Below are 227,705 nucleotides of genomic sequence, written 5' to 3'. Positions count from 1 at the left end.
TCCCGGCGCCGACCGTCCCCACGTAGAGCACTTCATCGCCCACGCGGGGAATCTGCCCGCTGACGAACAGCTGCTGGCCGTCGCGCACGACGGGGCTGTAGTTGCCGCCTATCTTGATCTCGCCATCGAAGCGGTGGCCGAGCTCGAGGGCGGCCTGGGCGAAGCGTTCATCTGCTGTCATGGTCTGGTGTCCGGAGTAAGGCAAGCGCGCAGTCTAGAGCGTGTTATGCACCGGCGCCTGCGGCGGCTTCAACTGCCCGTGGACGCGTAATGCCTCACCCCCATGCGCCAGGCGCCCGAGGCCAGCCAGAGGAAGGCAAAGCCGGCCAGCGGCGAGACCCAGCCCAGCCAGGCTGGTGCGCCCAGCGGGTCGGGCTTGCCCAGCACAGCCAGCGCCGGGTAGTAGGCCACGCAGGCCAGCGGCACGGCGAAGGTCAGCAGGCGGCGAAACCACTGCGCGTACAGGGCCAGCGGGTACTGGGCGGCCTCGACGCTGCCGTAGCTCAGCACATTGGCGGCTTCCAGGCTTTCCACGGTCCAGAACGAGAGCGCACCCTGCAACACGAGGATGCCCAGGAACAGCGCCACGCCGCCCGCCACCGCGAACAGCGCCACGGCGACGGCCTGGGGCGTCCACACCACGGCGCCCTGGGCCGTGGCAAAGCCCAGCACCAGCAGGCCCTGCAGCAGGCGGCCCAGGCGGCTGATGCGCACGTCATGGCCCATGAGCTGCAGCCACACGGGGCGCGGGCGCAGCAGCAGGCGGTCGAAGGCGCCGGTGCGCAGGAACTGCGTGCCCAGCACGTCGAAGCCCCGGCCCAGCGCATCGGCCAGGGCGAACATGCAGTTCACCAGGCCATAGAACACGGCCACTTCGCCGATGCGCCAGCCCTGCACCTCGCCAAACCGGTGGAACAGCGCCCAGACGGCGATGACCTCGATGCCCGTGACCAGGAACTGGCCCAGGGTCAGCATCAGCGCCGAGGCGGGGTAGCGCGCCTGCCCGCCCAGCGAGGCCAGCGCCAGGCGCAGGAACATGGACAGCGATCCTTTGTGCTTGGCCATGGTCTTCACCCTCCCTGCACTTCGAGCCGGCGCATGGTGCGCGCCATGGCCGCGCGGCCCAGGGCCACGATCACGGCAATCCACAACACCTGCAGCGCAAGGCAGGCCAGCATCTGCGCACCGGCCATCTGGCCGAAATAGATGCGCGCAGGAATGTCCATCACGCCGGCCAGCGGCTGCAGCAGCAGCGCGGTCTGCCAGGCGTCGGGCATCAGCGCCAGCGGCAGCAGGTTGCCCGACAGCACGATGACCACGGGCGCGGCCAGCGTGTTGATGCCTTTTTCATTGAGCGCGGCGGCGGCGGCAACGTTCAGCAGCATGACCAGTGCCGTGGACAGCAGCAGCGCCAGCAGCATGGAGGCGGCAAAGCCCAGGCCTGCGGCCCAGCCGGCCGGCGGCTGCCAGCCCCAGGCGCCCAGCCCCGTCAGCGGCAGGGCCAGCCCTGCAAACGCCACCATCAGCGCCACGCGTGGCAGCACGCGCGCGGCGATCCAGCCAGCCGAGCGCACGAACCACAGCGCATAGGCATCCACGGGCCGCAGCCGGTCATAGGCGATGGCGCCCGTGCGCACGGCCAGGGCCACGTCGGGGTCGCCGCTCCAGGGCAGCAGCGCGAACAGGCCCTGCGCCAGCCAGGTGTAGGTGATGGCATGCTCCAGCGAAATCGGCGCGCCGGCCGATGCTGAGGCACTGCCGTAGAACGCCGCCAGCACCATGGTCTTGATGGCGCCCCACCAGCACTGCGTGGCAAAGCCCGCGTAGGCGGCCGTGCGGTACTGCAGCATCACCAGGAACCGCGATGCAAAGGCCGCCACATAGGGGCGCAGGAGTTCACGCAGCGTCATGCCGGCTCAGCCTTCGGCCGCTCCGTGCATGGCGTAGAAGCGGGCGATCACGGCCTCGATGGCCATGTCTTCTCCATTGCCTTCGCCATCACCACCTCCACGATCCTCGCCCTGCGCTGCCGCCACCTGGGCGCGCAGCGCATCGACCGCGCAGTCGGCCAGCACGCGGCCATGGCCGATGACGATCACGCGCCGCGCCAGCGCCTCGATGTCGTGCATGTCATGCGTGGTCAGCAGCACCGTGGTGCCGCGCTCGCGGTTGGCGCGCAGCACGAACTCGCGCACGGCCAGCTTGGAGGGTGCGTCCAGGCCGATGGTGGGCTCGTCCAGGAACAGGATCTCGGGCTCGTGCAGCAGGGCCGCGGCGATCTCGGCGCGCATGCGCTGGCCCAGGGACAGCTGGCGCACGGGCTGGTCCAGCACGCGCTCCAGGTTCAGCAGCGCCACCAGCTCGTCGCGCGTGCGCCCGTAGCGTGCGGGATCGACGCGGTACAGGTCGCGCAGCAGGTTGAAGCCATCGCCCACGGGCAGGTCCCACCACAGCTGCGAGCGCTGTCCGAAGACCACGCCGATGCGGCCCACATGGCGCTGGCGGTCGGCGAAGGGGTCGCGCCCGTCCACCTCCACGCGCCCGCCATCGGGCCGCAGGATGCCCGACAGGATCTTTATGGTGGTGGACTTGCCCGCGCCGTTGGGGCCGATGAAGCCCAGCAGCTCGCCGCGCTCCAGCGCAAACGACACGCCATCCAGCGCCTGCACAGTGCGGTGGCGCGGACGCACCAGCGCGCGCAGCGCGCCCATCACGCCGGGGTCGCGCTCATGGATGCGGTAGGTCTTGCGGAGGTCGTGGACGAGGATCTGGGGCATGGCGCTGGGCGGTGAGGTAAGCGCAGAGGGGGGCACAGAGGGGGCGCGATTCTACACAGGACCGGGCTTTGCTATCCTGCGCGCAAATTCGCGGATGGAAATCCGCCTTGCCGCACGCACGCTCACACAAAGGAAACACAACATGGCAGCTGAAGGCAATGCAAGCCAGCTCGTAGGAATCGTCACGCTGCTGGGGGCCGCCGTGGTGGCCGTGCCGCTGTTCAAGCGGCTGGGCCTGGGCGCCGTGCTCGGCTACCTGGCCGCTGGCCTGGCCATAGGCCCCTACGGGCTGGGCCTGGTGACGGACGCGCAGACCATCCTGCACGTGGCCGAGCTGGGCGTGGTGATGTTCCTCTTCGTCATCGGGCTGGAGATGAAGCCTTCGCACCTGTGGGACCTTCGCGGCCAGATCTTCGGGCTGGGCAGCCTGCAGGTGGTGGTGTGCGCGCTGCTGCTCACGGGCGTGGGCATGGCCTTCGGCTTTCCGTGGCAGGTGGCCTTCGTCAGCGGCGCGGGCTTCGTGCTGACCTCCACGGCCATCGTCATGCAGGTGCTGGCCGAGCGTGGCGACATCCTGGCGCCGCGCGGCCAGCGCATCGTCTCCATCCTGCTGTTCGAGGACCTGCTCATCGTGCCGCTGCTGGCCGCCGTGGCCTTTCTGGCGCCGGCCGATGCGGCGCCCGTGGCCACCTCGCCCCTGTGGCAACGCGCGGGCGTGGCCCTGCTGTCGCTGGGCGCGCTGGTGGGCGCGGGCCTGTGGCTGCTGAACCCGCTGTTCCGCATCCTGGCCAAGGCCAAGGCGCGCGAGGTGATGACGGCCGCCGCGCTGCTGGTGGTGCTGGGCGCCGCCCTGCTGATGGAGATGGGCGGCCTGTCCATGGCCATGGGCGCCTTCGTGGCGGGCGTGCTGCTGTCCGAATCCTCGTTCCGCCACCAGCTGGAGGCCGATGTGGAGCCCTTCCGCGGCCTGCTGCTGGGCCTGTTCTTCCTGGGCGTGGGCATGGCGCTGAACCTGGAGGTGGTGGCGCTGAACTGGCGCATCGTGGGCATGGGCGTGGTGGCGCTGATGCTGGGCAAGGCGCTGTGCATCTATGCCGTGGCCCGCGTGGCGCGCAGCAGCCATGCCGATGCGCTGGACCGCGCCATCCTCATGGCCCAGGGCGGGGAGTTCGCCTTCGTGCTGTTTGCCGAGGCGCTCAAGCTCAAGGTGCTCAGCCCCGAGGTGCATGCCAACATGACGGCCATCGTCGTGATGTCCATGGCCATCACGCCGCTGGTGGTGCTGCTGCACAAGCGCCTGGCCGGCGCCCAGGCCGTGTCGCTGGACGGCGTGGAGGCGCCGCAGGACCTGCGCGGCAACGTGCTGGTCATCGGCTTCGGCCGCGTGGGCCAGATCGCCAGCCAGGGGCCGCTGGCGCATGGGGCCAGGCTGTCCATCATCGACAACGACCCCGACGTGATCCGCAACGCCGAGCCCTACGGCTTCAAGGTCTACTTCGGCGACGGCGCGCGCGCCGACATCCTGCATGCGGCCGGCGCCAGCCATGCCAGCGCCATCCTGGTCTGCGTGGACAGCAAGGCCGCCGCCACGCGCATCGTGGAGAACGTGCGCCACGAATGCCCGCACGCCCGCCTCATCGTGCGCGCCTATGACCGCGAGCACGCGCTGGAGCTCATCCAGAAGGACGCCGACCATGTCGTACGCGAGAGCTTCGAGTCCGCCCTGCTCATGGGCCGCCACGCCGTGCTGGCCCTGGGCGCCACCGAGGACGAGGCCCGGACGCTGGAGTCCGAAGTGCGCGGCCGCGACACCGAGCGCTTTGCGCTGGAGACCGCCGGCGGCACCTTTGCGGGCCGCGCGCTGCTGCTGGGCAATATCGAACGCATCGATCCGCCCCGGCACGACAAGCCCACCGCCAGGGACTGAGCGCGAAAGGGCCGCAGGCCCCGCTCAATGCCGCTGGTTGATCTGTATGAGATTGCCGCATGTGTCGTCGAACACCGCAATCGTGACCGGCCCCAGATGCGTCGGCGGCCTGGTGAAGCGCACGCCGGCCGCGCTCAGGCGCTCGTACTCGGCCTGCACGTCGTCCACGCCGAAGAAGGTGGCCGGCACGCCGTCGGCATGCAGGGCGGTCTTGAACGGCCTGGCGGCCGGGTGCATGTCGGGCTCCAGCAGCAGCTCCACGCCATCGGCATCACCGGGCGATGTCAGGGTGAGCCAGCGCGCATCGCCGCCCATGGGAATGTCGTGCTTGAGAACGAAGCCGAGCACGTCGCGGTAGAAGGCCAGGGCCTTGTCCTGGTCGTCGACGAGCACGCTGGTAATGACGATCTTCATGGGGCAGTCCTTATGTCGCACGCGGGGCGACCGACGGAGACTATGGTAGTGGACCGGCCTTTCATCATGCGGAGTGCTCCAACAGCACTGACCCGTCCCCACGCAAGCAGAGAGGGTCACCGGGGCTTGGGCATCAGTCAATCGTTGCTCCCGACAGCTTGACCCGCTTCTGGTCCTCGACCAGCCTGGACTGAAAGCAGGTCGGCGCCAACCGCTAATCAACGACGCGATGCCCAGCGCCGACCTGGACGCCTGGGGCAGTCTGGAGGGAGGCCACTCGGCAATATCGAGGCACAATCGCGGCTTTGCGCCATGACCGTGTTTTCATTCCCGAAAGTAGCGACCTAGGGACGACTTGGCGTGAGCGACGAAGGCAAATGAAATGAAAAATGCAATAGGTATCTTGATTGCCCTGATTCTGACGGCTTGTGGTGGTGGAGGCGGAGGCAGCACCGAGAATCCACCTCCCGTGGTCAATCCACCCGCCGAGCCGGGCAATGGCGGCAATGGCGGCAATGGCATTCTGACATTCGACCCTCCCCGGCTGGAGGCTACTGTCATGCAGGCAGAGTCGCTGACGCTGCAAGTCGTCGGCACCGCCTCCTCCAGCATCCAGGAACAATTGAATCTGCGGCTGGAAGTCACGGCTGACTTCTCTCCCGAAGTGGCGTTGGAGCAGTTGGGTGCCCGCCAGTATCGGGCCCGGCTCAAGATCTCCGAGAGCGCAGCCAGCGGCAAGCGCTCAGGCTTCATCAACGTATCTCTCTGCCGCGATGACCCCACTGTCTGCGCCTCCCCCTATCCAGGATCGCCCTGGAAGCTGCCCTACCAACTCAATATCATCTCGACTTCAGATAATCTGAAGCCGCTGAGCAAGCTCGATGGCGCCTCGACCTGGTCCAATTTCCAAGGCAATGCGGGGCACACAGGCTATGTCGCAACGAGCAAGTGGCTTGATCCTGCGAACTTCAGCCTGCGCTGGATGCGGGCCAAGTCCACGGGAGCGGATGGCTCCAGCAGTGAAATGCTGACCACCGGTTCGCACGTGGTCTTCAACGGCGGCTCAGGCGCTGACGAGGCCGTCGTAGCGCTGAACGAGGCCGACGGCAACGTCGCCTGGACACGGCCTCTCCCCTTTTTCGGTAATCCGGTGCTTTCCGCCGGCCATGTCGTGTCCCAGGTGCGGTCGTTCCAATCGTCACTGAAGACTCTGGACGCAGCTACCGGAGCCATCGTGGCAGAGGAAAAGCCGGTGACAACCGGCCGTGAATCCAGCCTCTGGCTTACCGGAGATGCCGATTCCGTCTATGTTGGCGAGCAGCAGCGCCGTGTGGATGCCGCGACCGCCGCGGTGCGCTGGATGGAGCCTGAGCTTCCCATCTTCTATCAGGGCGAGCGCGTGGACGCCGTCGATGCCCAGCATGTCTATTCGATGCAGAAAAATGTCTCGGCTCAAGCGGAAGCCAGCTTGGTGATCAAGCGGCGCGAGGACGGCGGTCGGGCCATCGTGCTGGACGATCCCCAGAACATCCCGTACGCCTTCACGGAGAAAGCCCCCAGCACCACGGTGCTGGATGGCACTGACCGGGTGCTCGCCGCGCGCTACGGCTACAGCGAAAGCACGATCAGCAGCTTTTCCATCTCACAGAAAAAGCGCCTGTGGACCATGAAGAAGCACTTCCTCAGCGTGCCGGTCGTGGCCAATGGTGTGGTTTATGTGGTCGTCGCCGAGCCACGGCCATTGCATGCCTATGCGGCCGATAGCGGAGCTCTGTTGTGGTCCATGCCGCTGACGGGCGACAACAGTCCCATCAACATCAACGGCCTCACCTACCAAGCCGTTGCCGTCAACAACCTGATTTTCATATCCAATCTGTCAGCCGAAAAGGGCAACTACACCCACGCAGTGGACCCAGCGACCCGCAAGATAGTCTGGCAGTTGCCGGCCAGCGGACGCTTGGCCGTATCCGACAACGGCCTGCTCTACATCGCCAGACCCAATAAGAGCCTGCTGGCCATCAATCTGCAGTGAGGTAAAGGTGAACCTGCAGCGCCGAACAGGCGGACGCTGCAGGGAGCAATGCAGTGGGCCATGCAGTGAATGCCTGGAAAGCGACAACCCCTATTGAGGCTTGCACCCTCTACAACATCCGCCACCGCATGGCGCAGACTCGGCACACACTTGGCAGGCCCGCTATTTCAGCCTGAAGGTGACGGGCACGCGCGTCCACATGCTGTCCGGCACGCCGTCGCGCGTGCCGGGGACAAAGCGCCACGTCCGCACGGCGTCCAGCGCCTCCTGGTCGAGCAGAGGATAGCCGCTGCTGTCTGCCACATCCACGGCCAGTGCCTTTCCGCTGGCGCCCACCAGAACCCGCAGCACCACCTTGCCTTCCTGCTCCAGCCGCCTGGCTTCCTTGGGATAGGCCGGCATCTTGTTCTCGCTGGCCTGCCTGTCGGGCACAGGCTGCACCACGCCTGCCGCAGCCGGGCCGCCGGCCAGCAGGCCCAGGGTCAATGCAAGGATGGCGCAGCGCATGCGGGGCATTCGGAAGGCTCCTGGATGGGGACGGGATGGGGGACTGGATGGGGGTGGGAATGGCAGTCGTGGACTGGTGCGGGCCCGGATCATCGCATGCCCTCCACCCGCCACCAGTGCGGCAGCAGCGCCTGCACCTCGCCGCGCCGATAGCGGTCGTCGATGAGAAAGACCACGCCGCGGTCGTGCTCGCTGCGGATGACGCGGCCTGCGGCCTGGACCACCTTGCGCAGGCCTGGGTAGAGGTAGCTGTAGTCATAGCCCTTGTCCGCGCCGAACTGGCGGTCCATGGCGCGCTTCATCTCTTCGTTCACGGGATTGACCTGGGGCAGGCCCAGCGTGGCCACGAAGGCGCCGATGAGGCGCTCGCCGGGCAGGTCCACGCCCTCGGAGAACGCCCCGCCCAGCACGGCGAAGCCCACGCCCTGCCCGGCTTCGGTGAAGCGGGCCAGGAAGGCCGCGCGGCCCTCTTCGTCCATGGAGGGGGTCTGCAGCCAGACCGGCAGCCAGGGATGGGCGCGCTGCAGGCATTCGGCCACGCGCTGCAGGTAGTCGAAGCTGCTGAAAAAGCACAGGTAGTTGCCGGGCCGGCGCGCGTACTGCGCGGCCACGAGGTCGGCGATGGGCCGCAGCGAACGGTCGCGGTCGCGGTAGCGCGTGGAGATGTGGCCGGCCACCTGCACATCGAGCTGGTCGGCCTGGAAGGGCGAGTCGGCCTCCAGCCAGTGCGTGCCTTCGGGCAGGCCCAGGATGTCGCGGTAGAAGTGCGGCGGGCTCAGCGTGCCCGAGAACAGCACCGAGGCATGGGCCGCCGCATGGCGTGCCGCCAGGTGGGGCGCGGGCACCACGCAGCGTATGCACAGCGTGGAGGCCGGCGCGCGACGGGGGCCTGAGCGCCCGGGCAGCAGGTGGACATCGAACAGCGCATGGCCGCCGAACTGCTCGGCCAGCGCCATGAACTGCAGCGCCTCCCAGTAGAAGTCCAGCACGGGGTCGCCGGGCAGCATGGGGCTGTCGGCATTGGTGTCGGCGATGGCGGCCACGGCGCGCTGCACGGCGCCCAGCAGGCCTGCGGGCACTTCCTCATGGGCCTGGTAGCTGGCGGTCTGCTCCCTGTTCAGCGCGCTCCAGCTGCGGCTGAGCCGGTCCAGCGCCTTGCGCACGGCACCGGTGGCCGACTTGCGGGCGGCAGCCAGGGCGAACTGCGACAGCTCGGCCGTGTACATGCGGCGCGCGCGCTCGAGCAGGTTGTGGGCCTCGTCCACCAGCACACCCACCTTCCATTGCTGGGCCTGGGTGAGCGCGTACAGCATGGCGGCGCTGTCGTAGAAGTAGTGGTAGTCGGCCACGACCACGTCGCTCCAGCGCACCAGTTCCTGGGACAGGTAGTAGGGGCAGATGTCGTGCGCCAGGGCGACGGCACGCACGGCGGGCGGGTCCCAGGGCGCCTGCTGCAGCGCGGCGGCGCGCGCGGCGGGCAGGCGGTCGAAAAAGCCGCGCGCCAGCGGGCAGGAGTCGCCGTGGCAGGCCTTGTCGGGATGCTCGCAGGCCTTGTCGCGCGCCAGGATGGCGAGCACGCGCAACCTTGCGGGTGGCGAGGGTGGCGAGGGCGGAGGTTGTGGCGCAGCCGGTTCCTGCGGCGGTGGCTGGTGCTGCTCGGCAATCTGCCGGTTCACGCTGGCCAGCGCCTGCAGCGCCAGGCCATGGCCCGTGCCCTTGGCCGTGAGGAAGAACAGCCTGTCCAGGCCCTGGTCCGGCATGGCCTTGAGCATGGGGAAGATGGTGCCCAGCGTCTTGCCGATGCCCGTGGGCGCCTGCGCCATCAGGCACTGGCCGCCCTGCTGCGCGCGCGCCACGCGGTAGACGGCCACGGCCAGCTCGCGCTGGCCGGCGCGAAAGCCCTGCATGGGAAAGCGCAGCGCGGCCAGCGCCGCCTCGCGCGCCGCGCGGTGGGCGGCCTCGCTGCGCGCCCAGTCCAGGAACAGCGCGCATTGCTGCTCGAAGAAGGCGCGCAGCGTGGCCGCATCTTCCTCCTGCACCAGCACGGTTTCCTCCGAGTTGCCCACGTTGAAATACACCAGGGCCACGCGCAGCCGCTGCAGGCCGCGCGCCTGGCACAGCAGATGGGCGTAGATGCGCGCCTGGGCCCAGTGCAGGGCGCGGTGGTGGGCGCGCACGCCCTCGATCTGGCCCCGGTAGGTCTTGATTTCCTCGAGCTGGCCAGCCCCGGCGTCGAAGCCGTCGGCGCGGCCGCGCACGCGCAGGTCGCCGTATTCACCGGCCAGGCTGATCTCGGTCTCGTAGTCCTTGCCCCTGCGCGACTGCACCAGGCTGTGGCCGGCCATGCCCTCCAGTGCGCTGGGCGCGGGCGTGAAGCGCAGGTCCAGGTCGCCCGCGCGCGCCGTGAACTCGCACAGCGCGCGCACGGCCACGGTGTAGCTCACGCGGCCTCTCCCAGCGGCTGGCCGCGCCACTGGACATGGCACACGCGCACGGGAATGCCGTGCTCGGCACAGTACTGCAGCCAGCGGATCTGGTTGTCCTGCAGCTTGTCGCCGGGGGCCTTGGCCTCGACCAGTTCGTAGCGGCGCTCGGCCGGCCAGAAACGCACCAGATCGGGAAAGCCCGTGCGGTTGGCCTGCACGTCGCGCAGCAGCCGCGCAAAGAACAGCTTGAGGTGGGCGGCCGGAATGCAGTCCAGCGCCAGCGCAAGCAGCGGCGCGCTCAGCGTGCCCCAGAACACGAAGGGCGACTGCAGGCCCTGCTTGTCGGCATGGCGCTGCACGATGACCTCGCGCCAGCTGCCATCGTCCAGATGCGCCAGGCATTCCTCGAACAAGGCTGCGCGCCGCTGCACGAAGTCGGGCGCGGACAGGTCGGCCGGGCCGCTCTGGAACGGGTGGAAGAAGGCGCCCGGCAGCGGCGCGAAGATGGCCGGCCAGCACAGCAGGCCGAACAGCGAGTTGATGAGCGCGTTCTCCACGTAGAACACCGGCGCGGAGTCGCTGTGCCAATGGTCGCGCAGCACGTATTCGACCGATGCGGGCCGCGCCGGCAGCTCCAGCTCCACGTCCATGCGCATCTGCGCCACCACGGGCGCCAGCGCCGCCGCACGCCCGCGTGCGCCCTGCCCCAGGCTGCGGCGCAGGCGCGGCAGCATGCGCGCCACGCGCTGCAGCTCCTCGTCGCTCTCGGGCTGGGCCTGGGCGGCCTGGGCCAGCGCCATGGCATCGGCAAAGCGCTCCATGCGCTCGTACACACGCATGCGCCGGTGGCGGGCGCCGGGGTAGCGGCTTTGCGCATAGGCCTGCTCGGCACGCTCCCAGTCCTGCATGCGTTCGCAGGCCTGGCCTATGCGCAGCAGCACCTTGGCGCGGCGCTGCTCCAGCCAGGCATTGCCGCTGGCGCAGCCGGCCACCTGCTGCAGCAGCGCATCGATCTCCACGCCCTCATCCAGCGCCGCGCGGCAGGCCTGCAGGGCCAGGTAGCCATCGACATCGTCACGCGACTGGAAGGCCCGTGACGCCGCATCGAAGGCCACGGCCTCGTAGCGGAACACGCCCAGGTCGGCCAGCACGAATTCCGACCAGTCCTGGTAGAGGTTGCCGAAGAACATCAGCCGAAAGCGCTCGCACAGCGCGCCCACCATCACGCGCCAGGCGGCTTCGCCGGCTCCGACGCCCTGGGGCTGCCACTGCGCATAGGGCCTGGGCGCCTCGTGCAGGGGCTGCAGGGCCTGCAAAAGCTCGGCCTTGCGCAGGCCTGAGTGAACGGGTGCGCCTGCGAACAGCTGCAGCAGCTCGGGCTTGGTGTGCAGCGCAAACAGCTCCTCCAGCGCCATGGGGTGGTCCGCGTCCAGCCAGCCCATCTCCAGCAGGGGCGCGGCCGCGTCGGCAATGCCGGGAATCTCTTCGTACACCAGCTTGCCGGCCCGAAACCAGGGCCCGCGCCGCATCAGCAAACGCACCATCAGCGCCTGCGAGGGCTGGGGCAGCTGCGTGAAACGGGTGAGGAATGCCTGCTCGGGCGCGTCCAGCAGATCGCCGTAACGCTGGCCAATCCAGTCCAGCGCGCGCTGGAAGTTGTGCAGGTAGTAGAAGCGGTGGGGAGGGAGCATGGGCCTGGCAGATCGGGCAGCCAGGCCGCTCGAAAACTGTATCTTTATACAGTCATCATAGCAAAACAGGAGTGACCACTTCGGAGGGAAGCGCGCTTGTCTGCAGGCTGGCGCAAGCCCAGAATTGCATCTGTTTTGATGACAGAGGGCCCGCCATGCGGATCACCGTGACGATCGACGATGCCTTGTACGAATAAGCCCTGAAGATGCTGGAGCCAGGCATGGACGAGGCAGCTCTGTTCCAACAGGTCCTCAGAACTTTCGTGAGGGTGCAGGCAGTCAAACGCCTCGCAGCACTTGGCGGCAGGGCAACCGATATGCCGGATTCCCAGGAGATTGCGTATCGCTGGCCCTCGCCTACAGACTGGCTTTCCACCAAAGGCAGCACGATGCGCAACGCATGGCAGCATGCGTATTGACCACCCCCTGCCAGGAGGACCAGGGCATGGCGGCGATACGGCTACACGCTGCCCTGGGACCCGCTCTCAGATCACTTACGGATTGGCTATCACCTCGTCAGCATCCGACCAATAGCTGATCAGGCGTGTATAGACAAAGCCGGCGGCAGGCTTGTTGGGATCACTGATGCTGAACAACACCACCTTGCCTGCGTCACGGGAGTCATAGTTGGCCGAGTAATCCGACCAGAAGGTTGGCAGGCTGAATACGGTCTGGCCCGTACTCTTGTCCGTTGCCCGGACTGCGTGGCCGATGCTGCCGTTCTTGGAAATGCTTTCGATCACCAGTCGATACCAGCGCAGTTCCTCGAGCTTGGCCTCGCCGATGGCACCACGCGGATATTGAGCGGACGGACGATGGTGCGAGTCACCGTTGTCCTTGGTGTTGGTGATCTCAATTTCCTCAAGCGCCACGCTGCCTGGCGAATAGCCCCAATTGCCCGCAATGACAGCACCGCCACGGTTGTCACCCGCCACACTGTATGAGCCTTTGTGCCTGGCAATGATGCCCATGTGGCAAGCGGCCAGATAGCCATCGCTGAAGCGCACATCCATCACGATGGTGTGGCGGTTGTTGGCAGGGTTGTAGTTGGCAGGACGCCCCGTGTTGTCGAACACGAGCGCATGCGGATTGATATGCCGCGAATCGTAAACAAGAGGGAAACCCGTCGTGCTTTTGTACTGCTGGATGTTGTCCGGCGGCATGTACTGATCCGAGACGAGAACCTTGGAAACTTGAGCCATGGAGGCCTCCTATTCAATGGATGGAGTCGAAGGCGCTCGGCGGCACTCGGGTGGGGGGTTCGCTTGGACCCTCAGGGAATTCAACGTGCCGCAACGCGGGCACTTGATGTTCAGTAGCTGAAAGACGCCCATGGCGAGCTTTCGATTGCAGTTCGCGCATCTCACTTCCTGCTCCATGCGCTGCCTCACTGCAATGGTTGAAACAACATGCCGTCGGACACCAGAAATGGCAACGTACCGCCGCTGAGAAGGACGGCGTTGAAGCCGACAGGAGAGCAACTGGCAAAACAAAACATGAGGCCTCGGCACAGTGGATTTCAGGAAGTCCGCCGTATGGCTTGGGCGGACTTTTATTGTGCTGGCGCGAAACCTGTAGGTAAAACTGTGCCGGACGTGGCTGCACCGCTTACGTCGAGCAAGCCTGTGGTCGCGAGACAGGCGCCTGCACGCGCTGGCCCAGCGGTTTGGCATTGCCTGCCGGAGCGTCTTGCCGTAGGGCCGGTTTCCCTGCTTCTCGAAGGGCTGGCCCCGCGCACGGCGCACGCGCGGGTTCGCACAAGCGCGCGACACGCGCTACAAATCCGGCCTGCGCATCCTCGACAAGGCGTCCTGCCGATTGGCGGCTCCCAGCTTGCGGTAGATGTTTTCCAGGTGCCGCTTCACCGTGCCTGCACGCAACTCCAGCATGGTGGCGATTTCTGCGTTGGTGTTGCCGTTGGCGACCCATTGCAGCACTTCACGTTCGCGCGGGCTCAGCACGTCGGCAGCCGGCGAGCCCGGTGAGAGCGCCTGCCATGCCGCCTGGCTGATTCGCTGCTGCTGGCTCAGGCGCCGCCACTGCGCCTGCGCATGCGGCCCCAGCAAGGTCAGCGCCATGCGCTCCGCCGCGGTGTAGCCGCGCGAGGCGCGTGTGACATTGAGGGTCAGCATCGCTCCGTGGCCCAGTTCCACGTCCAGCGCGAGTCCGTCCTGCTGGCCCACCTGGGAGTAGGCCTGGGCATAGAGCGCCGTCCTCTGCCATTGCCCGCGAGTCAGCAGGTCGGAAATGCTGGCGGCCTGCGTCTGGCGCTGCCGATACAAGGGGTTGTCGGCCAGATGCCGGTGCACCGCAGCGTTGACTTCGGAGGAAATGGCCCGCACCGGATCGTAGGCCGTGTAGCCACGGACTTCCGCAATGCCGGAGAAATCCACCACCCGAATGTCACCCGGCACCACCAGGCGCAGCGCGTGCAGCAAATGCGTGGCCAGCGCGTGCAGATCGGGCGCGCCGTGCACCGCGAGGATGGCCTGATTGAGTTGCCCCAGTTGCTGCGTTGACAGGGTCATGTCGCGAAATCCAATGGCGTGCTCGAGGTGCTGGCGATAGGTGGGCCGGCTGAGGCCGCATTTTCAGGCCTGCGATGTGCCGTCGGCACATTTTCACGATCTTCGCAGAAAGCTAAGGTCACGCGGTCCGCAACAACAGCGCGCGGGTCTGCCCGGGACACGCAGCGCAACGGGAGGAACCGTGCACGCTTTTCTTCACAGACCCCTTCGACGCCTCCGGCTTCTGGCAGTGCCTGGCGCGCTGTGCAGCCTGCTGGCACTCAATGGCCAGGCCGCGACCATCGTGGTCAATACCACGGACAACACGCCCGGTGCAGCGGACTGCAGCCTGAATGAGGCATTGACCAGTGCCCAGATGGATGACGGCAGTTGGGGCAACGGCGCATGCATATCGGGCAATGGCGCGGACACCATCGTGTTCGACCCGGCCGTCTTTCCGGCAGGCAGCCTCACCGCCATTGCATTGGCAGGCCATTCCATCGACCTCAACTTCACCACCTCGGACATCACGATCGACGGGGACCAGCGGGTGGCGCTCGATGGGGGCAATGCCTCCCGCCTGGTGTCGGCCCAGGGCAGCGATGTCCAGCTCACGCTGCGCGGCCTGACACTGCGCGGCGGGCAGACCGCCGCCGGTGAAGACGGCGGCGCCATCTACCTGGACAACGGCGTCACCCTGCGCCTGGAGCGCAGCGTGGTGCAGGACAGCACGGCCGGCATCAACGGCGGGGGACTGTACAGCCGCGACAGCACGGTGACCATCGTGGACAGTGTGTTCAGCGGCAACCAGGCAGGGGGACAGGGCGGTGCCATCTACAGCACGGGCAGCGGCTCGCTGACGGTGGAGCGCAGCCGCCTGTCCGGCAACACGGCCCGCACGCTGGGCGGGGGCCTGCGCAGCGGGGTGCCGACCACCATGACCGACAGCACCGTCACCGGCAACGTGCTGGTGTCTCCGGGCTCGGGTGCCGGCGTCTCGTTCACGCTCACCCGCCCCCGCACACTCCACGGCAACCAGATCACGAACAACGCGCCCGGCAACAACTGTGGCGGCGAAACGTTCACGGGGACGGGCAACCGCTACTGGCCGGCCAGCGATTCAAGTTGCCCGGCGGCGGCAGGTGCCATCGCCAAAGCGCCGCAGGCCATCACCTTCACCACGGCACCACCGGCCGGCGCACGGGTGGGGGATACCTATGACGTGGCCGCCGTCGGAGGCGCCTCGGGAAACCCCGTCATGTTCGCCGTGGATGCATTGACCGCGGCGATCTGCAGCGCCTCCGGCAGCACCATCCGCTTCCAGGCCGCAGGGACATGCACGATCAACGCCAGCCAGCTCGGCGATGCGGACCATGACGCGGCTACGCAGGCGGTGCAGATGGCGGCGGTGGGACAGGGCCCCTCCCGTGTCACGCTGACCTCCAGCGCCAATCCCTCGCGTTCCGGGCAGTCGCTGTCCTTCTCCGTGGTGGTCGCACCCGATGTCTCCCTGGGCACCGCCGCCGTCCCCACGGGAACGGTCGAAATCCTGGCTGGCGGCCTATCGCTGGGCACGGCGGGTTTGTCCAATGCCAGGGCCATCATCGCCACCACCCAACTGACGGTGGCCGGCCCGCATGCCATCGTGGCCCGGTATGGCGGCGATGCGAACTATCTCGCTGCGGACAGCGGCGCATGGACCCAGACCGTGGAGCCCGCAGCCCCGGCCCCGGCCCCGGCCACAGCCACCCCCGTGCCCGCGCTGGGCCCCTGGGGAGTGCTGCTGTGCGCCGTGCTGACGGGATGGGCAGGACTGCGGCTGCGCCGCGTGCACGGCACCTGATGCGGCACCTGATGCGGCACCTGATGCAGCACCCGATGCCGCCGCCTGCCCGCAGGCCTCAGGCCGAATGCATCCAGCGCTGGTGCAGCCACCGCGCCGCATGGTCCAGCGCATAGCCCAGGGCGCCGATCAGCACCACGGCGGCCATCAGCTCCGAATACGCCAGGCGGTCGCGCGTGTCGAGGATGAAGTAGCCCAGGCCGGCCGAGACGCCCAGCATTTCTGCGGGCACCAGCACGATCCAGATGATGCCGATGGCCAGGCGCACGCCCGTGAGGATCTGGGCCGTGATGCCGGGCAGCACCACGCGCAGCACGGTCTCGGTGCGCGTGGCCGACAGGCTGCGCGCCAGCAGCAGCCAGTTGCGGTCCAGCTGGGCCACGCCGGCCGCCGTGCTCAGCAGGATGGGCCAGACGGCGGCGAAGGCCAGCAGGAAGTACACGGGCGCGTCGCCCACGCCCAGCACCATCACGGCAATGGGCATCCACGACAGCGGCGAGATCATGCGCAGGAACTGGAACACGGGCGAGAACGCCTGCGAGAACCCGCGCGACAGGCCCACCAGCACGCCCAGCGGCACGCCGACCACGAAGGCCAGCAGCAGGCCCACGGCCACGCGCTGCAGGCTCAGCAGGGTGTGCATCCAGATGTCGGCGCCCGTCAGCAGCTGGCCCAGCGCCTGCAGCGAAGGCCAGGGCGCAAAGGCCGCAGCCACGGGCGTGCTGCGCGCCAGCAGCGCGCCGCCCACCCACCACAGGGCCAGGACCAGGGCCGCGCCCAGCAGCGGCAATCCAATACGTCGCAACACCTGGATCACACCACGATGGTTTCGCGGCGCGAGAAATCGGCCGGAATGCCGAAGACCTGCGGGCCGCCCACGGCCTGGATGGCCTTGCGCACGAAGCGGTCGTCCACCAGGTCGGTGGCCGCAAACCTGGGCTCCAGCTTGTCGAGGAAGCGCGTGTCGCCCTCGACCTTGGTGGCCTTGATGGCGCGCACCAGCTGCTCGGTGTACGACGGATAGGGATAGGGCTGGAAGTCGATGCGCCGCTGGTGCCAGCCCTTGTTGACGACCACGCCGCTGGCCTCGTAGCTGGCGTAGTCGGTGGCGGCCAGCACCTTGGACAGCGTCTGCTGCGGATGCGGCGTGTAGCGGCGCTCGCCTGTGCTCGACAGCAGGCGCGCGGCGGCCAGGCGGTTGTCGCGCGTCCACAGCTGGGCCTTGACCACGGCATTGGTCACGCGCTGCGCCCATTCGGGCTTGTCGGCGATATCGCGCTCGGCCAGGAAGGTGACGCAGCAGGCGTGGTCCTTCCAGACATCGCCCGAGAAGCGCAGCATCTTGCCCACGCCCGCGATCTCGGCGGCGGCATTGAAGGGCTCGGCCACGATGAAGCCCGCAATCGACTTGCCGGCCAGGGCCGAGACCATTTCGGCCGGTGCCAGCACGACGAGGTTGACCTCGTTGGCCGCGATGGCGCCGCCGCGCGCCCGCGTCACGGCCGTGAGGCCGGCCTTGCGCAGCACGTCCTGCAGCAGGATGTTGTGGATGGAGTACCAGAACGGGATCGCCACGGTCTTGCCGCCCAGGTCCTGCACCTTCTGGATCTCGGGCAGCACGGTCAGGCCCGAGCCGTTGACGTGGTTCCAGGCCACGATCTTGGCGGGGAACTTGGCGCCGTAGCGCACCCACAGCGTGGAGGGCGTGAGCAGGTGGATGACGTTGACCTGGCCCGAGACAAAGGCCTCGACGATCTGGGCCCAGGAGCGGAACAGGCGCGGAGCCTCGGCCTTGAGGCCTTCGGCCTCGAACAGGCCGTTGCCGTGGGCCACCAGCAGCGGCGTGGCGTCGGTGATGGGCAGGTAGCCGATCTTCACGGGCTGGTCATCGCCCTTGAAGGCCTGGGCGCGCGCATCGCCTGCGGCCAGCAGCGGCGCGGCCACCGAGGCCGTGGCCAGTGCGCCCAGGCGCAGCATGTCGCGCCGCGTAAGGCCGCAGCCGCAGTCCGACGAGGCGCAGATGTGGGTGTAGGAAGGGTGGTCCTGGAAGCTCATGCGAAAGACCTTTCAGAAGAGCATGGTTGAAGTCGAAGAAATGGCGGATCTGCAGGCGGATCGGCAGGCAGGCGAGCCGGATCAGGCCTGGGCCGCATGGCGCACGCCGTGCAGGGCCGAGAGGATGTCCAGCCGCAGCGCGGTCACGGCGGCGGCCTGGTCCTCGCGCGGGCGCGCAATGTCCACGCGCCATTCGCGCACGATGTGGCCGGGCCGCCCGCCCATCAGCAGGATGCGGTCGCCCACGAGGATGGCCTCGTCGATGTCATGCGTGACCAGCAGCGCCGCCGTGTGCCAGCGGTGGACCACGTCCACCATCAGCTCCTGCATCTCGGCGCGCGTGATGGCGTCCAGGGCCGAGAACGGCTCGTCGGCCAGCAGCAGCTGCGGCTCGCGCGCCAGGGCGCGCGCCAGGGCCACGCGCTGGGCCATGCCGCCCGACAGCTGCGAGGGATAGAGCGCGCCGCTGCCGCCCAGGCCCACGGCCTGCAGCGCCTGCTCCACGCGCTGGCGGCGGGCATCGGCCTCCAGCTTCGGCTGTCGCTCGAAGTCCAGGCCGAAGCCCACGTTGCGCCGCGCGTCCAGCCAGGGCAGCAGGCTGGGCTGCTGGAACACGAAGCCCGCGCGCGGGTGCGGCGCGGTCAGCGGCTGTCCGAGGAACTGGAGCTCGCCCCGGCTCCAGGCGCCGCCGTCCGGCGACTCCAGGCCGCCGAGCACGCGCAGCAGCGAGGACTTGCCGCAGCCGCTGCCGCCGAGCAGGCAGACGATCTCGCGCGGGGCAATGCTCAGGGAGATGTCCTCGAACACGGCCTTGCCGGGCGCATAGCCAAAGCCCGCGCCGCGTGCCTGCAGCACGGGCGCGGGAGCGTCAGGGGAGAAAGCTTCCGTCTGGGTCATGAACTGGTGGTTGCCAGGGCCGCGCCAGCCAGCGCACCCTGTAGCTGCGTGACGCTGGGCGTCACGATGGGGATGAAGGCCGCCTCGCGCCAACGGCGCGCAAATCCCAGCGGCTGGTCGCGATGATAAGCGCGCCCGCCACTGGCGTGCAGTTCCAGCTGCAGGGACTGCTGCACGATGTCGTTCAATTCCAGGCGCAGGCGGAACAGGGCTTGAGGTCGGTCAAGAAAACGCCCGTCGGACAGGCCGGCATGCAGCGTGGCCGTGGCCAGTTCCAGCGCGTGGCGCTGCTGCTGCAGCGGGCCGCCCAGCACATCGCGCCCGGCGCCGGCACGGGCCGAGGCCACCGCCAGCGAGGCGCGCGCCAGGCCGATGCACAGCCCCAGCTGCAGGCCCATGAAGGCGGGCCGCACGCGCGGCAGGAAATGGTTGGCGTCGGCATGGATCACATCGGCCGGACCGATCTGCAGCCCCTCGATGGACAGCGCCGCCGTATGGCTGCCGCGCAGCGCGATCAGGTCCAGGTCGGCGCTGCGCTGCAGGCCCGCCGCATCGCCGGGCAGCGCGGCCACGAAGGGCTTTGCACCGTCGCTGCGCGAGACGGCAACGGCCACCACGAAGCGACCCGGCGGCACCAGGTTGGTGGCCCAGGGCACGCGCCCGCGCAGTGCAAGGCCGTCGGCGCCGACAGCGCCGACAGTGCCGACGGGCGTGGCCTCGACCTGCAGGGCCTCGATGCCGCCCAGGTACTTCATGGCGTTGGACAGGCCCGTGGCGCCCGCCTGCGTGCCTTGCAGCAGGCCCGGCAGCCAGCGCTGGCGCAGCGCCGCGTTGGGCGACTGCAGCAGGTATTCGACAAAGGCGCGCTGCGCCCAGAACACGAAGCCCGCCGTCAGCGAATGCCCGGCCACGCCGGCAATGGCCTCCAGCGCATCGCCCAGGCTGCCGCCCTGCCCGCCCTCGGCCACGGGCACGCCCAGGCCGAACAGGCCGTGCTGCGCCAGCCGGGGCAGCACTTCGTGCGCATGCGCGGGGCCTTCGTCCAGGGAGTCGGCATGGGCGTCCAGCCACTGCCGCAGCGAATCAGCCAGCATGTGCGTTCTCCTGCGGTTGTCGGAACTGTTCGGGCAGATAGGGCTGCAGCTGCGGGTTGACGGGGCTTTGCGCCAGGCTGTTGGCAAAGTTGCACAGCGTGGCCAGGCTGATGCCCAGCACCACCTCCAGCGCCTGCTGCTCGCTCAGGCCGGCCGCATGGAAGGCGGCCAGGGCCTCGTCGGCGACGGCGCCGCGCGTGGCGATCACGGCTTCGGCAAAGCGGCGCACGGCGTCCAGGCGGGGCTGGCCCGTGTCGCGGCCGTCCTGCAGCGCCACCACCTCGGCCTGGGTCAGGCCGGCCTGCTTGAAGGCCAGCTTGGTGTGGCCGGCCACGCAGAAGTCGCAGCCATGGATGCGCGCCGCCGTGATCTGCACCACCTCGCGCTCGGCCAGCGTGAGCTGGGCGCGCGCGTTGATCTGGCCCACGGTCACATAGGTCTCCAGCGCCTGGGGCGAGTTGGCCAGGATGGCGATCAGGTTGGGCAGGAATCCGTTGCCGGCCAGGGCGCGCTCCACGAAGGGGCGGCTGGCTTCAGGAGCGGTTTGCGGGGTGTGCAGGGTCAGGCGTGCCATGGTGCTTTGCAGGAATGAAGGAATGCCTTCATGATCAGCCGCGCCCCCCTTGCCATCAATGCCGCCGCGTCGCGGATTTATGCCCGAACGTGTCAACCCGCAGGCAGATGCGGCGGGCCCGGATGGCGGCTCAGCAGCAGCGTGCCTGCGCGCGCTGCCAGGCGCCGGGCTGCTCGCCCATCACGCGCTTGAAGGCGCGCGAGAAAGCCGCATAGGACTCGTAGCCCACGGCCTCGGCCACCTGGCCTATCGCCTCGCCCTGGGCCAGGCGGCGCGCGGCCAGCTGCATGCGCAGCAGCAGCAGGAATTGCTGGGGTGGCTGGCCGCAGGCCTCGGCGAACTGCCGAAAGAACGTGGCGCGCGACAGGCACACGCGCGCGGCCATGTCGGCCACGCTCCAGTTGCGGGCCGGCTCGCGCAGCAGCTCGGCCACCAGCGGCGCAAAGCCCGGCCGGCGCAGCAGGCTCCAGATGCCGCGCGCCCGCGCATCGCCATGCGCGAGCTGGCGCAGGCCGTAGAAGAACAGCAGGCCCACCAGCCGGTCCATCACGGCCGAGGGCTCGGTGCCCGTGCGCAGCGCCTCGGCGCGCATCAGGTCGAACAGCATGGAGGCGCCGCTCATCGCATGGTCGTCGCCGCGCAGCACCAGGTGGTCGGGGAAGGCATCGACCAGCAGGCCGCGCATGGGGCCCTCGAAGGTGAAGAAGCCGCAGGCCAGCGCCGTCTCTCCGATGCCGGCATCGCCCGTGGCGGGGCGCATGGCCTGCGGGGCGCAGGCCATGTCCGGGTCGGCATAGGGCGAGATGAAATGCGGCACGTCGCGCGAGAGGAACACGCCGTCGCGCGGCTGCAGCTCCACCGAGGGCTGGCCCGGCAGGTGCAGCCAGCAGCGCCCGTCCAGAATCAGGTGAAAGCTGGCCCGCGCGCGCCCCGCCGTGGAGGCCCGCCAGCGCCCGCAGTACTGCCCCACATGGAAAACGCTGGCGCGCCATTGCAGGCCGTTGAGCAGGCCGTCGATGACACGATCGACCTGCGCTTCGGCCGCGCTGTCGGGGACTGGGTCGGGTAGCACAGTGGTACAGGCCAAGCAGTGAAGGGAATGCGGCCGGCCAGTATCGCCACGATGCAGGCGCGGGGGAACGAATCTTTGGGCATATGCTTGTGCCCTTCCCGATATCAGCGCGGCCCCACCCGGCCCCGCCCCGCACCCGGCCTCAGTCCGGCTTGATATCCGACTCCTTGATCACGGCCGACCAGCGGCCCACCTCCTTGGCGATCTGCATGCGCGCCTCGGCAGGCGTGGTGAAGGTGGGCATGGCGCCCTGGGCGACCAGGGCGTCCTTCACTTCCTGCTGCCCCATCACCTCCTTGAGCGCGCCGCTGAGCCGGGCGACGATGGGCGCGGGCGTGCCCGCAGGCGCCAGCAGGCCGAACATCGACGTCACCTCGAAGCCCGACAGCCCGGCCTCGGCCGTGGTGGGAATGTCGGCAATGGAGGGCACGCGCTGCGCCGTGGTCACGGCCAGGCCGCGCAGCCGCCCGCCCTTGATGAAGCCCTGCGTGGCGGGCAGGGTGTCGAACACCACATCCACCTGGCCGCCCATGAGGTCGTTGAGCGCGGGCGTGCTGCCCTTGTAGGGCACGTGCGTCAGCGGCACGCCGGCCTGCCGCTTGAACAGCTCGGCCGCCAGGTGCTGGGGTGAGCCATTGCCCGAGGAGCCGTAGTTCAGCCCGCCCGGCTTCGCTTTGGCCAGCGCGATGAACTCCGCCAGATTGGCCGACGTCACCGACGGCCCCACGGTGATCACCAGCGGCACGCGGCCCACCACGGCTATGGGCGCGAAGCTCTTGTCCATGGTGAAGCCCGCCGTGGCAGGCATGAGCACGCTGTTGATGGAATGGCTGGTCAGCGCGCCCAGCAGCAGCGTATAGCCATCGGGCCTTTCCTTGGCCACGGCTGCGGCGCCCAGGTTGCCGGCCGCGCCGGCCCGGTTCTCCACCACCACGGGCTGGCCCAGCGCCAGCGAGAGCCTTTGCCCCACCACGCGGCCGATCACGTCGGTGGCGCCCCCGGGCGTGTACGGAACGACCAGCTTGATGGGCCGGGCCGGATAGGCGCCGTCGGCCAGCGCGGGCGTGGCCAGGCCTGGGCCCAGCGCCAGCAAAGCCAGCAGCGCCGCAGCCAGGGCGGCGCGCCGGTTGGGCGCATGAATGCGACGGATGCGGGATGCAGCAACAACCATGGGTGTCTCCTCCTTTTGTCTTGTGTCGGAAAAACATGCCCGGCACGCACGCCGGACACGGCTGCATGGTTGGCCAGATAGATTATTAATAACATAGGTGATAACTACGATAATAATCCGCGGTATCCGCCGCTATCCTGCCCCACGACAAGGCAGCGCCCGCCTTCCGACCCCGCCAAGACCCTCTGCAAAGCACCCCACCCATGACCGACCCCAAGACTCCCGATGGCGCTCCAGGCCATGACATCGCCCCCGCCGATGCGGCCACGGGCATCTCCAAGGGCCTGACCAACTACGGCGACCGCGGCTTTTCGCTGTTCCTGCGCAAGGCCTTCATCAAGGGCGCGGGCTACACGGACTCGGCGCTGCAGCGGCCCGTCATAGGCATCACCAACACGGGCAGCAGCTACAACCCCTGCCACGGCAATGCGCCCCAGCTGATCGAGGCAGTCAAGCGCGGCATCCTCATGGCGGGCGGCCTGCCCATGGACTTCCCCACCATCTCGGTGCACGAAAGCTTCTCGGCGCCGACCAGCATGTACCTGCGCAACCTCATGTCCATGGACACCGAGGAGATGATCCGCGCCCAGCCCATGGATGCCATCGTGCTCATCGGCGGCTGCGACAAGACGGTGCCGGCCCAGTTGATGGGCGCGGCCTCGGCCGGCATCCCGGCCATCCAGCTGATCACCGGGTCGATGCTCACCGGCTCGCACCGCAGCGAGCGCGTGGGCGCCTGCACGGACTGCCGCCGCTACTGGGGCAAGTTCCGCGCCGAAGAGATCGACGCCGAAGAGATCGCCGACGTGAACAACCAGCTGGTGGCCAGCGTGGGCACCTGCTCGGTCATGGGCACGGCCAGCACCATGGCCTGCATTGCCGAGGCGCTGGGCATGACCGTGCCCGGCGGCGCCTCGCCCCCCGCCGTCACGGCCGACCGCATCCGCATTGCCGAGCAGACCGGCACCGAGGCCGTGCGCATGGCGCGCGAGGGCCTGACCATCGACAAAATCCTCACGCCCGCCGCCTTCGAGAACGCCATGCGCGTGCTGCTGGCCATCGGCGGCTCCACCAACGGGCTCGTGCACCTGGCCGCCATCGCGGGGCGCATGGGCTATGACATCGACCTGCAGGCCCTGGACCGCATGGGCCGCGACACGCCCGTGCTGCTGGACCTCAAGCCCTCGGGCGACCACTACATGGAGGACTTCCACCACGCGGGCGGCATGGCCACGCTGCTGCGCGAGCTCAAGCCCCTGCTGAACCTGGACGCCCTCACCGTCACCGGCCGCACGCTGGGCGAAGAGATCGATCGCGCCGGCCCCGGCTTTGCGCAGGACGTGGTGCGCCCGCGCTCCAACCCCATCTACCCGCAGGGCGGCATCGCCGTGCTGCGCGGCAACCTCGCGCCGGGCGGCGCCATCATCAAGCAGTCGGCCGCCCATCCCCGGCTCATGGAGCACGAAGGCCGCGCCGTGGTCTTCGAGAACGCGGCCGACCTGGCCCACCGCATCGACAGCGACGACCTGGACGTGACGGCCGACGACATCCTCGTGCTCAAGAACATCGGCCCCAAGGGCGCGCCCGGCATGCCCGAGGCCGGCTACATCCCCATCCCGCGCAAGCTGGCGCGGGCCGGCGTCAAGGACATCGTGCGCATCTCCGACGGGCGCATGAGCGGCACGGCCTTCGGCACCATCGTGCTGCACGTCACGCCGGAGTCGGCTGTGGGCGGCCCGCTCGCCCATGTGCACAACGGCGACCGCATCACGCTGTCGGTGGTGCGGCGCGAGCTCACGCTGCAGGTCAGCGACGAGGAACTGGCCCGCCGCGCCCGGCTCCACCCCGTGACCGAGCCCACGGCCGAGCGCGGCTACCGCAAGCTCTTTCTCACCACCGTGAACCAGGCCGACCAGGGCGTGGACTTCGACTTCCTACGCTGCGCCACCGAACGCGGCACCATTCCCGGCCCGCGTGAATAGTCGGCGCAGGCGGTCAATTCGGACAAAATGGCGTCTTTGTCCCAACCGCCTGTCTTGATGGTCGCTGCCGCCTCACTGCCGATTTCCCTGGATGCCGAACCCGCCCCCGCAGCCGACGCCCTGGGCGCCATGGTGGCCGCGCTGGAAGAGGACGTGGTCTTCGGCCGGCTGCACCCGCGCGAGCGCCTGGTCGAAGACGACCTCATGGCCCGCTTCGACGTCAAGCGCCACATCGCCCGCGAGGCCCTGGCCGCGCTGGACCGCATGGGCCTCATCGAGCGCCGCAAGAACGTCGGCGCCCTGGTGCGCTCCTTCTCCACCCAGGAAGTGCAGGAACTGTACGAGCTGCGCGGCATGCTCGAAGTGGAGGCCGCGCGCAAGATCCCCCTGCCCGTGCCGGCCGAGAGGCTCGAACGCCTGACCTCCATCCAGCAGCAGCACGACGCCGCCGTGGCCGAAGGCAACGCGCGCCTGGTGTTCCGCATCAACCTGGCCTTTCACCAGGAACTGTTTGCGCTGGCGGGCAACGACACGCTGCACAAGGCCATCACCGAATACGCGCGCCAGACGCACCCCATCCGCTTCGCCTCCCTGGTCTCGGCCGACTACCGCGAGCGCGCACGCCAGGAACACTGGCAAATGATCGAAGCCCTGCGCGCCCAGGACCGCGACGCCCTGGTCCGCCTGTGCGCCGAGCACCTGCTGCCCTCGCGCGATGCGTATCTGAATGCGCAGTTGCAGCGGTTGTAGGCGAAGTCACCCAGGAGCGACGCGGGCAGCGTCACGCGCCGTTGCCGCCGCTGCGCTCGGCAGCCAGACGCTCCCGCAACTGGCCGAGGGTGACGGCGCTGGAGGGATCAGCCCTCAAGGCGTCATAAGCAGGGCCTACCTCCAGGTGCAGCCAGCTATCCAGGCCGCGATCCTTGTCCATCAGCGCTTTCAACCCCGCGCAGATCACCTCGCTTTCGCTGGCGTACTCACCGGCCCTCACTTTGGCCCTGACCGCATCGGCGATGTCATTGGGCAAGGTGATGCTCATTTGCTGAGTGGTCTGCATGGGAGGCTCCCTGTAGGCAAGTGAGTGATCCTACTTTCATGTGGCAATCCAGTCGCCGACCCCGCCTCAGCTTGCACTCGCCCCCAACCTCCCCCGGTACGCCGCAGGCGTCTCCCCGAACGTGCGCCGGAACAAGCCGATGAAGGCGCTGGCCGTGGCGTAGCCCAGGTCCAGCGCGATGTTCGTTACAGGCGCGCCGGCGGCCAGCATCTCCAGCGAGCGCATCAGCCGCGCGCGCTGGCGCCAGGCGGTGAAGCTGAAGCCCGTCTCCGAGACAAAGCGCCGGCTCAGCGTGCGCGAGCTGACTGCGGCCCAGCGCGCCCAGGCCTCCAGGTCGCGGGCATCGGCCGGGTCGGCGATCAGTGCGCGGGCGATGCGCTGCAGGCGCGGGTCGGCGGGCAGGGGCAGGCCCAGGGGCTCCACGGGCAGGGTGCGGATCTCGTCCAGGATCACCGCCATCACATGGGCGCGGGCCTGGTCCGCCGAAGGGCCTGGTTGCACGGGCTGCGTTGTGGGCACGCCTTGCTGCCATCCCCAGCCGGCGGCGCGCAGCACGGCCTCGCGCAACAGGCCCGAGGTGCGGATGGCGCAGGGCCGCTGCGGCAGGTCGGCGCAGGCCGGCTCCGCCACATAGACGCTCCAGCCGTGGAAGGGACCATGGGAGCGGCCCGAATGCAGCTGGTGCGGCGGCAGCCACACGGCATGGATGGCGGGCACCACCCAGACCGCGTCTTCCACGCCCACCGACAGCAGCCCGCGCAGCGAGCCGAACAGCTGGCCGCGCGCGTGGCGGTGCGGCTCGGAGGCCAGCTCCTCGTCCTGGTTGCCCACGGCCGCGATCAGCACGGGGCCATCGGCACGGTTCACATGGCTGACCAGTTCAAGAATGGCATCGGGCATGGCGTCTTTGAGCTATTTGTTGGCTGATCCAGTCTACAGCCGCCAACGCCTTTGTTCTTACGCTTGTGCCATGCACACAGACAACACCGCCCTTGCAGACCCGCCAGGCCCGGCCATCGACCTGGACTTGCTCTACGCCGCCCCGGCAGAAAGAATCCAGAAGGCCGTGCGCGACCGCCTGTCCGACTTCCACGAGGCCTATCTGCGCCAGGCCAGCTTCTTTTGCCTGGCCACGGCCGGCGAACGCGGCCTGGATGCCTCGCCGCGCGGCGGGCCACCCGGCTTTGTGCAGGTGCTGGACGAGCGCACCGTGGCCTTTGCCGACTGGCCCGGCAACAACCGCATCGAATCCCTGCGCAACCTGCAGGCCGATGACCGCCTGGCCATGCTCTTCCTGTTCCCGGGACTGGACATCTTCCTGCGCATCAACGGGCGCGGCCGCATCTCCACCGACCCCCATCTGCTGCAGGAGCTGAGCGAAGGCCGGGGCACGCCCAAGACCGCCACCGTGGTGCTGGTCGACGAGGTGCTGCTGCACTGCGGCAAGGCCATCCACCGCTCCGGCCTGTGGAATCCGTCAAGCCAGCTGGACCGCACCGCCCTGCCCTCCGTGGGCCAGATGATGGCCGCCCTCACGCAGTTGGCCGATGCCACGGCGCCCGCCATGGATGCCGCCCAACAGGAACAGGCCGACGCCCACTACGCCCATGCGGTCAGGAACGACCTGTACTGATGCCCTGCTTTTTCCCAGGAACCATGACATGCTGATCGATACCTCCCGCTTTCCCCTGGTCTACCTGCGCGAACCCGAAGCGCAGGCACCTGCAGACGCAGGTAAAGGCAATGACGCATCGGCCGAAGCCCAGATCGAATCCCTGCTCGACCAGGGCCGGCAATTCGTGCTGCTCACCGACCACCTGCCCGGCGACCACCCCGAGGAAAGCCACGAAGAACGCAAGCAGCGCGCCCTGTTCTTCAAGCGCAACCGCGAACGCATGCGCCAGCTGTGCCGGGGCATGGTCGTCATCACGGGCGAGCGCGCCGTGCCAATGGCCCTGCGCCTGGCTCTGCAGGGCATGGGCAAGGCGCTGGGCATGCGGGTTGCGTTCGTGCAGGGGGAGGATGAGGCGCAGGCGTGCTCGCGGGAGCTGCTGGCCAGCGCCTGAGCAGGCGCCGGCCCCCCCAGCGCGCACCTGGCCCGGTACACGCTGCACGCTGCGGCGCTAAGCCGCCGAATCCCGCAAGGCCTGCGCCACGCGCGCCTCATCGGCTGCCTTCTCGGCCTCGCGCAGCCGCCGTTGGGCCAGATTGCGGTACGTGCTGCCTGCCGAGATCGCCTTGCTTCTGGAACAGTCGCCCGTGAACAGGGCGTTGTGGCGAATCATCTTCAAGGCCTCGGCCACCACGTCCAGCCGCTGGCAGCCCTCCGGCGTCTCCAGCCACTTCAAGGCCATCTGCGCTGTGGCCGAGATCTCGGCGCAGCCCTCATCCACCAGCTTGTGGATCTCGGAGATATCGCGCGTCAGCCGCTCGATCCTGGCGGCCGAGGTCTTGGCCTGTTCCTTGGTCTGCTTCATGGCTGCGCCCTCCGTGCGAGGGTGTTTGAGAGCTGCGCCAGACCGCAAGACAGAGAGGGCTGAAGTGAAGAAATTACCGTGGCCGTGCAGGCCATCGGGCGAGAGACATTCGCCATGGTTTCGTACTCCTGTGTGAGACGGAAACCACCAGCCCGCGTTCTTACGCGCAGACAGGTGGACGGGATGTTAAGAACACATACACAGACGTGCGGACGCCCTTACGGGTAGCCCCATCCCGCCCAAAACCGCATGGACGAGCGGGCGCGATGCCCACTCGTTCGAGTGTTCAGACGTGACAAGGCCTCGCTATCGGGGAGGCTCTTCCGCTGTGTATGTGAGGTGTTCTTACGCACCAGCCCCTGGACGGGGGGCCGACGCAGATGATAGAGGCTTCCGAGGCCAAACTACGCGATCACACCACTCAACTACCTGGGCAACGACCTGTCCAACCCCGCCTGCAACCGGGAAACGCGCCTGAACAGCTTTGCGCTGGGCGACACGCTGTCGCTCATGGGTAGCCGCACGCTGGTGATGGCCGGCGTACGCCGCCAGAGTGGATTTCCAAAGGCATGCGTGCATGGCCAGGCAAAGCCATGCTCGAACGCGACTGCCCATCGGGAATTGGCCAACGCTTCGCAGGCTTCACTGCCTGGGTTCGTGATGTTTGCCATGTTCGCGCAGCACGAACATCGGGAAAAAGCGAACAAAGCCTGAATACCAGCCTGCAGGCCGCAGCCCCCCCCTCAGGTCTCGCGCGGCTTGGTGTCCGGCTCCGCGTCATCGTGCGGCGGCGGCGCACTGACCACATGCGGCAGCATCACGAGGATGACGATGGCCAGCAGCGTGGCCAGCAGCGCGATGGCTTCGCGCCCCAGGCCGCAGGCCACGCCGATGGCGGCCGTCATCCAGATGCCGGCTGCCGTGGTCAGGCCCTGCACCTGTTCCTCGGAGTGGCGCTTGATGATGGCGCCCGCGCCCAGGAAGCCTACGCCGGCCACCACGCCCTGGATCACGCGGCTCATGTCGGCAATGTCCATGCCGCCGCGCTCGGGCACCAGCACGAACAGCGCCGCGCCCATGGCCACCAGCATGTGGGTGCGCAGGCCTGCGGCCTTGCCCTTGTGCTCGCGCTCGTAGCCGACGATGCCGCCCAGCAGCGCCGCCAGCAGCAGGCGCACCATGACGCGCGTGACCTCGGCCGCATCGGGCAGGCTGGAAAATTCCTCGACCAGGGTGTTGGCCACTTCCTCCCACATGGCGCGTTCCTTTCCTTGGGTTTGCGTCCGGACTCAGGAAGGGAGCATGGCGTGGCGTGCAGCACACCCAGGCCATCGGCATTCGCCATTGGCTGTCAGCCAAGCGCGCCCGCTTCAGGCGCCTGCGGGCTTGTCCTGGTCCTTCGGGGGAGAGGCCTGCTCGGGCACCGGTGCGGGTGCCGACGCAGGAGCAGGTGCAGGTGCAGGTGCAGGTGCAGGTGCGACCACCATGCTCAGCATGTGCTGGGCCAGCGTCTCGTACAGCGGCCGGGCCAGCATGCGCGAGACCAGGCTGGCCAGCATGGCCGCCGCCATGAGGCTGAGCACCATGGAGTGGCCGTCCACCATCTCCATGACGATGATGAAGGCCGTCAGCGGCGCCTGCGTCACGGCGGCCAGGAAGGCGGCCATGCCCATGGCGATGAGGGCGGGCGCGATGTCTGCGCCCATGAGGCCGGCCACGTTGTGGCCCACGCCCGCGCCAATCGACAGCGAGGGCGCGAAGATGCCGCCCGGCACGCCCACCCAGGCCGACAGCCAGGTGGCGATGAACTTCAGGGTGACGTAGAACGAAGGCACGTCGGCCTGGCCCGCCAGCATGTGCTTGACGGCTTCCGAGCCCGCGCCGAAGGTGGCGCCGCCCGTGACCATGCCGATGACGGCGATCACCAGCGCGACCGCCGCCGCGAAGCGGATGGGAAAGCGCGCGCGCAGCTGGTTGAGCCGCTCGGGCGCGCGGGTCAGCGAGGCGGCCAGCAGCTTGGCGAAGAGGCCTCCCAGCACGCCGCAGGCCAGGGTCACGCACAGGCCCGGCAGCAGCGCGTCCCAGGTCAGGTGGGGCACCTGGATGCGGCCGAAATAGCTGAGGTTGCCGAAGGCCGACACGCCCATCAGGCCGGCCAGCACGATGGCCGCGATGATCAGGCCGCTGGAGCGTGACTCCAGCTTGCGCGACAGCTCCTCGATGGCGAAGACCACGCCGGCCAGCGGCGCGTTGAAGGCCGCCGCAATGCCGGCCGCGCCGCCGGCCACCAGCAGCGCATGGTGGCTGATGCCCGAATGCGGGCCGAACCAGCGCCGCGCATGGTGCATGACACCGGCGGCCACCTGCACCGACGGCCCCTCGCGCCCGATGGACAGCCCCGCCGCAAAGCCTGCGCTGGCCAGCGCCATCTTGGCGAAGGACAGCCACAGCGACACGAAGCGCCCGCGCTGCGTGGAGTCCAGCGCCGGGTCCAGCGTGGCGATCACCTGCGGAATGCCCGATCCCGCCGCACCCGGCGCCCAGCGCCGCGTGAGCCACACGGCGCCCGCCGTGACGGCAGGCATCCACAGCAGAACCGCCCAGCCGCCCTGCCAGTGGTAGATGCTCTCGAAGAATTCGAAGCCCGCGTCCGCCATCAGCGTGAAGGCCACCACGCACAGCCCGGCGGCGGCGGCATAGGCCAGCACGATGGTGCGGTCCAGCCAGCGCCTGCCGTCCCGGAATTCCTGGTTCAGGTTGTGGAGGAAGTCGGGTTCTTGCTGCATCGCGTGAAGAGGCTGGGCGAAAGCTCTTCATTGTGCACAAGCCCGGCCACAGGGGCTGTCGCCATCGGCAATGCCTACTTCGCCGCTGAGTTGATGGCCGATGACTGTGTACCTGGAGAGCCGTCCGTCAGGCATTCCACCACCCGGGCATGGGCAACCTGGCAACCCGTGCCGTACGCCACTCAATGACGGCACGTTTGCGCAGCTCTCGCCCGCGCCGGCGCGAACCTGTCGCAGACCTGCAGCGCGCTGCCGTGCCGATCGTGCCTGCAGGTTCAGTCCACCACGAAGAGCCTGGCGCCCTTGGGCGAGCGCGAGCGGTGCGGCTCGGCGTTGTCCGCCACCTGGTAGCTCATGCCGGGCGTCAGCGTGAAGCGGCGGCCGTCCGCCAGTTCGGTCTCCAGTTCCCCTTCCAGGCACAGCAGCACATGGCCCTTGGTGCACCAGTGGTCGGAGACATAGCCGGGCGTGTACTCCACCGTGCGCACGCGGATGTTGCCGAAGTTCTGCGTGCGCCAGAACGCCTGGCCGGCCTCGGCCGAATGCTCGGTGGGCGCCACGGCGGCCCAGTCGGTGGTGTTGAAGGGGATGTTGTCCATCTGCATGGCGGGATTCCTTGATGAAGGGGGTGTACAGCGTGGGGGCCGGCGTCGGCAGCAGCCTCGGCCTCAGCCGCCGCGCCGCAGCAGGTAGATATCCATGATCCAGCCATGCCGCTCGCGCGCTGCGGCGCGGGCCTGCACGATGCGCGATGCCGCCTCGGCCAGCGGGCCGCTGTCCAGCATCTGGCGGTCCATGCCCAGGTAGGCACCCCACCAGATGTGCAGGCCGTGGGAGGGCAGCTCGGTGAAGCTGCACTGCCCGTCCAGCATCACCACGGCCGTGTCCACGCCGGGCGGCCAGCCCTGCTCGCGCAGCTGGCGGCCCGTGGTCACCACGAAGGGCTGGCCTATGCCGTTGAGCGCAATCGCATGCGCGGCGCACAGCACCTGCATGGAGCTGATGCCCGCCACCACGCGCACGCTGTGCGGCGCCGGCTGCATGCGCGCGGCAATGCGCAGGGTGCTGTCGTACAGCGCCGGGTCCCCCCAGACCAGCAGGGCGACCTGCAAGGGCTGGCCGGGGCTGCGCGGCTGCAGCCCCTCGTCCAGGGACCGGGTGATGGCCGCCTGCCAGCAGCGCGTGATGGCCGCATGCCATTCATCGACCTGGGCCAGGTAGTCGTCGCCCACGCTGCGGCGCACGGGCATGTCGAAGCCTTCGATGCGCGGGCCGGGCGCAGTGAGCACGGCATCGCACAGGTCGCGGCGCAGGGCGGCGAGTTCGGCCTTGTCCTCGCCCTTGTGCGGCAGCAGGATCAGGTCGGCGGCCTGCATGACGGCCTGGGCTTCGCGCGTGAGGTGGTCGGGGTTGCCCGTGCCGATGCCGATCAGGCTCAGCGCCACGGGCGGCAGGGCCGCGCTCATGGGGCGGGGTTCCCGAGGGGCACGTCGATCACGGTGTCGCTCCCGGTGCCGCTCACGGTGTCCCTCAAGGTATCCCTCGCGGTATCCAGCGCGGCATTCGCATGCACATCGGTGGCGGGAAAGCGCGGCTCGGCGCCCAGCGGGCGGTAGCGGCGGTCGTAGTCGGCCGCGTAGAGGCGGCTTTCGCCGAAGTCCTCGGCCTGCAGGCTGCGGCCCACCAGGATCAGGGCCGTGCGCTCCATGTGGGTGGCCACGGCCTCGGCCAGGCTGCCCACCGTGGTGCGCACCACGGTTTCGTCAGGCCAGCTGGCACGCCAGACGATGGCCACGGGGCAGTCGGCGCCGTAGTGCGGCAGCAGCTCGGACTGCACCTTGGCGGCCACATGGATGGACAGATGGATGGCCAGCACGGCACCCGTGGCCGCGAAGGCGGCCAGGTTCTCGCCCTCGGGCATGGCCGTGGCGCGGCCCGAGGTGCGCGTCAGCACCACGGACTGGCACAGGCCGGGCAGGGTCAGCTCCGCGCCCAGCGTGGCGGCGGCGGCCGCGAACGAGGGCACGCCGGGCGTGACGGTGTAGGCAATGCCGGCCTCGCGCAGGCGGCGCAGCTGCTCGCCCATGGCCGACCACACGGACAGGTCGCCCGAGTGCAGGCGCGCCACGTCTTCGCCACGCGCCTCGGCGGCCTGGATTTCGGCCACGATGTCGTCCAGGCTCATGGATGCGGTGTTGACGATGCGCGCGCCCGGCGGGCAGTGCGCCAGCAGTTCCGAGGGAATGAGCGAGCCCGCATACAGGCAGACCGGGCAGGCCGCCATGAGGTCGCGCCCGCGCACGGTGATCAGGTCGGCGGCGCCGGGGCCGGCGCCGATGAAATGCACGGTCATGCCGTTGCTCCTTGGTTCTTGGCCTGGCTGGCGTGGGCCAGGCAACAGTTCAGAGGTCCGCCCTGGCCCACGGCCAGGGCCAGGGTGGCGCTGCCATCGTCCGCCACCAGGCGGGTCACGCTCAGGGCGGAGTGCGGGCCTGCGGCGGCCAGTGCCGCCGCCTCGGCCACGCTGCCGGTGCCGTAGCGCGCCAGCATGCGCGGCGATTGGGTGACCACCGGCTGGCCCGGCAATTGCGCGGACGGCACACGGACCAGGACGGCCGAGGGCACGACCGCCGACATCCAGGCCTCCAGCGCCGGATGGCCGGCCTTGGTGTCCAGCACGGCCACGGCGCAGACGGGCTGCGGCGCGCAGGCTTGCTGCAGCAGGTGCGCCTGGGCCCGCTGCCACAGCGCCTGCAGCGCATCGGGCAGTGCGTCGGTGTGCAGGCCCAGGCCCAGCACGCCGCAGCGGTGGGGGATGGCTTGGTCCGGGTTCACCGCTGCCAGCTCCACTGCACCAGCGGCCGCGCAGCCTTCCAGCTGCGCATGCGGCCCAGCGGCTCGGCGCTGGAAATCTCCAGCCGCAGCAGCTGACCGCCGTGCTCGGCCTGCAGTTGCACCAGCAGGGCCTCGGTCTCCAGCGTCACGGCATTGACCACCAGGCGGCAGCCTGCGGGCATGAGGGCCTGCAGGCGATCGAACAATTCGGCGTCAAAGCCCCCGCCCACGAACACGGCCTGGGGCCGGGCCAGCGCCTGCAGTTCGGCCAGCGCCTCGGGCGCCACGCCCTGCACCACGCGCAGGCGCGCCTGCAGTCCGAAGCGCCGGGCGTTGAGGCGGATGTTGTCCGCACGCGCCGCATGCTGCTCCAGGCTGATGGCCGAGCCACCGGCCAGGCACCACTCCACGGCCACCGAGCCCGAGCCGCCGCCCACATCCCACAGGCATTCGCCGTGGCGCGGCGCAAGAGCCGCCAGGGTCAGCGCACGGGCCGGGGCCTTGGTGATCTGGCCGTCGTTGGCGTACCAGTGGTTGGGCCGGCCCGGCACCAGCGGCAGGGCCGCGCCGCCCTGGGCGAGCACGGCCACGGCCACGGGCGCGCAGGCAGGGTCGGCGGCCAGGGCCTGGGCGGCTTCGGCGGCGCGCCATGCGCGGCGGCGCTCGCGCGGGCCGCCCACGGATTCCATGACCTCCAGGCGGCTGTCGCCCCAGCCTTCCTGCACCAGCCAGTCCGCCAATGCGGCCACGGCGGCGCCATCGCGCAGCAGCACCAGCGACTGGCGGCCTGGCGACAGGTGCGGCAGCAGCTGCTCCACGTGGCCGGCGTGCAGGCCCAGGCAGACCGTGTCTTCCAGCTTCCAGCCCAGGCGGGACGCCAGCAGCGAAAATGTCGAAGGTTGGGCGTGGCAGTGCCACTCCTGCGGCGCCAGATGCGCCGCCAGGCTGCCGCCCGCCCCGAACCAGAACGGATCGCCCGACGCCAGCACCACCGTGGGCCGGCCACGGCAGGCCAGCACGGGAGCCACGTCAAAGGGCACGGGCCAGGGACGGCCCCGCTCGCCGGCACCGGCCAGCGCCAGGTGGCGCGGCCCGCCAAAAACGGTCTCGGCCGCGTCCAGCGCGCGCAGCGCGGCGGGCGAGAGGCCGTCCAGGCCGTCTTCGTTCAGGCCCACCAATGTCAACCAGGGATCAGTCATGCCCCATGTTCTCCTGCTGGGCGGCACCAGCGGCGCCAGCCAGCTGGCCCAGGCCCTGCACCGCGCCGGCATTGCCGCCGTGTTCTCGTATGCGGGCGTCACGCAGTCGCCCGTGGCCCAGCCCCTGCCCACGCGCGTGGGAGGCTTTGGCGGTGCCCAGGGCCTGGCGCAATTCCTGCGCGGGCAGGCCATCAGCCATGTGGTCGATGCCACCCACCCGTTTGCCGCACAGATGAGCCGCAATGCCTGCGAGGCCTGCGCCGCCACCGGCACGCCGCTGCTGGCGCTGGAACGCGAGCCCTGGCAGGCCAGTGCCGGCGATGCCTGGATCGACGTGTCCGACATGCAAGCCGCCGCTGCCGCCCTGCCCCAGGCAGCCGCCCGGGTGTTTCTGGCCGTGGGCCGCAAGCAGCTTGCGGCCTTTGCGGGCCAGCCGCAGCACCACTATCTGCTGCGCCTGGTCGATGCGCCCGAGCCCGGCAGCCTGCCCCTGCCCCACACCACGGTGGTGCTGGGGCGCGGGCCTTTCAGCGCGGACGACGATGAAGCCTTGCTGCGCACGCACGGCATCGAATGGCTGGTGGCCAAGAACGCAGGCGGCGAGGCCACGCGCGGCAAGCTCGAGGCCGCACGTGCCCTGGGCCTGCCCGTGGTGATGGTGCAGCGCCCGGCGCTGCCGCAGCGCCAGCGCACCGGGTCGGTGGCTGCGGTGCTGCACTGGATTGCTCATGGCGTGCTGCCGATAGCACCGCCCGCGCCGACAGCACCGTCCGCGCCGCCATCCATGCCGTAGTGGCGTGGCGTGTAGACCCAGCGGCCCACGCGGCGCGTGGCGCTGTTGCCCACCAGGACCACGGTGCGCATGTCGGCCATCTCGGGCGTGGCCTCGGCCAGCGTGCATACGTGCAAGTGTTCCTCGGGCGTGGACACGGCGCGCGCAAACACCAGCAGGCGCTGCGGCTCGCAGCGGGTGCGCAGCAGCTGCAGCAGGCGCACAAAGCCTTCGGGCCGGCTCTTGGAGCGCGGGTTGTAGAAGGCCATGGCGAAGTCGGCCTGGGCCGCCAGTTCCACGCGCCGCGCGATCACCGGCCAGGGCTTGAGGTTGTCCGAGAGATTGATGCAGCAAAAGTCATGGCCCAGCGGCGCGCCGGCCCGCGCGGCGGCGGCCAGCATGGCGGTGATGCCGGGCAGCACCTGGATATCGAGCGCCTGCCAGGCGGCGGCCTGCACCGCATCGGCAGATTCCATGGCCTCGAACACGGCCGACGCCATGGCGAACACGCCCGGGTCGCCCGAAGACACCACGACCACCTGCCGCCCCTGCGCGGCCAGCGCCAGCGCCTGGCGCGCGCGCTCCAGCTCCACGCGGTTGTCCGAGGCATGCCAGGCCACGGCCTGGCCCTGACCCGCCTTCGCCAGCAGGGCCTGCGCGCGGGACACATAGGGCAGGTAGCCGACCACATCGTCGGCCGCGTGCAAGGCGGCTGCGGCTTCGGGCGTGATCTGGTCCAGTGCGCCCGGGCCCAGCCCCACCACCGTCAGGCGGCCGGCGCTCACCATGCGGCCTCCGGGCGGCGGCCCTGGCCGTGCACGAGCACGATGGCGAAATAGGGGCAGGCGTCGTCGGACACATCGCCCAGGCGCGCGACCTGCTCGCTGTCCGTGGTGCCGTTCTGTACCAGCCAGGCGGCGTCAAGCCGGCCCGTGCGCTGCAGGGCGCGGCGGATGCGCGGCAGGTTGCGGCCGACCTTCATGACCACCAGGGCCTCGGCCGTCTGCATGCGGCGCACCAGCTCGTCTTCCGACAGGGTGCCGGTCATCACGCTGAGCACGTCGTCGCCCCAGGTGATGGGCTCGCCCGTGGCGTGCCAGCAGCCCACCATGCCGGGGATGCCGGGCACCACGTCCAGCGGCACCTGGCCGCGTTCGCGCAGCCGGGTATACAGATGCATGAAGGAGCCGTAGAGGAAGGGGTCGCCCTCGCACAGCACCACCACCTGCCCGGTCTGCGCCAGCGCTTCCAGGCGCAGGCACCAGTCGTCGTAGAAGCGCGCCAGCAGGTCCACATAGGCGGGGCTGTCCACGGGCAGCTCGGTGGTCACCGGGTACTCCATGGCGTGCTCGGCAGCGCCTTGGGCCAGCAGGCCGTCCACCAGCTGGCGGGCCTTGCCGGGCCGGCCCTTCTTGCGGAAGAACGCCACCTGGCGGGCGCCGCGCACCAGGCGGTCGGCCTTGACGCTCATGAGTTCGGGGTCGCCCGGGCCCAGGCCCACGCAGACAATGCCGGGCCCGCCCTGGCTGGGACGCGGCTGCCTACTCGACATGGCTGGCCAGTGCGTTGATGGCGGCCACGGTAATGGCCGAGCCGCCCAGCCGGCCATGCACGGCCATGCAGGGCACGGGCAGGTCCTGCATCAGCGCCTGCTTGGATTCCATGGCGCCCACAAAGCCCACGGGGCAGCCGATGATGGCGGCCGGCCGGGGGCAGGCCGGGTCCTGCAGCAGGTTGAGCAGGTGGAACAAGGCCGTGGGCGCGTTGCCGATGGCCACCACGGCCCCGGCCAGGTGCGGGCGCCACAGCTCCAGCGCGGCGGCGCTGCGCGTATTGCCCATGTCACGGGCCAGCGCGGGCACGCGCTCGTCCTGCAGCGTGCAGATGATGGGGTTGGCGGCGGGCAGGCGCGAGCGCGTGATGCCCTCGCTGACCATGCGCACGTCGCACAGCACGGGCGCGCCGTTTTGCAGGGCCTGCGCGGCGGCCTCGGCCATGCCGGGCGAGAAGGCCACGTGCGGGGCCAGCTCCACCAGGCCAGCGGCGTGGATCATGCGCACCACCACGCGTTCCTCGACAGGCGTGAAGCGTTCCAGCGCCGCCTCGCGGCGGATGGTGGCAAAGGACTGCCGGTAGATCTCGGCGCCATCGGTTTCGTAGCGGTGCAGCATTATTCTTTTGAAAACAGCAATCCCGGATTGTCTCGCACCGAGGCCAGGGTCCGCTGCTCCTGCGCCCTATCCCCGGCACGGCCGTGGCGCACTACGGAATAGACGGGGCCTTCGCCCTCGTCTTCACCTTCTGCCCGCAGCACCACCGTGGCCGGCGCCTGCCGCGCGCAGCCCTTGGCGCATCCGGTCACATGCAGGTGCGCGCCGTGGGGCACCTGCGGCGCCAGCTCCAGCGCCAGGGCCTGCGTGGGACCCAGGGCCTGGGTGCAGCCCGGCGCGCCGGTACAGGCGGATACGCGCAGGCGCGGGTCATGGACGTGGGTGATCCAGTCAGCGGCGTTGTCCAGCCCTGCAGCCGTCCACCAGCAAGGCAGGGCGGCACCAGCTTCCGCGTTTTCGTCTTCCACCAGCAGCATGCGCCAGGGTGTCACACGCAAAAAGGCCTGCTCAGGCAAGGCGCGCACCAGCCGCGCCAGCGCCACGGCCGGCAAGCGGCCCAGCGGCGCGCCCAGCAGCCAGCCCACGCCGGGCACGGCACCGGGCGCCGGTCCTTCGCCGTGGGCCGGGGTTTCTGTCTCCACCCAGTCCAGTCCGGGGGGCGGCTGCAGTTGCGCCGCCACCGCGGCCATGCGTCCGGGCCGCAAGCCCTGGGCGCGGCGAAGGGAGGCCTGGTCGGCAAACCAGCGCGCCAGCGCCAGGCCTGCGGCCACGGCCTGGCTGGCATCGGCCACGGCCAGCGCCTGCTGCCGTCCACCAGGCTGCACCAGCCATCCGGTGGCTGTGCGCTGCAGGCGGATATCGGCGGACACGCCCGCCAGCCGGCCGGGCGCGCCTTCCACCGACCAGCCGAACTTGGCCGGCAGGCCCGCCAGATCCTCGGCCGCATCCAGCGCATGCTGCAGGGCCTGGCCCAGCGCATGGACCGACTCCTGCGGCCGGCACAGCGGGTCGATCACCAGGTTGCGGCGGCGCTCGCGGCCCGCGTCGGCGTCCAGCAGGCCCACGGCCGCCAGGGCGCGCAGCACGGCGGCGTGCCGCCCGGGCGCAATGCCGCGCAACTGCACATTGGCGCGGCTGGACAGCTCCAGCGCGCCAGTGCCATGCACCAGGGCCAGGCGCGCCAGGCGCCGCGCCTGGGCCACCGTCAACCGCCCCAGCGGCGGGCGCACGCGCACCACCAGCCCATCGCCGGAGGCCATGGGCTGCCAGGCGCCGGGGCACCAGCCTTGGATGTGGGGAGGGGTATGCATGGGATGGGGACCGACTGTAGCGCCGACGCAGCCTGTCCCGCAGGGGCAGCACCCGCAGGCGGTCAAGAAATGCGGGCTTTGTTGATCCAGCCTGCACGGGAAGCGCAGCGGTGACGCTGAACCGATGCCTCGTCTGAATTTGTCACTTCTCATGGAAATTTAACAATTTTCAAAGGGCTTTTATCAAATTAATCACTTATTCTTTGATAAAAACTGATACTTGCACCATCTACCTGGAAAGCGCCATGAATCTCCGCACCTGGACCGTCAAGACCAAGCTCTACGCCGCCTTCACCGCCCTGGCTCTGCTGGTCGCGCTGGTTTCCGTATCCGCCCTGCAGGCGCTGGACGATGCCAACCGCAACCTGACCCGGTTCGTCGATGGCGTGAACGCCCGTGCCCAACTGGCCGAACAGGTGCGCGCAGCCGTGGACAGCCGTGCCATCGCGGCGCGCAACCTGGTGCTGGTGAACACGCCAGCCGACCTGGAGCTGGAAAAAGCGGCCGTGTACGCCGCCCATGCCGAGGTCAAGACCCGGCTGGACCAGCTCAAGGCCCTGGTGGCCGCGCCCGGGGTGGGTGAGGAGGCACGCGCCCTGGTCGCCCGCATCGACCAGATAGAGCAGCGCTACGGCCCGGTGGCGCTGGACATCGTCGCGCTGGCGCTGCGCCAGCAACGCGACGAGGCCATTGCCAAGATGAACAGCGAGTGCCGGCCGCTGCTGGCCCAGCTGATCGCGGCCACCGACGAGTACAGCCGGCTCACGCGCCAGCACGCCCAGGTCATGGTGGAGCAGGCCACGCAGTCCTATGTGCAGCAACGCAACATGCAGATCGGCATGAGCGCGGTCGCCTTCGTGCTGGCCCTGCTCATGGGCCGGCTGATCGCACGCGGCCTGACACGCGCGCTGGGCGCCGAGCCGGCCCAGCTGGGCGAGGTCGCCCGCCAGATCGCCGACGGCAACCTCGACCCCGGACTGCTGCGCAGCGAAGCGCCCGCCGGCAGCGTGCAGGCCTCGCTCAACGCCATGCACCAGAGCCTGGCCAGCGTGGTCAGCGATGTGCGCAACAACGCCGACAGCGTGGCCGTGGCCAGCGAGCAGATCGCCAAGGGCAATGCCGACCTGAGCCGCCGCACCGAGCAGCAGGCCAGCGCGCTGCAGCAGACGGCGGCCTCCATGGACGAGCTGTCCTCCACCGTGCAGCAGAACGCGGACAACGCGCGCCAGGTCAACCAGCTCGCGCTCGGCGCCAGCCAGGTGGCGGTCAAGGGCGGCACCGTGGTGCAGGAAGTCGTCGGCGCCATGCAGGACATCCATGCCAGCTCGCGCCAGATCGGCGACATCGTGGGCGTGATCGACTCCATCGCCTTCCAGACCAACATCCTCGCCCTCAATGCCGCCGTCGAGGCCGCACGCGCCGGCGAACAGGGCAAGGGCTTTGCCGTGGTGGCCGCCGAAGTGCGCACCCTGGCCCAGCGCAGCGCGCAGGCCGCCCGCGAGATCAAGCAGCTCATCACTGACAGCGCCACCCGCGTCAGCCAGGGCGCGGAGCTGGCCGACCAGGCCGGCGCCACCATGGCCGAGGTGCTGCAATCCATACAGCGCGTGACCGACCTCATGGGCGAGATCAGCAATGCCAGCGACGAGCAAAGCGCCGGCGTGGCCCAGGTCGGGCAGGCCATGAGCCAGATGGACCAGGTCACGCAGCAAAACGCCTCGCTGGTGGAAGAAAGCGCGGCGGCGGCCTCCAGCCTCAAGTCCCAGGCCCAGCGCCTGGTGCAGGCCGTGGCCATCTTCCGCCTGGGCGACCAGGGTGGCGCGGCGCAGCAGCCGCGTTTGCAGGCGCCGCTGCCGGCGTCCGTGCCCACGCGCGCGGCCACGGCATCTGCGCTGGCGCCGGCCAGGCCGGCACCGGCACGACCCGCAGCTGGCGCGCGCCCTGCAAGCCCTGCACGCCTGGCTGCGGCCAAGCCGTCCGCCGAATCGCAGGACTGGACCAGCTTCTGAAACCGGCAAGCCGCACGCATGCGCCGCCACCGCTCCTGCACCGCGCCCCTGGACAAGGCTGCGCAGGTGCGCGAACTGGAAGAGTTCTTCCGCGGGCAAAACCCCATCGACCTCGCTGCGGCCGACTGGCACACGCGCATGGAGCAAGGCCTGACCGCCGAGGAAGAAGCCGAATTCACCGAATGGCTGGCGGCCAGCACGGCGCACGAGGCCGCCTTGCGCCACCTGGGCCAGAGCCTGGCGGCCGCGCGGTCCATTCCCCCCGAACAGGTGGCGCGCCTGCGCGCGGAGCAGGCACGCCGACGCTCGCAGTCGGCGCCTCACGCACACCCGGAACCGGCCTCGCAACGCCCGTCCTCCGAAGAGCGCCAAGGCTGGAGCTGGTCCCGCCTGCTGCCGCGACCTGCCCTGGCGGCCCTGTGCTGCACGGTGGCCCTTGCCCTTGCCCTGGTCCTGGCCGTGGGCGTGGGCTGGCACCAGTGGCAGCAGCAGCCCACCTTCATCAGCAGCCACCTGACCCCACGCGGCCAGGCCAGGACCATCACCTTGCCGGATGGCACCGCACTGTCCCTGGATGCCGATACCCAGGCGCAGGTAACTCTGTACCGCGACCGGCGCGAGGTGCGCATCACGCAAGGGCAGATCCTGTTTGCCGTGGCGCCCGACAGCGCCAGGCCCTTCCATGTGCTGGCCGGCCCGGCGCGCGTCACCGTGGGCGGCACGCAGTTTTCCGTGCGCTATCGCGCCACGGGCATGGAGGCGGGCAGCGCCCAGGTGGCCGTGCAGGAAGGCCATGTGCGCGTGGCCGGTGCGCAAGGCGCGGCAACGCCTGCCGACCTGGTCGCTGGCCAGGCCCTGAGCGTGTCGCCTGCAGGCGTGCTCGGTCCGGTGTCGGCTGTGGCGCCCGGCAGCATTGCGCTGTGGCGCAAGGGACTGATCCGCTTCGAGAACACGCCCCTGGCCGACGCCCTGGTGGAACTGGAGCGCTACGGGCCGACCGGCCTGGTGGTGCACGACCCGGCCGTGGCGGCCCTGCGCATTGGCGGCAGCTACCAGACCAGCCGCCCCGCCGAGTTCGCACGCATGCTGGCCCAGATCCTGCCCGTCACTCTGGTGGCCCGGCCCGATGGCCAGACCGAGATTGCCGCTGCGCCCTGAGCACGGAGGCGGGACCGGCCCACGCTTTCTAAAAATTCGGCCGCAGGGGTGCAGTTCTGAAAAGCTGGAGCGTCTTCATGGGTAGTGGGTTTCATTTCCATCCATGACTGCCATGCAAGACCGCTACCGCTTCCAAGACTGCCTGCCGCGCCGGGCGCAAGCCCTCCTCCACCCTGCCCCGCTCGCCCTGGCTGTCTGCAATGACGACTGCCCAGCGCCGATGCGCAGCATCTGCAAGGGTGTCAATGACAATCGGCGGCGTGCGAAGCCCATGGGCTGCAACGCAGCGACAGCGGCGCGTGGTCGGTCGGCCGTCGTGTGCGAGATTGCCGCAAGCGATTTCCTGGACCGATGGAACGCGTCGGATGCACTCCGACTCACACCGTCCGCCGCTGTGGCCGCAGCACCAGGCGTTGCACGCTTGCCGCGCAGCGCCGCACCCTCATTCATCCAACCGTTCCAAGGAGTTCCCATGCATCTTCAACGCACCGTCCTTTTTGCAGGCATGGCTGCCAGCCTCTTTCTGGCAGCAGGACGGGCAAGCGCCGCAGAAGGTCCTGCCACGGCCCAGGCGCCCCAGGCCAAGGCCCAGGCCGCCAAGCCGGCGGGCGACACCGTGCAGGCGCAGCTGGAGGCCTCCAACTGGGTGCCCGACGGCAAGGCCGATGCGCCGCGCGTGATCTATACCTTCACCGACCCCAACTGCAAGTACTGCCACAAGTTCTGGGAGGCCGCACGCCCCTGGGTGGACGCAGGCAAGGTGCAGCTGCGCCACATCCTGGTGGGCGTGATCCGGGACGACAGCCCGGCCAAGGCCGCCGCCATCCTGCAGGCCCCGGACCGCGCGGCCGCACTGATGGAGCACGAGAAGAAGTCCGCCCAGGGCGGCATAGCGCCCGCCTTCAGCGTCAGCCCCGACGTGCGCAAGGCGCTGGAGGCCCACCGCAAGCTGATGATGTCCCTGGGCTTCCGTGGCACGCCGGGCATCGTGGTGATCGACAGCCAGGGCGGCACCAAGAGCTATGGCGGCATGCCGCGCGATGCGGCCTTGCCGGAGGTGTTCGGGGCGCTGTGAGGCGGCGGCGCCGTCCAGCTGCCGCCCAGCACGCGGAACAGCTGGGCCAGCGCCAACTGCCGCTGGGTCACGGTATCGATGTAGGCACTTTCATTGGCGAAGGCGTTGCGCTGTGCGTCCAGGTAGCGCAGATGGTCGTCCACCCCCGCCTGGTAACGGGCCTGCGCCAGCCGCAGGCTTTCGCGGCTGCTGTCGCGCAGCGCCAGGCGCGCGGCTTCCTCGCGGCGCAGCGTGTCGGTGGCGGCCAGGGCGTCGGCCACTTCGCGGAAGGCGGTCTGGATGGCCTGCTCGTAGGCTGCCACGGCCATGTCCTTGCGCAGCACGGCCAGGTCGAGGTTGGCGCGGTTGCGCCCCCCGTCGAAGAGGGGCAGCGTGACCTGGGGAGTGAACGACCAGGCGCGCTGGCCCGGGCGGAACAGGTCGGACAGATCGGCGCTGGACGATCCCAGGAAGCCGGTGAGCGAGATGCGCGGGAAGAAGGCCGCGCGCGCCGCACCAATGTCCGCGCTGCGCGCGCGCAGCCGGTGCTCGGCCGCCTGGATGTCGGGCCGGTGGATGAGCAGTTCGGAAGGCGTGCCGGCCGACAGGTCCTGCAGCAGCAGGGGTACGTCGGACGACTTTGCCGACCCTGCGGACTGTGCGGACAGGTACGGCGTCAGATCCTCCACGCCCGTCAGCAGCAGCAGGGCGTTGCCGGCCTGGCGCAGCTCGCGTTCGCTGCGCTCCACGTCGGCGCGGGCCTGGGCGGCCAGGCCCAGGGCGTCCTGGTGGTCCAGGGCCGTGGCCGTGCCCGCCTGGCGCCGCTGCGCGGTCAGGCGCAGCGAGGATTCACGGCTTTGCAGCGTGCGCTGCGCCAGTTGCAGCCGGCGCAGGGCCCCGTCGCGGGACAGGTAGGCCTGCACCACTTCGGCACCCAGGCTGATGCGGGCCGCGCGCGCGGCCTCTTCGGTGGCCAGGTACTCGCCCAGGGCGGCTTCGGACAGGTTGCGCACGCGGCCGAACAGGTCCAGTTCGAAGGCGGCCAGCCCCAGGCCGGCCTGCCAGCTGCCCTGCACCTGCGGCTGGCCCGTGGCATTCATGTCGCCCGGCAGGCGCTGGCGCGTGCCGCCACCCTGCAGGCCCACGCCCGGCAGGCGGTCGGCGCGCTGCACCTGGTACAGGGCGCGTGCCGCCTCCACGTTGAGCAGGGTCTGGCGCAGGTCGCGGTTGTGGGCCTGGGCCAGGTCCACCAGCTGGCGCAGCTGGCGGTCGGCGATGAAGCTGTTCCAGTCCAGCGTGGCCGCCGACGAGGACAGCACGGGCGCCGCATCCTGCTGCGGCCATTGCGTGGGAATGGGCGCCTGCGGACGCTGGTGGACCGGGGCGAGGGAGCAGCCCGCCAGCACCAGGCTGGCGGCCAGCGCACACAGGGCGCGTGGGAAGAAGTGCATGGACATGGCGCTTACTCGATGCGGGTTGCCGGGGCCTGCAGGGCAGGCGGGGTGCCGGCCGGCGCCTTGCGCCGGAACAGGGACAGCACCCAGACGAAGAAGACGGGAACGAAGACCACCCCCAGCAGCGTGGCCGACAGCATGCCGCCGATCACGCCGAAGCCGATGGCGGCCTGGCTGGAGGCGCCCGCGCCCGAGGCCAGCGCCAGCGGCACCACGCCCAGGATGAAGGCCAGCGAGGTCATGACGATGGGCCGAAAGCGCAACCGTGCCGCCTGCAGCGCGGCCTGCGCCAGGCTGTGCCCCTGCGCATGCAGGTCCCTGGCGAACTCCACGATCAGGATGGCGTTCTTGGCCGCCAGGCCGATGATGGTGATCAGGCCCACCTTGAAGTACACGTCGTTGGACAGGCCCACGGCCGAGGTGGCCAGCACCGATCCCAGCGCGCCGATGGGCACGATCAGCATCACGGCGGCGGGAATGCTCCAGCTCTCGTACAGGGCCACGAGCAGCAGGAACACCACCACGATGGCCAGCGCGAACAGCTTGGGCGCCTGGGCACCGGCGGCTTTCTCCTGGAAGGACAGGGCCGTCCACTCGTAGCCTATGCCGCGCGGCATCTCGGCCATGATGCGTTCCAGCTCGGCCATGGCCTCGCCCGTGGTGTGGCCCGGCTTGGCATCGCCCGAGATGCGGAAGGCCGGATAGCCGTTGTAGCGCGAGATCTGCACCGGCCCGCTTTCCCAGCGCACCGTGGCAAAGGCCGACAGCGGCACCTGCTGGCCGGCGGCGTTGGGCACGTGCAGGCGCAGGATGTCCTCGGGCCGCGCGCGGGCCTGGGCATCGGCCTGCACCACCACGCGCTGCAGGCGGCCCGCGTTGGGAAACTCGTTGATCACGGCCGAGCCGTAGGCGGTGGACAGGGCGGTGTTGATGGCGCTGAAATCCACGCCCTGGGCCTGCGCCTTGCGCCGGTCGATGTCCAGCCGCAGCTGGGGCGCATCCTCCAGGTTTTCCATCATGGCGTAGGCAATGATGGGCGAGGCATTGGCCTTGGCCAGCAGCTGGTCGCGCGCGGCGATCAGGGCCTCGCGGCCCAGGCTGGCGCGGTCCTGCAGGCGCAGCGCAAAGCCGCCGGAGTTGCCCAGGCCGTCGATGGGCGGCGGGTCCACGGCCATGACGGTGCCGTCGGACAGGCTGGCAAAGCGCTGGTTGAAGGCCTGCACCTCGTCCCACGATGCCTGCCCGGCGCCGCGCACCGACCAGTCCTTGAGCGTGACGAAGGCCAGGGCCGCGTTCTGCCCCATGCCCGAGAAGCTGTAGCCCATCAGGAACTCGGCCTGGGCCGTGGCGGGGCGGCTCTGGACATAGTCCTCCATGTCCTTGACCATGGCCTTGGTGCGCTCCGTGGTGGCGCCCGGCGGCAGCTGCACGCCGACGATGTAGTAGCCCATGTCCTCGTAGGGCACGAAGGATTCGGGCATGCGCGTGTACGCCACGCCCAGCCCGGCCACGATGGCGGCATACACCAGCATGCAGCGCCCGGCGCGGCGCACCAGCCGCTGGTTGAGCAGGTCGAAGCGCTCGGTCAGCGCCGCGAAGCGGCGGTTGAACCAGCCGAAGAAGCCCTTGCGCTCGGCGTGGTGGCCCTTGGCAATGGGCTTGAGCAGCGTGGCGCACAGCGCCGGCGTGAAGGTCAGCGCCAGCAGGCCCGAGAACAGGATGGACACGGCCAGCGACAGCGAGAACTGCCGGTAGATCACGCCCACCGAGCCGCTCATGAAGGCCAGCGGCAGGAACACCGCCACCAGCACCAGGGTGATGCCGACGATGGCGCCCGAGACCTGCTGCATGGCCTTGACCGTGGCGGCCAGCGGGGACAGCCCCTCCTCGGCCATGAGGCGCTCCACGTTCTCCACCACCACGATGGCGTCGTCCACCAGGATGCCGATGGCCAGCACCATGCCGAACATGGTCATCATGTTCACCGAAAAGCCCAGCGCATACATCACGCCCAGGGTGCCGGCCAGGCAGACGGGCACGACGATGGTGGGAATCAGCGTGTAGCGCAGGTTCTGCAGAAACAGCCACATCACCAGGAACACCAGCGCCACGGCCTCCACCAGGGTCTGGATGACCTTGCCGATGGCCACTTCCACAAAGCGCGAGGTGTCATAGGGCACGGCGTACTGGATGCCGGCAGGGAAGTTCTGCGACAGCTCGGCCAGGCGCGCCTTGACGGCCTTGGCCGTCTGCATGGCGTTGGCGCCGGGCGCCAGCTGCACGGCGGCGGCCACGCCCTGGCGGCCGTCCTCGCGCGAGGAAAAGCTGTAGTCCAGCTGGCCGACCTCCAGCCGCGCCACATCGGCCAGGCGCACGGCCGAGCCATCGGCCCTGGCACGCAGCACGATCTGGCCGAACTCCTCGGGCGAGGCCAGCGTGCCCTTGACGGCAATGGTGGCGCTCAGCTCCTGGCCGGGCCCTGCGGGCGAGGCGCCAAAGCTGCCGGCCGGCACCTGCGCGTTCTGGGCGGCGATGGCCGCGTTCACGTCCGCCACCGACAGGCCGTAGCCCAGCAGCTTGTTCGGATCGACCCACACGCGCATGGCCACATCGGCCGCGAAGAACTGCACCTTGCCCACGCCGGGCACGCGGCGGATCTCGTTGTTGATGTTGCGCACGGCGTAGTCGGACAGGGCCACCTCGCTGTTGCCGCTGTTGCCGCTGCCGTCCTTGTAGGTCAGCGAGTAGATCATCAGGAAGTTGGCGCTGGCCTGCTCGACCTGCAGGCCCATCTGCATCACGGACGCGGGCAGGCGCGCCTCGGCCTTCTTGATGCGGTTTTGCACCTCCACCTGGGCCAGCGCGGGCTCGGTGCCCGGGGCGAAGGTGGCCGTGATCTCGGCCAGGCCCGTGGAGCCGCTGGAGGAGTCGAAGTACAGCAGCCCCTTGGTGCCGTTGAGCTCCTCCTCGATGACGCTGGTCACCGACTCCATCACCGTGGTGGCGGAGGCGCCCGGATAGTTGGCGGTGATCGAGATCTGCGGCGGCGCCACGTTGGGAAACTGGGAGACGGGCAGCGCCGGTATGGCCAGCAGCCCGGCGAGCATGATGAAGATGGCCACCACCCAGGCGAAGTTGGGGCGGTTGATGAAGAACTTGGACATGGTCTATTCCTTGGGCAGGCGCCGGCTCAGTCGCTGGACGTGGCGGAGCTGCCGGAGGCGCTGAAGGTGCCGGACAGCCCCGCCGTAGGGGAGGCCGCGGCATCGGAAAGGGCCGTGACCTGAACCCGCGCCCCGGGCTGCAGGCCCGCCATGCGGCCCACCACCACGCGCTCGCCGGCCTTGAGGCCTGCGCTGATCTGCCACTGCGCGCCATGCATGGCCGCGGTCTGCACGGGGCGCATCTGCAGCGTGTCCTGGCCGTCCACCACCAGCACGTGGGCCTGCCCGTCGGTGCTTCGCTGCACGGCCCGCTGCGGCACCAGGATGGCGGCAGGGTCCACGCCCTGGCCCACGGTCACGCGCACATACATGCCGGGCAGCAGCATGCCGTCGCGGTTGTCGAAGCGCCCGCGCAGCGCCATCTGGCCCGTGCCGCGGTCCACCGTCACATCCGAGAACAGCAGTTGCCCCGTGCGCTGCAGGCCCGTGCCGTCCACCTTCAGGGAGACCGGCGTGCCGTCCTTGCCCGCCGTCTGTGCCAGGCGGCCCTCGGCCAGGGCCGCGCGCAGGCGCTGGGCTTCGGCCACGGGCTGCTGGAAGTCGGCATAGACCGGGTCGAGCTGCTGGACCAGCGCCATGGGCGTGGCCTCGCCCTGGCCCACCAGGGCGCCCTCGGTGACCAGCGCACGGCCGATGCGGCCCGCGATAGGCGCCCTGACCGTGGCGTATTCCAGGTTCAGGGCGGCCGCCTGCACCTCGGCCTGGGCGGACTGGCGCGCGGCCTGGGCCGCCTGCAGGCGGGCCTGCATGGCCTCGAAGTCCTGGCGGCTGACCGCCTCCTGCGCCACCAGCGGCGCGTTGCGGCCGACCACGGCACGCGCATCGAGCAGGGCCGCCTCGGCGCTGGCCAGCTGGCCCTGGGCGCGGGACAGGGCGGCGCGCAGGGGCGCCGGGTCGATCTGGAAAAGCACCTGGCCGGCCCGGACGTCGGCGCCTTCCTCGAAATGGCGGCGCAGCACGATGCCGGCCACCCGCGCACGCACCTCGGCCACGCGCACGGGCTCGATACGGCCCGGCAGCTCGCTGGACAGGGCCAGCGGCGCGGGCTGCACGGTGACGGCCTGCACCACGGGCAGCGCATCACCCGCTGCGGCCGGAGCCTCGTTGCGGCCGCAGCCCGCTGCCAGGGCGGCCAGGGCGGCCAGCACCAGGGCCGCCAGCGGCAGGCCACGTCGCTTGTTCAGACGCATGCTCATGTTCACAACCTGATTGAGTTCAATACGAAGGCCGCGATGGTACATATCAGAATCAAATGAGTCAACATCGATTCATTTGATTCTTTCAAACATCAACAGATAAAATCCCCGCACTTTCCAAGGAGGCATGACAAGCGATGACGAGCACCAAGCAAGAGGACGAAGGCAAGCTGCTGGGCGCACTGGCACTGGCGCTGCTGGACGATCCCAAGGCCAATCTGCAGGAGCTGGCACGCGCCATCGGCATCAGCAAGGCCACGCTCTACCGCTTCTGCCCCACGCGCGACCAGCTCATCGACCGGCTCATCGGGCATGCGGCCGACACTCTGTCACGCGCCATGCGCGCGGCCGAGCTGGAGCGCCACGCGCCGCTGGAGGCGCTGCGCCTCCTCACCGCCCACTGCCAGGACCACCAGACGCTGCTGCTGTTCCTGATGTATTTCTGGCGCTCCGACATCTCGGTGGTCGGCCAGATAGAGAGCGAATGGGTGGCGGCCATGGATGCCTTTTTCCTGCGCGGCCAGCAGGCCGGCGTGTTCCGCATCGACATCACGGCTGCGGCCATGACCGAGCTGTGGCTGTCCATGGTCGTGGGGCTGCTGGATGCGGAGCGGCGCGGCCGTGTTGCGCGGGCCAGCGTGGCGGCCGTAATGGAGCAGTCCTTCCTGCACGGCGCCCTGCAGCCCGGCGCACCGGCTGCGTAGTGCACCGGGCGCCGATGGGGAAACCGAGGTGATGAATGATGGTCATGCACTGCTTTCAATCGATGAAGGCAGCCATGGAATGGATCCACATCAATGAACTAAAATTTTTCTGGTTCAAAAATCCATGAATTTTTCTCACCAAAATGCTCGAACGCACCCACCTCGCCATCGTCCGTGAAGTCGAAAAACAGGGCTCGCTGACGGCGGCGGCCGGCGTGCTGTGCGTGACGCAGTCGGCGCTGAGCCACAGCATGAAGAAGCTGGAGCAGCAGCTGGGCACGGACATCTGGCTGCGCGAAGGCCGCAGCCTGCGCCTGACGCAGGCCGGCCAGTACCTGCTGGCCGTGGCCCAGCGCGTGCTGCCCCAGCTGGACCTGGCCGAGGAGCGGCTGCGCCAGTTCGCCCAGGGCGAGCGCGGCGCGCTGCGCATCGGCATGGAGTGCCATCCCTGCTACCAGTGGCTGCTCAAGATCGTCGCGCCCTATCTGGCGAGCTGGCCCGATGTGGATGTGGATGTGAAGCAGAAATTCCAGTTCGGCGGCATCGGCGCCCTGTTCGGCTACGAGATCGACCTGCTGGTCACGCCCGATCCGCTGTTCAAGACGGGCCTGGAGTTCGTGCCTGTGTTCGACTACGAGCAGGTGCTGGTGGTCTCCAGCGCGCATGCGCTGGCAGGGGCCGATTTCGTGGAGGCCGCCCAGCTCGCGCCCGAGGTGCTGATCACCTATCCCGTTCCCATGGACCGGCTGGACATCTACAACCAGTTCCTCATGCCGGCAGGCATCACGCCGCGCCGCCAGAAGGCCATAGAGACCACGGACATCATGATGCAGATGGTGGCCAGCGGCCGGGGCGTGGCGGCCCTGCCGCGCTGGCTGGTGCAGGAGTACGCGGGCAAGCTGGACGTGGTTCCCGTGCGCCTGGGCGCCCAGGGCATTGCCAAGCAGATCTTCCTGGGCGCGCGCGTGGCGGACCTGCAGACCGACTATCTGCAGGCCTTCATCGAGCTGGCGCGCCAGCCGCTGGCCGCTGGCACGCCCCCTTCTCAGGCTGCCTGAGCCTGTGCCAGGAAGTCCTGCGCGAAGCGCTGCAGCACGCCGCCGGCCTCGTAGACCGATACCTCCTCGGCCGTGTCCAGCCGGCAGGTCACGGGCACGCGCAGCGTCTGGCCGTTTCTGCGCTCGACCACCAGCGTGAGTTGGGTGCCCGGCGTGCGCTCGCCTTCCACGCCATAGACCTCCGTGCCGTCCAGGGCCAGGGTCTTGCGGTCGGTGCCCGGCAGGAACTGCAGCGGCAGCACGCCCATGCCGATGAGGTTGGTGCGGTGGATGCGCTCGAAGCCTTCGGCCACCACGGCCTCGACTCCGGCCAGCCGCACTCCCTTGGCCGCCCAGTCGCGCGAGCTGCCCTGGCCGTAGTCGGCGCCCGCGATGATGATCAGCGGCTGGCGGCGGTTCAGGTAGGTTTCCATGGCCTCCCACATGCGCACCACGCGGCCTTCAGGCTCGATGCGCGCCAGCGATCCCTTGTGCTGCACGCCGTCGATGACGGCCATCTCGTTGACCAGCTGCGGGTTGGCGAAGGTGGCGCGCATGGCCGTCAGGTGGTCGCCGCGGTGGGTGGCGTAGGAGTTGAAGTCTTCCTCGGGCAGGCCCATGCGCGCCAGGTATTCGCCCGCCGCGCTGTCGGCCAGGATGGCGTTGGAGGGCGACAGGTGGTCGGTGGTGATGTTGTCGGGCAGCAGCGCCAGCGGCCGCATGTTGCGCAGCGTGCGCGGGAAGGCCGCCAGCGCGCCCACGCCTTCGGTGTCCCAGTACGGCGGGCGGCGGATGTAGGTGGACTGGGGGCGCCAGTCGTACTGGGGCCGCGCCTTGTCGCCATCGTCCTTGCGGATGGCGAACATGGGTTCGTAGACGGCGCGGAATTGCTCGGGGCGCACGGCCTGGGCAACGATGGCGTCGATCTCCTCGTCGGCGGGCCACAGGTCCTTGAGGCGGATCTCGCGGCCTTCCACCACGCCCAGCACGTCCTGCTCGATGTCGAAGCGGATGGTGCCCGCCAGCGCATAGGCCACGACCAGCGGCGGCGAGGCCAGGAAGGCCTGTTTGGCATACGGATGGATGCGCCCGTCGAAGTTGCGGTTGCCCGAGAGCACGGCCGTGGCGTAGAGGTCGCGCTCGACGATTTCCTGCTGGATCCTGGGGTCCAGCGCGCCGCTCATGCCGTTGCAGGTGGTGCAGGCAAAGGCGACGATGCCAAAGCCCAGTTGCTCCAGCTCGGTGAGCAGGCCGGCCTCCTTCAGGTACAGCTCCACGGCCTTGGAGCCCGGCGCCAGCGAGGATTTGACCCAGGGCTTGCGCGTGAGACCCAGGCGGTTGGCATTGCGCGCCAGCAGCGCCGCGGCGATGACGTTGCGCGGGTTGCTGGTGTTGGTGCAGCTGGTGATGGCCGCGATGATGACGGCCCCATCGGGCATCAGGCCTTGCGCCTCCTGGGCGCGGGCGGCCTGCAGCTTGGCCGCATCGGCAATGCCGCGCTCGGCCAGGGCCGAGGTGGGCAGGCGCCGGTGCGGATTCGAGGGGCCGGCCATGTTGCGCACCACGGTGGACAGGTCGAACTGCAGCACGCGCTCGTACTGGGCATCGGCCAGGCTGTCGCTCCAGAAACCTGCGGTGCGCGCATAGGCCTCGACCAGGCGCACCTGGGCCTCGTCGCGGCCGGTCAGGCGCAGGTAGGCCAGGGTCTGGTCGTCAATGGAGAACATGGCCGCCGTGGCGCCGTATTCGGGGCACATGTTGGAGATGGTGGCGCGGTCGCCGATGCTCAGGCTGTCGGCGCCCTCGCCAAAGAATTCCACATAGGCGCCGACGACTTTTTGCTGGCGCAGGAATTCGGTCAGGGCCAGCACGATGTCGGTGGCGGTGATGCCGCCCTGGCGCCGGCCCGTGAGGCGCACGCCCACGATCTCGGGCATGCGCATCCAGGAGGCGCGGCCCAGCATGACGTTCTCGGCCTCAAGGCCGCCCACGCCCACGGCGATCACGCCCAGGGCATCGACATGGGGCGTGTGCGAGTCGGTGCCGACACAGGTGTCCGGGAAGGCCAGGCCATCCTGCACTGTCACCACGGGGGACATCTTCTCCAGATTGATCTGGTGCATGATCCCGTTCCCTGCAGGGATCACATCCACGTTGGCGAAGGCTTTTTTTGTCCACTCGATGAAGTGGAAGCGGTCCTCGTTGCGGCGGTCCTCGATGGCGCGGTTCTTCACGAAGGCATCGGGATCGAAGCCGCCGCACTCCACGGCCAGCGAGTGGTCCACGATGAGCTGCACGGGCACGACGGGGTTGACCTGGGCCGGGTCGCCGCCTTCGGCCGCGATGGCGTCGCGCAGGCCGGCCAGATCCACCAGGGCGGTCTGGCCCAGGATGTCGTGGCAGACCACGCGCACGGGGTACCAGGGAAAGTCGATGTCGCGCCGGCGCTCGATGAGCTGCAGCAGGTAGCCGTCCAGCTGTGCGGGATCGGCGCGGCGCACGAGGTTCTCGGCGTGGACGCGGGCGGTGTAGGGCAGGCGTGCCCAGGCGTCGGGCGAGAGCGCATCGACGGCGGCGCGCGCATCGATGTAGTGCACCGTGGTGCCGGGCAGGGGTTTCTTGTGGTCGTTGTTCATGGGGCGGATGCAATGCGGGCAGGCCTGCAGCCCGCCCGCCAGGTTCAGGACAGCGGCGGCTCAGGCGCGCGCATCGAGGGGCACGAACTTCTGGTCATCCGGCCCCGTGTAGTTGGCGCTGGGGCGGATGATCTTGTTGTCCTGGCGCTGCTCGATCACGTGCGCGGCCCAGCCGCTGGTGCGCGCGATCACGAACAGCGGCGTGAACATGGCCGTGGGCACGCCCATCATGTGGTAGCTGACGGCGCTGAACCAGTCCAGGTTGGGGAACATCTTCTTGACCTCCCACATCACCGATTCCAGCCGGTCGGCAATGTCGTACATGCGGGTGGTTCCGGCCTCGTCGGACAGGCGCTTGGCCACGCCCTTGATGACCACGTTGCGCGGGTCGCTGACGGTGTAGACCGGGTGGCCGAAGCCGATCACCACTTCCTTGGCATCGACGCGGCGGCGGATGTCGGCCTCGGCCTCGTCGGGCGTGTCGTAGCGCTTCTGGATCTCGAAGGCCACCTCGTTGGCGCCGCCATGCTTGGGCCCGCGCAGCGCGCCGATGGCGCCCGCGATGGAGGAATACATATCGCTGCCCGTGCCCGCGATCACGCGCGCCGTGAAGGTGGAGGCGTTGAACTCATGCTCTGCATAGAGGTTGAGCGAGGTGTGCATGGCGCGCACCCAGCCTTCGGACGGCCGGTGGCCGTGCAGCAGGTGCAGGAAGTGGCCGCCGATGGAGTCGTCGTCGGTCTCCACCTCGATGCGCCGGCCCGAATTGCTCCAGTGGTACCAGTACAGCAGCATGGAGCCCAGGCTGGCCATGAGCCGGTCGGCAATGTCGCGGGCACCCGCCAGGTTGTGGTCGTCCTTTTCGGGCAGCACGCAGCCCAGGGCCGAGACGCCGGTGCGCATCACGTCCATCGGATGGGCGCCGGCAGGCAACTGCTCCAACGCCTGCCTGACGCTGGCCGGCAGGCCGCGCAGCGCCTGCAATTTGGTCTTGTAGGCCTGCAGTTCGGGGCGCGTGGGCAGCTTGCCGTGCACCAGCAGATGGGCGATTTCCTCGAACTCGCAGACCTCGGCAATGTCCAGGATGTCGTAGCCGCGATAGTGCAGGTCGTTGCCCGAGCGGCCCACGGTGCACAGCGCGGTGTTGCCGGCGGTCACGCCCGACAGCGCGACGGATTTCTTGGGCTTGAATGCGGACGCAGATGGCGCGTCGATGGTCGTGGTACTCATGGAAGGGTCTCCTGGTTCAGATAGGAATGGGCAATGGCCGCAGGAAGGCCGTTGTGGTCGACAGCCACCATCTCGAACAGGCCCTTGAGCACGTCCTCGCAGGCAATGCCCGGAGCCTGGGCCGACGCGGTGACGCAGACCGTCATGGAGCTGCGCCCCACGCGGCTGACCCAGCCGCGCAGGACGATCTCATGGCCCACGGGCACGGGCGCCAGGAAGTCCACGCCGGTGACGGCGGCCATCACGACCTCGCGCTGTGCCAGGCTGCGCGCAGCGAGAAAGGCCGCCTTGGCCATGAGCTGCAGGCCCTGGCCCGCGAACAGCGTGCCGTGGTGGTTGGCCAGCGCGGGCAATACCAGTTCATGCAGCTCGGCGGTTCCGGTGGGTGTTGTCATGTTTCGCAATTTACGCAAAATAGCGCCCCTGCCATAGTGCTGAAAAGGCGAATTCTTGCGAAACGAAGTCCGCGAATTTGCAAATTCTGCGAATAACTGCCACCCGAGGAAACAGCCATGAAGAAGACGTTCATGGGCGTCAAGCTGCGCAAACTGCGCGCGGAGCACGGCCTGTCCCAGATCGCCCTGGCCCACGCGCTGGGCCTGTCGCCCAGCTACCTGAACCAGCTGGAGCAGAACCAGCGGCCGCTGACGGTGTCGGTGCTGCTCAAGCTCAACCGCGCGCTGGGCGTCGATATCCAGCAGTTCTCGGAGGACGAGGAAGCGCGCCTGGTGGCCGGCCTGCGCGAGGCCCTTGCCGAGGCGCCCGAATCCATTGCCCTGCCCGAGCTGCAGGAAGTCGCCGCGCAGATGCCCGCCCTGGGACGTGCGGTGATGGCGCTGCACCGCCGCCATCTGGAAGCCCTGGAGCGCATCGAGAGCATGTCGCTCAGGCTGGGCGATGACCGCTCGGACATGCCGGTGGCGCGCACCATGCCGTTCGAGGCCGTGCGCGATTTCTTCTTTGCGCACCAGAACTACTTCGATGAAGTGGACCGCGCGGCCCAGGCCCTGGCCGGCGAGGCGCGTGCGGACCCGGGCCATCTGGCGGACTGGCTGGTCCGGCGGCTGCAGCAGCGCCACGGCGTGCAGGTGTATCGCCTGGAAGACTCCCGGCAAAGCCAGCGCCGGTTCGACCCGGCCACGCGCTCGCTGTGGCTGTCCTCGGCGCTGGAGCCTGCGCAACAGGCCTTCCAACTGGGCACGCAACTGGCCTTGCTGGAGATGGGCGACACGCTGGACCGGCTGATCGCCACCGCCGCCTTCCAGGGCGACCCGGCCTCAAGCAAGCTCGCCCGCGTGGGCCTTGCCAACTACTTTGCGGGCGCGCTGCTGCTGCCCTACGACCTGTTCCTGGAATCGGCCGAGCAGCTGCGCTATGACATCGACCTGCTGGGCCAGCGCTTTGGCGTGGGCTTTGAAACCGTCTGCCACCGGCTGAGCACGCTGCAGCGGCCCGGCGCGCCCGGCGTGCCCTTCTTCTTCGTGCGCGTGGACCGCGCGGGCAATATCTCCAAGCGCCAGTCGGCCACGCATTTCCACTTCAGCCGCACCGGCGGCACCTGCCCGCTGTGGACGGTGTACGAGGCCTTCGGCCAGCCCGACCAGGTGCTGCGCCAGCTCGCCAGCATGCCCGACGGGCGGCGCTACCTGTGGATTGCACGCTCGGTCTCGCACGGTCAGCGCGGCTATGGTTCGCCGCGCAAGACCTTCTCCATCGGCCTGGGCTGCGACATACGCCATGCCGCGCGCCTGGTCTATGCCAAGGGGCTGGACCTGGGCGACCCGGAATCGGCCACGCCCATCGGCATGGGCTGCAAGGTCTGCGAGCGCGACCAGTGCACGCAGCGCGCCTTTCCCTATGTGGGAAAGGCGCTGCATGTGGATGAGAACGCCAGCCGCTTTGCGCCGTACGGCGTAGGCGGCTAGCAACCCCCAGGCATCCTGTGCCGGGTCAGGAGGCCGCGCGCATGCGGTCGCGCAGATCGCGCACTTCGTCGTGGTTGCGCTGCGCGCCCTGGGCCTGGCGCTCCACCATCACGCGGATGGCCGGAGGCAGCGGCTGCTTGAGCGCCTTGCGGTACTGGGCCACGGCGGAATCCTCGCCGCGCTCGCACTCCTCCAGCACGGCCTTGTCGTCCTGCGAGGTCAGCGCCGTCTTCACCGACACCCAGCCCCGGTGCAGCGCGCCGGCCACCGTGCCGCCCGATGCGGGCTCGCGGCCCAGCTTGCGGATCTCGGCCTCCAGCTCCAGCGCGGCGGCGCCGCACTCGGCGCTGTGGCGCAGGAACAGGGTCTTGAGGTCCGGCGAGTCGGCGTTCTCGGCCGAGGTGCGAAAGCCGTACTCACCATCGCGGCAGGATTCGAGCAGGTCGTTGAGCACGTCGGCCACATCGTCGTTGTCGATGTCGCCGGTGTAGGCCGGTGCCACGATGGTCCCCGTGTCATCACGGACATCGCGAACGCCTGCGCGCTCCCAGGCTGCGCGCGCTGCGGGCCGGGCCTGATCCCAGTCCAGATGGCTGGCGCCACGGCGCGTGGTCCATTCGCGCTCCCATTCGGCGTCGAAGGCATCGAAATCGGCATCGCGGCGCGCGGCGGCCGCGTTCCAGCCCAGCTCGTAGGCGGGGCGGTATTCCTCGTAGCTGCGGCCTGCCACGTAGTAGGGCTCGTTCTGGTAGGCGTCGCGCCAGTAGGCGTCCTCGACCGTGGGATTGACGGCTTCGGCCGCGCCCTTGCCGGCCAGCCCGCCGACCACGGCACCGGCCACACCGCCCACGGCAGCACCGATGGGGCCGCCCATTGCGCCGAATGCAGCGCCGGTCACGGCACCGCCTGCAGCGCCTATGCCGGTGCCTACGGGATGTGCGCCGGGCGCGTCGGACAGCGGGTCACGGTTTGCGGGATTCGATTGCGTCATGGAATGTGCTCCTTGGCAGTTGAAAGTGATGTCTATCGTGATCGCCGTGGCGCGCCGCCGGCGTGCGCGCTTGCGGCCATGTGCCGTAGGAACGCGGCGACCGGGCCTTGCGGACATCGCGCCAGTGGCCTGTGGCCATTTTTCGCACCCCGGCACAGGGCAATCGGCGTGCCTGAGAACGGCGTTCATGCGCGTGGCATCTTTTCGTTCCTGCGCTTTCGGCGTGGTCCCACGGCGGCTGCGAAAGGGCCAAGAGACCATGGCCCAAGCGCCGCCTGCGCAGGCCCGCGAATGAAAGGAAGACGCCATGAAAGACAAGACCCCATCCGCATCCAAGTCCTCTGCACCCACACAGGCGAAGCCGTCGGGCGATGGCCAGACCAAGCTGCCCGGACAGGTCGGCAAGGCGCCCCATGCGCCCGGTGAATCCGATGCATCCGACGCATCCGAACAGGGCCTGCGCCTTCCGCACGAGCGTGACCAGAGCCTGGACGCTACCAGCGATGCGCCCGATCCGGTGATGCGCCAGGCCCATGACGACCTCGCCTCCGGCCAGGTCGATACCGACATGCGCCAGACGCCGGGCCTGGATGCCGAACGGCGCAAGAAGATGGTGCGCAAGCAGCCTTGATGGCACCTGAAGCTTGCACCTGAAGCGCAACGAGCTGCTGGCAGCCAGCAACCGCATGACCGGCATCGAAGGGCTCTGGACGGGGAGCAGCTGCAGCAAGGGGCGGCCTTCCACGTCAATCTGGCCGCCCGCGCGCACGAAAGCGGAGCCTGCAAGGAATGCCACTCCATCGACAAAGACGACCCGGCACGGCCCTGCAACTGAGGTGCCCGCGCTTTACTCCATACAGGAGCAACCCCATGCCCGACATTCCCGACTGGCTCCAGTGGCCTGCCTTTCTGGCCTCCATCGCCGGCGCCTGGTGTGTGGGCTCGCGTTCTGCGCAAAGGCGCAACCTGGGCTTCTGGATCCTGATGCTCAGCAATGCGCTGTGGGCGCTGTGGGGCTGGTCCACGGCGGCCTGGGCGCTGGTGAGTCTGCAGTTCTGCCTGGCCATCACCAACATCCGCGGCTCCATCAAGGCCGAGCGGTGAGCAGGCCATGGCAGCAGACGCTTTCCTGATGTCGATCCACGAAACCGGCAACCCATACCCTGGCGCCTCCATGGAAACACCCCCATCCCCCACCTGCAGATCCGCACTGTTCCTCGACTTCGACGGCACGCTCGTGCCGCTGGCCGAGACCCCGGACGCCATTGCGCCAGACCCCGTCCTGATCCCCATGCTGGCCAGGCTGCAGGGTCTGTTGGGCGGTGCGCTGGCCATCGTCACGGGTCGGCAGGTCGAGATGCTGGACCACTTTCTGGCGCCGCTGCATCTGCCCGCCGCCTGCGAGCACGGCCTGCAGCGGCGGGATGCCGCAGGCCGCCTGCACATGCAGGCATCGGCCATGCCAGAGACCGTGCTGCAGATGTGCAATGCCTTGGCGGCCGACCATCCCCGCCTGCTGGTGGAGCGCAAGCGCTCCTCGGTCGCACTGCACTACCGGCGTGCGCCAGAGCTGGCGACGCTGTGCCTGGACATGTTGGGCCGCGCACTGCGGCACCAGCCCGGGCTGGAGCTGCTGCACGGCAAATGCGTGCTGGAGGTCAGGCCCGCAGGCGTGGACAAAGGCCACGCCATTGCGGCCTTCCTGCGCGAAGCGCCGTTCGCCGGCCGCACCCCGGTGTTTGCCGGTGACGATGTCACGGACGAGAGCGGCTTTGCCGTGGTGCAGGCACACGGCGGCATGGCGATCAAGGTGGGCGAAGGCGCAAGCAGGGCCCGCCACCGGCTGGGCAGCCCGCAGGCCGTGCATGCCTGGCTGAAGTCCGCATGCATGCCCCTGGCTGCGCAGACCTGCGCGGAGGTGCTGCCATGAGCCGGCTGGTGGTGATCTCCAACCGCGTGGCCGATCCGCGCAGGGCCGCAGCCGGGGGCCTTGCCGTGGCCATGGGCGATGCGCTGCGGCAGACGGGCGGCCTGTGGTTCGGCTGGAGCGGGGCCGTCACCGACGACGGTGCCCTGGCCGCGCCGGCCGGCCATGTGCACCGCACCCAGGCAGGCAACGTCACGCTGGCCACGGTGGACCTGGACCGCGCGGACCATGACAGCTACTACGCGGGCTACAGCAACGGCGTGCTGTGGCCCGTCTTTCACGGACGGCTGGACCTGGCGAGCTTCGACACGGGCCATGCGGCCGGCTACCGCCGCGTGAACCAGCTGCTTGCGCGCAGGCTGCTGCCCCTGCTGGCGCAGGACGACATCCTCTGGGTGCATGACTACCACCTGATCCCGCTGGCGGCCGAGCTGCGCGCCCTGGGCTGCCGCCAGCGCATCGGCTTTTTCCTGCACATCCCATTGCCCCCGCCGACCCTGCTGGCGGCCATTCCCGAGCATGCATGGCTGATGCGCTGCCTGTTTGCCTACGACCTTGTGGGCCTGCAGACCCGCCAGGACGTGCAGCATTTCGAGCGCTATGTCTGCGACGAGGCCGGGGGCCAGTCGCTGGGCGATGGCGCCTTGCGTGCCCATGGGCAGCGCCTGGTGTGCCGCGCCTTCCCCATCGGCATCGATGTGGAGGGCTTCGCGGCGCTGGCCCTGTCCGGCGCATCGCAGGACATGCATGCGCGCATGAAGCACGAGTACGCCCAGCGTCGCCTGCTGCTGGGCATAGACCGGCTGGACTACTCCAAGGGCCTGCCGCAGCGCCTGCGTGCCTTTCGGGAGCTGCTGGCCCGCCATCCCGAGCAGCGCCGGCGCGCCACGCTGATCCAGATCGGCTCGCCCACGCGCGAGGGCCTGGACGCGTATGCCGACATACGGCGGGAGCTTGAATCGCTGTGCGGCGCCGTCAACGGCGACTACGGCGAGCTGGACTGGATGCCCGTGCGCTACATCCACCAGACCCTGCCGCGCGATGGCATTCCGGGCCTGTGCCGCGCGGCGGCCGTGGGCCTGGTCACGCCGCTGCGCGACGGCATGAACCTCGTGGCCAAGGAATATGTGGCGGCCCAGGACCCGGCCGACCCGGGCGTGCTGGTGCTGTCGCGGTTTGCCGGCGCGGCCGAGCAGCTGCAGGAGGCGCTGCTGGTCAATCCCTACGACGTGCACGGCACGGCCGCCGTGGTGCAGCAGGCCCTGCAGATGCCCCTGCAGGAAAGGCGCCAGCGGCACCAGCGGCTGCTGCAGCGCATCGCCGAGCAGGACGTGCACTGGTGGCGCAAGGCCTTTCTGTCTGCCTTGAAAGAGGCCAGGCCGCTGGAGCACAGGGAAAGGGAAGCCTTCGGCATCCCCGTTCCCTCGATCAGGCAGGAGCAGGCACCGCTGCGCCTGGAGCTGGCCGCCTGCCCTGCCGACGGCGTGGAACGGGACGCCTGCCGGTCGGTGGTCTCCGACAGGTAATGCCTTCCTGCTCCTGCGGCGCCGCGTTCATCCTCCCGGCACCATGGCATCGCCCGGCCCCACCCCCATTTCCAGGGCTGCGCACGACACACAAAAGGAAGGCAAGCGGCGATGGCCCAGCACGACAACGAGCACGCCCATGCGTGGACATGCAGCGACACGCTGGCGCAGGCCTTGCGCGGCCACACGGACCTGTCGCCAGCGGACCAGTTGGCCCTGCTGGTGGCGCAGGGCGCCGACCGCCTGCCGCTGCCGGGCCATGGCCACACGCTGCAGCGCTGGCGCGCACTGGCCGAGGTGGCCGCCCACAGCCTGAGCCTGGCCAAGCTCTATGAAGGCCATACCGATGCCCTGGCCATCCTGTCCGAGCTGCAGGCAGACCTGGCCACCGAAGGCCTGCGCTGGGCCGTCTGGTGCGCCGAGCCGCCGGGCGAGCGCGTGCAGGCCACGCCCACGGCCCCCCATGCTGCGGCACATGCCGGCATGGCCGTGCAGCTGTCCGGCCACAAGCCCTGGTGTTCGGGCGCGCGCGCGGTGGACCGTGCCCTGGTCAGCGGCTGGCTGGCCGACGGCCGGCGCTGCCTGATCGCCGTCACCATGGACCAGCCCGGCATCCGCAGGGACGACAGCCACTGGCAGGCCGTGGGCATGGCCGCCAGCGCCAGCGCCGACGTGCACTTCGACGGCGCCACCGGCGTGCTGGTCGGGGCCCCGGGCCAGTACCTGAGCCGCCCCGGCTTTCACCATGGCGGCGCGGGCGTTGCTGCATGCTGGCATGGCGCGGCAGCGCGCATCGCCAGCCATCTGCAGCAGGCCGTCGGTCAAGGCGAGGACCCGCACCGCCAGGCCCACCTGGGCGCGCTGGATGTGGCCCTGGCCGGCGCGGCCGGCCTGCTGCGCGACGCTGCAGCCCGCATCGATGCCACGCCCTCGGACCCCTGCCTGCTGGCCGTGAACCGCGCCCGCCTGGCCGTGGAAGCCGCCGCCGAAGAGGTGCTGCGGCGCGTGCCGCGCGCCATCGGTCCCGGCCCACTGTGCAAGAACAGGGGCCTGGCGCAGCTGATGGCCGACCTGCCCGTCTTCATCCGCCAAAGCCATGCCGAGCGCGACCAGGCCGCGCTGGGCCGCCTGCTGGCCGAGAAGGCACAGGCCTCGCAGGCACCGGGAGGCGCGGCATGGATGCTGTGAAGCCGCGCCTCATCGAGGGCCGGGGCACGCCCGAATCGCGCTGGCAGGCCTGGTTTGCGCAACGCCGGCCAGCGCAGGTATCCATGGACGACCTGCTGGAAGGCCGGCGCCGCGCCGTCATCGTCGCGCCGCACCCCGATGACGAGATCCTGGGCTGCGCCGGCCTGCTGCGCCGCTGTGCCGAGCGGGGCATGCCCTGCCTCATCGTCTCCGTGACCGATGGCGGAGCCAGCCACCCCGACTCGACGCTGTGGCCGCCGCAGCGGCTGGTGCGCGAGCGCGTGCAGGAGAGCACCCAGGCCCTGGCCCTGCTTGCGCCGCAGGCGCAGGTGCTGCGGCTGGGCCTGCCCGACGGCCGTATCGCCGAGCATGCAGCGCAGTTGCTGCAGCGGCTGGAGCAGTTGCTGCAGCCCTCGGATGCGCTGCTGTGCACCTGGCGCGAAGACGGGCACCCGGACCACGAGGCCACGGGCCAGGCCTGCGCCACGGCAGCCCGGCGCACGGGCTGCCGGCTCTTCGAGCTGCCGATCTGGGCCTGGCACTGGGCCGAGCCCGGCGACGCGCGCGTGCCCTGGCACCGCGCCGCCGCCATTGCGCTGGCGCCGCAGGAGCTGGCGCTCAAGCGCCAGGCCCTGTCGTGCTTTCGCAGCCAGCTGCTGCCCGACCCGTCCACGGGCCGCGACGCCATCCTGCCGTCCTGGGCCACGCAGCGCCTGCTGCGTCCGTTTGAAGTGGTGTTTCTATGAACGGCGCCCGGCAGCACTTCGAGCAGATGTACCAGGCCGACCCCGACCCCTGGCAGGTCGCATCGCGCTGGTACGAGCGGCGCAAGCGCGACCTGCTGCTGGCCGCCCTGCCGCGCGAGCGCTATGCCCACGGCTTCGAGCCCGGCTGCGGCAATGGCGAGGCCACGCAGCGCCTGCTGCAGCGCTGCGACCGGCTGTGCGCCGTCGATTTCTCGGACAGGGCCGTGGATCTGTGCCGGCAGCGGATTGCGCCGCAGGACCGCGCCCGCCTGGACCTGCAGGCCCTGCCCCTGCCCTGGCAATGGCCACAGGTGCCCCAGGTGCCCCAGGTGCCGCAGCAAGGCTTCGATCTCATCGTGGTCTCGGAGCTTGCCTACTACTTCGACGACGCGGCCCTGGCGCATTTCAACCGCCAGTGCCTGGCCTCGCTGCAGGGCGGCGGCCACTGGCTCATGTGCCACTGGCGGCATGGGGCGCACGATCACCTGCAGAGCACCCGCGCCCTGCATGACAGCGTGTCGGCCCATGCGCAGCTGCACTTGCTGCTGAGCCACAGCGAACCGGATTTCCAGCTGGACATCTGGCAGAAAACCCCTGAAAGGACGGACAGATGATCGGCGTGTGCATCCCAGCCCATGACGAGGAAGACCTCATAGGCCGCTGCCTGGACAGCGTGTTTTGCGCGGCCGCCCATGCCGACCTGCAAGGCGAGACCGTGGCCGTCGTGGTGGTGCTGGACAGCTGCCAGGACGCCACCGAATCGGCCGTGCGCCGCTGGCCCGCCATCCCGTTGTCCATTGCCGCGCGCAACGTGGGCAAGGCGCGGGCCCTGGGGTCGGAGTACCTGCTGCTGCTGGGCGCCCGCTGGCTGGCCTTCACGGACGCCGACACCACCGTCTCGCCGAGCTGGCTGGCCGACCAGCTGGCACTTCAGTCCGACGTGGTCTGCGGCACGGTGCAGGTGGCCGACTGGTCGGCCCACGGCGTCCAGGCGGACACGGCGCGGCGGCACTTCGAGACCACCTACACGGACCGCGACGGCCACCGCCACGTGCATGGTGCCAACCTGGGCATCTCAGCCTGGCACTACCGCCAGGCCGGCGGGTTCGACGCACGCACCTGCGGCGAGGACCAGGACCTGGTGGACCGCCTGGCGGCCGGCGGCGCCCGCATCGCCTGGTCGGCCCGGCCCCGGGTGATGACCAGCGGCCGCGCCTACTCGCGCGTGGCCGACGGCTTTGCCGGTGCGCTGCGCCAGGGATGGGCCCTGCCCGGCGACGCGCCGCCTGCGCTGCCCGTGCTCCAGGGCGCCCTGGCGCAGCAGGCCCTGGCCCTGCCTCAACCGCAGGCCGGCTCGTCCACGCGGTAGCAGTCCCTGAGGAACACCGGCAGGTCGTTGGCCGGCGGCACGAAGGGCACCTGGTACATCATGTCGCTGACAAAGCCACGGTGGTAGCTGCCGTGGTTCACCACGTGCAGCACGATCTGCTCGCGCGTCATGGCACCCTGCCCGCCGCCCACGAACTCGAAGTGCACGACCTTCGCCAGTTCCTCGTCCGGGCATGCGTCGACGAACTCCACATACCAGCGGTCCATTGCCTGCACGGATTCCCACAGCGCCTGCAGCGTGGGCGTGTGGTCGGTGTTGCGCATGGTGTAGCCATGCTTGCGGCCCTGCAGGTGGTGCCTGAAGATGTCCTCCACCACAAGGACGTGGTTCAGCGTGCGCACCATGTTGCCGAAGCTCGTGGGCCGCTGCTTCAAGGCCTCGCCTTCGGGCAGCTCCATCACGCTCTTGAAGGTCAGGCGGTTGGCCCAGGCCTTGTAGCGCACCAGCATTTTCAGGTTGGCCCTGGCCGATGAAACGGGAGCGCGCAGGCTCTCCTGGATCGCTGTCATTCGTGGGTTCTTTCGGTGTGGATCAAAGGCCGCTCAGTGCGCCTTCGACATGGGTGCGCGCCGTGCCGCCCACCCAGACCTGGCCCGTGCCGTCACGGGTCAGGAAGATGCGGCCGTCACGGCCCAGGCAGCGGCCCTGGGCGGCAACGTAGTCGCTGTCCATCACCCCCGTCGCAAACAGCCACTGCGCCAGCGAGGCGTTGAGGCTGCCGGTGACGGGGTCTTCGACGATGGCGCCCTGGTGATCGGAGAAGAAGGCGCGCACCTCGCAGGCGGCAGGGCTGGCACCGCCGACACCCCTGGCATAGGGCCCCACCACGCCCACGTCCATGCGCGTGGGCCACTGCCGGGCCGGGTTCAGCGCCAGCACCTGCTCGGCCGAGGCCAGGCGGATGCCCAGCCAGCCGGGGCCGTTGTCTATCCACGAGGCGGCCTGCACCTCTTCGGCGGTGATGCCCAGCATGCGCAGCGCGGCATCCAGCTCGTCGGCGGTGGGCGCGCCAAAGCGCAGCATGGGCGGCGCGGCGAATGCCAGCCGCCCATGCTCCTGCCGTATCTGCACCAGGCCCGCCCCGCACTCCTGGACGATGTGGCCTGCGTTCCTGGGCGCACCGCGCTGGGACAGCCAGGCATGGCAGCTGCCCAGCGTGGGGTGGCCGGCAAAAGGCATCTCCCGGTCCAGCGTGAAAATCCTCACGCGGTAGTCGGCCTGCGCCTGCGTGGGCGGCAGCAGGAACGCGGTTTCGGAGAGGTTGAACCAGCGTGTCAGCTGCTGCATCTGTGTGGTGGTCAGCGCCTGCCCACCGGTGATCACGGCCAGCGGATTGCCGGACAGCGGGCCGCTGGCGAAAACGTCGACCATATGAACGGCAATGCTCATGAAGACAGTCCTTGTTGCATGGGAAGGAAAAGAAGGGGAAACGGACGGCGGTCCCGATCTGCGCTAGGGCCGCACATCGGCGCGATGCACCACATGGACCTTGTTGCCGTCGGGATCGCGCAGGTAGGCACCGTAGTAGCCATCGCCGTAATGCGGTCGCGGGCCGGGCGGGCCTTCGTCGCTGCCGCCCCGGGCCAGGCCGGCGGCATGGGCCGCATCCACCGCCTCGGGCGATGGCGCCAGAAAGGCCGCCATGCTGCCGTTGCCCGCCGTGGCCGGCTCGCCGTTGAAGGGGCTGTAGACATAAAAGCGCGGCAAGGAAGCCTGCGGCGTCACCCAGCACAGCGCGGCCGGCCCGCCATCGGGCTGGACGGCGCGGCGCTGCAGTCCCAGCGGGGAAAGCACCGCGTCATAGAAGCGGCCGGCCCGCTCGAGATCACGGGCGCCGACGGTGATGTGGCTGAACATGGGGTGAACGTTACACTATCGAGAAATGAAATAGTGTCACGGCACACTCTTTTTTTCCTTGCCCCGACCATGCTCCTGCCCTCCCCCTGGACACCCCGTCTTGCGCGCATTGAAGCCAGTGCCGCCGAGCGGCTGGCGCGCGCCCTGGCCGACGACATCGTGGAAGGCCGACTGGCCGGCGGCGACCGCCTTCCCGCCCACAGAGACCTGGCCGACAGGCTGCAGATCGGCCTGGGCTCGGTGACCAGGGCCTATGCGCTGCTGGAGCGCCGGGGGCTGACGCGCAGCGTCAAGGGCAGGGGCACCTTCGTGGCCGCCCGGCGGACGCAGGGCGGCGAGGCCATCGACCTGTCCTCCAACGCGCCGCCGGCCGCCATCAGCGAACGCCTGCTGGCGCGCACGCTGACCGCGATTGCGCGCCGCATCGATGCCGATCACTTCAATTCCTACGCGCCGCCGGGCGGACATGCGGAGCATCGCCGCGTGCTCGCGCGCTGGCTGCAGACGCTGGGCCTGAACGTGGAACCCGGCCACATGGTGCTGACCAGCAGCGCGCGCCAGGCGCTGTCCCTGGCCCTGGACCTGGTCTGCCAGCCCCGGGGCCGGCTGCTGACCGAGCGCATCACCTACCCCGGCGCCATTGCCCTGGCCCGGCGCAAGGGCTGCGCCCTGCAGGGCCTGGCCATGGACGCGCAGGGCCTGCTGCCGCAGGCGCTGGCCGAGGCGCTGCATGGCATTCCCGCCGCCGAAGGCAAGGTGCTCTACCTCACCCCCACGCTGCACAACCCGACCACGGCCACCATGGGCGCGGAGCGCAGGCGGGCGATCGTGGATATCTGCCGGAACGCAGGCGCCTGGATCATCGAGGACGGCGTGTATGCCGCCTGCTCGCCCGATCACGCGCGCCTTGCGCACCTGGCGACCCTGGCGCCCGAGATCACCCTGCATGTGAACGGGCTGTCCAAGTCGCTGGGCCCGGGGCTGCAGGTGGGCACGCTGGTGCTGCCGCCAGCGCTGTGCGGCGCCGCGCTGGCGACGCTGCAGGAGCTGTCCATGGCGCCTTCGGCCCTGTCATGCGCCGTGGTCGATGAATGGCTGTCCCAGGGCGTGGTCGCCTCCCTGCAGGCCGACCTGCGCCATGAGGCACAGCGGCGCGTGCGGCTGGCCGCATCGCACCTTGCCCCACACCTGGGCGACAGCCGCCTGGTGCTGCACCCCGAGGCCTACAACGCCTGGCTGCCCATGGAGCGCGAGGCCGCCGACCGCCTGGTGTCGGCCGCAGCGGCGCTGGGCGTGACGCTGACGGATCCGGGCTCGCTGATGGTGGAGCCGCACGACCGTGCCAGCGGGCTGCGCATCTGCCTGGGCGCCCCAGGCCTGGACGACCTGGACGGCGCCCTGGCGCAATTGGCCAGGCTGCTTACTGCGGAGCCCTGAGCTTGTTCTGCAGCGCCCTGGCCACGGCGCCCAGCACGGGCACCTTGGCAAAGATTTCCTCCACCGGGTCCCAGAAATCGCGGTGCACTGCCACCAGTCCCTGCGCATCGAACTCCAGGTAGCTGGTGCCGCAGATGTGCATGGGCTGGCCCGATGCCCTGACAAAGCCCAGCTCCCACAGCAAAAAGCCGCTGTCCCCCTGCACCGCGCCCTGGCTGACGGCGAAGCGGGGCCGGTCCAGTTGCTCGAACATGTGGGCGAACACGCGCTGTATCGCTGCGTGGCCGCGCACATCGTTGAACGGGTCCTTGAACCGGGCCTGTTCCGCATAGAGGGCCAGCAGCGCCGGCAGGTTGTCGCGGCGCAGCGCCTCATAGGCCTGGGCCAGCCGGTCCAGTCGGGGATCGCCGAGGGCAGTGCTCATCGGTTTCAGGCTCCTGTGATGCGGCGAACCGCCGAGAAATACCAGGCATCGGGCAGGCAGCGCAGCAGCCGCACCCAGCGCGTGAAGCGGCGCGGAAAATTCATCTCGAAGCGCCCCTGTGCCCAGCCCTGCAGCATGTGCCGGGCGGCCTCGTCGGCACCGATCAGGGCCGGCATGCTGAAGCTGTTTTGCGCCGTCAGCGGCGTATCGACAAAGCCGGGGTTGATGATGGACACGCCCAGGCCCGGGCCGTGCAGGTCCAGGTAGAGGTTTTCTGCCAGGTTGTTGAGCGCCGCCTTGGTAGGACCGTAGGCCAGGGACATGGGCAGCCCGCGATAGCCTGCCACCGAGCCGACCAGGGCCAGATGCCCCTGGCCGGCCTCCAGCAGCATGGGCAGCACGGCATCGAGCAGGTGCAGCGCGCCGCCATAGTTCACGGCCAGGTGGCGCTGCATCTCGGCCAGGTCGAACTCGGTGGCGCGCTGGGGCCGGTAGTGGCCGGCGCAGTACACCACCAGGTCGGGCGCCCTGCCCACATGGGCCCGCACGGCACGGGCTGCCTGTGCCACGGCCTGGGCATCGGTCACGTCCAGCGGCAGGGCCAGGCAGCCTTCGCGGCCGCGCACGAAATCCTGCAGCGCACCGCCATGCCGCGCAGAGACAATCACGCGCGCGCCCTGGCCGTGCAGCGCTTCGGCCGTGGCGCGCCCTATGCCCGAGGAGGCGCCCAGAAGCCATGCCGAGCGGCCCTTCCAGTCGCGCAGCGGCGGGTTCAGCCGGCGGGATAACAGTGGCATGGCCATCACTCCTTGATGATGGCCAGCGTCACGTCGCCCAGGTGCAGGCCGAGCTTGCTCATGGCCGTGCGGTTGAGCAGGGTGCGCCCGTCCATCAGGTACATCCAGTCGTCCATGCTGACGTTCCAGACCCTTCCGTCCACGGGCAGGGCCAGCACGTAGCTCCAGCGGATGGCATTGCCCGCGCTCTGGCCCTGGGCCTCGCCCACCACGTCGTCGGCCCGGCCGCTGTAGCGGCCCTCGCCCAGGTGGCGGATATGCCAGATGCGCTGCTGCGTGCTGCCGTCGCTGTAGACGAAGTGCTCATCGAGCGTGCCCTCGTCGCCATTCCAGCGGCCCGTCATGCGCACGGTGAATCGCTTGACCACCTTGCCCGAGCGGTCCGTGAACATGCCGTGGGCCGTCAGCGGCCCGTTGAAGTACTGGCGCAGGTCCAGCGTCGGCTGCTCCTTGGCGTAGTCCTGCACGGAAGGACCGGCGCAGCCCGCCAGAGACAGCGCCAATGCCGCCCCCAGGCAGGCGCGCCGCAGTGGTGAAAACGAAGCGCAGTGGGTGATGTGGCTCATGTGTGCCTCCAGGAAGAATGCAGTCGCTCGGCGCGCCAGAGCAGCCCGGCCGCCGCCAGTTTGAGCAGGCAGGGCAGCCCGCCATAGGCCCAGGCCAGGGCCTGCAGGCCGGCCGGATCGGTGCTGCCGCTGCGGTAGCCCGCAACGGACAGCAGGGGCAGGGCCAGGCCCGCGGCCAGGGCCAGGTTGAGCTTGGTGGCGCAGGTCCACCACCCCAGGTAGCGGCCCTCGCCCTGGCCGCCCTGGCCGGACTCGTGGATCACGCCCGTGAGCAGTGCGCCCGGCAGGGCCAGGTCCGCGCCCAGGGCCAGCCCGCTGGCCAGGCAGATCACGGCGAAGGCCAGGCTGTCACCCGTGCCCAGCCAGGGCGTGAAGCCGAAGGCCAGCACGCTGGCCAGCATGCCCGCGCGCCAGCTGGGCGCCAGGCCCCAGCGCGAGACGGCCTTCACCCACAGCGGCAGGCCCAGGGCCGCCGCGCCAAAAAAGCACAGCAGCAGCAGGGGCTGCATCCCGGGCACCTGCAATCTGTCGGCCACGAAGAAGGGCAGCAAGGTGGCCGGAATGGCCGCGGCCACGCCGTTGACCATGAAGACGGCAAGCAGCCGGCGAAAGCCGGCATCCGCCCATGGTGAGATCCGAGAGGTGTCCGCCGTGGCCTGCTGCGGCAGCGTCACCGGAGCCTTGAGCCGGTACAGCCCCACCAGCCCCAGCGCCAGGCCCAGCGCCAGCACGGCGCTGGTGGCGTCCAAGCCCAGCCAGGCCGGCAACACGCTGGCCAGCAGCACACCGCCCAGCGTAGCGCCCTCGCGCCAGGCCGTGACGCGGGCCCGCCAGGCGGGCTGCCCGCCCCAGCGCGTGCCCCAGGCCTGGTGGACGATGGTGACGAAGCTGTAGGCCAGCGTGCACACCAGCAGGCTGCAGGCCAGCCAGCCCAGCATGGCGGCCTGGGCACCGCGCGGCGGATGCCACAGCGCCCAGAAGCCCAGGACCATCAGCAGGCTGGCCAGTGCAGCCGCCCACCACGCTGGCCGCATGCCCCGGCGCAGCAGCCGGTCGGCCTGGCGGCCGATGGCGGGGTCCACCAGGGCATCGAAGGCACGCGTGGCCAGCAGCACCGCGCCCAGCCCCGCCAGCGGCGCACCGGCCACGCTGGCGTAGTGGTAGGGCAGGTTCACATACAGCGGCAGGGACACGAACGCCAGCGGCGCGGCCAGGCCGCCATAGGCCAGCCCTGTGCGCCAGGGCAGCAAGGGGGCGGCGGCAGGGTGCGAGGCCATGGCGTGGTCCCGGGCGCTCAGGATTGGCCCAGCAGCGAGCTGCGCATGGCAGGTGCCGAGGTCTGGGGCGCGAGCCAGATGCCGAAGAACAGGCGCGCATAGTCGGCATCACGCAGCTGTGCAGTCTGGCGGCCGTTGTGGAAGAAGCGCACCTCGCCCTGGCCGTCGTTCAGGCCCAGCAGCCGGTCCTGGGCCGCCACATCGGGAAATGCCTGCTTCATCAGCGCCAGCCATTGGCGGGACTGCTCCTCGGTGAAGCCGTCGACCCTGCGCATTTCGGCGATGGAGCGCTCGGCGATGGCCGCGCCTTCGAGCTTGCGGTCATAGACCAGCTCCAGCGCGAACGGGTGGCGGGCGTAGTCTTCGGGCACAAAGCCCGGTGCGGCCCACAGCCGTGCCTCGTACACGCGCAGGCCGAAAAAGCGCAGCACGCCCGTGCCCACCAGGCGCGCGGCCGGCAGGGCGCTGCGCAGTTCGGCCGGAAGGTCGGCAGTCGGAGTCTTGGCGTGGAGTTCGTTGGGCATGGCGATCAGTGAAGGGACAAGGGCGCAGGCGGCGCCCCAGGCCAGCGCCTGGCGGCGCGGCATGTGACGTGGTGGCGATTTCATGGCAGGGGCCTGCGCAGCGTGAACTGGACGACATCGGTGTTGCCGGTGTCGAAGGCCGCCTCGCAGTAGGCGAGGTAGAAGGTCCAGATGCGCACGAAGCGTTCGTCAAAGCCCTGGGCCCGCACGGCGTCGAGGTGGTGATCGAAGGCCTGGCGCCAGCGCCGCAGCGTCTCCGCATAGTCGCGGCCGAAGGCCATGCGGCGCTCCACCACCAGGCCGGCGCGCCGTGCCTCCTGCTCGAAGGCAGGAATGCTGGGCAGCAGCCCGCCCGGGAAGATGTACTGCTGGATGAAGTCGGTGGAGCGCAGATAGCGCGCGAACAGGTCCTCGCGCAGCGTGATGGTCTGTATGCAGGCCAGGCCCCCGGGCTTGAGGCAGTCGCGCAGCGTCTGGAAGTAGCCGCGCCAGTATTCTCGGCCGACGGCCTCGAACATCTCGATGGAGACGATGGCATCGAAGGGCTCGCCCGCATGCCGTGCCGGCAGGTCGCGGTAGTCCTGGTAGCGCAGCTCCACGGCGTCGGCCAGGCCGGCCTGCCGCATGCGCTGCTGTCCCCAGGCCAGTTGCTCGCGCGACAGCGTCACGCCCGTGACCCGGGCGCCGAACTCCTGCGCCGCCGCCTCGGCCAGCCCGCCCCAGCCGCAGCCGATCTCCAGCAGGCGCTGGCCGGGCTGCAGCCTCACCTCGTCCAGCGTGCGCCTGAGCTTGGCCTGCTGGGCGTCCTGCAGGTCGGCGTGGCGCAGCGATTCACCCGTGCGCCCCTGGAACCAGGCGGCGCTGTAGCTCATGCCGGGGTCCAGCCACAGGCGGTAGAAATCGTTGCCCAGGTCGTAGTGGGCATGGATGTTCCTGGCGCTGCCGGCCCGCGTATTGCGCTGCAGCAGGTGGCGCAGGCGGTAGCCCAGCCGGCCCCACCAGCTGCCGTACACCAGGCTTTGCATATGGTCGCGGTTGGCCATGCACAGGCGCAGCAGGGCGGCCAGGTCGGGGCTGTCCCATTCGCCGGCGATATAGCCTTCGGCCAGGCCGATGTCGCCCGATTTCAGGGTGCGCTCCAGCGCCCGCCAGTCGTGCAGCACGCAATGCGCGTCGGCAGCCCCCGACGGCGGACGGGGCAGGTGCAGCAGGCGGCCATCGGGCTGCTCCAGGTCCAGCTGCCCGTGGGGCAGGCGTTCGAGCAGGTTCAGCACACGGCGTGCCCGCGCAGGCGTGCGGCGCGGCGCTGCGGCGGTGGGGCTCAGCAGGGGGGCGGCGGTAGTGTTCATCTTGTGACGAAGCGCTTGGGCGCGGAGGGTTTGCCATGGAAAGGCACGCGCTTGGCCCAAAGGCGCAGCGCGTGCCAGTGGATGCGGGCGACCACGCCCAGCGTCATCAAAGGGGTGCCGAAGAAGGCGCGGCGCACGGCGGCGGCATCCAGCGCCTGCAGCACGCCGCCCACGCTGGTCTGCAGCAGCGGGCCGTCCTCGTCATGCAGGTCCACGCGTGCCAGGGTGCGGTCTTCGCTGCGTTCGAAGCGGAAGCGGTACTCGCCGCGCACCTCGCAGAACGGCGAGACGTGGAATTGCTTGCGCGCCACCTGCTCCCTGCCCCAGGCCAGGTCCGGCCCCGCCAGCAGATAGGCATGGCGCTCGCCAAAGGTGTTGTTGACCTCGGCCAGCACGGCGGCCAGCGACCCGTCGGCGCGGTGCGCATACCAAAAGCTCACGGGCTTGAACACGTAGCCCAGCACGCGCGGAAAGGTGTGCAGCCAGACTTCGCCATCGGCGTCGCCAATGCCTTCGCTGTGCAGCAGCTGCTCGAACCAGGCCAGTGCGTCGCAGCCGCCCTCGCCGTGGTCGCTGTCATGGAAACTCAGCCAGCCACGGCGGTTGCGCCTGAGCGCGGCGTCCGGCTGCGTGCGCAGGCTGCGCATGGGCAGCATGAGGAAATAGCCCGGGTAGCGGAAGGCATGCTCCACCGGCCGCAGGCGGCGGTGCCAGACATGGCCGAAGCCGATGAGCGGCCGGGCCGTCATGCAACCCCCTCGAAGGCCGCGCTGGCGGGCAGGACGGGCAAGGTCGGCAGGGCATGCAGCAGGCCGTCGGCCGCGACCAGGCCCGAGCGCAGGCCGTCCTCGTGGAAGCCGTAGCCGCACCATGCGCCGCAGAACCAGGTCCTGCGCTGGCCTTGCAGAGCATCCACCCGGCCCTGGGCCTCGATGGCGGCCAGGTCGAACACCGGGTGGCTGTACTCGATGCGCGCGTGGACCTGGCTGTCATCGATGGGGCGCACCGGGTTCAGCGACACCATCACGGGCTGCTGCCACGGCAGGGGCTGCAGGCGGTTGAGCAGGTAGTGCAGGCAGACGCCGGCCCGGTCTTTTCCGGGATCGGCGGCGCGTTCGTAGTTCCAGGCGGCCCAGGCCGCCGGGCGGCGCGGCAGCACGCCGGCATCGGTGTGCAGCACGGCCTGGTTGGGCTGGTAGCGGATGGCGCCCAGCACGCTGCGCTCGAGCGGCGTGGCATCGGAGCCCAGCAGGCGCAGGGCTTGGTCGCTGTGGCAGGCCAGCACCACGGCGTCGAACCGCTCCGTGCCGTGCGCCATCTGCAGCAGCACGCCGTGCGCGGCGCGGCGCAGGCCCAGCACGGGCGCGTTCAGCCGGACCTCGTGGCGGCCGTCCTTTTGCAGCGCGGCCACCATGCGCCGCACATACTGGCGCGAACCACCGCGCACCGTGCGCCACTGCGGCCGGTCCGTGACCTGGATCAGGCCGTGGTTGTGGCAAAAGCGGATCAGCGTGGCCACGGGAAAGCGCAGCATCTGGTCGGTGGGGCAGGACCAGATGCAGCCCATCATGGGCAGCAGATAGTCCTGGCGAAAGGCCGGCCCGAAGCCGTGGTCGTCCAGGAAATCTTCGATGCAGCTGCGCAGCCGCGCTTCATCGCCTTCCTCGGCGATGCGCGTGGTCAGGCGGTTGAAGCGCAGGATCTCGGCCAGCATCTTCAGGAAACGGGGCCGCAGCAGATTGCTGCGCTGGGCGAACACACCGCCCAGCGAACTGCCGCTCCACTCCAGGCCCGCCCGGCCGCCGGCCTGCGGCACCTGCACGGAAAACGACATCTCGGCCTCCGCCGTGGGCACCTGCAGCTCTTCGAACAGACGGGTCAGCAGCGGATAGGTGCGGTGGTTGAACACCAGAAAGCCCGTGTCCACCCCCTGGCTCACGCCGCCCAGCGCCAGATCGACCGTGTTGGCATGGCCGCCGAAATGGCTGCCTGCCTCCAGCAGGGTCACGCCATGCCCGCCCGGCGCGCCGGCCAGCCGCCGTGCTGCGGCCAGCCCCGCAATCCCCGACCCGATGACTGCAATGCGATGCATGGGAGCGTCCTTCCTGGTTGAATCGATCAGTCAGACCATGAAGATCAAACTGTGAACTGATGAGTTCAAACTATATACCAAACGTATCCGCTTTGCACTATTTGGTATCGAATATGACCTGTCGGGTCTAAAATATGGCTATGACAAGCCGCTCCTCCATCAAAGAACAGATACAGCGCGTGCGCGAGCAGGCCATCGTGGCGGCCGTCAACCGGCTGCTGGCCACCAAGGGCTACGACGCCATGACGGTGGACGAGGTGGCGGCCGAGGCCGGCATGGCCAAGGCCAGCCTGTACAAGCTGTTCACCTCCAAGGAAGAACTGGCAGGGGCCGCCATGGTGGGCGTGCTGGACCGCGCCCTGGCCTTCGTGGACGGCCTGCGCGACGAAGCCAGCCTGGCGGCCGAGGCCGGCACGCCCACGCGCCCGCTGGACCAGCTCAAGGCCGTGACGCGCTGGGCCATGCAGACCCAGCTGGAAGGCGAGATGCCCTCCCTGCCCGCGCAGAACTCCAACCTCAGCGCCTCGCTGCAATCCAACGACGACTACATGGACCGGCTGATCGCGCTGAGCAACCGCCTGAGCATCTGGATCACCGAGGCCCAGACCAGCGGCCAGATGCAGGCCACGCTGCCGGCCGAACTGGTGCTCTACACGCTGTTCGCGCGGGCCTGCGATCCGGTGGTGGCCCTGCTCAAGGAGTCGGGCCAGTACACGCACGCGCAGATCATCGACTGGGTGACCAGCACGACCTTCGACGGGCTGGCGGCGGCGGGCTGATCCGGTGCGCGGGATCGCACCGATCCCAATGCAAATGAGAATTCATATCAACTGGATAAAATGCCGGCAGTTTCTTGACGCACAAGAGGAAAGGCCCGGCACGTGCATCCATCCACCTACAGTGGCGCCAGCCAGGCTCTGGGCAGCATGTACGCGCAGCACAACCCTTGGCTGGTCGCGTGGCTGCAACGCAGGCTGGGCAACCGCTGCGATGCGGCCGACCTGGCCCAGGACACGTTCACGCGCATCTGGGTCAGCGCCAGGACGCAGGCCATCGAGGACATCCGGGAGCCCCGGGCCTACCTGACGACAGTGGCCAGGCGGCTGCTGGTCAATCACCTCGAACGCCGCTCGCTGGAGCAGGCCTACCTGGCGTCGCTGCACCTCCTGCCCCAGGCCACCGTGCCGTCCGTGGAGGCGCGGGCCATCCTGCTGGAGACGCTGCAGGAGCTCGATGCGCTGCTGGACGCCCTGCCCGCCAGGGTGCGCACGGCCTTTCTCATGTCCCAGCTGGAAGGCCTGTCCTACGAGGACATTGCCGACCGGATGCAGCTGAGCGTGCGCACCGTGACGCGCTACATGGCCCAGGGCTTTCGGCAATGCCTGCTGGTGATGCTGGAGCGCTGAGCATGCAGGCCGCAGACGCACGCATCCTGGACGAGGCCGCCCGCTGGCTGGCCCGCAGGCACGCATCGGACTTCAGCGCGGCCGAGCAGGCCGAACTGGCGCGCTGGCGCAGCCAGAGCAGCCGGCATGAACAGATCTGGCAGTGTGCCGAGCAGCTCAAGGGCCGCTTCAACACCGTGCCCGCCGCCGTCGGCATGGCCACGCTCAACCGCACGCGCCCCTCGGCGGCACGGCGCCAGTTGCTGCGCTCGGCCGTGCTGGCCCTGGCCACGCCTGCGCTGGGCTGGCTGGCCTGGCGCCATCTGCCCTGGCAGGACTGGACGGCCGACTACCGCACGGCCAGGGGCGAGCGCCGCGCGGTCACGCTGGCCGATGGCAGCCGCGTGCAGCTGAACACGGCCTCGGCCATCAGCGTGCGCATGGATGGCACGGCGCGGCGCATCCGCCAGCATGCCGGGGAAATCCTGGTCGAGACCGCACATGCCCCGCCCTACGCCTCCCAGCCTTTCATGGTGCAGACAGACGACGGCCAGATGCAGGCCCTGGGCACGCGCTTCATCGTGCGCAAGCTGGAGCACGGCACGGCGCTGGCCGTGCTGGAGGGCGCGGTGCGCGTCGCGCCGGCAGCATCGGCCACGGCCGTGGTGGTGCATGCGGGCGAGCAACTGCAATTCGATGGACAAGGCGCCAGCGCCACCCGCCCGGTGGCGCCGCGGGACTCGGCCTGGACGCTGGGCGTGCTCTATGCCGAGAACCTGCGCCTGCAGGACTTCCTGGCCGAGCTGTCGCGCTACCGCGAGGGCCTTGTGCGGTGCGACGACGATGTCGCCGACCTGCGCGTCTCCGGCACCTACCAGCTGCATGACACCGACCGCATCCTGGCCCTGCTGGCCCAGACCCTGCCGGTGCGCGTGCACGAGCGCAGCCGGTACTGGGTGACGGTGGCGCGGCGCTGATCCGATTTTTTTCTGCCGTGGCTGTCCGGTTTTTCGCTCTCGCCTGTCAAGGCTTGCGAAGACCACTTTCATCGACAGCCCAGAGGACAGAACACCATGCACTCCCCTTCTTCCACCGCCGGACCACGCGCCAGCCTGCGCGCCACCGCCTTGGCGGCCCTGGCCGTCAGCACCTCGCTGCTGCTGCACGCGCTGCCAGTCCAGGCGGCCGAGCCGGCCGCCAGCGCCGCTGCCAGGAGCTACCAGATCCAGCCGGGTCCGCTGGGCCCGGCGCTGATGGCCTTTGCCGCGCAGGCAGGCGTGAACCTGGGCATGGACCTGCAGCAGCTCGTCGGCATGGAGACACGCGGCCTGTCCGGCACGTTCTCCGTGGAAGACGGCTTTGCGCAGCTGCTGAACACGTCAGGCTGGACAGCGCGCCGCGTGGGTGCGGGCAACTACGCGCTGGAGAAGCTGCCTGCGGCGGCCCGCCAGGCGCCGTCCGCTGCAGCGGCCGTGCCCGCAACCCCGGCCACTGCCCAAGCCGCAGCACAGGCCACGGAGCTTGCCGCCATCACGGTGACCGCACGCACGCAGAACAACCTGGTCGCACCGTCGCGGCAGGTGACGATCCTGGAAGGCCAGGAGGTGGAGCAGCTGCGCCAGGGCTCGGACAGCCTGGCCACCATGCTCAGCAAGGTGGTCCCCGGCATGGCGGACTCCAGCCACACCATCACCGACTACGGCCAGACGCTGCGGGGCCGCAACATGCTGGTGCTGGTGGACGGCGTTCCGCTGAACACCAACCGCGACTCGTCCAGGAACCTGGCCAACATCAACCCGGCCGACATCGAGCAGATCGAGGTGCTGCGCGGCAGCAGCGCCATCTACGGCAGCGGTGCGGCGGGCGGCATTGTCTCCATCCGCACCAAGCGGCCCTCGGGCGAGACGCGGGCCGAGACCATCGTCACCGGCTCGGCCCCGCTGTCCCGCCTGCGCGGCGCGGGGCTGGGCGGCGAGGTGCAGCACTACCTGTCCGGCGGCGGCGAGGTGGTCGACTATTCGGTGAGCCTGGGCGCCAGGCACATGGGCGGCGCCTTCGACGCCAGGGGCGACCGCATTGCACCCGAGCCCAGCCAGGGCGACCTGTTCGACTCCAACATCTACAACGCCTCGGCCAAGATCGGCTTCAAGCTCGATGCCGACCAGCGCCTGCAATTGACCGCCAGCCACTACAACGCGGCCCAGGACACGGACTACGCCTCCGACCCGTCGGTGGCGCGGCTGCCGGCAGGAACGGCGGCGGCCCGCCCCATCAAGGGCCTGGTGCTGGCCGACCAGAACCAGATCAAGAACACCATGCTGGGCCTGGACTACGAGAACCGGGACATCGCAGGCAGCACGCTGGCCGCCCAGCTCTACTACCGGGACTTCTTCACCCGTTTTGCGCCCTTCGACGCACGCGCCGTGCCGGTGCGGGGCGCCAATGTCGACCAGTCCATGCAGAACTCCGAGGTCTTTGGCGGGCGCCTGACCCTGAAGACGCCGCTGGGCGCCGGCAAGAAGAGCCTGCTGATCTGGGGTGCGGACTTCAACCAGGAGCGCACCGACATGCCCATCGACATCTTCGATCCCCGGGCCTATGACGCCAGCGGCGGCCTAGTCTTCCACAAGACGGGCCAGCTGATCTACATGCCGCCCGTCACCACACGCAGCATCGGCGCCTTCGCCCAGCTGCAGCACCGGTTCAATGCGCAATGGTCGGCGGAAGGCGGCCTGCGCTACGACCGCGCCCAGGCCAGCTTCAATGACTTCACGCCGCTTTCGCAGTCACGCGCCCCCAGCCCCCAGTCCGTGAACGGCGGCACCGTCAGGTACAACGCCTGGACCTACAACCTGGGCACGGTCTTCACGCCGGTCCCCGGCCAGGAGCTCTATGCCTCGTACAGCCAGGGCTTCGAGCTGCCGGACATCGGCGTGGTGGTGCGCAATGCCACGCCGGCCTTCAACCTGGGCAACTCCAACCTGCAGGCGGTCAAGACCAACACCTATGAAATGGGCTGGCGCGGCAAGTTCTCCAACGTGATGGCCAACCTCAGCGTCTTCCAGTCGCGCTCCAACCTGGGCGCCGTGCAGAGCTTCAACAATGGCCTGACCCTGCTGCGCACCCGCGAGAAGATCCATGGCATCGAAGGCGGCCTGGACTACTTCAGCGACGACGACCACTGGAGCGTGGGCGGCAGCTTCACCTGGATGAAGGGCCGCGAGCTGCCCCAGGCCGCCAGCGGCTACCAGGACATGACGGGCTTTCGCATCCCTCCGCTCAAGCTCACGGCCTATGTGGAGTACCGGCCCGACACGCGCTGGAGCCACCGCCTCCAGGCCACCGCCTATGCCTCCAAGGACTACCGCCTGGACGGCAAGACCGGCTTCGGCCGCTATGACACACGGGGCTACACCACGGTGGACCTGATCAGCCAGTGGAAGATCGACCCCAAGAACCGTGTGTCCCTGGGCGTGGAAAACCTGTTCAACCGCCAGTACTTCCCGCTCTACAGCCAGCTGCTGCGCAGCAACAACAACACCAGCCGCCTGCCAGCGGCCGGCACGGTGCTGAAGATCAGCTACGCGCACACCTGGTGACCCCATAGGCAGGCACCGGTCGCCGCAGCCCGCCAACAATCGGCCGGGCACGGAAAGGGCCGCCACCCGACGCAGCCGATCAACGACCATCGGCCATCGGCCATCGGCTGCGCCCGGACCTCAAGGCCCCTTGCGCAGCGAGATCGGCGTGCCCCAGATCGGATCGACGGCGCCCTGGCGGCCCAGGGTGGTGACCTGCATGGGCACCAGCCGCGCCATGAGTTTTTCCTGGTCAGAGGTCAGGTTGGCGCGGGAGGCCAGATAGGTGCGCGTGAATTCCATGGGCACCGGCAGCGTGTGGACGGTGAAGTCCTCCAGCGGGCATTCGACCTTCTCGGCCGCCACCTTGCGGCAGCCCGCCTGGCGGAACTGGTAGCTGGGCGTCTTCAGATACGAGCGCTGGCTCAGCACCAGTTGCCCGCCTTCCAGCGTGAAACTGGCCAGGGCCTGCCGGGGCGGCACGCGCACCTGGACCTTGAGCGCGGGGATGTCGCGCGAGTCCGTGTCCTGGTAGTAGCCCGCACCCATGCCCGGCGTACTGTCCGTGACCTGCCGCTCGCCCCAGGCCACGCAATGGCCCGAGGCACGGTGCACCGTGGTGCAGTACTTCTCGGTGCGGGTCTGCGTGTGCGTGGTGGCCTCCTTCCAGTTCATCTCGGTATAGAACTCTCGGTAGGTCTCGGGCGCCAGGGACACCGTGCCGCTGGCGCCGCGGCCTGCGCCCGCAGCGCCCGCCTTGGCCCCCAGCTGGTCGAGCCGGGCATTGAGCCAGTAGTCATCGCCGCCCGTCAGCAGGTACTTGCCGGGGGGCAGGACATGGACCTCGAAGGCCTTGAAGAGGTAGGTGGTCTTGGGATCGCGCTGCAGCGCGTTGTTCTGGAACTTGCGGCCGAACACGATCTCCGGCCTGTCCTGGTGGGTCCACAGCACGTTCGAGGTCCATTTGGACATGCCTTCGGCGTCGGCCAGCGACTTGTGCGGCGTCAGGTCAGCCACCAGCACCACGGCCATGTTGGCCTTCAAGGCCTCGCTGATCACCCACAGCGTCTTCGCCTGCTCCGCTTCCTCCTTCTCGAGCTGCCCGCTGGAAGGCGGCGCGGCACACCCCGACAATCCCAGGGCGAGCACCAGGGTCGGCAAAACGAAGCAGGGGCGCTGCAGTGTCATCGTTGAAATCCTTGGAGGTTGATGCTGGAAAGGCGTCATTGTGCGGGGAGATCTCCGGCGGCCCCGGCCAGGGCAGGCCCTCGACACGGAAAAGCCGCCCGAAGGCGGCCGGTTCCAGGGAGCGCTGCACCAGCGCTGGCTGCGATCAATCAGCGTTGCTGTGGCTGGCGCAAAGGCTGCCCTTGTTGGCGGACGTTCGCCTTGCACTGCATCTGGCTGTAGTTCCTGTCCGTGATGGGTTGCCCCATCTGCATGGGAACATAGGCCGGATGCTGCGGGCCTCTCGTGGGAAGAAGCTGTTTCATGGTTCCATCCTCACGTCAAACGGAACGCCGCCCAGCCTGTCAGCGGGGCTGATTGGGCTGCTGCTGGCCTGGCTGGTTCTGGCCAGGCTGCTTGTGCTGGGGGTTGTCCTGCTGCTGCTGTCCCGGGTTTTGCTGGTTCGGGTTCTGCTGCTGCGGGTTGTTTTGCTGCTGTTGCTGGTCGTTTTGCTGAGCCATGGGTATCTCCTTCACATGGTGGTCAAAGAGGCGCGTCAAACGAAGCGCCCGACTGCAGCGCAGATATGCACTGCGCTGGTAACCAGTGTGGGCCCGGACATGCGGCTCAGCCGTAGGACCGGCCAGAGCGTGCGCAGCCCCATGTTGCGACACCGCAGGTAGGCCAGCCGCCGGGTGTCCGACGGACATTTCGCACAGGGGGCAACGAAGGACCAGGGCAGGCCACGGCCTGCGCTATTCTGGCCAAATAAAGTCGTAAACAGAGGCGTAGCATCCATGCGGCTCAGCGCGCTGCTCATACAAATAGTCGTTTCCATAAAGTCGTGAACTCGACGCAATGCCTGATGTTGCCCCCGTACTCCCGACCCCGCCCTATTCGCAATGAAGTGCCTGCTCAGCCCCTGCAGCCTGTTGTCGCCTGAACTCCCGAGGCGAACGAATTTTCAGCGAAGAATGCGGATGCACCTCGTTGAAGTGCTCGAAGGCCGCTGGCAGTTGCGCCAGTACCGTCTGCGCGTCACTCAGGTCCATGCGCGCCACATAGTCGCGCTTGAAGGTGTTGACGAAGCTCTCGGCCATGCCGTTGCTCTGCGGGCTGCAGACGGGCGTGTTGATGGGCTTCAGACCCAGAGCGCGCGCCAGTGCCCTCGTTTCGGCGGCGATGTAGGCTCCGCCGTTGTCACTGAGGAACTCCAACTCCTGGCCCTGCGGGACCGCTTCGACCGAGCCGAAGCGGCGCTCCACGGCCTCGATGAGCATCTCGCGTACCGGCTCACCTGGCAGCCCTTTGCCCTCCCTCGCGCGCCAAGCCATCACCTCACGGTCGCAGCAATCCTTGGTGAAGGTGGCCGTCACGGTTTGACCCGAATCGCACTTGATTTCCAGACCATCGGAGCACCATCGAAGGTCGCTGCGCGAGACCGCAACACGGCCCTCATGCGTGCGTGCGGACTGGCGCCGGCGAGGCGCCTTGGGCAGCAGCAGAGCGGCTTGTGCCATGGCGCGATAGACGCGTTTGGCATTGACCCTCGGGGCGCCCCGTGCCGCACGCTGGCGGTTCACCAAGGCACAGGCCCGTCGGTAGCCATAGCTGGGCAAGTCGGCAATTTGCTGGCGCAGTTCGGCGAGCAGCCCGGCATCGTCGCTGGGTGTGCGATGGCTGCGGCCATCGGCCCAGTCTTCACCGCGCCCAAGCAGGTCGCGCACATGCGAGCGCGCCAGCCCCATCGTCCGGCAAACCGTCTTCACTGGTCGTCCCCGGGCAACAAGGGCGAGCGCGCAATCCACTTTTTTTCTGCGGCGTACTCCACGGCTTCCTTGAGGATTTCGTTCTCCAAGGTTTTCTTGCCGAGCACGCGCTGCAGCTTGGCGATTTCCGCGCGGGCAGCAGCCAGTTCGGATGCGGGCACGACTGCCTCGCCAGCGGAGACGGCGGTCAAAGCCCCCTGGCGTTCGAGCTTGCGCCACTGGAACAGCAGTCCAGCCGAAACGCCTTCCTGCCGAGCGACCAATGACACGCTAATGCCTGGTTCGTAGATTCGGCGCACCAGCGCCGCCTTCTCTGCGAGATACCAGCGCCTGCGGCGCTGGTCCTTCACGACTACCTCTATTGACTCCGTATGCCTAGTCATATGCACAGTCCTGTTCCTATCTTCAAAGATAAGCGATAGGACGGGGCCGGGGAATCAGGGGTCTATTTCATCTGCGGCTCATGATGGAGGCCACGGTGACTTGTGTTGCTCGCTACCGTGCGCTTCGGGTCCGTAGGCTTTCGCCAGCGTATGCATCGATATCCTTTCGTCGCTGAGGACAGCGGCTGCATCGCGCAGCCGCTGCCAGATCGGAATCGTCACCGGACCTCCGCCGCGGCCTGCTCGCCGCGCGTCTTCCACAGCGAGACGAGAACGCCACCTGCGATTAGCCCGAAGGTCACGCTTAACGAGATCATTGCCGGGATCTTTCCAATGATGCCCACAAGGAAAATCTTGCTGCCAATAAACACAAGCACCAGAGCCAGCGCGTACTTCAGGTACTTGAAGCGATGGATCATCGCCGCCAGCGCAAAGTACAGCGCGCGCAGGCCTAGGATGGCAAAGATGTTGCTGGTGTAGACGATGAACGGGTCAGTCGTGATCGCGAAAATCGCCGGCACCGAGTCGACCGCAAAGATCAGATCGACAAACTCTACCAGCACCAGGGCGAGAAACAGTGGGGTCGCGAAGCGCTCAAGCCGGCCAGTTTCGGGATCCTTTATACGTACCCAGAAGGCGTTGCCGCGCAGGCCGTCGGTAACGCGTATATGCCGCTTCAGGAACTTCAGCAGCGGGTTGTTCGCGATGTCGGGCATGTGGTCGGCAATGATCCACATCTTGATGCCCGTGAAGATCAGGAATGCACCGAACAAGTACAGAACCCAGCTGAACTGACTGACCAGCGTTGCGCCCAGAGCGATCATGATGGCGCGCAGCACGATCACGCCCAAGATGCCCCAAAAAAGCACACGGTGCTGGTACTGCCGCGGGATCGCGAAGAAGCTGAAGATCAGCGCAATCACAAACACGTTGTCCATCGACAGCGACTTCTCGATCATGAAGCCGGTGTAGTAGTCCATGCCGCTCTGAGCTCCCAGGTACCACCACACCCAGGCACCGAAGACCAGCGCTACGCTGATGTAGCCGGCCGACAGCAGCAGGCTCTCGCGCACGCCGATCTCCTGATCGTCCTTGTGCAGCACACCTAGGTCGAATGCCAGCAGCGCTACGACGATACCGACGAAGGTCAGCCAGACCCATACCGGCTTGCCCATGAAGTCGGACGTGAGGAAGGGAGTGATAAGTTCCATTTTGCTCTTTCAGTGAACGACGGTCTGATGCATTGGTGAAGGTGTAATGGAATGTCTGGAGTTTAGGGATGGTCTTCGTTTGAACAAACCAGAGTTATTCGCACCTAAGATTCGGTTTTTCCGCACTGGAGCACGCATGCTGAACTACCGCCATCTGCATTACTTCTGGGTTGTGGCCAAAGCAGGTGGCTTCGCCAGGGCAGCCGAGCGGCTCGACATGGCAGTGCAGACCATCAGCGCTCAGGTACGCGAGTTGGAGAAGGCATTGGGTCAAGAGCTGCTCAAACCCTCGGGCCGTGGCGTGGCGCTCACTGAAGCGGGCCAGGCCGCCTTCGCACGCGCCGAGGAGATCTTCCAGCTTGGCCAGGTCATTCCTGACGAGGTGCGTGAAGCGGCTAACGGCAAGGTGGCGCGTCTCGCGGTGGGATTCTCCGACGGCATCTCCAAGCTCGCCGCCCACGCGCTGCTGGAGCCGGTGCTGACAACCACCAACCTTCGCCTCGTCTGTCACGAAGGCGAATTCGAACAACTGCTGGGTGAGCTCGCGTTGCACCACCTGGACTTGGTGCTTGCCGGGCAGGCCGCACCACGTAACCCCAATTTGCGCTTGTCTAGCGAACGGCTGGTAGATGCGCCGGTCGAATGGTATGGTCCCGCGAGCATTGTGGGCAAAACCGAGCGCGATGGGTTTCCGTACAGCCTGAATGACCTACCCGTGCTGCTTCCGACCGGTCACTCGGCCTTGCGCACGACGCTGGAGCACTGGTTCATGACCCAGGGCCTGCGACCGCGCATCGTTGGAGAGTTCGAGGACAGCGCACTGCTCGCTGTCTTCGCTGCGCGAGGGCTGGGCGTGTTCCCGGTTAGCCGCCTGGGCGCCGGCGGCATCGGTGTGATGCGGGGCCTGAGACTGTTGGGAAGCGCCGATGGCGTGAAGGAAGAGATCCACGCCATTCGCTCTCGGCGCGGCCAGCATCATCCGCTGGTGCAGAAAATTATGGGCGCCGCGGCGACCGGAGTCGCCGGCTGAATCGCTGCCGGATCGGGCGACAGGTCGGTACGCGTCGGCGTAACGGGCTCGGGCTGGCTGAAGCCCCAGCGCCTCGTCCAGGCCGACTCACCACCTCCTGCACAACGCTTGGATTCATGCGCTCGCCAGTTGCTGCCGGGCGAGGCGTTCCGCCCGTTCTCGGCCACGGTCTACTTTCCGACCTTGCTGATTTATTGGCCGGGACTGCCCAAGTCACGCACCGTGCGTGACTTGGTTGCCAGTCTGCTGAGTGCGCGCAACGCCTGAGCAGACAGCCTGGGAAAGTCGCACGCAGACTACGCCATCACCACTTCACGTTGAGCGACACAAAGGCCGAGCGGCCCGCGCCAGGCGAGTACATGGGCTGGGCGCTGTCAGCGGGCCAGAAGAAATTGTCCCACCACACGTAGGCGAACTTGCGGTTGGCGAGGTTCTTCACCTGCAGGTCCACGCTCACGGTTTTGGAGAGGGCATAACGTGCATTGAAGTCCAGCAGCACAAAGCTGCCGAACTTGCCCTGGGCGTTGAGGTCGTCTATGAAGTAGCTGCCTTGTGCGCGCGCCTGTAGGCCCAGGCGCAGCGCCTCGTTCGCCTGGTAATCCACCCCGGCGTTGGTGATGTGGCGCGGGGTGGCGAACACCTCCTTGCCCGCCAGCGAGGTGCCAGATGCGGTGAACGCACGGCGCACCTTGGCTTCCTGTAGCGAGTGCGAGGCCCACAGCGTGACTGCACTGCCGATGCGGGTGGATGCCTGAAAGTCGATGCCCTTGCGCCGGGTTTCGCCCAGGCTCACGTTGGTGCCGGTGCTGGGCATGTTGGCCACTTCGTCGGTGGCGTCCTGCTGCCACACGGCCACGCGCAGGTCGGTCCGAGGGCTGGGCTTGAACTTTACGCCCAGCTCGGTACCGGTGTTGATGGACGGGGCGAACTTGGCCTGCGTGGCGGAGGTGATGTAGGCTGGTGCGCGTGATCCGGTCAGGATCTGGAAGGTGCGACCCCAGTTGGCATAGACGCTGGTCGCGTCGTTCACGCTGTACACCATGCTGAGCTTAGGCTGCTTTATCCAGCCGTAGTCCTGCAGCGGGCCGGTGGTGCCGCTGGGGCTCAGGGCGGTACGGCCAGAGAACTTGTCCAGGCGCAGGCCCGGAATGATCTTGAGCTGGTCGGTTGCATTGAAGATGGCCTGCACATACGCGCCCACGTTGTTCAGCGTGTAGCGGTCGTCGTTGGAGGTGTGCGTGGGGTTGCTGAACTGCGTAGGCACCGCATAGGCGTAGCGGTAGCGCTGGTACAGGTTCTTCTGGCGTTCTATCTGGAGGCCGCCGTCCACCGTGAGCGTATCGCTGGCGCGCCAGGTGACGGTGCTCATCAGGCCAGTCTGGTCTTCGTCCCACACGCGGCGCTGGCGTGGCAGGTTGTTCAGGCTGGCAGCAGCGCTGTTGGTGAAGGTGACGCGGCGGTCATCGTCGTAGTGGTTGAAGTAGAGCTTGTTGCTCATGAACAGCGCGGGGGTGGCCTGCCAGTCCAGGTGCAGGCTAAGGTGCTGCATCTGGCGGTCGTCGCCGTCGTTGGCGTTGTGGGCGCCGGTTTGCTTGCGGTTCTGGGCCATCTCGGTGGCGGTCATGAAGCCGGGCTCTTCGGCTTTGTGCGAGTACAGCCGGGCCACGGCACCGACTTTCAGCGTCCTGTCTGCAGAGGTCAGGAACCATTTACCGCCCAGCGCGTACTTTTCAGAGTCGGAATGCGCGCGGTGCCCGTCTGAGCCCTGGTGGGCAATGAAGTAGTTTTGCGCAAAGCCGTCAGACTCCCGCCCCAGGGCGACTTGCACTTCGCGAGTGGCGTGGCTGCCCACGGTCACGCGGCCATCGCTGTAGTTGCCGCCCTGACGCGTGCCAAAGTTGATGCTGCCGCCAATGTTGTGCAGGCCGTAGCGCGGGTCGTTGGTGCCGCGCACCACTTCGATAAAGTCCAGTTCCAGCGGGAAAATCATGTCGATGAAGCGCTGGTTGCCGCTGTTGACGTTGCTGGGGATGCCGTCGATCAGAACCTTGATGCCGTTTATATAGCCCTCGCCGTTGAAGGCGCGGAACGTGGCCTTACCAGACTCTGCCCCCATGCGGGTTTCGGTGAGCTGGATGCCGGGCAGCTGGCCCAGCAGCTCCCAGCTTTGCATCACGTTTTTGTCCTCGATCTTGTCGGCTCCCAGGATGTCGACTGAGGTGAGCAGGCTGGTGGGTGGCAGGGCACCGCCGGTGCCCGAGTACACGGGCACTTCGCCCAGAACAATGACGGAATCGCCTGCGGCGTGGGCAGTGGCGTGCAGACAGGCAAGGGTGGCCGCCAGCGCGACAGGCAGCATTTTGGAAGGAAGCGACACAGAAAAACTCCTGAGGCCACAGGCCCCATGCAATGAATCAAAAAACCGGATACACCCGCAGGCTGCGCCGCTTTGGAGCGGTGCTGGCACGGGCCAAGGCGCCGCTGCTGCGTGGTACGCAGCGGGCGCAGTCAGGGTCAGACGTTCAAGTGGGGGGGCGGAGCGCGGGGTGCGGGCGTGAGCCAGCCGGGCGATGCGTGGTCAGAGCGCGTGGCCGCGCCGGGCGGTCCAAGCTGGCGGGCTGCCGCCAGTACAACGCCGAACGTGGCGGCGGTTGCCGCGTGCTGGTGACCGAAAAGATGCTGGCACACCACACAGGCGTCTGCCCTGTGGGCGTCATCGTGATCACCCGTGGCAGCCAGTGTGATTGCAGCCGCTGCATCAGCATCGTTGTAACCGGCATAGCGCACGGGTACCGACTCGAGGCCGGGTTCTGCAAGGTGGGCCAGCTGGTGCGCCCACGGAAGCACCGCTGTGCTGCACAGGGCCAGCCACAGCAGCCCTATGAAACGGTGAATCCAGGCGCAACGCATGGGCGGCAATGATACCGGCGCGTAGCCCCGATGCGAGGGCATTGGCTGCGTCAGAGGGGGTAGCAGGGCACCTTTTGCACCAGCATGGGTGCCTGCGCTAGGGTGGGGATGCCACCACTGGGCTGCTGCCGGTTTCAAAGACACCTTGTAAGGTGGAAGATGAAACCGGAGGTGGTTTATAGGAACAAAACGGCAGTTCAGCCGGGAATTCAAGGGCGAAGCGGTCAAGCTGGTGACCGAGTGAGGGGTTGCAGTGGCGCAAGCGGCGCGCGACCTGGATATAAGTGGCTTCTACGCCTGGTTGGTGAGGCCACGCAGCCAGAGTGATGAGCGGTGAGGTGCGCAAATACGGCCAAGCTAGGTGCCGAAAGCAGCCATTGGTGAAATTTTGCTTCCCCCTGTGAATTCAACCGGTCATTGCTGCATGTACGCCTGCTCGAACCACACGAAATGCTCACCCAACAAAAAAGGGCAGGCGTCAAGCCTTTCGCGCAATTCACGTAGGGCTTGAAACCTTATACGAGGCAATAGGTTAGCCCTGTTTCGTGCCGCCTGCTGTGATACGGCGTTGTGGGCTAGGAGCCACATAAGAGCTTGGAGAAAGCAAGCCGGATCGCGCTGTGGCGGTGAAGACTGCCGAAGAATAACGGACTTGTTTCATCGTCAAAGTCCATTCCACCGCCCCCTATCCAGAACAAAGAACGCGCAGCTTGGGGCTGCGCGTTCGAGGGATGACTGCCGGCGAAAACCCGCATCGTCAGCTTGGCTTTGGAAGCTCGGCCCTGCCCGCGCCCCCCTTCCTGAATCCCGGTCGTCAGCGATAGACGCCCCCAGCATGTGCGGGATCAGCGTCACGGCAATGTTGATAGTCCACCGCTTAATATGCAAGCAGCTGTGCAGCACTCTGCGGCGTCTGTAGGCTGACGCCGATTGGAGGGCTCACTCATCTCCTTGACTCCGAGATCCTCGCTCGCAGCCCCGCGGAACATCCACGAGCCCCCACCGGAAGAAGTAGAGTTGGCAAGCCGCTCCGAAATCTCCGGGCTACTTCGGCATGGGCCCCAGCTTGACGCCATCCGGGTAGTACTTCCAACCATCCCGGATCTTCACCTTGTCATCCCAGGGCAGCTTGTACTGGCCGTTAGCCAGGTCTTCCACCCATGTCAGGTAGTTGGCCCTCTCGCCGCCTGGCTTGCCGACATAGGCGCGGCAACCCAGGTTGAAGATGTTGTTCTCCAAGGCCCAGTGCTCACGGGCCTTGTCCACGAGGCGCGGGAATAGCTCGGCTGTGACGATCTCCCACGGGTTGCGATGGCCTTGCTGAACCACGTTGCCATCGTAGTTGCAGACCGTACCTTCGCCGAAGTAGTAGAAGACCCCGTCGTAGCCCGCGAGGTTCACCGCCAGGGTGTACATCAGGTTCTGCCAGGCATTGGTGCGGTTGGTCCAGATCCACTGGTCGTTGACTTGGGTCGAGTAGCCCGAGATGCGAATGTAGACATTGGCACCCTTGTAGGCCGCCTCGCGTGCCAGCTCGGGGAACATTCCGTCGTGGCAAATGCACACGGCCAGCTTTGCTCCCTTGGGACCATCACACACCGGCATGCCGAAGTTGCCTGGCGACCAGGGTTCAATGGGAACCCACGGCTGCAGCTTGCGATAGTGCAGTGCCAGCTCACCGTCCGCATTGATGATGATCGCGGTGTTGTAGGGGGGGTTGCTGGGATCTTCGTTGGGCTCCATCACCGAGAACACGCCCCATACGTTCGCTTGCTTGCAGGCTTGTTTGAAGCGCCCGACTTCGGGGCTGTCGACGGACAACAGCATCTCATCGTAGGTCCAGATTGCAGTGTTGAGCCCTTGCGTCGAGTATTCGGGGAACACGATCAGGTCAAGGTCCGGATAGCCAGCCTTCGTGCTGGCCACCGTGCGGCAGATCTGGTCAACCTGCACCTGAATGTCCTCAGGGCCTTTGATGACGGGAACAGGGTATTGAATCATTGCGACGAGCAATGCTTCATCCCATGCGCTGACGCTTCCTGTGCTTGCCATGGCTGTATCTCACTTTCTGCAAATGGACCCTTTGACGACAGGGCCAAAGTCGTGGAGCCGAGTTTTGCAAAACACGCATCAGTGCTGAATACGTTGCCTAGCGTATTCACGGAAAGCGAATGTTATGTTATAACATTACTTGAAACTTTCAGGAGTCACTGTGGAATTGACCGCCAACCAGCAACGTGTCCTTTCGACGCTGAAACAGGCTCAAGCCCCTCTCAGTGCCTACAACCTGCTCGACCAACTGCGCGGGCAGGGTTTCAGCGCGCCTACCCAGGTGTACAGGGCGCTGGAGCGTTTGATTCAGGACGGGCTGGTGCATCGACTGGAAAGTCTCAATGCCTATGTCAGTTGCACCCGTGCTTCAGGCTGCCAACACGGCCCGACGGCTTTTGCCATTTGCGACAAATGTGGTCATGTCGATGAATTCGTTGACCGCTCACTCGGGCGCAGCTTGGGAGCGTGGGTCAAGGAGAGTGCGTTCTCGCTGCGCGAATCCACCATCGAACTGCGCGGCCTGTGCGGCAAATGCGCCGCGCAACGTTGAGTGCGTCCTGAACCTCGTATTGAAAGACATAGACACGATGAAATCCTTAGCTCCTTCCGCATCCAACAAGCTCCCCGTCACCGTCCTCTCCGGCTTCCTCGGTGCGGGCAAGACCACGTTGCTCAACCACATCCTGAACAACCGTGAGGGTCGGCGAGTCGCGGTCATCGTCAACGACATGAGCGAGGTCAACATTGATGCCACACTGGTGCGCGACGGCGGTGCCGAACTCTCGCGCACAGACGAAAAGCTGGTGGAGATGAGCAACGGCTGCATCTGCTGCACCTTGCGTGAAGATTTGCTGGTGGAGGTGGATCGGCTTGCCAAGGAAGGCCGCTTCGACCAACTCGTGATCGAATCCACCGGCATCTCGGAGCCGCTGCCCGTGGCCGAGACCTTCACCTTTGCGGGCGAGGATGGCCGCAGCCTGGGCGACGTGGCTCGGCTCGACACGATGGTGACGGTGGTCGACGCTTTCAACTTCCTGCGCGACTACAGCTCGCGCGACAGCATTCGCTCACGCGGCGAGTCGCTGGGCGAGGAAGACCAGCGCACGGTGGTGGATTTGCTGATCGACCAGATCGAGTTCTGTGACGTGATCGTGCTCAACAAGACCGACCTCATCACGGACGAAGAGCGCGAGCGGCTGATGGCGATCCTGCGCAGCCTCAATCCACGCGCACGAATCGAGATTGCGGCGTTCGGCCAAGTGCGGCTTGAGCGCGTGCTGGATACCGGCCTGTTCGACTTTGACGAAGCTTCCAAGGCGCCCGGCTGGCTGCAAGAACTGCGCGGCACGCACACGCCGGAGACCGAGGAATACGGCATCCGCAATTTCGTCTATCGGGCACGCAGGCCATTTCATCCGCAGCGCTTCTTCGATTGGGTGGAAAGCGAATGGCCCGGCGTGGTGCGCTCCAAGGGCTTCTTCTGGTTGGCCAGCGATCCGACGCTGGCGGGCAACTGGTCGCAGGCGGGTGCGGTGGCCCGGCACGGCCCTGCTGGCTACTGGTGGGCTGCGGTGCCGCAGGAACGCTGGCCGCAAGACCCCGAATCCGTCACTCTGATCCGCACCAAGTGGGACGAGCGTGTGGGCGATGCCCGACAGGAGCTGGTGCTGATCGGCATGGACATGGACGAAGCGGCGTTGCGCGCACGCTTCGATGCCTGTCTGCTGACCGACGAAGAAATGGCCCAAGGCCCGAAGGCGTGGACGACTTGGCACAACCCGTTCCCCGACTGGCACTGACTTGACCGTGCTCCCCATGCTCTGAACCGGGTGGGGGCGCACCCCCACTGGATTTTGAGCATGAATGCAGCGCTTCCCGACGTTTCACTGACCGACATTGCCCCCAGCCTCAGTCCGCTGGCATGGGTCGGCATGCAGGGCATCGATCTTCCCATCACGGTGGCAGAGCCGCACTGCCGGCGCGAACTGCATGCGCGCGCCGATGTGCAGGTCGATTTGCCGGCCCCACATGTCAAGGGCATCCACATGTCCCGCCTGTACCGGTTGCTCGACGCCTTGGGGCAGGGAGAGACGCTGTCGCCTGCAGGCCTGCGACATCTGCTGCTGGCCATGATCGACAGCCATCAGGACTGCGAGACCCGCAGTGCGCGGCTGCGCCTGAAGTTCGCGCTGCTGGTTCGGCGTCCGGCTCTGGTCACGCGGGGGCTGTCTGGATGGAAGTCCTATCCCGTTTGTATGGATGCGTCGCTCATCCATGGCACGTTCAAGTGCCGCGTGCAGGTCACGGCGGGCTATTCATCGACCTGCCCCTGCTCGGCGGCGTTGTCGCGGCAGATCATCGAACAGAGCTTTCTGAAAGCCTTCGGCCGGCAGCCCAAAGTGGAGAAGGCCGACGTGGCGGCCTGGCTGCATCAGCATGCCACGCTGGCCACTCCCCACAGTCAACGCAGCGAGGCCGAAGTCGCTGTAGATGTGAATGGCGACGGCGACACACTCGGTCTGCTGGCACTAATCGACCGCATCGAGCAGGCCGTGGGTACGCCCGTTCAAACGGCGGTCAAGCGAGCCGACGAGCAGGCGTTCGCGGCACTCAACGGCCAGAACCTGATGTTCGTCGAAGACGCGGCACGGCGTATCGAGGCTGCATTGAGCTGCCACGCCAATCCCCGCGTCCATGTCCGACACCTGGAGAGCCTGCACCCGCACGATGCAGTGGCCTGGGCGGCTCCGATGCCTGAAGGAGTTCGCGGATGACCACCGAATCCGGACCCAGCCTGATCCCCGTCACTCTGCTGACGGGGTTCCTTGGCAGCGGCAAGACCACCGTGCTCAACCACCTGGTGCGCCAACCTGAGCTGGCCGATGCACTGGTCATCATCAACGAGTTCGGCGAAATGGCGCTTGACCACCTGCTGGTCGCCCACAGCACCGAAAACCTGGTGATGGAAATGAGCAGCGGTTGCCTGTGCTGCTCCATCCGCGGCGATCTGGTCAAAACCCTGCGCGACATCACCTGGCGCTTCTCGCGTAACGGCCAGCGGCAGTTTCGCCGCGTGCTGATCGAGACCACCGGCCTGGCCGATCCGTCACCGATCATCCACACGCTGATGACCCATCCGCAAATCGCGCCGAAGTACCGGCTCGATGGCATCGTCACGACCGTGGACATGGCCACAGGCATGCACACCCTCGACCAGCACCCGGAAGCCGTCAAGCAGGCGGCCGTGGCCGACGCGCTGCTGCTGACCAAGGTCGATCTGGTCTCGGACGAGCAGCGCCAAGCGCTGCTGCGCCGGCTCGACAGAATCAACCCGGCCGCCCCGCGCTGGGAGGTACGGGGCGGCGAAATCGCACCGCAGAAGGTGCTGAATCTCGGACTGTTCTCTGCGGACGGCAAGACCCCCGACGTGGTGCGCTGGCTGCGAGAGGAAGCCTATGCGCCGGCGCATGAACACGCACACGATCACCACAAGCACGAACATCAGAGCCACGACCACACCGCGCACGAGTCGCACGGCCATCATGAGCACGATGACGGTCACGCGCACGACCATCACGACGTGAACCGCCACGATGACCACATCCGCGCGTTCTGCTTCCACGTCGATGACCCGATACCCGACGAGGTACTGACCAACTGGCTAGAACTGCTCATGGCCTTCGTGGGCAGCAACATCCTTCGCGTGAAAGGCATCCTCAACGTGGAGGGCAGCGCGCAGCCGATCGTCGTGCATGGCGTGCAGCACATCTTCCATCCGCCCGTGCCATTGCCCGCCTGGCCGAGCGAAGACCGCCGCTCGCGCCTGGTCTTCATCACCCAGGACGTTGACCGGGAGGTGGTTGAGCGCACGTTCGAGGCGCTGAGGCAGGCGCTGCCACAAGCGGGAGAGCCGACCGCATGAACCCGCCCATCCAGCTTTACAACACGCTCGTTCGCAAGAAAGAACCCTTGCACACCGGGCAGCCCGACCGGGTGACGATGTACGTGTGCGGCCCCACGGTCTACAACTTCGCCCACATCGGCAACGCGCGGCCTGCCGTGGTGTTCGACGTGCTGGCCCGGCTGCTCCGGCAGGACTACCGCGAGGTGGTCTATGCCCGCAACTTCACTGACGTGGACGACAAGATCAACGCGGCGGCGGCCACCGATGGGGTGCCCATCGGCACCATCACCGGCCGCTACATCGACGCTTACCACGAGGATATGCGGGCGCTGGGGGTGCTGACACCCGACCTGGAGCCGCGCGTCACCGAGCACATTCCCGCGATCATCGACCTGATCCGGAAACTGATGGCGCGGGGCCACGCCTACGCCGAACAAGGGCATGTGCTGTTCCATGTGCCGTCGTATCCGGCCTATGGGCAGCTCTCGGGGCGGCGCACTGAGGACATGCTGGCCGGCGCCCGCGTGGAGGTGGCGCCCTACAAGCGCGATCCGATGGACTTCGTTCTCTGGAAGCCCTCGATGCCGGAGCAGCCCGGCTGGGACAGCCCCTGGGGCCGGGGCCGCCCTGGCTGGCATATCGAATGCTCGGCCATGATCGGCCAACACCTGGGCCACACCATCGACATCCACGGCGGCGGGCAGGATCTGATCTTCCCGCACCACGAGAACGAAGTCGCCCAGGGCACCTGCGCCCACGGCGCGCTCTACTGCCGCACCTGGGTACACAACAGCTTCGTCACGGTGGAAGGGCAAAAGATGTCCAAGTCGCTGGGCAACGTGCTGCTGGTGCGAGACTTGCTGCAACAGGCGCCAGGCGAAGCCATCCGCCTGGCGCTGCTGTCCACCCACTACCGCCGGCCGCTGGACTGGGGCGCCCAACGCCTGGCGGCGGCGCGACAGGCGCTGACGCGCTTCTATGCCAGCCTGGCGAAAGTCGAACACGTTTCTGCGTTGGCAGACACCACCCCCGATGCACAGGTGCTGGAGGCACTGCGCAACGACCTCAATGTCCCTGGGGCACTGACCCGCCTGCACGCGCTGCGCACGAAGCTTGACGAAGCGGCGACGGACACGGCGCGGGCACAGGCCAAGTCGCGCCTGCTGGCTTCAGCCGGTGTGATCGGCTTGTTGCAGCAGACTCCGAGCATGGCAATGGAGGCGCTTGCGCCATCGGACTGGGCGCGGACGGTCAATGCCCACCGTGTCCGAGAACTGTTGGACGAGCGCCAGCAAGCACGGGAGCGCCGGGAATTTGCCCGCGCCGATGCGCTGCGGGGCGAACTGGAGGCAGCCGGCTTCATCGTGGAAGACACGCTTAAAGGCATGGTGGTTCGCCCCAAAGGAAAGGAACTGGCATGACGCGCTGGCCTGCCCGCATGCTGGTGCTGCTGGTACGCGGCTACCAGTTGTTCATCAGCCCGATGCTCGGCCCGCGCTGCCGGTTCCACCCCACTTGCTCGCAGTACGCCGTCGAAGCCTTGCAAACGCATGGGGCCGTCAAGGGAGGTTGGCTGGCACTGCGGCGCGTGCTGCGCTGCCATCCGCTGCACCCAGGCGGGCATGACCCCGTGCCACCCGCCCAACCAACAACATCACAGCCCAACCCACCATGATCCGCAAGAACCCACGCGGCGACCTGCCACAGATTCATCCCAGCGCCTTCGTCGATCCGACCGCCATCCTGTGCGGCCTCGTGGTCGTCGAGGAAAACGTGTTCATCGGCCCTTATGCGGTCATCCGTGCGGATGAGATGGATGCCGATGGGCACATCGACCCCATCGTGATCGGTGCCCACTCCAACATCCAGGACGGCGTGGTGATCCATTCCAAGTCCGGTGCCAGCGTGCGCATCGGGCAGCGCACTTCCATTGCCCATCGCGCCATCGTGCATGGCCCCTGCGCCATCGGCAACGGCGTCTTCATCGGCTTCAACAGCGTGCTGTTCAACTGCAAGGTCGATGACGGCTGCGTGGTTCGCTACAACGCCGTGGTCGATGGTGTGCATCTGCCTGCGGGCTTCTATGTGCGCTCGACCGAGCGCATTGGCCCGGACACTGATCTTCCCTTGCTGCCGCAAGTGCCTGCCGCCGCCAGCGAGTTCTCCGAAGACGTGGCGCGCACCAACAACGAGCTGGTACTTGGCTACAAGGCCATCCAGAACGAGTTCTAACCATTCAGAAAAAAGGACAGCATCCATGTCTCAACCTCAGAGTGCCCTTGTGGTCAGTGCCCATTCCGCCGACTTCGTATGGCGCGCGGGCGGTGCCATCGCCAGCCATGCCAAACAGGGGTGGAAGGTCAAGATCGTCTGCCTGTCCTATGGCGAACGGGGCGAATCGGCCAAGCTCTGGCGCCAGTCCGGCATGACACTGGAGAAGGTCAAGGCCGCGCGCCGGGACGAAGCGCAGCGCGCCGCCGATATCCTCGGCGGTGAGGTGGAGTTTTGGGACATTGGCGACTATCCGATGCGCGTGAACGACGACACCTTGTTCCGTCTGGTTGACCTGTACCGCACGCTGCAACCAGCCTTCGTGTTGAGCCATTCGGTCAAAGACCCCTACAACTTCGATCACCCGCTGGCCATGCACGTGACCCAGGAGGCGCGTGTCATCGCCCAGGCCGAAGGCCACAACCCAGGCCAAAAGATTCTTGGCGCACCGCCTGTCTATGCATTCGAGCCTCACCAGCCTGAGCAATGCGGCTGGGAGCCGAACACCCTCCTGGACATCACCGACGTGTGGGACACCAAGCGCCGCGCCATCGAGTGCATGGCCGGGCAGGAACACCTGTGGCACTACTACACGCGCGTGGCCCAGCAACGCGGCGTGCAAGCCAAGCGCAACATCGGCATCACGGCAGCGCGCAACATCGAGTATGCCGAGGGCTTCATGCGCCTAACGCCTTCGGTGGTGGAGGCGCTATGAATGCGCTCCCGGGCTCCGCTTCCGCCTCTGTGGTGGTCACGCTGCCGGATGGCAGCCGCCGTACATTGGGTCATCCGGTTTCCGTGCTGGGGGTAGCACAGGCCATCAGCTCTGGTCTGGCCAGGAACACCGTGGCGGGCAAGCTCGATGGGCGGCTCGTCGATGCGTGCGACCTGATAGCCCAAGATGCGACCTTGCAGATCATCACACCCCAGGATGAGGAAGGGCTGGAAATCATACGGCACTCCTGCGCGCACCTGGTCGGCCATGCCGTCAAGCAGCTCTACCCAAGCGCGAAGATGGTCATCGGTCCGGTCATCGAAGACGGCTTCTACTACGACATCGCCTACCAACGTCCCTTCACGCCTGAAGACCTAGCCGCCATAGAAGCGCGCATGAAGGAACTGATCGCGCAGAACTACGACGTCATCAAGCGCGTGCTGCCGCGCTATGAGGTCATGGAGATATTCAGGCGGCGCGGCGAGGACTACAAGCTGCGGCTGATCAAGGACATGCCGGACGAACAGCAAATGGGCATGTATTTCCACCAGGAATACGTGGACATGTGCCGTGGGCCGCATGTGCCCAATACACGCTTTCTCAAGGCGTTCAAGCTCACCAAGCTGGCCGGCGCCTACTGGCGCGGCGATGCCAGGAACGAACAGCTCCAGCGCATCTACGGCACGGCCTGGGCCGACAGGAAGCAGCTCGATGCCTATCTCCAGCGGATCGAAGAGGCCGAGAAGCGCGACCACCGCAAGCTGGGCCGCGAACTGGATCTGTTCCATTTCCAGGAAGATGCGCCCGGTGCCGTGTTCTGGCATCCGCGCGGTTGGGCCGTTTTCCAGGAGTTGATCGCCTACATGCGCCGCCGCCAGCAGGACGCGGGCTATGTGGAGGTGAATTCGCCCGACGTGATGGATCGCAGCCTGTGGGAAATCTCCGGCCACTGGCAGAACTACCGTGACCACATGTTCACCACCGAGACCGAGGATGGCCGCGCCCTCGCGCTCAAGCCCATGAACTGTCCCGGCAGCGTACTGCTGTATCGCCACGGCCTCAAAAGCTACCGCGACCTACCAATCCGCATGGGCGAGTTCGGCAAGGTGCATCGCTACGAACCTTCCGGCGCGCTGCACGGACTGCTGCGTGTGCGCCACTTCACGCAGGACGACGCCCACATCTACTGCACACCGCAGCAGATGGACACCGAGTGCCGCGAGGTCGTGGCCCTGGTGCTCGACATCTACCGTCAGTTCGGCTTCGAGGATGTGCGCATCAAGCTCTCGACCCGGCCCGAGAACCGCATGGGCGATGAGGCGACGTGGGACTTGCTCGAAGGCGCGCTGGTTCGGGCGCTGGACGGCATGGGGCTGGCCTACCGCCTCAATCCAGGCGAAGGCGCCTTCTACGGCCCCAAGCTCGAATTCGTGCTGCGTGATGCCATCGGCCGCGACTGGCAGTGCGGAACCCTCCAGGTGGACATGAACCTGCCTGAACGCTTCGGCATCGAATATGTCGATGAAGACGGCCAGCGCAAGCGCCCGGTCATGCTGCACCGTGCATTGTTCGGTTCGCTGGAGCGTTTTACCGGCATTCTGATCGAGCACCACGCGGGCAAGCTCCCGGCCTGGTTGGCACCGATGCAGGTGATGGTGTTGTCGATCACCGAGGAGCATGCCACCTACGTGCAGGATGTTGCGCAGCTTCTGCGAGGTGCAGGGCTGCGCTGCGAAGCCGATGTGCGCAACGAGAAGATTAGCTACAAGATCCGCGAGCAGACTTTGCAGCGTATCCCCTTTCTGCTGGTCGCCGGGGCCAAGGAGCGCGACACAGGCTCCATTGCCATCCGCAGCCGGGACGGGCAAGACCTGGGCGTGTTGCCCTTGATGGATGCCGTGGCACTGTTGCTGCGGGAGTCGCAAGCGCCGGACACCGCTGCACGTAGCGAGGCGCAACGCCGCTTGTGCGCTCGTTTGAACAGGAGGCACACATCAAGCGAGGCTGCGGCCAATGCGCTGGAGGCCGTCTCATGAACGGCACCAGCCACGCTATCACGCCGTCGGCCGGCCGACACGCCGATCTTCTGGTACGGGGTGCAACCGTCATGACGCCCAGCGGGGCCGAGCACATCGACGTGGCCTGCGCGCACGGCCAGATCGTTGCGCTGGGCGATCTTTGCGGTACATGGAGTGCCGAGACCACACTGGACGCCACTGGCCTGCACGTGCTGCCCGGCGTCATCGACAGCCAGGTGCATTTCCGTGAACCGGGCCTGATGCACAAGGAAAACCTGGAGGCAGGCACGCGCGGCGCGGTGCTGGGCGGCGTCACCGCCATTTTCGAGATGCCGAACACGGCCCCGCTGACCTTGAGCGCGGCTGACCTGCAAGCCAAGCTGGATGCCGCCCGTGGCCGCGCATGGTGCGATCACGCTTTCTATGTTGGCGGCTCTGCCGTGAATGCGGAGCAACTGGCCAAATTGGAGAAACTACCGGGCTGCGCTGGCGTCAAGGTCTTCATGGGCAGTTCCTTTGGCGACCTGCTGGCGGATGACGATGAAGTGCTGCGCCGCATCCTGCGTCATGGACTCAGGCGACTGGCCGTGCATGCCGAGGACGAAGCCCGGCTGCGCGAGCGCAAACACATCGCCGTGGACAGCGCGGACGTGCGCCAGCACCTCGTCTGGCGCGATGTGGACAGCGCGTTGATGGCGACACAGCGCATCGTGCGGCTGGCCGAGGAATGTGGGCGGCGCCTGCATGTCCTGCATGTCTCCACCGCCGAGGAAATGGCGTTCCTGGCGGGTCGCAAGCATCGTGTCACGGTGGAAGTCACGCCGCACCACCTGAGCTTGCAAGCGCCCGAATGCTATCAACGCCTGGGCAGCCTGGCGCAGATGAATCCGCCCGTGCGTGAACAGCACCATCAGGATGCGCTATGGCAGGCGATCCGCAATGGTCTTGTCGATGTCATCGGCAGCGACCATGCGCCCCACACGCTGGCTGAGAAAGCGCGGCCTTACCCCGAATCTCCCAGCGGGATGACAGGCGTGCAGACGCTGCTGCCCGTGATGCTCGACCATGTGCATGCCGGGCGCTTGAGTCTGCAACGGCTGGTGGATTTGACCAGTGCAGGGCCAGCCCGCATCTTCGGCATCGAGGGCAAGGGACGCATCGCGGTGGGTTACGACGCCGATTTCAGCATCGTCGATTTGCGAGCACGCCGCGTCATCCGCAATGACTGGATCGCCAGCGTCAGCGGCTGGACGCCGTATGACGGCCGGACGGTCACGGGCTGGCCCATTCACACAGTGATTCGAGGTTGCTGTGCCGTTCGGGATGAAGCCCTCACTGGAAAACCGAAAGGCGCGGCAGTTCGGTTTCTGGAATCGCGGTCAAGGGAAACCACTGGAGAAGCATCCTATGCCTGATTCACGCGAACTCAGAAGCCGTGGCCTCAAGGCCACGCTGCCTCGCCTGCAAATTCTCGAACTCTTTCAGAGGACGAAGGTGCGGCATTTGACGGCCGAAGAGGTGTATCGCCTGCTGTTCGAGAGCGGTCACGACGTCGGCTTGGCCACGGTGTACCGCGTGCTCACCCAGTTGCAACAAGCCGGCCTGCTCAAGCAGGCGCACTTCGAGTCAGGCCGGGCCGTCTATGAGCTGGATGACGGCATGCACCACGACCACCTGGTTTGTACTTCCTGTGGCCGTGTGCAGGAATTCCACGACGAGGCCATCGAGCAGCAACAGAAATGGATCGCTGCGGAACATGGATTCAAGGTGGTCGAGCATTCCCACATCCTGTATGGCCGCTGCACGAAGAATCCGTGCGAGCACCGCCGCAGCGATTCTTGATATATCCCAAGGAACATCTATGAACCATCAAACCGATACGGATCCAGCCCAAGTGAGGCTGCATCCCAGGACATCCATTGAGCAAGTCGAAGAAGGGAGAGAACTGGCTCCGAAGTTCGACGGCGATGGCTTGATTGCCTGTGTGACGACCGCAGCGGACGACGGCGAAGTCCTGATGCTGGGCTATATGAACCGCGAAGCCTTGGAGAAGACCATCCAGACCAGAGAGGCGCACTACTGGAGCCGATCACGCAAGAAGCTCTGGCACAAGGGGGCAACCAGTGGCTTGGTACAGGTTGTCGAGGAAATGCGCATCGACGACGATCAGGATGCGATTTGGATGCGCGTGCGCGTGTCAGGCTCTGGTGCCAGTTGCCACGTTGGCTACCGTTCATGCTTCTACCGGCAAGTGCCAGTGGGCGCGCGGGGTCAAGCTGACACAGACCTAATCTACACAGAATCTGCAAAGACGTTCGATCCCAAGGCAGTGTACGGGGACGCTCCCAACCCAACACTTCTGTAAACCATGCATTTGGCTCGATATTCGATGTTACCGAATATGGGTTCCAGTGGCGCTCCGGTGTTCGCGCCCAGGAGATCGATTCATGTTCGACAACAATCGGCGCATTCAGTCTTTGAACGGGGGGCTGCTGCTCGAAGCGATTGCGGCGGTGGGAGATGAAGCACGCTTAGTCGATTTCGCTGCGCAACTGAACTCTACAAAAGGAGCGCATCTATTGATAAAAAATGGCTGGCGTCAAGCCTTTTGTTGAAATCACACGGGACTTGAAACCATATATGGAGCAAGAGGTTAGCTCTGTTTCACGCCGCTAGTAGAGGATGCAGCGTTGTGGGCTGGGAGCTACATGAGAGCCTGTAGAAAGCAAACCGGGTCGCGTTGTAGCGATGCAGATTGCCAAAGGCGGGCAGGCTTGTTCGGTCAGCCACTCCTGCGCCATCGTGCGTGCCTGATCGACCGTCAGTTCCCCGTACTGCTACAAGGCGAGCTTGCGGCGCTCGCCGGCGTTCGTGCGGTACTGAAGCATGAACACCTTGCGGCCCGCCGGGGTGATCTTGCACAGGAAGACGGGCACCACGGTGTCCCGCAGTTCGATGGCCTTGTCTTGAGGTTGTGCCGCATCGACTGCGGACTTGGTGAGCTTGATCTTCGCCATGATGACTCCTCGGAAAGCCCGGTTTCCAAGAGCCGCATGGGAGCCATGCGAGAGGAAGCCGGGTCAAGCTTCGGAAAGCACCGGCATATGTTGAACTCGCCTAAGTTATTGATAAACCTGCTGTATCGAGCCTTGGCGTAGTCCAGCGAATTGCCGAGCTGGAGTCCTCGTGAAACAAAAAAAGAGCGCCCCAAATGTGCGCTCTTTTTATAGCAACAAACCTAAACCAGGCTATGGTTACCTCCGCATATCTATGTCTGCACTAGCCGTCTGATTCGGTTTACGGTTTTACCCTTGTAAACGACCACGGCGCAGATCTGCATGAATCCTGGAGGCTTGTTTACGACTTTAATTGCGTGTTCACGACTTTAATTACCCAGAATATGCGCCCTACCCCGGCCCCCGCCTCACTCCACCGTCACGCTCTTGGCTAGGTTGCGCGGCTTGTCCACATCGGTGCCGCGTGCGCAGGCCGTGTGGTAGGCCAGCAGCTGCAGCGGGACCACGTGCAGGATGGGGCTGAGCGCGCCGTAGTTCTCGGGCATGCGGATGACGTGCATGCCTTCGCTGCTTTCGATGTTGGTCTTGGCATCGGCCAGCACATAGAGCACGCCGCCGCGCGCACGCACTTCCTGCATGTTGCTCTTGAGCTTTTCCAGCAGTTCGTCATTGGGCGCCACCGTGACCACGGGCATGGCGCTGTCCACCAGGGCCAGCGGGCCGTGCTTGAGCTCGCCGGCCGGATAGGCCTCGGCGTGGATGTAGCTGATTTCCTTGAGCTTGAGCGCGCCTTCCAGCGCAATCGGGTAGTGGATGCCACGGCCCAGGAAGAGCGCGTTCTCGCGCTTGGCGAAGTCCTCGGACCAGCTGATGACCTGGGGCTCCAGCGCCAGCACCGATTGCAGGGCCACGGGCAGGTGGCGCATGGCGGCCAGGTATTGCTGCTCCTTTTCCTCGCTCAGGCGCCCTTGCGACTGGGCCAGGGCCAGGGTCAGCAGGAACAGGCCCGCCAGCTGGGTGGTGAAGGCCTTGGTGGAGGCCACGCCGATCTCCACGCCGGCGCGCGTGATGTAGGCCAGCTCGCATTCGCGCACCATGGCGCTGGTGGCCACGTTGCAGACGGTCAGCGTGTGCTTCATGCCCAGGTTCTGGGCATGGCGCAGCGCGGCCAGGGTGTCGGCGGTCTCGCCCGACTGGCTGATGGTGACGACCAGGGTCTTGGGATGGGGAACGCTGGTGCGGTAGCGGTATTCGCTGGCCACTTCCACGCTGCAGGGCAGGCCGGCCAGCGACTCGATCCAGTACTTGGCCGTGCAGCCGCTGTAGTAGCTGGTGCCGCAGGCCAGGATGAGCACGCGGTCGATCTCCTTGAACACGCGCCAGGCCGAAGTGCCCGCCTTGCCGTCCGAGGCCACGCCGTCGAACAGCTCGGGCACGATGGCCTGCACGCCTTCCAGCGTGTCGGCAATGGCGCGCGGCTGCTCGAAGATTTCCTTTTGCATGTAGTGGCGGTAGGGACCCAGCTCGGCCGCGCCGCTGTGGGCGTGCACGGTGCGCACGGGGCGCTGCTCGGGCGCCAGCCGCTCGCCGCCCTTGCCCACCAGCCAGTAGCGGCCGGGCTGCAGGTCCACGATGTCGCCCTCTTCCAGGTAGACGATCTGGTCGGTCACGCCGGCCAGGGCCATGGCGTCGCTGGCCAGGAAGTGTTCGGCACCGTCCTGGCCCACGCCCAGGATCAGCGGCGAGCCGGCGCGCGAGCCCACCACGCGCTGCGGTTCGTCCTTGTGCATGACGGCGATGGCAAAGGCGCCATGCAGGCGCTGCGTGGCGGCCTGCACGGCCTCGAACAGGTCGCCGCCGTAGAGGCTGTCCACCAGGTGGGCGATGACCTCGGTGTCCGTCTGGCTGGCGAAGACATAGCCCTTGGACTGCAGCTCGGCGCGCAGGGCTTCGTAGTTTTCGATGATGCCGTTGTGCACCAGGGCCACGCGGGCCGGCTGGTCGGTGTCGGCCACGGGCGAGACGCCAGGGCCGTGGCTGAAATGCGGATGGGCGTTGCGCACCGCCGGCTCGCCATGCGTGGCCCAGCGCGTGTGGGCAATGCCGGTGTGGCCGATGACCTTGTCCTGTTGCACCTGGTCCATGAGTTCGGCCACGCGCGCCGTGGAGCGGGCGCGCCGCAGGCCCTGGCTGTGCACGCCCTGTGCGTCCAGCGCCTGCACGGCCACGCCGCAGGAGTCATAGCCGCGATATTCCAGGCGCTGCAGGCCCTGGACGAGAACGGGGACGATATCGCGGAAGGAAACCGCTGCGACGATGCCACACATGGACAAGCTCCTTGTTTCGAGATGACGACGGATGCTACGCAGGTTGAAAAGAAATTTCTGTCCAGATTTCATTATCTATTGAACTAATATTTCATCATCAGGCATTCAAGAAATATTATTTCAATATAAAGAACAAAATGAACCAAAATTCCATTCAACTGGACGCTACCGACCTGCAGCTGCTGCAGCTGCTGCAAGAAGACTGCAGCCGCAGCAACCAGGCACTGGCCGCGCTGCTGCAGCTGTCGCCGCCCACCTGCCTGCGCCGCGTGCGGCGGCTGCAGGAGTCCGGGCTGATCGAGCGGCAGGTGGCCATCCTGCAGCCCGAACGCCTGGCCGCCGCCCTGGGCCATGGGCTGCAGGCCATTGTGGAGGTCTCGCTGGACCGCCAGGACAGTGACGCGCTGGACGGATTCGAGCGCCGCGCCGTGGCGCTGGACGCCGTGCAGCAGTGCTGGCGCGTATCGGCGGGGCCTGATTTCATCCTCGTGGTGGCCGCGCCCGACATGCCGGCCTACCTGGAGTTGAGCCGGGCGCTATTCACGGGCGACGCCAACGTGCGCAATGTCAAGAGTTTTTTCAGCGTCAGGCGCGCCAAGTTCTCCACCGCCATGCCGCTGCCGCCGGCAAATCCCGGAACAGGCGCCCAATGAGGCCAGGACGCTTGATTTTGCGAGTAATTGTGCGCATCAGGAAACTGCGCGGCGGCGGGACTGCGTAGGACAGCAAGCCTGCAATGTGTCCCGAACGCCAACTTTGGGCAACGTTGGACTTTAAGGCGTTGCGCACGCACGGGGACAATGATACAAATTGATGCAACAACACTTTCTGACGCGCTAGGCAATCGGCGCGCACTCGGCTCGCACCGCCATGTCCTTGCGCCAGCGCATCCATCGCCGCACCTATCCCTTGCGCGTCTCCAGCATGGCTTTGGGTGGCCTCGTCGTGGGCACGACCATGACCGAGCTGGGCGCCAGCACGGCTGTCTGGGGCTTTGTGCTGGTGAGCGCCCTGGTCTGGCCGCACATCGCCTTTCTCCACGCCCGCCACAGCCGTGACAGCCACCGCGCCGAACACGCCAATCTGAAGATAGATGCGCTGATCATCGGCAGCTGGATTCCCGTCATGCATTTCTGTGCATTGCCCAGCATTGCGCTGCTGGCCATCAGCATTGCAGACCGCAACCACACGGCCACGCGCGACGGCTGGCTGCAATCGCTGTTCGCCACCTTCCTGGCCGCCGCCGTGGGGGCCCTGCTGCTGCGGCCCGCGCCCGAGTGGGAGGCCAGCCTGGCAGTGCAGCTGAGCATGCTGCCCCTGCTCCTGCTGCACAGCGTGTTCTCCAGCTGGTCCACGCGCCAGCTGGTGCGCAAGCTGGCACGACAGAACGTGAAGCTGCAGGTGCTCAGCCGCATAGACCCCCTGACCACGCTGTACAGCCGCGACTACTGGTGGCAGAAGGCGCGCGCCGCGCTGCGCGACTACCGGCAGACGCAGACCTCGGCCTGCCTGCTGATCGTGGACATAGACCACTTCAAGCGCATCAACGACAGCTTTGGGCACACCGTGGGTGACGAGGTGCTGCAGGCCATCGGCCTGACCATCCGGCACTGCCTGCGATCGCATGACGCGGCCGGCCGCTACGGAGGCGATGAATTCGCCGTGCTGTGCATGCACACCCATCTGGACGATGCCTATGCGGTGGCCCTGCGCATACGCAACCAGCTGAGCCAGCTGCGCGTGCGCGAGCACCCGCATCTGCGCGTCAGCGCCAGCATTGGCGTGGCGGCGGCGGACCCCAGCTTTCTGTCGGTCAAGGACTGGATCAATGCGGCCGACAGCGCGCTCTACAGCGCCAAGGACGCCGGGCGCGACCAGGTGATACCTGCTGCGCCGCTGATGGCCGGCAGCGCGCCCACCAGGTCGGGCACGGACGCGGGCAGCGAGGCCTCGCGCCAGGCACACCAGCCCGAGCCGGACGACACGCTGATCTGAGGGCTGGCGCCAGCGGCAGGCAGACTCAGAGCCCGCGATCCGTGCGCCGCACTTCGCCGCCGGGCCAGTTCAGGCATACGCTGCAGCCGCCCGCGGGCGTGGCGCGGATGGTGGCCTCGCCGCCGTGGCGGCGCATGACGCCGCGCACCAGGGCCAGGCCCGTGCCCAGGCCCGGAAACTCCGACTCACGGTGCATGCGCTGGAAGATGCCGAACAGCGCGCCCGCACGCGAGGGGTCGAACCCCACTCCGTTGTCCGTCACGCTGAGCGTGATGCCGCCGTCGGCATGGCGCTCCACCTCGATGGCAATGCGCGGCTGGTCCACGGGCCGGGTGAACTTGACGGCGTTGTCCAGCAGCGCCTCCAGCACCTGGCGCAGCAGGGCCGCGTCGGCACGCACGGCGGGACTTTGCTGCGGCAGGCTCCATTGCAGCCGCGCCGCCGCGCCGCAGGCAGCCCAGCGCGGCTGCGCCAGCACCGCCGTGCGTGCCTGTTCCAGCAGCTCCTGCAAGGCGACGGGCTGCCACTGCATGGGCATGCGCGCGGCGCGCGACAGGGCCAGCAGGCCGTCGAGCATGCCGCCCATGCGGCGCGCCGACTGGTCCATGGTCTGCAGGAAGCCGCGCGCCTCCTGCAGCTCCTGCGGCGAAGGCGCGGCCTGCGACAGCAGCTCATCGACCAGGGGGCCGAAGGACAGCACATGGCGCAGCGGCGCGCGCAGGTCGTGCGACACCGCATGCAGCCATTCCTGCTGCGCGGCGCGCAGGGCCTGCAGTTCCTGCTCGCGCTGGGCCAGGCGCTCCAGCGCATCCTGCAACGTGCGGGGAGGGCCCTGCAGGTCGGCGGCGGGGTCGGGGGGCGGATGGGGTGCGAAAGGTTCCGTCATGGCATGGACAGGGTCAGGAGATTCGGCAAATCGGCGTACCCCGTACGGGACCCGCCGGCGATGCGGGCCCTCGAGCCCACGTGTCTCGGAAGTCTCAGGACTTGGGCAGTTTGACTGGGCGCTTCCAGCTGGTGATGCTCACCTGCCTGCCCCGCGATACCGTGAGCACGCCGGGCTCGGTGCTCTTGGTGACCGTGGAGCCGCCGCCCACCGTGCCGCCCGCGCCAATGGTGACGGGCGCCACCAGCACGCAATTGCTGCCGATGTGCACGTCGGCCTCGATCACCGTGCGGTGCTTGTTCACGCCGTCGTAGTTGGCCGTGATGGAGCCGGCGCCGTAGTTGACGCGCTCGCCCACCGTGGCATCGCCCAGGTAGGCCAGGTGGTTGGCCTTGGCGCCATCGGCCAGCACGGAGTTCTTGACCTCGACGAAGTTGCCGATGTGCACTTCGCGGCCCAGTTGCGCTCCGGGGCGCAGGCGCGCAAACGGGCCGACCAGGGCGCCCTCGCCCACGCTGACGCCGGCCTTCTCGCCATCGACATGCGTGTACGGATGGAGGACGGCGCCCGCCGCAATCGTGGCGTTGGCAATGCTGCAATAGGCGCCGATGCGCGCACCTTCGCCAATCTCCACATGGCCGCTGAAGATGCAGCCCACGTCGATCTCCACATCCTGCCCGCAGACCAGGCGGGCCGCGCGGCCGGTGCGCGGGTCGTCGCGCAGGTCAAAGCGCGCGGGGTCGGCCAGGCGCACGCCCTGCTCCATCAGCGTGCGGGCCTGGGCGCCCTGGTGGGCGCGCTCCAGCTCGGCCAGCTGCAGCGGGCTGTTGACGCCGGCCACCTGCACCGGGTCGGCAATGCAGTGCGCGACCACGGGCACGCCGTCGGCCACGGCCATGGCGACCACGTCGGTCAGGTAGTACTCGCCCTGGGCGTTGTCATTGGTCAGGCGGGCCAGCCAGCCGGCCAGGTGGCGGGCCGGCACGGCCATGATGCCGCTGTAGATTTCCTGGATGGCGCGCTGGGCGTCATTGGCATCCTTTTGCTCGACAACGCGCTGCACCGTGCCGTCTTCGCCGCGCACGATGCGGCCATAGCCCGTGGGATCGGGCAGGCGCACGGTCAGCAGCGCCAGCCGCTGGCCATCGGCCGCATCGACCAGGGCGCGCAGCGTGTCGGCCTGCGTCAGCGGCACATCGCCCGAGAGCACGATGACCATGCCGTCGCCCGCCAGCGCAGGCACGGCCTGCTGCACCGCATGGCCCGTGCCCAGCTGCGGCTCCTGGCGCACGAACTTCAGCGCCATGGAGCCGCCCTGGCAGGCCGCCGCCATGGCGGGCTCCACCTGGTCCGCGCCGTGGCCCGTGACCACCACGGCCGAACGCGCATCCAGCTGCGCTGCGGTCGCCAGCACATGGCCCAGCAGCGGGCGCCCCGCCAGGCGCTGAAGGACTTTGGGCAGGCGGCTTTTCATGCGCGTGCCCTTGCCCGCGGCCATGATGACGAGATCCAGAGGTGCTGTCATAGGTGATTCATCCAAAACGCCAGAACCTGTGCCGGCAACGCCGCCGATTATCTGCCCGCCAAGGGCTGCGGCCGGTCACACGATTGACGTATGCTGGCGGCGCCATGCCCCATGCCACCACTGCACCCGTTCCCCTGCTGCGCACACGCGCCATCGGAGCCGGCCATCTGCGTGCCTTCCTGGCCGTGGCCCGGCACCTGAATTTCCGCGCGGCCGCCGACGAGCTGTCGCTGACGCAGTCGGCCGTGAGCCGCCAGATCCAGTCCCTGGAGGATGAAGTCGGCGTGCCGCTGTTCCTGCGCCACACGCGCGCCGTGGAGCTGACCGGGGCCGGCGCCCAGCTGCTGCGCTCGGTGGCGCCCGCGCTGGAGCAGATCGACGCCTCGGTGCGCCAGATCCGCCAGACCGTGGGCCGCAAGAGCGTGGCCATCACCACCTGGGCCAGCTTTGCCGCCATGTGGCTGATCCCGCGCCTGGAGTCCTTCCAGCGCGCCTGGCCCGATATCGACATCCGCATCGACACCAGCGACACCGTGATGGACCTGGACACCACCGACGTGGACCTGGCCCTGCGCTACGGCCGCGCGGGCGACGGCTGGCCCCAGGCGCAGCGCCTGTTCGGCGAGCAGCTGGCCGTGGTGGCCAGCCCGCGCCTGCTGGCCGGCGGCCCGCCGCTCAGGACGCCGGCCGACGCGGCCCGCTACACGCTGATCGAGACCGGCGACGCCCACCGCATGCCCCAGCTGGAGTGGCTGGGCTGGCAGCGCTGGTTCGGCGTGCAGGGCTGCGACCAGCTGCAGCCGCCGCGCTGGCTGTACTTCAACTACGCCCACCAGATCGTGCAGGCCGCACTGGCCGGACAGGGCCTGGCCATTGCACGCCTGCCGCTGGTGGCCGATGCGCTGGCGGCTGGCGACCTGGTCGAGGTGCTGCCCGCGCACCGGCTGGAATCGCCGCTGGCCTACTGGCTGATCGTGGGCCCGCGCAGCGCCGCGCGTCCCGAGGTGGCCGCCTTCTGCCGGTGGCTGCAGGAGCAGGCCGAGGTCACGCGCGGAACCGTCGAATCGCCCCCGGCTTGAAAAATGCCCCCCACGCTCCCCGAGGGGGCCGTTTTCATCTTGGGGCGGCCCGGCGATGAAAAAAGGACGCGGGCATGCCGGCGTCCTTCATTCCTGTGCAGCCGGGCGCATGGCCCGGCGCGGGCATCAGCCCAGCGTCACGCGCGCAAACTTGCGCTTGCCCACTTGCACCACATAGGTGCCGGCTTCGAGCTTGAGGCCCCGGTCGCTGATGGCCGAGCCATCCACGCGCACGCCGCCGCCGTCGATCAGGCGGTTGGCCTCGCTGGTCGAGGGCGCTAGGTTGGCCTGCTTGAGCAGGGCACCGATGCCCAGCGGCGCGCCCGACAGGCTGACCTCGTCGATCTGGTCGGGAATGCCGCCCTTGCTGCGGTTGTTGAAATCCTGCTCGGCCGCATCGGCCAGCGCTGCGCTGTGAAAGCGCGCCGTGATTTCCTTGGCCAGCAGCACCTTGGCGTCCTTGGGATTGCGCCCGCCTTCCACCTCGGCCTTGAGCGCGGCGATCTCGGCCAGGCTCTTGAACGACAGCAGGGTGTACCAGTTCCACATCAGCGTGTCCGAGATGCTCAGCACCTTGGCGAACATGGTGTTGGCGTCCTCGGTGATGCCGATGTAGTTGTTCTTGGACTTGGACATCTTGTGCTCGCCGTCCAGGCCCACCAGCAGCGGCATGGTGAGCACGCACTGCGTGTCCTGCCCGTATTCCTGCTGCAGATGGCGGCCCATGAGCAGGTTGAACTTCTGGTCCGTGCCGCCCATCTCCAGGTCGGCGCGCAGCGCCACCGAGTCATAGCCCTGCAGCAGCGGGTAGAGGAATTCGTGCAGGCTGATGGAGCTGCCGTCGGTGAAGCGCTGGTGGAAGTCGTTGCGCTCCATCATGCGGGCCACCGTGTACTTGGCCGACAGCTCGATCATGCCGCGCGCGCCCAGCTTGTCGCACCACTCGCTGTTGTAGCGCACCTCGGTGCGCGCCGGGTCCAGCACCTTGGCGGCCTGGGTGTAGTAGGTCTCGGCATTGACCTTGATCTGCTCGGCCGTCAGCGGCGGGCGCGTGCTGTTGCGACCCGAAGGGTCGCCGATCAGGGTGGTGAAGTCGCCGATCAGGAAGATCACCTGGTGGCCCAGGTCCTGCAGCTGGCGCATCTTGTTGAGCACCACGGTGTGGCCCAGATGGATGTCGGGCGCCGTCGGATCCAGGCCCAGCTTGATGCGCAGCGGCACGCCCGTGGCCTCGGAGCGGGCCAGTTTCTGCACCCAGTCGGCCTGGGGCAGCAGTTCATCCACGCCGCGCAGGGTGATTTCAAGCGCTTGGCCTACACCTTCAGTGACGGGGTATGTTGTAACAGCAGATTGATTCATAAGGGTTTTTCGCCAGGCCGCGTAGGACCGCGTCGGTATACTCCGGGGATTTTCCCGCTGCGGCGAATTCTAGACGCCCGCCTTTCCGCACCACAGAGCGCGGACTTGTTGCCCGTCTGGAGAGCGTATCCCGCCGCTGCGATGCTGTCCGGCCCCCAGGCCGGATGCGCGCAACCCAAGGATCTGATGTTGTGAAATATGGCTTGAACCATGCCAGCGGTGCTCTTGTTGCGCGGCTGACCTCCGTGATCCAGCAACACCCCCAGCGTGTCACCGCAGCACTGGCAGCCATCTTGCTCACGGGCGGCGGCGGTGCCTTCGCCGTGGCCAACCTGGGACCCGATCCGGCCGACCTGCCGGTGCGCATGCTCTCCACGCCCGTGGAATCGCTGGCAGAAGGCCAGACCCTGGCCGAGCTGACCGACAGCGTGCAGAGCATGTCCCTGTACCGTTCCGAATACACGCGCGGCAGCGACACGGCCGAAACCCTGCTCCAGCGCCTGGGCGTGGCCGATCCGGCCGCTGCCGCCTTCATGCGCGGCAACGACCAGGTTCGCCAGCATGTGCTGGGCCGCGCCGGCCGCCTGGTGACGGCCGAGACCACGCCCGACCACCAGCTGTCGCAGCTGACCGTGCGCTGGGCGCCCGACGAGGACGGCAGCTTCCGCCGCCTCGTGGTCGAGCGCAAGAACAATGAACTGAGCACCCGCATCGAGACGGGCAAGCTGACGGCCTCGCCCCGCCTGGCCGGCGGCATCATCCGCAGCTCGCTGTTCGCCGCCACCGACGCGGCCTCCATCCCTGATGCCGTGGCCATGCAGATGGCCGACATCTTCCAGGGCGACGTGGACTTCCGCCGCAGCCTGCGCAAGGGCGACCGCTTCTCCGTGGTCTATGAATCGCTGGAAGCCGATGGCGAGCCGCTGCGCGCAGGCCGCGTGCTCAGCGCCGAGTTCCACAACAACGGCAAGGTCGTGCAGGCCCTGTGGTTCCAGGACGAAGGCAAGGCCAAGGGCGACTACTACACCATGGACGGCAAGAGCCGCCGCCAGGCCTATCTGACCTCGCCCGTGGAGTTCTCGCGCATCAGCAGCGGCTTTGCCATGCGCATGCACCCCATCCACAAGACCTGGCGAGCCCACCTGGGAACGGACTTCGCGGCGCCCACGGGTACCAAGGTACGCACCGTGGGCGACGGCACCGTCTCCTTCGCGGGAGTGCAGAACGGCTACGGCAACGTGATCTTCGTGGACCACGCCAACAACCACACCACGGTCTATGCCCACCTGAGCCACATCGGCGTCACGCGCGGCCAGCGCGTGGAGCAAGGCGACATCATCGGCAACGTGGGCTCCACGGGCTGGGCCACCGGCCCGCACCTACACTTCGAGTTCCGCGTCAACGGCGAGCACCGCGATCCCATGACCATCGTCCAGGCCACCGATGCCGCCCGCCCCGTCTCCAAGGCCGGCCGCGCCGCCTTCGACAAGATGGCCGCGCAGATGCGCATCGAGCTGCAGGCATCGAACGAAGCACTGGCCCTGGCCAGCGAACGCTGAGCCGCCGCGCTCCCATCCCGCAAAGGCTGCCCTGGCAGCCTTTGTTGTTTCAGGCGCATCCTTTTGTGATCGCGGCTCCCGGGCCGCAGGGCTACCATTGCCGGCATGAACCAGCCCACCCCCTCCCCCATCGCCCACCGCTACTGCATAGGCCTGATGTCCGGCACCTCGCTCGACGGGGTGGACGGCGTTCTCGTGGACTTTGCCGAAGGCACGCAGGTGCTGTGGCATGCCAGCCGGGGGTTCGACGCCGCGCTGCGCGCCGAACTGCTGGCGCTGAACACCCCCGATGGCCGCGACGAGCTGCACCGCGCGGCGCTGGCGGCCAATGCGCTGGCGCGCAGCTATGCCGAGGTGGTGCGGGAACTGCTGCAGGCCACGGGCCTGGCGCCCGCGCAGATCGCCGCCATCGGCGCCCACGGCCAGACCGTGCGCCACCGGCCGCAGATGTTCGACGGCACGGGCTACACGCTGCAGCTCAACAGCCCGGCCCTGCTGGCCGAGCTCAGCGGCGTTGCCGTGGTGGCCGACCTGCGCAGCCGCGACGTGGCCGCTGGCGGCCAGGGCGCGCCGCTGGTGCCCGCCTTCCACCAGGGCGTGTTCGGCCGTCCCGGCGAGACGGTGCTGGTGCTCAACATCGGCGGCATTGCCAACCTCAGCGTGCTGGCGGGCGATGGCACGGTGCTGGGCTTCGACTGCGGCCCCGGCAATGCGCTGATGGACGGCTGGTGCCAGACCCACACCGGCCAGCCCTATGACGACGGCGGCCAATGGGCGGCCACGGGCCAGGTGCTGCCCGCCCTGCTCGACCGCCTGCTGGCCGAGCCTTTCCTGCAGCAGCCGCCACCCAAGAGCACGGGGCGCGACCTGTTCCACGCGGACTGGCTGGCCGGCCATCTGTCCGCCAGTGCAACCAGCGCCGCCGATGCCCGCCCCGCCGAAGTGCAGGCCACGCTCACCGAATTCACGGCCCGGGCCTGCGCCAGTGCCGTGCAGCGCTTCGGGCGTGGCGGCGGCGAGCTGCTGGTCTGCGGCGGCGGCGCCTTCAACACGCAGCTGATGCAGCGCATCGCCGCCCTGCTGCCCGGCGTGGCCGTGGACACCACGGCCGCGCGCGGCCTGCCGCCGCAGCAGGTGGAGGCCGCCGCCTTCGCCTGGCTGGCGCGCCAGGCCCTGCTGGGTTTGCCCGGCAACCTGCCGGCCGTCACAGGCGCACGCGGCCCGCGCATCCTGGGCGCCATCCACCCCGCATAAAAAAACCATGCAAGGCATCCGCCAAGCATGGGCCCACCAAACATCTTGCCTGAGCCCAAAGCCTATGAAACTGGCGCGGCCCAAAAGCAGGGACGCCGAGCAAGAGCCGCCTCGCGGCGAGGGCGTCGTCCCCCTCCCGCGAAGCGAGAGAGGGCGCCGTGCATACGGGGGAAGGCGCGTCAGCGCCTCAGGGGGTGCTATCCGCCTATATAGACGAACTTGAAGAGGAAGACGCCGCCGATCAGCCACACCATCCAGTGCACTTCCTTGGAACGGCCCGTGAACAGCTTGAGCACGGCATAGGTGATGAAGCCGAAGGCCAGGCCATTGGCCACCGAGTAGGTGAAGGGCATGAGCAGTGCCGTGACGGCAGCGGGGATGGCCTCGGTGGTCTCGCCCCATTCGATCTCGGTCAGCTCCTTGAGCATCAGGCAGGCCACGAAGAACAGCGCGGGCGCCGTGGCGTAGCCGGGCACCACGCCGGCCAGGGGCGACAGGAACAGGCAGCACAGGAAGAGCGCGGCCACGGTCAGCGCCGTCAGGCCCGTGCGGCCACCTGCCTGCACGCCGGCCGCGCTTTCCACGTAGGCCGTGGTGCTGGAGGTGCCCAGCAGCGAGCCCGCGAAGATGGCGCCGCTGTCGGCCAGCAGCGAACGGTTGAATCGTCCCATGCGGCTGGGCACCAGCAGGCCCGCGCGCTTGGCCACGCCCATCAGCGTGCCCGTGGCATCGAACAGCTCGACCAGGAAGAACACCAGCACCACGTTGAGGATGCCGCCCGTCAGCGCGGACTTGATGTCCAGCTGCAGGAAGGTGGGTGCAATGGAGGGCGGCGCCGAGAACACGCCGTGGAACTCGTTGCCCGCGAAGAAGAACGAGGCCACGGTGACCACGACGATACCGATCAGGATGGCGCCCGGCACCTTCAGGCGGTCCAGCACCACGATGATCAGAAAGCCCAGCGAGGCCAGGATGACTTCGGGCTTGTGCAGGTCGCCCAGGGTCACGAAGGTGGCCGGCGACGCGGCGACGATGCCCGCGCTCTTGAGCGCGATCAGCGCCAGGAACAGGCCGATGCCCACGGTGATCGCTATGCGTATGGACTGCGGTATGCCCTTGATGATCAGCTCCCGCAGGCCGAACAGCGTCACCAGCAGGAACAGGCAGCCCGAGACGAAGACCGCGCCCAGCGCGGCCTGCCAGGTGAAGCCCATGTGCAGCACCACCACGTAGGCGAAATAGGCGTTCAGGCCCATGCCCGGCGCCAGCGCAATGGGATAGTTGGCGTACAGCGCCATGATGGTCGTGCCCAGCGCCGCGATCAGGCAGGTGGCCACGAAGACGGCCCCCTTGGGCATCCCCGCATCCCCCAGGATCGAGGGATTGACGAAGATGATGTAGGCCATCGTCAGAAAGGTCGTCAGGCCCGCGACCAGCTCGGTTCTTACATTGGTGCCGTGCTCACTGAGCTTGAACACCCGTTCCATCCAGTTCATCGCATTGTCTCCGTGTTGTTTTCGCATGCGGGGCGCAACGGTTGTGAAAGCGCCCAGGGTTGAGCACCGGCTGTCCAGGCCGGCACAAGGCATGGCACCCTGCCGGGCGGCCATGGACCTGGTTGCGCGCATCGCTGCGCGCGGATTCAAGGAATGAGGGGGCGGCGCCGGTCCGCTCAGCTCCCGGCGGCCTGCACGGCCTCGATGGCGCGCAGGATGGATTCCGGCGTGGCCGGCGATTGCAGCGGCGGGTTGCTGCGGTGCCCGCCCGCGGCCGAGATGGCATCGCGGATGGCGAAGAACACCGAGAACGGCAGCAGCAGCGGCGGCTCGCCCACGGCCTTGCTGCGGTGGATGGAGTCCTCGAAGTTGTCGCCCTCGAACAGCCGCACGTTGAACACGGGCGGGCAGTCGTTGGCCGTCGGGATCTTGTAGGTGCTGGGCGCGTGCGTGGTGAGCTTGCCGCTTTGCGGATGCCAGACCAGCTCCTCCGTGGTCAGCCAGCCCATGCCCTGGATGAAGGCGCCCTCGACCTGGCCCACGTCCACGGCGGGGTTCAGCGAGCGGCCCACATCGTGCAGCACGTCGGCGCGCAGCAGCTTGAACTCGCCGGTCAGCGTGTCCACCACCACCTCGCTCACGGCGGCGCCGTAGGCGTAGTAGAAGAAGGGCCGGCCCTGCATGGTGTCCTTGTTCCACGACAGGCCGGGCGTGGCATAGAAGCCGTCGGACCACAGCTGCACGCGCTCGATATAGGCCTCGCCCACCACGGCCTTGAAGTCCAGCACCTTGCCGTTGACGTGGACCTGGTCGTTGGCGAAGCGCACGTCCTCGGCGCGGCCGCCATGGCGCTCTGCGGCGCAGGCGGCCAGGCGCTCGCGGATCTGGCGCGCCGCGTCCTGCGCGGCCTTGCCGTTGAGGTCGGCCCCCGTCGATGCCGCCGTGGCCGAGGTATTGGCCACCTTGGTGGTGTCGGTGGCCGTGACGCGCACGCGCCCGAAGCCCACGCCCAGCTCATGCGCCACGACCTGGGCCACCTTGGTGTTCAGGCCCTGGCCCATCTCGGTGCCACCGTGGTTCACGAGGATGGAGCCGTCGTTGTAGACATGGACCAGGGCGCCGGCCTGGTTGAAGTGCTTGACGTTGAAGGAGATGCCGAACTTGAGCGGCGTCAGCGACAGGCCGCGCTTGAGCACGGGGCTGGCCGCGTTGAACTCGGCGATGGCATCGCGGCGCGCGCGGTAGTCGCTGCAGGTCTCCAGCTCGGCCACCAGCTCGTGGATGATGTTGTCGGTCACGACCTGGCTGTAGGGCGTGACGTTGCGCTCGGTCTTGCCGTAGAAGTTGACGCGGCGCACGTCGAGCGCGTCGCGCCCCAGCTCGCGCGCCACCGTCTCCATGATGTTCTCGATGGCGATCGCGCCCTGCGGGCCGCCGAAGCCGCGGAACGCCGTATTGCTCTGCGTATTGGTCTTGCCGGAGTAGCCGTGCATGGACACATCGGGCAGCCAGTACGTGTTGTCGAAGTGGCACAGCGCGCGCGTCATCACGGGGCCGGACAGGTCGGCCGAGTGGCCGGCGCGCGAGACCATGGAGATCTCGGCGCCGAGGATGCGGCCCTCGTCGTCGTAGCCCACCTCGTACTCGTACCAGAAGCAGTGGCGGCGGCCCGTGATCATGAAGTCGTCATCGCGGTCCAGGCGCAGCTTGACGGGGCGGCGCAGCCGCGTCGCGGCCACCGAGGCCACGCAGGCGAACAGGGCCGACTGCGACTCCTTGCCGCCGAAGCCGCCGCCCATGCGGCGGCACTCCACATGCACGGCGTGCGAGGCCACGCCCAGCGCATGCGCCACCAGGTGCTGCATCTCGCTGGGGTGCTGGGTGGAGCAGTACAGGTGGACGGCACCGTCCTCCTTGGGGATGGCGTAGCTGATCTGGCCTTCCAGGTAGAACTGCTCCTGGCCGCCCACGTAGAACGAGGACTTCAGGCGGTGCGGCGCCTCGTCCATGGCGCGGCGCGCGCCGCCTTCATTCGTGCTGCGCGCCAGGTGCATGGGCGGCAGCACGTACTGGCCCAGCTCATGCGCCTGCTGGGGCGTGAGCACGGGCGGCTCGGCCGCGATGTCGGCCGCCGCCTTGGCCTGGGCCGCAGCCAGGCGCGCTGCCTCGCGGCTTTCGGCGATCACGGCGAACAGCGGCTGGCCCAGGTAGCGGATCTCGCCGCTGCACAGGATGGGGTCGTCGTGGATGATGGAGCCGCAGTCGTTGACGCCGGGAATGTCCTCGCCCGTGAGCACAGCCACCACGCCGGGCATGGCGCGGATGGCGTCGAGCTTGAGCGCATTGAGCCGGCCATTGGCCACGGGCGACAGGCCCAGCGCACAGTGCAGCGTGCCGTCCAGCTCGGGCAGGTCATCGATGTAGGCGGCCTCGCCGGCTACATGCAGATGAGCCGATTCATGCGGGCGGCTGATGCCCACGCGCTGGCCCTGGGTGTGGGCACCGGCCTCGGCACGCTCGTCCACGCGGAAGGCGGTGTTCTTCAGGTAATGCGCAAAGGCCTCGGACGAGTGCAGCAGGGAAGGGTCGATGGGGCGGTTCATTTCAGGCTCCTTGGTGCACTGCGTGGGGCATCACGCTCCAGACGCTGGTGGCCTGCAGCGGCAGCGGCTGCTGCGGACGTGTCTCCAGCCACAGGCGCTGCAGCAGGTTCTGCGCCACCTTGAGCCGGTAGTCGGCGCTGGCGCGCATGTCGGACATGGGCTTGAAGTCCTGGGCCAGCGCGGCCTGGGCGGCCTTCACTGCGGCCTGGTCCCAGGGCTGGCCCACGATGGCCGCCTCGGCCAGGGCCGCACGCTTGACCACGGCGGCCATGCCGCCAAAGGCCAGGCGGGCGGACTTCACCACCTCGCCATCGAGCTCGATGGCCAGCCCCGCGCACAGCGCCGAGATATCGCAGTCAAAGCGCTTGCTGATCTTGTAGGCACGGGTCTGGCGCCGTGCAGCGTCCAGCGGCACGGCCAGTGCCTGCACGAACTCGCCCGGTTCCAGCTGGTTCTTCATGTAGTCCAGATAGAAGTCATGCAGCGGCATGCGGCGCACGCGTGCGCCCTTGCGCAGCTCGATCTGCGCGTCCAGCGCCATCAGCACGGGCGGCGAGTCCCCAATGGGCGAGCCATTGGCCACGTTGCCGCCCATGGTGCCCGCATGGCGGATGGGCACGGAGGCAAAGCGCAGCCACACATCGGTCAGCCCCTCGAAGCGCTGCGACAGCGCCGACCAGGCCGATTCCAGCGAGGCACCGGCGCCGATGTACAGCTCGCCGCCGTCCAGGCTGCCTTCGCCGCGGCGCTCCTCGACACGCTTCATCTCGGCCACGTCGCCCACATAGACGATGTCGCCCAGGTCGCGGAACTGCTTGGTCACCCACAGCCCCACATCGGTGGAGCCTGCCAGCAGGCGAGCGCGGGGCTTGGCCTCGCACACGGCGGCCAGCTCGTCCAGCGTGCGCGGAGCGTGGAAGCTGTCCACACGGCCGCCCTGGGCGGCGTTGGGCGCGGCATAGTCCAGGCCGGCATCCTGCGCGCGCAGGCCCTGCAGTGCCTGCACCACGGGGTCGGTGGCCATGCGCGTGGCGGGCAGGTCGAACATGCGCTGGCCTGCGTCCAGGATGGGACGGTAGCCCGTGCAGCGGCACAGATTGCCCGACAGCTCGTCGGCCAGCTGCTGGCGCGAGGGACGCGTGCCGGCCTGCTGGTGGTGCTCGTAGGCCGACCACAGCGACATCACGAAGCCCGGCGTGCAAAAGCCGCATTGGGAGCCGTGACAGTCCACCAGCGCCTGCTGCACGGGGTGCAGCTCGGCACCGCCTGCGGGCTCGCCCGTGGCACAGCCCTGCTTGCCGGCGCACTGGCCCTTGACGTCCTCCACCGTGAACAGCGCCTTGCCGTGCAGCGTGGGCAGGAACTGGATGCAGGCATTGACCGTCTGCAGCTGCAGGCCGCCCACGGCGTCGGGCGCGCCGTCTTCGGCCAGCTCGGCGATGACCACGGTGCAGGCGCCGCAGTCACCTTCGTTGCAGCCCTCCTTGGTGCCGGTGCAGCGCGCGTCGCCGCGCAGCCAGTCGAGCACCGAGCGCGTGGGATGCGGCCCCTGTACCTCGACGATCTGGCCGCGGTGATAGAAGCGGATGGGTTGGGAACTGGGGCTCTGGCTCATGCTCGTGGGGGCAACTGCTGGTGCGTGGACTGTTCGGATCACGACTTACGCAAATTCCGAGGAAGAAAGCCGCTGGCCCTGTGGCGATGGCGTGTTTGCGTTCTTGCTTGCGTAAGTCCTGCGGATGTACGCGAGATTAAGTCCAGCCCCGCCCAAACGCATAAGACGGCCTCGATATTTCCTATGCGGGCTGCCATATATCCTTGCCAAAAACAAGGGTAAACCCGCAACAAAAGTGTGGATTGCAGCGGTTCAGGGTGCAAAAGGCATGCACAGCCCTCACTCGTGCTCGGCCGGCTCCAAAGGCTTGGGCCGCACATCCTCATCGTCGCCCAGCTGCGAGAAGATCATGGTCGAGGCCAGCGTCACCGCGCCCATGCAGACGAAGGTGGCGCGGAAGGCATTGAGGGTGTGCTGCGGCGTATCGCCGCCGAACCATTCACTGAAACCGGCCAGCACCGCACCTGCGGCGGCCACGCCCATGCCCATGGCCAGCATCTGCACCATGGACAGCAGGCTGTTGCCGCTGCTGGCGTTGCCGGCATCCAGGTCCTTGAGCGTGACGGTGTTCATGGCCGTGAACTGCATGGAGTTGGTGGCGCCGAAGATCAGCAGCTGGACGATGACCACCCACAGCGGCAGCGCCGTGGAGACCGTGCCGAAGCTGGCGATCATCAGCGACAGCACCAGGGTGTTGCCCATGAGCACGCGGCGGTAGCCGATGCGCTGGATCAGCGTGGTGGTCTGGCGTTTCATGGCCATGCTGGCCAGCACCGTGGGCAGCATCATCATGCCGGCCTGCAGCGGCGAAAAGCCCAGGCAGACCTGCAGCACCAGCGGGATCAGGAAGGGCATGCAGGAGCTGCCCAGGCGCGAGAACAGATTGCCCAGCAGACCCACGCGCAGGCTGCGCACGGCGAACAGCTCGGGGGCGAACAGCGGGTCGGGCCGGCGCAGCGCATGCAGCCAGTAGGCGGCCAGGCTGGCCAGGCCGAAGATCAGCAGCACGAAGACCATGGCGCCGTGGATGCCCTTGCCCGACATGCTGTCCAGCGCCAGCGACACGGCCACCATGCCGAAGGCCAGCAGCGCATAGCCCACGCCGTCGAAGCGCTTGACGGCGAAGCGGTCGCCCACGGGCATGAAGCGCAGCGTGGCGGCCAGGCCGATCAGGCCCACGGGCACGTTGACCAGGAAGATCCAGTGCCAGCTCACGTACTCCACCATCCAGCCGCCCAGCGTGGGGCCAATCAGCGGCCCGACCAGGCCGGGAATGGCCACGAAGCTCATGGCCTTGAGGAACTGCTCGCGCGGAAAGGCGCGCAGCACGGCCAGCCGGCCCACGGGCATGAGCAGCGCACCGCCCATGCCCTGCAGCACGCGTGCGGCCACCATCAGCTGCAGGTTGGGAGCAATCGCGCACAGCACCGATCCCAGCACGAACAGCGCAATCGCCCACAGGTAGACGCGCCGCGTGCCGAAGCGGTCGGCCATCCAGCCCGATGCCGGGATCAGCATGGCCATGGTCAGCGAATAGGCGACGATGACGGACTGCATGCGCAGCGGGCTCTCGCCCAGGGCCTCGGCCATGGTGGGCAGCGCGGTATTGACGATGGTGCCGTCCAGCGTCTGCATGAAAAAGCCGATGGCCACGAGCCATAGGAGCACCGAACGCGAGGAGGATGTGGTGGAGGCGGAAGCGCTTTTGTCTTCAGGAATCATGGCAAGGCAGGGAGGGCGCAGGCGTTAAAAAACCGCCTGCGCATTGCTGCGCGGCGGTTGGTGGCGTGTTGTGCGGCGGGCTGCTGCGGGCTTCACTGCAGCGCGGCCGACACGGCTTACACCGAGAAGCTCGATCCGCAGCCGCAGGTGGTGGAGGCGTTGGGGTTCTTGATCACGAACTGCGCGCCCTGCAGGTCTTCCTTGTAGTCGATCTCGGCGCCGACCAGGTACTGGTAGCTCATGGCGTCGATCAGCAGCGACACGCCATTCTTGGTCATGGTCGTGTCGTCTTCGTTGGTGATCTCGTCGAAGGTAAAGCCGTACTGGAAGCCCGAGCAGCCGCCACCTTGCACGAACACGCGCAGCTTCAGGTCAGGGTTGCCTTCCTCGGCGATCAGATCGGCCACCTTGGCAGCTGCGCTGTCGGTGAAGACGATCGGGGTGGGCATTTCGGCGGTGGTGGTTTCGGTGATTTCTGCGACGGCGCTCATGGGGATACTCCGAAGTTCTCAATTGGCCCGAATGGTACAGCAAAGGGCTCGGGAATTCCCGGGGCTGCCGGCTTGACGACAGTGCAAGTGGGGGCATTGCCCACTGAATGAGAAAGGTTTGCATCGCCCAGAAAAAAACCGCCGGCAAAGGCGGTTTTTTTCTGGGGAAAGCCCCGGGGGACTTTCCTGCAGTGCCAGCGGATTAACGCTTGGAGAACTGCTTGGCGCGGCGTGCGGAGCGCAGGCCGACCTTCTTACGTTCGACTTCACGAGCGTCACGCGTCACGAAGCCGGCTTGGCTCAGGACGGGCTTGAGCGCTGCGTCATAGTCGATCAGGGCGCGGGTGATGCCGTGGCGGGTAGCGCCGGCCTGGCCGGATTCACCACCACCGTGGACGTTCACTTGAATGTCGAAAGCTTCCAGGTTGCTCGTCAGAGCCAGGGGCTGCTTTGCGATCATGATCGAGGTTTCGCGGCCGAAGTATTCCTGAATGTCCTTGCCATTCACGGTAATCTTGCCGGAGCCCTTCTTCAGGAACACGCGTGCGACGCTGGATTTGCGACGGCCGGTGCCATTGTTCCAATCACCAATCATCTAGGTCTCCTTAGATTTCCAGAGCCTTGGGCTGCTGGGCGGTGTGGGGATGCTCAGCACCGCCGTACACCTTGAGCTTCTTGATCATTGCGTAGCCCAGGGGACCCTTGGGCAGCATGCCCTTGACGGCCTTTTCCAGAGCGCGGCCGGGGAACTTGGCCTGCATGTCGCGGAAGTTGGTGGCAGTGATGCCGCCGGGGAAACCAGAGTGGCGGTAGTACACCTTGTCCAGGTTCTTGGTGCCGGTGACCTTGAGCTTGGAGGCGTTGATGATGACGATGAAGTCGCCGGTGTCAACGTGAGGTGTGTAAATGGCCTTGTGCTTGCCGCGCAGACGGAGTGCCACTTCGCTGGCGACACGTCCGAGCACCTTATCGGTGGCGTCAATCACAAACCACTCGTGTTGCACCTCAGCGGGCTTTGCGCTGAATGTAGACATGAGTTTTCTCTTTCAAGAAAGGTTTGGCGGGCCCTTTTCCGCGGTCGGTGCTTCTTCAAAAAGGAAGCCTCTTAGGCGGGGATGTAAACTTCGCCGCGGGACCCATAAAATCGCTGCGAAGCCCGCCATTATACAAAACTGGCGCAACCGCACCATCCCCCCGATCCGCAAGTCCCCGGCAGCCCTCGCCGCGAGGCGCCAGCGCCGGGCAACCTTGCAGCCGCCATGGGTGTCCACCCGCCAGCGCGGCTGGTTACCATCACGCCTATGTTCAGTTACCGCCACGCCTTCCATGCAGGCAACCATGCCGATGTGCTCAAGCACACCGTGCTGATCGCCACCCTGCAATACCTCCTCCAGAAGGAGGCCGCCCTTACGGTGCTGGACACGCACGCCGGCGCCGGCCTGTACCGTCTGGACGGCGACTATGCCAACAAGAGCGGCGAGGCCGCAGACGGCATCCTGCGCCTGGCCCAGGCCAAGGAGTCCGAGCTGGCCCCGGTGCTGCAGGCCTACATCGCCTCGGTGCGCTCCTTCAACCAGGGCGCGCAGCTGCGCAACTATCCGGGCTCGCCGTTCATCATCCAGTCCCTGCTGCGCGTGCAGGAGCGCGACAAGCTCAAGGTCTTCGAGCTGCATCCCACCGACATGCGCTCGCTGGCCGGCAACATTGCCCAGCTCGAAGCCGGCCGCCAGGTGGCCGTGCTGCACGAGGACGGCTTCGAGGGCATCAAGAAATTCCTGCCGCCGCCGTCGCGCCGAGCCCTGGTGCTGTGCGACCCCAGCTACGAGCTCAAGAGCGACTACGCCAAGGTGCTGGACATGGCGGCTGACAGCCTCAAGCGCTTTGCCACAGGCACGTATGCGTTCTGGTATCCGATCATCCCGCGCCCCGAGGCGCACGATCTGCCGCGCCGCCTGAAGACCATGACCACCAAGGCCGGCAGGAGCTGGCTGCATGTGGAGCTCACGGTCAAGAGCAACAAGACCTCGGAGCGCGGCGGCCTGCCGGCCAGCGGCATGTTCCTGATCAATCCGCCGTTCAATCTCAAGGAACAGCTCAAGCCGGCCATGCCGCAGCTGGTCAAGCTGCTCGGTCAGGACGAGAACGCGGCCTTCACGCTCGAATCCGGCGGCTGAACCCGTTCAGCGCGCGTTCGAGGCCGCAGAGGCCACTGCGGTGGACGAGGCAGCGGCGGGCGCCGCAGCCTTCGCCACCGGCTTGGCGGCAGGGACGGCACGGCTGGCCACGGCCGTGCGTGCATTGGGCCTGGGTGCAGGCGCCTTGGCCTGGACACGCGGACGCACTGGCGCCTTGGCCTGAACCCGGGTCCGTGCCTGTGTTGTCTGTGCCTGTGCCTTGGCCTGCTGCGTCTTCTCGATGGACTTGGCCTTCCTGGCCGTGACCAGGGTTTCGGGGCATTCCTGCTCACCATCGTCGAGCTGCCACAGCTCCACGGGCTTGATGCCCAGGCCGACCATGCCCAGCTCCTGCGCTGCGGCCTGGCTCAGATCGATCACGCGGCCAGGCGCAAACGGCCCGCGGTCGTTGATGCGCACCACCACCGTCTTGCCCGTGGCGGCGCTGCGCACGCAGACGCGGCTGCCGAAGGCAAAGCTGCGGTGCGCGGCCGTCAATTCTTCCTTGTCGAAACGCTCGCCGCTGGCGGTCAGCCGGCCATGCAGGCCCGGGCCATACCAGGAGGCCAGGCCTTGCTGGTCGCTGTCGCGCGAGGGCACGAGGGCGAAGTCGGGATTGGAGGGAGCCTCGGCACTGTCTTCGGGCGAGGCCGACTCGGAGGGCTTGGCATCCGGGGATTTGCTGGCCGGCTGCGCGGTCCGCGATGTGCGGCCACCGCGCTTGCCGGCCGAGGGCACGGCCGATGGCGTCTGGCCTTCATCCATTGCCGCCGCACCTGCGGTCAGGGCGCCGGACTCGGCATCGCTTTGTGCCACGGGAGCCGGCGCGCAGCCGGCCAGGGTGGCGGTGATGGCGCACATGGCCAGCCAGCGCCAGTGCAGGCGTCGAAAACCACGATCCATGGGCAAAAACCTCCAGGGAACGCCTGACCGTTCCCAAGTTCTAGAGGGTCGCCCGGGGCCGGCGCAGTGGCTGCGCGCTCAAAGGCCCAATCGATCGCAGATTTCCAGCGTGGCGACGCTCTGGTTCATCGTATAGAAGTGCAGCCCGGGAGCGCCCTGGCTGCGCAACTGCTCGCATAGACGGGACACGACATCAAGGCCGAAGGCGCGAATGGACGCCGTGTCATCTCCGTAAGCCTGCAGACGCAGGCGGATCCAGCGCGGGATCTCGGCGCCGCAGGCGTCCGAGAAGCGCATCAGCTGCGTAGAGCTGGTGATGGGCATGATGCCGGGAACAACCGGTGCATCAAGCCCCATGCCGCGCGCCGCATCAACGAAACGGCAGTAGGCGTCGGCATTGTAGAAATATTGGGTGATCGCGGAATCCGCGCCAGCGCGCACTTTAGCCGCAAACGCATCCAGATCGGACTGTGGGGATTTCGCCTGCGGATGGACCTCCGGGTAGGCAGCCACCTCGATGTGGAACCAGTCGCCGAACTCGCGGCGGATGAATTCCACGAGATCGCTGGCGTACTGGAATTCGCCACCCAGGCCATAGCCGCTGGGCAGGTCGCCGCGCAGCGCGACGATGCGGCGCACGCCCATGGCCTTCAGCTCCTGCAGTTCGGCGCGCACCTTGTCGTGCGTGGCGCCCACGCAGGAGAAATGCGATGCCGCGCTGACGCCTTCGTTCTGGATGTCACGCACCATGGCGAAGGTGCCCGTCTGCGTGGAGCCGCCCGCGCCATAGGTGACGGAGCAGAACTGGGGCTTGCGCGCATAGAGGTTCTTGCGCACCTGCACATGCTTGGTCGCGCCCTCGGGCGTCTTGGTCGGGAAGAACTCGAAGCTGATCGGAAAGCTCATGTAAGACTCGCTGCTCAGTGTTTCATTCGTTGCGTTTGCGCAGCTTGGCGCGGCCCGGACCGGGCACGCCGAACTCGGTACTGGTGTCGATCACACGCTCGTTGCGCTGCTCGCGCAGCACGGTGCGGGACACGCGCTTAGGCGCGGCCGGCTTAGGAGCTGCCTTCACGGCCGAGCGGGGCTGATCGTCGTCCTGCGTTTCAGGCTGCTCTGGCTCCTTCACCACGGCCGCCTGCTGGGCATGCACGAAGAATTCGCGGTTGCCGTCGCCGCCTTCGATGGCCGACTCCATCCAGCCCTTGACCTCCAGGCCCAGCTCGCCCAGGCAGGTGCGGATGCGCTGCTCCACCTCGGTGAACAGGGCCGCATCGCGCACGATGCCGCCCTTGCCGACCTGGCCCGGCTGCAGCTCGAACTGCGGCTTGACCAGCATCAGCAGCTGGCCATGCGGCTTGAGCAGGCGCGTGACGGCCGGCAGCACCAGGGTCAGAGAGATGAAGGACAGATCGCCCGTGACGAAGTCGAACTGCGGCGTGATGTCCACGTCGGCAAACTCGGCGCGGCGGCGGCGCTGCGTGGCCACCGTGCCCTCATCGCGCGCCTTGCCCTTGGCCGCGCGCTCGGCCTTGAAGGCCTCGATCTCGTTTTCCTTGGCGTCGTCGCTGTCGTCATAGTCTTCGTCGACCACGCCGCCGTTGCGCATCCAGGCATAGGGCGCCACGGGCTGGGTGTCGTTGTCGTCGGGATCTTCTTCCCAGCGTTCGGACAGCACTTCCTCGCAGGCCTCCTGCAGGCCCTCTGCCGTCACCGCGCGGGCATTGACGCCTTCGACGCAGATCACGCGCGCATCCGAGCGCAGCCGGTCATGCAGCTGGCCATGGCCCACGTCCACGCCGATGACCTGGGCGGCGCCTGCCTGCAGCAGGCAGTCGGTGAAACCGCCCGTGCTCTGGCCCACGTCCAGGCAGCGCAGGCCATCCACCGACAGCTTGGTGGCCGCCAGCGCGCCTTCCAGCTTCAGCCCGCCGCGCGAGATGAACCGGGCCTCGGCCCCGTCCAGCAACTGCAGCTCGGCACCTGCGGGAATCTCGTCACCGTTCTTGGCGACCTTCTTCCACGGCGTCAACGGCGTCATGCGCCACTGCACGCCACCCGCAATCAGCCGCTGCGCCTGCGAGCGCGTGGCCGCATGGCCGGCTTCCACCAAAAATACATCTGCGCGCATAGCGTCGCTCCAGGAAATCTCAGTTGACTAATGCCCGAAACCGGCGCGACCCAACTCAGGGACGCCAAGCAAGGGCCGCCCCGCAGCGAGGGCGTCGTCCCCCTCCCCCGCGAAGCGGGTAGAGAGGGGGAAGGCGCGTCAGCGCCTCAGGGGGTGCTTAATACCTATAAGTTTCGGGCTTGTAGGGACCCTGCTTGCTCACGCCGATATAGGCAGCTTGGCCGTCCGTCAGCTCGGTCAGCATGGCGCCGACCTTCTTCAGGTGCAGGCGGGCAACCTTCTCGTCCAGGATCTTGGGCAGCACGTAGACCTTGCCGACCTCGTAGGCATCGGGCTTGGTGAACAGCTCGATCTGGGCGATGGTCTGGTTGGCGAACGAGGCGCTCATCACGAAGCTGGGGTGGCCGGTGGCGCAGCCCAGGTTCACCAGGCGGCCCTTGGCCAGCAGGATGATCTTCTTGCCGTCAGGGAAGGTGATGTGGTCCACCTGGGGCTTGATCTCTTCCCACTGGTACTGCTCGATGGAGGCGACGTCGATCTCGTTGTCGAAGTGGCCGATGTTGCAGACGATGGCTTCGTTCTTCATGGCCACCATGTGCTCGTGGCGGATGATGTCGCGGTTGCCGGTGGTGGTCACGAAGATGTCGGCCTTGTCTGCCGCCCACTCCATGGTCACGACCTTGTAGCCTTCCATGGCCGCCTGCAGGGCGTTGATGGGATCGATCTCGGTGACCCAGACCTGGGCCGACAGCGCGCGCAGCGCCTGGGCGCAGCCCTTGCCCACGTCGCCGTAGCCGGCCACCACGGCGACCTTGCCGGCGATCATCACGTCGGTGGCGCGCTTGATGCCGTCCACCAGCGATTCGCGGCAGCCGTAGAGGTTGTCGAACTTGCTCTTGGTGACGGAGTCGTTGACGTTGATGGCGCGGAACTTCAGCGTGCCCTTGGCCGACATCTCGTTGAGGCGGTGCACGCCGGTGGTGGTCTCTTCGGTCACGCCGATGATGTGGGCGCTCTTGCGCGTGTACCAGGTGGGGTCCTGGGCCAGCTTGGCGCGGATGGCGGCGAAGGCGATCTTCTCTTCCTCGGAGGCGGGGTTGTCCAGCACGGACAGGTCCTTTTCGGCGCGCATGCCCAGGTGCAGCAGCATGGTGGCATCGCCGCCGTCGTCCAGGATCATGTTGGGGCCTTCGCCTTCGGTACCGGCGGCGCCGAATTCAAAGATGCGGTGGGTGTAGTCCCAGTAGTCGGCCAGCGATTCACCCTTGATGGCGAACACGGGCGTGCCCGTGGCGGCGATGGCGGCGGCGGCATGGTCCTGAGTCGAGAAAATGTTGCACGAGGCCCAGCGCACGTCGGCGCCCAGGGCCTTGAGCGTCTCGATCAGCACGGCCGTCTGGATGGTCATGTGCAGCGAGCCGGCGATGCGCGCGCCCTTGAGCGGCTGCGCCGCGGCGAATTCCTCGCGCGTGGCCATCAGGCCGGGCATTTCGGTTTCGGCGATCAGGATTTCCTTGCGGCCCCAGGCGGCGAGGGAAATGTCAGCGATGGCCGTGTCGGCGGAAACGGGACGAACAGCAGCGTTCATGGTTTTCTCCAAAAGATGAATGAAAAACCACGTTCTGCGGGAGACGAAAAAAAGCTCACCGCACAGAAAGCGTGGGCGAGCGTCGTTGCAGGTATGACTCCGAGCCTCGCAGACCGCATCTGGTGAATGGGCCTGCTGCAACGCTCCTCGGAGAGGCGCTGATTATACCGATCCCGGGGATGTCTCACCGCCCAGCCCCACAAGCCGGTAGCCCACCTGCAGCTCGGTCACCAGGTGGCGCGGCTGGGCCGGCTCGTCCTCGATCTTCTGGCGCAGATTGGCCATGTGCACGCGCAGGTAATGGGCACGGCCCAGGTATTCGGGTCCCCAGACCTGCAGCAGCAGCTGGCGGTGGGTCATCACACGGCCCTGGGCGGCGATCAGCGCCGCCAGCAGGCGGAATTCGATGGGCGTGAGGTGCACCGGCTGGCCCGCACGCCGCACCTCGTGCGTGGCCAGGTCCACCTGCACCTGGCCGAAGTGCACCTGGCTGGATGCAACTGCGCCGCCTGCGGCCCCCAGTTGCTGGCGGCGGCGCAGCATCACACGCAGCCGGGCCAGCAGCTCGGGCACACCGAAAGGCTTGACCAGGTAATCGTCTGCGCCGGCGTCCAGGGCGGCCACCTTCTCGTCCTCGCGCTCGCGCGCGGAGAGCACGAGCACGGGCACGGAGGACCATCCGCGCAGCTCGGTGAGAACCTGCTTGCCGTCGGCATCCGGCAGGCCCAGGTCGAGGATGACCAGATCGGGCTGGCGGCTCGCCGCCTCGATCAGGCCCCGGCGCGCGCTGTCGGCCTCGAAGACCTGCCAGCCCTCGTCCTCCAGCACCAGGCGCACGAAGCGGCGGATGCCGGGGTCGTCCTCGATCATCAGGATGCGGTTGGTGGGCGTGCTCATGGCGCAAGACTCTAATCGAGCAATGGCTGCTCCGGCACCGGAAAGCGCAGCGTGAACACGGTGCCGGGGCCTGGGCGCGCGGCAGCGGCCTCGATGCGCCCGCCATGGGCCTCGACAATGCTGCGCACCAGCGCCAGCCCCAGGCCTATGCCCGAGACGGTGGACTCGGCCGTGCCGCGCGTGAAGGGCTCGAACAGCGTCTCCACGGGCAGGTGTGGCGGCAGGCCGGGCCCGCCATCCTGCACGGCCACAAGCACCTCGCCGTCCTGTTCGCGTGCGTGGATGGTCAGCGGCGTGCCGGCCGGCGTGTACTTGGCGGCGTTGTCCAGCAGGTTGACCAGCACGCGCTCCATGAGCACAGGATCGAGCTGCAGCAGCGGCAGGCTGGCGGGCACGTCGGTGCTCACGGGATGCTCGTGCAGGCGCGCGCGCATCTGGCGCAGCGCGCTGCCGACCACTTCATCCAGCGGCAGCCATTCGCGCTGCAGGTGCACGCCGCCTTGCTGCAGGCGCGCCATGTCCAGCAGGTTCTCCACCAGTCGCTGCATGGCCTGGGCCTGGATGCGGACCTGCTCCAGCATGTCGGCTGCGCCGCCCGGCGGCACATGGCGCTGCGCGGCCTCGGCCGCGCCCAGGATGGTGGTCAGCGGCGTGCGCAGGTCGTGCGAGACGGCCGACAGCAAGGTGTTGCGCATGCGCTCGCCCTCCATGGCGATCTGGGTCTGCTGGGCCACGGCCACGAAGTGCTGACGCTCCAGCGCCAGCGCCACCTGGCTGGCACAGGCCTCCAGCAGACGCTGCTCCTCGGGCACCTCCAGGCGCTGGGGCGCACGCAGTTGCAGCACCAGTACGCCCCGCATGCGCACGGGCGCCGCCAGCGGCACGTAGCGGGCCGGCGCGGCCGGCAACGTGTCCGTGCCCTGGCCGGCCTGCTGACCGTGGTCCATGGCCCAGCGCGCAATGCTGTCGTCCATGGGGCAGGAGCCGCCGCCGGCGGGGCGCAGGCGCTCGTCGGCATCTGGCAACAGCAGCCCGGCCTGGGCGTCGAACACGCCCGAGACCGTACTCAGCGCAATCTCCACCACCTGCTCCTGTGTGAGCGCGCCTGAAAGGTCGCGCGCCAGCCGCGCCAGGGCGCCCGCGCGCCGCTCGCGCTCGGCCGCCACGCGCGCCTCGTGGCGCAGCCGCGCCATGAGCTGGCCGCAGACCAGGGCCACGCCCAGCATCAGCACGAAGGTGAACAGGTACTGCGTGTCGTTGACATGGAAGGATCCGCGCGGGGGCACGAAGAAAAAGTCGAAGCACAGTACCGACAGCAGCGCCGCCCAGGCGCCCGGGCCACGCCCCCAGCGCAACGAAGACAGCACGACGATGAGCAGGAACAGCATCACCACGTTGGCCGGGTCGAAGATGCGCAGCAGCTGCTCGGCCAGCACCGTGGCGGTCAAGCAGGCCAGGGTCACGCCGGCATAGCCCTTCCAGGGCAGCGGCCTGCGCCGCAGCGGTGCGGCAGGCGCGGCCTCGGTCCGGGCCGCGCTGGAGCCCCCGGAGAGCACCAGCACGTCGATGTCGGGATGCAGCTGGACGATGCGGTCGGGCAGGCTGCGGCCCCACCAGCGCCAGGGCGACCATGCCGGGCGCGGCGGCTGGGCCAGCACCAGGCGGCTGGCGTTGCGCTCGCGCGCGAAGGCAACCAGGGCCTCGGCCACATCGGCGCCCGGCAGCGTGGCCGTCTCGGCCCCCAGGCGCGCGGCCAGGGCCAGGGTCTTGAGCACGGCGGCCTGCACGCTGCGTGGGCGGTGCTGGCGCTGGGGCGCGTCCACGTACACCACCATCCAGCCAGCATCCAGCCGGCGTGCCATGCGCGCCACCTGGCGCACCAGGGCGTCGTCGCCCGCGTGCCCTGCCACGGCCACCAGCAGGCGCTCACGCGCGGGCCAGACTGTGCCTATGGAGCGCTCGCGCCGGTAGTCGCGCATGTCCTCGTCCACGCGGTCGGCCGTGCGGCGCAGTGCCAGCTCGCGCAGCGCCAGCAGGTTGCCGCGCCTGAAGAAGTTGCGCGAGGCCCGCTCGGCCTGCTCCATCATGTAGACCTTGCCGTCCTTCAAGCGGCGCAGCAGCTCGTCGGGCGAGATGTCGACGACGATGACCTCGTCGGCATCGTCGAAGATCTGGTCGGGCACGGTCTCGCGCACCGTGATGCCGACGATGCCGCCCACCACGTCGTTCAGGCTTTCCAGGTGCTGCACGTTGATCGTGGTCCAGACATCGATGCCTGCGTCCAGCAACTCCTGCACGTCCTGCCAGCGCTTGGGATGGCGTGAGCCTGGCGCATTGCTGTGCGCCAGTTCATCGAGCAGCAGCACGCGCGGACGCCGCGCGAGCGCCGCATCCAGGTCGAACTCGCGCAGCGTCCGTCCCTGGTGCGGCAGCTCGCGCAGCGGCAGTTGCTCCAGGCCATGCAGCTGCTGCGCCGTTTCCTTGCGGCCATGGGTTTCCACGAGTCCCACCAGAACCTCGCGGCCCCCCTGGCGTTCGCGCTGGGCGGCGGCCAGCATGGCGTAGGTCTTGCCCACGCCTGCATTCGATCCGAAGTAGATGCGCAGCTTGCCCCGCCCCTCCTGCGCCCGCTCATGGCGCAGGCGCGCGACCAGGGCGTCGGGATCGGGGCGCGGCAGACCGGGCGGCGCCGGCTCGGCAGAGGACGAAATGGGCATGGTTCTCAGCCTAGCACCAGAGCGTGCCCCCACACTAGAACGCCGCCGACAGCGACAGCACCCAGCCGCTGCGGCCCAGGCTTTGCATCTGGCCTGCCGCATTGGCCGCGCGGTAGTAGCGCGTGTCGGCCGAGGTGCCGGCCCAGGCCAGCGTGGCCGTCCATGGCCCCCAGCTGCGGGCCAGCGAGACGCGCCAGTCGGCGTACGACAGTTCGCTGTAGTTGCGCACCTGCGTGTGGCCGGCATGCAGGCCCAGCACCGCCCAGTCGCCCAGCGGATGCTGGTAGTTCAGGTCCAGATAGCTGCTGCCGCGTGAGCTGCCGCTGCCGGGAAGAGCCTCGGCAAAGGCCGTGGCCGCCGTGCTGTCGCGCAGGCCGAAGTAAGGCGTCAGCGCCAGCGACCATTTGGCGCTGAAGCCGCCGTGGGTGACGCCCAGATAGGCCTCGGTGGTGTCGTAGCGCACGCCGCCGCTGCCATCCCCGCGGGGCACGCGCGCGCCGGGGTAGTTGTAGTGCAGCAGGCCGATGTCGCCCGTCCAGCCCGGCAGCAGCTCGGTGCGCCAGCCGCCGTACAGGTCCAGTTCCAGCGCGCGGCCGTCCAGATAGCTGTGGCGCGACACGCTGGAGCCGGACACGCCCAGGTAGGCGCCGCGCGGCAGCGACAGCTCCAGCCCGCCCTGCAGCGCCGGCCCCATCCAGCTTTGCGAGATGCCACGGAAACGGTAGTCGCTGAGCAGCGCCACGCTGCCGGTGAGCGCGTAGGCGGGTGCGGGCGATTGCTGGGCATCGGCACTGGCAGCGTTGACTGGGGAGGTCTCGGCCTGGGCATGGCAGGACGCAGCCGCCAGCGACAACAGTGCAGCCAGCGAGGCACGGGGGAAGAAACGGGGGACGGCACAAGCGGCCGTCATGGAAGAAGCGGATTTCATCTTGGTTTTTGTACAGAGAAAGCAAGGCGGTGCCTGCCCGGGCGGGCAGGCTTGCCGCCAAAGATCAGGCCAGGCCGAAAGCCACCAGCAGCATGTCGATCAGCTTGATGCCGATGAAGGGGACGACCAGGCCCCCCAGCCCGTAGACCAGCAGGTTGCGCCGCAGCAGGGCCGAGGCGCCGATGGCGTGGTAGGGCACGCCACGCAAGGCCAGCGGTATCAGGACGATGATGATCAGCGCGTTGAAGATCACGGCGCTCAGGATGGCCGAGCCCGGGCTGGCCAGTCCCATGACATTGAGCGCCGACAGCTGCGGATACGTGCCCACGAAGGCGGCCGGGATGATGGCGAAGTACTTGGCCACGTCGTTGGCCACGCTGAAGGTGGTCAGCGCGCCGCGCGTCATCAGCATCTGCTTGCCGGTCTCCACGACCTCGATGAGCTTGGTCGGGTTGCTGTCCAGGTCCACCATGTTGCCGGCTTCCTTGGCCGCCTGGGTGCCGCTGTTCATGGCCACGGCCACGTCGGCCTGGGCCAGGGCGGGTGCGTCATTGGTGCCGTCGCCGGTCATGGCCACCAGCCGGCCTGCGGCCTGGTGTTCGCGGATCAGGCGCAGCTTGTCCTCGGGCGTGGCTTCGGCAAGGTAGTCGTCCACGCCGGCCTCGGCCGCAATGGCGGCGGCCGTGAGCGGATTGTCGCCCGTGATCATCACGGTCTTGATGCCCATGCGGCGCAGCTCGGCAAAGCGTTCGCGTATGCCGTGCTTGACCACGTCCTTGAGCTCGATCACGCCCAGCACGCGGGCGCCATCGGCCACCACCAGCGGCGTGCTGCCGCGCCGCGAGACATCCTCCACCACCTTGAGCATGGCGGGCGGGAACTTGCCGCCCATGGCTTCGACGTGGCGGCGCACGGCGTCGGCCGCGCCCTTGCGCAGGCTGCGCGTGCCGCCGTCGGGCTGCGGCATGTCCACGCCGCTCATGCGCGTCTGGGCCGTGAAGGGCACGAAGACGGCATGCAGGGTTGCCAGGTCACGCTCGCGCAGGCCATGCATTTCCTTGGCCAGCACGACCACGCTGCGGCCCTCGGGTGTCTCGTCGGCCAGTGATGCCAGCTGCGCCGCATCGACCAGCTGCGCGGCCGTCACGCCGGGAGCGGGCAGGAATTCGCTGGCCTGGCGGTTGCCCAGCGTGATGGTGCCGGTCTTGTCCAGCAGCAGCACGTCCACGTCGCCGGCCGCCTCCACGGCGCGGCCCGAAGTGGCGATCACGTTGGCCTGCATCATGCGGCTCATGCCTGCCACGCCAATGGCCGACAGCAGGCCCCCGATGGTGGTCGGGATCAGGCACACCAGCAGGGCGACCAGCACCGTCAGTCCCACGACCTGCCCGCTGCCCGTCAGCTCCACCGCAAAGGCCGAATAGGGCCGCAGCGTGACGATGACCAGCAGGAAAAGCAGCGTCAGTCCGACCAGCAAGATGGTCAGCGCCAGTTCGTTGGGCGTCTTGTGGCGGCGGGCCGACTCCACCATGGAGATCATGCGGTCCAGGAAGGACTCGCCGGGGTTCACGGTGATCTGCACCACCAGCCAGTCCGACAGCACGCGCGTGCCGCCGGTGACCGAAGAGAAGTCGCCGCCGGCCTCGCGGATCACGGGGGCCGATTCGCCGGTGATGGCGCTCTCGTCCACCGAGGCCACGCCCTCGATCACCGTGCCGTCCAGCGGTATGGTGTCGCCGGCCTCGACCAGCACCCACATGCCCGAGCGCAGTTCTTCCGCACCCACGGGATGCCAGCGGCTTTGGTAGCTGGCCTGCTCCAGCTTCTTGGCGACCGTGCTGCGCTTCATGCTGCGCAGGCTCGCGGCCTGGGCGCGGCTGCGCCCCTCGGCCAGCGCCTCCGCAAAATTGGCGAACAGCACGGTGAACCACAGCCACAGCGCAATGGCCAGGATGAAGCCCGCAGGCGCCTCGCCCTCGCCCGCCAGGGCCTGGGCCCAGAGCAGGCTGGTGAAGATGGCGCCCAGATAGACCACGAACATCACCGGGTTGCGCCATTGCGCGCTCGGTGCCAGCTTGCGGATGGAGTCACCCAGCGCCTGGCGCACCAGCGAAGGATCGAACAGGGACAAAGCAGTTTTGCGCGACATGGCTTACTCCTTGGCGGCATTGGCTGCCGCAGGCTGCAGCGTCGCGGCCGAGAGATCGTCCAGCGCCAGATTCAACTGCAGCACGTTCACGCGCGGCTCACCCAGCAGGCCCAGAACGCGCGGCTGCATCTGCTGGCGCAGCAGTTCCTGGACCTTGGCCACAGGCAGCTGGCGCTCGCGTGCCACGCGCGGCAGCTGCAGCTCGGCATTGGCCACAGAGATGTGCGGATCCAGGCCGGAGGCCGAGGCCGTCACGGCATCCACAGGCACAGCGGCATCTGCCGCAAGACCATTGAGTTCGCGGTAGGCCGCCACGCGCGCCGCCACGGACTCCTTGAGCGCCGCGTGGGTCGACCCCTGGTTGGTGGCAGCCGACAGCGCGGCGTTGTAGGGCGCGGCCACCGTGGCATCGGCCTTGTCGGGATCCGGCGCCGTGGTGGCGCTGGGCCGACCCTGGAAATAACGGGGCGAAGCGAACTCCTGCCCGATCAGGGCTGAGCCCACGACCGAGCCCTGGCGCGTGATCAGGCTGCCATTGGCGGCCTTGGGAAACGCGGCCTGGGCCACGAGCGTGGTGACCAGCGGATACGCCAGGCCCGTGACCACGGCCACGAACAGCGCCGACCGCAGGCTGGGGCCGAACAGCGAGCGCAGCCCGCCGGCATCGGTCTGGGATGGAACCTGCGCATCGGTGCGCAGCACCGGCAACGGGCCGGAAGTGTGTGTTTGAACTTGCATTTCGGAAACCTCCGCCGCGCTGCTGTGTCAGGCACAGCAGGCGGCCAGGAAAAAAACGGGCTCAGGGGTGTTCAGGGGTAGACCTGTCCTGACAGCATCTGCAGTTGCTCGACCACAGGACCCAGGGCCAGCGAAGGCAGGAAGGTCAGTCCACCGACCACCACCACCACGAAGACCAGCAAGCCCATGAACAGCGGCGTGGCCGTCGGGAAGGTGCCCGGCCCCGCAGGCACGGTGGGCTTGGCCGCCAGGCTGCCGGCCAGGGCCAGCATGGGCAGCAGTGTCAGATAGCGGCCAGCCAGCATGGCCAGGCCGATGGTGGTGTTGAAGAACGGCGTGTTCGCATTCAGGCCCGCAAAGGCCGAACCGTTGTTGGCCGTGCCCGAGGCATAGGCATAGAGCACCTCCGAGAAGCCGTGCGGCCCCCGGTTGGTCAGACTGGCCATGGTGTCGGGCCAGACCGCAGCCAACGCCGTGAAGCCCAGGATAGAGATCGGGTGCGCCATCACGGCCAGCATCACCAGCTTGATCTCGCGCGCCTCGATCTTCTTGCCCAGGAACTCGGGCGTGCGGCCGATCATCATGCCGGCCAGGAAGACCGTGAGGATGGCGTACTGCAGCAGGTTGATCAGGCCCACGCCGTCGCCGCCGAACACACAGTTGAGCATCATCTGCGCCAGCGGTACCAGCCCGCCCAGGGGCGTCAGCGAGTCATGCATGGCATTGACCGAGCCCGTGGTCGCGGCCGTGGTCGTGGTCACGAACAGCGCCGTATCGGCGATGCCGAAGCGCAGCTCCTTGCCCTCCATGTTGCCGCCCGGCTGGGTGGCGCTGATCTGCTGGTCGGCACCTGCGGCCGTGAGCAGCGGATTGCCGGCCTGCTCGGCCGTGAACACCAGCGCCAGAAAGCCAACGAACATCACCAGGCAGGCGCCGAACAGCACCCAGCCCTGGCGACGGCGCAGCAGCATGGAGCCAAGCGCATAGGTCAGCGCCGACGGGATCAGCAGCATGCCCAGGATGTGGAATGCGTTGGTCAGCGGCGTGGGGTTCTCGAACGGATGGGCCGCATTCATGCCGAAGAAGCCGCCACCGTTGGTGCCGATGTGCTTGATGCTCTCCAGGCTGGCCACGGGGCCGAGAAGAATCTGCTGGCGAGCGCCTTCCAGCGTCGTCGCCCAGACCTGGCCATCCAGCGTCTGAGGCACACCCTGCCACACATAGACCAGGGCCACCACAAAGCTCAGCGGCAGCATCACGCGCCAGAGCATGCGCACATAGTCCACCCAGTAGTTGCCCAGGTCCGAGGCACTGGAGCGCGCCAGGCCGCGGATGACACCCGCCGCGGCGACCACGCCCGTGGTCGCGCCAGCGAACATCATGAAGGTGATGGCCACCATCTGCGTGGCGTTGGACAGGCTGCTCTCGCCCGAATACGCCTGCCAGTTGGTATTGGTCACAAAGGACACGGCCGTGTTGAAGGCCAGGTCCGGTGTCTGCGCCGCATTGCTCAGCGCATTGAGCGGCATCCAGCCCTGCAGGCGCAGCAGCGCATAGCCCAGCAGCAGCATGGCGCCGTTGGACAGCAGCAGCGCCAGCCCGTAGCGCTGCCAGCCCATGCGCTCGGCCGGGTTCACGCCCAGGGCGCGAAAGCTCAGCCGCTCGATCCAGGCATGGTGCTCACTCGTGAAGCAGCGTGCCAGCCACTGCCCCATGGGCACGGCCAGCGCCGTCATCAGCAGCAGCACCAGTGCATATTCCATCCAGGTCAACCACATGGCGGTCTCCTTTCAGGCAGTCAAATCCGGCCCAGCGCCGCCACGAAGGCCAGCAGGCCCCCGAAGCAGCCCAGGCTCAGGGCGATAAAGATCAGGTCTTGCATCTGCGCCACCTCAGAACTGTTCGGGCCGCAGCAATGCGTATCCGAGGTAGACAAACACAGCCAGGGCGCCCAGGGCGCCCAGCCATCCGGTGATTTCGGTCAGGGTCATAGGGATTTCTCCCGCATCGGCGCCGCATGGCGGCACCTGTTGTTGCGATGGGGAAAACTCTAGGGCCGGGGCTGTCAAGGATGGGTTGAGATTGGCAGGGGCCGTATCAAGACGGCATCAAGAAGATGAGCGGCTCACCGCTGACCGCACTGCCACTACCCAATGACCTGAGCGCATCGTCAACGGCCCATGAACAGCAGATACATCCCCGCCACCGGCCCGCCGACTTCCGCATCCGTGCCAGCGCAGGCCCGTCTTGAGGGCTCCACCGAGCGCCGCGCCTTCCTGGCCAGCGCCGGCCTGCTCGTGCTGATCTATCTGGGATGGCTGCTGGTCTTCTGGCCCGGCGTACTGGGCGAGGACAGTTCGGCCATCCTTCAGGAAGTGGACAGGCCCGAACACTTTCGCTCGGGCAAGAGCGTGGGCTGGTACTACTTCGTGCGCTGGACATATGGCGTCACCCACCGGGTGGAAGTGCCAGTGGCCATCCTCCTATTGCTGTGCGCCCTCTTCTTTGCGCGCATGTTGGCCTGGTACTGGGCACGCGGGCACCGCCTGCTGTACGCCGTGCTGCTGGTCTTCGTCTGCGCGGCCCCTCACATGGTCTATTTCATGGCCACGCTGTATCCAGACGCCATCTTCGCCGTGGCCTCCTGCGCCCTGCTGTTTGAGCTTTGGTGGATTTGCAGCCAGAAACGGCACAGCCGGGCCAGCCTGTCCCTCATCGCGCTGGCACTGCCGTTTTCGGTTTTTGTGCGTGCCAACGGCATCCTCTTTCTGGCACCGGCCGTGGTTGCGATCTTTCTGGTCCACAGCAAAAGCCGCTTGCCGCTGTGCACCATCATCGGCCTGTGGTGTGCTCTGGCCTATACGGGCACGCAGATGCACAGGCCCGCTGCGCAAAGCGCCACGGATTCACTCGTGCTCTTCGAAACAGTCAAGCTGCTGCAGCCCAGGGCCATGAACGACCTCTGGCAAAAGCAACCCCTCATGAACGACCCCTGGGTACTGCAGTCACCCAAGCTGTCGGCACGCACTTTGGAAATCCTGGAAGGCCATGCTCCACGCCAGCTCATGCTCGCCTACTCTGACCCGGCCTACTGGGATATGTTGGTGTTCCATCCGCAGGGCCCTCAGCTCTTCAGCCTGACCGAAGAACAGCGCAAGGAGCTGGCGCAGGAGTTCCTGCGCTACAACCTTTGGCACAACCTGCCCGATGTGACGGCCAGCCGCGTCAATGTGCTTCTGTCGGCCGCGCTGGCCCAGGGCGGGTTTCCGGCGCTCGACTATGCCCGCTATGTGATCAAGCGCACCCAGGCGCAATCGCAAATGCGGATTTTCAGGCTGGATTCCGCAGAAACCGCGCTGCGCGGCCTGCTTCGCCAAAGTCATGCCTGGCGCTGGCTGCTGTGGACGCCCTGGCTGGGCTTCTCGCTGCTGGCCATGGTCCTGTGGCATGGCGTGCGCCAAAAGAACGTGCCAGCCTTGCTGATCAGCGTGCCAGCAGCCATTCACCTGATCGCCATTGCGGTCTTCGCTACTGCAGGCGAATATAGATACCTGCTGCCATTCTTCGCTCTCACGCCAGCTCTTTTGGCTGTACTCATATCTCGTCCCAGCATCTCCGGAGCAAATGCTGTAACAACCGTTTCGCCGAAGGCATTGGCGGATTCCTCCGACAACCCGCTTGCGACACACGCTCTGTAAAATGCGCCGGTTCGCCGCAGCCGCCAGCCGGTACGCGCGCCCTGCTATTTACCCATCTCCTGGACTCCCCCTTGACTTACGCCCTGGAAACCCGGCGCCGCCGGACTTTTGCCATCATTTCCCACCCCGACGCGGGCAAGACCACGCTGACCGAAAAGCTGCTGCTGTTCTCGGGCGCGATCCAGATCGCGGGCGCCGTCAAGGGCCGCAAGGCCAGCCGCCATGCCACCTCCGACTGGATGGAAATCGAAAAGCAGCGCGGCATCTCGGTGGCCAGCTCGGTCATGCAGATGAGCTACCGCGACCATGTGGTCAATCTGCTCGACACCCCTGGACACAAGGACTTCTCGGAAGACACCTACCGCGTGCTCACGGCCGTGGACTCGGCGCTGATGGTCATCGACGCCGCCAACGGCGTGGAATCGCAGACCCGCCGCCTGATCGAGGTCTGCCGTCAGCGTGACACGCCCATCATCACCTTCGTCAACAAGATGGACCGCGAAGTGCGCGATCCGCTGGACATTCTTGACGAAGTGGAGCGCGAGCTGGGCATGCCCTGCTGCCCCGTCACCTGGCCCGTGGGCCAGGGCAAGCAGTTTGGCGGCATCATCAACCTGCTCACCCAGACCATGACGGTGTTCCAGCCTGGCAGCGAACGCCGCCCCCAGGACTTCGAGGCCATCCCCCTGGCCGAGGCCGACAAGCTGCGCGCGCGCTTCGGGCAGGCCTTTGACGACGCGCTCGACAGCATGGAACTGGCCCAGGGCGCCTCGGCCCCCTGGGACCACGAGGCCTTCCTGGCAGGCAAGCTCACGCCGGTCTTCTTCGGCTCCGGCGTGAACAACTTCGGTGTCATGGAAGTGCTGGATGCCGTGGTCGACATGTCGCCCCCGCCCGGCCCCCGAAAAAGCTCGCTGCTGGTCAACAAGCAGCCTGTGGAAAAGATCATCCACCCCGAGGACGAAGGCTTCTCCGGCGTGGTCTTCAAGGTCCAGGCCAACATGGATGCCAACCACCGTGACCGCATCGCCTTCGTGCGCGTGGCCTCGGGCAAGTACACGCCCGGCATGAAGATGAAGGTGCAGCGCACCGCCAAGGAACTGCGTCCCACCTCGGTCGTGACCTTCATGAGCCAGCGCCGCGAAGCCGTCGAAGAAGCCTATGCGGGCGACATCATCGGCTTCACCACGCATGGTGGCGTGCAGTTGGGCGACACCATCACCGACGGCGCGAGCCTGCAATTCACGGGCCTGCCTTTCTTCGCCCCTGAAATGTTCATGACCGTGGTGCTCAAGAACCCGCTGCGCACCAAACAGCTGCAGCAGGGCCTGATGCAGCTGGGCGAGGAAGGCGCCATCCAGGTCTTCAAACCCGAAGCCGGCGGCAACATGCTGCTGGGCGCCGTGGGCCAGCTGCAGTTCGAAGTGGTGCAGCACCGCCTGAACACCGAATACGACTGCGACATCCGTCTGGAAGGCTGCCAGTACACGGCCGCCCGCTGGATCACGGCCGACACCCCGGCCGAGCTGCGTGAATTCGAGAACGCCTACCCGCTGCGCATGGCGCGCGATGCGGCCGACACGCTGGCCTATCTGTGCACCTCGCCCTATGACGTGCGGCTGGCGCAGGAGCGGTTTCCGAAAATCCATTTCCATCCGCTGCGCGAGCATGCGGGGTTGGCTTTGCAAAAGGGATAAGGCGCCAAACGCCTTCTGCAATGCATGCGGATCAGTACCCTGATCCGCATGCATCTTCACGGCTTGCGCGAATTATTCACGGCAAACCAGTTCAGGCCTCGGAACTCTCCCAACCAGTTCAGCGAGGGGTTTTTACGCAATCCCTGGGCATGCTGAGCCAGGACAGCCACCCTGTCGGCTCCTGATTTTGCGAAATTGAAATTCAATGGATGTATATGAACGTGCACCTGGTCTATTGTCGGTGAAAAGACATAGTATCCATCGCTTTCCTGCACGTCAGAATCAACATAAAACCCCAAATGTTGATATCTGTTGACGACAGACCATTTATCCGATGGCAGGCCCATCTCCCCCCAGAATCTTTCATGGGGATAATAAAAAACGCCGTTAGCAATAGGTACCCCGGCGGCAGCCAATGTCAGCGCGCCAATTCCATCACCATTGAGCAGCAAAGTGCGCAGCCTTTTTTCTGGCTGCTGGCCATTTGTGACATAAGACAAATTACCCTGAGCAAGCTCAATATCTCTAGGCGCCTTAGAAAATGGATTGAAGGCAAAGGTTGTGAGCAAATGCAAAATAGTCAGTAACCATACCCCTTCAGCCACTCTTCCCCTCAACATCCACCAGCAGATAACAGCGCCAGAACCAGCCATCGCGGCAGTATAAACAATGCTTCCCCCTGGCATTATATTTTTCGGCGTATATGACATCGCCATTGCTATAAGAATGGCGCTCGCCAAGGCCACTGCTCCAGGGATGGCCCAATTCCCGATCACCTTCAGTCTTTTTATTTTTTGTTCACCATCCAACACATACCCACCAGCCATCATAGCCATTGCCATAGTTCCAGCCAGCCCAATACCTACGTCCATGCGCACCGTCGGCATATTCCCCCACAAGGAATATTTAGCCAGCCACACAGGAAAACCGATAAAACAATAGATCCAGTAAAAAAAGACGAAGGCAGCCGCAGCGAAAATCATCCAAGATCTCTGTGCAGAACTCCGGAAATTTCTGAAGAAAAAGGCTATAAACAATAAAGGCAACAGGAAAAATGAGCTGGCTGATGACGGATCTGTTTTGGGACCAGGCATGCTAAGTACCGTTTCCACGTTGGTGTAGCCTCTCAGATGCCACCACCACTGCAAGTCCCCGCCCGGCATTGCACCTCTCTTGCCGGGGTATTCCGTAGCCTGCATCAACGCGACTGCATCCTGCGTATCAAGCCACCAGCTACCGACAATAACAACCACCACGCATAAGGAAGCGGCACAGCCCACCCACTGCGCCATTGACCAACGCAGTTGGGCACGCTGATCCACGCACCAGCCAATGCCAGCCAGCAACAGAATACTTCCAATGACAATAACCCAGGTGGGATAAAGCACAAGGAACCAACCACTTACAGCCCACCCCAGAGCGAGGCCGAGCAGCATTGCCTTCCAAACGCTAGCGACTGTCAATAACCTGCTGGCAACCACGAAGGCGATAGCAGGGAACATCGTTGCATACAGCGGCCAATTGGACCATGCAGCCGCATACGGTGCCACACAAAAAGACAATGCCAACCCAAAGTTCAGCCCTCGCTGATTTTTTCGAATCAAATTCAACATCAGCCATACGGAAAGCAATCCTCCCCAAAAAGGAAGTTGCCACTGCCAGCTCATGGCTTGCCGCAAGGGCAAAAAGAAATAGCCCCAGGTCGCAGGACGAGCCAAGGCAGCCAACTGATAGATTGGCACACCTGTCATGCCAATTACCCCCATATTTTGACCATTCAGGCCTATATTGGTATTTACGACAGGGAATTTTGGCTCGTGATGGATTTGCGCCAATACATTTGGCATCAATACCCCCCACTCATCCCCACGGATGGGGCGCAAACTGAACAATCTCTCATTGCTACCTTTTGAGTCCAAGATGCTTGCTCCATGCGGACTCTGCAACAACAAGCCCACTGAGCTCCCCGTAATTCCAGCACTGACCAAAAGGGTGAAAGAACCGATAATAAGAATATATATACCCCGACCTCTGAAGCTTGAAACGCCCCTCCTCAAACCTCGCAAACTCTGCAGTTTCTTAGCTCCAAGCAATGCTACCGCGCAAAGCAAAATACCCAACGTCCACCAATGTCGTGGTCGTATGCTTTCAATAACGATAACTGGTGGCCCTGAAAAAGCACTCTGCAAGGTGGCCTTATCCCCATCCGTTTGGTAGATAGCCTCCAGGACTACTGGATGGACGCCAGCGGGCAGGACTTTCGACAAAGAAACTTCCCAGGAAAACCCAACGCCTGTCTGGCCTCCCATCGCAGGGTTGGTGGCAGACACATCCTCTCTTTCAATCCATTTGGCATTATGATTTTCAAATTTCTCGCCGGATACGGATAGCCTGAGCAAAGGAGGATTTAATCCTTTCTTCCCTGCAAGCACCCACCCAGAGACCGTCAGTTGGCGGCTATCTAACTCATAACTCCAATGTTCCAATGCTCCATATATCTTAGGATGCGAATTATCTGCAGCCTTCCCGATCCACGGGAAAGAGACGCAAAGCAACAGAAAAATCAATCGAAAAACCATCATTGACATACCACACCCGGCAACTCGATCATTCGCAGAAAATTTTGCATTTTTTGATTGAGAAACAACAGATTCATAAAACCTGAGATCCTACTCGGCAGGACGGCCCTTTACGGCAAACCAGTGAAAGCTCCTGAATGCCCCGAGCCAAATCAAAGAGGAATTCAAATTTAGCCCACTGGCCTCATCTGCGAGGACAACGACCCGGTCGGCGCCGGTCTTATTGAAATCAAAGTCTTTTGGATTCACCAATACCCTAATGTAGTCCACTGCAGGCGCCGAAACTGTATATCCCGCCCCCGCATTTACCGTCTCATCCACATAGAATCCGAGATGTTGATAGCGATTAACAATCGGCCACTTTGATTCCGGCAGCCCCATTTTCTCCCAGAACTCCTTATGCGGGTAATAGAGAACCCCATTTGCCACCGGATAGCCCATACCTGCCAGCATCAAGGGACCCACGCCATCCCCATTCAGAGCCAATGTCCGCAAGCGTTTATTTTCATCATGAGGATCTTTCAAAAACTGAAGATTTCCATCCGCAAGAATCACATCTTTAGGCGCCTTCGTCACCGGATTAAAAGCCAACGTTGCCAACAAATTGACGATAACCAACATAGCCACGCCTGCCGCCATTCGCCTCCTCATAATCCACCAGCAGATCGCTGCCCCGGAAAGCGTCATGGCCAGCGTATATACCCAGCTTCCACTTGGCGTAAAATCCTTAGGGATTTTCATCAAAGTCCATGCAATCAATCCCGCACTTGAAATTGCCACCAACCCAGGAATCAGCCACTTTTGGAAAATGGAAACACTTTTACCATTACCGTCTTTATCTACCGTCGCCACGGCCCCACCGGCAACCAGAGCCATCAACACAGAAAAAGCCAACCCCATTCCCAAATCGATACGGGCAGTCGGCATATTGCCCCAAAGCGAATACTTGGCCAGCCATATTGGGAAACCTGAAAAACTGAAAATCCAGTAGCAAATCATGAATGCTGCGCATGCCGCCACAGACCAGCGATATTTTGTGGATCGCATCAGATGCACAGCACACAACGCGACCATAAGTATTGGCAGTATGAAGTATGAACTGATTTCGGATTGATTTGTCTCAGGACCTGGAGAGCGGACAACAGTGTCTGCATTGGAATACCCTCGGAGATGCCACCACCATGCAAGATCCCCGCCTGGCATTGAGCCACGCTTGCCAGGATATTCCGTTGCCTGCATGAGTGCCACGGCATCGCGAGTATCCAACCACCAGCTACCAAGAAGCGCCGACGCAACTGCCAGCGCAGCAAAAATACCTAACAGCTGCGCCCAGCCCCAGCGCAGCTCACTGCGCTGATCAAAACCCCAGCCCACAGCAAGAAGCAGTAGAAAACTACCGCCAATGATGATCCAGGGCGGATACAAAACCAATGCCCAGCAAGCAAGCAGCCAACCAAGTATCGCACCCATGAGAGCCGTCTTCCATGGGCTCTCAATTTTCATTATCTTGAATGACAGTACAAAGGCCAATGCAGGAAACATTGCTGCATACAATGGCCAGTTTGACCAAGCCGCAGCATATGGCGCCACGCAGAATGAAAATGCCAACCCGAAGTTCAATCCTTTTCTGTCAGGACGCAGGAGATTTAGCAGAAACCATATGGACAGCAACCCTCCCCAGAATGGCATTTGCCATTGCCAACTCAGTGCCTGGCGCATGGGGAGAAAGAAATAGCCCCAGGTTGCGGGCCGAGCCAACGCAGCCCATTGCTTAACAGGTGCACCCGTCATGCCGATGACACCCATATTCTGTCCGTTGGGACCAATATTCGAGTTCACCACAGGAAATGGTGGTTCGTGGTGGATTTGAGCCAGCACATTAGGCATCAGCACACTCCACTCATCCGCACGTATGGAGCGCAGGCTGAACAGCTTGGCATTGCTGCCTTTGGCATCCAGCATGCTCTGGCCGTAAGGGCTATGAATCAAGAGGCCGATCGAACTGCCCGTAATCCCTATGGCCACCAATGCGGCCCATAATCCAGCGATGACCAGATAGGCCCGTCGCTCTTGCAGCCACTTCCCAAGCCGCTGCCCGCGCGATGGTTTGCTGAACTGAATGCAGGCAAGAGCCACAAGCACTATGCCGAGAACCCACCAGTGGCGCCCTCGCACCTTCTCCACAACGATCATCGGTGTAGAGGCTGACAATAGCTCTGCTGGTTTTTTATCACCATATATGGCATCCAGTTTGATGGGATATACACCGCCAGGAAGGTCTTTCGACAGACTGACCGTCCAGCTGAATCCCAAGCCAACCTGCCCACCCGTGAGGGGGTTGTCGGAAGAAATGTCAGGCCGTTTTTCCCATGGAATTTCCTGGACCTGGAATTGCGACTCCGCAACAGCCAGCTTGATGGTAGGGGGTGATTTACCATCCTTGCCACCCAGCACCCACCCACGAAGCGTCAATTCTCCCGTTCCCTTGTTGTAGGACCAGTGTTCCAGCACACCAGGCAGCGTGGCCTTTGCTTCTTGTGCATGGACAAACCAGGGGGCTACTAGTAGTAGCCATATCAAAAGCAATCGTTTCATGGAGGTTAGGTAATTTTCGGCCATCGATCTTCGCAGACTTTGCACATTGATCTGCACAAAAATTCGACCGCTGTAAGAACAGGCCTACACCACAGGAGGAAGCCCCAAAACACAAACTGACAATGATGAACGACTGCCCGGTAGATCGCACGGAATAGCGATGCATACCCGGAGCGTCTTCGAGGTCGGGGGAACGGCTGCCACGCCGCTTGCGGCTTGCCAAGCCGCAGATCCAACAGCGATCCCCGGGTCTGCATTACAGTCTCCTTTTTGCTCGAGACCTACGGCATCAAGCAGGCGAAGTCCACGAGTCATCCCGGAACAGATCTTCCCCCTCTGAACATGACCCCCCTCCTCACCAGCATCACCATCCTATGCGTTCTGGGCATCTCACTAGGCCAGATGCTCTTCAAGAAGGCTGCCCTGTCCATGCCTGAGGCTGCAAACTGGCAGCACTGGGTCTTCAACGGCTGGCTCTTCACAGCCCTCGCCCTCTATGGAATCACCACGTTGGTATGGATATGGGTGCTGCGCCATGCCCCCCTCCACCTGGCCTATCCGTTCATGGGTTTGGCCTTCCTGATCGTTCCCTGTCTGGGCTGGCTTTTCTTAGGCGAGCCTATCCGCATGACCACCCTCATCGGTGGTGCGCTGATACTGGTGGGAATCACAATTACCGCTCATGCACCCTGAGACCCCGTAAATAGGTGGCACCGACTCCGTAGGGGCCATTCAATCTCCAGTTGTTCCATCAGATACTTCGAATTCACAAATATCCGCTCCGCATTGAGCAATAAAATGAGAGCAAACAAGACGTTTTATGCATTCTTTTTTACACTGGCACTGGTCTATGGCGGCTGGCTCCTGATATTTTGGCCCGGAATTCTGGGAGAAGACAGCATTGCCATTTTAAAGCATGTGATGGCTCCGGAGATACATCACTCCGGAAAGCCCGCTTTCTGGTTTTATTTCATCCAACTTCTCTACGAGAAGATACAACTGGTTGAAATATCCATACTGCTCATGCTCTTCATAAGCACGCTAATTCAGGCGCGAATTCTTTCCTGGTGCTGGAATAAAGGACTGCATAAAACGGCCGGTTTTCTTCTTGTTTTCATCAGTCTTGCTCCGCATCTGGTATTTTTTTCCAGCTCCTTGTACCCTGACGGAATTTATTCCATTGCAGCCATCGGATTGCTTTTCGAGATTTGGCTTGGCGCGAAAAATAGAAGACTCTCGGGCCCTGCCTTGCTCATGATCTTCATTACCCTGCCTTTTGCTTCATTTGCACGGCCCAATGGAATTCTATTTCTAGCTCCAGCAGGCTTCTTGCTTTTTCTGCTTGATCGCAGAAGTCGCAACATCTTGGTCGCCATCCTAGTGACATGGTGCGGCCTGATGATTGTGGGGACAAATGCACGCTTCTTTTATAGCCATGGGAGCATTTTCCCACTGGCAATCCATGAAACGGTCAACTTCCTTCAGCCCAGGGCCATGGACTTGGCGCGAGACAAGCCAAGAATATCTCCAGAAACGATGGAGGCACTTGCGAAGCACCGACCGTTGGAAGTATATATCAGAAATTATGACCCAGATTACTGGGACACCTTGACGTTCAAGGCTGATGGTCCGCAGGTGATGAAAATGGAAAAGGCAGAGCGTAGGATCATCATCAAGGAATTCATCCGCTACAACCTATGGCAGAATTTCCCCAGGTTCCTTGGCAGCCGCCTCAATATCTTCATGACAAGTGCATTAGCAGATGGAGGCTTTCCCAGCCTGACCTACGCGAAACACGTACTACAAATCACTGGCTCTCAGTCGACTTACCGGAAGTTCCAGCTACACACATCGGAAAATTTCGCCACAGAGATATTCAATTTCAGTTACCAGCATCGCTGGATTCTTTGGACACCTTTTCTCGGAATTGCACTTCTTTTCTGGTCAGTACGGGTGGGCCTGCAGGAAAAGGACAAAGCGCTTCTTCTTGTCGCAATACCAATGCTGGCGCAACTGGGCGGTATATTCACATTCTCGATTGCCAGTGAATACCGCTATCTCTTGCCATTTTTCCTACTTCCGCTGATTCTGCTACCTATCTTTTTGAGTCGAAGAGCCATGCCTGGGCAGAATAACCCGCAGAGACAATCGACACCCAAGCAACTAGGCTATCCTCCCGCGTCGGCCGAGGCCGGAGTTCCATGACTGAAGACGCACTCACAAGACACCCCATGCGCATTGCCGTCGCCATCCCCTGCTACAAGGTCACCCAGCACGTGCTCGGTGTCATCAATGCCATCGGTCCCGAGGTAGAGGCCATATATGCCGTGGACGACGCCTGCCCTGCCGGCAGCGGACGCTTCATCGAGGAGAACAACACGGACCCACGCGTGCGCGTGCTCTACAACCCCGAGAACCGGGGCGTGGGCGGCGCCATCGTCACGGCCTACAAGGCGGCGATTGCCGACGGCATGGACATCGTGGTGAAGATCGATGGCGACGGCCAGATGGACCCCTCGCTGCTGCCGCTGTTCGTGCGTCCCCTGCTGCGCCACCAGGCCGACTACACCAAGGGCAACCGCTTCTACCGGCCTGAGTCGGTACAGGACATGCCTCCGGTACGCCTGTTCGGCAATGCCGTGCTGTCCTTCATGACCAAGCTCAGCTGCGGCTACTGGAACGTGATGGACCCGACCAATGGCTATACGGCCGTACGCACCTGCGTGCTGGCCGAACTCCCGCTGGACAAGCTGGAAAATCGCTACTTCTTCGAGACCGACATGCTGTTCCGCCTGAACACCGTGCGCGCCGTCGTCAAGGACGTGCCCATGGATTCGGTCTATGCCGATGAGGAGTCCAACCTCAGGATCGGCAAGGTGCTGCCCGAATTCCTGCGCAAGCACGCCTCGCGCCTGTGGCGGCGCTATGTCTACAACTACCTGGTGCGCGACTTCAACGTGGGCACGCTCTATAGCCTGAGCGGTATGTTGCTTGTGCTGCTGGGCACCCTCTTTGGTCTCTGGCGCTGGATCGTCAGCAGCAGCAGCAGTCATCCCGCCACCAGCGGGACTGTCATGCTGGCGGCGCTGCCCATCATCATCGGCATCCAGTGCCTGATCGCCTTTCTGCACTACGACGTGAGCAGCGTGCCCACCGAGCCGGTCAGCCTGTCCCTCGAAGACGAAGCTGTCGCCTGACCGCGCCGTCTTCGCGGCCTGCCACATCCAGTCCTGTCCACCAGCCCATCCATGCCCCACCTGCCTCGCACCTTCCACCTTCCATACGCATCCACGCTGATCGCCGCAGGCCTTGCCCTGGCATCCATGGCAGCCCATGCACAGACAGGTTCTGGTGCCACGCGCAGCCAGCCCCTGGTCATCGCGCCCACGGTGGAAGGCATGCTCCTGTGCGATGAAGCCGTTGCAGAGACCAGGATCAAGTCCATGGATGAGGCCTATTCCTTCTGCCAGCAGCGCAAGCTGGACGGCTCCGCTGCCGTCAACCGCCTGCTGGACACGCTGGAGCCAGGCGGCCCCAAGGGCAACGTGCAGATCGGCTACACCGCCACGCTGCAATTGCTGGGGCTGTACCAGCGCACGGCCAAGGGCTGGGAAATCGACGAAGCCAAGGTGGACAGCTTCCTGAACGTTATCCGCAAGGTGCAGCGTCCGGTCGTGCTGTATTTCTCGGCAGACCATTTCGACTCCGTCGGCCCCATTGCTGCCGAGTTGGCCAAGGACCCCGTCAACCTGATGCAGCTGCGCGACGGCAAGCCTCTGGAACTGGGCTATTTCGGCTACCGCATCCTGCCCTACACGCTCTCCACAGACCCCTCGGTGCCCGTCAATCACTACCGCTTCAAGGCTCTCGAATACATGGCCAGGAAGATCCGGGAGCTGCCCCAGCCCGTACAGGACCGCATCATTGCCTACACCCTGCCCGGTGAACTGCACCACATGTTCCCGGACTTCGAGAACGGTATGGGCGCCTACAAGGACATCCGCGTCACCGACTACAGCCCAGGCTCGGTGGCAGGCTTTCGCCAATGGCTGCAGAGCAAATACAAAGGCATCGCGCAGTTCAAGGCGCAGACCGGGCTGGACTACGCGTCGTTCGACGTCATCCCTGCCCCATCCAAGGACATACGCAAGGAAAAGCTCAACGGCTTCGGTGAACACTATGACGCATTCGCCGACGGCACACTTCCCGTGGGCGGCTGGCTGTGGGACCCAAAGCAGGCAATCGAGCGCCTGGATCTTTATCTGGACGGCAAGCTGGTGGGGCCCATGGCCCGCGGCCTCAACCGGCTGGACGTCTACCGCGCCGTGGACAACATCACCAGTCCCAACACCGGGTTCCGCTACAACCTCGACTTCAGCAACCTGTCCGCCGGACAGCACATCGCGCAAGTGGTGGCCGAGTCCAAGGGACGCAAATACCAGTTGGCCAATGCCAACTTCGTTGTCGTTCCACGCAATCAGGGCAAGATGGTCAATCTGTACCCCAGACGGCTCGGGTGGATGCCCCCTACGTCCATGCTGGAGAAGCAGGGCGTGCGCTTCTGGCTAGACATGCCTGCCCAGTTGCAGGACGTCTACTACAACCCCCTGGCAAAGGATTGGAACCAGTACCGCGAATCCCAGGTGTATGCGCAGCTTGCGGTATTCCATGAACGTGCCATTGCAGCCGGCCTGCCTGCCGCCAAGCTCTTTTCTCACCAGATCATTCCCGATGTGAACCCCTCCTGGAATCCACAGCTGTTCGCCTCGACCCAGACGCTTGACGGCAAGGCACCCTGGCGGCAGGGCCTGAACATGTACGGCGGCGCCACCGACAGCGACTGGCTTCGCGGCTTCATGAAGCAGCACCAGATCGGCAGCGGCTATGGCGCACCTGAATTCAACCCCCAGCAATGGAAGCTGGAAGGAACGCACCTGGCCGCGCTGAAGGCCCACTATGACGCAGGCGCCACCTTCATCAGCCCCTACTACTTCTCGGTGATCAACCAGCGCTTCAAGGGCGCAGCCGAACACGGCGTCAACCGCATGGAACTGTCCCCCGACAACCCCAAGGACGGCTCCGACAAGTTCTACAAGGCCATCGTCGAGTTCGCCAGGCAGTAGGATGGAGCCCTTGCGCGCACGGTCCGTGCGTGCAAACGCTGCCCTTTTACAAGCCGCCCCGGGCGGCTTTTTGCATTTTGACGACCGTGCCTACAACCCTCCAGCCGCTGTCCCTCTGGACACCTCCCGCATCGCCGCTCGGCATCCTCACCGACATCGACGACACCCTGACCACGGAAGGCGTGGTGCCGGCCCATGTCGTTGATGCCATTGCCCGGCTCAAGCAGTCCGGGCTGCGCGTGGTACCGATCACCGGCCGCCCCGTAGGCTGGAGCGAGCCGTTTGCCCAGGCCTGGCCCGTGGATGCCATCGTGGCCGAGAACGGCGCCGTGGCCCTGCGGCGCAATGCGCAGGGCGGGCTGGACAAGCTCTACCAGCAGGACGAGGCCACACGCACTGCCAACTACGCGCGGATGCAGCAGGTGCTGGCCGAGATCGAGGCCACCGTGCCCGGCGCGCTGCGCGCCACCGATTCGGCGGGCCGCGAATGCGACATTGCCGTGGACCATAGCGAATTCACGCAGATGCCCCAGCAGGACATTGACCGGTGCGTGACCATCATGAAGGCGGCGGGCATGAACGCCACCGTCAGCTCCATCCACATCAACGGCTGGTTTGGCGCGCACAACAAGCTCGAAGGCGCGCGATGGATCCTGCGCACCCTGTTCGACATCGACCTCGACGCCACGCTGGACCGCTGGATCTACATCGGCGACTCCACCAACGACCAGCTGATGTTCGAGCACATGCCCCACAGCCTGGGCGTGGCCAACATCGCGCGCTTCGTGCCCCAGCTCAAGCACCTGCCTCGCCATGTCACGCAGGCCGAGCGCGGCGACGGCTTTGCCGAAATGGCGCAGTATTTGCTGTCCCAGCGCCCCTGATCCACAGGGCCGAGGGCCGGTGCTGCCCTTGCAGGCCTTCGCCCTCGACCACCCCTCCCGATCTGCGGGACCCGCGCCCCCTCCGCAGACACCATCACCCTCAGCACAGGCAACCGCCCGGCGCAGGCGGGCTGCGCACCCTCTTTCCCCCATTCGACAGAGCAAATCTAGGACTATTCCTAGATTCAGGCTCAAATAATCAGAATGCGCCCTATTTCATATAACGGCGGCGCACACCTAGAATCCATCACATACCCAAAGAACAGGTTTTTTCGCCTTTTTCTTTGACATATTCTCTCCTGAACCCCGTCCGCGCCATTGGGCACTGGTGTCTTTGAGCAATTCAATTTCAAACATGCCAGAGAAACAAACCTCGCCCATCCCTCGCCAACGCTCCCTCATCCGAACAATTTCTCCATGTCAGCGCCACCACCTATTCCAGCATGATCGCAACCCCTGCAAATCATTGACCATGCTGACAGTTACCAACCATTGGATTGATGAGGTGAACATGGAACACTGATGATTTATTAACCACTCAACCATTCACACACTCTCCTATTCCATCAGCGCATTCATCGCTGCTGGAATTTCATTTATCTCTTCAACTCGAGGGAATACCCATGAAAAAGATCGCATTGCTGACATCGGTTGCCGGCCTGGTCATGATGGCCATGAACACCGCTCAAGCAGCAGACGGCACCATCAACTTCACGGGCGAGGTGGTCACCACCACCTGCAAGGTGGACACCACGGTCGCCGGCGCCGCCAAGGACGGCGTGAAGCTGCCCAACGTGGCGAACAACCAGCTGGCCACCGTGGGTGCCACGGTCGGCCGCCAGGCGTTCTCGCTGGAACTCAGCGGCTGTGAGCTGGCCACCGCCACCTCCACAGCGCCCGTCTCCAAGGTCGCCGTGTTCTTCGAAGCCGGCCCCAACGTGGACCTGGTCACCGGCATGCTCAAGCCCGCAGCGGCCAGCGGTACTGGTGCGCCCGCCGTGGCCTCCGGTGTCCAGATCGCCATCGTGGATCCCAGCAACAACGAGCGCCTGAAGATCGGTTCCGCCCAATCGCGCTTTGTGGACATCGACAACAAGGTCGGTGGCAATGGCCGGGCCATCATGCGTTTCGCCTCCGAATACGTGGCCACCGGCCCCGTGACCGCAGGCCGTACCGACACCTCGGTGACCTACTCGCTGGTCTATCAGTAATCACTGACTTTCAGGCATATCGGCCGCCTTGCGGTGGTCGATATGCCGTGTCTTCTGCTTTCGTGACATGGGCCCGACCCCATTCTTTCGCTCAAAACCCAGAGAGTTCTCCGATGCTGACGATCAAACGTTCATATGGGCTTGCTGCCATCCTGTTGTCCCTTCTTCTTGGAACGGCGGCACAGGCCAGCGTGACATTGACGGGCACGCGCATCATCTTCCCCAGTGGCGAGAAGGAAGCCACCATCCAGCTCACCAACGAAGGCAGCAAACCTGCCCTGGTGCAGACCTGGCTGGACAAGGGCAACAACCAGGAATCGCCTGAGAACATCGACGTTCCCTTCGTCATCACGCCCACCATCATGCGCATCGAGGCGGGCAAGAGCCAGACGTTGCGCATCATCTATTCGGGCGAAGCACTGCCTGCCGACAAGGAATCCCTGTTCTGGCTCAACGTGCTGGACGTCCCGCCCAAGGCGGAAATGGAAGGCGACTCCAACAATCTCCAGTTCGCCTTTCGCACTCGTGTCAAGCTCATGTACCGACCCAGCAACCTGCCCGGCAATGCCCAGGAAGCTCCTGCCCAGCTTCAATGGTCGGTAGACGTTGACGCCAAAAACCAGCCTGTATTGAAAGCACGCAATCCCAGCGCCTTTGTGGTCAATGTGGCTGGCGTTGAAGTGCAACTCGGCGGCAAATCCTTCGAGGCAGGCGTCGGGCCCGTTCTTCCCGGCCAGGTGGCCACCTTTCCAATCAAGGAACCTGCGGGTGTCAATATGGCTGGCGCGGCAGGTGCCACGGTGATGTTCAGCAGCATCAATGATTGGGGCGCCAGTCTCAACCACGAAGCCAGAATCGGAAATTCCGCCCAATAAACAGGGCAATGCGAGCAAAGCCACGCGAATCCCCCGTCCTTTCCGGCCTGATTATCTAGTGCCACTGCATTTTCAGCCCGGCCAGCACACCGATACCCAGCGTTAATACCCGGCGAAACGGCATCGGTCTCTTTACCGGGACTGGCACATCGGCCTTGGCCGTTCGCTTTGCATCGGGCGCACAGCATTAGGAGATAAGCAAATGATCAGGCCAGTCTTTCCAGATTCAGAAAAGGGAATCAAAAGCCGGCATACAAGGCAAGGAAAAGGAACAATGCCGGGGCCAGGCCAAGGCCCTGCCGGATATTTCCAACTGAAGCCCGGCCATGCGCTGCTGCTCTCCGTGCTGGTGTGCTGGCAGTCCGAGGCCCAGCAGGGGCAGCAGGTCAAGGAAGTCACGACCTCCACGTCCACCGGCCAGTGGCAGCCCACGCCGGCTGCCGTCGACTTCGACCCCAGCTTTCTGAACACCGGCAAGCAGACCATTGACGTCTCGCGCTACTCGCGCGCCAACGTGGTCACGCCCGGCAACTACAGCCCCGACATCTACATCAACGGCAACTGGGTTGGCCGCCGCGAAGTGCAGTTCAAGGCCCAGTCCGGCTCACAGGACGCGCTGCCCTGCCTGGACAAGGCCCTGCTGGAGAAGGTGGGCATCGACCTCTCACGCCTGCCGCCCGAGGCCGCCTTGAAGCTGGCGGCCGACGGTGGCTGCAACCGTCTGGACCAGATCGTTGCGGGCGCCTTGACCAGTTTCGACTTCGGCAAGCAGCGACTGGACCTGAGCGTGCCCCAGGCCTCGCTACGCCGTTCGGTGCGCGGCTATGTCAGTCCCGACCAATGGAGCGCCGGCGTGCCTGTCGGCCTGCTCGGCTACCAGTTCAACACCTACCACGGGCGCTCCAGCAACGCAGAAAACACCACGCAGAGCTACCTGGGCCTGAACGGCGGCGTCAACATCGACCGCTGGCATTTCCGGCACAACGGCTCCTTCAGCTGGGCGGACACTGGACGGGGCAACTACCAGAACATCTCCACCTACGCACAGCGCGACATTGCCGACTGGTCTTCCCAGCTCATACTGGGCGACACCTACACGGGTGGCGACCTGATGGACTCCACCTCGTTTCGCGGCATACGCTTGAACAGTGATGACCGCATGCTGCCCGACTCCCAGCGCGGCTACGCGCCCGTGGTGCGCGGCGTGGCCAACACCAATGCCCGAGTCACCATCACGCAGAACGGCATCAAGCTCTACGAAACCACGGTGGCGCCCGGCGCCTTCGTCATCAACGACCTCTATCCCACGGGCTACGGTGGCGACCTGCAAGTCAGCATCACCGAGGCCAATGGCGCCGTGCGCAGCTTCTCCGTTCCCTACGCGGCCGTGCCGCTGTCGCTGCGTGAAGGGCAGAACCGATACAGCCTCACTGCGGGCGTGGTACGCCACCTGCCCAACACCTCGCCCATGTTCTCCCAGGCCACGTGGCAGCACGGCTTCACCAATATGCTGACAGGCTACGGCGGCGTGTCCCTGGCCAAGGGCCATATCTCGCCCATGATTGGCGCAGCGCTCACCACGCCCTGGGGCGCCTTCGGTGCAGACATCACGCACGCCTCCACCAGCATCCCCCACGACGGTTCCTTTTCCGGGCAGAGCCTGCGGGCCAGCTACGCAAAGTCCTTTGCGCAGACCGGCACCCACGTGGCCATTGCCGCCTATCGCTACTCCACCAACGGATTCTTCGGCCTCAACGACGCCATGCGCGCACGGGATCAGGCCAATCTGCTACGGCCCTCCACGGACCTGTACCGGCCGCGCAACCGCGCCTCCCTGGTCATGGGACAGCAGTTCGGGCCTGGGGGAGGCAACCTCAGCCTCACGGCGTCCACTGCCAAGTACTGGAACCGACAGGGCTCCAACGTCGACTACGCCATTGGCTACAGCAACTCGTTCCGCAACATCTCCTACAACCTCTCTGCGGCGCGCCAGCGTGATGCCTGGGGACAGTCCAACACGTTCCTGCACGTGGGCCTGTCGATTCCGCTCAGCATGGAGCGCGGCATGATGCTCTCCACCAATACCAACCGCGACTCGCGCGGCCGCGTGCAGGCCCAGGCCAACCTGTCCGGTCTGCTGGGCGACGACAACGCCATCTCCTACGGCCTCAGCGCCAACCACAACACCGGTGGCATGAATGGCAGCAGCACCAGTGCCAGCGCCAACGCCACCTACCGCGCATCGCAGACCGAACTCAGCGGCAGCGTCAGCGCCAGCAGCGGCTACCAGCAGTTCTCGGTAGGCGCGCGTGGCGCCATCGTGGCCCACCCGGGCGGCGTGACGCTGTCGCAATCGGTGTCTGACACCTTTGCCATCGTGGAGGCCAAGAACGCGGAGGGCGCGCGCATCAACAACGCGCCCGGAGTGAAGGTGGACAGCCGGGGCTATGCCGTCGTGCCCTACCTCACACCGTTCTCGATGAACGAGGTCTCCATTGATCCCAAGGGCCTTTCCACCGACGTTGAGCTCAAGGAAACCAGCCAGCACGTCGCGCCGCTGGCCGGTGCCGTGCCGCTGTTGGTCTTCAAGACGGCCTACGGCCGCTCGGCCGTGATCCGCGCGCGGCAGGCCGGCAACATGCCTGTGCCCTTTGGCGCCAGCGTGCTGGACATGGACGGCAAGGAGTTGGGCGTGATCGGCCAGGCCGGCAAGCTGCTGGCGCGCGGGCTATCAGACCAGGGCGAGCTGCAGGTGCAGTGGAAGACCGACACCGGCATGGTGGGCTGCAACCTCTCCTATACCCTGCCTGAAAGAAAGCGCAGCACCACCCACCAGCCGCCGCAAAGCCTGGAACTGCCCTGCGTGGCCAGCAACAAGCTGCTGCCTGCGGCCACCGACGTGGCATCTGCCAAGCCGGGCAAGACCGCGGCAACCTCAACCACCAATGCCAAGACAGCCGTGGCCGGCGCCCCGGCCTCCAACGCTGCGTCGGCTGTGGCTCTGGCCGGCATCACCCAGGAACGCATGGCAGCAACGGCACCGGCCACGGCAGTCGCCAGCGCCCCGGCAGTCACTGCGGCGGCAGTGCTGCCCGCTCGTGCCACACAGCCGAGCGGCAGCCAGCAGGCACTGCAGCTGGAGCGCGACCTGGACGGCCTGCGCATGAGCGTCAAGATCAGCGCCTTGCCCACCACTGCACCAGTCATCGGCAACGCGGGCAGAACTCCCGTAGCGGCAGGGCACGACGCAGGCACCGGCAAGCACAAGCCGCCGCAGCAAACCTTGCGGGCTGACCGTCCGCTGGCCATCCTGCAGCCCAGCCTGAGGATCAGCGCCTTGAAGGCGGTGGACAAGACCTGAACCTGAGGTGAGCCCTCTTCCCCAAAGAGGGTTCGCGCTCGCCCAGGAAACACCACATGGTGCGGCAACCGACAAGCTTTTCGATAGCGCCCATTTACGCGCCAGCGGCACGCAGCAGATTGAAAAATTGAGCGGTTCAATATTGCAATACCGTGCCGGCAGCAATTCTGGCCAACTCTTGGTCGATTTTCAAACAATCACACCAGTACAAATCATCCCTCAGGTGCCCACCTGCCGCGTATCCGCCTCCACCATAAATCTTCCTTTGGGGAATGTGTTCTTTCCGTCTTCCACGCCCGTGGGCACCACAGCCAACGAACAAGCCTTCAATATTTCGCTGAATCGCGCTGGGGGCAACAGCGCAACGGCGTCCCAGGCATCCAACGCAACAGGCGTAGCCATCCAGATCACCAGGCTCGATACTCCATTGAAATTCGGCCAGAACTCCGCAGCCGCGGGCAATACCAACCAGTGGTTTGCAGGCAGCGCCGTATTTGGGCAAGGCAAACTGGATATTCCCTTGAAGGCCCGCTATTTGAAGACCGCCGCCCAGGTGACGCCGGGCAAGGCCAATGGTGCTGCCACATTCACGATGAGCTATCAGTAGCACGGTCTGATACTTCTGAGCCTTTGGGGAACCAACGTTCATGTGTGCATTGGGCAGACCTTACCCGATGCTCGAAAGGAAACTCCGTGAAAAATGCACTTCGCATCCTCAAAAGTTCATTTATTCCATTGACTTGGGCCTTGACTACCCCTTCAACATGGTCCTTGTGCAAATTGAACACCAGCGACGGCTTGCCGTACTTTACGGCCGAACTCTCCGGCATGACAGTTCCCGAATTCGCACCTGGTGACTACGACATTGGAAGCACCATCTACAAATACAGCGGCCCGTTGAAACTTACCAATAAAATCCCAGAATCCAAGAATCCACAGTTTGAATGTGTTCCTGGAATAGAAGACTACCTCACAGGCATCGGCCCTCATGAAAATGGTCTTTATGCAGCCCCTGGAACCATCAAGAACATCAAGATAAGATTAAGCGCCTTCACAATTCCGTTCCCTTTTTTGGTCTACTCAACAGTTCCAAAGACAAGTGGCAATTGGAATGAAGCGAGCTTTTATTATGATATCGAATTAATCAAAACGGGCCCCATCTCCAGTGGGGGCACATTATCTGGCTCATTCGCTCAATCCCGTGCCAATGATGCGACCGGACAATTGCTGGTCGATTTTCGTTTCGCGGGCCCGGTCGTCATTCGTCCCCGCGTTCCTACCTGCAAGGTCAGGGTGAAAGAAATAAGGTTCGACATGGGCGCCGTGCTCATGAGGTCGTCCGGTGGCGTGGGAGCCACCAGCGCCAGCAGCGAGGAACAGAACATTCAGCTGGACTGCTCGGGCGGCGATACAGGGACCGCAACGCAGGTGTACGTGACGCTGACCGATGTGACCGACCGCAACAACACGTCCTCCAACCTCACACTGAACAGGACCTCCACGGCACGCGGCATTGCCGCGCAAATCCTCAGCAACGGTAAGCCGGTGCGGTTCGGCTCAGAGGCGGACGGCACCAGCCGATGGTTGGCTGGCGACGTTCCGCAAGGGCAGACGGCGTTCTCGATTCCGCTGCAGGGGCGCTACGTTCAAACGGAAGAACGGGTTGTACCCGGCAGCGCCAATGCTTCCGCAGAGTTCACCATCCACTATCAGTAAGCGCAGGCGCTGGAGCCATCCGGGGGAAGACCCGAGAGGCCGTGAGAGCGGCCCGCCTGGACGGGCTCCACGGGACCCAGCTTACCTGGGTAAACATAAAGGGTTTACCCCCTATCAAAAAAGGTGCAACCCATGTGAAATCACGCCGAATCCGGTTGCACCCCAGTCATCGAAAAACCACTTTCCCTTTCCAATCCATTATGTCCACCACCGTAGGCATCAAAGTCGACGACGCCTTGCGCGAGCGCATCCGCGTCGCAGCCCAGCAGATGGGTCGCACACCGCACTGGCTGATCAAGCAGGCCGTCGTCCAGTACGTCGATGCGCTGGAGCGCGGCGCAACCACCATCCGGCTTGCAGGCGCAGGCGACAGCCCTGGCGATGTCGCGATCGAAGAGGCGCAACCCAACGCCAGCCAAGAGGTGCAACCCTTTCTGGAATTCGCCCAATCCATCCTGCCGCAGACGCCGCTGCGCGCCGCGATCACGGCCGCCTGGCACCGGCCCGAGCCCGAGTGCCTGCCCGTGCTGCTGCCGCTGGCACGCGCCCAGGATGCCCAGCAGGCCGACAGGGTGCGCGAGCTGGCGACCCGGCTGGTACAGGGCCTGCGCGATGCGCCGGCCGGCAGCGGCGTGGCGGCGCTGGTGCAGGAGTTTTCCCTGTCCAGCCAGGAAGGCGTGGCGCTGATGTGCCTGGCCGAGGCGCTGCTGCGCATTCCCGACCGTGCCACGCGCGATGCGCTGATCCGCGACAAGATCAGCAAGGGCGACTGGCGCGCCCATGTGGGCCGCTCGCCCTCGCTGTTCGTGAACGCGGCGGCCTGGGGCCTGGTGCTGACGGGCAAGCTCACATCCACCAGCAGCGAGAAGAACCTGTCTTCGGCGCTGACGCGCGTGATCGGCAAGGGCGGCGAGCCCCTGATCCGCCAGGGCGTGCACCGCGCCATGAAGCTGATGGGCGAGCAGTTCGTGACGGGCCAGGACATCGCCGAGGCGCTGGCCAACAGCCGCGCCTATGAAAAGCAGGGCTTTCGCTACAGCTACGACATGCTGGGCGAGGCGGCCGCCACCGAGGCGGATGCGCAGCGCTACCTGCAGGCCTACGAGCAGGCCATCCACGCGATCGGCGCGGCGTCCAACGGGCGCGGCATCTTCGAGGGGCCGGGCATCTCTATCAAGCTGTCGGCCCTGCACCCGCGCTACAGCCGCGCGCAGTACGAGCGTGTGATGGCCGAGCTGCTGCCGCGCGTGCTGCGGCTGGCCGAGATGGCCAAGCAGTACGACATCGGCATGAACATCGACGCCGAAGAGGCCGACCGGCTGGAGCTGTCGCTGGACCTGCTGGAGGCCTTGTGTGCCGCGCCCTCGCTCAAGGGCTGGAACGGCATAGGCTTTGTGGTCCAGGCCTACCAGAAGCGCTGCCCGCAGGTGCTGGACCACCTGGTGGACCTGGCCCGCCGCAGCCGCCGCCGCCTGATGGTGCGGCTGGTCAAGGGCGCCTATTGGGACAGCGAGATCAAGCGCGCCCAGGAAGGCGGCCAGGCCGGTTACCCCGTCTATACGCGCAAGGTCTATACGGACGTGAGCTACCTGGCCTGCGCGCGCAAGCTGCTGGACGCACCCGACGCCGTCTACCCCCAGTTCGCCACGCACAACGCGCAGACGCTGGCCAGCATCTACCACATGGCCCAGGCTGTGGGCGGCAGCTACTACAGCGGCCAGTACGAGTTCCAGTGCCTGCACGGCATGGGCGAGCCGCTGTACGCACAGGTGACGGGCCCGGCCTCCGAAGGCAAGCTGGCCCGCCCCTGCCGCATCTATGCGCCCGTGGGCAGCCATGAGACGCTGCTGGCCTATCTGGTGCGCCGCCTGCTGGAAAACGGTGCAAACACCTCGTTCGTGAACCGCATCGGCGACGCCTCCGTGCCGGTCTCCGAGCTGGTGGCCGACCCGGTGGACGAGGTGATGAAGATCGCCCGTGTTGAAGGCCGGCTGGGTGCGCCGCACCCGCGCATTGCACTGCCGGCCGACCTGTTTGCACGGCAGGGCGAGAAAGACGCGCAGGCCCGCGCCAATTCCCAGGGCCTGAATCTGGCGCACGAGCAGCAGCTGGCCTCATTGGCCGCCGCACTGCTACACAGCACGCGCCAGACTTATCTGGCCGCGCCCGCAGAGGCCGACCTGCCTGCCGACCCGGCGCGTGCCGAGGGCTGGCAGGCCATGCGCAATCCGGCCGAGCTGTCCGACATCGTGGGCTGGGTGCGCGAGGCCACCGCTGCCGAGGCCGAGGCCTGCGCCACCCGCGCCGCCCAGGCCGCGCCGATCTGGGCCGGCACGCCTGCTGCCGCCCGCGCCGATGCGCTGGCCCGCGCCGCCGATCTGCTGGAGCAGCGCAGCCAGCCGCTGATGGGCCTGATCATGCGAGAGGCCGGCAAGACCCTGCCCAACGCGGTGGCCGAGATCCGCGAGGCGGTGGACTTCCTGCGCTACTACGGCGCCCAGGTGGCTGCGCATTTCGACAACGCCACGCAGCGCCCGCTGGGCGTGGTGCTGGCCATCAGCCCCTGGAATTTTCCGCTGGCCATCTTCTGCGGACAGGTGGCCGCAGCCCTGGCTGCCGGCAATACCGTGCTGGCCAAGCCCGCCGAGCAGACCCCGCTGACGGCCGCCGCCATGGTGGCCCTGCTGCACGAGGCCGGCGTGCCGCGCGATGCGCTGCAGCTGGTGCCCGGTGCGGGCGAGACCGTGGGCGCCGCCCTGGTGGCGCATCCGCTGGTGGCCGGCGTGATGTTCACGGGCTCCACCGAGGTGTCACGCCTGATTGCGCGCCAGCTGTCGCGCCGCCTGTCGCCCGCAGGCCGCCCCATTGCGCTGGTTGCCGAGACCGGCGGCCAGAACGCCATGGTGGTGGACTCCTCGGCCCTGGCCGAGCAGGTGGTGGCCGATGTGCTGGCCTCGGCCTTCGATTCGGCCGGCCAGCGCTGCTCTGCCCTGCGTCTGCTGTGCCTGCAGGAAGAGGTGGCCGACCGCACGCTGACCATGCTGCGCGATGCGCTGCAGGAGTGGACGCTGGGCAACCCCGACCGCCTGAGCACCGATGTGGGCCCCGTGATCGACGACGCGGCACGCCGCCAGATCGAGGAGCACATAGAGCAGATGACCGCAGCGGGCCAGAAGGTCACCCGCGTGGAGCGCAAGGACGGCGTGCTCAACGGCCACTATGTGGCACCCGCCCTCATCGAGATCGACAGCACGGAGCGCCTGCAGCGCGAGGTCTTCGGCCCCGTGCTGCACGTGATCCGCTTCAGGCGTGAGCAGCTGGACGCGCTGGTCGATGGCATCAACGCCACCGGCTACGGCCTGACCTTCGGCGTGCACAGCCGCATCGACGAGACCATTGCCCACCTCACCCAGCGCGTGCATGCGGGCAACATCTATGTGAACCGCAATGTGATCGGCGCCATGGTGGGCGTGCAGCCCTTTGGCGGCATGGGCCTGTCGGGCACGGGCCCCAAGGCCGGCGGCCCGCTGTATCTGCACCGCTTGGTGCAGGGGCCTGCCAGCGCGGCGCTGTCGGTCTTCGCACGGGCGGAGTCGCCCGTCCAGGCGCCGCTGCAGCTGCTGGGCCTGCTGCGCGAGACGCTGGCCAAGGCGCCGCCGGATGCCATGTCCGCCGACGAGCAGGTGCAGGCCCTGGCCGCCTGCGACGCGGCAGCCTCCGCATCGCGCCTGGACGCGGCCATGCCGCTGCCCGGCCCCACGGGCGAATCCAACCGCTACCGCCTGCTGCCGCGCGGCCCCGTCTGGGCACTGCCGCGTACGCCGCTGGGCCTGGTGGCCCAGGTGGCAGCAGCCCTGGCCAGCGGCAACGCCTGCCATGCGGTGCTGCCCGACAACGGAACAGGCGCCGACAGCGGCTGCGCCGCCACCTGGCAGGCGCTGCGCGCCGCTGCGGGCGATGCCGGTGTGCCATGGCTGCACAGCGCCAGCGCCGACTCCCTGGGCGATTCGGCAGCGCCCATGGCGGCCTTGCTGTTCGAGGGCGATGGCGACGCCCTGCTGCAGGTCTGCGCCCAGGTCGCCGCGCGCGACGGCGCCCTGGTGCGCGTGGAAAGCCGCAACAGCGACGAGCTGCACGCGGGCCGCGGCTATGACCTGGCCGCGCTGTTCCACGAGCAATCCATCAGCACCAATACCGCTGCCGCAGGCGGAAACGCTCAACTGATGACCATGGCTTGAACCGCCGGGGCCGGCACAACCGGCCCCTGGCAAGCGCCCCGCACCACCCGAAAAAACACGACCAACGCAGGACACTTCAATGCAATTCAACTGGAACGACCCGACGGCGATCATGTTCGCCATCTACCTGGTCGCCATGCTCGGCATCGGCGCCATCGGCTACTTCAGCACCAAGAATCTTTCCGACTACATCCTGGGCGGCCGCAGCCTGGGCAGCTTCGTGACGGCGCTGTCGGCCGGTGCCTCGGACATGAGCGGCTGGCTGCTGATGGGCCTGCCCGGCGCCATCTACCTGTCCGGCCTGTCGGAAGCCTGGATCGCCATCGGCCTGATCCTGGGCGCCTACCTGAACTGGCGCCTGGTGGCGGCGCGGCTGCGCCTGTACACCGAGCGCGCCGGCAATGCGCTGACGCTGCCCGACTACCTGGCCAACCGCTTCGAGGACCACTCCAGCGTGCTGCGCATCGTGACGGCCGTGGTGATCCTGGTGTTCTTCACGCTGTACTGCGCCTCGGGCGTGGTGGCGGGAGCGCGCCTGTTCGAGAACATGTTCGGCATGCCCTACAGCACGGCCCTGTGGGTGGGCGCGCTGTGCACCATCGCCTATGTGTTCATCGGCGGCTTCCTGGCCGTGAGCTGGACGGACACCATCCAGGCATCGTTGATGATCACGGCCCTGATCCTGGCGCCCGTGATCGCCTGGCTGGCCGTGCAGGGCCATCTGCAGCCGGGCCAGGACCTGCACGCCATCGTGGCGGCAGAGAAGTTCGACCTGTTCCGTGGCGCCAGCTTCGTGGGCGTGGTCTCGCTGCTGGCCTGGGGCCTGGGCTACTTCGGCCAGCCGCACATCCTGGTGCGCTTCATGGCGGCATCGTCGGTGCAGACCATTCCCTCGGCCCGCCGCATCAGCATGACCTGGATGATCCTGTGCCTGGCCGGCGCCGTGGCCGTGGGCTTCATCGGCATCCCCTACTTCGCGGCCAACCCCGCTGGCGCGGCCGCCGTGAACGCCAATGCCGAGACGGTGTTCATGGAGATCACCAAGCAGCTGTTCAACCCCTGGATCTCGGGCGCGCTGCTGGCAGCCATCCTGGCGGCCGTGATGAGCACGCTGTCGTGCCAGCTGCTGGTGTGCTCCAGCGCGCTGACCGAAGACATCTACCGCACCTTCCTGCGCAAGAACGCCAGCCAGATCGAACTGGTCTGGGTCGGCCGCGCCATGGTGCTGCTGGTGGCCTTGATCGCCATCGCCATCGCCAGCAACCCCGACTCCAAGGTGCTGGGCATGGTCAGCTACGCCTGGGCCGGCTTCGGCGCCGCCTTCGGCCCGGTGATCATCCTGTCGCTGTTCTGGAGCCGCATGACGCGCGGCGGCGCGCTGGCCGGCATCATCACCGGCGCCGTGACGGTGCTGGTGTGGAAGCAGTTCGGCTGGCTGGGCCTGTACGAGATCATCCCCGGCTTCATCCTGGCCTGGCTGGCCACGGTGGTCGTCAGCCGCATGGGCCCTGCGCCTTCGCAAAGCATCCTGAAGGCGCATGCGGCGGTGGAGAGCGAGTTCGAGCGGATCGGGGCACGCTGAGCCGTGCGCACGAAGACGGCACCCCTGCCATGACGCAAAACGCCCGATGCCTGCGCCTCGGGCGTTTTTGCTTTGATGCACGCACTCGAAAGGCCATACAGCCGCTTTACGCCTTCGGCATGCCTGTATAAAATTTTATACAAGGATCTTCCATGGAGCAGGACAAAGACATCCGCTGGGTCGGATCCTCATACGACGATCTGCGGGACTTTCCCGCAGGCCCCAGGCGAGATGCGGGCTTTCAGTTGAGCAAGGTTCAGGCAGGCCAGGAACCGGAGGACTGGAAACCCTTCGACGACGTGGGCGCCGGGACACGGGAGATCCGCGTGAGGGACGCCAGCGGAGCGTTCCGGGTGATGTATGTGGCCAAGTTCGAGGAAGCGGTCTATGTATTGCACTGCTTCCAGAAGAAATCACAGGTGACAAGCCGGCACGACAAGGACATCGCATCGGCGCGCTACCGTGCCGTGGTCCACATGAGAAAGGCCAACAAATGAAGATCGATACAGAAATCCGCCATGTGACCAAGGCGAAGGCAAACCTCTTTCTGGAGCTGGGCTTTCCTGAAGACGAGGCATTGAAGCTGCAAGCTGCATCGCGCCAGCAGATCAACGACACCCATCTTCTCAAGGAGCAGCTGATGGCGGAGCTGGCGCAATGGATTGCACAGCATCACCTGAAGCAGTCAGACGCGGCAGAGATCCTGATGGTGTCCCGCCCGCGCATCTCGGATGTGGTGAACAGAAAGACTGCAAAGTTCACCATTGACGCCCTGGTTGAAATGTTGAGCCGCGTGGGAAAGCCGGTGCGTCTGTCCATTGGTTGATATGCCGGTCGCTGCCCACGACATCGCCAAATCAGATGTACATCAACGCACATGACGAGCGCTTTGTACGTGGTCGCCACAAGGGGAGTGGTCACTACAATCCAGGGGCTCTTTTTTTCATCGCCGGGCCGCCCCAGGATGAAAAGCGGCCCCCTGCGGGGGACCGCGGACCTTGCCCTGCAAGGGGAGCGTGGGGGCCATTTTTCAACACACAACAAGTGAGACTGCCGCTATGCAAATGATCCGCCGCACCCTTCTTTCGACCTGCGTGGCCGCCATGGCGGCTGCCTCGGCTGGCGCCGTCCTGGCCCAGACCAAGGAGGTCAAGGTGGGCTACGCCCTGGCCGTGAATTCGCACTACGGCGCGGCCGCCCAGGCCTGGGCCGATGCGGTGGAAAAGGGCACGAACGGCGCCTACAAGTTCAAGCAGTTCCCCGCGTCCGCCCTGGGCGGCGAACGCGAGCTGATCGAGGGCCTGCAGCTGGGCACGGTGGAGGCGGCCATCGTCTCCACGGGCGCCATCAGCAACTTCGTGCCCGATGTGGGCGTGGTGGACATTCCCTTCCTGTTCCGCGACACGCAGCATGCGCGCGCCGTGCTGGACGGCGCCTTCGGCCAGGAGCTGCTGGCCAAGTTCAGCAAGCGCGGCCTGGTCGCGCTGGCCTGGGGCGAGCAGGGCTTTCGCCACCTGTCCAACAACAAGCACGCCGTCAACGGCGTGGCCGATCTCAAGGGCCTGAAGATCCGCGTGACCGAGAACCCCGTGCACATCACGGCCTTCCGCACGCTGGGCGCATCGCCCACGCCCATGTCCTGGCCCGAAGTGATCGGTGCGCTGCAGCAGGGCACGATCGACGGCCAGGAGAACCCGATCTCGGTGCTGGCCTCGGCCAAGCTGTGGCAGGTGCAAAAGCACCTGACGCTGACGGCCCACGTGTACGCGCCCATGGCCCTGCTGGTGTCGCCCTCGTTCTGGGGCACGCTGAACGACAGCCAGAAGGCGGCCTTCACGCAGGGCGCCAAGTCAGGTGCCATCGCTTCGCGCGTGTTCGTGGACACGGTGGAGAAGAAGGGCGTGGAAGAGGCCAAGAGCCACGGCATGCAGGTGGTGGAGAAGGTGGACCAGTCCGCCTTCCGCACCGCGCTGGAGCCGGCCTATAAGGAATACGCGAAGAAGTTCGGCCAGAAGACGCTGGACACCATCGCCAACGCCAAGTAATCCCCTGACGCATTGCGGGCTGCGGCCCGCAATGCAGGGCGACCCGCTGCGGGCAACACCTGTGGCCCCGCACGGCGCCCGCGCCGATGATCTGACCTCCGGCGGCAGCCCGGCCCTTGCGCCACTCCCCTCCTGCCCTCGCCTACTCCTATGCTCAACCGAATCGAACGCGCCCTTGTGGCCTGCAACCGCTGGCTGCTGATCGTGCTGCTGCTGGCCATGGCCTGCATCGTGTTTGCCAATGTGGTGCTGCGCTACACCACGGGCGACTCCATTGTCTGGGCCGAGGAAGTGGCCCGGCACATGATGATCTGGGTCACCTTCCTGGGCGCGGGCCTGGTCCTGCGCTTCGGTGGCCATGTGGCCATCGACAACCTGCACCGCTCGGTGGGCACGCGCAAGGCGCAGTGGCTACGCCGCCTTGTGGTGCTGGGCGTGGGCCTGTTCTGCGCGGTGATGGCGGTGGCCTCGTCGCAGTACGTCTGGGCCACGCGCTTCCAGACCACGGCGGCCACGGACATTCCCATCTCCTTCGTCTACGCGGCCATGCCCGTGGGCTTCGTGTTGATGCTGGTGCATCTGCTGTTCATTGCGCGCGGCTATATCGCAGACGGCTCGTTCGCCGAATCCGACGAGATGGATGCCGACGCAGCCGCATCCATATGACCCCCCTGAGTCGCTGCGCGCCTTCCCCCAGGGGACGACACCCTCGCTGCGGGGCGGCGCGGCTGGCCCAGGCCCTTGCTTGGTGTCTCCTGCCTTGGAGCGTGTCAGTTCCATCGCTCTGCCATGAATAACTGATTCGAACGCACATCATGGGTATCACGCTTTTCATCGCCATCATCGTCCTGCTCACGCTGGGCTTTCCGGTGGCCTTCGCGCTGGCGATCTCCGCCGCACTGGCCGTCTTCGTGGGGGGCCGCTATCCGCAGCTCATCGTGTTCAAGGAGATGTTCACGGGCATAGACAGCTTTCCGCTGATGGCCGTGCCCTTCTTCATCCTGGCGGCCGAGCTGATGTCGGGCGGGGCGCTCACGCATGTGCTGCTGCGCTTTGCCGCGCAGTTCGTGGGTCATCTGCGCGGCGGCCTGGGCTATGCCAATGTGCTGTCGCTGACGCTGTTCTCGGGCATTTCGGGCTCGGCCCTGGCCGATGCGGCCGGCCCCGGCTCGATGATGGTCAAGATGATGGACAAGGCCGGCTACGCGCGCTCCTACGCGGCGGCGCTGACGGCCAGCACGGCCATCGTGGGGCCCATCATTCCGCCGTCGGTGAGCATGATCATCTACGCGCTGCAGGATGAGAACGTGTCGGTGGGCGGGCTGTTCATGGCCGGCTTCATCCCCGGCATCCTGATCGCGCTGGCCATGGCCGCCGTGAACTGGTGGGTGTGCAGGAAGCGCGACTACCGCTCCACCGAACAGCGCCCCGACGGCCGCACGATGTGGATCAACAGCTTCAAGGCGATTCCCGCGCTGATGCTGATCGTGCTCATCGTGGTGGGCATCCGCTTCGGCATCTTCACGCCCACCGAGGCGTCGGTGGTGGCCGTGTTCTACGCCCTGGTCTGCGGCAAGTGGGTTTACCGCACGCTGCAGTGGTCGGCGCTGCCGGGCATTGCGGCGCGCTCGGCCATGCTGACGGCCTCGGTGCTGCTGGTGATGGCGACTTCGGCCGCCTTTGCCTGGGTGCTGACGGTGGAGGGCATTCCGCAGTACCTGTCCGAGCTGATCGTGAGCTGGCAGCTGTCGCCCACCCTGTTCCTGGTGGCGGTGAACATCCTGCTGCTGGTGTTCGGCATCTTCATGGAGCCGCTGCCCGGCGTGATGATCCTGGTGCCCATCCTGGCGCCCATTGCGTTCAGCCTGGGCATCGATCCCACGCACTTCGCCATGGTGGTGATCGTGAACCTGACGCTGGGCATGATCACGCCGCCCGTGGGCGGGCTGCTGTTCGTGACCTCGGTGGCCACGCGCGTGTCCATCACCGATCTCACGCGCGAGATGCCGCTGTTCCTGCTGGCCCACTTCGTGGTGCTGTGCCTGCTGACCTTCATCCCCGCGCTGTCCACCTGGTTGCCGCATACGCTGGGCTTCCAGTGACGACAAGGGCCTCCGAGTGAGGCCCTTTTTTTGCCGCCTGGCCGCCCCAAGGCATAAAGCGCCCCCCTGGTGGGCAGCGGACCTTGCGCAGCAAGGGCAGCGTGGGGGCCTTTTTTCCGGGGTGCCCAGCGCCTCAGAAGAGCAGGCCGGCCATGCGCTGGGCCGTTTCCTTCAGGTGCGGCAGGCCCTCCAGCGCCTGCGCCAGCGGCATGCGCACCTCCGGCGCATGCACGGCCAGCGTGGCGCGGCACTGGCCCTTGGCATCGCGCACGGGCACGGCCACGGCGATCATGCCGCGCATGAATTCCTCGCGGTCGCAGGAGTGGCCTTCGCGCACGATGCGCGCGCACTCATGTGACAGCGCCTCGGGCGTGGTCAGCGTGTTGGCCGTGCAGGCGGTGAGTTCCACGCTGTCCAGGATGGCGGCGCGCCGGGCCGCAGGCATATGGGCCAGGAACAGCTTGCCGCTGGCCGTGGCGTGGATGGGCACCATCGATCCGGCCTCCAGCTGGATGCGCAGCGGCCAGTGGGTCTCGACACGGTCCAGGTAGCGCACGCGCGTGCCGTCCAGCACGGTGAGGTTGCAGGTCTCGCCCAGACGGGCCACCAGTTGGGACAGCAGCTCATGGCGCAGGGCCTGGCGCGGGTCGGCTTGCAGGGCGCGCACGGCCAGGCTCAGCAGCTTGGGGCCTGGCGAGAAGCTGCGGTCACCCTCGTGGCGCAGCAGCCATTGCCGCGCCTCCAGGTGGGAGCACAGGCGCGAGGCCGTGGCCTTGGGCAGGTTGAGCGCGGCTGCGATGTCCATGAGGCCCGGCGGGGCCTCGGCCTGGGTCACGAAATCGAGCACGGCCAGGGAGCGATCGGAGACCGAGTTCGCTTCGTCCTGCCGTGCAGGGGTGGGGTCCGGGGCAGCGCTGGCAAGGGATGGCGGCATGGGGCGGTGTCGTGTCGTGTGAAAGGCCGGAAACGCTTTCGATCATGCCTGATCGCCAGGAGGCGGCAAGGGTTTGCGCGGGGTTGCAGTCCACGGTGGCAACGAATAAGTTTCATCAAAAGGAACAAATAGTTCCTTCAAAAGAAACTCAAAAGGAGCCACTGCATGCCGGACCCTATCGACAGCTATGACTACGTGATCGTGGGAGCAGGCTCTGCCGGCTGCGTGCTGGCCGCGCGCCTGTCCGAGGACCCGACCACGCGGGTGCTGCTGCTGGAGGCAGGCCCGCCGGACCGCTCGCCCTGGATCCACCTGCCCATCGGCTACGGCAAGACCATGTGGAGCCCCGTCTACAACTGGAAGTTCGAGACCGATCCGGACCCCAACATGAACGGCCGGCGCATTTACTGGCCGCGCGGCCGCACGCTGGGCGGCAGCAGTTCGATCAACGGCCTGATCTACGTGCGCGGCCAGCGCGAGGACTACGACCACTGGGCGGCGCTGGGCAATGCGGGCTGGTCGTATGAGGAGGTGCTGCCCTACTTTGTGAAGTCCGAAGGCAATGCGCGCGGCGCCTTCCCGGGCCATGGCGCGGACGGGCCGCTCAAGGTCTCGGACATCGGCGCCCGGCATCCGCTGATCGAGGCCTTCATCGCCGGTGCAGGCCAGGTCGGCGTGCCCCGCACCGAGGACTTCAACGGCCGCGACCAGGAGGGCGCAGGCTACTACCAGCTCACCACCCACAAGGGCCTGCGCTGCAGCACGGCCAAGGCCTATCTGGGCGAGGCCCGGCGCCGCCCCAATCTGCGCATAGAGACCGATGCCATGGCCACTCAGCTGGTGCTGCGTGGCCGGCGCGCCACCGGCATCCGCTACCGGCAAGGCGGGCAGGAGCGCCAGGCCCAGGCGCGGGCCGAAGTGATTCTGTCGGCAGGCGCCATCCAGTCGCCGCAGCTGCTGCAACTGTCGGGCATAGGCCCGGCCGCGCTGTCGCAGTCCCTGGGGATTCCCGTGGTGCACGATCTGCCGGGCGTGGGCGAGAACCTGCAGGACCATCTTCAGATCCGCCTGGGCTACGAATGCAGCCAGTCCATCACCACCAATGACCAGCTCAATTCCTGGGTGGGCAGGACCAGGCTGGGGCTGGAGTGGCTGCTGTTCCGCTCGGGCGCGCTGGCCGTGGGCATCAACCAGGGCGGCTGCTTCATGCGTGCGCTCAGGGACGAGCAGGGCCGGCCCGTGGCCGCCACGCCCGACATCCAGTTCCACGTCTCCACGCTGTCGGCCGACATGGCAGGCGGCCAGGTCCATCCGTACTCGGGCTTCACCATGTCGGTCTGCCAGCTGCGGCCCGAGTCACGCGGGCAGTTGCGCATCCGCTCGCGCGATGCCTTCGAGCCGCCCTCCATCCAGCCCAACTACCTGGCCACCGACCTGGACCGCCGCACCAACGTGGCGGCCGTGCGCGCGGCACGCGCCATTGCCGACACGCCGGCCATGCGCCCCTTCGTGAAGCGCGAGGTCAAGCCCGGCCCCGATGCGCACAGCGATGCGGAGCTGCTGGAGTTCTGCCGCAACCACGGCGCCACCATCTTCCACCCCAGCGGCACCTGCCGCATGGGCAGCGATGCCCTGGCCGTGGTCGATGCGCGGCTGCGCGTGCACGGCATGGCCGGGCTGCGCGTGGTCGATTGCTCGGTCATGCCCACCCTGGTCTCGGGCAACACCAATGCGCCCGTGGTGATGATGGCCGAGAAGGCCGCCGACATGGTTCGCGAAGACAGGCACGGAGAGACAGGGCAGCTCAAGGTCGCATGACTGCCCGTTCCTGCATCCCGGCAATGCGACAGACAACCAGGAGACAGCATGACGACGGCAACCGATCCCAGGGTCATCCGCAAGGTGGTGACCTCCGCGCTCATCGGCGCAACCATCGAGTGGTATGACTTCTTTCTCTACGGCGTGGTCGCCGGCATCGTGTTCAGCAAGCTGTACTTTCCCAGCGACGATCCGCTGATCTCCACCCTGCTGGCCTACACCACCTTTGCCGTGGGCTTCGTCACGCGGCCGCTGGGCGGGGTGATCTTCGGGCACTTCGGCGACCGCGTGGGGCGCAAGAGCATCCTGGTGGTCACGCTGATGATCATGGGCGTGTCCACCTTCCTGATCGGCCTGCTGCCCACGCATGCGCAGATCGGCGTGGCCGCGCCCATCCTGCTGCTGCTGCTGCGCGTGGCCCAGGGCATAGGTCTGGGCGGCGAATGGGGCGGTGCCGTGCTCATGGCCTACGAATACGCGCCCAAGGAAAAGCGGGGCTTCTACGCCTCCCTGCCCCAGGTGGGCCTGGCCATCGGCCTGTTCATGGCCTCGGGCGTGGTGGCCCTGCTGTCCTGGCTGTGTACGGAAGAGCAATTCATGGCCTGGGGCTGGCGCATCGCCTTCCTGATCTCGGGCCTGATGGTGGCCGTGGGCATGTACATCCGCCTGCATGTGAAGGAGACGCCCGAATTCGCAGCCGTCAAGGCACGCAATGCCGAGACCGCGATTCCCTTCATGGACATGATGCGCCGCTATCCGGGCAATGTGCTCAAGGGCATGGGCGCACGCTATATCGACGGCGTTTTCTTCAACGTCTTCGGCGTGTTCTCGATCAGCTACCTGACCTCCACCCTGCAGATCAGCCGCACCGATGCATTGATCGGCGTGATGGTCGCCGCCGTGGTGATGTGCTTCACGATTCCACTGTTCGGCCGCCTGTCCGACCGCCTGGGCCGCAGTCGCGTGTATCTGTGGGGATCGCTGATCACCGCGGTCTCGGCCTTCCCGGCCTTCTGGCTCATGGCCCACAGCGGAGGCAATGTGCTGCTGATATGGATCGCCATCGTCGTGCCCTTCGGCATTCTCTACGCGGCGGTCTACGGTCCCGAAGCCGCCCTCTTCTGCGACCTGTTCGACGCCAAGGTGCGCTACACCGGCATTTCCTTCGTCTACCAGTTCTCGGGGATCTTCGCGTCCGGCATCACGCCCATCATTGCGACGGCGCTGGTCAAGACAGCCGGCGGCAGCCCGTGGCTGGTGTGCCTGTATGTGGTGTTTGCGGGAGCAGTATCGGCCTGGTGTGCCTGGGCGATTGGGAGGGATGGGGGCCGGCAAGAGAGCTTTGCCAGTATGAAACCCTTGGTCAGATAGCCCATTTGTCTTGCGGTGCAGCTGCAAGGGTCCGAGATCAAAGCTGCCGATCGGGCAGCTTTTTCGCATTGAACGATAGACCGCATCCACGCGCACCTTGCCGCCATAGAGCCGTCTTGGTTTAGGATGGCGCCAGTCCACAAAGGTAGCCATCAACGGCCAGGCCGCATGGCAAAAGATTCCGGCAGATTCACCCTCCATATCGCAACCGCATGTCAGGCAGGCATGCACTATCAGGTATCACCTTGGCTGCATGATCTATAAAAATATACAAATACTGCGATTCATTGCCGCCTTTCTCGTGGTTCTGCACCATACGCTTCCGCCCAATGTGCATCCGGCCCACTACGCGAACATCCCGGCCTGGATCACCGAGATTTCCGTCTACGGCTTCGCCGGTGTCGATATTTTCTTCGTCATCAGCGGCTTCATCATGGCCGAGACCACGCGCTCCATGCAGCCCGGAGCCAGCACGGCATCCGGCTTTGTCTTCCGGCGCTTCCTGAGAATCTACAGCGGTTACTGGCCAGCCTTCCTGCTGGTGCTTTTTCTCAGCATCTGGCTTGGTATTTTCAACGGACCAGAAATCAGCCGCTGGAAGTCATTTCTGCTGCTGCCTCAGGAGTTCTATCTGCTCAATGTCTCATGGACGCTGACCTATGAGCTGTATTTCTATCTGCTGATTGGCGCCATGCTCTGCTTCACACGAAAGCAGGCCGTTCCCGTGTTCCTTGCTTTGCTGCTGGCATTCGTGGTCATTGTTGCCGTGCAATTCAATCTGGGGGTTTATCGGTCGGCAACGCCCAGGGAAAACAATTTTCTCTTGAATGTTTTTCTGACATCTCCGCTGATCATTGAATTCATTGCTGGCTTTCTGCTGAGCGAGTGGATTCATAGAAAACCCGGGCAGTCCATTGCAGCATGGTCCCTATTCACCGCCGTGGCACTGTGCGCCAGCATATGGATGCAGAAATATGGCGGCCTCATGGGCGTGGGCATGGCGGCGTTTCTCTACTATCCCGAACGGGTGATGCTGTTTGGCAGCGCCTCCCTGGGCCTGGTGGCACTGGCCGCGTTGCTGCCCTCGTCCGGCAGCCTGTTGAGCCGCTTCTTCTGCAAGCTGGGTGATGCCTCCTATGCGCTGTACCTGCTGCACATTCCCTTGCTGGTCATTCTTTACGGCCTGCTCTTTCCCAAGATCCCCGGCCTGCTGTGGATAGGTGGCGGAAAGCTCTCGCTGCTTGTCTATCTTGTGTCGGTCGTGATCTGTTCCTTGCTCTACTTCAAATTCATCGAGAATCCGCTGCATAAAATCTCGAGAAGAGCGTCCGGCATGTGGCTGCGCAGTGCTGAATCCTCCAGGACATGCACTGTTTGAGATATTCCGCCATCTGGCTTCATCAAGCCGTCATCTCACCAATCCGCCAAAGCCCACTGGATCTTCCAAGAGATCTTCCGTAACTGGCGGCTTTCGTTGAAAATCCATTCCCGGTGAAATCCTTCACAGACTTCGCCGTTCACCAATAGAGAGGGACTCATGTTCAAAAAAATACTGGCTGCGGCCACCTTGCTGGGCTGCGGCCTGGCGCACGCATTCATGCCCAGCAATGGCACCTGGGTGGTGACGTCGGAACTCAATGGCAAACCGGGCCGCGGGCTGGCCATCGATGCACAGAACGGCACGCTGGTCATGCAGATGTATGCCTACGAGCCCAGCGGCCAGCCCACCTTCTACATGACCTCGGGCGCGCTGACCAATAACCGCTTTGCCGCTCCGCTGATCCGCTACAAGGGCGGCCGCTTTCTGGGCAGCGGCCCGATGTCGGGCTCCGAAGACCGGAACATGGGCCAGGTCAGCATGCGCTTCACCAGCGGCGTGTCGGGTTTCATCACGCTGCCCGGCGAACAGGAAGTGGCGATTTCGCGTTTCAACTTCGGTTACCCCGCCGTGGCATCCAGCCTGAGGGGACTCTGGGCGCTGACTTCGTTCGGCAGCGAAGGCGTTGCTTCCGAAGTGGTGAATATGCAGCTGCAAACGCCTGCCACCGCGAACGGCAATGGCCTGATGGAAACGGCGGACAGGCTGTTTGGTTGCGAACACCAGATCCGGGGCAATCTGGCGGGCGGCGTCCTGTGCGTCAAGGTCAACAACTACGGCCAATTGCTGCGCTCCTACTACTTCGTCTACAGCGTGAACGAGGGTGAAGGCAGCTCCCGCACCAATGGCACCCGCCCCGAACAGGTGCTGGTGGTCAAACGCCTGCTTGACCCGAAGGGCGTGGGTACAGGCATCGTCTACGCGGCCGACGCACCCGTGGACCCAGTGCCCACCGTGCTGCACGACATCATCGAGAACCTGTCCTTCAACGCCGCACCTCTGCCAGCCGAGCAGGAGTGACGCCCTCGCTGCCGGCCACCCCTCAGGGCAGCGCCGGCAGCTGCTCAGCATGCCGCAGGTCCACATGCGCCTGCAGGAAGTCGAGCACGGCGCGCGTACGCGGGGGCAGGCGGTCGGGCTTGCCCAGGTAGACGGCGTGGATGGGTTCCAGGTCGCCCGTGTTGAATTCCTCCAGCACGGGCACCAGCCGGCCGGCGAGCACGTCGGCCCAGGCGTGGTACAGCGACAGGCGGGCCAGGCCCGTACCGTGCAGCGCCAGCTCGCGCATCACGTCGCCGTCGTTGACGCGCACCACCTCCCCGATATCGACGGCAACGCGCTGGCCGTCCACCAGAAACGGCCAGTGCGGTATGGCGCGCTGGTAGCTCCAGCCCAGGCGCACATGGTGGCCCAGCTCATCGGGATGGGTGGGCCGGCCCATGCGGGCCAGGTACTGCGGAGAGGCCAGGATGACCTGCCGCGTGTGGCCCAGCAGCCGCGCCACCATGTCCGAGGGCGGAAGCTGGCCCCAGCGCACGGCGATGTCGGTGCCGGCCTCGACCAGGTCCACGATCTGGTCCGTGAAGCTCAGTTCCAGGCTCAGCCCGGGATGGCACTGAAGCAATTGCGGCACCAGGGGCACGAGCAGCATTTTTCCGGTCGATGAGCTGGTGTTGATGCGCACCAGGCCGCGTGGTTCGCTGCGCACGGCCACGCAGGCCTCCAGTTCCTCCAGGTCGGCCAGCACGCGCTTGCCGCGCTCGAACAGCTGGCAGCCTTCGGGCGTGAGATGCAGGCGCCGCGTGCTGCGCTGCAGCAGCTGCACGCCCAGGCGCGCCTCCAGCCGCGACATGCTTTTGCTCACGGCCGAGGGGGAGATGCCCAGGTGGCGCGCAGCGGCCGAGAGGCTGCCGCGCTCGGCGACCAGGATCAGCATTTCCAGCTCGGCAAAGCGGTTGGCATCGGCGCTGCCCGTGTCGGCGGCGGCGAGAGGAACAAGTGCGGGCATGGTGTCTCCGAGAAAAGGATCATCTATTCCACACAGGAACAGATCCGTTTCCATTATTCCATCTACACAAAGGTATGTTGCAGTGCGACATTACTGGACATCACACCAAGGATCACAAGGAATCCGTCCATGCCTCTTTCCCTACTCGCCCTGGCGGCCGGTGCCTTTGGCATCGGCACCACGGAATTCATCATCATGGGCCTGCTGACACAGGTCAGCCAGGATCTGCACATCAGCATTCCCACGGCGGGCTCGCTGATTTCGGGCTACGCCATCGGCGTGGCCGTGGGCGCGCCGGTGCTCACGCTGCTGACGCGCCAATGGCCGCGCAAGCGCCTGCTGCTGGCGCTGATGCTGATCTTCATCGCCGGCAACCTGGCCGCCGCGTTCGCGCCCAGCTATGAATGGCTGATGTCGGCGCGCGTGCTGACCTCGCTGACCCACGGCACCTTCTTCGGCGTGGGCGCCGTGGTGGCCACGGGCCTGGTGCCGGTGGACAAGAAGGCGTCGGCGATTGCGCTGATGTTCTCGGGCCTGACCCTGGCTACCCTGCTGGGCGTGCCTGCCGGTGCCTGGATCGGCCAGATGTTCGGCTGGCGCAGCGCCTTCCTGGCCGTGGCCGCGATCGGCGTGCTGGCCTTTGCCATCCTGGCCGCCTTCGTGCCGCGCGACCAGGGCCGCCCCGAGGTCACGCCGCTGGCACAGGAGCTGGCCGTGCTGGCCAACGGCCAGGTCTGGCTGGGCCTGGGCATCACGGCCTTCGGCTTTGCGGGCGTGTTCGCGCTCTACACCTATGTGGAGCCGCTGCTGACCCAGGTGACCCGCATGGGCGACAGCCTGGTGGCGCTGACCCTGCTGCTGTTCGGCGCGGGCCTGGCCGCCGGCAATCTGCTGGGCGGCAAGCTGGCCGACCGGGGCGTGATGCGCGCCCTGGTGTGGAGCATTGCGGCGCTGATGGTGGTACTGGCGGCAGGCCGCTGGGCCTTCGGGAACCAGGCCGTGGCCATGGCCTATGTGATCGTGCTGGGCGTCGTGGCCTTCGCAACGGTGGCCCCCATGCAGATGCGCGTGCTGGACCAGGCCGGCCCCCAGGGCGCCAACCTGGTCTCCAGCTTGAACATTGCGGCCTTCAACCTGGGCAACGCCCTGGGTGCCTGGGTCGGCGGCCTGGCCCTGGCCGGTGGCCTGGGCCTGGTCAACCTGGGCTGGGCCGCCGCAGCGCTGACGGCCGTGGGCCTGGTGCTGGTCTTCTGGAGCAGCCGCCTGCCCGCAGGCTCCGCACGCAGCGCAGGCGTGGCCTGCGCCTGAGGCTCAACGGGCCAGCACGGGCTTGAGCGCCTTGCCCGTGTGCGTGCCCGCAGCCACCAGATCCTCGGGCGTGCCGGCCGCGATGATGCGGCCGCCGTCCTTTCCGCCTTCGGGGCCGAGGTCGATGATCCAGTCGGCCTCGGCGATCACGTCCAGGTCATGCTCGATGACGACCACGCTGTGGCCCGCATCGACCAGGCGGTGCAGCACGCGGATGAGCTTGTCCACGTCGGCCATGTGCAGGCCCACCGTGGGTTCGTCCAGCACATAGAGCGTGTGCGGCGCCTTGTTGCCGCGCCGGGTCACGTCGTCGCGCACCTTGGTCAGCTCGGTGACGAGCTTGATGCGCTGCGCCTCGCCGCCCGACAGCGTGGGCGAGGGCTGGCCCAGCGTGAGATAGCCCAGGCCCACGTCCTTGAGCAGCTGCAGCGGGTGGGCGATGCTGGGCATGCTGGCGAAGAACTCGACGGCCTCGTCCACCTCCATCTGCAGCACGTCGCCAATGCTCTTGCCGCGCCAGGAGACGGCCAGGGTCTCGGGGTTGAAGCGCGCGCCGTGGCAGACCTCGCACGGCACCTTCACGTCGGGCAGGAAGCTCATCTCGATGGTGCGCATGCCCTGGCCCTCGCAGGCCGGGCAGCGGCCTTCGCCGGTGTTGAACGAGAAGCGGCCGGCCGCGTAGCCGCGCGCCTTGGCCTCCAGCGTTTCGGCGTAGAGCTTGCGGATGGTGTCCCAGAAGCCGATGTAGGTGGCCGGGCAGCTGCGCGGGGTCTTGCCGATGGGGGTCTGGTCCACTTCCAGCACGCGGTCAATGCCCTCGAAGCCCTGCAGGCCCTTGCAGCCCGACAGCGCAGGCGCCTTGCCCGCGTCCATGGCATCGCGCCCGGCCTTGGTGGCGCGCTGGCCCACCCAGGCGGCCACATTGGCCAGCATCACGTCGCGCGCCAGCGTGGACTTGCCCGAGCCGCTGACGCCTGTGACGGCCACCAGGCGCTTGAGCGGCACGCGCGCATCCACGTTCTGCAGGTTGTGCAAATGGGCGCCGCGCACGGTCAGCCAGCCCAGCGCGTCGGAGGCGGGTTCGGCGTCGACAACGACAGGCGCGGCCTTCTTTTTGGATTTGGATACCTTGACAGGCGCGGGTTCCGACACCGGTTCGGCCACGGCGGCAAGCTCGGCGGCCGCCTGCGGCGGCTGGCCTTCGCCCACCCAGCGGCGCGGCTGGAACGGGTGGCGCATGGCGTGCAGCAGATAGCGGCCCGTGATGGAGTCCTCGGCCGCCATGATGTCGGCCGCCGTGCCCTGGGCCACTAGGCGGCCGCCGCGTATGCCGGCGCTGGGGCCGATGTCGATGATGTGGTCGGCGCGGCGGATGGTGTCTTCGTCATGCTCGACCACGACCAGGGTGTTGCCCTTGTCGCCCAGCTTGTGCAGGGCGTTGAGCAGGATCTGGTTGTCGCGCGCATGCAGGCCGATGGTGGGTTCGTCCAGCACATAGCACACGCCCTGCAGGTTGCTGCCCAGTTGTGCGGCCAGGCGGATGCGCTGGGCCTCGCCGCCCGACAGCGTGGGCGCGCCACGGTCCAGCGTCAGGTAGCCCAGGCCCACTTCCTCGAGGAATTCGAGGCGGCTCTGGATCTCGGGAATGAGGTCGCGGGCAATGTCGGCCTCGCGGCCCGACATCGCCAGCGCCTGCACCCATTGGCGCACGTCGTTGACCGACAGCTGGGCGATCTCGGCAATGCCCACGCCATGGAAGCGCACGGCGCGTGCCGTGGCGTTCAGGCGTGTGCCCTGGCAGGTGGGGCAGGTCACTTCGGCCAGGTCTTCGATTTCCTGGCCTTCGAACTTGACTTCGCGGCCCCGGTTGTCCTCGACCAGCAGGGTGTCGTCATAGACCTTGCGCTGGTCCTTGGTGAGCTTGACGCCCGTGCCCACGCAGTCGGGGCACCAGCCATGCTTGCTGTTGTAGGAGAACAGGCGCGGGTCCAGCTCGGCATAGCTGGTGGCGCAGACCGGGCAGGCGCGCTGGGTGGAGAACACCTGCAGGCTGCCGATGCCGGCCGTGCTCCGGCCGCCGGCCATGGCATCGGCCAGGTTGTCCAGGCCGGACAGCACATGCAGCACGCCCTTGCCTGTTTCCAGCGCCTGCACCAGGTGGCCGCGCAGCTCGCGCTCGCTGGCCGCCGTGACGGTGATGCTGGCCACGGGCAGCTCGATGGTGTGTTCCTTGAAGCGGTCGATGCGCGGGAATCCCGTGGTGGGCAGGAATTCGCCGTCCACGCGCAGATGGGTGTAGCCGCGTGGCCGAGCCCAGTCGGCCAGCTCGGTGTAGACGCCCTTGCGGTTGACCACCAGCGGCGCCAGCAGGCCGATGGTCTGGCCCCGGAACTGCGTGAGCAGCTGGGCCGCGATGCTTTCCTCCGTCTGCGGCTGCACCGCGGCGCCGTCGTGGATGCAGTGCTGCGTGCCCAGCTTGACGTACAGCAGGCGCAGGAAGTGCCAGACCTCGGTGGTCGTGCCCACGGTGGACTTGCGCCCGCCGCGCGACAGGCGCTGCTCGATGGCCACGGTGGGCGGAATGCCGTAGACCGCATCCACCTCGGGCCGGCCCGCAGGCTGGACGATGGAGCGCGCATAGGCGTTGAGCGATTCCAGGTAGCGGCGCTGGCCTTCGTTGAACAGGATGTCGAAGGCCAGCGTGGACTTGCCCGAGCCCGAGACACCCGTCACCACGTTGAACTTGCCGCGAGGAATCTCCACCGACAGCTGCTTGAGGTTGTGCTCCTTGGCGTTGACGATCTCGATGGCATTCCTGGCGGCCGCCCCCCACATGGCATGCGCCTTGCGCTGGCTCTTGTAGAGCATGGGGGCGACCTCGCGCACGGCCTCGCCGCCCACGCCCATGGCCAGGTCGTACTCGCGCAGCGCCTGGGCCGTGTGCGAGCCAGGCACCTGGCGCACTTCCTCGGGCGTGCCCTGGGCCACGATGGCGCCGCCGCCGTCGCCGCCTTCGGGACCGAGGTCGATCAGCCAGTCGCTGGCACGGATCACGTCCAGGTTGTGCTCGATGACGATCAGCGAATGGCCGGCCTCCAGCAGCTTGCGCAGCGCGCGCATGAGCTTGGCGATGTCGTCGAAGTGCAGGCCCGTGGTGGGCTCGTCGAACAGGAACAATGTGCCCTTCTTGGCCAGCGCCTGCTTCGACTTGGCCTGGGCCTTGGCGGCCTCCGCCAGGAAGCCCGCGAGCTTGAGGCGCTGGGCCTCGCCGCCCGACAGCGTGGGCACGGGCTGGCCCAGCTTCACGTATTCAAGGCCCACATCGACGATGGGCTGCAGGGCGCGGATGACCTCGCGGTCCTGGGCGAACAGCAGGGCCGCCTCGGCCACGGTGAGCTCCAGCACATCGGCCACGTTGAGCTTGCGCGGCTGCAACTCGCCGGCCGCGTGGCGCTCGATCGTGACTTCCAGGATCTCGGGGCGGTAGCGCGTGCCGTTGCAGTCGGGGCAGCGCAGGTAGACGTCGGAGAGGAACTGCATCTCCACATGCTCGAAGCCCGAGCCGCCGCAGGTGGGGCAGCGGCCGTCGCCGCTGTTGAAGCTGAACTTGGCGGCCGTGTAGCCGCGCTGGCGCGACAGCGGCGCAATGGCGAACAGCTCGCGGATGGAGTCCCAGGCGCCCACGTAGCTGGCCGGGTTGGAGCGCGCCGTCTTGCCGATGGGCGACTGGTCCACGAACATCACGTCGCTCAGGTGGTCGGCGCCCAGCAGGCGCTCGAAGGCGCCGGCCGCATCCGTGGGCTTGCCGAAGTGGCGCATCAGCGCGGGCACCAGCACGTCCTGGATCAGCGTGGACTTGCCCGAGCCGCTGACGCCGGTGATGGTGACCAGGCGCTGCAGCGGAAAGTCCACGTCGATGCTGCGCAGGTTGTGCTCGCGTGCGCCTTCGAGGATGAGGCGCGGCGTGGACTCGGTCACCATGCGCTTGAGGCCGAAGCCCACCTGCTTGCGGCCGCCCAGGTAGGCGCCGGTCAGCGTGTCGGCATGGCGCAGGTCCTCGGGCGTGCCGTCGAACACGATCTGGCCGCCGCGCGCGCCGGGGCCGGGGCCCATGTCGATCATGCGGTCGGCGGCGAACATCACGGCCGGGTCATGCTCGACCACGACCAGGGTGTTGCCTGCATCGCGCAGGCGCTGCATGGCCTCGGTGATGCGTTCCATGTCGCGCGGGTGCAGGCCGATGCTGGGCTCGTCGAGCACGAACAGGGTGTTCACCAGCGAGGTGCCCAGGGCCGTGGTCAGGTTGATGCGCTGCACCTCGCCGCCCGACAGCGTACGGCTCTGGCGGTCCAGCGTGAGGTAGCCGATGCCCACGTCGCACAGGTACTGCACGCGCGCCATGATTTCGGCGTGCAGCATCTTGAGGGCCTGGGCCTCGCCGTCATGCAGCGGGGCGTCGGCAGCCGGCGCCAGCTGCTGGAAGAAATCACGCAGCCGCACCAGGGGCAGCTGCATCAGGTCGTGCAGGCACAGGCCCGGCAGCGCGTCCAGCTGCTCGCGGCTCCAGGCCACGCCCTTCGGCATGAAGCGGCGGTAGCGGCCTTCGTCGCCGGGCGGCAGCACGGCATCGGCGGCCTGCTTGCCGCCCAGGCGCCACAGCAGGCTTTCGGTCTTCAGCCGCGCGCCGCCGCAGGTGGGGCATTCGGTATAGCTGCGGTACTTGGACAGCAGCACCCGGATGTGCATCTTGTAGGCCTTGCTCTCCAGGTATTCGAAGAAGCGCTTGATGCCGTACCAGGTCTGGGTCCACTTGCCATTCCAGTTGGGCGAGCCGTCCAGCACCCAGCTCTTTTGCGCGTCGGTGAGCTTGGCCCAGGCCGTGTCGCGCGGGATGCCTTCGGCCTCGGCGTGGCGCATCATGTCGTCCTGGATCTCCTTCCAGGCCGGCGTCTGCACGGGCTTGATGGCACCCGTGCGCAGGGTGAGCTTGTCGTTGGGGATGACCAGCCCCCAGTCCACGCCGATCACGCGGCCAAAGCCACGGCAGGCCTCGCAGGCGCCCACGGCGGAGTTGAAAGAGAACAGCGAGGGAATCGGCTCCTGGTAGCTCAGGCCGCTTTCGGGGCAGTGCAGGCCCAGCGAGAACTTCCACAGCTGGGGTTCGGTGGGCTGGGCACCTGCGGCTTCCACGGCGGATTCAGGCAGCACATAGACCGTCATGTGGCCGCTGCCGCGTTTGAGCGCGACCTCGATGGCCTCGTAGGCGCGGGCCCGCTCGACGTTGCCCAGGCGGAAGCGGTCGGCCACCACGTCCAGCATCTTGACCTTGAGCGGCGCCGCCGCCTTGGCCTTCTTGCCCTTGGCGTTGGCGTTGGCGGCAGGTTCCACGGCGCCGGCCTTCTCGGCCTCGCGCTCGGCCTGGACCTTGGTGAAGCCGCTGGCCGACAGCCATTGCTCCACCTCTGCAGCCGTGGTGTTGGCGGGCAGCTCGACGGGGAAGGTGATGGCGATGCGCGGATCACCGGCCTGCCGGCAACGCTCGGCCAGCTCCTCCAGCACGCTGTCGGGCGTGTCGTGGCGCACGGGCACGGCGGTGTCGCGGTCGAACAGCTGCGCCGCACGCGCGAACAGCAGCTTCAGGTGGTCGTTGAGCTCGGTCATCGTGCCCACGGTGGAGCGCGAGTTGCGGACGGGATTGGTCTGGTCGATGGCGATGGCCGGCGGCACACCTTCCACACGGTCCACGGCCGGCTTGTCCATGCGGTCCAGGAACTGCCGCGCATAGGCCGAGAAGGTCTCGACATAGCGGCGCTGGCCTTCGGCATACAGGGTATCGAACACCAGACTGGACTTGCCCGAGCCGCTGGGCCCCGTGACCACGGTCAGCTCGCCGGTACGGATGTCGAGATCCAGGTTCTGGAGATTGTGCTGGCGTGCGCCGCGAATTCGAATCAGACCGTGCGTCATGGATGTTGTGTGGTCAGTGGGAGCCAAACATTCTAGGCAGTCCATGCGTCAGGCATCGGACGCTTCTCAATACCTGTATTTTCATACAGGTTAAACAAAAAACCGCCTCCTCAACAAATCCGCGCGACCATAAAAAAACCCCGGAACCAGTCCGGGGCTCGTGCCTCTTTCAAGGTCTTACTTGGCCATCTGCACGGAGGCGGGCATGGCCTGCCCGTCCGGCACGCCCTTCACCTGGGTGATGGCCAGCAGCGACACGACAACAAAGGCCAGGCAACCGGCCGCGATGATCCTCATGGGTATTTCCTTGATCAGGCTGTGAAAAGACGGGCCCAGACAAAAAGGCCCCGCACCTTTCGGTACGAGGCCTGATGGCAGGCAGGTGCTGATTGGAACAGACCTGCTTTGCTCGCGGCTTACGCCGCGCGGCGATCAGAATGCGTGGCGCACGCCGACGGCGAAGGACGAGAAGTCCGCGCCCTTCACGCCGGTCATGTAGTTGGCGCCGGCCTTGTTGTCCACCTTGGTGTAGTAGCCGTAGACCTTGGTGCGCTTGCTCAGGTTGTAGTTGTAGCCCAGGGTCCACTGGTTGGCGCCGGAGTCGGCAATGTTGCTCCACTTGTTGGCGTGGCCCAGGTTCACGTGGAACTCGGAAGCGCCCAGGGTGTACATACCCGACAGACGGAAGTTGTTGCGCGTGCCGCGGATTTCTTCGTCGTTGCGCTGGTAGTAGCCGCCCAGCACGAACTGGCCGAGAGTGTAGGCAGCGCGGAAGGCCAGCTGCTTGTCTTCGTCGAACTGGCTGTAGCCGGCGCCCAGGGCCAGGGGGCCCACGTTGTAGTTGGCGGCCAGGTCGTAGCCGTTCTTCTTCTTGGCCAGGGCGGTGGCCTTCTCGTGCATGGAGACCGAGCCTTCCACCGTCAGGCCGCCGAAGTTGGGCGTGGTGTAGGAGATCTTGTTGGCGGTGCCCAGGCCGCTGGCGAACCAGACGGGATCGAAGTACAGCGCGTCGGAGGACGAACCCGTGTCATGGTTGTGCATGCTCACGTAGTCGGCCGTGGCGAAGTACGAGCCGGGGAAGAAGTTGCCCAGGCGCAGCATACCGAAGTTGCCCGACAGGTTCACTTCGCTCTGGCGGCCGAAGGTTAGCGCGCCGGTGGAGGAGGAGCCCATGCCGGTGTCGGAAGCGAAGCCGCTTTCCAGCACGAAGCCGGCCTTCAGGCCGCCGCCCAGATCTTCGACACCGCGCATGCCCCAACGCGAGGAGTTGTTCTCCATCTTGCTGACGCTTTCGTCACCGATCTTCTGGCGCTCGATCGTGGTGTTGATACGGCCATAGATCGTGACGCTGCTTTGCGCCATCACGGTGGTGGAACCCAGCACGGCCAGCACGGCCAGGGCAACGCGGTTCATCTTGATCATCTCGGCATCTCCTTGGGATTGTTGAGTGGGTATTCTTGAAATCTCAGGGCCGACTCCGGCTCTAGATCAGTGCCATTTGCGGCTGCTGCGAATTCTAGGTGCGGGCATGTCAAAAAATGTACGGCCGCCTCTGAAAATGCGCGATCTGATGCTTTGCTGCCACAGGCATGACATGGAAAACCAGTAGAAGCGCCATACGAAAAAAGCCCATGGCAAACCGCCATGGGCTTTCGTCAATGCAGCGCCACAAAACACAGTCGGATACTGCGCACACCGCATGCAACCGGCGCGGCCCAACTCAGAGACGCCGAGCAAGAGCCGCCTCGCGGCGAGGGCGTCGTCCCCCTCCCGCGAAGCGAGAGAGGGCGCCGTGCATACGGGGGTAGGCGCGTCAGCGCCTCAGGGGGAGCCCTCAATCATTCGCGTAGATATCCACATCCTTGGTCTCGCGCAGGAACAGCGTGCCGATGATGGCCGTGGCGCCCGCGATGACGATGGGATACCAGAGGCCGCTGTACATGTTGCCGGTCTGGGCCACGATGGCGAACGACATGGTGGGCAGCAGGCCGCCGAACCAGCCATTGCCGATGTGGTACGGCAGGCTCATGGAGGTATAGCGGATGCGGGTGGGGAACAGCTCCACCAGCATGGCGGCGATGGGGCCGTAGACCATTGTCACGAGGATGACCAGGTAGGTCAGGATGGCGACCATCATCACCTTGTTCATCTTCGCGGGGTCGGCCTTGGTGGGATAGCCGTCCTCGGCCAGCACCTTGGCCACGGTCTTCTTGAACTCGGCGTCCTTGGCCTTGGCTTCCTCGGGGCTCAGGCCCTTGACGGAGAACGAGGGGATCTCGGTGCTGCCGATGCGGATGAAGGCCGTCTTGCCGGGCGCTGCGTCCTCGGAGTCATAGCTGACCGAGCCGGCGGCCAGCAGCTGCTTGGCCACGTCGCAGGAACTGGTGAACTTGGAAGTGCCCGTGGGATTGAACTGGAACGAGCATTCCTTGGGATCGGCAACGATCACCACCTTGCTCTTGGCCTGGGCCGCGGCCAGGTCGGGGTTGGCCGCCTCGGTCAGCGCCTTGAACACGGGAAAGTAGGTCACCACGGCCAGCACGCAGCCCAGCATGATGATGGGCTTGCGGCCTATCTTGTCGGACAGCGAACCGAAGATCACGAAGAACGGCGTGCCGATGATCAGTGCCGCCGCGATCAGCAGGTTGGCCGTCACCGCATCGACCTTGAGCTGCTGGGTCAGGAAGAACAGCGCATAGAACTGGCCCGTGTACCAGACGACAGCCTGGCCGGCGGTCAGGCCGATCAGCGCCAGGATCACGATCTTGAGGTTGCGCCACTGGCCGAAGGACTCGGACAGCGGAGCCTTGGAGACCTTGCCCTCGGCCTTCATCTTCTGGAAGGCCGGCGACTCGGACAGCGTCATGCGGATCCACACCGAGATGCCCAGCAGCACGATGGACAGCAGGAAGGGAATACGCCAGCCCCAGTCCGCGAAGGCCTGCTCGCCGATGGAGGTGCGCACGCCCAGGATCACCAGCAGCGACAGGAACAGGCCCAGCGTTGCCGTGGTCTGTATCCACGAGGTGTAGGCGCCGCGCTTGCCGTGCGGCGCGTGCTCGGCCACATAGGTGGCCGCACCGCCGTACTCGCCGCCCAGGGCCAGGCCCTGCAGCATGCGCAGGCCGATGAGGATCACCGGCGCCGCCACGCCGATGCTGGCGTAGGTGGGCAGGATGCCGACGATGAAGGTCGACAGGCCCATGATCAGGATGGTCACGAGGAAGGTGTACTTGCGCCCGATCATGTCGCCCAGCCGCCCGAACACCAGTGCGCCGAAGGGCCGCACGATGAAGCCGGCCGCGAAGGCCAGCAGCGCGAAGATGAAGGCCGATCCCGCATCGAGCCCGCTGAAGAATTGCTTGGCGATGATGGCCGCCAGCGATCCGTAGAGATAGAAGTCGTACCACTCGAATACCGTGCCTAGCGACGAGGCAAAGATCACCTTGCGTTCTTCCGGAGTCATGGGCCGCGGGGTCGCCTTGACCCCCGCGCCTTGCGATGCGTTGATAGCCATGTCTGTCTCCTTGATTTATTGAATATTTAGCGGGCTTGCCATAGGCCCGCCGATTCACTATCCGCCTGCCTGCTGACGCGAATCTGACTCACCTCTTACAGAAATTGACGGCGAACTGAACGATTTCTTACTAACTCAGCAGCAACCCTGATGCCGTCTTTTTCCATGTGAAAAGCACCGTAAAAACCCTGGCAAACCATGCTGCACTGCGTAAGCACTCGGTCAGAAGCGCTTTCCAGAATGCGCCGCAAGGCTGCAGATCCATGGGGCTGCCGCCGCGATTCCAACTTCAGGAGACAAACCATGACCGATCCGGTGGTAGACAAAATACAGCGCCATCCCAAATACCAGGAGCTGCGGTCCAGACGCAATCGCCTGGGCCTTTTTCTGACGCTGCTGATGCTGGTCGTTTATTACGGCTATATCGCGCTGATTGCCTTCGACAAATCCTTTCTGGCCCAGCCCATTGGCGCGGGCGTGACCTCGCTGGGCATTCCTATCGCCATGGGCGTGATCGTGTTCTCGGTGATCGTCACCGGCCTCTACGTGCGCCGTGCCAATGGCGAGTACGACAAGCTCACCCAGGACATCCTGAAGGACGCCACGAAATGAAGAATTCCGCACAACGCATGCTGCTGGCGCCCGCCGTGGCGCTGGCCCTGACGGGGCCCGTGCTGGCCGCCGGCGGCGATGTCGGCGTGGCCGCCAAGCAGGCCACCAACTGGACCGCCATCATTCTCTTCACGGCCTTCGTCGTGGCCACGCTGTGGATCACCAAATGGGCCGCGGGCCGCACCAAGTCGGCGGCCGATTTCTACACGGCCGGCGGCGGCATCACGGGCTTCCAGAACGGCCTGGCGATTGCGGGCGACTACATGTCGGCCGCCTCCTTCCTGGGCATCTCGGCCTCGGTCATGGCCAGCGGCTATGACGGCCTCATCTACTCCATCGGCTTCCTGGTGGGCTGGCCCATCCTGACCTTCCTGCTGGCCGAGCGCCTGCGCAACCTGGGCAAGTTCACCTTCGCCGACGTGGCCGGCTACCGCTTCTCCCAGACGCCGTTCCGCGCCTTCGCGGCCAGCGGCACGCTGGTGGTGGTGGCCTTCTACCTGATCGCGCAGATGGTGGGCGCGGGCCAGCTGATCAAGCTGCTGTTCGGCCTGGACTACTGGATCGCCGTGGTGCTGGTGGGCGGCCTGATGATGATCTACGTGCTGTTCGGCGGCATGACGGCCACGACCTGGGTGCAGATCATCAAGGCCTGCATGCTGCTGGCCGGCGTGACCTTCATGGGCTTCATGGTGCTGGCCAAGTACGGCTTCAGCCCCGAGGCGCTGTTCGCCGAAGGCGTGCGCGTGCGCTCCGAGATCGCTGCCAACAACGGCGCCGACCCCTCGGCCGCCGCCAAGGCGGGCCTGGCCATCATGGGCCCGGGCGGCTTCATCAAGGACCCGATCTCGGCCATCAGCTTCGGCATGGCGCTGATGTTCGGCACGCTGGGCCTGCCCCACATCCTGATGCGCTTCTTCACCGTGCCCGACGCCAAGGAAGCGCGCAAGAGCGTGTTCTGGGCCACGACCTGGATCGGCTACTTCTACGTGCTGATCTTCATCATCGGCTTCGGCGCCATCACCCTGGTGCTGACCAACCCCGAGATGGCCGACACGGTCAAGGGCGTGATCCACGGCGGCGCGGGCACGGCCAACATGGCGGCCGTGCTGGTGGCCAAGAGCGTGGGCGGCGACGTGTTCTACGGCTTCATCTCGGCCGTGGCCTTCGCCACCATCCTGGCCGTGGTCGCGGGCCTGACGCTGTCGGGCGCCTCGGCCGTGTCGCATGACCTGTACGCCACCGTGATCAAGAAGGGCAAGGCCGACAGCGCCGCCGAGCTGCGCGTCTCGCGCATCACCACGCTGACGCTGGGCGCCATCGCCGTGCTGCTGGGCATCGTGTTCGAGAAGCAGAACATCGCTTTCATGGTGTCGCTGGCCTTCGCGGTCGCGGCCTCGGCCAACTTCCCCCCGCTGCTGCTGTCGGTGCTGTGGAAGGACTGCACCACCAAGGGCGCCGTGATCGGCGGCTTCATGGGCCTGGCGTCCTCGGTGGGCCTGACCATCGTCTCGCCCCCGGTCTGGGAAGCCACGCTGGGCAACCCAGCAGGCTCGGCCTGGTTCCCCTATGCATCACCCGCGCTGTTCTCCATGACCATCGGCTTCGTGGGCGTGTGGCTGTTCTCGGTGCTCGACAAGAGTGCCCAGGCCGCCAGGGAACGCGCCGTGTTCCCCGCGCAGCAGGTGCGTTCGGAAACGGGTCTGGGAGCTTCGGGCGCCTCCGGCCACTGAGCTGCCGAAGCGGCAACCACGCACAAGCCGGGCCATGCGCCCGGCTTTTTTTCATCCCTCGCCACACCAGAGACACTCAGTTTGATCGGCTGGAGAAGCCTTTTGAGCGGATGGGCGATGTCCTGCGTTTTCCCCGCCCCTAGACTCGGGGGTCTGCCGAGCGCTTCGTGCAGCATGACTTCTCTCTTCAACGCACAGGATCCATCCGACATGCAACTCACCAGCCAAAGCTTCCAGGACGGCCAGGCCATCCCCGGCGAATTCGCGTTCGCCGTGCCCGATGCGGCATCCCACGTGGCGCTGTCGTCCAACCGCAATCCGCACCTTGCCTGGAGCGGCGCACCGGCGGGCACGCAGTCCTTCGTCGTGGTCTGCCACGATCCCGACGTGCCCAGCCGCGGCGACGATGTGAACCAGGAAGGCCGCGAAGTGCCGGCCAGCCTGCCGCGCGTGGACTTCTTCCACTGGCTGCTGCTGGACATTCCGGCCGCCACCACCGAGATCGCGGCAGGTGCCCAGTCCGACGGCGTCACGCCGCGCGGCAAGAGCGGCCCGGCCGCCCCCGGCGGCCTGCGCCACGGCATCAACGACTACACGGGCTGGTTCGCGGGCGACGAGCAGATGAAGGGCGACTACTTCGGCTACGACGGCCCCTGCCCTCCGTGGAACGACAGCATCGTCCACCACTACGTCTTCACCGTCTATGCGCTGGCCACGCCCACGCTGGCCGTCTCCGGCGAGCTGACCGGCGCCAATGTGCGCGCGGCGCTGCAAGCCGGCCAGGTGCTGGGCAAGGCCAGCATCACCGGCCTGTACAGCCTGAACCCTGCGGTCTGCGCCGCTTGAACCTGAACGGCGACCCGGTGCCCGGCAGCCACTGGCTGCTGCCTTCTGCCGCCCCCGTGGTGCGGGCCGGCCTGTGCAGCCTGGCGCAGCCCAGCCTGCGCCAGGCCTGGCATACGCCGCGCTTCCTGTTCCATGAAGCCTGCCTGCTGCTGGTGGCGGCAGGCAGGCTGGACCTGCACGACGGCAGCCACCAGACCACGGTGGACACGCCCTCTTGCCTGCTGCTGGTGCAGGCGCATACCAGCGCCGATCTGATGAAGACACCGGGCAGCGGCGGACAGCCCTTTCGCTCCGTGCTGCTGGCACTGTCGCCCGAGCTGCTGGAGGCGTTCCACCGCACACGCGCCCAGCCCGCAGCGCTGCCGCTGGACGAGCAGGCCTTTCGGCAACTGCCGCTGGACGACGACCTGCAAGACGCTCTGCGGCAGGTGCTGGCCAGCGTGCCGTCGCCGACTCTCAGCGACGAACGGCTGCGCTACCGGCTGATGGACCTGCTCGCCGCGCTCGCGGAGCGCGGCCACCTCCTGCGCCGCGCGGGCCCGCCCGGCACGGCCTCGCGCCTGCGCACCCTCATTGCCCAGGCGCCCCAGCAGCACTGGACAGCGCACAGCGCCGGCAGCGCGCTGGCCATGAGCGAGGCCACGCTGCGCCGGCGCCTGGCCGGCGAGGGCGTCCGCTTCGAGGAACTGCTGGTGGACACGCGCATGCACCACGCCATGCTGCTGGTGCAGACCACCGGCTGGAGCCTGCAACACATCGCCCAGGCCTGTGGCTACCAGTCGCGTGCGCGCTTTTCGGAGCGCTTCCGTGCGCGCTTCGGCTATTCGCCGTCCGCCTTGCGCTGATGCAGCGGGGCCGGCGTCCCGCCGGCCAGCCTGCGCAGCTTGATGAAGGCCAGCGCTGCCATCACGGCGTCGTTGAGCGCGTCGTGGGCCTCGCGCCGGGGCAGGCCCAGGTCGGCCATCAGCGTGGCAAAGCGCAGGTCGATCTCGGGCGCCTGCTGCTGCCAGGGCAGCAGCTGCCGGAAGCGGTGGTCGTAGTACAGGGCCGAGACCTCGATGCGCTCGTTGGGCAGGCCCATGCCCAGCCAGGGGCGCAGCACGCGCTCGATCATGGCCACGTCGAATTCCAGGTAGTAACCGACCAGCGGCCGGCTGCCGATGAAGCGCAGCAGCTGCGCGAGCGCGTCCTCGATGGCCAGGCCCCGGGCCAGGTCGCGCTCGCGCAGGCGGTGGATGCGCACGCTGTCGCCGGGCACGCTGCGCGAAGGGCGCACCAGCAGCTCCAGGCGCTCGCTGGACAGGATGCGCTCTCCCACGATGCGCACGGCGCCGATGGAGACGATCTCGTCGCTGCGCACGTCCAGGCCCGTGGTCTCGCAGTCCAGCGCCACCCATTCGCCGGGCGGCGGCGCACCGAAAAGGAAGTCATAGGCGGGGTCCGCCAGCCTGCGCCGCTGCCAGTTGCGCCGCAGGCCCGCCACCCATTTCGACAGGGGTGCCGCGCTCATACCGCGTCCAGCCGCAGGCGCTGGCGCAGCAGTTCCCGAAAGCGCCGCACCACGGCCAGCGTGTCCTTGAGCAGATCACGCTCCAGGCTGCTCAGGCGCGCCGGGTCCACATGGCCGGTGACGGGCCGGCCCAGGTCGATCTCGGCCAGGCCCGCCTGCAGGCGCAGGCCCATGAGAAAGTGCAGTCCTTCAAGCAGTTCGCGGCCCTGGACTTCATCGAGCACGCCTTCGGCCACCAGGGCCGCCAGGCGCTCGGCCGTTCCCGTGGCGGCGATGTGGTGGGCCAGCGCCAGGCTGCGCACGCCGTGGACGATGGGAAAGATGCCGGCCTTCTTGAGGTGCACGGGCGCCCCCTCGTCACCACGGCCCAGCAGCCGCTCCCACCAGCTGCCCGGCTCGTGCGCGAAGGCGTCGACGGCCGAGGCAAAGCGCGCCACCTGGGCGTCGCTGTCCAGGGCCAGCGCCATCAGGTCCCGCCGAACCTGCGCCAGCAAGGCTGCATCGCCTGCCACGGCGTGGGCATCCAGAAAGATGGCCAGGTGCATCAGCCCTTGCGGGCTGGGCAGGATCAGCCATTCGCGCACACGACGGCCAAAGTCGGCCACCGTGCCGCGCCACAGCGGATTGCTGAGCATGATGCCGCCCGGGCATTCGGGGTAGCCGAAGCGCTGCAACTGCGCGGAAAAGCGCGCGCAGATGGCATCGAGGTCCTGGGGCGGCACATAGCCGTCGCGCAGCAGCAGGCCGTTGTCCTGGTCGGTCTTGAGCAATTGCTCGCCGCGCCCCTCGCTGCCCATGACGAAGAGGCAGCTGTGGGCCACCAGGTCCGGCGACGCCAGCATCTGCCAGGCACGCTCGAACAAACGGGCGTTGAGCTGCTGCACCAGGCGCGCCATGAGGGCAATGCGCGTGCCGCCCCGGTGCAGGGCGGCCACCAGGCGCGTGATCTGGGCAGCCGCCTGCTCCAGCGCCTGCAGGTCGGCGGCCTGCTCGATCTGCACCGTGATGAGGTGGGAGTGGTTGGCCAGGAAGCTGAACAGGTCCAGCGCCTCCAGGATGCCCAGCACCTGGCCCTGTGCATCGAGCACGGCCAGCCTGTGCACGCGCGCACGCAGCAGCACGACCAGGGCATCGCCCAGCTGGTCGTCGGCGCGCACGGTGAACACGGGCTGGCTGGCGAACTCGCCCACGGCCAGCCGCTCCAGCGGGCGGCCGTCGAGGATGGCGCGCTGCAGCGTGGTGCCCGTGAAGATGCCCAGGCCGCCCTGCGGCAGTCCCGAGACCAGCACGCTGGTCGTGCGCTCTGCATGGAACAGGCGCACCACGGAGACGATGTCGGTGGCCGCATCCACCACATGAGCGGCACGCAGATAGGCCTGGTCCACGCGCGCCAGCGTCAGCGACTGCAATTCGTGCCGGTCTGCGCGCTGGGCCAATGTGCCCAGCTTGTGGCCCAGGTCGGAGAACAGCAGGGCGCCAAAGGCCGTGTTGCGCGCGATCAGCTCGCCCACGGTTTCGCGCGCAAGCTGGTAGGCGATGAGTTCCTCGGCCACGGTGAAGCGGCTGCCTGTGCGGCCGGCCACCAGGGCGCGGCCGTCGAAGCTGTCGTCGGGGCCGTAGCTGGCCAGGACCTCGTCGCCCTCGGTCTGCACCACATGGCCCTTGATAATGACGAAGAGGTGGGTGGGCGCCGAGCCGGCGTCCAGCACCACGGCGCCCTCGGGGAAGTAGGCGATGTCCACGCCATCGCGCACCAGCGCCTGTTCGTCGGGCGTGAGGCAGTCGAAGGGCGAGGCGGCGAAGTTGAAGGCGTTGGGCATGGGGCGGGGCCGTTGTTCCAGCCCCGCCATTCAAACCTTCAGGCCTTGCTCCACGCTTGCAGCCGCGTCCCAGCCGCTGTCGAACCAGCTGTCGCCTTCCAGGTAGGCGCGCAGCATGGGCAGGCTGTCCAGGCCCCAGAAGAGGCGGCCGTCGACTTCCCAGGCCGGCACGCCGAACAGGCCTTGCGCGGCCGCGGCGTCGGTGTTCTTGCGCAGCAGGCGCTTGGCGTTGTCCGCCGCATCCGTGCGCAGCTGTGGCGCCAGCGTGGCGCGCAGGGCGTCGAGCCGCGCAGGGTCCAGCGCGTCGGCGCCGCCCAGCCAGACATGGCGCAGCACCGTGCCCGCGACGAAGCGGTTGACCGTGCCGTCGTCGCTGCATTCCAGCGCCAGGCGCAGCAGCGGCAGCGGGTTGAACGGATGGCGGGCCGGCATGTCCAGCCCCACGCCCGTGGCATGGCCCAGCCAGCTCACATGGCGGTAGGTCCACTCGCGCTTGCCCGCGATGCCGGCCGGCCCCGGGTTGGCATGGCGCTGCAGCAGCGCGCCCAGCAGCACGGGGCGGTACTGCATGTGGTGGCTGATGCCCTGCAGGGCCTGAGGCAGTTGCTCGAAGGCCAGCCAGGCATAGGGCGAGACGAAGTCGAGATGGAAGGTGATCTGCTTCATGGCGGCAGGCTCCTGCAGTGCAGTCCAGGGGGTCTAGGGGACGGCGACCGTGATGCCCGCACGCTCGAGCAGCGCGTTCCAGATGACCAGGCGCTGGGACGCATCGGACTTGGACCAGGCACGGATCTCGTCGATGGTGCGAAAGCACCCTTCGCAATGGCTGCGGTCCGGCGTCATGCGGCAGACCGAGATGCAGGGCGATGGCACGGGCTCGTCGTCAGCGCGCGCAGCGAAGGCTGCGCCGGCCTTGTGGGCCAGCATTTCCTTGGGGCTCATCATGCCGCCACCTCCTGCACCACGTCGGCCCAGGGCGCACCGGCCAGGGCCTGCAGCGCGGCCGGCGTGGCCGCGAACACCGCATGCGGATGGCCGGCGGCCGCCCAGACGGTGTCGAAGCGCTGCAGTTCCCGGTCCACCAGGGTCACGGGCGTGTTGGCATGGGCCACGGGGCTGACGCCGCCGATGGAAAAACCCGTCTGCGCCTTGACGAAATCGGCGTCGGCACGGCCCACGGGGCCGACCAGGGCCGCGACCTTCTTCTCGTCCACGCGGCGGTCGCCCGAGGCCACGACCAGCACGGCCACGCCGTCGCTGCGGCGGCGGAAGATGATGCTCTTGGCCACCTGGCCCACGAGGATGCCCAACTGGTCGGCCGCTTCCTGGGCCGTGCGCGCCGCGCCGTCCAGCATGCGCGGCCCCTCGCCATGGCCGGCCTGCTGCAGGAAGGCCGCCACGCGCTGCACGCCTTCGGGAAGATGGTGGAGTTCAGATCCGCACATGCTCACACCGCCTCGCATGCAGACGCGCTGGCGCGCTTGGTGAGCAGTGCCTTGGCCACGCGCGATTGCGTGGGGCGGCCCAGGTGGTCGCTGATGAACTGGCCGGCATCAATCAGCTTGTCCAGGTCGATGCCGGTCTCTATGCCCATGCCCTGCAGCATGTAGACCACGTCCTCCGTGGCCACATTGCCCGTGGCGCCCTTGGCGTAGGGGCAGCCGCCCAGGCCCGCCACCGAGGTGTCGAACTGCCACACGCCCAGCGACAGCGCGGCCAGCGTGTTGGACACGGCCTGGCCGTAGGTGTCGTGGAAGTGGCCCGAGACATCGTCGATGGCGAAGTGCTGCAGCGTGGCCTCGATGGCCTTGCGCACCTTGACGGGCGTGCCCACGCCGATGGTGTCGGCCACGCCCACATGCTGCACGCCGATGCCCTTCATGAGGCCGGCCAGGTAGGCCACGCGCTCGGGGGCGATCTCGCCTTCGTAGGGGCAGCCCACGGTGCAGCTCATGGCGCCTCGCACGTGGATGCCCTGGGCGCGTGCGGCCTCGGCCACGGGGGCGAAGCGCTCGATGCTTTCGGCAATGGAGCAGTTGATGTTCTTCTGGCTGAAGGCCTCGCTGGCCGCGCCGAAGACCACGATCTCGTCGGGCCACAGTTCGCGCGGCGCCGACAGCGCGGCCTCCAGGCCCTTCATGTTGGGCGTGAGCACGCTGTAGCGCACGCCGGGGCGGCGGACGATGCCGGCCATGACTTCGGCGTTGTCGGCCATCTGCGGCACCCATTTGGGGCTGACGTAGCTGGTGACCTCGATTTCCTTGAGGCCGGCTTCCTGCAGGCGGTGCACCAGCTCGACCTTGACGGCGGCGGGCACGGGCTGTTTTTCATTCTGCAGGCCGTCGCGGGGGCCTACATCGACGAGTTTGACGCGGGAAGGAATGCTCATGGGGTGTTCTCACCGGGATGACGGGTACGGCCCCTATTGTCCAGGCTTGCAGGTCCGGGCACCACCCCATATCCTGCCGGGCCATGCACAACGGCTGCCAGCGCCCCGTTCAGCCCGGCAGGGCCGCCATTTCCTCGCGCAGCATCTCCACCATGCGCGCGGCAGCCGGCGACAGGCGGCGGCCGCTCAGGCGCACCAGGCCGATGGGGCGGCGCAGCACCGGCCGTGCCAGCGGGCGCGCCACCACCTCCGGCCGCTGCACCACCTGCGCAGCCAGCAGCGGCAGCGCGCTCACGCCCAGATCGGCAGCCACCATGGCCGCGATGGTGGCCAGGTGCTCCACGGCGTACTGGGGCGCAAAGCGTATGCCGTGGGTCAGCAGGGCCTCGTCGGCGTACTGCCGCACGCTGGTGCCGGCCGGCATGGAGATGTGGGGCAGATGGGCCACGTCGGCCCAGCCCAGATCGCCGCGCCCGCGCGCCAGCGCATGGCCGCGGCCCAGCAGCAGCACGAAGCGGTCGGAGGCCAGGGGCAGGTAGTCCAGGTCGGCATAGGCGGGGTTGGCCGCCGTGAGCGCAAAGTCCACGCGGCCCGCGCGCACCATGTCGAAGGCCGGCCCGGCCAGGCTGTCGAACAGCTCCAGGTGCACGCCCGGATGCTCGGCCGCAAAGCGCGCCAGCACGCGGGGCAGCAGGCCCGCGGCCAGCGAAGGCAGGGCCGCCAGCGCCAGCCGGCCCACCTGCACCTGGGCCACCTCCTGCACGCGGCGCACGGTCTCGTCCATCTGGTGGCGCAGGATGCGCGCCTGCTCGGCGAAGACCTCGCCGGCCTGGGTCAGTTCCACGGCGCGCGTGGTGCGCTCGAACAGGCGCGCGCCCAGCATCTCTTCCAGCCGCGCCAGCGTGCCCGAGACGGCCGACTGCGACAGGTGCATCTGCAGCGCCGTGCGCCGAAAGCTCAGCGAATCGGCCAGCGCCAGAAAAACATCGACCTCGCGGGCCGACCAATTGATCTTCATGACCGATCAGTTTATCGAAAAATGCGTCTTTACCGTTCAATGGCGGCTACCTAGACTGCGCCTCAAATCCATGAAATCAGCGGGAGACAGCATGCACAGCAGTTCGCCGCGCAACGCGCGCACGGTGGTCGTCGGGGGAGGCACCATGGGTGCCGATGTGGCCGTGGTCCTGGCCCGGGGCGGCGCCCTGGTGACCGTGGTCGACCCCGGCGCGACACGGCGCGAGCTGCTGCTGCAGCACATTGCCATCGAGCTGGCCACGGCCGGCTTTGCCCGGTGCGCGTCCCAGGTCTCGGTCTGCGCGGCGCTGGAGGATGTGGCCTGGGACGGCGTCGCCCTGGTGGTGGAATGCATCACCGAGCGGCTGGATGCCAAGCAGGCACTGTTCGCCGAACTTGAGGCGCATGCGCCGGCCGACGCCGTGCTGGCCAGCAACAGCTCGGGCTTTCCCATCAGCGCCATCGCCAGCGGCCTGCCCACGGCGCAGCGCATGCTGGGCCTGCACTTTTTCATGCCCGCCCACCTGGTGCCGCTGGTGGAAGTGGTGCTGGGCGAGCGCAGCGACCCGGCCCTGGGCCAGTGGCTGCACGCCTTCATGCGCGGCTGCGGCAGCGTGCCGGTGCTGGTGAAGAAGGACAAGCCCGGCTTTCTGGCCAACCGCATGCAGCATGCGCTGTCGCGCGAGGCCTTCGCCCTCATCGACGAGGGCATTGCCTCGCCCGAGGACGTGGATGCCGCCGTGCGCTTCGGCTTCGGCTTCCGCTTCCTGGCAGCCGGCCCCGTGCTGCAGCGCGACCATGCAGGCATCGAGGTGCATTGCGCGGCCGCCACCACCATGTACCCCACACTGTCCAACACCGATGTGCCGGCCCAGGCCCTGCGCGATCGCGTGGCGCGGGGCGATCTGGGCATGAAGACCGGCAAGGGCTTCTTCGACTGGCCCGAGGACCGCCGCCTGGCCGAGCGTGCCCGCTACGACGCGCTGCTGCGCCAGGGCCTGGCCCTGCTGGCCAGCGAGCTGCCGGTGCCGGAGCAGGCACAGGACACGCCATGAGCACGCCGGTCCCCACGTCAAACACGTCGCAGTGGAACGACCCACTGATCATCACCGTGGCCCCCAACGGCGCCTACAAGCAGCCGGCCGACCACCGAGCCCTGCCGGTCACCCCGCAGGCGCTGGCCGCCAGCGGCCCCATGGCCGTGAATTCCTCGCTGTACAAGAGCATGCCCTTCAACCCGCTCAAGGACCTGGAGCCCGTGGTGCAGCTGTCGGCCTTCCCGCTGGTGCTGGAAGTGCATCCCTCGCTGGGCGTCAAGACCGTGGCCGAGCTGCTGGCCCTGGCCAAAACGGGCAAGACACTGAGCTTTGCCTCGGCCGGCAACGGCACGCCCCAGCACCTGGCGGGCGAGCTGTTCAACTCCATGGAGCAGGTCAAGCTGGGCCATGTGCCCTACCGGGGTGCGGGACCGGCACTCAACGAGCTGATCGGCGGCCAGGTGGGCGTGATGTTCGACATCGTGGGCAGCTCGCTGCAGCACATCCAGGGCGGCCGCCTGGTCCCGCTGGCCGTCACCTCGGCAGAGCGCAGCAAGGTGCTGCCCGACGTGCCCACCATGGCCCATGCCGGCGTGCCCGGCTATCAGATCACAGGCTGGCATGGCATTGCCGTGCGCGCGGGCACGGCGGCCGAATTCGGTGCCTTGATCAAGAGCGACTCCCAGCGCCTGGGTGCACTGGTGCGCAGCACCGGCGTGACGCTGGACTGAGCGCGCCCGTCAGTAGCCGCGCTGCAGGTCCACGCGGCCGCTCACGGCCTCGCCCCGGCTCAGCGCCGCGACCTTGCCCACGATCTGCTCCACGCTGTCGCGCGCCAGGGTGCGGGCCGAGGTGTGGGGCGTGAGCGTGATGCGCGGATGCCGCCAGAAGGCATGGCCGTCGGGCAGCGGCTCGGAGCGGAACACATCGAGCAACGCGCCGGACACATGGCCTCCGTCGATGGCGGCGACGAGGTCCTCGTCCGCCACATGGCCGCCGCGTCCCACGTTGATCACATAGGCGCCCGGCTGCAGCAGGGCCAGGCTGCGCGCGTCGATGATGCTGTCGGTCTCGGGGGTCAGCGGCAGCAGATTGACGAGGATGCGGGTGGCGCGCAGAAAGGCGTCGAAGTCCTGCGGGCCGCAGAAGCCACGCACGCCGTCGATGGCATGCGGCGTACGGCTCCAGCCGTTGACGGGGAAATCGAACACCGCCAGCGCGCGCGCCACGCGCTCGCCCATGCGGCCCAGTCCCATGACGCCCACGGGGTAGTCGGCACGCCGGGGATTGGGCCGGTGCTGCCACAGGCCGGCGGCCATGTCGGCCTCGTAGCCGTCCAGGCCCCGGAAGAAGCGGATCACGGCCTGGCTGACGTATTCGGCCATCTGCACGGCCATGCCGGCGTCCTCCAGGCGGTAGACGGGGAGGTCAGGCGGCAGGCGCAGCGGCAGCAGCGCATCGACGCCGGCACCGATGTTGAACAGGGCCTTGAGGCCCGGCTGCTCGTCGATGAAGCGCTGGGGTGGCGCCCAGACCAGGGCGTAGTCGGCCTGCGGCGCGCCCGGCGACCAGATGTCCACCTCGGCGCCCGGCAGGGCCGTGCGCAGTCCTTGCAGCCAGGCGTCGGGCCTGGTGTCTTCGCAGCAGAAAGTCACTCGCATAGGTGGCCAAGCCTAACGGCCTGGCGACGCCCACGCGCGACTTTTGCGCAAAACTGTCTTGCCTGCGGGCTCAGCTTTCCAGGCGCAGCAGCTCGGAGCCTTCGGTCACCTGGTCGCCGGGCGCATACAGCAGCTCGGCCACCACGCCGTCGCCGGGCGCGGCGATGGTGTGCTCCATCTTCATGGCCTCCATCACGGCCAGCGGCTGGCCCTTGCTGACCTTGTCGCCGGCCTTGACGGCAAAGGAGACCACCTTGCCCGGCATGGGCGCCGTCAGGCGGCCGCCTTCCGAATGCACATCGCCCGCATGGGCCAGCGGATCGGCCAGGCCCAGCACGGCCGCGCCCTGGGGAGCGAACACATGGCATTGCTCGCCCAGCACATGGACCTGGGCGCGCAGGCGCTGGCCCGCGAATTGCACGTCGAAGGCGCCGTCCCCGGCCTGTTGCCAGGACAGCACGCCCTCGGCGAGGGACTCGCCCTCGCCCACGGCCAGCTGCAGCGCGCCGTCATGCAGGTAGCGCAGGCGCGCGGGCACGGCGGCCTCGCCCTGGCGGAAGTCCCAGCGCCGCTCGGCCACGCCGTGCGAGCGCCAGCCGTCGCGGCGGCTGAAGGGATCGGCGGTTTCCTGCGCGCGCTCGGCCTGCAGTACCTGGGCCACGGCGGCGGCCACGGCCTGGGCCTGCGGCAGCCGCTGCTGGTGGAACAGATGCTGCTTCTCGCGCTCGATCAGCGCCGTGTCCAGCTTGGCGGTTGCAAAGGCATCGCTGGCGATGACCTGGCGCAGGAACTGCACATTGGTGGCCAGGCCCACGATGCGTGTCTCGGCCAGGGCGGCATCGAGCCGCGCCAGCGCCTGTTCGCGCGTGTCGCCATGCACGATGAGCTTGGCGATCATGGAGTCGTAGAAGGGGCTGATGGCATCGCCCTCGCGCACGCCGTCGTCCACCCGCACGTCGCCGACATGGAAGCTGGCGCAGTCGGGCTTGCGGTAGACATGCAGGGTGCCGGTGGCGGGCAGGAAGCCGTTGTCGGGGTTTTCTGCGCAGATGCGCGCCTCGATGGCATGGCCGGTGATGCCCAGCTCGTCCTGGCGCTTGGGCAGGGGCAGGCCGCTGGCCACGCGCAGCTGCCAGTCCACCAGGTCCTCGCCCGTGATGGCCTCGGTCACCGGGTGCTCGACCTGCAGGCGGGTGTTCATTTCCATGAAGTAGAACTTCATGGCCTCGGGCTGGTCGTAGCCGCCGGGCTGCTCGACGATGAATTCCACCGTGCCCGCGCCCACGTAGTTCACGGCCTGGGCGGCGGCCACGGCGGCCTCGCCCATCTTCTGGCGCAGCGCAGGCGTCATGCCGGGCGCGGGGGACTCCTCCAGCACCTTCTGGTGGCGGCGCTGGACCGAGCAGTCGCGCTCGAACAGGTAGACGCAGTTGCCCTGGGTGTCGCCAAAGACCTGGATTTCGATGTGGCGCGGGCGCAGCACGTATTTCTCGACCAGCACGGCGTCGTCGCCGAAGCTGTTGATGGCCTCGCGCTGGCAGCTGGCCAGGGCGGCGGCAAAGTCCTCGCTGCGCTCGACCAGGCGCATGCCCTTGCCACCGCCGCCGGCGCTGGCCTTGATCAGCACCGGGTAGCCGATGCGGTCGGCCTCGCGCTGCAGCAGCTGCGGGTCCTGGTCGGCCCCGTGGTAGCCGGGCACCAGGGGCACGCCGGCCTTTTCCATGAGCTGCTTGGAGGCCGCCTTCAGGCCCATGGCGCGGATGGCCGAGGGCGGCGGGCCGATGAAGACCAGGCCGGCATCGGCGCAGGCCTGGGCGAATTCCTCGTTCTCGCTGAGAAAACCGTAGCCGGGGTGGATGGCCTGGGCGCCCGTGGCCTTGGCGGCCTCCAGGATGCGTTCCCAGCGCAGATAGCTGTCCTTGGGGGCGCTGCCGCCGATGTGCACGGCCTCGTCGCAGGCCTGCACATGCTTGGCGCGGGCATCGGCGTCCGAGTACACGGCCACGGTGCGCACGCCCATGCGGCGGGCGGAAGCCGCGACGCGGCAGGCGATTTCACCGCGGTTGGCGATCAGGATCTTCTTGAACATGCGTTATCTCCAGTGTTTTCTCTGCAGCCCCGGTCATTCGGCGACCGGCGGCTATGGTTTTTGATTCATCGCGGGAGACCCGCCGAGCAGCGCGCGCAGGCGCTGCACCACGGCCTTGAGAAAGCGCCACAGCGCCCAGGTCAGCAGCCACAGCGCGATGACCACGACCAGCAGCACGGCGGCGAAGGCCAGCGGGTGCGTGAGCGCCAGCCAGATCGCGCCCACCGAGGCGCCGTCCTCCACCAGGCTCGCGCCCACGTTGGAAAACGGCTCGGGCGAGGTGTTGATGGCCGCGCGCGTCGTGCTTTTGGCCACCTGGCTGGACAGGGCCAGCGAGCCGCCCATCAGGGCCGCCATGGTGGCCATGGTCGCGCTGTCGGCGCCGAAGACTCCGGCCGCCAGCGCCGCGCCCGCCGGGATGCGGATCACGCTTTGCAGCAAGTCCCAGACCGAGTCCACCCCGGGGATCTTGTCGGCGAAGAACTCCACGAACAGCAGCGCTCCACTGGCGAACAGCAGGGCCGGATGCTCCAGCACATGCAGCCCGCCCGGCAGCGCCACCCAGCCCAGCGCCCCCAGCAGCCCGGTCACGAACACCACGGCGTAGAGCCGGAAACCGCTGGCCCAGCCCAGTGCGGCGGCCAGCGCCAGCAGGCCGGCCATGTCCATGCCGCTGGTGGCCTGGCCCACGCGCTCGGCCACTTCGCCAGCCGCCTCGCTGACCGTGTGGTGCACGGCCGGGCCCGGGTACAGGCCCACGGACTGCAGCCACTGGACGAGGGAGTCGGTCAGGGTGCTCATGGTGTTGGCTCGGCGTTGCTCGGTGGTGGCGCGATGAATGGGCAGCCTGCGCGTGTCAGGCCAGCCAGGCCGGCTTGCGCTTTTGCAGGAAGGCCTGCACGCCCTCCTTGCCCTCGGCGCTGGCCCGGATGTCGGCGATGCCTTCGACGGTGGCGGCGATCAGCTGCTCGTTGATCTCGCGCTCGGCCACGTCGATCACCAGGCGCTTGCAGGCGCGGGCGGCGGCGGGACCGGCGCTGACCAGGTGCTTGAGCAGGCCGTCCACGGCGTTGTCCAGCTCTTCGGCGGGCACGACGCGGTGCACGAAGCCGATGCGCAGCGCCTCGGCCGCGTCGAAGCGCTCACCGGTCAGGAAGTAGCGGTGGGCGGCGCGCGCGCCCATGGCGCGGATCACGTAGGGGCTGATAGTGGCGGGGATGAGGCCGATCTTCACTTCGGACAGGCAAAAGCCCGCGCCCTCGGCGGCCACGGCCATGTCGCAGGCCGCGACCAGGCCCATGCCGCCCGCATAGACATCGCCCTGCACGCGCGCGATGGTGGGCTGCGGGCATTCGTAGATCACGCGCAGCATCTCGGCCAGCAGGCCGGCGTCCTCGCGGTTCTCGTCGCGCGAGTAGTCGGCCATGCGGCGCATCCAGTTGAGGTTGGCGCCCGCGCAAAAGGCCGGCCCCTCGGCGGCCAGCACCACGGCGCGCACGTCGCTGCGCTTGCCCACGGCGTGGAAGGCGTGGGTGATGTCGGCAATGACCTCGTCGCTGAAGGCATTGCGCACTTCGGGCTGGGTCAGCGTGATGGTGGCCAGGGGGCCCTGGAATTCGAGGGTCAGTGCGGTGGTTTTCATGAAGTACCTCGCTGCAAGGAAAGGGAAGCCGCCGTCACATGCGGAACACGCCGAAGCGCGTGTCCGCTATGGGCGCGTTGCGCGTGGCCGCCAGGCCCAGCGCCAGCACGCGGCGCGTGTCGGCGGGGTCGATGACGCCATCGTCCCACAGGCGCGCCGTCGCGTAATAGGGGTGGCCCTGATCCTCGTACTGCTGGCGGATGGGGGCCTTGAAGGCCTCTTCCTCCTCGGCCGTCCACTGGCCGCCCTTGGCCTCGATGCCGTCGCGCTTGACGGTGGCCAGCACGCTGGCCGCCTGCTCGCCGCCCATGACCGAGATGCGCGCGTTGGGCCACATCCACAGGAAGCGCGGCGAGTAGGCGCGGCCGCACATGCCGTAGTTACCCGCGCCGAAGGAGCCGCCGATGATGATGGTGAACTTCGGCACGGCCGCCGTGGCCACGGCCGTGACCAGCTTGGCGCCGTGGCGGGCAATGCCTTCGTTCTCGTACTTGCGGCCCACCATGAAACCCGTGATGTTCTGCAGGAAGACCAGCGGGATCTTGCGCTGGCAGCACAGCTCGATGAAGTGCGCGCCCTTGACGGCCGATTCGCTGAACAGGATGCCGTTGTTGGCGATGATGCCCACCTGCATGCCCTCGATGCGCGCAAAGCCGCAGACCAGGGTGGCGCCGAAGCGGGCCTTGAACTCGTCGAAGCGGCTGCCGTCCACCACGCGGGCGATGATCTCGCGCACGTCGAAGGGCTTGCGCGTGTCCACGGGGATCACGCCGTACAGCTCGCCGCCGTCGAACAGCGGCGCCTCGGGCGGCAGGTCGCCAGCCGAAGGCTGCTTGGCATGGTTGAGGTTGGCCACGGCCTGGCGCGCCAGCGCCAGCGCGTGGGTGTCGTTGTGGGCCAGGTGGTCGGCCACGCCCGACAGGCGCGTGTGCACGTCGCCGCCGCCCAGGTCCTCGGCGCTGACCACCTCGCCCGTGGCGGCCTTCACCAGCGGCGGGCCGCCCAGGAAGATGGTGCCCTGGTTCTTGACGATGATGGACTCGTCGCTCATGGCCGGCACATAGGCGCCGCCGGCCGTGCACGAGCCCATGACCACGGCGATCTGGGCAATGCCCTCGGCGCTCATGTTGGCCTGGTTGAAGAAGATGCGGCCGAAGTGCTCGCGGTCGGGGAACACATCGTCCTGGTTGGGCAGGTTGGCGCCGCCCGAGTCCACCAGGTAGATGCAGGGCAGGCGGTTCTGCGCGGCGATCTCCTGGGCGCGCAGGTGCTTCTTCACCGTCATCGGGTAGTAGGTGCCGCCCTTCACCGTGGCGTCGTTGCAGACGATCATGCAGTCCACGCCGCTGACGCGCCCGATGCCGGCGATCAGGCCCGCGCCGGGTGCATCGTTGCGGTACATGTTGAGCGCAGCCAGCGGGGCGATCTCCAGGAAGGGCGTGCCCGGGTCCAGCAGCATGGCCACGCGGTCGCGCGGCAGCAGCTTGCCGCGCGCCACGTGCTTGGCGCGCGCGGCCTCGCCGCCGCCCTCGGCGACCTTGGCCACCTGGGCCTGCAGGTCCTCGACCACGGCGCGCATGGCCGCGGCATTGGCCAGGAAGTCCGCCGAACGCGGATTGAGTTGGGTGCCCAGAATGCTCATGTGTGGCCTCTTCTTGTGTTTGCCCGATGCGGGCGCTTGGTTTTTCCGAATGTCCTGCAAAGAACGGCGGTCCGGCCTGGGGAAAATGCCGTATGCACACCGTTGAAATCGTCTTGCTCGTCCTGCTGCTGGGAGCGTTGACGGGCATTGCCGCGCGCTACGTGCGCGCCATCCCGCTGCCGCTGATCCAGATCACCCTGGGAGCGCTGATGGCCTGGCCGCAAAAGGGCCTGCACATCGCCTTCGATCCCGAGCTGTTCCTGCTGCTGTTCATCCCGCCGCTGCTGTTCGCCGACGGATGGCGCATTCCCAAGCGCGAGTTCTTTGCGCTGTACCGCCCCATCCTGCGCCTGGCGCTGGGCCTGGTGCTGTTCACGGTGGTGGGGCTGGGCTGGCTGATCCACTGGCTGGTGCCCGGCATGCCGCTGACCGTGGCCTTTGCGCTGGCCGCCGTGGTCTCGCCCACCGATGCCGTGGCCGTCTCGGCCATCACGCGCAACCTGGGCATGCCCGAGAAGACCATGCACATCCTCGAGGGCGAGTCCCTGCTCAACGACGCCTCGGGCCTGGTGGCGCTGAAATTCGCCATCGCGGCCACGCTGACCGGCCTGTTCTCGTGGACCGAGGTGGCCAAGGATTTCATGTGGATGGCCCTGGGCGGCCTGGGCGTGGGCACGCTGATCGGCTGGGGCTTTTCCTATGCGCGCAGCACCATCACGCGCCGCCTGGGCGACGTGGCGGCCACGCAGATGGTGCTGCTGCTGATCCTGCTGCCCTTCGCCGCCTACATCGTGGGCGAAAAGATCGGCGTGTCGGGCATCCTGTCGGCCGTGGCCGCGGGCATTGCCACCAACTTCGCCGACCTGGAGCGCAGCAGCTACATCAGCGAGCGGCTGCAGACCGAGGGCACCTGGAGCATGGTGGAAGCCTCGTTCAACGGCGCCATCTTCCTGCTGCTGGGCCTGCAGCTGCCCTCCATCATCGGCGTGACGCTGCACGATGCGGGCAGCGAATGGTGGGTGCTGGTGGGCTATGTGGTGATCATCTCCAGCGCGCTGCTGCTGATGCGCTGGATCTGGCTGACCCTGGGCGTGCAGCGCAGCCTGGCTCGCGCCCACTTCCAGGGAAAGATGGCAGAGCGCCCCTCGCACCTGCTGAACCTGGCCACCACCATGGCCGGCATACGCGGCGCCGTGACGCTGGCCGGCGCGCTGTCCGTGCCCATGCTGCTGAACAACGGCCAGCCCTTCCCCGGCCGCGAGATGCTGGTCTTCCTGGCCACGGGCACCATCTTGTTCACCCTGGTGCTGGGCAGCATCGCCCTGCCGCTGATCCTGCGCCGCATGCCCCAGCCCGGCGAATCGCCCACAGTGCGCGAGGAGCGCCTGGCGCGCGTGGCCGCCTGCCAGTCCGCCATTGGCGGGCTGACGCTGAGCGAGGAAGAGATCCAGGGCCACACGCCCGAATGGGTGGCCATGCACCAGGAGGTCATGGGCCACCTGACGCAGGAATACCGCAACCGCGTCCAGTTGCTGGACGACGGCAGCGGCACGGCCTCCAGCATCGAGATCCAGCGCGAGGCGCCCGAAGTCGTGCGCCAGCGCAAGCTGCGTTACCTGCTGGAGATCGAGCTGCGCCTGCGCTGCATCCACCAGGAGCGCGACGCGCTCTACGCCGAGCGCCAGGCCCACCGCATCAACGACGAGTCGCTGCGCCGCCTGGTCAGCGAGCTGGACATGCAGGAGATCTCGCTGCGCAAGCGCCTGGTCGTGGCGCGCCGCGCTGCCGCCTCGGCCATGGCCGCGCCCGAGGGCGGCACGCCCTAGGCGGCACGCGGTGGACAGCTGGCGGCAGCGCATGAAAGCAGCCCTCAGGCGGTCCTGGCCGGGCGCAGATCCAGCATGGCGATCATCTCGTCGCGGATCTTGAATTTCTGGATCTTGCCGGTCACCGTCATCGGGAAGGCCTCGACGAAGCGGATGTAGCGCGGCACCTTGTAGTGGGCGATCTGGCCCTTGCAGAAGTCGCGCACGCCGTCTTCGGTCAGCGTCTGGCCGGGCTTGACGATGATCCAGGCGCACAGCTCCTCGCCATAGCGCACGTCGGGCACGCCGACGACCTGCACGTCCTGCACCTGCGGATGGCGGTAGAGGAATTCCTCGATCTCGCGCGGGTAGATGTTCTCGCCGCCGCGAATCACCATGTCCTTGATGCGGCCGACGATGTTCACGTAGCCCTGCTCGTCCATGGTGGCCAGGTCGCCGGTGTGCATCCAGGCCTCGTCGTCGATGGCCTCGCGCGTGCGCGCCTCGTCCCCCCAGTAGCCGTGCATGACCGAGTAGCCGCGCGTGCACAGCTCGCCCGAGACGCCGGGCGCCACGACCTCGCCCGTGGCCGGGTCGACGATCTTCACCTCCAGGTGCGGCTGCACCTTGCCCACGGTGGACACGCGGCGCTGAAGCGGCGTGTCGGCATCGCTCTGGCAGCTGACGGGGCTGGTCTCGGTCATGCCGTAGGCGATGGTGATCTCGGACAGATGCATGTCGCTGACCACGCGCTTCATCACCTCGATGGGGCAGGGCGAGCCGGCCATGATGCCGGTGCGCAGCGTGCTCAGGTCGAACTCCTTGAAGCGCGGGTGGTCCAGCTCGGCGATGAACATCGTGGGCACGCCGTGCAGGCCCGTGCAGCGCTCGGCCTGCACGGTCTCCAGCACCAGCAGCGGATCGAATCCGTCATTCGGGTAGACGATGGCCGAGCCATGCGTGAAGCAGGCCAGGTTGCCCAGCACCATGCCGAAGCAGTGGTACAGCGGCACGGGAATGCACAGCCGGTCCTCGGGCGTCAGCCGCATGCACTCGCCGATGAAAAAGCCGTTGTTCAGGATGTTGCGGTGGGTCAGCGTGGCGCCCTTGGGAAAGCCCGTGGTGCCGCTGGTGAACTGGATGTTGATGGGGTCGGTGTTCTTGAGCGTGGCGGCCACGGCGTCGATGCGCGCATCCTGCGCATCACCGCGCGCCAGCAGGCTGGAAAAGCGCAGCATGCCGGGCTGCTCTTCGCCCTGCCCTGCCACGTCGATCCAGACCACGCTGCGCAGCTGGGGCAGGCGCGCGCAATGCAGGCGGCCGGGCTCGGCCGTGGCCAGCTCGGGGGCCAGTTCGCGCAGCATGCCCAGGTAGTCGCTGGTCTTGAACTGCGCCATGGTCACAAGGGCCTTGCAGCCGACCTTGTTGAGCGCGTACTCCACCTCGGAGGTGCGGTAGGCCGGGTTGATGTTGACCAACACCAGGCCGACCTGGGCCGTGGCCAGCTGCATCAGCACCCATTCGGCGTTGTTGTGCGACCAGATGCCGACGCGGTCGCCCTTTTCCAGCCCCAGGCCCAGCAGCGCGCTGGCCAGGCGGCGCGCCTCGGTGTGCAGGCCGGCATAGCTGTAGCGCAGGCCCTGGTGGCGGCTGACCAGGGCCTCGCGATCGGGCTGGCGGGCCGCCATGTCGGCAAAGAAATCGCCGATGGTCTGCTCGATCAGCGGCACATCGGTGCGGCCTTGGGCATGGCTGGAAGCGAGCGGGGCGTTCTGGGCGGGCATGCGTTGTCTCCTGTGTCGTCGGCGGCGCCTGGGACGGGCAAATGCAGTGGCCTGCCCCGTCATGGCAGCTATTGCGTGGCAGCATAAGGGCCAACCCCGAGCAGAACAGGCCACGAAGGTTGCAATAATTGCCAGCATGTTCACCCCCTCGCTGGTCAAGACCCCCCTGCCTCAGGCGGCCGCCACCATGGCCTCCGCACACCCTGCAGTCACGCCCATGGCCTTTGTGCAGGCCATTATGCTGGCCTACGAACGCCGGGGCATCAGCGCCCTGTCCGCCCTGGAGAAGGCACAAATTGCGCCAGACTCCGTCAAAGAGCGCAACGAGTGCATCACGGCGCTGCAGATGGAGGCACTGTCCGATGCCGCCATGCGCGAACTCGACGACGAGGCCCTGGGCTGGTTCTCCCGGCGCCTGCCCTGGGGCAGCTACGGCATGCTGGCGCGCGCCAGCATGGGCAGCGAGCAGCTGGGCCTGGCACTGGCGCGCTGGTGCCGCCACCATGGCCTGCTGGCCGACGACATCCGCCTCACGCTGACGCAGGAAGACGGCTTGGCCACGCTGGCCATCGAGGAGCTGTCCACGCTGGGCGCCATGCGCGAGTTCTGCCTGCTGTCGGTGCTGCGCAATATCCACGGCCTGGCCAGCTGGTTCATCGACGAGCCGCTGCCGCTGCGGCGCGCCTGCTTTCCCTTCGATCCCCCGCCGCATGCCGGCGTGTATGCGCTGCTGTTCCCACCGGGCGAGGTGGAGTTTGGCGCGGCCCGGGCCTGCCTCCAGTTCGACGCGCGTTTTCTGGATATGCCGCTGACGCGCGACGAGCCTGCGCTGCAGCGCATGCTGCAACGCGCCCTGCCGCTGCAGGTGCGCCCCTACCGGCGCGAGCGCCAGTTGGTGCAGCGCGTGCGCCAGCTGCTGGCGGCCGACGCCGAATGCCTGCAGACGGCCGACACGCTGGCGCGCCAGCTGCACCTGTCCCAGCGCAGCCTGCACCGCCAGCTCAAGGAAGAAGGCGCCTCGCTGCAGGCGCTCAAGGACGAGGTGCGGCGCGAGCGTGCCGTGGCCCTGCTGCTGCGCACCAGCCGGCCCATCAAGCGCATCGCCCAGTCCTGCGGCTTTCTCAACGACAAGAGCTTCATCCGCGCCTTCCGGCTGTGGACGGGGCTGTCGCCTTCCGAATTCCGCAAGAGCGCGCGCGCCCGGCCCGAGTGAGGGCCGCGCGCATCCTGGCGCGATTTGCATCCTGCGCGACAGCCGCCGTCCGCGCATCTGGCCTAGGCTTTGCGCATGCACCATCTCCACCATTGCGTCAGCGCGCGCTCCTTCCGCGCGCTGTGGATGCTCGAAGAACTGCAGCTTCCCTACACGCTGCACATGCTGCCGTTTCCGCCGCGCGTGCTGCAGCGCAGCTACCTGGAGCTCAACCCGCTGGGCACGGTGCCGCTGCTGCGCCACGGCGAGGCCAGGCTGACCGAGTCAGCCGCCATCTGCGAATACCTGGCCGCCCTGCACCCCGGGGCGGGCCTGTCCGTGCAGCCGCAGGAGGCAGACTTCGCCGCCTACCTCAACTGGCTGCACATGAGCGATGCCACGCTGACCTTCCCGCAGACCCTGGTGCTGCGCTACACCCACTTCGAGCCAGCCGAACGGCGCCAGCCCCAGGTGGCCCAGGACTACCAGCGCTGGTTCCTTGCGCGGCTGCGCGCGGTGGAGCAGGCCGTGGAACAGCGCCACTGGCTCGCGGCAGACCGCTTCACCGCTGCCGACGTGGCCGTGGGCTATGCGCTGATGCTGTCGGCGCACCTGGAGATGGAGCCGCAATGGGGGCCTGCCACACAGGCCTACTGGCAGCGCCTGCAGCAGCGGCCCGCCTTCCAGCGGGCACTGCAGGCCGAGCAGCAGGCCGCGCGTGCGCAGGCCGTGGACGAGACGCCTTCGCCGCAGCTGCGCTAGGGCCGGCTCAGGCTCAGGCTCAGGCTCAAGCGCTGGCGCTGGCCTGCCCGATGGCGCGCAGCATGGCCGGCAGCTCGCCCATGTCGCCGAATACGCAGCTGGCGCCGGCCTCGAGCAGTTGCTCGGCCGATGCGTGGCCCTGGTCGGCCGGGAAGTAGCCCCAGACCGTGGCGCCTGCGGCCACGCCGGCGGTGACGCCGGTCACCGTGTCCTCGATGACCAGGCAGCGCGCCGGCTCCACGCCCAGTGCGGCGGCGGCTGCCAGGTACACATCGGGAAAGGGCTTGCTGCGCGGCAGCTCATGGCCGCTGAAGACGCGGCCCTCGAAATACGGGGCCATGCCGACCTGGGCCAGCTGCATCTCCACCTTGGCGCGGTCCGCGCCCGAGGCGCAGGCGATGCGGCCAGCGCACAGCGCATGGGATTGGCTGACGGCGGACAGCGCGCCGTCAATGGCCACCAGCTCGGCGCGCAGCGCGGCGTTGCGGCGCTCGTAGAAGGCGGCCATCCATGCGTCGGTCAGCGGCTTGCCGGTGCGCGCCTCGATCAGCGCGGCCTGGCTGCGCACGGTCTTGCCGATGAATTCGCGCAGGCATTCCTCGGTGCTGATGGGCCAGCCCGATTCATTGAGCATGGTGCACAGCACGCGGTTGGTGATGGATTCACTGTCGACGAGCACGCCGTCACAGTCGAAGAGCACGGCCTCGAAAGCAGTCATGGATGGATTCTCGAAACAAACTGAGCAAGGGCGCCCTGGGGCGCCCTTGCTGCGGAAAATGGCCGGATTATGCGCCGGCCGCGCATGCCTGTGCCCTGCTCAGGGGAAGGAGGCACCGGCCAGCGGATGCACCATGCGGCGGACGTTGCGCACCGAGATGGAATGGAACCGGCCATCGTCGGTGACCACGTCGCCGAAGGCGAAGAAGCCTTCGGCCGCATTGCGGTTGAACTGCTCCAGGCGCTGCGCGAGGCTGGCGCTTTGGGACACCGGTTCGACGCGGTACTCGATGGCGCCCTGCTGGTCGCCGCTCTTTTCGTACAGCTGCACGCCTTCGGTATTGCCCCGCAGCACCAGGGCGCCGCGCAGCAGGTGGCCCTTGGCCCCCATCTCGTCCAGGCGCTGCTTCAGCGCCGTGCCGTTGGCCATGCCGAAGGGCGCGGCCAATGCGAACACCGCGTACTCGAAGGCCGGCGCCTTGGAGTCCTTGACGTAGAGGTTGAACATCTCGTTGCCCGAGATCAGCGGGCCCATGTAGCGGAAACCCCGGCCGCTCATCTCGGCCAGTTGCTGCGTGAAGCCGGACGTGTCCAGCGCACCCACGGCGGGGCGCGTCTCGTAGCTGTAGGTGGCGGCGGCGCTGCTGCTGCGCACATAGAGGTTGCGCAGGTCCTGCGTGCTGCTGGGGAACGCCATGCCCGACTTGTACAGGTAGCCTTGCGCACCCTGTGCGTTGAGCTGGGCCACCAGGGCCGAGACGCCCGCCACATCGGGCACCATGCGGTAGTCCAGGCGCGTGCCGGTGTGGGCCGTGTCGGTGACGTAGAAGTCACCGATGGGAACGGGGAAGGCGGTACCGCCCGAGGCCAGGCTGTAGGTGAAGGCATAGCCCTGCGCCCCCAGCGCGTTCATGGCGGACAGGGCCGCGTCGAAGTTCTCCGCACCGGTCTCCATGCGGTACTGGCCGGTCACCGGCGTGGGCGTGCCGCCGGGGTTGCCGGGCGTACCGGGGTTGCCAGGATTTCCGCCATTGCCGGGATCTCCGCCGCCCGGTTCTCCCGATCCACCACCACCGCCGCCGCCACAGGCGGCCAGGGTTCCCAGAAGCATCAATGCCGCGCTGCGGCGCGTGAGCTGTACCATCTTCATGACTATCTCCCCTTCTCGTTGAATACATGCCCGTTCCATGCGGAATCTCAGGGCATCGGCGGCGATTTTGGGGAGTTGGCCGACATCCGGTCACCCCCCGGCCGGGGGGTAATCGTTACGATGTGCGCAAGGTGTATCCGGGCGCGCCCTGGCGCTCCAGCCCTTTCGACATGCCTTCGCGCGGACCATGCACAGCCATTCCCTCCTGACCGATTCCTCCTGTCTCCAATCGGGGCGCTATGCCCTGGTGATCGACGACCACCCGCTGACGGCCATGGGCGTGTCCGAGTTCCTGAAACAATTCGGCCTGTCCGAAGTCCATGCCGTGGCCGATGCGGGCGAAGGCCTGCAGTGCATGGCCGCCAGGGGATCGCCGCATCTGGCCATCGTGGATTTCTGGCTGGGTGCCAGCGCGGGCACGGACGTGGTGCGCGAAATCCGCACGCTGGCGCCCGCATGCCGCGTGCTCATGACCAGCGGCGACACGCATGGCGCAATTGCCCTGAAGGCACGCGCGGCGGGGGCCCATGGCTTTGTGCTCAAGTCCCAGCCGCCGCAGGTGCTGCAGCAGGCCGTGGCGGCCCTGCTGCGCGGCGAGACCTGGTTCCCCGCCGCCCCGCTGGCGCCGCAGCCGCCCGGCGGCGCCCATGCCATCCGCATGACGGCGGCCGAGCTGGGCCTCACCCCGCGCCAGGCCCAGGTTCTGGACCTGGTGCTGCGCGGCCTGCCCAATCCCAGCATTGCCCGGTTGCTGCACCTGTCGCCGCACACGGTCAAGGAGCATGTGGCAGGCGCCCTGCAGCGCCTGGGCGTGCACAGCCGCATCGACGCCATCACGCGCATGCAGGGCATTGCGCTGGAGCTGCCGCCCTCCGTACCGCCGACCGATACGGTTCAGGCGCCGGCCACGGCCAGCCTGCGCTGAAGCAGGGCCCGCAGCGCCAGCGGATCCACGGGCTTGCGCAGCAGCAGATAGCCCAGTTCCTGCGCCTGCTGCTCCAGCGCAGCGGAAAGGTCGCCGCTGAGCAGGGCGCCCGCCGCCTGCGGCGATTGCGCCAGCACGTTCTGCAGCAGCGCAAAGCCGTTCTCGCCATGGGCCAGCTGGTGGTCACACAGCACGAAATCGGGATGCTGCCCCGCCGCCAGCCAGGCCTGCGCCTCGCGGCCCGAAGCCGCCACGTCCACGGTCAGCCCCCAGCCGCGCAGCAGGCCGGCCAGGGCCTGTGCCACCTGCACATCGTCATCGACCACCCAGCACCTGCCCTGCAGCAGGGGGCGGCCTGGCGGATTCGCGGCAGCCTCGGCCCCTGCCCCTGCCTGCGCCTGCGCGTGCCCCAGAGGCAGGTCCGCTTGCACGTTCAGGCTGGGCGACAGCTGCAGCCAGAAGCACGAACCCCGTCCCGGCGTGGACAGCAGACCATGCTCCACGCCCATGCGGCGCGCCGCTGCGGCCACCACGGCCAGGCCCAGGCCCTGGCTGCTCACGCCGGGCAGGTGCTCGGCCGCAGGCTGGGCCGCGCGCCGGGCCGCCTGGCCGGAACGCGCGCGAAAGTGCGGTGCGAAGACATGGGGCCGGTCTTCGGCCGCAATGCCCAGGCCGGTATCCCAGACCTCGATGCGCCAGCCCCCGCCGTGCACGCGGGCGGCCAGCAGCACGCCGCCGCGCTGGGTGTAGCGCAGGGCGTTGTGCAGCAGGTTGAACACCATCTGGCGCAGCAGGGCCTCGTCGGCACGCACCCGGCTGTCCATGCCGCGCGCCACGCGCCAGCGCAGCACCAGCCCGCGCTGGCGGGCCTCGGCCGCGAACAGGCGCGTGGCATCGCCCAGCAGAATGCGCAGGTCCATCACCTGGGCGCGCAGCTCCCAGGTGCCGTTCTCCAGCCGCGACAGGTCCAGCAGGTCGTTGCACATGGTGCCCAGCGACCGGGCACAGGCCTGGGCATCGTCAAGCACGCCTGCCAGCGCGCCGTCGGCATTGCGCTGGCGGGCGGTCTCCACCAGCAGGCCCAGGGCATGCAGGGGCTGGCGCAGGTCATGGCTGGCGGCCGACAGGAAGCGGCTCTTGGCCTCCAGCGCCTGTTCGGCCTGCTCCTTGGCCGCCAGGTAGCGCTCGGCCAGCAGCTGGCGGTCACGCTCCTGCGCCCATTGCTGCTGCATGAGCTGGCGCGCCCCCCAGGCATGGCGCGCGATGGTGGCGCCATACAGCATGAGCAGCGGCAGCAGGTACAGGCCCCTGTTCGGGAAGTACCAGACCACGGCCAGCAGCATGGCGCCGTACAGCACGCCGAAGAAGCGCTTGAACACGGCAGCCGCCGGCGCCAGGAAGGTGGCGGCCGAGGCCACGACGCCGCACAGCACCAGGTAGATGAAAAGCCGGAATTCATGGCCGCTGCCATGGGTCAGCGGTATGGCCAGCGCCCAGGAACCGGCGTTGAGCAAGGCCATGCGGCCCATCACGCGCTCCCAGCGCTGCAGCCGCGTTGGCAACTCGGCCGAGGGCACGGCAGCGCCCAGGTCCCGACGCAACTGGCGCCGCAAACCAACGAAGACGCAGGCCATGAGCGCCATGCCCAGCCACCACAGCAGCAGCGGCGCCTGGAAGGCCCCCGTTTCGTGCCGCTGCAGCCAGACCACGATGCCGGGGATGATGAGGGCCGCCGCCTCGGACGAGCCCCGCGATGCGATGGACAGCAGCAGCCGCTGGCGCTGCTGCAGCTTCCACAGCGGCTCCGCAGGGCCGCCGTCGTGTTCAGAACTGGTCGCCATCCACGTAGAACCAGCGCCCGCCTTCGCGCACGAAGCGGCTGCGCTCATGCAGGCGCACGGCGCGGCCCGCCACGCGGTAGCGCGCGACGAATTCCACCTCGGCGCGGTCCTCGCCGGTGCTTCGGAAGTCCCTGACCGCCAGCCCCAGCCAGCGCGCCGAGGGCTCGAAGTCCAGCGTGGCGGGCCGCTGGCTGGCGTGCCAGGTGGCCAGCAGGTAGGCGGCGTCCTCACGCACGAAGGCGCTGTAGCGCGAGCGCATCAAGGCCTGGGCATCGGGTGCGGGGCAGTCGTCGAAATGATCCAGGTAGCGGCCGCAGCAGGCATCGAAGGCCAGGGACCGGCCCTTGGCATCGTGCTGGCCACAGGGACAGGCCGGGGAGGTGGCGGCAGCGCTCATAGCGGCTGGCCCTGCGGAACTTGCGGAACCTGGGAGAGGACGGCGGGGGAGCAGGAGTGCATGTCAGTCACGGCCGCCTTGCTGCGACCGGGTTCTTGATGGAGGACAGGCGGGCCATGATACTGACCGCGGGCCCTCGGGCCTGTAAGGAGAGCCCATGTTTTCAATGTCGGTCCCGTGGTGGGAGTTCGTGGTGCGCGGCGTGGCCGTCTACCTGTTCTTGCTGGTGTTCCTTCGGCTGACGGGGCGGCGCCAGACGGGGCAGTACGCGCCCTTTGACCTGGTGCTGCTGCTCATCCTGTCGAATGCCGTTCAGAACTCCATGAATGCCGGGGACAACTCGCTGATCGGCGGCATGATCTCGGCTTCCACGCTGATCCTGTGCCATCTGCTGCTGTCCTGGCTGACTTTCCGTTTTCCCGCGCTGGAGCGGCTCATCGACGGCAAGGCCCAGGCCCTGATCACGGACGGCCACCTGAACAAGGATCTGATGCGCGAGGAACGCATCACGCGCGACGATATCGAGGCCGCGCTGCGTGCGGGCGGCTGCCTGCACCTCAGAGAGGTGGAGCGCGCCACGCTGGAGACCGACGGCAGCATCACCGTCGTCCTGCGCCGCCGCGACAGCGAGAACGACGGCGATCCGCCGGTCTGAGCCTAGTCGAGCTGCTCCAGGAAGCGCTCGATGGCCAGGTTCACGGGCTGCGGATGCGTGAGGTTGGCCGCATGGCCGGCCCCCGGCACCTCCACCCACTGCGCCCTGGGCAAGGCCTTGGCCATGGCGCGTGCACGGTCGAGCGTGATGGCGATGTCGTCCGTGCCATGGATGACCAGTGCCGGTACGTGGATGTCGGGCAGTCGCGGGCTGATGTCATCGCGCTGGGCCAGCGCCAGAAAGCTCTGCCCCAGGTTGATGGGCGTGGCCTTCTTCCATTTGGCGCGCCAGGCGGCCGCGCCGCTCCAGCCCTGGCCCAGGATGGTGCGCTCCACCGTGGCCGCCATGTCGTCGCTGAGGCCATGCTCCATCCAGGCCCTCAGCAACGCCTCGTGGTGGGGCATCTGCTCGGGGTCTTCCAGCATGGCCTGGGTGTCGATCAGCACCAGCGCACGCACGACCTCGGGATGGATGAGCGCACAGCGCAGCGACAGATAGCCGCCCTGCGACATGCCCACCAGCACCGCGCGCTCCACGCCCAGGTGCGCCAGCAGGGCGGCCAGGTCGTCGGCCGAGTCGTAGTAGTCGAAGGGAGCGCAATGCGCGGGGTCCGCCGTCTGGCCATGGCCACGCTCGTCCCAGATGATGCAGCGATAGCGATCCTGCAGCGCCTGGACCTGGGGAGCGAACATGGTGTGGTCCATGAGCAGTCCATGCGAAAACACCAGGACCGGGCCGCGCCCGCCCGTGTCCTCGTAGTAAAGGTTCTGGCCGTTGACGGAAGCAATGGGCATGTCGGGATCTCCTGCGAAGGTGGTCACAAACCTGCCGGAGTCCGGTGCCCGCCTCTCCCGGGCGCCGTCCCGGCGACGCTCCATGCTAAGCCCTGCGGGTGACGGGGCCATCCGGCCCGACCCGCAGCATAGTGAGGGGCCTCAGGCCAGGGCGCGCTGGATGAGAATTTTCTGCACGTCGCTCGTTCCCTCGTAGATCTGGCACACGCGCACGTCGCGGTAGATGCGCTCGACGGGAAAATCGTTGACCACGCCATAGCCGCCCAGGGTCTGGATGGCTGCGCTGCACACGCGCTCGGCCATTTCGCTGGCGAACAGCTTGGCCATGGCCGCTTCCTTCAGGCAGGGCAGGCCGGCATCGCGCAGGCTGGCCGCATGCCAGATCAGCTGGCGCGCAGCCTCGATCTGCGTGGCGCAGTCGGCCAGGCGAAAGCCCACGGCCTGGTGGTTGAAGATGGGCTGGCCGAAGCTCTCGCGCTCCTTGGAGTACTGCAGCGCGCAATCGAAGGCCGCACGCGCCATGCCCACGCTTTGCGCGGCAATGCCGATGCGCCCGCCCTCCAGCGCCGACAGCGCGATCTTGTAGCCCTCGCCCTCGGCACCGATGAGGTTGGCGGCGGGGATTCGGCAGCCCTCGAACTGGATCTGGGCCGTGTCCGAGCTGTGCTGGCCCAGCTTGTCCTCCAGCCGCAGCACCTGGTAGCCGGGCGCGGAGGTGGGCACGATGAAGGCGCTCATGCCGCGCTTGCCGGCCGCCTTGTCGGTGACGGCGATGACGATGGCCACGTCGCCGTTCTTGCCGCTGGTGATGAACTGCTTGACGCCGTTGATCACGTAGTCGTTGCCGTCGCGGGTGGCCGTGGTGCGCAGCGCCGAGGCGTCCGAGCCCACATGCGGCTCGGTCAGGCAGAAGGCGCCCAGCATCTCGCCGCGCGCCAGCGGCGCCAGCCATTGCTGCTTTTGCGCCTCGCTGCCGTAGCGCATGAGGATGGCGTTGACGGGGCAGTTGGTGACGCTGATCACCGTGCTGGTGCCGCCGTCGCCGGCTGCGATTTCCTCCAGCACCAGGGCCAGGCTCAGGTAGTCAAGGCCGGCGCCGCCGTATTCCTCGGGCACGCAGATGCCGTAGGCACCCAGCGCCGCCAGGCCCTGGTGCACGTTCTTGGGAAAGTGGTGTTCCTTGTCCCAGCGTGCGGCATGGGGCGTGATTTCGGTGCGCACGAAGTCGCGCACCGCGTCACGGATCATTTCCTGGTCTGCGTTGAGCAGCATGTCTTGTCTCCTGATTCTTGTTTCGTTGTTCGTTGTCCCGGCCGCAGCTACCAGGCGATGCGCTGCCCGTCGTGGCGCAGCATGCGGCCCCGATCAGCCGGCGTGACGCCGGCCAGGGTGCGGACCAGACCCTGCACGCTTTGCTCCACGGTGAAGGTGGCGGACTCGCCGCCCATGTCGGTCTGCACCCAGCCCGGGTCCAGCGCGACCACGGTGGCGCCCGGCCATTGCGGCTGGGCGCTGGCCACGACCATGTTGAGCGCGGCCTTGCTGACGCGGTAGAGCCAGGCGTCGGATTCGGCGCCGGCCAGCAGCGACATCTCGCTGGAGAACAGGCCGAACACGCCGCCCGCCGCCTCGACCATCGGCGCCACCTGGGGCAGCACCTGCATGGCGCCCAGCACATTGGTGTGCATGACGCGGTCGAACTGCTCGCGCGTGGGCGGCGTGGCCGAGCTGTGGGCATCCCACACTCCGGCCACGTACAGCGCCAGCTCGATCTTCTCGCCATCGAGCTGCCAGGCCAGGCCGCTGACGCTGGCCGGATCGGCCACATCCACCAGCAGCACCTTGGCGCCCGTGGCTTCGACGCGCTCGCGATCGGCCTCGCTGCGCACCGTGGCGACCACGCTGCGGCCCTGGGCCGCATAGGCCTCTACCAAGGCAAAACCGAGCCCGCGCGAGGCTCCCAACACCAGAGTGACTGCCATGTCTTTCGACCTTTCAAATGGAATGCGGTCAGAGGCCCTGCTCGCCCGCGATCTGTTTTTCGTAGCGCTCGACCATGGCCTCCTGCGTCTCGGTGGGCGCAGGCAGGCCGATCTGCTGGTGGACCATCTGGTTCACCGACGGCATGACGTTGCGCGGCACCTGGGACTCGGGCTTCCAGAGCCGGGCGCGCATGAGGGCCTTGGCGCAGTGCAGATAGGCCTCCTGCACCTGGATCTCCAGAACGATCTTGGGCCGGAAGCCTTCGTTGGCGAACAGCGCCGTGTAGTGGGCCTCGTCGCGCAGCCTGGCCACGCCGTTGACGCGCAGCGTCTCGTCGAAGCCCGGCACCATGAACAGCAGGCCGATGCGCGGATCGGCGATCAGGTTGCTGAAGCTGTCCAGGCGGTTGTTGCCGCCCGAGTCGGGGATCAGCAGCGTCTGGTTGTCGGGCGCCTTGATGAAGCCCGGCTTTCCGCCGCGCGGCGAGGCATCCATCAGCGAGCCCGCCGCGCCCCCCGTGGCCACGATGCACAGCGGCGACAGCGCGATGAAGCGCAGGCAATGCCGGTCCAGGTCCACCTGCTGCTTGAGCAAGGCCCTTTCGGCCGGCATGGCATACAGGCTGCGCAACTGTTCTTCGCTGGTGATCATGGTCGAGAGGTCAAAGTAATAGCGGATCGGCCGATCCAAGTCTAGCTCTCTGGACGTCTGTGGCGCTGCCCATAAAACTGGCGCAATGCAAATCAGAGACACCGAGGAAGGGCCTACGCCGGCCGCGCCGCCCCGCACCGAGGGTGTCGTCCCCCTTTCAGGGGGAGGGCGCGCAGCGCCTCAGGGGGTGACCATTTCAATCGCCATGGCTGTTCCCTCGCCGCCGCCTATGCACAGCGTGGCCAGGCCGCGCTTGCCGCCACGCGCCTGCAGGGCGTGCAGCAGCGTGACCAGGATGCGCGCACCGCTGGCGCCGATGGGGTGGCCCAGCGCGCAGGCGCCGCCGTTGACGTTGACCTTGTCGCGCGGCACGCCCAGTTCGGCCATCAGGGCCATGGGCACGACGGCAAAGGCTTCGTTGACTTCCCACAGGTCCACATCCGCCGCCGTCCAGCCGGCCTTCTTGAGGGCCTTCTGCGTGGCGCCCACGGGGGCCGTGGTGAACCATTCGGGCTCCTGGGCATGCGTGGCATGGGCGACGATGCGCGCCAGCGGCTTGCAGCCCAATTCCTTGGCCGTGGATTCGCGCATCAGCACCAGGGCGGCGGCGCCGTCGTTGATGCTGGAGCTCGATGCGGCCGTGATCGTGCCGTCCTTCTTGAAGGCGGGCTTGAGGCTGGCGATCTTGTCCAGCTTGGCCTTGGCCGGGCCTTCGTCGATGCTGACCGTGACATCGCCCTTGCGCGTGGAGACGGTGACGGGCGTGATCTCGGCCGCGAAGGCGCCGCTTTCCGTGGCGGCCTGGGCGCGCTTGACGCTTTCGATGGCGTAGGCGTCCTGCTGCTCGCGCGTGAAGTGGTATTTGGCGGCGCAGTCCTCGCCAAAGGTGCCCATGGAGCGGCCCGGCTCGTAGGCGTCCTCCAGACCGTCGAGCATCATGTGGTCATAGACCTTGTCGTGGCCCATGCGGTAGCCGCCACGGCCCTTCTTGAGCAGGTAGGGCGCATTGGTCATGCTCTCCATGCCGCCGGAGACCACCACCTCGCGGCTGCCCGCCACCAGCTGGTCATGGGCCAGGATGGTGGCCTCCATGCCGGCGCCGCACATCTTGGACAGGGTCACGGCGCCCGTGCTGCGCGGCAGGCCACCCTTGAAGCCTGCCTGGCGCGCAGGCGCCTGTCCCTGGCCCGCCATCAGGCAGTTGCCGAACAGCACTTCGTCCACCTTCTCCGGCGCCACGCCGGCACGCTGCACGGCGGCCTTGATGGCGGCGCCGCCCAGATCGTGGGCCGCGAGATCGGCGAAGTCGCCCTGGAATGCGCCCATGGGGGTGCGGGCTGCGCCGACGATGACGATGGGGTCTTGCATGCTTATCTCCTGGATGTGGTGATGGTGAGGGGAAAACAAACGGGTCAGGCCAGCCAGCGGCTGCGCTCGTAGGGATAGACGTCGTGCACGTGGCCTTCGCGGATGCGCTGCTGGTGCCCCTGCCAGAAGGCGGGATCGAGCAGGTCGGCATGGTGGCGCATGAAAACTTCGCGCACGGCCGGATTGCCCAGCAAAAAGGGCGCGAAGGTTTCCGGGAACACATCGCGCGGGCCCACGGGATACCAGACCTCGCCGCTGAGCTCGTCTTCCTCGTTGCGCGGCGCAGGCACCTGGCGGAAATGGCAGTCGGTCAGGTATTCGATCTCGTCGTAGTCGTAGAACACCACCTTGCCGCCGCGCGTGATGCCGAAGTTCTTCCACAGCATGTCGCCCGGGAAGATGTTGGCGGCCACCAGGTCCTTGATGGCATTTCCGTATTCGATCACGGCGCTCTCCAGCCGCTGCCGCGGTCCCGGCAGGTCCAGCCCGTCATCGAAGCACTCCTGCAGCAGCAGGTTCAGCGGCACCATGCGCCGCTCTATGTAGAGGTGGGAGATGATGACCTCCTGCCGGCCATCGCCGTCGCGGTCGCTGATCTCGACCTGGCTGGGCGCGTGCTCCAGGATCTCGGCGATCAGCGCCTCCGAGAAGCGCTCGCGCGGGAAGGCCACCAGGCTGTACTCCAGCGTGTCGGCCATGCGCCCCACGCGGTCGTGCTGCTTGACCAGGCGGTACTTGGCCTTGACCTGCTCGCGGGTGATCTCCTTGGGCGCGGCGAACCGGTCCTTGATGAGCTTGAACACATAGGGAAAGCTGGGCAGGTCGAACACCAGCATGACCATGCCCTTGATGCCGGGCGCGATGCGGAACTGGTCGCGCGAATGGCGCAGGTGGTGCAGGAAGTCGCGGTAGAACAGCGTCTTGCCCTGCTTGGCCAGGCCCAGGGCGTTGTACAGCTCGGCGCGCGGCTTGCGCGGCATGAGGCTGCGCAGGAACTGCACGTAGGCGCTGGGCACGTCGGTATCGACCATGAAGTAGGCACGCGCAAAGCTGAAGAGGCCGTGCAGGTCCTTCTCGCCGAACAGGGCCGCATGCAGCACCAGCCGGCCGTTGTCCCCATGCAGGATGGGCACGGCCCAGGACAGCTCGGCAAAGCCGTTGATGATCTTGCCGACGATGTAGGCGCCCTTGTTGCGGAAAAACAGGCTGGACAGCACCTGGATCTGGAAGTTGGCGTACAGGCGCATGGCCTGCAGCTGGGGCTCCAGGCGCTCGGCCAGGCGGGCGATGTCGCGCTCCAGGTCTTCAAAGGGGCGCTGCAGCGCGAACTGCTCCACGACTTCGCGCAGCGTCTGCGACAGTGTCTCGCGCGTGGGGTAGAAGGCCAGGTAGGCCGGGCGTGCGGCCGGCTCCTGGTTCTCTATGTATTCCGTACTGACGGCCGGCCGCACGAAGATGAAGTCGTTGTGGAAGTGCGTACGGTGCAGGATCTTGGTGGTGACCGAGTTGAAGAAGGTCTCGGCCAGCTCCGGCTGCAGGTGGTTGACCATGAGCCCGATGTAGTGGCGCTTGATCTGCTGCCAGACCGGCATGGGCTGGGCGCCGGCCGAAAACTCCTTTTCAAGCCGGCGCACGCATTCGCGCACGCGCAGGTCGTAGAACTCGATGCGCTCGCGCTGGGCACGCTGCTGGCCCAGCCAGTCGGCAGTTTCGAAGCGGTGCTTGGCGCGGGCCGATTCGGCGCGGAACAGGCGGTAATGGCGGTTGAAGCCATCCATCATCGCCCGCGCGATGTCATGGGCAAGCAGGGTGTCCTGGGCAGGCATCGGCATGAAGTCTCCCGGGGTCCCGCCTGCCATGGCCGCTCAGTCGCGCTGGCGGCTGGCGACCAGCTCGACAGCCTCGGCATGGATGTTGGCGATGCCGCCGACACCGGGCACGGTCATCTGCAGATTGGTGATCAGGCCGTCCTTCAGGCCATAGCACCAGCCGTGCAGCGTGACCTTCTGGCCGCGCGCCCAGGCATCCTGCATCACCGTGCTCTGCGCCACGTTGATCACCTGCTCGATGGCATTGAGCTCGCACAGCGCGTCATGGCGCCATTGCGGCGACAGGCTGGCCAGCAGCGCCTGGTGCTTGTCGCGCACGTCCTTCACGTGGCGGATCCAGTTGTCGGCCAGGCCCACGCGCACATCCTCCAGTGCCGCCAGCACGCCGCCGCAGCCATAGTGGCCGACGACCATCAGGTGCTCGACCTTGAGCTGGTCCACCGCGTACTGGATGGTGGACAGGCAGTTCAGGTCGCTGGGCACGACCACGTTGGCCACGTTGCGGTGCACGAACACCTCGCCGGGCTCCAGGCCAGTGATCTGGTTCGCGGGCACGCGGCTGTCGGAACAGCCGATCCACATGTAGCGGGGTTTTTGCTGCGCCATCAGCCCAGTGAAGAAACCGGGCCGGTCACGCTCCACCTGCTGGGCCCATTCGCGGTTGTGGACAAACAGCTCTTCGATGGAGGTTGTGCTCATAAACAATCCTTTTGTTGGGGTCAAACTCAAGAACGGCGCAGCAGGCAGGCGAAAGATCAGCAGGTCTCTGCGAACAGCTCGCGGCCGATCAGCATGCGACGGATCTCGCTGGTGCCGGCGCCGATCTCATAGAGTTTCGCATCCCGCCAGAGGCGACCCAGTGGGTATTCGTTGATATACCCATTACCCCCATAGATTTGAACGCCTTCGCCGGCCATCCATGTCGCCTTCTCGGCGCACCACAGGATGACGCTGGCGCAATCCTTGCGAACTTGGCGAACATGCTCGGTTCCCAGCAGATCGAGGTTTTTGGCGACCGTATAGGCAAAGGAGCGGCCCGCTTGCAGCACGGTGTACATGTCCGCCACCTTGCCCTGGATGAGCTGGAACTCGCCGATGCTCTGGCCGAACTGCTTGCGGTCATGGATGTAGGGCACTACGTTGTCCATCACCGACTGCATGATGCCCAGCGGCCCGCCCGTCAGCACGGCGCGCTCATAGTCCAGGCCGCTCATCAGCACCTTGGCGCCGTTGTTCAAGCCGCCCAGCACGTTCTCGGCCGGCACCTCGACGTTCTCGAACACCAGCTCGCCCGTGTGGCTGCCACGCATGCCCAGCTTGTCCAGCTTCTGGGCAATGGAAAAGCCCTTCATGCCCTTCTCGATCAGGAAGGCAGTCACGCCGCGGGCGTTCAGCTCGGGCTCGGTCTTGGCGTAGACCACCAGGGTGTCGGCATCGGGACCATTGGTGATCCACATCTTGGTGCCGTTGAGCAGGAAGTAGCCGCCCTTGTCCTCGGCCTTGAGCTTCATGCTGATCACGTCCGAGCCGGCGCCGGGCTCGCTCATGGCCAGCGCGCCCACATGCTCGCCGCTGATCAGCTTGGGCAGGTACTTCGCCTTTTGCGCTTCATTGCCGTTGCGGTTGATCTGGTTCACGCAAAGATTGCTGTGCGCGCCGTAGGACAGGCCCACCGATGCGCTGGCACGCGAGATTTCCTCCATCGCCACCATGTGGGCCAGGTAGCCCATGTCGGCACCGCCGTACTGCTCGGACACGGTGATGCCCAGCACGCCCAGGTCGCCGAACTTGCGCCACAGGTCCATGGGGAACTGGTCGTCGCGGTCGATCTCGCCGGCGCGCGGTGCAATCTCGGCCTGTGCGAACTCGCGCACGGCATCGCGCAGCGCGTCGATGTCCTCGCCCAGTTGGAAGTTCAGGCCCGGCAGGTTGGAAAGGCTCATCTCATGTCTCCTGTGGAAATTGGGGGAAAGAACGCCGCCCGGCTCAATCGGCCAGATCGCGGCCCTGCACGCACATCAGCGTGCAGCCCATGGTGGCAATCAGTTTCTCGCGGCCTTCGTCGATGGCGTAGGCGCGCCCTTCGGTCACGGTGATGGTGCGGCCCGGCTTGAGCACACGGCCTTCCATGCGAAAGCGCTGGCCCTTGGCAGGGGCCAGCAAGTTGATCTTGAATTCAATGGTGAGCACGGCAGCATCTGCCGGCATCAGGGTCAGCCCTGCGTAGCCGCAGGCGGAATCCAGCGCCGCGGAAACCATGCCGGCATGCAAAAAACCATGCTGCTGCGTCAGCCCGGGCGCCCAGTCCAGGCAGACATCGACGGCACCGGGCTCCAGCAAGGACAGCTCGGCGCCCAGGGTGTGCATCGCGCCCTGGCGTGCAAAACTGTCTCGCACACGGCGGGCAAAGTCGCTGTTGGCAGGTTCCAGGCGGAGCACGGTCAAGGCAAGCCTCACAAATTACGTTTACGTAAACGTCAATTATGAAGCATTTTTCCCATCCAGGTGTTTCAACAAAGTGCGGGCCTCGGATTCCTGCTCTCGCACCTCGGCCAGGTTGGCCTGCAGATCGGCCAGGCGGTCTTCGAGCTGGCGGCGGTGCACAGCCAGCACCTCCAGGAATTTGCGCAGTTGCACGCCCGTGTCACGGGGGCTGTCGTAGAGATCGATGATCTCCTTGGCTTCGTTCAGAGACAGTCCCAGCCGCTTGGCCCGCAAGGTCAGGCGAAGACGTGTGCGATCACGTGCGCTGTAGACGCGATTGCGTCCGCCAGGCCCGGCACGCTCGGGCTCAAGCAGGCCCATGTCCTCATAGAAGCGGATGGCCCGGGTCGTGAGATCGAACTCCTTGGCAAGATCGCTGATGGTGTAGGTGGTCGACATGGCTGGAGAGTCCGCCGGCATCCACAGCCGGCGGCCATGGGAATGCGACGTTGACGTTAACGTCAATGCTAGCGGAATTGTCCGCAGGAAACTGCGCCGGATGTTGCATCCGGTTGCGACGAAGAAGCCTGGCAGGAATAAAAAGAGAGCGCGTCAGCGCTCTCTTTTTTGGGTTGTCCGTTTTGGC

At 66.9% G+C, this 227,705-nt stretch carries 196 protein-coding genes, 1 pseudogene and 1 riboswitch (1 of these 198 running past the window's edge); of the genes and pseudogenes, 83 read left to right on the top strand and 114 right to left on the bottom strand.

Annotated elements, in window-relative coordinates:
• The 4 genes from AC5I49_RS23230 to AC5I49_RS23215 all read right to left on the bottom strand — a co-directional run.
• Positions 1-181, bottom strand: partial view of a RidA family protein gene (locus tag AC5I49_RS23230; protein ID WP_012207603.1) — the beginning only. It extends 290 nt beyond the left edge of the window; only the first 181 of its 471 coding nucleotides appear in the window; its start codon is at positions 179-181; the stop codon falls past the left edge of the window.
• Positions 182-249: 68 nt separating this feature from the next.
• Complete coding sequence (locus AC5I49_RS23225) at positions 250-1,065, bottom strand: ABC transporter permease (RefSeq protein ID WP_046986570.1); 816 nt, start codon at positions 1,063-1,065, stop codon at positions 250-252.
• Between the two features lie 5 nt (positions 1,066-1,070).
• A complete protein-coding gene (locus tag AC5I49_RS23220; protein WP_252653156.1) occupies positions 1,071-1,910 on the bottom strand; it encodes an ABC transporter permease in 840 nt (279 codons plus the stop codon).
• A gap of 6 nt (positions 1,911-1,916) precedes the next feature.
• Positions 1,917-2,777 (bottom strand): ABC transporter ATP-binding protein, encoded by an 861-nt coding sequence (locus tag AC5I49_RS23215; RefSeq protein ID WP_495789957.1) that lies wholly within the window; start codon positions 2,775-2,777, stop codon positions 1,917-1,919.
• A 142-nt stretch (positions 2,778-2,919) separates the two neighbouring features.
• Here AC5I49_RS23215 and AC5I49_RS23210 point away from each other — a divergent pair, with 142 nt between their 5' ends.
• A complete protein-coding gene (locus AC5I49_RS23210; RefSeq protein ID WP_244387792.1) occupies positions 2,920-4,704 on the top strand; it encodes a monovalent cation:proton antiporter-2 (CPA2) family protein in 1,785 nt (594 codons plus the stop codon).
• 24 nt (positions 4,705-4,728) lie between these two features.
• On the opposite strand, the gene AC5I49_RS23205 is transcribed toward AC5I49_RS23210, so the two are convergent.
• Positions 4,729-5,118, bottom strand: coding sequence for a VOC family protein (locus tag AC5I49_RS23205; protein ID WP_012207608.1), 390 nt, complete (start codon positions 5,116-5,118; stop codon positions 4,729-4,731).
• Positions 5,119-5,500: 382 nt separating this feature from the next.
• Here AC5I49_RS23205 and AC5I49_RS23200 point away from each other — a divergent pair, with 382 nt between their 5' ends.
• A complete protein-coding gene (locus tag AC5I49_RS23200) occupies positions 5,501-7,150 on the top strand; it encodes an outer membrane protein assembly factor BamB family protein (protein ID WP_495789956.1) in 1,650 nt (549 codons plus the stop codon).
• A gap of 162 nt (positions 7,151-7,312) precedes the next feature.
• Here AC5I49_RS23200 and AC5I49_RS23195 read toward each other — a convergent pair whose 3' ends face one another.
• The 3 genes from AC5I49_RS23195 to AC5I49_RS23185 form a co-directional block, all read right to left on the bottom strand.
• Positions 7,313-7,666 carry an energy transducer TonB gene (locus AC5I49_RS23195; protein ID WP_088165571.1) on the bottom strand — a complete coding sequence of 118 codons (354 nt, stop codon included), beginning with the start codon at positions 7,664-7,666 and terminating at the stop codon, positions 7,313-7,315.
• 80 nt (positions 7,667-7,746) lie between these two features.
• Positions 7,747-10,101 (bottom strand): helicase C-terminal domain-containing protein, encoded by a 2,355-nt coding sequence (locus AC5I49_RS23190; protein WP_495789955.1) that lies wholly within the window; start codon positions 10,099-10,101, stop codon positions 7,747-7,749.
• Entirely contained in the window at positions 10,098-11,774 is a 1,677-nt protein-coding gene (locus tag AC5I49_RS23185) for a VRR-NUC domain-containing protein (RefSeq protein WP_252653159.1), read from the bottom strand. The genes AC5I49_RS23190 and AC5I49_RS23185 overlap by 4 nt, the downstream gene beginning before the upstream one ends.
• A 221-nt stretch (positions 11,775-11,995) precedes the next feature.
• On the opposite strand from AC5I49_RS23185, the gene AC5I49_RS23180 reads away from it, so the two are divergent.
• Positions 11,996-12,193, top strand: a complete 198-nt coding sequence (locus AC5I49_RS23180; protein WP_410172264.1) for a DUF2191 domain-containing protein — start codon at positions 11,996-11,998, stop codon at positions 12,191-12,193.
• Between the two features lie 75 nt (positions 12,194-12,268).
• On the opposite strand, the gene AC5I49_RS23175 is transcribed toward AC5I49_RS23180, so the two are convergent.
• The 3 genes from AC5I49_RS23175 to AC5I49_RS23165 all read right to left on the bottom strand — a co-directional run bounded on the left by AC5I49_RS23175 (position 12,269) and on the right by AC5I49_RS23165 (position 14,302).
• On the bottom strand, positions 12,269-12,976 hold the full coding sequence (locus AC5I49_RS23175) for a hypothetical protein (protein ID WP_016452681.1): 708 nt from the start codon (positions 12,974-12,976) through the stop codon (positions 12,269-12,271).
• A gap of 9 nt (positions 12,977-12,985) precedes the next feature.
• Positions 12,986-13,153 (bottom strand): Com family DNA-binding transcriptional regulator, encoded by a 168-nt coding sequence (locus tag AC5I49_RS23170; protein WP_080649906.1) that lies wholly within the window; start codon positions 13,151-13,153, stop codon positions 12,986-12,988.
• Positions 13,154-13,549: 396 nt separating this feature from the next.
• Positions 13,550-14,302, bottom strand: coding sequence for a helix-turn-helix transcriptional regulator (locus AC5I49_RS23165; protein WP_154833475.1), 753 nt, complete (start codon positions 14,300-14,302; stop codon positions 13,550-13,552).
• 229 nt (positions 14,303-14,531) lie between these two features.
• On the opposite strand from AC5I49_RS23165, the gene AC5I49_RS23160 reads away from it, so the two are divergent.
• Entirely contained in the window at positions 14,532-16,124 is a 1,593-nt protein-coding gene (locus AC5I49_RS23160; protein WP_495789954.1) for an Ig-like domain repeat protein, read from the top strand.
• Between the two features lie 58 nt (positions 16,125-16,182).
• On the opposite strand, the gene AC5I49_RS23155 is transcribed toward AC5I49_RS23160, so the two are convergent.
• The 7 genes from AC5I49_RS23155 to AC5I49_RS23125 all read right to left on the bottom strand — a co-directional run bounded on the left by AC5I49_RS23155 (position 16,183) and on the right by AC5I49_RS23125 (position 22,987).
• Positions 16,183-16,941: an ABC transporter permease gene (locus AC5I49_RS23155; RefSeq protein ID WP_016452684.1), complete on the bottom strand. Its 759-nt coding sequence runs from the start codon at positions 16,939-16,941 to the stop codon at positions 16,183-16,185.
• Positions 16,938-18,179: an ABC transporter substrate-binding protein gene (locus AC5I49_RS23150; RefSeq protein WP_016448371.1), complete on the bottom strand. Its 1,242-nt coding sequence runs from the start codon at positions 18,177-18,179 to the stop codon at positions 16,938-16,940. The genes AC5I49_RS23155 and AC5I49_RS23150 overlap by 4 nt, the downstream gene beginning before the upstream one ends.
• An 81-nt stretch (positions 18,180-18,260) precedes the next feature.
• On the bottom strand, positions 18,261-19,076 hold the full coding sequence (locus AC5I49_RS23145) for an ABC transporter ATP-binding protein (protein ID WP_016452685.1): 816 nt from the start codon (positions 19,074-19,076) through the stop codon (positions 18,261-18,263).
• Positions 19,073-20,170, bottom strand: coding sequence for an acyl-CoA dehydrogenase family protein (locus AC5I49_RS23140; protein WP_495789953.1), 1,098 nt, complete (start codon positions 20,168-20,170; stop codon positions 19,073-19,075). The genes AC5I49_RS23145 and AC5I49_RS23140 overlap by 4 nt, the downstream gene beginning before the upstream one ends.
• On the bottom strand, positions 20,160-20,744 hold the full coding sequence (locus AC5I49_RS23135; RefSeq protein WP_016448373.1) for a carboxymuconolactone decarboxylase family protein: 585 nt from the start codon (positions 20,742-20,744) through the stop codon (positions 20,160-20,162). The genes AC5I49_RS23140 and AC5I49_RS23135 overlap by 11 nt, the downstream gene beginning before the upstream one ends.
• A 130-nt stretch (positions 20,745-20,874) precedes the next feature.
• Complete coding sequence (locus tag AC5I49_RS23130) at positions 20,875-21,816, bottom strand: AraC family transcriptional regulator (RefSeq protein ID WP_016448374.1); 942 nt, start codon at positions 21,814-21,816, stop codon at positions 20,875-20,877.
• Positions 21,817-21,958: 142 nt separating this feature from the next.
• Positions 21,959-22,987, bottom strand: a complete 1,029-nt coding sequence (locus tag AC5I49_RS23125) for a Bug family tripartite tricarboxylate transporter substrate binding protein (RefSeq protein WP_047474471.1) — start codon at positions 22,985-22,987, stop codon at positions 21,959-21,961.
• 203 nt (positions 22,988-23,190) lie between these two features.
• Here AC5I49_RS23125 and AC5I49_RS23120 point away from each other — a divergent pair, with 203 nt between their 5' ends.
• Together AC5I49_RS23120 and AC5I49_RS23115 are read left to right on the top strand one after the other, a co-directional pair.
• The gene (locus tag AC5I49_RS23120; RefSeq protein ID WP_495789952.1) at positions 23,191-24,969 is read left to right on the top strand and encodes an IlvD/Edd family dehydratase; all 1,779 of its coding nucleotides are present in this window, start codon (positions 23,191-23,193) and stop codon (positions 24,967-24,969) included.
• 57 nt (positions 24,970-25,026) lie between these two features.
• On the top strand, positions 25,027-25,719 hold the full coding sequence (locus AC5I49_RS23115; RefSeq protein WP_043821684.1) for a GntR family transcriptional regulator: 693 nt from the start codon (positions 25,027-25,029) through the stop codon (positions 25,717-25,719).
• 31 nt (positions 25,720-25,750) lie between these two features.
• Here the strand turns inward: AC5I49_RS23115 and AC5I49_RS23110 are convergent, their stop codons facing one another.
• Both AC5I49_RS23110 and AC5I49_RS23105 read right to left on the bottom strand, forming a co-directional pair.
• Positions 25,751-26,026 carry a ribbon-helix-helix domain-containing protein gene (locus AC5I49_RS23110; RefSeq protein ID WP_016448378.1) on the bottom strand — a complete coding sequence of 92 codons (276 nt, stop codon included), beginning with the start codon at positions 26,024-26,026 and terminating at the stop codon, positions 25,751-25,753.
• 66 nt (positions 26,027-26,092) lie between these two features.
• On the bottom strand, positions 26,093-26,926 hold the full coding sequence (locus tag AC5I49_RS23105) for an AraC family transcriptional regulator (RefSeq protein ID WP_016448379.1): 834 nt from the start codon (positions 26,924-26,926) through the stop codon (positions 26,093-26,095).
• 70 nt (positions 26,927-26,996) lie between these two features.
• On the opposite strand from AC5I49_RS23105, the gene AC5I49_RS23100 reads away from it, so the two are divergent.
• Together AC5I49_RS23100 and AC5I49_RS23095 are read left to right on the top strand one after the other, a co-directional pair.
• The gene (locus AC5I49_RS23100; protein ID WP_495789951.1) at positions 26,997-27,659 is read left to right on the top strand and encodes a pyridoxamine 5'-phosphate oxidase family protein; all 663 of its coding nucleotides are present in this window, start codon (positions 26,997-26,999) and stop codon (positions 27,657-27,659) included.
• A gap of 28 nt (positions 27,660-27,687) precedes the next feature.
• A complete protein-coding gene (locus AC5I49_RS23095; protein WP_495789950.1) occupies positions 27,688-28,092 on the top strand; it encodes a hypothetical protein in 405 nt (134 codons plus the stop codon).
• Positions 28,093-28,149: 57 nt separating this feature from the next.
• On the opposite strand, the gene AC5I49_RS23090 is transcribed toward AC5I49_RS23095, so the two are convergent.
• From AC5I49_RS23090 to cbiE, 8 genes are all read right to left on the bottom strand, one after another.
• On the bottom strand, positions 28,150-28,503 hold the full coding sequence (locus AC5I49_RS23090; RefSeq protein ID WP_052195878.1) for a hypothetical protein: 354 nt from the start codon (positions 28,501-28,503) through the stop codon (positions 28,150-28,152).
• A gap of 743 nt (positions 28,504-29,246) precedes the next feature.
• Complete coding sequence (locus AC5I49_RS23085; protein ID WP_016448386.1) at positions 29,247-29,759, bottom strand: MgtC/SapB family protein; 513 nt, start codon at positions 29,757-29,759, stop codon at positions 29,247-29,249.
• 114 nt (positions 29,760-29,873) lie between these two features.
• Positions 29,874-31,289: a chloride channel protein gene (locus AC5I49_RS23080; RefSeq protein ID WP_160854327.1), complete on the bottom strand. Its 1,416-nt coding sequence runs from the start codon at positions 31,287-31,289 to the stop codon at positions 29,874-29,876.
• 275 nt (positions 31,290-31,564) lie between these two features.
• Positions 31,565-31,894: a DHCW motif cupin fold protein gene (locus AC5I49_RS23075; protein WP_013800515.1), complete on the bottom strand. Its 330-nt coding sequence runs from the start codon at positions 31,892-31,894 to the stop codon at positions 31,565-31,567.
• 63 nt (positions 31,895-31,957) lie between these two features.
• Complete coding sequence (gene cobF, locus AC5I49_RS23070) at positions 31,958-32,755, bottom strand: precorrin-6A synthase (deacetylating) (RefSeq protein WP_495789949.1); 798 nt, start codon at positions 32,753-32,755, stop codon at positions 31,958-31,960.
• A complete protein-coding gene (gene cobM / locus AC5I49_RS23065) occupies positions 32,752-33,642 on the bottom strand; it encodes a precorrin-4 C(11)-methyltransferase (protein WP_495789948.1) in 891 nt (296 codons plus the stop codon). Before cobM ends, cobF begins: the two co-directional genes overlap by 4 nt.
• The gene (locus AC5I49_RS23060) at positions 33,639-34,124 is read right to left on the bottom strand and encodes a cobalamin biosynthesis protein (protein ID WP_026062693.1); all 486 of its coding nucleotides are present in this window, start codon (positions 34,122-34,124) and stop codon (positions 33,639-33,641) included. The genes cobM and AC5I49_RS23060 overlap by 4 nt, the downstream gene beginning before the upstream one ends.
• On the bottom strand, positions 34,121-35,323 hold the full coding sequence (cbiE, locus tag AC5I49_RS23055; RefSeq protein ID WP_495789947.1) for a precorrin-6y C5,15-methyltransferase (decarboxylating) subunit CbiE: 1,203 nt from the start codon (positions 35,321-35,323) through the stop codon (positions 34,121-34,123). The genes AC5I49_RS23060 and cbiE overlap by 4 nt, the downstream gene beginning before the upstream one ends.
• Here cbiE and AC5I49_RS23050 point away from each other — a divergent pair.
• Positions 35,322-36,116 carry a cobalt-precorrin-6A reductase gene (locus AC5I49_RS23050; RefSeq protein ID WP_495789946.1) on the top strand — a complete coding sequence of 265 codons (795 nt, stop codon included), beginning with the start codon at positions 35,322-35,324 and terminating at the stop codon, positions 36,114-36,116. The two genes, cbiE and AC5I49_RS23050, sit on opposite strands and share 2 nt — an antisense overlap.
• Here the strand turns inward: AC5I49_RS23050 and cobJ are convergent.
• Genes cobJ through cobG form a run of 4 tightly spaced genes read right to left on the bottom strand, consistent with a single transcriptional unit; the run spans position 36,050 to position 39,516 of the window.
• A complete protein-coding gene (cobJ, locus tag AC5I49_RS23045; RefSeq protein WP_495789945.1) occupies positions 36,050-36,883 on the bottom strand; it encodes a precorrin-3B C(17)-methyltransferase in 834 nt (277 codons plus the stop codon). The two genes, AC5I49_RS23050 and cobJ, sit on opposite strands and share 67 nt — an antisense overlap.
• Complete coding sequence (gene cobI / locus AC5I49_RS23040) at positions 36,877-37,647, bottom strand: precorrin-2 C(20)-methyltransferase (RefSeq protein ID WP_013800508.1); 771 nt, start codon at positions 37,645-37,647, stop codon at positions 36,877-36,879. The genes cobJ and cobI overlap by 7 nt, the downstream gene beginning before the upstream one ends.
• The gene (locus AC5I49_RS23035) at positions 37,637-38,266 is read right to left on the bottom strand and encodes a precorrin-8X methylmutase (protein ID WP_495789944.1); all 630 of its coding nucleotides are present in this window, start codon (positions 38,264-38,266) and stop codon (positions 37,637-37,639) included. The genes cobI and AC5I49_RS23035 overlap by 11 nt, the downstream gene beginning before the upstream one ends.
• Positions 38,266-39,516 carry a precorrin-3B synthase gene (cobG, locus tag AC5I49_RS23030; RefSeq protein ID WP_495789943.1) on the bottom strand — a complete coding sequence of 417 codons (1,251 nt, stop codon included), beginning with the start codon at positions 39,514-39,516 and terminating at the stop codon, positions 38,266-38,268. Before cobG ends, AC5I49_RS23035 begins: the two co-directional genes overlap by 1 nt.
• Positions 39,517-39,761: 245 nt before the next feature.
• Here cobG and AC5I49_RS23025 point away from each other — a divergent pair, with 245 nt between their 5' ends.
• The 3 genes from AC5I49_RS23025 to dsbG all read left to right on the top strand — a co-directional run bounded on the left by AC5I49_RS23025 (position 39,762) and on the right by dsbG (position 43,758).
• Positions 39,762-41,525 carry a methyl-accepting chemotaxis protein gene (locus tag AC5I49_RS23025; RefSeq protein ID WP_070080851.1) on the top strand — a complete coding sequence of 588 codons (1,764 nt, stop codon included), beginning with the start codon at positions 39,762-39,764 and terminating at the stop codon, positions 41,523-41,525.
• An 18-nt stretch (positions 41,526-41,543) separates the two neighbouring features.
• Positions 41,544-42,683: a FecR family protein gene (locus AC5I49_RS23020; protein WP_495789942.1), complete on the top strand. Its 1,140-nt coding sequence runs from the start codon at positions 41,544-41,546 to the stop codon at positions 42,681-42,683.
• 472 nt (positions 42,684-43,155) lie between these two features.
• On the top strand, positions 43,156-43,758 hold the full coding sequence (dsbG, locus tag AC5I49_RS23015; RefSeq protein ID WP_047472029.1) for a thiol:disulfide interchange protein DsbG: 603 nt from the start codon (positions 43,156-43,158) through the stop codon (positions 43,756-43,758).
• Here the strand turns inward: dsbG and AC5I49_RS23010 are convergent.
• The 3 genes from AC5I49_RS23010 to AC5I49_RS23000 are packed head-to-tail and all read right to left on the bottom strand — an operon-like array spanning position 43,704 to position 49,611.
• A complete protein-coding gene (locus tag AC5I49_RS23010; protein WP_495789941.1) occupies positions 43,704-45,194 on the bottom strand; it encodes an efflux transporter outer membrane subunit in 1,491 nt (496 codons plus the stop codon). The two genes, dsbG and AC5I49_RS23010, sit on opposite strands and share 55 nt — an antisense overlap.
• Before the next feature lie 5 nt (positions 45,195-45,199).
• On the bottom strand, positions 45,200-48,355 hold the full coding sequence (locus tag AC5I49_RS23005) for a multidrug efflux RND transporter permease subunit (RefSeq protein WP_495789940.1): 3,156 nt from the start codon (positions 48,353-48,355) through the stop codon (positions 45,200-45,202).
• Positions 48,356-48,381: 26 nt separating this feature from the next.
• Complete coding sequence (locus AC5I49_RS23000) at positions 48,382-49,611, bottom strand: efflux RND transporter periplasmic adaptor subunit (protein WP_017407100.1); 1,230 nt, start codon at positions 49,609-49,611, stop codon at positions 48,382-48,384.
• A gap of 137 nt (positions 49,612-49,748) precedes the next feature.
• Between AC5I49_RS23000 and AC5I49_RS22995 the strand changes: the two genes are divergently transcribed.
• Positions 49,749-50,315, top strand: a complete 567-nt coding sequence (locus AC5I49_RS22995; RefSeq protein ID WP_392415390.1) for a TetR/AcrR family transcriptional regulator — start codon at positions 49,749-49,751, stop codon at positions 50,313-50,315.
• A 143-nt stretch (positions 50,316-50,458) separates the two neighbouring features.
• Positions 50,459-51,373: a LysR family transcriptional regulator gene (locus AC5I49_RS22990; protein ID WP_043790963.1), complete on the top strand. Its 915-nt coding sequence runs from the start codon at positions 50,459-50,461 to the stop codon at positions 51,371-51,373.
• Here the strand turns inward: AC5I49_RS22990 and acnD are convergent.
• The 3 genes from acnD to AC5I49_RS22975 are packed head-to-tail and all read right to left on the bottom strand — an operon-like array spanning position 51,361 to position 55,613.
• Complete coding sequence (gene acnD, locus AC5I49_RS22985) at positions 51,361-53,988, bottom strand: Fe/S-dependent 2-methylisocitrate dehydratase AcnD (RefSeq protein WP_495789939.1); 2,628 nt, start codon at positions 53,986-53,988, stop codon at positions 51,361-51,363. The two genes, AC5I49_RS22990 and acnD, sit on opposite strands and share 13 nt — an antisense overlap.
• 60 nt (positions 53,989-54,048) lie before the next feature.
• Entirely contained in the window at positions 54,049-55,218 is a 1,170-nt protein-coding gene (prpC, locus tag AC5I49_RS22980) for a bifunctional 2-methylcitrate synthase/citrate synthase (RefSeq protein ID WP_133073241.1), read from the bottom strand.
• Positions 55,215-55,613, bottom strand: a complete 399-nt coding sequence (locus AC5I49_RS22975; protein ID WP_074922441.1) for an acyl-CoA thioesterase — start codon at positions 55,611-55,613, stop codon at positions 55,215-55,217. The genes prpC and AC5I49_RS22975 overlap by 4 nt, the downstream gene beginning before the upstream one ends.
• Positions 55,614-55,730: 117 nt before the next feature.
• Here AC5I49_RS22975 and AC5I49_RS22970 point away from each other — a divergent pair, with 117 nt between their 5' ends.
• Positions 55,731-57,143, top strand: coding sequence for a short-chain fatty acyl-CoA regulator family protein (locus AC5I49_RS22970; protein WP_046239968.1), 1,413 nt, complete (start codon positions 55,731-55,733; stop codon positions 57,141-57,143).
• Between the two features lie 25 nt (positions 57,144-57,168).
• On the opposite strand, the gene AC5I49_RS22965 is transcribed toward AC5I49_RS22970, so the two are convergent.
• Positions 57,169-58,134: a ferritin-like domain-containing protein gene (locus tag AC5I49_RS22965; RefSeq protein ID WP_016448410.1), complete on the bottom strand. Its 966-nt coding sequence runs from the start codon at positions 58,132-58,134 to the stop codon at positions 57,169-57,171.
• Positions 58,135-58,441: 307 nt separating this feature from the next.
• Here AC5I49_RS22965 and AC5I49_RS22960 point away from each other — a divergent pair, with 307 nt between their 5' ends.
• From AC5I49_RS22960 to AC5I49_RS22925, 8 genes are all read left to right on the top strand, one after another.
• A complete protein-coding gene (locus AC5I49_RS22960) occupies positions 58,442-58,765 on the top strand; it encodes a hypothetical protein (RefSeq protein ID WP_016448411.1) in 324 nt (107 codons plus the stop codon).
• Positions 58,766-59,004: 239 nt separating this feature from the next.
• Entirely contained in the window at positions 59,005-59,238 is a 234-nt protein-coding gene (locus AC5I49_RS22955; RefSeq protein ID WP_016452716.1) for a hypothetical protein, read from the top strand.
• A 7-nt stretch (positions 59,239-59,245) separates the two neighbouring features.
• Entirely contained in the window at positions 59,246-60,064 is an 819-nt protein-coding gene (gene otsB, locus AC5I49_RS22950) for a trehalose-phosphatase (RefSeq protein ID WP_495789938.1), read from the top strand.
• Positions 60,061-61,587 (top strand): alpha,alpha-trehalose-phosphate synthase (UDP-forming), encoded by a 1,527-nt coding sequence (locus AC5I49_RS22945; RefSeq protein WP_160854289.1) that lies wholly within the window; start codon positions 60,061-60,063, stop codon positions 61,585-61,587. Before otsB ends, AC5I49_RS22945 begins: the two co-directional genes overlap by 4 nt.
• 111 nt (positions 61,588-61,698) lie before the next feature.
• The gene (locus AC5I49_RS22940; protein WP_495789937.1) at positions 61,699-62,775 is read left to right on the top strand and encodes an acyl-CoA dehydrogenase; all 1,077 of its coding nucleotides are present in this window, start codon (positions 61,699-61,701) and stop codon (positions 62,773-62,775) included.
• Entirely contained in the window at positions 62,763-63,521 is a 759-nt protein-coding gene (locus AC5I49_RS22935; RefSeq protein WP_495789936.1) for a PIG-L deacetylase family protein, read from the top strand. Before AC5I49_RS22940 ends, AC5I49_RS22935 begins: the two co-directional genes overlap by 13 nt.
• Positions 63,518-64,135 (top strand): SAM-dependent methyltransferase, encoded by a 618-nt coding sequence (locus AC5I49_RS22930; protein WP_495789935.1) that lies wholly within the window; start codon positions 63,518-63,520, stop codon positions 64,133-64,135. The genes AC5I49_RS22935 and AC5I49_RS22930 overlap by 4 nt, the downstream gene beginning before the upstream one ends.
• Positions 64,132-64,890: a glycosyltransferase family 2 protein gene (locus AC5I49_RS22925; protein ID WP_016448418.1), complete on the top strand. Its 759-nt coding sequence runs from the start codon at positions 64,132-64,134 to the stop codon at positions 64,888-64,890. The genes AC5I49_RS22930 and AC5I49_RS22925 overlap by 4 nt, the downstream gene beginning before the upstream one ends.
• Here the strand turns inward: AC5I49_RS22925 and AC5I49_RS22920 are convergent.
• From AC5I49_RS22920 to AC5I49_RS22910, 3 genes are all read right to left on the bottom strand, one after another.
• Positions 64,860-65,420, bottom strand: coding sequence for a DinB family protein (locus AC5I49_RS22920; protein ID WP_495789934.1), 561 nt, complete (start codon positions 65,418-65,420; stop codon positions 64,860-64,862). The genes AC5I49_RS22925 and AC5I49_RS22920 overlap by 31 nt on opposite strands.
• 22 nt (positions 65,421-65,442) lie before the next feature.
• Entirely contained in the window at positions 65,443-66,300 is an 858-nt protein-coding gene (locus tag AC5I49_RS22915; protein WP_043790956.1) for a PhzF family phenazine biosynthesis protein, read from the bottom strand.
• A 63-nt stretch (positions 66,301-66,363) separates the two neighbouring features.
• Positions 66,364-66,768, bottom strand: coding sequence for a VOC family protein (locus AC5I49_RS22910; RefSeq protein WP_151020752.1), 405 nt, complete (start codon positions 66,766-66,768; stop codon positions 66,364-66,366).
• 69 nt (positions 66,769-66,837) lie between these two features.
• Between AC5I49_RS22910 and AC5I49_RS22905 the strand changes: the two genes are divergently transcribed.
• Positions 66,838-68,205: an aminotransferase-like domain-containing protein gene (locus AC5I49_RS22905; protein ID WP_016452725.1), complete on the top strand. Its 1,368-nt coding sequence runs from the start codon at positions 66,838-66,840 to the stop codon at positions 68,203-68,205.
• Here the strand turns inward: AC5I49_RS22905 and AC5I49_RS22900 are convergent.
• The 8 genes from AC5I49_RS22900 to AC5I49_RS22865 are packed head-to-tail and all read right to left on the bottom strand — an operon-like array spanning position 68,189 to position 75,234.
• Positions 68,189-68,629 (bottom strand): nuclear transport factor 2 family protein, encoded by a 441-nt coding sequence (locus tag AC5I49_RS22900; protein ID WP_016448423.1) that lies wholly within the window; start codon positions 68,627-68,629, stop codon positions 68,189-68,191. The two genes, AC5I49_RS22905 and AC5I49_RS22900, sit on opposite strands and share 17 nt — an antisense overlap.
• 5 nt (positions 68,630-68,634) lie before the next feature.
• Complete coding sequence (locus tag AC5I49_RS22895; protein WP_016448424.1) at positions 68,635-69,426, bottom strand: SDR family NAD(P)-dependent oxidoreductase; 792 nt, start codon at positions 69,424-69,426, stop codon at positions 68,635-68,637.
• Between the two features lie 5 nt (positions 69,427-69,431).
• Positions 69,432-69,992 carry a DUF3833 domain-containing protein gene (locus AC5I49_RS22890; RefSeq protein ID WP_016448425.1) on the bottom strand — a complete coding sequence of 187 codons (561 nt, stop codon included), beginning with the start codon at positions 69,990-69,992 and terminating at the stop codon, positions 69,432-69,434.
• A complete protein-coding gene (locus tag AC5I49_RS22885) occupies positions 69,989-71,269 on the bottom strand; it encodes an MFS transporter (RefSeq protein ID WP_473210130.1) in 1,281 nt (426 codons plus the stop codon). Before AC5I49_RS22885 ends, AC5I49_RS22890 begins: the two co-directional genes overlap by 4 nt.
• Before the next feature lie 17 nt (positions 71,270-71,286).
• The gene (locus AC5I49_RS22880; RefSeq protein WP_016448427.1) at positions 71,287-71,856 is read right to left on the bottom strand and encodes a chalcone isomerase family protein; all 570 of its coding nucleotides are present in this window, start codon (positions 71,854-71,856) and stop codon (positions 71,287-71,289) included.
• Positions 71,857-71,873: 17 nt separating this feature from the next.
• Entirely contained in the window at positions 71,874-73,142 is a 1,269-nt protein-coding gene (locus tag AC5I49_RS22875) for a class I SAM-dependent methyltransferase (protein ID WP_495789933.1), read from the bottom strand.
• Entirely contained in the window at positions 73,139-73,891 is a 753-nt protein-coding gene (locus AC5I49_RS22870; protein WP_392456739.1) for a DUF1365 domain-containing protein, read from the bottom strand. The genes AC5I49_RS22875 and AC5I49_RS22870 overlap by 4 nt, the downstream gene beginning before the upstream one ends.
• Positions 73,888-75,234: an NAD(P)/FAD-dependent oxidoreductase gene (locus tag AC5I49_RS22865; protein WP_017407120.1), complete on the bottom strand. Its 1,347-nt coding sequence runs from the start codon at positions 75,232-75,234 to the stop codon at positions 73,888-73,890. The genes AC5I49_RS22870 and AC5I49_RS22865 overlap by 4 nt, the downstream gene beginning before the upstream one ends.
• A gap of 140 nt (positions 75,235-75,374) precedes the next feature.
• Here AC5I49_RS22865 and AC5I49_RS22860 point away from each other — a divergent pair, with 140 nt between their 5' ends.
• The 4 genes from AC5I49_RS22860 (at position 75,375) to AC5I49_RS22845 (ending at position 80,218) form a co-directional block, all read left to right on the top strand.
• Positions 75,375-76,013 carry a TetR/AcrR family transcriptional regulator gene (locus AC5I49_RS22860; RefSeq protein ID WP_017407121.1) on the top strand — a complete coding sequence of 213 codons (639 nt, stop codon included), beginning with the start codon at positions 75,375-75,377 and terminating at the stop codon, positions 76,011-76,013.
• Positions 76,014-76,160: 147 nt separating this feature from the next.
• A complete protein-coding gene (locus AC5I49_RS22855) occupies positions 76,161-76,640 on the top strand; it encodes a sigma-70 family RNA polymerase sigma factor (RefSeq protein WP_070081029.1) in 480 nt (159 codons plus the stop codon).
• 2 nt (positions 76,641-76,642) lie between these two features.
• Entirely contained in the window at positions 76,643-77,596 is a 954-nt protein-coding gene (locus AC5I49_RS22850) for a FecR domain-containing protein (RefSeq protein WP_495789932.1), read from the top strand.
• Between the two features lie 96 nt (positions 77,597-77,692).
• The gene (locus tag AC5I49_RS22845) at positions 77,693-80,218 is read left to right on the top strand and encodes a TonB-dependent receptor (protein ID WP_495789931.1); all 2,526 of its coding nucleotides are present in this window, start codon (positions 77,693-77,695) and stop codon (positions 80,216-80,218) included.
• Between the two features lie 120 nt (positions 80,219-80,338).
• On the opposite strand, the gene AC5I49_RS22840 is transcribed toward AC5I49_RS22845, so the two are convergent.
• The 5 genes from AC5I49_RS22840 to AC5I49_RS22820 form a co-directional block, all read right to left on the bottom strand.
• Positions 80,339-81,385: a hypothetical protein gene (locus tag AC5I49_RS22840; RefSeq protein ID WP_047327905.1), complete on the bottom strand. Its 1,047-nt coding sequence runs from the start codon at positions 81,383-81,385 to the stop codon at positions 80,339-80,341.
• 149 nt (positions 81,386-81,534) lie between these two features.
• Complete coding sequence (locus AC5I49_RS22835) at positions 81,535-81,690, bottom strand: hypothetical protein (RefSeq protein WP_016448436.1); 156 nt, start codon at positions 81,688-81,690, stop codon at positions 81,535-81,537.
• 39 nt (positions 81,691-81,729) lie between these two features.
• A complete protein-coding gene (locus AC5I49_RS22830) occupies positions 81,730-81,885 on the bottom strand; it encodes a hypothetical protein (protein ID WP_164474684.1) in 156 nt (51 codons plus the stop codon).
• 372 nt (positions 81,886-82,257) lie between these two features.
• Positions 82,258-83,516, bottom strand: a protein-coding gene (locus tag AC5I49_RS22825) for an IS3 family transposase (protein ID WP_495789930.1) whose coding sequence is annotated in 2 segments (ribosomal slippage) — positions 82,258-83,186 and positions 83,186-83,516 — 1,260 coding nt in all. Because the reading frame shifts where the segments join, the coding sequence is not laid out codon by codon here.
• A 218-nt stretch (positions 83,517-83,734) separates the two neighbouring features.
• Positions 83,735-84,727 (bottom strand): TerC family protein, encoded by a 993-nt coding sequence (locus tag AC5I49_RS22820; protein ID WP_016448441.1) that lies wholly within the window; start codon positions 84,725-84,727, stop codon positions 83,735-83,737.
• A gap of 136 nt (positions 84,728-84,863) precedes the next feature.
• On the opposite strand from AC5I49_RS22820, the gene AC5I49_RS22815 reads away from it, so the two are divergent.
• On the top strand, positions 84,864-85,757 hold the full coding sequence (locus tag AC5I49_RS22815) for a LysR family transcriptional regulator (RefSeq protein ID WP_046983776.1): 894 nt from the start codon (positions 84,864-84,866) through the stop codon (positions 85,755-85,757).
• Positions 85,758-86,061: 304 nt separating this feature from the next.
• Here AC5I49_RS22815 and AC5I49_RS22810 read toward each other — a convergent pair whose 3' ends face one another.
• The gene (locus AC5I49_RS22810; RefSeq protein WP_016448443.1) at positions 86,062-88,134 is read right to left on the bottom strand and encodes a TonB-dependent receptor; all 2,073 of its coding nucleotides are present in this window, start codon (positions 88,132-88,134) and stop codon (positions 86,062-86,064) included.
• Between the two features lie 1,577 nt (positions 88,135-89,711).
• Entirely contained in the window at positions 89,712-90,719 is a 1,008-nt protein-coding gene (locus tag AC5I49_RS22805; RefSeq protein ID WP_016452734.1) for a formamidase, read from the bottom strand.
• 160 nt (positions 90,720-90,879) lie between these two features.
• Here AC5I49_RS22805 and AC5I49_RS22800 point away from each other — a divergent pair, with 160 nt between their 5' ends.
• From AC5I49_RS22800 to AC5I49_RS22740, 13 genes are all read left to right on the top strand, one after another.
• A complete protein-coding gene (locus tag AC5I49_RS22800) occupies positions 90,880-91,269 on the top strand; it encodes a Fur family transcriptional regulator (protein ID WP_016452735.1) in 390 nt (129 codons plus the stop codon).
• A gap of 37 nt (positions 91,270-91,306) precedes the next feature.
• Entirely contained in the window at positions 91,307-92,518 is a 1,212-nt protein-coding gene (zigA, locus tag AC5I49_RS22795; protein ID WP_016452736.1) for a zinc metallochaperone GTPase ZigA, read from the top strand.
• Positions 92,519-92,578: 60 nt separating this feature from the next.
• Positions 92,579-93,493, top strand: coding sequence for a GTP cyclohydrolase FolE2 (gene folE2, locus AC5I49_RS22790; RefSeq protein ID WP_016452737.1), 915 nt, complete (start codon positions 92,579-92,581; stop codon positions 93,491-93,493).
• On the top strand, positions 93,490-94,641 hold the full coding sequence (locus tag AC5I49_RS22785) for a CobW family GTP-binding protein (RefSeq protein WP_160853275.1): 1,152 nt from the start codon (positions 93,490-93,492) through the stop codon (positions 94,639-94,641). Before folE2 ends, AC5I49_RS22785 begins: the two co-directional genes overlap by 4 nt.
• A complete protein-coding gene (gene cysS, locus AC5I49_RS22780; RefSeq protein WP_016452739.1) occupies positions 94,638-96,044 on the top strand; it encodes a cysteine--tRNA ligase in 1,407 nt (468 codons plus the stop codon). The genes AC5I49_RS22785 and cysS overlap by 4 nt, the downstream gene beginning before the upstream one ends.
• Positions 96,041-96,298: a membrane protein insertion efficiency factor YidD gene (yidD, locus tag AC5I49_RS22775; protein WP_016452740.1), complete on the top strand. Its 258-nt coding sequence runs from the start codon at positions 96,041-96,043 to the stop codon at positions 96,296-96,298. The genes cysS and yidD overlap by 4 nt, the downstream gene beginning before the upstream one ends.
• The gene (locus tag AC5I49_RS22770; RefSeq protein ID WP_016452741.1) at positions 96,295-96,855 is read left to right on the top strand and encodes a gamma carbonic anhydrase family protein; all 561 of its coding nucleotides are present in this window, start codon (positions 96,295-96,297) and stop codon (positions 96,853-96,855) included. The genes yidD and AC5I49_RS22770 overlap by 4 nt, the downstream gene beginning before the upstream one ends.
• A 25-nt stretch (positions 96,856-96,880) precedes the next feature.
• Positions 96,881-97,609 (top strand): PIG-L deacetylase family protein, encoded by a 729-nt coding sequence (locus AC5I49_RS22765; protein WP_016452742.1) that lies wholly within the window; start codon positions 96,881-96,883, stop codon positions 97,607-97,609.
• On the top strand, positions 97,606-99,645 hold the full coding sequence (thrS, locus tag AC5I49_RS22760) for a threonine--tRNA ligase (RefSeq protein WP_016452743.1): 2,040 nt from the start codon (positions 97,606-97,608) through the stop codon (positions 99,643-99,645). The genes AC5I49_RS22765 and thrS overlap by 4 nt, the downstream gene beginning before the upstream one ends.
• The gene (locus tag AC5I49_RS22755; protein ID WP_016452744.1) at positions 99,642-101,042 is read left to right on the top strand and encodes a dihydroorotase; all 1,401 of its coding nucleotides are present in this window, start codon (positions 99,642-99,644) and stop codon (positions 101,040-101,042) included. Before thrS ends, AC5I49_RS22755 begins: the two co-directional genes overlap by 4 nt.
• Positions 101,035-101,469: a ferric iron uptake transcriptional regulator gene (gene fur / locus AC5I49_RS22750; RefSeq protein ID WP_016452745.1), complete on the top strand. Its 435-nt coding sequence runs from the start codon at positions 101,035-101,037 to the stop codon at positions 101,467-101,469. The genes AC5I49_RS22755 and fur overlap by 8 nt, the downstream gene beginning before the upstream one ends.
• A 19-nt stretch (positions 101,470-101,488) precedes the next feature.
• Positions 101,489-101,992 carry a phosphoribosyl-AMP cyclohydrolase gene (hisI, locus tag AC5I49_RS22745; protein WP_016452746.1) on the top strand — a complete coding sequence of 168 codons (504 nt, stop codon included), beginning with the start codon at positions 101,489-101,491 and terminating at the stop codon, positions 101,990-101,992.
• An 82-nt stretch (positions 101,993-102,074) separates the two neighbouring features.
• Positions 102,075-102,242 (top strand): hypothetical protein, encoded by a 168-nt coding sequence (locus AC5I49_RS22740; protein ID WP_016452747.1) that lies wholly within the window; start codon positions 102,075-102,077, stop codon positions 102,240-102,242.
• 162 nt (positions 102,243-102,404) lie between these two features.
• Here AC5I49_RS22740 and AC5I49_RS22735 read toward each other — a convergent pair.
• Together AC5I49_RS22735 and glmS are read right to left on the bottom strand one after the other, a co-directional pair.
• Positions 102,405-102,644 (bottom strand): annotated as a pseudogene (locus tag AC5I49_RS22735) (Arm DNA-binding domain-containing protein); the annotation flags it as partial.
• 407 nt (positions 102,645-103,051) lie between these two features.
• Positions 103,052-104,971, bottom strand: coding sequence for a glutamine--fructose-6-phosphate transaminase (isomerizing) (gene glmS / locus AC5I49_RS22730; protein ID WP_046238518.1), 1,920 nt, complete (start codon positions 104,969-104,971; stop codon positions 103,052-103,054).
• Positions 104,972-105,108: 137 nt separating this feature from the next.
• Here glmS and AC5I49_RS22725 point away from each other — a divergent pair, with 137 nt between their 5' ends.
• Together AC5I49_RS22725 and AC5I49_RS22720 are read left to right on the top strand one after the other, a co-directional pair.
• A complete protein-coding gene (locus AC5I49_RS22725; protein WP_016448445.1) occupies positions 105,109-105,624 on the top strand; it encodes an Lrp/AsnC family transcriptional regulator in 516 nt (171 codons plus the stop codon).
• 217 nt (positions 105,625-105,841) lie between these two features.
• Positions 105,842-106,966: a GGDEF domain-containing protein gene (locus AC5I49_RS22720; protein WP_061288604.1), complete on the top strand. Its 1,125-nt coding sequence runs from the start codon at positions 105,842-105,844 to the stop codon at positions 106,964-106,966.
• A 25-nt stretch (positions 106,967-106,991) separates the two neighbouring features.
• On the opposite strand, the gene AC5I49_RS22715 is transcribed toward AC5I49_RS22720, so the two are convergent.
• Both AC5I49_RS22715 and glmU read right to left on the bottom strand, forming a co-directional pair.
• Complete coding sequence (locus AC5I49_RS22715) at positions 106,992-107,852, bottom strand: sensor histidine kinase (protein WP_495789929.1); 861 nt, start codon at positions 107,850-107,852, stop codon at positions 106,992-106,994.
• 94 nt (positions 107,853-107,946) lie between these two features.
• Positions 107,947-109,377 (bottom strand): bifunctional UDP-N-acetylglucosamine diphosphorylase/glucosamine-1-phosphate N-acetyltransferase GlmU, encoded by a 1,431-nt coding sequence (gene glmU / locus AC5I49_RS22710; protein ID WP_495789928.1) that lies wholly within the window; start codon positions 109,375-109,377, stop codon positions 107,947-107,949.
• 104 nt (positions 109,378-109,481) lie between these two features.
• On the opposite strand from glmU, the gene AC5I49_RS22705 reads away from it, so the two are divergent.
• Positions 109,482-110,456: a LysR substrate-binding domain-containing protein gene (locus tag AC5I49_RS22705; RefSeq protein WP_017407698.1), complete on the top strand. Its 975-nt coding sequence runs from the start codon at positions 109,482-109,484 to the stop codon at positions 110,454-110,456.
• 126 nt (positions 110,457-110,582) lie between these two features.
• Here the strand turns inward: AC5I49_RS22705 and tyrS are convergent, their stop codons facing one another.
• Positions 110,583-111,815 (bottom strand): tyrosine--tRNA ligase, encoded by a 1,233-nt coding sequence (gene tyrS / locus AC5I49_RS22700; RefSeq protein ID WP_016452751.1) that lies wholly within the window; start codon positions 111,813-111,815, stop codon positions 110,583-110,585.
• Positions 111,816-111,979: 164 nt separating this feature from the next.
• On the opposite strand from tyrS, the gene AC5I49_RS22695 reads away from it, so the two are divergent.
• Positions 111,980-113,374, top strand: coding sequence for a M23 family metallopeptidase (locus AC5I49_RS22695; protein WP_495789927.1), 1,395 nt, complete (start codon positions 111,980-111,982; stop codon positions 113,372-113,374).
• Between the two features lie 105 nt (positions 113,375-113,479).
• Positions 113,480-114,628: an anhydro-N-acetylmuramic acid kinase gene (locus AC5I49_RS22690; RefSeq protein ID WP_495789926.1), complete on the top strand. Its 1,149-nt coding sequence runs from the start codon at positions 113,480-113,482 to the stop codon at positions 114,626-114,628.
• A gap of 197 nt (positions 114,629-114,825) precedes the next feature.
• Here AC5I49_RS22690 and AC5I49_RS22685 read toward each other — a convergent pair whose 3' ends face one another.
• From AC5I49_RS22685 to rplM, 7 genes are all read right to left on the bottom strand, one after another.
• A complete protein-coding gene (locus AC5I49_RS22685; RefSeq protein ID WP_016448452.1) occupies positions 114,826-116,124 on the bottom strand; it encodes an NCS2 family permease in 1,299 nt (432 codons plus the stop codon).
• Positions 116,125-116,300: 176 nt separating this feature from the next.
• Entirely contained in the window at positions 116,301-118,727 is a 2,427-nt protein-coding gene (gene xdhB, locus AC5I49_RS22680) for a xanthine dehydrogenase molybdopterin binding subunit (RefSeq protein ID WP_495789925.1), read from the bottom strand.
• Between the two features lies 1 nt (position 118,728).
• The gene (xdhA, locus tag AC5I49_RS22675) at positions 118,729-120,342 is read right to left on the bottom strand and encodes a xanthine dehydrogenase small subunit (RefSeq protein WP_279494119.1); all 1,614 of its coding nucleotides are present in this window, start codon (positions 120,340-120,342) and stop codon (positions 118,729-118,731) included.
• Positions 120,343-120,621: 279 nt separating this feature from the next.
• Positions 120,622-122,064, bottom strand: a complete 1,443-nt coding sequence (gene mdtD, locus AC5I49_RS22670; protein WP_016448457.1) for a multidrug transporter subunit MdtD — start codon at positions 122,062-122,064, stop codon at positions 120,622-120,624.
• A gap of 116 nt (positions 122,065-122,180) precedes the next feature.
• On the bottom strand, positions 122,181-122,555 hold the full coding sequence (gene erpA / locus AC5I49_RS22665; protein WP_016448458.1) for an iron-sulfur cluster insertion protein ErpA: 375 nt from the start codon (positions 122,553-122,555) through the stop codon (positions 122,181-122,183).
• Between the two features lie 202 nt (positions 122,556-122,757).
• Positions 122,758-123,150, bottom strand: coding sequence for a 30S ribosomal protein S9 (gene rpsI / locus AC5I49_RS22660; protein ID WP_012207710.1), 393 nt, complete (start codon positions 123,148-123,150; stop codon positions 122,758-122,760).
• Positions 123,151-123,160: 10 nt separating this feature from the next.
• On the bottom strand, positions 123,161-123,589 hold the full coding sequence (gene rplM, locus AC5I49_RS22655; RefSeq protein ID WP_012207711.1) for a 50S ribosomal protein L13: 429 nt from the start codon (positions 123,587-123,589) through the stop codon (positions 123,161-123,163).
• Positions 123,590-123,856: 267 nt separating this feature from the next.
• On the opposite strand from rplM, the gene AC5I49_RS22650 reads away from it, so the two are divergent.
• On the top strand, positions 123,857-124,729 hold the full coding sequence (locus tag AC5I49_RS22650) for a 23S rRNA (adenine(2030)-N(6))-methyltransferase RlmJ (RefSeq protein ID WP_017406717.1): 873 nt from the start codon (positions 123,857-123,859) through the stop codon (positions 124,727-124,729).
• A 6-nt stretch (positions 124,730-124,735) separates the two neighbouring features.
• Here the strand turns inward: AC5I49_RS22650 and AC5I49_RS22645 are convergent, their stop codons facing one another.
• The 11 genes from AC5I49_RS22645 to AC5I49_RS22595 form a co-directional block, all read right to left on the bottom strand.
• Positions 124,736-125,632 (bottom strand): septal ring lytic transglycosylase RlpA family protein, encoded by an 897-nt coding sequence (locus AC5I49_RS22645; RefSeq protein WP_244387773.1) that lies wholly within the window; start codon positions 125,630-125,632, stop codon positions 124,736-124,738.
• Between the two features lie 78 nt (positions 125,633-125,710).
• Positions 125,711-126,538 carry a methylenetetrahydrofolate reductase [NAD(P)H] gene (gene metF, locus AC5I49_RS22640; protein ID WP_016448461.1) on the bottom strand — a complete coding sequence of 276 codons (828 nt, stop codon included), beginning with the start codon at positions 126,536-126,538 and terminating at the stop codon, positions 125,711-125,713.
• A 22-nt stretch (positions 126,539-126,560) separates the two neighbouring features.
• On the bottom strand, positions 126,561-127,763 hold the full coding sequence (locus AC5I49_RS22635; protein ID WP_160853263.1) for a TlyA family RNA methyltransferase: 1,203 nt from the start codon (positions 127,761-127,763) through the stop codon (positions 126,561-126,563).
• Positions 127,764-127,920: 157 nt separating this feature from the next.
• Positions 127,921-129,351 carry an adenosylhomocysteinase gene (ahcY, locus tag AC5I49_RS22630; protein WP_016448463.1) on the bottom strand — a complete coding sequence of 477 codons (1,431 nt, stop codon included), beginning with the start codon at positions 129,349-129,351 and terminating at the stop codon, positions 127,921-127,923.
• A gap of 70 nt (positions 129,352-129,421) precedes the next feature.
• Positions 129,422-129,506: riboswitch (S-adenosyl-L-homocysteine riboswitch) on the bottom strand.
• A gap of 7 nt (positions 129,507-129,513) precedes the next feature.
• The gene (locus AC5I49_RS22625) at positions 129,514-130,248 is read right to left on the bottom strand and encodes a response regulator (protein ID WP_212644686.1); all 735 of its coding nucleotides are present in this window, start codon (positions 130,246-130,248) and stop codon (positions 129,514-129,516) included.
• Between the two features lie 11 nt (positions 130,249-130,259).
• On the bottom strand, positions 130,260-132,965 hold the full coding sequence (locus tag AC5I49_RS22620) for a DUF4118 domain-containing protein (RefSeq protein WP_047218457.1): 2,706 nt from the start codon (positions 132,963-132,965) through the stop codon (positions 130,260-130,262).
• Between the two features lie 34 nt (positions 132,966-132,999).
• Complete coding sequence (locus AC5I49_RS22615; protein ID WP_016448466.1) at positions 133,000-133,875, bottom strand: TorF family putative porin; 876 nt, start codon at positions 133,873-133,875, stop codon at positions 133,000-133,002.
• An 82-nt stretch (positions 133,876-133,957) separates the two neighbouring features.
• Entirely contained in the window at positions 133,958-136,042 is a 2,085-nt protein-coding gene (gene kdpB / locus AC5I49_RS22610) for a potassium-transporting ATPase subunit KdpB (RefSeq protein ID WP_016452759.1), read from the bottom strand.
• Positions 136,043-136,045: 3 nt separating this feature from the next.
• Complete coding sequence (gene kdpC / locus AC5I49_RS22605) at positions 136,046-136,780, bottom strand: potassium-transporting ATPase subunit KdpC (RefSeq protein WP_016448468.1); 735 nt, start codon at positions 136,778-136,780, stop codon at positions 136,046-136,048.
• Between the two features lie 71 nt (positions 136,781-136,851).
• Positions 136,852-138,558 (bottom strand): potassium-transporting ATPase subunit KdpA, encoded by a 1,707-nt coding sequence (kdpA, locus tag AC5I49_RS22600; RefSeq protein ID WP_016448469.1) that lies wholly within the window; start codon positions 138,556-138,558, stop codon positions 136,852-136,854.
• A gap of 114 nt (positions 138,559-138,672) precedes the next feature.
• Positions 138,673-138,771 carry a potassium-transporting ATPase subunit F gene (locus tag AC5I49_RS22595; RefSeq protein ID WP_013800438.1) on the bottom strand — a complete coding sequence of 33 codons (99 nt, stop codon included), beginning with the start codon at positions 138,769-138,771 and terminating at the stop codon, positions 138,673-138,675.
• Positions 138,772-138,960: 189 nt separating this feature from the next.
• Here AC5I49_RS22595 and AC5I49_RS22590 point away from each other — a divergent pair, with 189 nt between their 5' ends.
• Complete coding sequence (locus tag AC5I49_RS22590; RefSeq protein WP_495789924.1) at positions 138,961-140,478, top strand: hypothetical protein; 1,518 nt, start codon at positions 138,961-138,963, stop codon at positions 140,476-140,478.
• Positions 140,479-140,549: 71 nt separating this feature from the next.
• Positions 140,550-142,175, top strand: a complete 1,626-nt coding sequence (locus tag AC5I49_RS22585) for a peptide chain release factor 3 (protein WP_495789923.1) — start codon at positions 140,550-140,552, stop codon at positions 142,173-142,175.
• A gap of 56 nt (positions 142,176-142,231) precedes the next feature.
• On the opposite strand, the gene AC5I49_RS22580 is transcribed toward AC5I49_RS22585, so the two are convergent.
• Entirely contained in the window at positions 142,232-144,763 is a 2,532-nt protein-coding gene (locus tag AC5I49_RS22580) for a DUF7657 domain-containing protein (RefSeq protein WP_495789922.1), read from the bottom strand.
• 81 nt (positions 144,764-144,844) lie between these two features.
• Positions 144,845-147,349, bottom strand: a complete 2,505-nt coding sequence (locus tag AC5I49_RS22575) for a DUF7657 domain-containing protein (RefSeq protein ID WP_495789921.1) — start codon at positions 147,347-147,349, stop codon at positions 144,845-144,847.
• Between the two features lie 342 nt (positions 147,350-147,691).
• On the opposite strand from AC5I49_RS22575, the gene AC5I49_RS22570 reads away from it, so the two are divergent.
• The 17 genes from AC5I49_RS22570 to AC5I49_RS22490 all read left to right on the top strand — a co-directional run bounded on the left by AC5I49_RS22570 (position 147,692) and on the right by AC5I49_RS22490 (position 170,486).
• Entirely contained in the window at positions 147,692-148,042 is a 351-nt protein-coding gene (locus AC5I49_RS22570) for a DMT family transporter (protein ID WP_209671871.1), read from the top strand.
• Between the two features lie 105 nt (positions 148,043-148,147).
• The gene (locus AC5I49_RS22565; RefSeq protein ID WP_495789920.1) at positions 148,148-149,554 is read left to right on the top strand and encodes a hypothetical protein; all 1,407 of its coding nucleotides are present in this window, start codon (positions 148,148-148,150) and stop codon (positions 149,552-149,554) included.
• Positions 149,551-150,546 carry a glycosyltransferase gene (locus AC5I49_RS22560; RefSeq protein WP_495789919.1) on the top strand — a complete coding sequence of 332 codons (996 nt, stop codon included), beginning with the start codon at positions 149,551-149,553 and terminating at the stop codon, positions 150,544-150,546. Before AC5I49_RS22565 ends, AC5I49_RS22560 begins: the two co-directional genes overlap by 4 nt.
• Positions 150,547-150,597: 51 nt before the next feature.
• Positions 150,598-152,472: a hypothetical protein gene (locus AC5I49_RS22555; RefSeq protein ID WP_495789918.1), complete on the top strand. Its 1,875-nt coding sequence runs from the start codon at positions 150,598-150,600 to the stop codon at positions 152,470-152,472.
• Positions 152,473-152,558: 86 nt separating this feature from the next.
• Positions 152,559-153,356 (top strand): HAD-IIB family hydrolase, encoded by a 798-nt coding sequence (locus AC5I49_RS22550; protein ID WP_495789917.1) that lies wholly within the window; start codon positions 152,559-152,561, stop codon positions 153,354-153,356.
• A 623-nt stretch (positions 153,357-153,979) separates the two neighbouring features.
• Positions 153,980-154,567 carry a fimbrial protein gene (locus AC5I49_RS22545; protein ID WP_034363243.1) on the top strand — a complete coding sequence of 196 codons (588 nt, stop codon included), beginning with the start codon at positions 153,980-153,982 and terminating at the stop codon, positions 154,565-154,567.
• A gap of 113 nt (positions 154,568-154,680) precedes the next feature.
• Complete coding sequence (locus AC5I49_RS22540; RefSeq protein WP_016452763.1) at positions 154,681-155,442, top strand: fimbrial biogenesis chaperone; 762 nt, start codon at positions 154,681-154,683, stop codon at positions 155,440-155,442.
• Between the two features lie 274 nt (positions 155,443-155,716).
• Complete coding sequence (locus tag AC5I49_RS22535) at positions 155,717-158,803, top strand: fimbria/pilus outer membrane usher protein (protein ID WP_495789916.1); 3,087 nt, start codon at positions 155,717-155,719, stop codon at positions 158,801-158,803.
• A 7-nt stretch (positions 158,804-158,810) separates the two neighbouring features.
• On the top strand, positions 158,811-159,410 hold the full coding sequence (locus tag AC5I49_RS22530) for a fimbrial protein (RefSeq protein ID WP_495789915.1): 600 nt from the start codon (positions 158,811-158,813) through the stop codon (positions 159,408-159,410).
• Positions 159,411-159,496: 86 nt separating this feature from the next.
• The gene (locus AC5I49_RS22525; RefSeq protein ID WP_495789914.1) at positions 159,497-160,519 is read left to right on the top strand and encodes a fimbrial protein; all 1,023 of its coding nucleotides are present in this window, start codon (positions 159,497-159,499) and stop codon (positions 160,517-160,519) included.
• Positions 160,520-160,719: 200 nt separating this feature from the next.
• Positions 160,720-164,757: a trifunctional transcriptional regulator/proline dehydrogenase/L-glutamate gamma-semialdehyde dehydrogenase gene (putA, locus tag AC5I49_RS22520; protein WP_495789913.1), complete on the top strand. Its 4,038-nt coding sequence runs from the start codon at positions 160,720-160,722 to the stop codon at positions 164,755-164,757.
• Positions 164,758-164,836: 79 nt separating this feature from the next.
• Entirely contained in the window at positions 164,837-166,339 is a 1,503-nt protein-coding gene (gene putP, locus AC5I49_RS22515) for a sodium/proline symporter PutP (RefSeq protein WP_495789912.1), read from the top strand.
• A gap of 152 nt (positions 166,340-166,491) precedes the next feature.
• Positions 166,492-166,836 carry a type II toxin-antitoxin system RelE/ParE family toxin gene (locus AC5I49_RS22510; protein WP_013800422.1) on the top strand — a complete coding sequence of 115 codons (345 nt, stop codon included), beginning with the start codon at positions 166,492-166,494 and terminating at the stop codon, positions 166,834-166,836.
• Entirely contained in the window at positions 166,833-167,165 is a 333-nt protein-coding gene (locus tag AC5I49_RS22505; RefSeq protein WP_013800421.1) for a helix-turn-helix domain-containing protein, read from the top strand. The genes AC5I49_RS22510 and AC5I49_RS22505 overlap by 4 nt, the downstream gene beginning before the upstream one ends.
• Before the next feature lie 232 nt (positions 167,166-167,397).
• Positions 167,398-168,384 carry a TRAP transporter substrate-binding protein gene (locus tag AC5I49_RS22500; protein WP_495789911.1) on the top strand — a complete coding sequence of 329 codons (987 nt, stop codon included), beginning with the start codon at positions 167,398-167,400 and terminating at the stop codon, positions 168,382-168,384.
• 150 nt (positions 168,385-168,534) lie between these two features.
• Positions 168,535-169,050: a TRAP transporter small permease gene (locus AC5I49_RS22495; protein WP_013800419.1), complete on the top strand. Its 516-nt coding sequence runs from the start codon at positions 168,535-168,537 to the stop codon at positions 169,048-169,050.
• Positions 169,051-169,199: 149 nt separating this feature from the next.
• On the top strand, positions 169,200-170,486 hold the full coding sequence (locus tag AC5I49_RS22490; RefSeq protein WP_046984092.1) for a TRAP transporter large permease: 1,287 nt from the start codon (positions 169,200-169,202) through the stop codon (positions 170,484-170,486).
• Positions 170,487-170,619: 133 nt separating this feature from the next.
• Here AC5I49_RS22490 and AC5I49_RS22485 read toward each other — a convergent pair whose 3' ends face one another.
• The gene (locus tag AC5I49_RS22485) at positions 170,620-171,420 is read right to left on the bottom strand and encodes an IclR family transcriptional regulator (protein WP_047327930.1); all 801 of its coding nucleotides are present in this window, start codon (positions 171,418-171,420) and stop codon (positions 170,620-170,622) included.
• A 165-nt stretch (positions 171,421-171,585) separates the two neighbouring features.
• Here AC5I49_RS22485 and AC5I49_RS22480 point away from each other — a divergent pair, with 165 nt between their 5' ends.
• The 4 genes from AC5I49_RS22480 (at position 171,586) to AC5I49_RS22465 (ending at position 177,007) form a co-directional block, all read left to right on the top strand.
• A complete protein-coding gene (locus AC5I49_RS22480; protein ID WP_495789910.1) occupies positions 171,586-173,238 on the top strand; it encodes a GMC family oxidoreductase in 1,653 nt (550 codons plus the stop codon).
• A gap of 48 nt (positions 173,239-173,286) precedes the next feature.
• Positions 173,287-174,609 (top strand): MFS transporter, encoded by a 1,323-nt coding sequence (locus AC5I49_RS22475; protein WP_133073109.1) that lies wholly within the window; start codon positions 173,287-173,289, stop codon positions 174,607-174,609.
• A 253-nt stretch (positions 174,610-174,862) separates the two neighbouring features.
• Positions 174,863-175,987, top strand: coding sequence for an acyltransferase family protein (locus tag AC5I49_RS22470; RefSeq protein ID WP_133073110.1), 1,125 nt, complete (start codon positions 174,863-174,865; stop codon positions 175,985-175,987).
• A 159-nt stretch (positions 175,988-176,146) separates the two neighbouring features.
• On the top strand, positions 176,147-177,007 hold the full coding sequence (locus AC5I49_RS22465) for a hypothetical protein (protein ID WP_154833361.1): 861 nt from the start codon (positions 176,147-176,149) through the stop codon (positions 177,005-177,007).
• Between the two features lie 22 nt (positions 177,008-177,029).
• Here the strand turns inward: AC5I49_RS22465 and AC5I49_RS22460 are convergent, their stop codons facing one another.
• Positions 177,030-177,995 carry a LysR family transcriptional regulator gene (locus AC5I49_RS22460; protein WP_495789909.1) on the bottom strand — a complete coding sequence of 322 codons (966 nt, stop codon included), beginning with the start codon at positions 177,993-177,995 and terminating at the stop codon, positions 177,030-177,032.
• 129 nt (positions 177,996-178,124) lie between these two features.
• Here AC5I49_RS22460 and AC5I49_RS22455 point away from each other — a divergent pair, with 129 nt between their 5' ends.
• Positions 178,125-179,303, top strand: a complete 1,179-nt coding sequence (locus AC5I49_RS22455; RefSeq protein WP_012207748.1) for an MFS transporter — start codon at positions 178,125-178,127, stop codon at positions 179,301-179,303.
• Positions 179,304-179,306: 3 nt separating this feature from the next.
• On the opposite strand, the gene uvrA is transcribed toward AC5I49_RS22455, so the two are convergent.
• The 3 genes from uvrA to AC5I49_RS22440 form a co-directional block, all read right to left on the bottom strand.
• Positions 179,307-185,270 (bottom strand): excinuclease ABC subunit UvrA, encoded by a 5,964-nt coding sequence (gene uvrA / locus AC5I49_RS22450; RefSeq protein ID WP_495789908.1) that lies wholly within the window; start codon positions 185,268-185,270, stop codon positions 179,307-179,309.
• 432 nt (positions 185,271-185,702) lie between these two features.
• Positions 185,703-186,692: a porin gene (locus tag AC5I49_RS22445; protein WP_016450048.1), complete on the bottom strand. Its 990-nt coding sequence runs from the start codon at positions 186,690-186,692 to the stop codon at positions 185,703-185,705.
• A gap of 412 nt (positions 186,693-187,104) precedes the next feature.
• A complete protein-coding gene (locus AC5I49_RS22440; protein ID WP_016450047.1) occupies positions 187,105-188,787 on the bottom strand; it encodes an MFS transporter in 1,683 nt (560 codons plus the stop codon).
• Positions 188,788-189,090: 303 nt separating this feature from the next.
• Here AC5I49_RS22440 and AC5I49_RS22435 point away from each other — a divergent pair, with 303 nt between their 5' ends.
• The 4 genes from AC5I49_RS22435 (at position 189,091) to AC5I49_RS22420 (ending at position 192,820) form a co-directional block, all read left to right on the top strand.
• On the top strand, positions 189,091-189,399 hold the full coding sequence (locus AC5I49_RS22435; protein ID WP_012207753.1) for a DUF485 domain-containing protein: 309 nt from the start codon (positions 189,091-189,093) through the stop codon (positions 189,397-189,399).
• Positions 189,396-191,129, top strand: coding sequence for a cation acetate symporter (locus AC5I49_RS22430; RefSeq protein WP_016450046.1), 1,734 nt, complete (start codon positions 189,396-189,398; stop codon positions 191,127-191,129). The genes AC5I49_RS22435 and AC5I49_RS22430 overlap by 4 nt, the downstream gene beginning before the upstream one ends.
• 210 nt (positions 191,130-191,339) lie before the next feature.
• Complete coding sequence (locus AC5I49_RS22425) at positions 191,340-191,975, top strand: YbhB/YbcL family Raf kinase inhibitor-like protein (protein WP_016452775.1); 636 nt, start codon at positions 191,340-191,342, stop codon at positions 191,973-191,975.
• Entirely contained in the window at positions 191,972-192,820 is an 849-nt protein-coding gene (locus AC5I49_RS22420) for an AraC family transcriptional regulator (protein WP_495789907.1), read from the top strand. The genes AC5I49_RS22425 and AC5I49_RS22420 overlap by 4 nt, the downstream gene beginning before the upstream one ends.
• On the opposite strand, the gene AC5I49_RS22415 is transcribed toward AC5I49_RS22420, so the two are convergent.
• The 7 genes from AC5I49_RS22415 to AC5I49_RS22385 form a co-directional block, all read right to left on the bottom strand.
• Positions 192,796-193,485: a 3'-5' exonuclease gene (locus AC5I49_RS22415; RefSeq protein WP_279993385.1), complete on the bottom strand. Its 690-nt coding sequence runs from the start codon at positions 193,483-193,485 to the stop codon at positions 192,796-192,798. The genes AC5I49_RS22420 and AC5I49_RS22415 overlap by 25 nt on opposite strands.
• Entirely contained in the window at positions 193,482-195,335 is a 1,854-nt protein-coding gene (locus AC5I49_RS22410; protein WP_289240847.1) for a putative nucleotidyltransferase substrate binding domain-containing protein, read from the bottom strand. The genes AC5I49_RS22415 and AC5I49_RS22410 overlap by 4 nt, the downstream gene beginning before the upstream one ends.
• Positions 195,336-195,971 (bottom strand): DsbA family protein, encoded by a 636-nt coding sequence (locus AC5I49_RS22405; RefSeq protein ID WP_154833352.1) that lies wholly within the window; start codon positions 195,969-195,971, stop codon positions 195,336-195,338.
• 33 nt (positions 195,972-196,004) lie between these two features.
• Entirely contained in the window at positions 196,005-196,250 is a 246-nt protein-coding gene (locus AC5I49_RS22400; protein ID WP_495789906.1) for a DUF1289 domain-containing protein, read from the bottom strand.
• Positions 196,247-196,750: a YbaK/EbsC family protein gene (locus tag AC5I49_RS22395; RefSeq protein ID WP_016452780.1), complete on the bottom strand. Its 504-nt coding sequence runs from the start codon at positions 196,748-196,750 to the stop codon at positions 196,247-196,249. Before AC5I49_RS22395 ends, AC5I49_RS22400 begins: the two co-directional genes overlap by 4 nt.
• A 2-nt stretch (positions 196,751-196,752) precedes the next feature.
• Entirely contained in the window at positions 196,753-197,694 is a 942-nt protein-coding gene (locus tag AC5I49_RS22390) for a hydroxymethylglutaryl-CoA lyase (protein WP_495789905.1), read from the bottom strand.
• Positions 197,695-197,803: 109 nt separating this feature from the next.
• On the bottom strand, positions 197,804-198,712 hold the full coding sequence (locus tag AC5I49_RS22385; RefSeq protein WP_012207762.1) for a LysR family transcriptional regulator: 909 nt from the start codon (positions 198,710-198,712) through the stop codon (positions 197,804-197,806).
• 91 nt (positions 198,713-198,803) lie between these two features.
• Here AC5I49_RS22385 and AC5I49_RS22380 point away from each other — a divergent pair, with 91 nt between their 5' ends.
• Both AC5I49_RS22380 and AC5I49_RS22375 read left to right on the top strand, forming a co-directional pair.
• The gene (locus AC5I49_RS22380; RefSeq protein WP_495789904.1) at positions 198,804-199,766 is read left to right on the top strand and encodes a 3-hydroxyacyl-CoA dehydrogenase family protein; all 963 of its coding nucleotides are present in this window, start codon (positions 198,804-198,806) and stop codon (positions 199,764-199,766) included.
• Positions 199,763-200,479 carry a tripartite tricarboxylate transporter substrate-binding protein gene (locus AC5I49_RS22375; RefSeq protein WP_495789903.1) on the top strand — a complete coding sequence of 239 codons (717 nt, stop codon included), beginning with the start codon at positions 199,763-199,765 and terminating at the stop codon, positions 200,477-200,479. The genes AC5I49_RS22380 and AC5I49_RS22375 overlap by 4 nt, the downstream gene beginning before the upstream one ends.
• A 9-nt stretch (positions 200,480-200,488) precedes the next feature.
• On the opposite strand, the gene AC5I49_RS22370 is transcribed toward AC5I49_RS22375, so the two are convergent.
• The 5 genes from AC5I49_RS22370 to AC5I49_RS22350 form a co-directional block, all read right to left on the bottom strand.
• On the bottom strand, positions 200,489-201,409 hold the full coding sequence (locus AC5I49_RS22370; RefSeq protein WP_495789902.1) for a 2-hydroxyacid dehydrogenase: 921 nt from the start codon (positions 201,407-201,409) through the stop codon (positions 200,489-200,491).
• 70 nt (positions 201,410-201,479) lie between these two features.
• The gene (locus AC5I49_RS22365; RefSeq protein ID WP_495789901.1) at positions 201,480-203,498 is read right to left on the bottom strand and encodes an acetyl/propionyl/methylcrotonyl-CoA carboxylase subunit alpha; all 2,019 of its coding nucleotides are present in this window, start codon (positions 203,496-203,498) and stop codon (positions 201,480-201,482) included.
• A gap of 51 nt (positions 203,499-203,549) precedes the next feature.
• Positions 203,550-204,299, bottom strand: coding sequence for a DUF4126 domain-containing protein (locus AC5I49_RS22360; RefSeq protein ID WP_495789900.1), 750 nt, complete (start codon positions 204,297-204,299; stop codon positions 203,550-203,552).
• A 55-nt stretch (positions 204,300-204,354) separates the two neighbouring features.
• Positions 204,355-205,140, bottom strand: a complete 786-nt coding sequence (locus AC5I49_RS22355) for an enoyl-CoA hydratase/isomerase family protein (RefSeq protein ID WP_034363212.1) — start codon at positions 205,138-205,140, stop codon at positions 204,355-204,357.
• A 34-nt stretch (positions 205,141-205,174) separates the two neighbouring features.
• Entirely contained in the window at positions 205,175-206,782 is a 1,608-nt protein-coding gene (locus AC5I49_RS22350; RefSeq protein WP_016450032.1) for a carboxyl transferase domain-containing protein, read from the bottom strand.
• 92 nt (positions 206,783-206,874) lie between these two features.
• On the opposite strand from AC5I49_RS22350, the gene AC5I49_RS22345 reads away from it, so the two are divergent.
• Entirely contained in the window at positions 206,875-208,608 is a 1,734-nt protein-coding gene (locus AC5I49_RS22345) for a Na+/H+ antiporter (RefSeq protein ID WP_016450031.1), read from the top strand.
• A gap of 44 nt (positions 208,609-208,652) precedes the next feature.
• Here the strand turns inward: AC5I49_RS22345 and AC5I49_RS22340 are convergent, their stop codons facing one another.
• Positions 208,653-210,371 (bottom strand): AMP-binding protein, encoded by a 1,719-nt coding sequence (locus tag AC5I49_RS22340; protein WP_126312712.1) that lies wholly within the window; start codon positions 210,369-210,371, stop codon positions 208,653-208,655.
• 136 nt (positions 210,372-210,507) lie between these two features.
• Here AC5I49_RS22340 and AC5I49_RS22335 point away from each other — a divergent pair, with 136 nt between their 5' ends.
• Both AC5I49_RS22335 and AC5I49_RS22330 read left to right on the top strand, forming a co-directional pair.
• Positions 210,508-211,584 carry an AraC family transcriptional regulator gene (locus AC5I49_RS22335; RefSeq protein WP_016450029.1) on the top strand — a complete coding sequence of 359 codons (1,077 nt, stop codon included), beginning with the start codon at positions 210,508-210,510 and terminating at the stop codon, positions 211,582-211,584.
• 75 nt (positions 211,585-211,659) lie between these two features.
• Positions 211,660-212,325 (top strand): glutathione S-transferase family protein, encoded by a 666-nt coding sequence (locus AC5I49_RS22330; RefSeq protein ID WP_016452790.1) that lies wholly within the window; start codon positions 211,660-211,662, stop codon positions 212,323-212,325.
• A 25-nt stretch (positions 212,326-212,350) separates the two neighbouring features.
• Here the strand turns inward: AC5I49_RS22330 and AC5I49_RS22325 are convergent, their stop codons facing one another.
• Both AC5I49_RS22325 and AC5I49_RS22320 read right to left on the bottom strand, forming a co-directional pair.
• Complete coding sequence (locus tag AC5I49_RS22325) at positions 212,351-213,043, bottom strand: HAD family hydrolase (RefSeq protein ID WP_016450027.1); 693 nt, start codon at positions 213,041-213,043, stop codon at positions 212,351-212,353.
• Between the two features lie 99 nt (positions 213,044-213,142).
• The gene (locus AC5I49_RS22320; RefSeq protein ID WP_016450026.1) at positions 213,143-214,192 is read right to left on the bottom strand and encodes a hypothetical protein; all 1,050 of its coding nucleotides are present in this window, start codon (positions 214,190-214,192) and stop codon (positions 213,143-213,145) included.
• Positions 214,193-214,379: 187 nt separating this feature from the next.
• Between AC5I49_RS22320 and AC5I49_RS22315 the strand changes: the two genes are divergently transcribed.
• On the top strand, positions 214,380-215,117 hold the full coding sequence (locus AC5I49_RS22315; RefSeq protein WP_016450025.1) for a response regulator: 738 nt from the start codon (positions 214,380-214,382) through the stop codon (positions 215,115-215,117).
• On the opposite strand, the gene AC5I49_RS22310 is transcribed toward AC5I49_RS22315, so the two are convergent.
• Positions 215,087-216,958, bottom strand: a complete 1,872-nt coding sequence (locus AC5I49_RS22310; RefSeq protein ID WP_495789899.1) for an ATP-binding response regulator — start codon at positions 216,956-216,958, stop codon at positions 215,087-215,089. The two genes, AC5I49_RS22315 and AC5I49_RS22310, sit on opposite strands and share 31 nt — an antisense overlap.
• A complete protein-coding gene (locus tag AC5I49_RS22305) occupies positions 216,942-217,355 on the bottom strand; it encodes a YchJ family protein (RefSeq protein WP_043790439.1) in 414 nt (137 codons plus the stop codon). The genes AC5I49_RS22310 and AC5I49_RS22305 overlap by 17 nt, the downstream gene beginning before the upstream one ends.
• A 157-nt stretch (positions 217,356-217,512) precedes the next feature.
• Here AC5I49_RS22305 and AC5I49_RS22300 point away from each other — a divergent pair, with 157 nt between their 5' ends.
• Positions 217,513-218,010 (top strand): DUF421 domain-containing protein, encoded by a 498-nt coding sequence (locus AC5I49_RS22300; RefSeq protein ID WP_016450022.1) that lies wholly within the window; start codon positions 217,513-217,515, stop codon positions 218,008-218,010.
• 2 nt (positions 218,011-218,012) lie between these two features.
• Here AC5I49_RS22300 and AC5I49_RS22295 read toward each other — a convergent pair whose 3' ends face one another.
• From AC5I49_RS22295 to AC5I49_RS22250, 10 genes are all read right to left on the bottom strand, one after another.
• Positions 218,013-218,804, bottom strand: coding sequence for an alpha/beta fold hydrolase (locus AC5I49_RS22295; RefSeq protein ID WP_016450021.1), 792 nt, complete (start codon positions 218,802-218,804; stop codon positions 218,013-218,015).
• A gap of 141 nt (positions 218,805-218,945) precedes the next feature.
• Positions 218,946-220,076 (bottom strand): acyl-CoA dehydrogenase family protein, encoded by a 1,131-nt coding sequence (locus AC5I49_RS22290; protein WP_017406484.1) that lies wholly within the window; start codon positions 220,074-220,076, stop codon positions 218,946-218,948.
• Positions 220,077-220,123: 47 nt separating this feature from the next.
• Complete coding sequence (locus AC5I49_RS22285) at positions 220,124-220,786, bottom strand: SDR family oxidoreductase (RefSeq protein ID WP_017406485.1); 663 nt, start codon at positions 220,784-220,786, stop codon at positions 220,124-220,126.
• A 28-nt stretch (positions 220,787-220,814) separates the two neighbouring features.
• Positions 220,815-221,438 carry a pyridoxamine 5'-phosphate oxidase family protein gene (locus tag AC5I49_RS22280; protein WP_017406486.1) on the bottom strand — a complete coding sequence of 208 codons (624 nt, stop codon included), beginning with the start codon at positions 221,436-221,438 and terminating at the stop codon, positions 220,815-220,817.
• A gap of 180 nt (positions 221,439-221,618) precedes the next feature.
• Complete coding sequence (locus tag AC5I49_RS22275; protein ID WP_495789898.1) at positions 221,619-222,806, bottom strand: acetyl-CoA C-acyltransferase; 1,188 nt, start codon at positions 222,804-222,806, stop codon at positions 221,619-221,621.
• A 44-nt stretch (positions 222,807-222,850) separates the two neighbouring features.
• The gene (gene aceK / locus AC5I49_RS22270; protein WP_026063009.1) at positions 222,851-224,638 is read right to left on the bottom strand and encodes a bifunctional isocitrate dehydrogenase kinase/phosphatase; all 1,788 of its coding nucleotides are present in this window, start codon (positions 224,636-224,638) and stop codon (positions 222,851-222,853) included.
• A 33-nt stretch (positions 224,639-224,671) separates the two neighbouring features.
• Positions 224,672-225,334 (bottom strand): carbonate dehydratase, encoded by a 663-nt coding sequence (gene can, locus AC5I49_RS22265; protein ID WP_016450015.1) that lies wholly within the window; start codon positions 225,332-225,334, stop codon positions 224,672-224,674.
• 56 nt (positions 225,335-225,390) lie between these two features.
• Entirely contained in the window at positions 225,391-226,578 is a 1,188-nt protein-coding gene (locus tag AC5I49_RS22260; protein WP_013800381.1) for an isovaleryl-CoA dehydrogenase, read from the bottom strand.
• A gap of 43 nt (positions 226,579-226,621) precedes the next feature.
• Positions 226,622-227,080 carry a PaaI family thioesterase gene (locus AC5I49_RS22255; RefSeq protein ID WP_043790435.1) on the bottom strand — a complete coding sequence of 153 codons (459 nt, stop codon included), beginning with the start codon at positions 227,078-227,080 and terminating at the stop codon, positions 226,622-226,624.
• A gap of 36 nt (positions 227,081-227,116) precedes the next feature.
• A complete protein-coding gene (locus AC5I49_RS22250; protein WP_013800379.1) occupies positions 227,117-227,518 on the bottom strand; it encodes a MerR family transcriptional regulator in 402 nt (133 codons plus the stop codon).
• Positions 227,519-227,705 lie beyond the last annotated feature (187 nt).

It is taken from the genome of Delftia sp., from assembly GCF_059499305.1.
Note: the sequence above shows the minus strand (reverse complement) of the source record. Positions and strands in the feature narration are given on the sequence as shown.

Bases quoted from the DNA above. Each gene is read 5' to 3' on its own strand.
- putA (WP_495789913.1), top strand. From the start codon at position 160,720: ATGTCCACCACCGTAGGCATCAAAGTCGACGACGCCTTGCGCGAGCGC.
- AC5I49_RS22275 (WP_495789898.1), bottom strand. From the start codon at position 222,806: ATGCAAGACCCCATCGTCATCGTCGGCGCAGCCCGCACCCCCATGGGC.
- AC5I49_RS22835 (WP_016448436.1), bottom strand. From the start codon at position 81,690: ATGAAACAGCTTCTTCCCACGAGAGGCCCGCAGCATCCGGCCTATGTT.
- AC5I49_RS23165 (WP_154833475.1), bottom strand. From the start codon at position 14,302: ATGACCCTGTCAACGCAGCAACTGGGGCAACTCAATCAGGCCATCCTC.
- AC5I49_RS22335 (WP_016450029.1), top strand. From the start codon at position 210,508: ATGTTCACCCCCTCGCTGGTCAAGACCCCCCTGCCTCAGGCGGCCGCC.
- AC5I49_RS22970 (WP_046239968.1), top strand. From the start codon at position 55,731: ATGAAGAAGACGTTCATGGGCGTCAAGCTGCGCAAACTGCGCGCGGAG.
- AC5I49_RS22935 (WP_495789936.1), top strand. From the start codon at position 62,763: ATGGATGCTGTGAAGCCGCGCCTCATCGAGGGCCGGGGCACGCCCGAA.
- AC5I49_RS22325 (WP_016450027.1), bottom strand. From the start codon at position 213,043: ATGACTGCTTTCGAGGCCGTGCTCTTCGACTGTGACGGCGTGCTCGTC.
- glmS (WP_046238518.1), bottom strand. From the start codon at position 104,971: ATGTGTGGCATCGTCGCAGCGGTTTCCTTCCGCGATATCGTCCCCGTT.
- AC5I49_RS22860 (WP_017407121.1), top strand. From the start codon at position 75,375: ATGACAAGCCGCTCCTCCATCAAAGAACAGATACAGCGCGTGCGCGAG.
- AC5I49_RS22285 (WP_017406485.1), bottom strand. From the start codon at position 220,786: ATGGCAGTCACTCTGGTGTTGGGAGCCTCGCGCGGGCTCGGTTTTGCC.
- AC5I49_RS22400 (WP_495789906.1), bottom strand. From the start codon at position 196,250: ATGATGAGCCCCAAGGAAATGCTGGCCCACAAGGCCGGCGCAGCCTTC.
- AC5I49_RS22875 (WP_495789933.1), bottom strand. From the start codon at position 73,142: ATGAACACTACCGCCGCCCCCCTGCTGAGCCCCACCGCCGCAGCGCCG.
- AC5I49_RS22930 (WP_495789935.1), top strand. From the start codon at position 63,518: ATGAACGGCGCCCGGCAGCACTTCGAGCAGATGTACCAGGCCGACCCC.
- putP (WP_495789912.1), top strand. From the start codon at position 164,837: ATGCAATTCAACTGGAACGACCCGACGGCGATCATGTTCGCCATCTAC.
- AC5I49_RS23225 (WP_046986570.1), bottom strand. From the start codon at position 1,065: ATGGCCAAGCACAAAGGATCGCTGTCCATGTTCCTGCGCCTGGCGCTG.
- AC5I49_RS23090 (WP_052195878.1), bottom strand. From the start codon at position 28,503: ATGAAGCAGACCAAGGAACAGGCCAAGACCTCGGCCGCCAGGATCGAG.
- AC5I49_RS23135 (WP_016448373.1), bottom strand. From the start codon at position 20,744: ATGGCACGCCTGACCCTGCACACCCCGCAAACCGCTCCTGAAGCCAGC.
- AC5I49_RS22355 (WP_034363212.1), bottom strand. From the start codon at position 205,140: ATGAAAACCACCGCACTGACCCTCGAATTCCAGGGCCCCCTGGCCACC.
- can (WP_016450015.1), bottom strand. From the start codon at position 225,334: ATGAGCACAACCTCCATCGAAGAGCTGTTTGTCCACAACCGCGAATGG.
- AC5I49_RS22360 (WP_495789900.1), bottom strand. From the start codon at position 204,299: ATGAGCACCCTGACCGACTCCCTCGTCCAGTGGCTGCAGTCCGTGGGC.
- AC5I49_RS22955 (WP_016452716.1), top strand. From the start codon at position 59,005: ATGCCCGACATTCCCGACTGGCTCCAGTGGCCTGCCTTTCTGGCCTCC.
- AC5I49_RS22565 (WP_495789920.1), top strand. From the start codon at position 148,148: ATGAGAGCAAACAAGACGTTTTATGCATTCTTTTTTACACTGGCACTG.
- mdtD (WP_016448457.1), bottom strand. From the start codon at position 122,064: ATGATTCCTGAAGACAAAAGCGCTTCCGCCTCCACCACATCCTCCTCG.
- cobM (WP_495789948.1), bottom strand. From the start codon at position 33,642: ATGACCGTGCATTTCATCGGCGCCGGCCCCGGCGCCGCCGACCTGATC.
- AC5I49_RS23200 (WP_495789956.1), top strand. From the start codon at position 5,501: ATGAAAAATGCAATAGGTATCTTGATTGCCCTGATTCTGACGGCTTGT.
- AC5I49_RS22430 (WP_016450046.1), top strand. From the start codon at position 189,396: ATGAAGAATTCCGCACAACGCATGCTGCTGGCGCCCGCCGTGGCGCTG.
- uvrA (WP_495789908.1), bottom strand. From the start codon at position 185,270: ATGACGCACGGTCTGATTCGAATTCGCGGCGCACGCCAGCACAATCTC.
- AC5I49_RS22865 (WP_017407120.1), bottom strand. From the start codon at position 75,234: ATGCATCGCATTGCAGTCATCGGGTCGGGGATTGCGGGGCTGGCCGCA.
- folE2 (WP_016452737.1), top strand. From the start codon at position 92,579: ATGAATGCAGCGCTTCCCGACGTTTCACTGACCGACATTGCCCCCAGC.
- AC5I49_RS22905 (WP_016452725.1), top strand. From the start codon at position 66,838: ATGCTCCTGCCCTCCCCCTGGACACCCCGTCTTGCGCGCATTGAAGCC.
- AC5I49_RS22690 (WP_495789926.1), top strand. From the start codon at position 113,480: ATGAACCAGCCCACCCCCTCCCCCATCGCCCACCGCTACTGCATAGGC.
- AC5I49_RS23195 (WP_088165571.1), bottom strand. From the start codon at position 7,666: ATGCCCCGCATGCGCTGCGCCATCCTTGCATTGACCCTGGGCCTGCTG.
- AC5I49_RS22575 (WP_495789921.1), bottom strand. From the start codon at position 147,349: ATGAAACGATTGCTTTTGATATGGCTACTACTAGTAGCCCCCTGGTTT.
- AC5I49_RS22855 (WP_070081029.1), top strand. From the start codon at position 76,161: ATGTACGCGCAGCACAACCCTTGGCTGGTCGCGTGGCTGCAACGCAGG.
- aceK (WP_026063009.1), bottom strand. From the start codon at position 224,638: ATGCCGATGCCTGCCCAGGACACCCTGCTTGCCCATGACATCGCGCGG.
- AC5I49_RS22415 (WP_279993385.1), bottom strand. From the start codon at position 193,485: ATGAGCGCGGCACCCCTGTCGAAATGGGTGGCGGGCCTGCGGCGCAAC.
- AC5I49_RS22455 (WP_012207748.1), top strand. From the start codon at position 178,125: ATGCCTCTTTCCCTACTCGCCCTGGCGGCCGGTGCCTTTGGCATCGGC.
- AC5I49_RS22300 (WP_016450022.1), top strand. From the start codon at position 217,513: ATGTTTTCAATGTCGGTCCCGTGGTGGGAGTTCGTGGTGCGCGGCGTG.
- AC5I49_RS22440 (WP_016450047.1), bottom strand. From the start codon at position 188,787: ATGGCTATCAACGCATCGCAAGGCGCGGGGGTCAAGGCGACCCCGCGG.
- AC5I49_RS23120 (WP_495789952.1), top strand. From the start codon at position 23,191: ATGACCGACCCCAAGACTCCCGATGGCGCTCCAGGCCATGACATCGCC.
- AC5I49_RS23175 (WP_016452681.1), bottom strand. From the start codon at position 12,976: ATGGCTCAAGTTTCCAAGGTTCTCGTCTCGGATCAGTACATGCCGCCG.
- AC5I49_RS22715 (WP_495789929.1), bottom strand. From the start codon at position 107,852: ATGACGGAACCTTTCGCACCCCATCCGCCCCCCGACCCCGCCGCCGAC.
- AC5I49_RS22500 (WP_495789911.1), top strand. From the start codon at position 167,398: ATGCAAATGATCCGCCGCACCCTTCTTTCGACCTGCGTGGCCGCCATG.
- AC5I49_RS22815 (WP_046983776.1), top strand. From the start codon at position 84,864: ATGCTGAACTACCGCCATCTGCATTACTTCTGGGTTGTGGCCAAAGCA.
- AC5I49_RS22995 (WP_392415390.1), top strand. From the start codon at position 49,749: ATGACGAGCACCAAGCAAGAGGACGAAGGCAAGCTGCTGGGCGCACTG.
- xdhA (WP_279494119.1), bottom strand. From the start codon at position 120,342: ATGAGCCAGAGCCCCAGTTCCCAACCCATCCGCTTCTATCACCGCGGC.
- AC5I49_RS22280 (WP_017406486.1), bottom strand. From the start codon at position 221,438: ATGATCACCAGCGAAGAACAGTTGCGCAGCCTGTATGCCATGCCGGCC.
- cobG (WP_495789943.1), bottom strand. From the start codon at position 39,516: ATGCATACCCCTCCCCACATCCAAGGCTGGTGCCCCGGCGCCTGGCAG.
- AC5I49_RS22555 (WP_495789918.1), top strand. From the start codon at position 150,598: ATGCCCCACCTGCCTCGCACCTTCCACCTTCCATACGCATCCACGCTG.
- AC5I49_RS22740 (WP_016452747.1), top strand. From the start codon at position 102,075: ATGTTCGACAACAATCGGCGCATTCAGTCTTTGAACGGGGGGCTGCTG.
- AC5I49_RS22925 (WP_016448418.1), top strand. From the start codon at position 64,132: ATGATCGGCGTGTGCATCCCAGCCCATGACGAGGAAGACCTCATAGGC.
- AC5I49_RS22535 (WP_495789916.1), top strand. From the start codon at position 155,717: ATGCCGGGGCCAGGCCAAGGCCCTGCCGGATATTTCCAACTGAAGCCC.
- AC5I49_RS23205 (WP_012207608.1), bottom strand. From the start codon at position 5,118: ATGAAGATCGTCATTACCAGCGTGCTCGTCGACGACCAGGACAAGGCC.
- AC5I49_RS23075 (WP_013800515.1), bottom strand. From the start codon at position 31,894: ATGCAGATGGACAACATCCCCTTCAACACCACCGACTGGGCCGCCGTG.
- AC5I49_RS22560 (WP_495789919.1), top strand. From the start codon at position 149,551: ATGACTGAAGACGCACTCACAAGACACCCCATGCGCATTGCCGTCGCC.
- AC5I49_RS22390 (WP_495789905.1), bottom strand. From the start codon at position 197,694: ATGAGCATTCCTTCCCGCGTCAAACTCGTCGATGTAGGCCCCCGCGAC.
- AC5I49_RS22310 (WP_495789899.1), bottom strand. From the start codon at position 216,958: ATGGCGACCAGTTCTGAACACGACGGCGGCCCTGCGGAGCCGCTGTGG.
- AC5I49_RS22845 (WP_495789931.1), top strand. From the start codon at position 77,693: ATGCACTCCCCTTCTTCCACCGCCGGACCACGCGCCAGCCTGCGCGCC.
- AC5I49_RS22290 (WP_017406484.1), bottom strand. From the start codon at position 220,076: ATGCTGCTCAACGCAGACCAGGAAATGATCCGTGACGCGGTGCGCGAC.
- rplM (WP_012207711.1), bottom strand. From the start codon at position 123,589: ATGTCTACATTCAGCGCAAAGCCCGCTGAGGTGCAACACGAGTGGTTT.
- AC5I49_RS23020 (WP_495789942.1), top strand. From the start codon at position 41,544: ATGCGCCGCCACCGCTCCTGCACCGCGCCCCTGGACAAGGCTGCGCAG.
- hisI (WP_016452746.1), top strand. From the start codon at position 101,489: ATGAACCATCAAACCGATACGGATCCAGCCCAAGTGAGGCTGCATCCC.
- cobJ (WP_495789945.1), bottom strand. From the start codon at position 36,883: ATGGTGAGCGCCGGCCGCCTGACGGTGGTGGGGCTGGGCCCGGGCGCA.
- prpC (WP_133073241.1), bottom strand. From the start codon at position 55,218: ATGAGTACCACGACCATCGACGCGCCATCTGCGTCCGCATTCAAGCCC.
- AC5I49_RS22990 (WP_043790963.1), top strand. From the start codon at position 50,459: ATGCTCGAACGCACCCACCTCGCCATCGTCCGTGAAGTCGAAAAACAG.
- kdpA (WP_016448469.1), bottom strand. From the start codon at position 138,558: ATGTGGTTGACCTGGATGGAATATGCACTGGTGCTGCTGCTGATGACG.
- kdpC (WP_016448468.1), bottom strand. From the start codon at position 136,780: ATGCAAGTTCAAACACACACTTCCGGCCCGTTGCCGGTGCTGCGCACC.
- AC5I49_RS23180 (WP_410172264.1), top strand. From the start codon at position 11,996: ATGGACGAGGCAGCTCTGTTCCAACAGGTCCTCAGAACTTTCGTGAGG.
- otsB (WP_495789938.1), top strand. From the start codon at position 59,246: ATGGCAGCAGACGCTTTCCTGATGTCGATCCACGAAACCGGCAACCCA.
- acnD (WP_495789939.1), bottom strand. From the start codon at position 53,988: ATGAACAACGACCACAAGAAACCCCTGCCCGGCACCACGGTGCACTAC.
- cysS (WP_016452739.1), top strand. From the start codon at position 94,638: ATGAACCCGCCCATCCAGCTTTACAACACGCTCGTTCGCAAGAAAGAA.
- AC5I49_RS23080 (WP_160854327.1), bottom strand. From the start codon at position 31,289: ATGCAGCAAGAACCCGACTTCCTCCACAACCTGAACCAGGAATTCCGG.
- AC5I49_RS23220 (WP_252653156.1), bottom strand. From the start codon at position 1,910: ATGACGCTGCGTGAACTCCTGCGCCCCTATGTGGCGGCCTTTGCATCG.
- AC5I49_RS22870 (WP_392456739.1), bottom strand. From the start codon at position 73,891: ATGACGGCCCGGCCGCTCATCGGCTTCGGCCATGTCTGGCACCGCCGC.
- AC5I49_RS22625 (WP_212644686.1), bottom strand. From the start codon at position 130,248: ATGAGCACGCCCACCAACCGCATCCTGATGATCGAGGACGACCCCGGC.
- AC5I49_RS23145 (WP_016452685.1), bottom strand. From the start codon at position 19,076: ATGACCCAGACGGAAGCTTTCTCCCCTGACGCTCCCGCGCCCGTGCTG.
- AC5I49_RS22650 (WP_017406717.1), top strand. From the start codon at position 123,857: ATGTTCAGTTACCGCCACGCCTTCCATGCAGGCAACCATGCCGATGTG.
- AC5I49_RS22395 (WP_016452780.1), bottom strand. From the start codon at position 196,750: ATGTGCGGATCTGAACTCCACCATCTTCCCGAAGGCGTGCAGCGCGTG.
- AC5I49_RS23100 (WP_495789951.1), top strand. From the start codon at position 26,997: ATGCACACAGACAACACCGCCCTTGCAGACCCGCCAGGCCCGGCCATC.
- AC5I49_RS22595 (WP_013800438.1), bottom strand. From the start codon at position 138,771: ATGACCCTGACCGAAATCACCGGATGGCTGGGCGCCCTGGGCGCCCTG.
- AC5I49_RS22370 (WP_495789902.1), bottom strand. From the start codon at position 201,409: ATGCGAGTGACTTTCTGCTGCGAAGACACCAGGCCCGACGCCTGGCTG.
- AC5I49_RS22425 (WP_016452775.1), top strand. From the start codon at position 191,340: ATGCAACTCACCAGCCAAAGCTTCCAGGACGGCCAGGCCATCCCCGGC.
- AC5I49_RS22350 (WP_016450032.1), bottom strand. From the start codon at position 206,782: ATGAGCATTCTGGGCACCCAACTCAATCCGCGTTCGGCGGACTTCCTG.
- AC5I49_RS23150 (WP_016448371.1), bottom strand. From the start codon at position 18,179: ATGAGCTTCCAGGACCACCCTTCCTACACCCACATCTGCGCCTCGTCG.
- AC5I49_RS22885 (WP_473210130.1), bottom strand. From the start codon at position 71,269: ATGGCCTCGCACCCTGCCGCCGCCCCCTTGCTGCCCTGGCGCACAGGG.
- AC5I49_RS22960 (WP_016448411.1), top strand. From the start codon at position 58,442: ATGAAAGACAAGACCCCATCCGCATCCAAGTCCTCTGCACCCACACAG.
- AC5I49_RS23035 (WP_495789944.1), bottom strand. From the start codon at position 38,266: ATGCTGCACCGCTACGAAACCGATGGCGCCGAGATCTACCGGCAGTCC.
- AC5I49_RS23105 (WP_016448379.1), bottom strand. From the start codon at position 26,926: ATGCCCGATGCCATTCTTGAACTGGTCAGCCATGTGAACCGTGCCGAT.
- AC5I49_RS22460 (WP_495789909.1), bottom strand. From the start codon at position 177,995: ATGCCCGCACTTGTTCCTCTCGCCGCCGCCGACACGGGCAGCGCCGAT.
- AC5I49_RS23110 (WP_016448378.1), bottom strand. From the start codon at position 26,026: ATGCAGACCACTCAGCAAATGAGCATCACCTTGCCCAATGACATCGCC.
- AC5I49_RS22900 (WP_016448423.1), bottom strand. From the start codon at position 68,629: ATGAGCACTGCCCTCGGCGATCCCCGACTGGACCGGCTGGCCCAGGCC.
- AC5I49_RS22840 (WP_047327905.1), bottom strand. From the start codon at position 81,385: ATGACACTGCAGCGCCCCTGCTTCGTTTTGCCGACCCTGGTGCTCGCC.
- AC5I49_RS22920 (WP_495789934.1), bottom strand. From the start codon at position 65,420: ATGACAGCGATCCAGGAGAGCCTGCGCGCTCCCGTTTCATCGGCCAGG.
- AC5I49_RS22720 (WP_061288604.1), top strand. From the start codon at position 105,842: ATGTCCTTGCGCCAGCGCATCCATCGCCGCACCTATCCCTTGCGCGTC.
- AC5I49_RS22940 (WP_495789937.1), top strand. From the start codon at position 61,699: ATGGCCCAGCACGACAACGAGCACGCCCATGCGTGGACATGCAGCGAC.
- AC5I49_RS23025 (WP_070080851.1), top strand. From the start codon at position 39,762: ATGAATCTCCGCACCTGGACCGTCAAGACCAAGCTCTACGCCGCCTTC.
- AC5I49_RS22475 (WP_133073109.1), top strand. From the start codon at position 173,287: ATGACGACGGCAACCGATCCCAGGGTCATCCGCAAGGTGGTGACCTCC.
- AC5I49_RS22830 (WP_164474684.1), bottom strand. From the start codon at position 81,885: ATGGCTCAGCAAAACGACCAGCAACAGCAGCAAAACAACCCGCAGCAG.
- AC5I49_RS22510 (WP_013800422.1), top strand. From the start codon at position 166,492: ATGGAGCAGGACAAAGACATCCGCTGGGTCGGATCCTCATACGACGAT.
- cobF (WP_495789949.1), bottom strand. From the start codon at position 32,755: ATGAGCGCGGCCCTGCCGCCCGTGGCGCTGAGCCTGATCGGCATCGGC.
- AC5I49_RS22295 (WP_016450021.1), bottom strand. From the start codon at position 218,804: ATGCCCATTGCTTCCGTCAACGGCCAGAACCTTTACTACGAGGACACG.
- AC5I49_RS22705 (WP_017407698.1), top strand. From the start codon at position 109,482: ATGCCCCATGCCACCACTGCACCCGTTCCCCTGCTGCGCACACGCGCC.
- cbiE (WP_495789947.1), bottom strand. From the start codon at position 35,323: ATGACTGATCCCTGGTTGACATTGGTGGGCCTGAACGAAGACGGCCTG.
- AC5I49_RS22260 (WP_013800381.1), bottom strand. From the start codon at position 226,578: ATGAGCCTTTCCAACCTGCCGGGCCTGAACTTCCAACTGGGCGAGGAC.
- glmU (WP_495789928.1), bottom strand. From the start codon at position 109,377: ATGACAGCACCTCTGGATCTCGTCATCATGGCCGCGGGCAAGGGCACG.
- AC5I49_RS22685 (WP_016448452.1), bottom strand. From the start codon at position 116,124: ATGAACTGGATGGAACGGGTGTTCAAGCTCAGTGAGCACGGCACCAAT.
- AC5I49_RS22570 (WP_209671871.1), top strand. From the start codon at position 147,692: ATGACCCCCCTCCTCACCAGCATCACCATCCTATGCGTTCTGGGCATC.
- AC5I49_RS22470 (WP_133073110.1), top strand. From the start codon at position 174,863: ATGATCTATAAAAATATACAAATACTGCGATTCATTGCCGCCTTTCTC.
- AC5I49_RS23185 (WP_252653159.1), bottom strand. From the start codon at position 11,774: ATGCTCCCTCCCCACCGCTTCTACTACCTGCACAACTTCCAGCGCGCG.
- ahcY (WP_016448463.1), bottom strand. From the start codon at position 129,351: ATGAACGCTGCTGTTCGTCCCGTTTCCGCCGACACGGCCATCGCTGAC.
- AC5I49_RS22620 (WP_047218457.1), bottom strand. From the start codon at position 132,965: ATGCCCATTTCGTCCTCTGCCGAGCCGGCGCCGCCCGGTCTGCCGCGC.
- AC5I49_RS23170 (WP_080649906.1), bottom strand. From the start codon at position 13,153: ATGGAGCAGGAAGTGAGATGCGCGAACTGCAATCGAAAGCTCGCCATG.
- AC5I49_RS22540 (WP_016452763.1), top strand. From the start codon at position 154,681: ATGCTGACGATCAAACGTTCATATGGGCTTGCTGCCATCCTGTTGTCC.
- fur (WP_016452745.1), top strand. From the start codon at position 101,035: ATGCCTGATTCACGCGAACTCAGAAGCCGTGGCCTCAAGGCCACGCTG.
- AC5I49_RS22820 (WP_016448441.1), bottom strand. From the start codon at position 84,727: ATGGAACTTATCACTCCCTTCCTCACGTCCGACTTCATGGGCAAGCCG.
- AC5I49_RS22320 (WP_016450026.1), bottom strand. From the start codon at position 214,192: ATGAAGATGGTACAGCTCACGCGCCGCAGCGCGGCATTGATGCTTCTG.
- AC5I49_RS22590 (WP_495789924.1), top strand. From the start codon at position 138,961: ATGAACAGCAGATACATCCCCGCCACCGGCCCGCCGACTTCCGCATCC.
- AC5I49_RS22765 (WP_016452742.1), top strand. From the start codon at position 96,881: ATGTCTCAACCTCAGAGTGCCCTTGTGGTCAGTGCCCATTCCGCCGAC.
- thrS (WP_016452743.1), top strand. From the start codon at position 97,606: ATGAATGCGCTCCCGGGCTCCGCTTCCGCCTCTGTGGTGGTCACGCTG.
- AC5I49_RS22485 (WP_047327930.1), bottom strand. From the start codon at position 171,420: ATGCCGCCATCCCTTGCCAGCGCTGCCCCGGACCCCACCCCTGCACGG.
- AC5I49_RS22805 (WP_016452734.1), bottom strand. From the start codon at position 90,719: ATGGCAAGCACAGGAAGCGTCAGCGCATGGGATGAAGCATTGCTCGTC.
- xdhB (WP_495789925.1), bottom strand. From the start codon at position 118,727: ATGAACCGCCCCATCGACCCTTCCCTGCTGCACTCGTCCGAGGCCTTT.
- AC5I49_RS22250 (WP_013800379.1), bottom strand. From the start codon at position 227,518: ATGTCGACCACCTACACCATCAGCGATCTTGCCAAGGAGTTCGATCTC.
- kdpB (WP_016452759.1), bottom strand. From the start codon at position 136,042: ATGTCGCGCAAAACTGCTTTGTCCCTGTTCGATCCTTCGCTGGTGCGC.
- AC5I49_RS22895 (WP_016448424.1), bottom strand. From the start codon at position 69,426: ATGCCACTGTTATCCCGCCGGCTGAACCCGCCGCTGCGCGACTGGAAG.
- AC5I49_RS22445 (WP_016450048.1), bottom strand. From the start codon at position 186,692: ATGATCAAGATGAACCGCGTTGCCCTGGCCGTGCTGGCCGTGCTGGGT.
- AC5I49_RS22890 (WP_016448425.1), bottom strand. From the start codon at position 69,992: ATGAGCCACATCACCCACTGCGCTTCGTTTTCACCACTGCGGCGCGCC.
- AC5I49_RS22410 (WP_289240847.1), bottom strand. From the start codon at position 195,335: ATGGCGGGGCTGGAACAACGGCCCCGCCCCATGCCCAACGCCTTCAAC.
- AC5I49_RS22345 (WP_016450031.1), top strand. From the start codon at position 206,875: ATGCACACCGTTGAAATCGTCTTGCTCGTCCTGCTGCTGGGAGCGTTG.
- AC5I49_RS22580 (WP_495789922.1), bottom strand. From the start codon at position 144,763: ATGTCAATGATGGTTTTTCGATTGATTTTTCTGTTGCTTTGCGTCTCT.
- AC5I49_RS23140 (WP_495789953.1), bottom strand. From the start codon at position 20,170: ATGCTGGCTGATTCGCTGCGGCAGTGGCTGGACGCCCATGCCGACTCC.
- AC5I49_RS22305 (WP_043790439.1), bottom strand. From the start codon at position 217,355: ATGAGCGCTGCCGCCACCTCCCCGGCCTGTCCCTGTGGCCAGCACGAT.
- AC5I49_RS22340 (WP_126312712.1), bottom strand. From the start codon at position 210,371: ATGCCCGCCCAGAACGCCCCGCTCGCTTCCAGCCATGCCCAAGGCCGC.
- yidD (WP_016452740.1), top strand. From the start codon at position 96,041: ATGACGCGCTGGCCTGCCCGCATGCTGGTGCTGCTGGTACGCGGCTAC.
- AC5I49_RS23215 (WP_495789957.1), bottom strand. From the start codon at position 2,777: ATGCCCCAGATCCTCGTCCACGACCTCCGCAAGACCTACCGCATCCAT.
- cobI (WP_013800508.1), bottom strand. From the start codon at position 37,647: ATGTCGAGTAGGCAGCCGCGTCCCAGCCAGGGCGGGCCCGGCATTGTC.
- AC5I49_RS23050 (WP_495789946.1), top strand. From the start codon at position 35,322: ATGCCCCATGTTCTCCTGCTGGGCGGCACCAGCGGCGCCAGCCAGCTG.
- AC5I49_RS23000 (WP_017407100.1), bottom strand. From the start codon at position 49,611: ATGAGCATGCGTCTGAACAAGCGACGTGGCCTGCCGCTGGCGGCCCTG.
- AC5I49_RS22695 (WP_495789927.1), top strand. From the start codon at position 111,980: ATGCGCGCAACCCAAGGATCTGATGTTGTGAAATATGGCTTGAACCAT.
- AC5I49_RS23005 (WP_495789940.1), bottom strand. From the start codon at position 48,355: ATGTCCAAGTTCTTCATCAACCGCCCCAACTTCGCCTGGGTGGTGGCC.
- AC5I49_RS22770 (WP_016452741.1), top strand. From the start codon at position 96,295: ATGATCCGCAAGAACCCACGCGGCGACCTGCCACAGATTCATCCCAGC.
- AC5I49_RS22465 (WP_154833361.1), top strand. From the start codon at position 176,147: ATGTTCAAAAAAATACTGGCTGCGGCCACCTTGCTGGGCTGCGGCCTG.
- AC5I49_RS22785 (WP_160853275.1), top strand. From the start codon at position 93,490: ATGACCACCGAATCCGGACCCAGCCTGATCCCCGTCACTCTGCTGACG.
- AC5I49_RS22380 (WP_495789904.1), top strand. From the start codon at position 198,804: ATGCACAGCAGTTCGCCGCGCAACGCGCGCACGGTGGTCGTCGGGGGA.
- AC5I49_RS23125 (WP_047474471.1), bottom strand. From the start codon at position 22,987: ATGGTTGTTGCTGCATCCCGCATCCGTCGCATTCATGCGCCCAACCGG.
- AC5I49_RS22635 (WP_160853263.1), bottom strand. From the start codon at position 127,763: ATGCGCGCAGATGTATTTTTGGTGGAAGCCGGCCATGCGGCCACGCGC.
- AC5I49_RS22365 (WP_495789901.1), bottom strand. From the start codon at position 203,498: ATGTTCAAGAAGATCCTGATCGCCAACCGCGGTGAAATCGCCTGCCGC.
- AC5I49_RS23210 (WP_244387792.1), top strand. From the start codon at position 2,920: ATGGCAGCTGAAGGCAATGCAAGCCAGCTCGTAGGAATCGTCACGCTG.
- AC5I49_RS22330 (WP_016452790.1), top strand. From the start codon at position 211,660: ATGCACCATCTCCACCATTGCGTCAGCGCGCGCTCCTTCCGCGCGCTG.
- AC5I49_RS23115 (WP_043821684.1), top strand. From the start codon at position 25,027: ATGGTCGCTGCCGCCTCACTGCCGATTTCCCTGGATGCCGAACCCGCC.
- AC5I49_RS22880 (WP_016448427.1), bottom strand. From the start codon at position 71,856: ATGCCGCGCCGCCAGGCGCTGGCCTGGGGCGCCGCCTGCGCCCTTGTC.
- AC5I49_RS22910 (WP_151020752.1), bottom strand. From the start codon at position 66,768: ATGTTCAGCCACATCACCGTCGGCGCCCGTGATCTCGAGCGGGCCGGC.
- rpsI (WP_012207710.1), bottom strand. From the start codon at position 123,150: ATGATTGGTGATTGGAACAATGGCACCGGCCGTCGCAAATCCAGCGTC.
- AC5I49_RS22315 (WP_016450025.1), top strand. From the start codon at position 214,380: ATGCACAGCCATTCCCTCCTGACCGATTCCTCCTGTCTCCAATCGGGG.
- AC5I49_RS22850 (WP_495789932.1), top strand. From the start codon at position 76,643: ATGCAGGCCGCAGACGCACGCATCCTGGACGAGGCCGCCCGCTGGCTG.
- AC5I49_RS22385 (WP_012207762.1), bottom strand. From the start codon at position 198,712: ATGAAGATCAATTGGTCGGCCCGCGAGGTCGATGTTTTTCTGGCGCTG.
- tyrS (WP_016452751.1), bottom strand. From the start codon at position 111,815: ATGAATCAATCTGCTGTTACAACATACCCCGTCACTGAAGGTGTAGGC.
- AC5I49_RS22945 (WP_160854289.1), top strand. From the start codon at position 60,061: ATGAGCCGGCTGGTGGTGATCTCCAACCGCGTGGCCGATCCGCGCAGG.
- AC5I49_RS22915 (WP_043790956.1), bottom strand. From the start codon at position 66,300: ATGAGCATTGCCGTTCATATGGTCGACGTTTTCGCCAGCGGCCCGCTG.
- AC5I49_RS22495 (WP_013800419.1), top strand. From the start codon at position 168,535: ATGCTCAACCGAATCGAACGCGCCCTTGTGGCCTGCAACCGCTGGCTG.
- AC5I49_RS23095 (WP_495789950.1), top strand. From the start codon at position 27,688: ATGCTGATCGATACCTCCCGCTTTCCCCTGGTCTACCTGCGCGAACCC.
- AC5I49_RS22480 (WP_495789910.1), top strand. From the start codon at position 171,586: ATGCCGGACCCTATCGACAGCTATGACTACGTGATCGTGGGAGCAGGC.
- AC5I49_RS22975 (WP_074922441.1), bottom strand. From the start codon at position 55,613: ATGACAACACCCACCGGAACCGCCGAGCTGCATGAACTGGTATTGCCC.
- dsbG (WP_047472029.1), top strand. From the start codon at position 43,156: ATGCATCTTCAACGCACCGTCCTTTTTGCAGGCATGGCTGCCAGCCTC.
- AC5I49_RS23010 (WP_495789941.1), bottom strand. From the start codon at position 45,194: ATGTCCATGCACTTCTTCCCACGCGCCCTGTGTGCGCTGGCCGCCAGC.
- AC5I49_RS22755 (WP_016452744.1), top strand. From the start codon at position 99,642: ATGAACGGCACCAGCCACGCTATCACGCCGTCGGCCGGCCGACACGCC.
- AC5I49_RS22490 (WP_046984092.1), top strand. From the start codon at position 169,200: ATGGGTATCACGCTTTTCATCGCCATCATCGTCCTGCTCACGCTGGGC.
- AC5I49_RS22405 (WP_154833352.1), bottom strand. From the start codon at position 195,971: ATGAAGCAGATCACCTTCCATCTCGACTTCGTCTCGCCCTATGCCTGG.
- AC5I49_RS22645 (WP_244387773.1), bottom strand. From the start codon at position 125,632: ATGGATCGTGGTTTTCGACGCCTGCACTGGCGCTGGCTGGCCATGTGC.
- erpA (WP_016448458.1), bottom strand. From the start codon at position 122,555: ATGAGCGCCGTCGCAGAAATCACCGAAACCACCACCGCCGAAATGCCC.
- AC5I49_RS22615 (WP_016448466.1), bottom strand. From the start codon at position 133,875: ATGACGGCCGCTTGTGCCGTCCCCCGTTTCTTCCCCCGTGCCTCGCTG.
- AC5I49_RS22375 (WP_495789903.1), top strand. From the start codon at position 199,763: ATGAGCACGCCGGTCCCCACGTCAAACACGTCGCAGTGGAACGACCCA.
- AC5I49_RS22435 (WP_012207753.1), top strand. From the start codon at position 189,091: ATGACCGATCCGGTGGTAGACAAAATACAGCGCCATCCCAAATACCAG.
- zigA (WP_016452736.1), top strand. From the start codon at position 91,307: ATGAAATCCTTAGCTCCTTCCGCATCCAACAAGCTCCCCGTCACCGTC.
- AC5I49_RS22725 (WP_016448445.1), top strand. From the start codon at position 105,109: ATGAACCAAAATTCCATTCAACTGGACGCTACCGACCTGCAGCTGCTG.
- AC5I49_RS22965 (WP_016448410.1), bottom strand. From the start codon at position 58,134: ATGACGCAATCGAATCCCGCAAACCGTGACCCGCTGTCCGACGCGCCC.
- AC5I49_RS22505 (WP_013800421.1), top strand. From the start codon at position 166,833: ATGAAGATCGATACAGAAATCCGCCATGTGACCAAGGCGAAGGCAAAC.
- AC5I49_RS22545 (WP_034363243.1), top strand. From the start codon at position 153,980: ATGAAAAAGATCGCATTGCTGACATCGGTTGCCGGCCTGGTCATGATG.
- AC5I49_RS23085 (WP_016448386.1), bottom strand. From the start codon at position 29,759: ATGTGGGAGGAAGTGGCCAACACCCTGGTCGAGGAATTTTCCAGCCTG.
- metF (WP_016448461.1), bottom strand. From the start codon at position 126,538: ATGAGCTTTCCGATCAGCTTCGAGTTCTTCCCGACCAAGACGCCCGAG.